This window comes from Sorangium sp. So ce176 (assembly GCF_051519835.1).
Lineage (GTDB): Bacteria > Myxococcota_A > Polyangia > Polyangiales > Polyangiaceae > Sorangium > Sorangium cellulosum_G.
On the sequence record NZ_CP150371.1, the window covers coordinates 5632124 to 5862809 of the forward strand.

The 230686-nt window shown below is 72.5% G+C and carries 166 protein-coding genes, 1 tRNA gene and 4 pseudogenes (2 of these 171 cut by a window edge); 71 read left to right on the forward strand and 100 right to left on the reverse strand.

Annotated features, from left to right (window positions below):
• Positions 1 to 987 carry the 3' portion of a sigma 54-interacting transcriptional regulator gene (locus WMF42_RS21035; protein WP_437693830.1) on the forward strand. Its footprint begins 510 nt before the window's first position, so only the last 987 of its 1497 coding nucleotides appear in the window; its start codon lies off the left edge, out of view; it ends in the stop codon at positions 985 to 987.
• Between the two features lie 123 nt (positions 988 to 1110).
• On the opposite strand, the pseudogene WMF42_RS21040 reads toward WMF42_RS21035, so the two are convergent.
• Both WMF42_RS21040 and WMF42_RS21045 read right to left on the reverse strand, forming a co-directional pair.
• Positions 1111 to 1825: pseudogene (locus tag WMF42_RS21040) on the reverse strand (DUF899 domain-containing protein).
• Complete coding sequence (locus tag WMF42_RS21045) at positions 1822 to 1962, reverse strand: hypothetical protein (protein ID WP_155798155.1); 141 nt, start codon at positions 1960 to 1962, stop codon at positions 1822 to 1824. Before WMF42_RS21045 ends, WMF42_RS21040 begins: the two are co-directional and overlap by 4 nt.
• A 158-nt stretch (positions 1963 to 2120) precedes the next feature.
• Here WMF42_RS21045 and WMF42_RS21050 point away from each other — a divergent pair, with 158 nt between their 5' ends.
• From WMF42_RS21050 to xylA, 3 genes are all read left to right on the forward strand, one after another.
• Positions 2121 to 3386 (forward strand): helix-turn-helix domain-containing protein, encoded by a 1266-nt coding sequence (locus WMF42_RS21050; protein WP_437693832.1) that lies wholly within the window; start codon positions 2121 to 2123, stop codon positions 3384 to 3386.
• A 27-nt stretch (positions 3387 to 3413) separates the two neighbouring features.
• Positions 3414 to 4070, forward strand: a complete 657-nt coding sequence (locus tag WMF42_RS21055; RefSeq protein ID WP_061606078.1) for a Vgb family protein — start codon at positions 3414 to 3416, stop codon at positions 4068 to 4070.
• A gap of 328 nt (positions 4071 to 4398) precedes the next feature.
• Complete coding sequence (gene xylA, locus WMF42_RS21060) at positions 4399 to 5730, forward strand: xylose isomerase (RefSeq protein WP_061606079.1); 1332 nt, start codon at positions 4399 to 4401, stop codon at positions 5728 to 5730.
• Between the two features lie 94 nt (positions 5731 to 5824).
• Here the strand turns inward: xylA and WMF42_RS21065 are convergent, their stop codons facing one another.
• The 3 genes from WMF42_RS21065 to WMF42_RS21075 are packed head-to-tail and all read right to left on the reverse strand — an operon-like array spanning position 5825 to position 10978.
• Positions 5825 to 6175, reverse strand: a complete 351-nt coding sequence (locus WMF42_RS21065) for a hypothetical protein (protein WP_437693835.1) — start codon at positions 6173 to 6175, stop codon at positions 5825 to 5827.
• Between the two features lie 7 nt (positions 6176 to 6182).
• A complete protein-coding gene (locus WMF42_RS21070) occupies positions 6183 to 6755 on the reverse strand; it encodes an Imm26 family immunity protein (protein ID WP_437693837.1) in 573 nt (190 codons plus the stop codon).
• Positions 6756 to 6793: 38 nt separating this feature from the next.
• Positions 6794 to 10978, reverse strand: a complete 4185-nt coding sequence (locus WMF42_RS21075) for a DUF6531 domain-containing protein (RefSeq protein WP_437693839.1) — start codon at positions 10976 to 10978, stop codon at positions 6794 to 6796.
• A gap of 190 nt (positions 10979 to 11168) precedes the next feature.
• Between WMF42_RS21075 and WMF42_RS21080 the strand changes: the two genes are divergently transcribed.
• Together WMF42_RS21080 and WMF42_RS21085 are read left to right on the forward strand one after the other, a co-directional pair.
• Positions 11169 to 11555, forward strand: coding sequence for a PAAR domain-containing protein (locus WMF42_RS21080; protein WP_061606083.1), 387 nt, complete (start codon positions 11169 to 11171; stop codon positions 11553 to 11555).
• 28 nt (positions 11556 to 11583) lie between these two features.
• A complete protein-coding gene (locus WMF42_RS21085; RefSeq protein ID WP_437693842.1) occupies positions 11584 to 13248 on the forward strand; it encodes a peptidoglycan-binding protein in 1665 nt (554 codons plus the stop codon).
• Between the two features lie 21 nt (positions 13249 to 13269).
• Here WMF42_RS21085 and WMF42_RS21090 read toward each other — a convergent pair whose 3' ends face one another.
• Genes WMF42_RS21090 through WMF42_RS21115 form a run of 6 tightly spaced genes read right to left on the reverse strand, consistent with a single transcriptional unit; the run spans position 13270 to position 22697 of the window.
• A complete protein-coding gene (locus tag WMF42_RS21090) occupies positions 13270 to 15435 on the reverse strand; it encodes a type VI secretion system Vgr family protein (RefSeq protein WP_437693844.1) in 2166 nt (721 codons plus the stop codon).
• Positions 15436 to 15475: 40 nt separating this feature from the next.
• Entirely contained in the window at positions 15476 to 16843 is a 1368-nt protein-coding gene (locus WMF42_RS21095) for a T6SS phospholipase effector Tle1-like catalytic domain-containing protein (protein ID WP_437693846.1), read from the reverse strand.
• 15 nt (positions 16844 to 16858) lie between these two features.
• Complete coding sequence (locus WMF42_RS21100) at positions 16859 to 17275, reverse strand: hypothetical protein (protein ID WP_437693848.1); 417 nt, start codon at positions 17273 to 17275, stop codon at positions 16859 to 16861.
• Positions 17269 to 18198, reverse strand: coding sequence for a DUF4123 domain-containing protein (locus tag WMF42_RS21105; RefSeq protein ID WP_437693850.1), 930 nt, complete (start codon positions 18196 to 18198; stop codon positions 17269 to 17271). The genes WMF42_RS21100 and WMF42_RS21105 overlap by 7 nt, the downstream gene beginning before the upstream one ends.
• Positions 18199 to 18205: 7 nt before the next feature.
• Positions 18206 to 20443 carry a type VI secretion system Vgr family protein gene (locus WMF42_RS21110; protein WP_437693852.1) on the reverse strand — a complete coding sequence of 746 codons (2238 nt, stop codon included), beginning with the start codon at positions 20441 to 20443 and terminating at the stop codon, positions 18206 to 18208.
• A gap of 43 nt (positions 20444 to 20486) precedes the next feature.
• On the reverse strand, positions 20487 to 22697 hold the full coding sequence (locus WMF42_RS21115) for a DUF2169 domain-containing protein (RefSeq protein WP_437693854.1): 2211 nt from the start codon (positions 22695 to 22697) through the stop codon (positions 20487 to 20489).
• Positions 22698 to 22837: 140 nt separating this feature from the next.
• On the opposite strand from WMF42_RS21115, the gene WMF42_RS21120 reads away from it, so the two are divergent.
• Positions 22838 to 26485 (forward strand): hydantoinase B/oxoprolinase family protein, encoded by a 3648-nt coding sequence (locus tag WMF42_RS21120; RefSeq protein ID WP_437693856.1) that lies wholly within the window; start codon positions 22838 to 22840, stop codon positions 26483 to 26485.
• A gap of 337 nt (positions 26486 to 26822) precedes the next feature.
• The gene (locus WMF42_RS21125) at positions 26823 to 28214 is read left to right on the forward strand and encodes an AAA family ATPase (RefSeq protein WP_437693857.1); all 1392 of its coding nucleotides are present in this window, start codon (positions 26823 to 26825) and stop codon (positions 28212 to 28214) included.
• A gap of 102 nt (positions 28215 to 28316) precedes the next feature.
• On the opposite strand, the gene WMF42_RS21130 is transcribed toward WMF42_RS21125, so the two are convergent.
• From WMF42_RS21130 to WMF42_RS21140, 3 genes are read right to left on the reverse strand one after another with little or no spacing between them, the layout of a single operon-like run.
• Positions 28317 to 29543: a cytochrome P450 gene (locus WMF42_RS21130; RefSeq protein ID WP_437693859.1), complete on the reverse strand. Its 1227-nt coding sequence runs from the start codon at positions 29541 to 29543 to the stop codon at positions 28317 to 28319.
• Positions 29544 to 29600: 57 nt separating this feature from the next.
• Positions 29601 to 29795: a ferredoxin gene (locus WMF42_RS21135; protein WP_061610132.1), complete on the reverse strand. Its 195-nt coding sequence runs from the start codon at positions 29793 to 29795 to the stop codon at positions 29601 to 29603.
• A 22-nt stretch (positions 29796 to 29817) separates the two neighbouring features.
• Positions 29818 to 30408, reverse strand: a complete 591-nt coding sequence (locus WMF42_RS21140; protein ID WP_437693862.1) for a TetR/AcrR family transcriptional regulator — start codon at positions 30406 to 30408, stop codon at positions 29818 to 29820.
• A 302-nt stretch (positions 30409 to 30710) separates the two neighbouring features.
• On the opposite strand from WMF42_RS21140, the gene WMF42_RS21145 reads away from it, so the two are divergent.
• Together WMF42_RS21145 and WMF42_RS21150 are read left to right on the forward strand one after the other, a co-directional pair.
• On the forward strand, positions 30711 to 33446 hold the full coding sequence (locus WMF42_RS21145) for a bifunctional acetate--CoA ligase family protein/GNAT family N-acetyltransferase (protein WP_061610134.1): 2736 nt from the start codon (positions 30711 to 30713) through the stop codon (positions 33444 to 33446).
• 630 nt (positions 33447 to 34076) lie between these two features.
• Positions 34077 to 35873: a cellulose binding domain-containing protein gene (locus WMF42_RS21150; protein WP_437693864.1), complete on the forward strand. Its 1797-nt coding sequence runs from the start codon at positions 34077 to 34079 to the stop codon at positions 35871 to 35873.
• Between the two features lie 62 nt (positions 35874 to 35935).
• Here WMF42_RS21150 and WMF42_RS21155 read toward each other — a convergent pair whose 3' ends face one another.
• Entirely contained in the window at positions 35936 to 37747 is a 1812-nt protein-coding gene (locus WMF42_RS21155) for a CotH kinase family protein (protein WP_437693866.1), read from the reverse strand.
• Positions 37748 to 38004: 257 nt separating this feature from the next.
• Positions 38005 to 38652, reverse strand: coding sequence for a Kazal-type serine protease inhibitor family protein (locus WMF42_RS21160; RefSeq protein WP_063815878.1), 648 nt, complete (start codon positions 38650 to 38652; stop codon positions 38005 to 38007).
• 325 nt (positions 38653 to 38977) lie between these two features.
• On the opposite strand from WMF42_RS21160, the gene WMF42_RS21165 reads away from it, so the two are divergent.
• Together WMF42_RS21165 and WMF42_RS21170 are read left to right on the forward strand one after the other, a co-directional pair.
• The gene (locus WMF42_RS21165; RefSeq protein ID WP_437693868.1) at positions 38978 to 39739 is read left to right on the forward strand and encodes a class I SAM-dependent methyltransferase; all 762 of its coding nucleotides are present in this window, start codon (positions 38978 to 38980) and stop codon (positions 39737 to 39739) included.
• 132 nt (positions 39740 to 39871) lie between these two features.
• Positions 39872 to 42373, forward strand: coding sequence for a PEP/pyruvate-binding domain-containing protein (locus WMF42_RS21170; RefSeq protein WP_437693870.1), 2502 nt, complete (start codon positions 39872 to 39874; stop codon positions 42371 to 42373).
• Between the two features lie 42 nt (positions 42374 to 42415).
• Here WMF42_RS21170 and WMF42_RS21175 read toward each other — a convergent pair whose 3' ends face one another.
• From WMF42_RS21175 to WMF42_RS21215, 9 genes are all read right to left on the reverse strand, one after another.
• Positions 42416 to 43330, reverse strand: coding sequence for an SDR family oxidoreductase (locus tag WMF42_RS21175; protein ID WP_437693872.1), 915 nt, complete (start codon positions 43328 to 43330; stop codon positions 42416 to 42418).
• Between the two features lie 135 nt (positions 43331 to 43465).
• Entirely contained in the window at positions 43466 to 44236 is a 771-nt protein-coding gene (locus WMF42_RS21180; RefSeq protein WP_275936191.1) for a response regulator transcription factor, read from the reverse strand.
• A 440-nt stretch (positions 44237 to 44676) separates the two neighbouring features.
• Positions 44677 to 45819, reverse strand: coding sequence for an alpha/beta hydrolase family esterase (locus tag WMF42_RS21185; RefSeq protein WP_155798656.1), 1143 nt, complete (start codon positions 45817 to 45819; stop codon positions 44677 to 44679).
• Between the two features lie 278 nt (positions 45820 to 46097).
• Positions 46098 to 47183 carry a LamG domain-containing protein gene (locus WMF42_RS21190; RefSeq protein ID WP_437693874.1) on the reverse strand — a complete coding sequence of 362 codons (1086 nt, stop codon included), beginning with the start codon at positions 47181 to 47183 and terminating at the stop codon, positions 46098 to 46100.
• 180 nt (positions 47184 to 47363) lie between these two features.
• Positions 47364 to 48275 (reverse strand): hypothetical protein, encoded by a 912-nt coding sequence (locus WMF42_RS21195; RefSeq protein ID WP_437693876.1) that lies wholly within the window; start codon positions 48273 to 48275, stop codon positions 47364 to 47366.
• A gap of 103 nt (positions 48276 to 48378) precedes the next feature.
• Positions 48379 to 49407 (reverse strand): LamG domain-containing protein, encoded by a 1029-nt coding sequence (locus WMF42_RS21200; protein ID WP_437693878.1) that lies wholly within the window; start codon positions 49405 to 49407, stop codon positions 48379 to 48381.
• Positions 49408 to 49557: 150 nt separating this feature from the next.
• The gene (locus tag WMF42_RS21205; protein ID WP_437693880.1) at positions 49558 to 50409 is read right to left on the reverse strand and encodes an arabinan endo-1,5-alpha-L-arabinosidase; all 852 of its coding nucleotides are present in this window, start codon (positions 50407 to 50409) and stop codon (positions 49558 to 49560) included.
• A gap of 49 nt (positions 50410 to 50458) precedes the next feature.
• Positions 50459 to 50779: a pentapeptide repeat-containing protein gene (locus WMF42_RS21210; RefSeq protein WP_437693882.1), complete on the reverse strand. Its 321-nt coding sequence runs from the start codon at positions 50777 to 50779 to the stop codon at positions 50459 to 50461.
• Positions 50780 to 50846: 67 nt separating this feature from the next.
• Positions 50847 to 52490, reverse strand: coding sequence for a serine/threonine protein kinase (locus tag WMF42_RS21215; RefSeq protein ID WP_437693884.1), 1644 nt, complete (start codon positions 52488 to 52490; stop codon positions 50847 to 50849).
• Between the two features lie 419 nt (positions 52491 to 52909).
• Here WMF42_RS21215 and WMF42_RS21220 point away from each other — a divergent pair, with 419 nt between their 5' ends.
• The 6 genes from WMF42_RS21220 (at position 52910) to WMF42_RS21245 (ending at position 61248) form a co-directional block, all read left to right on the forward strand.
• A complete protein-coding gene (locus tag WMF42_RS21220; RefSeq protein WP_437693886.1) occupies positions 52910 to 53077 on the forward strand; it encodes a hypothetical protein in 168 nt (55 codons plus the stop codon).
• 336 nt (positions 53078 to 53413) lie between these two features.
• On the forward strand, positions 53414 to 54451 hold the full coding sequence (locus WMF42_RS21225) for an SDR family oxidoreductase (protein WP_061612893.1): 1038 nt from the start codon (positions 53414 to 53416) through the stop codon (positions 54449 to 54451).
• Between the two features lie 211 nt (positions 54452 to 54662).
• Complete coding sequence (locus WMF42_RS21230) at positions 54663 to 56450, forward strand: thiamine pyrophosphate-requiring protein (protein WP_437693888.1); 1788 nt, start codon at positions 54663 to 54665, stop codon at positions 56448 to 56450.
• 2 nt (positions 56451 to 56452) lie between these two features.
• Positions 56453 to 57559 carry an enolase C-terminal domain-like protein gene (locus WMF42_RS21235; RefSeq protein ID WP_155799058.1) on the forward strand — a complete coding sequence of 369 codons (1107 nt, stop codon included), beginning with the start codon at positions 56453 to 56455 and terminating at the stop codon, positions 57557 to 57559.
• A 9-nt stretch (positions 57560 to 57568) separates the two neighbouring features.
• The gene (locus tag WMF42_RS21240) at positions 57569 to 60946 is read left to right on the forward strand and encodes an FAD-binding and (Fe-S)-binding domain-containing protein (protein ID WP_437693890.1); all 3378 of its coding nucleotides are present in this window, start codon (positions 57569 to 57571) and stop codon (positions 60944 to 60946) included.
• Complete coding sequence (locus tag WMF42_RS21245; protein WP_437693892.1) at positions 60943 to 61248, forward strand: hypothetical protein; 306 nt, start codon at positions 60943 to 60945, stop codon at positions 61246 to 61248. The genes WMF42_RS21240 and WMF42_RS21245 overlap by 4 nt, the downstream gene beginning before the upstream one ends.
• A gap of 74 nt (positions 61249 to 61322) precedes the next feature.
• Here the strand turns inward: WMF42_RS21245 and WMF42_RS21250 are convergent, their stop codons facing one another.
• Complete coding sequence (locus tag WMF42_RS21250) at positions 61323 to 63578, reverse strand: glycoside hydrolase family 15 protein (RefSeq protein WP_437693894.1); 2256 nt, start codon at positions 63576 to 63578, stop codon at positions 61323 to 61325.
• 305 nt (positions 63579 to 63883) lie between these two features.
• Between WMF42_RS21250 and WMF42_RS21255 the strand changes: the two genes are divergently transcribed.
• Positions 63884 to 64198, forward strand: a complete 315-nt coding sequence (locus WMF42_RS21255; protein ID WP_437693896.1) for a hypothetical protein — start codon at positions 63884 to 63886, stop codon at positions 64196 to 64198.
• A 75-nt stretch (positions 64199 to 64273) separates the two neighbouring features.
• Here the strand turns inward: WMF42_RS21255 and WMF42_RS21260 are convergent, their stop codons facing one another.
• From WMF42_RS21260 to WMF42_RS21275, 4 genes are all read right to left on the reverse strand, one after another.
• Positions 64274 to 64690, reverse strand: coding sequence for a hypothetical protein (locus tag WMF42_RS21260; RefSeq protein ID WP_063815972.1), 417 nt, complete (start codon positions 64688 to 64690; stop codon positions 64274 to 64276).
• A 166-nt stretch (positions 64691 to 64856) separates the two neighbouring features.
• Positions 64857 to 65402, reverse strand: a complete 546-nt coding sequence (locus WMF42_RS21265) for a vitamin K epoxide reductase family protein (protein WP_081426998.1) — start codon at positions 65400 to 65402, stop codon at positions 64857 to 64859.
• A gap of 273 nt (positions 65403 to 65675) precedes the next feature.
• Complete coding sequence (locus WMF42_RS21270; protein WP_061612353.1) at positions 65676 to 66593, reverse strand: cation diffusion facilitator family transporter; 918 nt, start codon at positions 66591 to 66593, stop codon at positions 65676 to 65678.
• A gap of 163 nt (positions 66594 to 66756) precedes the next feature.
• On the reverse strand, positions 66757 to 67236 hold the full coding sequence (locus WMF42_RS21275) for a hypothetical protein (protein WP_233562517.1): 480 nt from the start codon (positions 67234 to 67236) through the stop codon (positions 66757 to 66759).
• Between the two features lie 728 nt (positions 67237 to 67964).
• On the opposite strand from WMF42_RS21275, the pseudogene WMF42_RS21280 reads away from it, so the two are divergent.
• Together WMF42_RS21280 and WMF42_RS21285 are read left to right on the forward strand one after the other, a co-directional pair.
• A pseudogene (locus WMF42_RS21280) lies at positions 67965 to 68213 on the forward strand (Uma2 family endonuclease); the annotation flags it as partial.
• A 34-nt stretch (positions 68214 to 68247) separates the two neighbouring features.
• The gene (locus tag WMF42_RS21285) at positions 68248 to 68499 is read left to right on the forward strand and encodes a hypothetical protein (RefSeq protein ID WP_233562516.1); all 252 of its coding nucleotides are present in this window, start codon (positions 68248 to 68250) and stop codon (positions 68497 to 68499) included.
• 16 nt (positions 68500 to 68515) lie between these two features.
• Here WMF42_RS21285 and WMF42_RS21290 read toward each other — a convergent pair.
• Positions 68516 to 68590: transfer RNA gene (locus WMF42_RS21290), tRNA-Glu, on the reverse strand.
• Positions 68591 to 68804: 214 nt separating this feature from the next.
• Positions 68805 to 69053 (reverse strand): hypothetical protein, encoded by a 249-nt coding sequence (locus tag WMF42_RS21295; RefSeq protein ID WP_437693900.1) that lies wholly within the window; start codon positions 69051 to 69053, stop codon positions 68805 to 68807.
• 469 nt (positions 69054 to 69522) lie between these two features.
• Here WMF42_RS21295 and WMF42_RS21300 point away from each other — a divergent pair, with 469 nt between their 5' ends.
• The 3 genes from WMF42_RS21300 (at position 69523) to WMF42_RS21310 (ending at position 74537) form a co-directional block, all read left to right on the forward strand.
• A complete protein-coding gene (locus WMF42_RS21300; protein ID WP_437693901.1) occupies positions 69523 to 71538 on the forward strand; it encodes a TonB-dependent receptor plug domain-containing protein in 2016 nt (671 codons plus the stop codon).
• Positions 71535 to 72602 (forward strand): HmuY family protein, encoded by a 1068-nt coding sequence (locus WMF42_RS21305; protein ID WP_437693903.1) that lies wholly within the window; start codon positions 71535 to 71537, stop codon positions 72600 to 72602. The genes WMF42_RS21300 and WMF42_RS21305 overlap by 4 nt, the downstream gene beginning before the upstream one ends.
• A 129-nt stretch (positions 72603 to 72731) precedes the next feature.
• Positions 72732 to 74537 (forward strand): hypothetical protein, encoded by a 1806-nt coding sequence (locus tag WMF42_RS21310; protein ID WP_437693905.1) that lies wholly within the window; start codon positions 72732 to 72734, stop codon positions 74535 to 74537.
• Between the two features lie 81 nt (positions 74538 to 74618).
• Here WMF42_RS21310 and WMF42_RS21315 read toward each other — a convergent pair whose 3' ends face one another.
• The 3 genes from WMF42_RS21315 to WMF42_RS21325 form a co-directional block, all read right to left on the reverse strand.
• On the reverse strand, positions 74619 to 75410 hold the full coding sequence (locus WMF42_RS21315; protein WP_437693907.1) for a CBS domain-containing protein: 792 nt from the start codon (positions 75408 to 75410) through the stop codon (positions 74619 to 74621).
• A 615-nt stretch (positions 75411 to 76025) separates the two neighbouring features.
• Positions 76026 to 76490, reverse strand: a complete 465-nt coding sequence (locus WMF42_RS21320; RefSeq protein ID WP_155798991.1) for a hypothetical protein — start codon at positions 76488 to 76490, stop codon at positions 76026 to 76028.
• A 570-nt stretch (positions 76491 to 77060) separates the two neighbouring features.
• The gene (locus WMF42_RS21325; protein ID WP_437693909.1) at positions 77061 to 78056 is read right to left on the reverse strand and encodes an alpha/beta hydrolase; all 996 of its coding nucleotides are present in this window, start codon (positions 78054 to 78056) and stop codon (positions 77061 to 77063) included.
• 102 nt (positions 78057 to 78158) lie between these two features.
• Between WMF42_RS21325 and WMF42_RS21330 the strand changes: the two genes are divergently transcribed.
• The 5 genes from WMF42_RS21330 to WMF42_RS21350 all read left to right on the forward strand — a co-directional run bounded on the left by WMF42_RS21330 (position 78159) and on the right by WMF42_RS21350 (position 85062).
• A complete protein-coding gene (locus WMF42_RS21330) occupies positions 78159 to 78983 on the forward strand; it encodes a GNAT family N-acetyltransferase (RefSeq protein ID WP_437693911.1) in 825 nt (274 codons plus the stop codon).
• A 50-nt stretch (positions 78984 to 79033) separates the two neighbouring features.
• Positions 79034 to 80440: an FAD-binding oxidoreductase gene (locus WMF42_RS21335; RefSeq protein ID WP_061612343.1), complete on the forward strand. Its 1407-nt coding sequence runs from the start codon at positions 79034 to 79036 to the stop codon at positions 80438 to 80440.
• 260 nt (positions 80441 to 80700) lie between these two features.
• Complete coding sequence (locus WMF42_RS21340; RefSeq protein WP_061612342.1) at positions 80701 to 82686, forward strand: hypothetical protein; 1986 nt, start codon at positions 80701 to 80703, stop codon at positions 82684 to 82686.
• Between the two features lie 185 nt (positions 82687 to 82871).
• Entirely contained in the window at positions 82872 to 83744 is an 873-nt protein-coding gene (locus WMF42_RS21345) for an alpha/beta fold hydrolase (protein WP_061612341.1), read from the forward strand.
• A 94-nt stretch (positions 83745 to 83838) separates the two neighbouring features.
• Positions 83839 to 85062 carry an MFS transporter gene (locus WMF42_RS21350; protein ID WP_061612340.1) on the forward strand — a complete coding sequence of 408 codons (1224 nt, stop codon included), beginning with the start codon at positions 83839 to 83841 and terminating at the stop codon, positions 85060 to 85062.
• A gap of 81 nt (positions 85063 to 85143) precedes the next feature.
• Here the strand turns inward: WMF42_RS21350 and WMF42_RS21355 are convergent, their stop codons facing one another.
• The 3 genes from WMF42_RS21355 to serA form a co-directional block, all read right to left on the reverse strand.
• Complete coding sequence (locus WMF42_RS21355) at positions 85144 to 85863, reverse strand: ferritin-like domain-containing protein (protein WP_437693914.1); 720 nt, start codon at positions 85861 to 85863, stop codon at positions 85144 to 85146.
• On the reverse strand, positions 85856 to 86284 hold the full coding sequence (locus WMF42_RS21360) for a hypothetical protein (protein WP_437693916.1): 429 nt from the start codon (positions 86282 to 86284) through the stop codon (positions 85856 to 85858). Before WMF42_RS21360 ends, WMF42_RS21355 begins: the two co-directional genes overlap by 8 nt.
• A 462-nt stretch (positions 86285 to 86746) precedes the next feature.
• Positions 86747 to 88006: a phosphoglycerate dehydrogenase gene (gene serA, locus WMF42_RS21365; protein ID WP_437693918.1), complete on the reverse strand. Its 1260-nt coding sequence runs from the start codon at positions 88004 to 88006 to the stop codon at positions 86747 to 86749.
• A gap of 182 nt (positions 88007 to 88188) precedes the next feature.
• Here serA and WMF42_RS21370 point away from each other — a divergent pair, with 182 nt between their 5' ends.
• The gene (locus tag WMF42_RS21370; RefSeq protein ID WP_437693920.1) at positions 88189 to 89364 is read left to right on the forward strand and encodes a S1C family serine protease; all 1176 of its coding nucleotides are present in this window, start codon (positions 88189 to 88191) and stop codon (positions 89362 to 89364) included.
• Between the two features lie 60 nt (positions 89365 to 89424).
• On the opposite strand, the gene WMF42_RS21375 is transcribed toward WMF42_RS21370, so the two are convergent.
• Together WMF42_RS21375 and WMF42_RS21380 are read right to left on the reverse strand one after the other, a co-directional pair.
• A complete protein-coding gene (locus tag WMF42_RS21375) occupies positions 89425 to 90786 on the reverse strand; it encodes a DUF1552 domain-containing protein (protein ID WP_233561154.1) in 1362 nt (453 codons plus the stop codon).
• Positions 90787 to 90800: 14 nt separating this feature from the next.
• Entirely contained in the window at positions 90801 to 92531 is a 1731-nt protein-coding gene (locus WMF42_RS21380; protein ID WP_437693922.1) for a DUF1592 domain-containing protein, read from the reverse strand.
• A gap of 277 nt (positions 92532 to 92808) precedes the next feature.
• Here WMF42_RS21380 and WMF42_RS21385 point away from each other — a divergent pair, with 277 nt between their 5' ends.
• Together WMF42_RS21385 and WMF42_RS21390 are read left to right on the forward strand one after the other, a co-directional pair.
• Positions 92809 to 93627, forward strand: a complete 819-nt coding sequence (locus WMF42_RS21385) for an alpha/beta hydrolase (protein ID WP_437693924.1) — start codon at positions 92809 to 92811, stop codon at positions 93625 to 93627.
• A gap of 109 nt (positions 93628 to 93736) precedes the next feature.
• The gene (locus tag WMF42_RS21390; RefSeq protein WP_061606403.1) at positions 93737 to 95104 is read left to right on the forward strand and encodes a sigma 54-interacting transcriptional regulator; all 1368 of its coding nucleotides are present in this window, start codon (positions 93737 to 93739) and stop codon (positions 95102 to 95104) included.
• Positions 95105 to 95183: 79 nt separating this feature from the next.
• Here the strand turns inward: WMF42_RS21390 and WMF42_RS21395 are convergent, their stop codons facing one another.
• From WMF42_RS21395 to WMF42_RS21405, 3 genes are all read right to left on the reverse strand, one after another.
• Positions 95184 to 96377 (reverse strand): MBOAT family O-acyltransferase, encoded by a 1194-nt coding sequence (locus WMF42_RS21395; RefSeq protein ID WP_437693927.1) that lies wholly within the window; start codon positions 96375 to 96377, stop codon positions 95184 to 95186.
• Positions 96378 to 96454: 77 nt separating this feature from the next.
• Positions 96455 to 96919 carry a hypothetical protein gene (locus tag WMF42_RS21400; RefSeq protein ID WP_437693929.1) on the reverse strand — a complete coding sequence of 155 codons (465 nt, stop codon included), beginning with the start codon at positions 96917 to 96919 and terminating at the stop codon, positions 96455 to 96457.
• Positions 96920 to 97002: 83 nt separating this feature from the next.
• Positions 97003 to 98478, reverse strand: coding sequence for a peptidylprolyl isomerase (locus tag WMF42_RS21405; protein WP_437693931.1), 1476 nt, complete (start codon positions 98476 to 98478; stop codon positions 97003 to 97005).
• A 720-nt stretch (positions 98479 to 99198) separates the two neighbouring features.
• Between WMF42_RS21405 and WMF42_RS21410 the strand changes: the two genes are divergently transcribed.
• Entirely contained in the window at positions 99199 to 100806 is a 1608-nt protein-coding gene (locus tag WMF42_RS21410) for a hypothetical protein (RefSeq protein ID WP_437693933.1), read from the forward strand.
• Positions 100807 to 100861: 55 nt separating this feature from the next.
• Here WMF42_RS21410 and WMF42_RS21415 read toward each other — a convergent pair whose 3' ends face one another.
• The 8 genes from WMF42_RS21415 to WMF42_RS21450 all read right to left on the reverse strand — a co-directional run bounded on the left by WMF42_RS21415 (position 100862) and on the right by WMF42_RS21450 (position 113884).
• The gene (locus WMF42_RS21415) at positions 100862 to 102241 is read right to left on the reverse strand and encodes a serine/threonine-protein kinase (protein WP_437693935.1); all 1380 of its coding nucleotides are present in this window, start codon (positions 102239 to 102241) and stop codon (positions 100862 to 100864) included.
• A 104-nt stretch (positions 102242 to 102345) separates the two neighbouring features.
• Positions 102346 to 103683, reverse strand: coding sequence for a hypothetical protein (locus tag WMF42_RS21420; protein ID WP_061609666.1), 1338 nt, complete (start codon positions 103681 to 103683; stop codon positions 102346 to 102348).
• Positions 103684 to 103922: 239 nt separating this feature from the next.
• A complete protein-coding gene (locus WMF42_RS21425) occupies positions 103923 to 104507 on the reverse strand; it encodes a hypothetical protein (protein WP_437693937.1) in 585 nt (194 codons plus the stop codon).
• Between the two features lie 762 nt (positions 104508 to 105269).
• Complete coding sequence (locus tag WMF42_RS21430; protein ID WP_437693939.1) at positions 105270 to 106586, reverse strand: hypothetical protein; 1317 nt, start codon at positions 106584 to 106586, stop codon at positions 105270 to 105272.
• Between the two features lie 169 nt (positions 106587 to 106755).
• Positions 106756 to 111051: a protein kinase domain-containing protein gene (locus tag WMF42_RS21435; RefSeq protein WP_437693941.1), complete on the reverse strand. Its 4296-nt coding sequence runs from the start codon at positions 111049 to 111051 to the stop codon at positions 106756 to 106758.
• Between the two features lie 185 nt (positions 111052 to 111236).
• Entirely contained in the window at positions 111237 to 112112 is an 876-nt protein-coding gene (locus WMF42_RS21440; RefSeq protein WP_061605669.1) for a DoxX family protein, read from the reverse strand.
• Between the two features lie 87 nt (positions 112113 to 112199).
• Positions 112200 to 112778: a superoxide dismutase gene (locus tag WMF42_RS21445; RefSeq protein WP_061605670.1), complete on the reverse strand. Its 579-nt coding sequence runs from the start codon at positions 112776 to 112778 to the stop codon at positions 112200 to 112202.
• Positions 112779 to 113194: 416 nt separating this feature from the next.
• A complete protein-coding gene (locus tag WMF42_RS21450) occupies positions 113195 to 113884 on the reverse strand; it encodes an alpha/beta hydrolase family protein (protein ID WP_061605671.1) in 690 nt (229 codons plus the stop codon).
• 14 nt (positions 113885 to 113898) lie between these two features.
• Here WMF42_RS21450 and WMF42_RS21455 point away from each other — a divergent pair, with 14 nt between their 5' ends.
• Entirely contained in the window at positions 113899 to 114177 is a 279-nt protein-coding gene (locus tag WMF42_RS21455; protein WP_437693944.1) for a GntR family transcriptional regulator, read from the forward strand.
• Here WMF42_RS21455 and WMF42_RS21460 read toward each other — a convergent pair.
• Positions 114143 to 115042 (reverse strand): PAS domain-containing protein, encoded by a 900-nt coding sequence (locus WMF42_RS21460; protein WP_081426099.1) that lies wholly within the window; start codon positions 115040 to 115042, stop codon positions 114143 to 114145. The two genes, WMF42_RS21455 and WMF42_RS21460, sit on opposite strands and share 35 nt — an antisense overlap.
• Before the next feature lie 57 nt (positions 115043 to 115099).
• On the reverse strand, positions 115100 to 115330 hold the full coding sequence (locus WMF42_RS21465; RefSeq protein WP_061605674.1) for a hypothetical protein: 231 nt from the start codon (positions 115328 to 115330) through the stop codon (positions 115100 to 115102).
• A 517-nt stretch (positions 115331 to 115847) separates the two neighbouring features.
• Here WMF42_RS21465 and WMF42_RS21470 point away from each other — a divergent pair.
• Positions 115848 to 117134, forward strand: coding sequence for a PAS domain S-box protein (locus tag WMF42_RS21470; protein ID WP_061605675.1), 1287 nt, complete (start codon positions 115848 to 115850; stop codon positions 117132 to 117134).
• Positions 117135 to 117277: 143 nt separating this feature from the next.
• On the opposite strand, the gene WMF42_RS21475 is transcribed toward WMF42_RS21470, so the two are convergent.
• From WMF42_RS21475 to WMF42_RS21495, 5 genes are all read right to left on the reverse strand, one after another.
• Positions 117278 to 118306 carry a hypothetical protein gene (locus tag WMF42_RS21475; protein WP_061605676.1) on the reverse strand — a complete coding sequence of 343 codons (1029 nt, stop codon included), beginning with the start codon at positions 118304 to 118306 and terminating at the stop codon, positions 117278 to 117280.
• A 205-nt stretch (positions 118307 to 118511) separates the two neighbouring features.
• Positions 118512 to 119330 carry a HugZ family protein gene (locus WMF42_RS21480; protein ID WP_437693947.1) on the reverse strand — a complete coding sequence of 273 codons (819 nt, stop codon included), beginning with the start codon at positions 119328 to 119330 and terminating at the stop codon, positions 118512 to 118514.
• Positions 119331 to 119405: 75 nt separating this feature from the next.
• Positions 119406 to 120761 (reverse strand): DNRLRE domain-containing protein, encoded by a 1356-nt coding sequence (locus WMF42_RS21485; RefSeq protein WP_437693949.1) that lies wholly within the window; start codon positions 120759 to 120761, stop codon positions 119406 to 119408.
• A gap of 343 nt (positions 120762 to 121104) precedes the next feature.
• Positions 121105 to 122928, reverse strand: coding sequence for a radical SAM protein (locus WMF42_RS21490; RefSeq protein ID WP_437693951.1), 1824 nt, complete (start codon positions 122926 to 122928; stop codon positions 121105 to 121107).
• Positions 122929 to 122954: 26 nt separating this feature from the next.
• Complete coding sequence (locus WMF42_RS21495) at positions 122955 to 124238, reverse strand: glycoside hydrolase family 1 protein (protein WP_061612919.1); 1284 nt, start codon at positions 124236 to 124238, stop codon at positions 122955 to 122957.
• 216 nt (positions 124239 to 124454) lie between these two features.
• Here WMF42_RS21495 and WMF42_RS21500 point away from each other — a divergent pair, with 216 nt between their 5' ends.
• Positions 124455 to 125171 carry a tetratricopeptide repeat protein gene (locus WMF42_RS21500; RefSeq protein WP_437693954.1) on the forward strand — a complete coding sequence of 239 codons (717 nt, stop codon included), beginning with the start codon at positions 124455 to 124457 and terminating at the stop codon, positions 125169 to 125171.
• A gap of 44 nt (positions 125172 to 125215) precedes the next feature.
• Here WMF42_RS21500 and WMF42_RS21505 read toward each other — a convergent pair whose 3' ends face one another.
• Positions 125216 to 126556, reverse strand: a complete 1341-nt coding sequence (locus WMF42_RS21505; RefSeq protein WP_437693956.1) for a cytochrome P450 — start codon at positions 126554 to 126556, stop codon at positions 125216 to 125218.
• 337 nt (positions 126557 to 126893) lie between these two features.
• Between WMF42_RS21505 and WMF42_RS21510 the strand changes: the two genes are divergently transcribed.
• The 3 genes from WMF42_RS21510 to WMF42_RS21520 all read left to right on the forward strand — a co-directional run bounded on the left by WMF42_RS21510 (position 126894) and on the right by WMF42_RS21520 (position 130111).
• The gene (locus WMF42_RS21510) at positions 126894 to 128144 is read left to right on the forward strand and encodes a zinc-dependent alcohol dehydrogenase (RefSeq protein WP_061605419.1); all 1251 of its coding nucleotides are present in this window, start codon (positions 126894 to 126896) and stop codon (positions 128142 to 128144) included.
• A gap of 218 nt (positions 128145 to 128362) precedes the next feature.
• Positions 128363 to 128971 carry a GNAT family N-acetyltransferase gene (locus WMF42_RS21515; protein WP_081426068.1) on the forward strand — a complete coding sequence of 203 codons (609 nt, stop codon included), beginning with the start codon at positions 128363 to 128365 and terminating at the stop codon, positions 128969 to 128971.
• Positions 128972 to 129040: 69 nt separating this feature from the next.
• A complete protein-coding gene (locus WMF42_RS21520; RefSeq protein WP_437693958.1) occupies positions 129041 to 130111 on the forward strand; it encodes a cation diffusion facilitator family transporter in 1071 nt (356 codons plus the stop codon).
• A gap of 29 nt (positions 130112 to 130140) precedes the next feature.
• Here WMF42_RS21520 and WMF42_RS21525 read toward each other — a convergent pair whose 3' ends face one another.
• Together WMF42_RS21525 and WMF42_RS21530 are read right to left on the reverse strand one after the other, a co-directional pair.
• A complete protein-coding gene (locus tag WMF42_RS21525) occupies positions 130141 to 131604 on the reverse strand; it encodes a DUF4082 domain-containing protein (RefSeq protein WP_061607305.1) in 1464 nt (487 codons plus the stop codon).
• A gap of 517 nt (positions 131605 to 132121) precedes the next feature.
• Positions 132122 to 134008, reverse strand: coding sequence for a phosphoenolpyruvate carboxykinase (GTP) (locus tag WMF42_RS21530; RefSeq protein ID WP_061607321.1), 1887 nt, complete (start codon positions 134006 to 134008; stop codon positions 132122 to 132124).
• A gap of 568 nt (positions 134009 to 134576) precedes the next feature.
• On the opposite strand from WMF42_RS21530, the gene WMF42_RS21535 reads away from it, so the two are divergent.
• From WMF42_RS21535 to WMF42_RS21565, 7 genes are all read left to right on the forward strand, one after another.
• Positions 134577 to 135371 (forward strand): SAM-dependent methyltransferase, encoded by a 795-nt coding sequence (locus WMF42_RS21535; RefSeq protein ID WP_199693594.1) that lies wholly within the window; start codon positions 134577 to 134579, stop codon positions 135369 to 135371.
• A gap of 12 nt (positions 135372 to 135383) precedes the next feature.
• The gene (locus WMF42_RS21540; RefSeq protein WP_437693960.1) at positions 135384 to 136403 is read left to right on the forward strand and encodes a tetratricopeptide repeat protein; all 1020 of its coding nucleotides are present in this window, start codon (positions 135384 to 135386) and stop codon (positions 136401 to 136403) included.
• Entirely contained in the window at positions 136379 to 136576 is a 198-nt protein-coding gene (locus tag WMF42_RS21545; protein WP_061607309.1) for a hypothetical protein, read from the forward strand. Before WMF42_RS21540 ends, WMF42_RS21545 begins: the two co-directional genes overlap by 25 nt.
• Before the next feature lie 12 nt (positions 136577 to 136588).
• Positions 136589 to 137794, forward strand: a complete 1206-nt coding sequence (locus WMF42_RS21550) for a tetratricopeptide repeat protein (RefSeq protein ID WP_437693962.1) — start codon at positions 136589 to 136591, stop codon at positions 137792 to 137794.
• Positions 137791 to 138117: a hypothetical protein gene (locus WMF42_RS21555; protein WP_061607311.1), complete on the forward strand. Its 327-nt coding sequence runs from the start codon at positions 137791 to 137793 to the stop codon at positions 138115 to 138117. The genes WMF42_RS21550 and WMF42_RS21555 overlap by 4 nt, the downstream gene beginning before the upstream one ends.
• Before the next feature lie 24 nt (positions 138118 to 138141).
• Entirely contained in the window at positions 138142 to 143499 is a 5358-nt protein-coding gene (locus WMF42_RS21560) for a trifunctional serine/threonine-protein kinase/ATP-binding protein/sensor histidine kinase (RefSeq protein WP_437693965.1), read from the forward strand.
• A 143-nt stretch (positions 143500 to 143642) separates the two neighbouring features.
• Positions 143643 to 145622, forward strand: a complete 1980-nt coding sequence (locus WMF42_RS21565; protein ID WP_061607313.1) for a protein kinase domain-containing protein — start codon at positions 143643 to 143645, stop codon at positions 145620 to 145622.
• On the opposite strand, the gene WMF42_RS21570 is transcribed toward WMF42_RS21565, so the two are convergent.
• From WMF42_RS21570 to WMF42_RS21590, 5 genes are all read right to left on the reverse strand, one after another.
• On the reverse strand, positions 145565 to 147118 hold the full coding sequence (locus tag WMF42_RS21570; protein WP_233561309.1) for a complex I subunit 4 family protein: 1554 nt from the start codon (positions 147116 to 147118) through the stop codon (positions 145565 to 145567). The two genes, WMF42_RS21565 and WMF42_RS21570, sit on opposite strands and share 58 nt — an antisense overlap.
• A 2-nt stretch (positions 147119 to 147120) precedes the next feature.
• Complete coding sequence (locus tag WMF42_RS21575; protein ID WP_437693967.1) at positions 147121 to 148545, reverse strand: proton-conducting transporter transmembrane domain-containing protein; 1425 nt, start codon at positions 148543 to 148545, stop codon at positions 147121 to 147123.
• On the reverse strand, positions 148535 to 151579 hold the full coding sequence (locus WMF42_RS21580) for a YbcC family protein (RefSeq protein WP_437693969.1): 3045 nt from the start codon (positions 151577 to 151579) through the stop codon (positions 148535 to 148537). The genes WMF42_RS21575 and WMF42_RS21580 overlap by 11 nt, the downstream gene beginning before the upstream one ends.
• Positions 151580 to 151681: 102 nt before the next feature.
• Positions 151682 to 153337, reverse strand: a complete 1656-nt coding sequence (locus WMF42_RS21585; RefSeq protein WP_437693971.1) for a SulP family inorganic anion transporter — start codon at positions 153335 to 153337, stop codon at positions 151682 to 151684.
• 282 nt (positions 153338 to 153619) lie between these two features.
• A complete protein-coding gene (locus WMF42_RS21590; RefSeq protein WP_437693973.1) occupies positions 153620 to 155254 on the reverse strand; it encodes an aspartate:alanine exchanger family transporter in 1635 nt (544 codons plus the stop codon).
• A 187-nt stretch (positions 155255 to 155441) separates the two neighbouring features.
• Here WMF42_RS21590 and WMF42_RS21595 point away from each other — a divergent pair, with 187 nt between their 5' ends.
• Together WMF42_RS21595 and WMF42_RS21600 are read left to right on the forward strand one after the other, a co-directional pair.
• On the forward strand, positions 155442 to 157184 hold the full coding sequence (locus tag WMF42_RS21595) for a nitroreductase (protein WP_437693975.1): 1743 nt from the start codon (positions 155442 to 155444) through the stop codon (positions 157182 to 157184).
• Positions 157185 to 157619: 435 nt separating this feature from the next.
• The gene (locus WMF42_RS21600; RefSeq protein ID WP_437693977.1) at positions 157620 to 160313 is read left to right on the forward strand and encodes a protein kinase domain-containing protein; all 2694 of its coding nucleotides are present in this window, start codon (positions 157620 to 157622) and stop codon (positions 160311 to 160313) included.
• A gap of 6 nt (positions 160314 to 160319) precedes the next feature.
• Here WMF42_RS21600 and WMF42_RS21605 read toward each other — a convergent pair whose 3' ends face one another.
• The gene (locus WMF42_RS21605; protein ID WP_437693979.1) at positions 160320 to 162266 is read right to left on the reverse strand and encodes a DUF6345 domain-containing protein; all 1947 of its coding nucleotides are present in this window, start codon (positions 162264 to 162266) and stop codon (positions 160320 to 160322) included.
• Between the two features lie 533 nt (positions 162267 to 162799).
• Between WMF42_RS21605 and WMF42_RS21610 the strand changes: the two genes are divergently transcribed.
• The 5 genes from WMF42_RS21610 to WMF42_RS21630 all read left to right on the forward strand — a co-directional run bounded on the left by WMF42_RS21610 (position 162800) and on the right by WMF42_RS21630 (position 168407).
• Positions 162800 to 163912: a polyprenyl synthetase family protein gene (locus tag WMF42_RS21610; protein WP_434048618.1), complete on the forward strand. Its 1113-nt coding sequence runs from the start codon at positions 162800 to 162802 to the stop codon at positions 163910 to 163912.
• Complete coding sequence (gene mvk / locus WMF42_RS21615; protein WP_437693981.1) at positions 163909 to 164970, forward strand: mevalonate kinase; 1062 nt, start codon at positions 163909 to 163911, stop codon at positions 164968 to 164970. The genes WMF42_RS21610 and mvk overlap by 4 nt, the downstream gene beginning before the upstream one ends.
• Entirely contained in the window at positions 164967 to 165980 is a 1014-nt protein-coding gene (gene mvaD, locus WMF42_RS21620; protein ID WP_437693983.1) for a diphosphomevalonate decarboxylase, read from the forward strand. The genes mvk and mvaD overlap by 4 nt, the downstream gene beginning before the upstream one ends.
• The gene (locus WMF42_RS21625; protein WP_437693985.1) at positions 165977 to 166993 is read left to right on the forward strand and encodes a hypothetical protein; all 1017 of its coding nucleotides are present in this window, start codon (positions 165977 to 165979) and stop codon (positions 166991 to 166993) included. Before mvaD ends, WMF42_RS21625 begins: the two co-directional genes overlap by 4 nt.
• A 493-nt stretch (positions 166994 to 167486) precedes the next feature.
• Entirely contained in the window at positions 167487 to 168407 is a 921-nt protein-coding gene (locus WMF42_RS21630) for a hypothetical protein (protein WP_437694322.1), read from the forward strand.
• Between the two features lie 148 nt (positions 168408 to 168555).
• Here WMF42_RS21630 and WMF42_RS21635 read toward each other — a convergent pair.
• Positions 168556 to 168717, reverse strand: a pseudogene (locus tag WMF42_RS21635) (four helix bundle protein); the annotation flags it as partial.
• Between WMF42_RS21635 and WMF42_RS21640 the strand changes: the two are divergent.
• The 3 genes from WMF42_RS21640 (at position 168646) to WMF42_RS21650 (ending at position 174250) form a co-directional block, all read left to right on the forward strand.
• Positions 168646 to 168915: a hypothetical protein gene (locus WMF42_RS21640; protein WP_437694486.1), complete on the forward strand. Its 270-nt coding sequence runs from the start codon at positions 168646 to 168648 to the stop codon at positions 168913 to 168915. The pseudogene WMF42_RS21635 and the gene WMF42_RS21640 sit on opposite strands and share 72 nt — an antisense overlap.
• A gap of 293 nt (positions 168916 to 169208) precedes the next feature.
• On the forward strand, positions 169209 to 169973 hold the full coding sequence (locus WMF42_RS21645; protein WP_437693987.1) for a phosphoenolpyruvate--protein phosphotransferase: 765 nt from the start codon (positions 169209 to 169211) through the stop codon (positions 169971 to 169973).
• 182 nt (positions 169974 to 170155) lie between these two features.
• Complete coding sequence (locus WMF42_RS21650; RefSeq protein WP_437693989.1) at positions 170156 to 174250, forward strand: PAAR-like domain-containing protein; 4095 nt, start codon at positions 170156 to 170158, stop codon at positions 174248 to 174250.
• An 18-nt stretch (positions 174251 to 174268) separates the two neighbouring features.
• On the opposite strand, the gene WMF42_RS21655 is transcribed toward WMF42_RS21650, so the two are convergent.
• Positions 174269 to 175207 carry a hypothetical protein gene (locus WMF42_RS21655; protein WP_437693991.1) on the reverse strand — a complete coding sequence of 313 codons (939 nt, stop codon included), beginning with the start codon at positions 175205 to 175207 and terminating at the stop codon, positions 174269 to 174271.
• 102 nt (positions 175208 to 175309) lie between these two features.
• Between WMF42_RS21655 and hisC the strand changes: the two genes are divergently transcribed.
• Together hisC and WMF42_RS21665 are read left to right on the forward strand one after the other, a co-directional pair.
• The gene (hisC, locus tag WMF42_RS21660; RefSeq protein WP_437693992.1) at positions 175310 to 176401 is read left to right on the forward strand and encodes a histidinol-phosphate transaminase; all 1092 of its coding nucleotides are present in this window, start codon (positions 175310 to 175312) and stop codon (positions 176399 to 176401) included.
• A gap of 23 nt (positions 176402 to 176424) precedes the next feature.
• Positions 176425 to 177573, forward strand: a complete 1149-nt coding sequence (locus WMF42_RS21665; RefSeq protein ID WP_437693994.1) for a tetratricopeptide repeat protein — start codon at positions 176425 to 176427, stop codon at positions 177571 to 177573.
• An 8-nt stretch (positions 177574 to 177581) separates the two neighbouring features.
• Here WMF42_RS21665 and WMF42_RS21670 read toward each other — a convergent pair whose 3' ends face one another.
• From WMF42_RS21670 to nuoE, 8 genes are all read right to left on the reverse strand, one after another.
• Entirely contained in the window at positions 177582 to 178514 is a 933-nt protein-coding gene (locus WMF42_RS21670; RefSeq protein WP_437693996.1) for a hypothetical protein, read from the reverse strand.
• A 155-nt stretch (positions 178515 to 178669) separates the two neighbouring features.
• The gene (locus tag WMF42_RS21675; protein ID WP_061612268.1) at positions 178670 to 180196 is read right to left on the reverse strand and encodes an NADH-quinone oxidoreductase subunit N; all 1527 of its coding nucleotides are present in this window, start codon (positions 180194 to 180196) and stop codon (positions 178670 to 178672) included.
• Positions 180193 to 182205 carry a complex I subunit 4 family protein gene (locus WMF42_RS21680; RefSeq protein WP_437693998.1) on the reverse strand — a complete coding sequence of 671 codons (2013 nt, stop codon included), beginning with the start codon at positions 182203 to 182205 and terminating at the stop codon, positions 180193 to 180195. The genes WMF42_RS21675 and WMF42_RS21680 overlap by 4 nt, the downstream gene beginning before the upstream one ends.
• Positions 182202 to 184697, reverse strand: a complete 2496-nt coding sequence (gene nuoL / locus WMF42_RS21685; RefSeq protein WP_437694000.1) for an NADH-quinone oxidoreductase subunit L — start codon at positions 184695 to 184697, stop codon at positions 182202 to 182204. Before nuoL ends, WMF42_RS21680 begins: the two co-directional genes overlap by 4 nt.
• Before the next feature lie 52 nt (positions 184698 to 184749).
• Positions 184750 to 185061, reverse strand: a complete 312-nt coding sequence (gene nuoK / locus WMF42_RS21690; protein ID WP_061612265.1) for an NADH-quinone oxidoreductase subunit NuoK — start codon at positions 185059 to 185061, stop codon at positions 184750 to 184752.
• Entirely contained in the window at positions 185058 to 185711 is a 654-nt protein-coding gene (locus WMF42_RS21695) for an NADH-quinone oxidoreductase subunit J family protein (protein ID WP_061612264.1), read from the reverse strand. The genes nuoK and WMF42_RS21695 overlap by 4 nt, the downstream gene beginning before the upstream one ends.
• Positions 185708 to 187060: an NADH-quinone oxidoreductase subunit NuoF gene (nuoF, locus tag WMF42_RS21700; RefSeq protein WP_061612263.1), complete on the reverse strand. Its 1353-nt coding sequence runs from the start codon at positions 187058 to 187060 to the stop codon at positions 185708 to 185710. Before nuoF ends, WMF42_RS21695 begins: the two co-directional genes overlap by 4 nt.
• Positions 187061 to 187064: 4 nt before the next feature.
• On the reverse strand, positions 187065 to 187547 hold the full coding sequence (gene nuoE, locus WMF42_RS21705; RefSeq protein ID WP_061612262.1) for an NADH-quinone oxidoreductase subunit NuoE: 483 nt from the start codon (positions 187545 to 187547) through the stop codon (positions 187065 to 187067).
• 641 nt (positions 187548 to 188188) lie between these two features.
• Between nuoE and WMF42_RS21710 the strand changes: the two are divergent.
• The 3 genes and pseudogenes from WMF42_RS21710 to WMF42_RS21720 form a co-directional block, all read left to right on the forward strand.
• Positions 188189 to 188428: pseudogene (locus WMF42_RS21710) on the forward strand (zinc ribbon domain-containing protein); the annotation flags it as partial.
• Positions 188429 to 188467: 39 nt separating this feature from the next.
• Entirely contained in the window at positions 188468 to 189793 is a 1326-nt protein-coding gene (locus WMF42_RS21715; protein WP_437694488.1) for a hypothetical protein, read from the forward strand.
• 54 nt (positions 189794 to 189847) lie between these two features.
• Positions 189848 to 190297 (forward strand): DUF2752 domain-containing protein, encoded by a 450-nt coding sequence (locus WMF42_RS21720; RefSeq protein WP_061610800.1) that lies wholly within the window; start codon positions 189848 to 189850, stop codon positions 190295 to 190297.
• Positions 190298 to 190339: 42 nt separating this feature from the next.
• On the opposite strand, the gene WMF42_RS21725 is transcribed toward WMF42_RS21720, so the two are convergent.
• Entirely contained in the window at positions 190340 to 190906 is a 567-nt protein-coding gene (locus WMF42_RS21725) for a hemerythrin domain-containing protein (protein WP_061610801.1), read from the reverse strand.
• 189 nt (positions 190907 to 191095) lie between these two features.
• Positions 191096 to 192214, reverse strand: coding sequence for a serine/threonine-protein kinase (locus WMF42_RS21730; RefSeq protein WP_437694003.1), 1119 nt, complete (start codon positions 192212 to 192214; stop codon positions 191096 to 191098).
• A gap of 321 nt (positions 192215 to 192535) precedes the next feature.
• Here WMF42_RS21730 and WMF42_RS21735 point away from each other — a divergent pair, with 321 nt between their 5' ends.
• A complete protein-coding gene (locus WMF42_RS21735; RefSeq protein ID WP_061605306.1) occupies positions 192536 to 193090 on the forward strand; it encodes a 3'-5' exonuclease in 555 nt (184 codons plus the stop codon).
• Positions 193091 to 193109: 19 nt separating this feature from the next.
• Here WMF42_RS21735 and WMF42_RS21740 read toward each other — a convergent pair whose 3' ends face one another.
• Together WMF42_RS21740 and WMF42_RS21745 are read right to left on the reverse strand one after the other, a co-directional pair.
• On the reverse strand, positions 193110 to 195542 hold the full coding sequence (locus tag WMF42_RS21740) for a hypothetical protein (protein ID WP_437694006.1): 2433 nt from the start codon (positions 195540 to 195542) through the stop codon (positions 193110 to 193112).
• A 34-nt stretch (positions 195543 to 195576) separates the two neighbouring features.
• Entirely contained in the window at positions 195577 to 197529 is a 1953-nt protein-coding gene (locus WMF42_RS21745; RefSeq protein ID WP_437694008.1) for a hypothetical protein, read from the reverse strand.
• Between the two features lie 164 nt (positions 197530 to 197693).
• On the opposite strand from WMF42_RS21745, the gene WMF42_RS21750 reads away from it, so the two are divergent.
• Complete coding sequence (locus WMF42_RS21750; protein WP_061609966.1) at positions 197694 to 198386, forward strand: HAD family hydrolase; 693 nt, start codon at positions 197694 to 197696, stop codon at positions 198384 to 198386.
• 8 nt (positions 198387 to 198394) lie between these two features.
• Here the strand turns inward: WMF42_RS21750 and WMF42_RS21755 are convergent, their stop codons facing one another.
• Positions 198395 to 199612 (reverse strand): AAA family ATPase, encoded by a 1218-nt coding sequence (locus WMF42_RS21755; protein ID WP_437694010.1) that lies wholly within the window; start codon positions 199610 to 199612, stop codon positions 198395 to 198397.
• A gap of 718 nt (positions 199613 to 200330) precedes the next feature.
• Entirely contained in the window at positions 200331 to 204164 is a 3834-nt protein-coding gene (gene ileS, locus WMF42_RS21760; protein ID WP_437694012.1) for an isoleucine--tRNA ligase, read from the reverse strand.
• A gap of 96 nt (positions 204165 to 204260) precedes the next feature.
• Here ileS and WMF42_RS21765 point away from each other — a divergent pair, with 96 nt between their 5' ends.
• A complete protein-coding gene (locus tag WMF42_RS21765) occupies positions 204261 to 204851 on the forward strand; it encodes a Uma2 family endonuclease (RefSeq protein ID WP_061609963.1) in 591 nt (196 codons plus the stop codon).
• A gap of 30 nt (positions 204852 to 204881) precedes the next feature.
• On the opposite strand, the gene WMF42_RS21770 is transcribed toward WMF42_RS21765, so the two are convergent.
• The 5 genes from WMF42_RS21770 to WMF42_RS21790 form a co-directional block, all read right to left on the reverse strand.
• On the reverse strand, positions 204882 to 205496 hold the full coding sequence (locus WMF42_RS21770; protein WP_437694014.1) for a thiamine phosphate synthase: 615 nt from the start codon (positions 205494 to 205496) through the stop codon (positions 204882 to 204884).
• 13 nt (positions 205497 to 205509) lie between these two features.
• A complete protein-coding gene (locus tag WMF42_RS21775; protein WP_061611666.1) occupies positions 205510 to 205803 on the reverse strand; it encodes a tetratricopeptide repeat protein in 294 nt (97 codons plus the stop codon).
• A gap of 62 nt (positions 205804 to 205865) precedes the next feature.
• Positions 205866 to 207140, reverse strand: a complete 1275-nt coding sequence (locus tag WMF42_RS21780) for a glycosyltransferase family 4 protein (RefSeq protein ID WP_437694017.1) — start codon at positions 207138 to 207140, stop codon at positions 205866 to 205868.
• A 73-nt stretch (positions 207141 to 207213) separates the two neighbouring features.
• Positions 207214 to 208470 (reverse strand): glycosyltransferase, encoded by a 1257-nt coding sequence (locus WMF42_RS21785; protein WP_233562379.1) that lies wholly within the window; start codon positions 208468 to 208470, stop codon positions 207214 to 207216.
• A gap of 314 nt (positions 208471 to 208784) precedes the next feature.
• Entirely contained in the window at positions 208785 to 209567 is a 783-nt protein-coding gene (locus tag WMF42_RS21790; RefSeq protein WP_061611665.1) for a thiazole synthase, read from the reverse strand.
• A 206-nt stretch (positions 209568 to 209773) separates the two neighbouring features.
• On the opposite strand from WMF42_RS21790, the gene WMF42_RS21795 reads away from it, so the two are divergent.
• The 4 genes from WMF42_RS21795 (at position 209774) to WMF42_RS21810 (ending at position 214385) form a co-directional block, all read left to right on the forward strand.
• Entirely contained in the window at positions 209774 to 210361 is a 588-nt protein-coding gene (locus tag WMF42_RS21795) for a hypothetical protein (protein WP_437694019.1), read from the forward strand.
• Positions 210348 to 211313: a matrixin family metalloprotease gene (locus tag WMF42_RS21800; protein ID WP_437694021.1), complete on the forward strand. Its 966-nt coding sequence runs from the start codon at positions 210348 to 210350 to the stop codon at positions 211311 to 211313. The genes WMF42_RS21795 and WMF42_RS21800 overlap by 14 nt, the downstream gene beginning before the upstream one ends.
• Positions 211310 to 212521: an HRDC domain-containing protein gene (locus WMF42_RS21805; protein WP_437694324.1), complete on the forward strand. Its 1212-nt coding sequence runs from the start codon at positions 211310 to 211312 to the stop codon at positions 212519 to 212521. Before WMF42_RS21800 ends, WMF42_RS21805 begins: the two co-directional genes overlap by 4 nt.
• Positions 212522 to 212624: 103 nt before the next feature.
• Positions 212625 to 214385, forward strand: a complete 1761-nt coding sequence (locus WMF42_RS21810) for a mechanosensitive ion channel family protein (protein ID WP_061610730.1) — start codon at positions 212625 to 212627, stop codon at positions 214383 to 214385.
• Here WMF42_RS21810 and bioB read toward each other — a convergent pair.
• The 8 genes from bioB to WMF42_RS21850 form a co-directional block, all read right to left on the reverse strand.
• The gene (gene bioB / locus WMF42_RS21815) at positions 214327 to 215376 is read right to left on the reverse strand and encodes a biotin synthase BioB (protein ID WP_061610729.1); all 1050 of its coding nucleotides are present in this window, start codon (positions 215374 to 215376) and stop codon (positions 214327 to 214329) included. The genes WMF42_RS21810 and bioB overlap by 59 nt on opposite strands.
• Before the next feature lie 95 nt (positions 215377 to 215471).
• Positions 215472 to 216524, reverse strand: coding sequence for a type IV pilus twitching motility protein PilT (locus WMF42_RS21820; protein WP_437694024.1), 1053 nt, complete (start codon positions 216522 to 216524; stop codon positions 215472 to 215474).
• Positions 216525 to 216626: 102 nt separating this feature from the next.
• A complete protein-coding gene (locus tag WMF42_RS21825) occupies positions 216627 to 217310 on the reverse strand; it encodes a thiamine biosynthesis protein (protein ID WP_437694025.1) in 684 nt (227 codons plus the stop codon).
• Between the two features lie 29 nt (positions 217311 to 217339).
• The gene (thiC, locus tag WMF42_RS21830) at positions 217340 to 218728 is read right to left on the reverse strand and encodes a phosphomethylpyrimidine synthase ThiC (protein ID WP_061611539.1); all 1389 of its coding nucleotides are present in this window, start codon (positions 218726 to 218728) and stop codon (positions 217340 to 217342) included.
• 147 nt (positions 218729 to 218875) lie between these two features.
• On the reverse strand, positions 218876 to 219328 hold the full coding sequence (locus WMF42_RS21835; RefSeq protein ID WP_061611540.1) for an ExbD/TolR family protein: 453 nt from the start codon (positions 219326 to 219328) through the stop codon (positions 218876 to 218878).
• Positions 219329 to 219333: 5 nt separating this feature from the next.
• Positions 219334 to 219750, reverse strand: a complete 417-nt coding sequence (locus WMF42_RS21840; RefSeq protein WP_061611541.1) for an ExbD/TolR family protein — start codon at positions 219748 to 219750, stop codon at positions 219334 to 219336.
• A 211-nt stretch (positions 219751 to 219961) separates the two neighbouring features.
• A complete protein-coding gene (locus WMF42_RS21845; protein WP_437694028.1) occupies positions 219962 to 220678 on the reverse strand; it encodes a MotA/TolQ/ExbB proton channel family protein in 717 nt (238 codons plus the stop codon).
• A gap of 169 nt (positions 220679 to 220847) precedes the next feature.
• The gene (locus WMF42_RS21850; RefSeq protein ID WP_061611543.1) at positions 220848 to 221627 is read right to left on the reverse strand and encodes an energy transducer TonB; all 780 of its coding nucleotides are present in this window, start codon (positions 221625 to 221627) and stop codon (positions 220848 to 220850) included.
• A 269-nt stretch (positions 221628 to 221896) separates the two neighbouring features.
• Between WMF42_RS21850 and WMF42_RS21855 the strand changes: the two genes are divergently transcribed.
• A complete protein-coding gene (locus WMF42_RS21855) occupies positions 221897 to 225139 on the forward strand; it encodes a TonB-dependent receptor (protein WP_437694030.1) in 3243 nt (1080 codons plus the stop codon).
• A gap of 30 nt (positions 225140 to 225169) precedes the next feature.
• Positions 225170 to 226246: a hypothetical protein gene (locus WMF42_RS21860; RefSeq protein ID WP_437694032.1), complete on the forward strand. Its 1077-nt coding sequence runs from the start codon at positions 225170 to 225172 to the stop codon at positions 226244 to 226246.
• 245 nt (positions 226247 to 226491) lie between these two features.
• On the opposite strand, the gene WMF42_RS21865 is transcribed toward WMF42_RS21860, so the two are convergent.
• From WMF42_RS21865 to WMF42_RS21875, 3 genes are all read right to left on the reverse strand, one after another.
• Positions 226492 to 227793 carry a hypothetical protein gene (locus WMF42_RS21865; RefSeq protein ID WP_061612119.1) on the reverse strand — a complete coding sequence of 434 codons (1302 nt, stop codon included), beginning with the start codon at positions 227791 to 227793 and terminating at the stop codon, positions 226492 to 226494.
• Between the two features lie 67 nt (positions 227794 to 227860).
• Positions 227861 to 228529, reverse strand: a complete 669-nt coding sequence (locus tag WMF42_RS21870; RefSeq protein ID WP_061612118.1) for a class I SAM-dependent DNA methyltransferase — start codon at positions 228527 to 228529, stop codon at positions 227861 to 227863.
• 10 nt (positions 228530 to 228539) lie between these two features.
• Positions 228540 to 229517 carry an NAD-dependent epimerase/dehydratase family protein gene (locus tag WMF42_RS21875; protein ID WP_061612120.1) on the reverse strand — a complete coding sequence of 326 codons (978 nt, stop codon included), beginning with the start codon at positions 229515 to 229517 and terminating at the stop codon, positions 228540 to 228542.
• Positions 229518 to 229603: 86 nt separating this feature from the next.
• Between WMF42_RS21875 and WMF42_RS21880 the strand changes: the two genes are divergently transcribed.
• Positions 229604 to 230530, forward strand: coding sequence for a lysophospholipid acyltransferase family protein (locus WMF42_RS21880; protein WP_061612117.1), 927 nt, complete (start codon positions 229604 to 229606; stop codon positions 230528 to 230530).
• A gap of 63 nt (positions 230531 to 230593) precedes the next feature.
• On the opposite strand, the gene WMF42_RS21885 is transcribed toward WMF42_RS21880, so the two are convergent.
• Positions 230594 to 230686, reverse strand: the end of a protein-coding gene (locus WMF42_RS21885; protein ID WP_437694036.1) for a S66 peptidase family protein. It continues 882 nt past the right edge of the window; the window shows 93 of its 975 coding nt (coding positions 883-975); its start codon lies beyond the right edge, outside the window; its stop codon occupies positions 230594 to 230596.

The window sequence follows — 230686 nt, forward strand, 5'->3', positions numbered from 1 at the left end:
ATCCTCGGTGAGAGCCCCGCCGTCTGGCGCCTGCGGGATCGGCTCGCCTGGACGGCGAAGGCCGACGCGCACACGCTGCTGCTCGGCGGGAGCGGCTCGGGCAAGGAGCTGTGCGCGCGCGCCGTGCACGCGCTCTCCGCCCGCGCGCGCGGGCCCTTCGTGGCGCGCAACGCCGCGACGATCCCCGGGAGCCTCGTCGACGCCGAGCTGTTCGGGAACATCAAGGGGTATCCGAACCCGGGGATGCCCGAGCGACCCGGGCTGATCGGGTCGGCGAACGGCGGCACGCTGTTCCTCGACGAGATCGGCGAGCTGCCCCAGGGCCTCCAGGCCAACCTGCTGCGCGTGCTCGACGAGGGAGGCGAGTACCATCACCTCGGCGGATCCACGACGAAGCGCTCCCATTTCCGCCTGCTCGGCGCGACGAACCGGGATCCCGACGCCTTGAAGCACGACCTGGCCGCGCGCCTCGTGCTCCGGCTGGAGGTCCCGGGCCTCGACGAGCGCCGCGACGACGTGCCCTTGCTGATTCGCCATCTGCTCCGCCGCGCGTTCGCGAGGAGCCCGGACGCCGTCCGGCGGTTCTTCGCGCCGTCGAGCGACGGGGCGCTGGAGCCGAACCTCCGGCCGAGCCTCATCGAGCATCTGCTGAAGCGCTCGTACACGACGAACATCCGGGAGCTCGATGCGCTCCTCTGGCGGGCGATGTCGACGAGCGCGGGCGACGCGATCGCGTGGAGCGGCGGCGCCCCGTCGACCGGCTCGGCGCCCCCGGGCGCCCCGGAGCCCCCGGAGGACGACCGTCCCGCCGACGTGGAGCCCGCGCGGGTCCGGGACGCGCCGGAGCCATCGGAGGCGGAGGTGCGGGCGAGCCTCTCGGCGCACGACGGGAACATCGTGCGCACGGCGCAGGCGCTGGGGTTGTCGAGCCGGTATGTGCTTTACCGGCTGATGCGGAGATACGGGATCACGACGGACGCCACGTAGCCGGCCTCGGAGCGCGCCTCGACGGCGCGCCTCGACGGCGCGCTTCCCGAGCTCAGGGAGCGCGCCTCAGGTGGCCCAGCGGATAGGATACCGCCGTCTTCCCGCCCGCCGGCCCAGGGCACATCACGTCGTGCCGTACCTGTCGTGGTGGCGGACCCACGCCATCCCGTACGGGAGCGCGGCCTCGTCGCGGCCCAGGGGCGTGAGGTCGAGGTAGTTGTAGGTGCCCATCAGGATGTCGAGCCCGCGCGCGTAGGTCGAGTAGGTGTGGAATACCTCGTCCCCCTCGCGGGCGAAGACGCTGAGCCCCGGCGCCTCGGGCTGGGGGAACCGCGACTTCTTGTAGTTGTACTCGATGTCGCCTCGAGCGTACTCCTCCTCCCGGAACGACACGGCGTAATCGTAGTTGAAATCCGTCTCGTTCGAGGAGACCCACGGGAACGTCCAGCCCATGCGCGCCTTGAACGCCTCGATCTTGGCGAGCGGCGCGCGGGAAACGGCGCAGTAGGCCGTGTCGCGGGCCGCGAGGTGGACGTGGCCCCCCTCGATGTTGTCGGCCACGTACGAGCAGCTCTTGCACCCCTCGTCCCAGCTCGGGTGGAACATGAAATGATAGACGATGAGCTGCCGGCGCGCGCCGAAGAGCTCGCGCAGCGTCGCCTTGCCCGAAGGGCCGTCGAACCAATACCCCTTCTCGACCTTCACCCACGGCAGCTCGCGGCGCGCGGCGCGCGGCGCTCAGCGCGTCGCGCCGCCTGTCGTGCTCTTTCTCCCTCTCCAGGAGCGCGAGGCGCGCCGCCAGCCACTCCTCCCTCGAGACAACCCTGGCGCGGCTCATGGGCTCCCCACCTGCGAGGCGGGCGCGCCGGCGGCCTTCGTGCCCCGGAGCTTCTTGACGACGATCGCTGTCACGGCGCCCGCCGACGCCGCCTTGGCGAGGACCAATCCGAGAGACGTGAGACACGCAGGACACATGGGACTCCTCTCCTCCTGCCGGCGCCGCGCGCGGCTGTCCGCCGCGCGCGGCGTTCTGTCGCCGACGCGGAGAGATGACCACGCCGCCGGGGGCCGCGACAGCAACATCGATGTCGCGATCGGTTGGCGCGCGCCGTCCGGCGTGAGATGCTGAGGCGATGGACGCGACCGTCGAGATCCCCGCCGACCTCGGCGCGCGAGCGGTCCGGTCGCTCGCGGCGGGGGACGCGCTCGACGCGCTGAAGGTGGCTGGCCCGTTCGGAGGTCCACACGCGCTCGCGCTCCGCGGGATCGCGCTCGCGCAGATCGGCGCCTACGCCGAGGCCAGGGCGGCGCTCGAGCGCGCCGCGCGGGTGTTCGCGGCGTCGGGCGCGGAGCGCGCGCGGGCGCGGGCGAGCGCGGCCCTCGGGGAGATCGCGCTCGCGCAGCGGGAGCTCGGCGAGGCGCGGCGCGGGCTCGTCGAGGCCGGAGACGCGCTCGAGCGCGCCGGCGACCCCACGAACGCGGCGTGGTCCCGCCTCGGCGCGGCGCGGGCAGCGCTGCTCGACGGTCACGTCGCCGAGGCGGAGCGGGCGCTCGCGTCCGCCGAGGCCACGGTCACTGTCGACGCGCCGGCGTTCACGAGGGCCGCGCTGGCGCTGGCGCGCGCCGAGCTGCACGCGCGGCTCGTGCGCGCCTCGGCCGCGCGGCGCGCGGCGGAGCAGGCGGCGGCGTGCGCGCGGGCGAGCGGGCAACCGCAGCTCGTCGCCGAGGCGGAGCGCTTCCTCCGCGCGCAGGACGAGCCCGTGGCGCGCGTCGTCCGCGGCGGCCGCGAGGAGCTCGCGCGCCTCGCCGACGTCGAGGCCCTGGCCGCCGGGGCCGCCGGGCGCCTCGTCGTCGACGCGATCCGCCGCCGCGTCCTCGACGGCGGCGCCGCGCGCGCCGACCTCTCGCGCCGCCCGGTGCTGTTCGCCATGCTCGAGGCGCTCGCGCGCGCCCACCCGGCCGCTGTCGCGACCGCCGATCTCGCGCGCGCGGCGTTCGGCGTGCGCGCGGTCAACGAGTCTCACCGGCGGCGGCTGCGCGTCGAGGTGGGGCGCCTGCGCGCCGCGCTCGGCGGCGTCGGGGCCGTGAAGGCGCTCGGGAACGCGTACCGCTGGGAGCTCGGCGACGGGGTGGAGCTCGCCCTGCTCGCGCCGCTCGATCCGGGCGACGCCGGCGCCATCTGCGCGCTCCTGGCAGACGGCGCCGCGTGGAGCGCCGCGGCGATCGGCGCCGCCCTCGGCAAGAGCACGCGCACAGTGCAGCGCGCGCTCGCGGAGCTGGCGCACGCGGGGGCGGTCGAGGTCACCGGCGGCGGCCCCTCGCGGCGGTACGCGCGGCCCCGAGCGGCGCTGTCGATCGCGTCACAGATGTTGCTGCTCGGGCTGGCGCTCCCCGGCTAGGGGCCGGGGCGAAGGAGGTTTGGGGCCATGGACGACGCACGACATGCCGAGCTCGTCGCGGAACGCACGTTCGACGGGGTGGACTCGATTCACGGGGTCGCGTTCGACGGGCAGGCGGTGTGGTTCGCGCACGGAGCGCGCGGAGACCTCATGTCCGTGGAGCCGGAGACGGGCCGGGTGCTGCGTCGCCTGAAGGCCCCCGCCCACGCCGGCGTCGCGTTCGACGGGAGCCACCTGTGGGTCGTCGGGGGCGGCAAGATCCGCAAGGTCGATCCCGGGACGGGGGCCGCGGTGGGGGAGGTCCCGGGCTTCGACGCGACGCCGGTGACAGGGCTCGCCTGGGCCGACGGCGCGCTCTACGCGGGAGTCTACCGGCAGAGGAAGATCCTCAAGATCGATCCCGAGCGCGGGACCGTCCTCCGCACGCTCGTCTCCGACAGGCTCGTCACCGGCGTCACGTGGGCGGACGGCGATCTCTGGCACGGCGCGATGCGCGAGGAGGGCGGCCCGCCGTCGGAGCTCCGCCGCGTCGACGCGCTGCGCGGTGAGGTCCTGGACCGCCTCGCGCTTCCGGAGGGCGTGAGCCTCTCCGGCGTCGAGGCGGACTCGAGCGGCCGCCTGTGGTGCGGCGACCCGGCGACGGGCAAGCTCCGCGCGGTGAAAAAGCCGAGGAAGGCAGTCTGATCAGCGCGGAACGCGGGCGACAAGTAAGCGCACACACATACTTTGTAAGTAGTCTTGACAATCCCGCGCAGCGCTGGTAGTCATCGGAGCGTCCGCAAACGCGGCTGGCGGCGAGGTCGGGTGAGCTCTTGCCGTCGCGAGGCGACGGACGCACAGGGCTCGGTCCCACTTGCGATGTCGCCCACATCGACGGTGCGACACCACGCGCCACGGTACCACATCGCTGTAAAGATACCGCCACCGCCGTAGACCGGCTCGAACGCGAGCACTGTCGTCGAAGGCGCCCTCTGGTATAAGACCCACGCAAACCACGAGCTGGAGATCCGCTATGACCGTTGTGACTGGTGACAGAGAGTACTTCCCCGGCGTTGGCAAGATCCCTTACGAGGGGCCCGAGTCCGACAACCCCCTCGCCTTCAAGTGGTACGACGCCAACCGCGTCGTCGCCGGCAAGGCCATGAAGGATCACTTCAAGTTTGCCGTGTGTTACTGGCACACGTTCTGTGGTCGTGGGCACGATCCGTTCGGTCCGGGGACGATCCACTTTCCCTGGGACGAGGGCAAGGACGCGCTGGCCCGCGCTCGCATGAAGATGGACGCGAACTTCGAGTTCATCACCAAGCTGGGCGCGACGCACTACTGCTTCCACGACATCGACCTCGTGGAAGAGGGCGACAGCCGCGCCGAGACGTCGCGCCGTCTCCAGAGCATCGTGGAGTACGCCAAGCAGAAGCAGTCGCAGTCGGGCGTCAAGCTGCTGTGGGGCACGGCGAACCTGTTCTCCAACCCGCGCTACATGAACGGCGCCTCCACGAACCCGGATTTCTCCGTGGTGGCCTACGCCGGCGCCCAGCTCAAGGACGCGCTCGACGCCACCATCGCGTTGAACGGCGAGAACTACGTGTTCTGGGGCGGCCGCGAAGGTTACATGAGCCTGCTGAACACGGACATGAAGCGCGAGAAGGCTCACTTCGCTCGCTTCCTGACCGTGGCGCGCGACTACGCGCGCTCGCGCGGCTTCAAGGGCACCTTCTTCATCGAGCCCAAGCCGATGGAGCCCTCCAAGCACCAGTATGACTTCGACGCGGAGACCGTGATCGGGTTCCTGCGCGAGCACGGCCTGGACAAGGACTTCAAGCTCAACCTGGAGACGAACCACGCGACGCTCGCCGGCCACACGATGGACCACGAGATGCAGGTGGCCGCGGACAACGGCATGCTCGGCAGCATCGACGCCAACCGCGGTGACTACCAGAACGCGTGGGACACCGACCAGTTCCCCTACAACATCAACGAGACGGTGGAGATGATGCTCATCCTGCTCCGCTGCGGCGGGTTCCAGGGTGGCGGCGTCAACTTCGACGCCAAGCGCCGCCGTAACTCGACGGATCTGGTCGACACCTTCCACGGGCACATCGGCGGCATGGATGTGTTCGCGCGCTCGCTCCTCATCGCCGACGACCTGATCCGCAAGTCGCCGCTCGAGTCGATGCGCAAGGCGCGTTACGCGTCGTTCGACAACGGCAAGGGCGCAGACTTCGAGCAGGGCAAGCTGACGCTGGAGCAGCTGGCCGAGATCGGCAACGCCGGCGGCGAGGTCAAGCTCACGAGCGGTCAGCAAGAGCTGTACGAGAACATCGTCAATCGCTGGATCCGCTGAGCCGAGCGATCCAGGCGACGACAGCCGGGCGGCGCCGCTGGCGAGCCCGGCTGTTTTCTTTGGGGCACTCGAGCGCGCCGCGGGGGCGCGGCGCTCATCCCCGACGAACGGCGGCGCGCAGCCGGTCGAACGTGCTCTCCAGGACGGCGCGCCGCTCCGCCTCGAAGGACTCTGTCGCGCCGAGCGCGCCGATCTGCGCGTCGTAGGCGGCGAGCACGCGCCGCGCCCACGACTCCACCTGCGCGAGCGGGAGGTGGAGCGCGCGACAGCGCTCCCCGATCACCGCGAGCACCTCCATCAGCGCGATCTCCCCGTCGACGTCCTCGAACTGGACGTCGCCCTCGCCGAGGCCCTCGTCGATCTGCTCGGCGATGCCGTGGACGAGCCCGGCATAGGCGTCCAGCGCGCCGTCGCTGTCGAAGTTGCCCGATCCCCACGTCCCCATCGGCTCATCACCCCTTCGCGTGCTGCTTGGCCTTCTCGAGGCTCCGCCGGACGGACGCCGCCCACTCGGGGTCCGGCTCGCCCGGCGTCCAGGTCCTCCCCTCGCGGATGGCCTGGGCCACGCGCGCCGCGCGATCCTCGTCGCCGCGCACGCCGGTGGGAAGCCGCCGCGCCGCCTCCTCGCCGGGGATCTCCTCCTGGGTCGTCTCCTGCCGCACGTTCTGGGCGTGCCAGAACGGCCAGACACCGTAGACGAACTGAAGCTCGCTCTCCGGCGGCGCCAGCTCGAACCGCTCGTCGCGGTGCACGACGGGCCACGCGCCCTGGAGCACGGCCCCCACGGTGTGAACGAACGGCGGCACGGCGAAGCCGGACTCGAGCACGGAGGCGTCGAACTCCTCGCGGCGCCCCGCCTTGCGGAAGACCTCGACCACCATGGTGCCGCTCCGGTGGACGCTGAGGACACGGCCGAACGCCCACCGCTCGTCCCCGATGGGGATCCCGATCACGGTCCCCGCCGGCACCATGGTCGCGTAGTCAGGCACCTTGCTGCGCTTCGCTGTCGTCTCTGGTTTCGCCATGGGGTTCCCGTCGCCATCGCGCGAGGCATCTGCCCGCGCTACGTGCATCCTTGCCTCGCTCGCGCCGGCCGTATCTCCTCGAGCCGCCGCATCCTCGCCTGGTACTCCGCCTCGAAGGCCTGTCCCCGCAGGTCGCTGGCGTCGAGGGCACGCTCGTGCCGGAAGCTGTTGTAGACGTTGCCGGGAAACTCGCCGATCTGATCGGCGGGGCGCGTCCCGTACCACTCCATGTACGCCTGCTCGTTGCCGCGCGCCTGCCGGAAGGTGAGATTGTCCTGGATCCGACGCATCTCTCCTGTTTCCGTCGCGAGGCGCTGTCCTGGCGAGCTGTGCGCGCGCTGGCGCTCGTCGAAGTCGTTCGTGTAGCCGATGTAGAACGGCTCGTCCTCTCCCTCGCGAAAAAGGCCATAGACGAGGTAGCCCGGCTCATCCAGCCCGACGAGCCCGAGCGGGTCGACCCGGAGCGTCGGGCTGCCGTCGAACCCGAAGAGGTGCCCGCCGGCGCGGATCCCCAGCGGATCCGGGCTGCACCACCGCGCCACCTCCGCGTCCCAGGTCCGGAAGCGCGTGCTGTGGAGCCCCGTCTCCTCGTCCGCGTACTGCCCCATCAGGCGGAACGGCGAGGACACCGCCCGTCCGCTCCGGGATCGCCGCGCCGGATCGACGAACGCCTCGGCCACCTGGCCCCACGCCGCGTGCGCCGCCGACCACGCCACCTCCCCGCGCGCGTCGACGAGCTCCTTCGGCACGCCGACAGGGTCGTTGATGTAACTGAACACCTCGCCCTGCTCGGCCTGGAGCAGCGGCACGAAGGTGCCCGGCGCGTGGACGAAGCAGCGCGCGCCGTGGCGCGTGTCGACGTCGGCCGCGAGCACGTCCCTGTCCCAGAGGAACTCCACCGCGTGCTGCGCGTCCCCGCCCGCGTCGAACAGCTCCTTGCGCACGCGACGCCCGAAGGCGTCGTAGGTGAAGGCCACGCGCTCCCCCGAGGGCAGCTTCACCTCGCGGAGCTGGTCCCGGCAATCCCACGTGTACTGCGTGCGCTCCGCCTCCGGCCCGGCTCCGGCCGTCTTCAGGACGCGCCGCCGCCGCCCGTCGTAGGCGTAACGCGCGCGCTCGGTACGCAGGAGGACATCGCCCTTGTCGATCTCCCACGCCGGGTCCTCCGCCTCGGCGGGGGCGTGGTCCAGCCCCTCTACGAGCCGCTGGACGTAGCCGGCCGCGTCGTACGAGAAGACCTCCCGGTCCGCGCCGCGCCGCGCTTCGAGGAGCTGGCCGATCGGATCGTAGTCGTACGCTGTCGCTCCCCAGCGGCTCTCCGCGATGCCGCTGACCCGCCCGAGCGGGTCCCGCCGCCAGAGCCGCCGCACGGCCATCGCTGGCGCGCCGCCGCCCGGCGCGCGCACGTCCATCCGCTGCTCGATCATCCGGTCCATCGCGTCGTACGCGGTGCGGATCGAGAAGCGCCCCGCGGCGTCCCCGCGCGCCACCTCCCGCCCGAGCGCGTCGCGCTCCAGCGCGAGCTGGAAGCCGTCGTGGTCCACGCCGGCGAGCTGGCCGCGCCCGTCGTAGCGGTAGCGCGTCGTCGCGCCGTCCGGCATCGTGCGCGAGGTGCGGCGCCCGCGCGCGTCGTACGCGTAGCGCAGGGTGCGGTCGTCCTGCGTCTCGGCGATCACCCGCCCCAGCGCGTCGCGCTCGAAGCGGGTGACGGTGCGCTGCCCGGCGTGCTCGATCGCCGCGCCGAGCAGCCGGCCGGCCCTGTCGCGGTCGAAGCGGATGGCGCCGTCGGAGGAGGTCTCCTCGACGATGTTGCCGAGCGGATCGTGCGAGAACGCGCGGAAGCTCCCGTCCGGATAGTCGATGCGGCAAACACGGCCGTTCGGCGCATGGCGGTAATCGAGGACGCGGCCGTCGAAGGTCGTCTCGCGGACGACGCGACCGGCGCTGTCGTACGTGAACTCGTAGGTCTCGCCCCGTGGATTCTCGACAGCGCGGAGCCGCTCCCGGGTCGTGTACCTGAAGCGCCACACGCGCCCGTCGGCCTGCTCGAGCGCGCGCAGCGAGCCCGTCCCACCATACGTGAGCGTTGTCGCCTGCCCGAGCGCGTCGAGGACGCGGCGCGGGTTGCCGAGCGGATCGTACTCGGATTGCGTGAGGGTCCCGTCCGGCCGCTGGATGAGCACCGGTTGCCGGAGCCGGTCGTACTGGACGGTGGTGCGCCGCCCCAGCGCGTCGGTCCGCGCGACGGGCTCTCCGAGGGGGTCGTATTCGTACCGGGTCCGCTCGCCGCGCGCGTCGATCTTCTCGACGAGGTTGTGCGCGGCGTCGACAGTGAACGACGCGACTTGCCCTTCCTCCCCGTGGATCGCGCGCAGGTGGCCGCGCTCGTCGTACTCCAGCCGGACATGGTGCCGCGACGGGTAGATCACCCCGACGAGCGAGCCGCGCGCGTCGTGATCATACCGGGTGGCGAGCCCGCCGGGGTCGACCCGCAGCACGGGATTCTCGCCGTCGTACGACCACTCGGTCACGTTCCCGGCGGGGTCGATCTCGCGGATCTTGCGCCCTCGCTCGTCGTGCTCGTACCGCGTGATCTCGCCCGCGCCGTTGCCCTCGGCGACGACGACCTGGTCTTCGTCGTACGCGATCGTCCTGAGCAAGAGCCCTTCCGGCGTCTCCTCCCGCACGACGAGCCCGTCCTCGTTCCAGTAGAGGACGCGCGGCTCCTCGTTGCCCGTCAGCCGCGTGATCCGCCGCTCGAGGTCGACCCGGAGCTCGACCGTGTGCAGCCCGCCGTCGCCCCACGTCTTCTTGCACCAGCCGGTCTCGGGATCGTAGGCATAATAGAAGCTCACGCCGTTCTTCAGCGTGGTCTTCACCATGCGGTGATCCTCGTCGTAGCCGTACGTGTCGGCGTGGCCGAGCGCGTCCGTGGCGCTCGCGAGCTCGCCCATCCGCGTGTAGGCGTAATCGACCCACTGCTCGAGGTTGCCCCCGACCCGGACCTCGAGGCGCGCGATCCGGCCGCCGTGGGTCGCCTTGACCCGCACCTCGCGGCCGGCCGTGTCGATGATCCGATGGAGCCGCTCGCCGGCATACTCCAGGACGATCGCGTTGCCGTGAGGATCGGAGATCGACCGCAGCAGCGCCCTGCCGCCAGGCGCGGCCGGCGCGAAGCGGCGCGTGAGGCGGGTATCGTGGCTGTGGACGGTGAACGCGCCGTCCGCGAGGGCGCCGATCGTGAGCCGATCCGCGCGGCGGAAGGCCCGCTGGCCTGGTTCGACGGGAGGAAAGAAGACGTCCCGGCCTTCCTGATCGCGGAGCGTGAGCCCGCCGTCCGTCCGCTCGACCCACTGCTCGAAGCTGTGCACCCACCCGCCGCGGCCGAGCGACGTGCGCTCCAGCGCCCGGGACGAGGCGTAATGGCGCTCCCACACGAGCGGGATCGGCCCGGGCAGGGAGAGATCCACCTGGGCGTCGACGACGCGCCCCGAGGCGACGTCCACCGGGTGCCCGGCCGTCGTGCACTTGCTGCGCGGCGGCGACGAGGCGCCGCTCGCGCTGCGCGTCGCGCCCTTCCGCGCGGCGTCGCCCGCGTCGTCGGCCCCGCGGGTCGCCGCCCGGAGGCCCCGCTCGAGGAGCTCCTTGCCCTTCTTGAACGCCGGCTTCAGCAGCTTGCCCCCGAGCTTCATGAGCAGCGCGCCGCCGAGCTTGAACGCGCCCTCGAACGCGAGATCGATGAGCAGGTCGATCGCGAGCGTCACCGCGCCCATCGCGAAGTCGCCGAAGGTCGGCGTCGTCTGCACGGTGCCCGGGTTGAGCACGAGCGACGTCGGCCATTTGCCCGTGTCCCAGCAATCGGCGTTGAGCGACAGCGGCCCGCCGATGACACAGCACGTGGACTTCTCACCGCAGATCTCGACCGCCCCCCGGGGCAGCCAGCATTTGTGGGATCCGAGCAGGATGTGGAGCGGCGTCAGCGCGTCCAGCGGATCGGGGATGATCCCGAGGTGGGGCCAGAGAAACATGGGCTCGTGCCCGTGCGTGACCGACGGCACTCCATTGAAGAGCACCGTGGGCTGCTGCTTGTCCCCGAGCGTGAACGGGTGAACGAGCGTCAGCTTCCAGAACTTCATCGGCATCGGCGGGAAGATGTGAAACCCCTGGTGCATCTCGATGCCCACCAGGAGCCAGCCGTTGATGTCGTGGAAGTTGTGCGCCATGCGGCCCTTCACCCGATGCTACATGGCCGCCCCGCACGAAAAAAGGCCAAGGGTCCCGGCGGCGTCCGGGCGCGAAGGGCGCGGCGCCGGCGCCCCCGCGGCGCTGTCCGCGCGTCCCTCCCCGGGGCGGCGCGAACCGTAGTATCATCGCCCCGGACGTACGCGACGGCCGCGACGGAGACGAGACGCCATGCCCCCTGCCGCACGGATCACCGACATGCACACGTGCCCCAAGGTCGAGCCGGGCCCCGTGCCGCACGTCGGCGGCCCCGTCCTCGTCGGGGAGCCCACGGTGCAGATCGGGTTTCAGCCCGCGGCCCGCGTGGGGGACAAGCTCACCTGCGTCGGACCGCCGGACTCCGTGTCGCAGGGGGAGAAGAGCGTCCTCATCGGCAACAAGCCCGCGGCGCGGATGGGCGACCCGACGAGCCACGGCGGCGTGATCGTGGCGGGGTGCCCGACGGTCATCATCGGATCGTCGGCGCAGGCAGAGACCCTGAAGACCGATGAGCCGTTCTGCGAGGAGTGCGAGCGCAAGCGCAAGGAGCGCGAAGCACGGCAAGAGCGGCGAGGATAGCCCCCGAGCGCGAGCAGCCCGGAGCGTCATGCCCAGCCACATCGTCCATCAGGGAGAGTGCCTGTCGTCGATCGCGAAGCGGTACGGCTTCGCCGATCCCATGGTCCTCTGGACCGACGCGGCCAACAAGGAGCTCCACGACCGGCGCGGCGGCGATGCCAACGTGCTCTATCCGGGCGATGTGGTGTTCATCCCCGAGCGCGACGCGACAGCGCCCGAAGCAGGCGAGAGGAAGGGCGTCCTCTCGCTCGCGCGCGGGACCATCGAGGCCCCGTCGCCGACGAGGAAGCTCCACCTCCTCCTCCGCGACGCGCAGGGCCAGCCGCTCGCTGGGCGGGCGTTCTCGCTGGAGGTCGGGGGCGAGACGCTGACCGGGACCACCGACGCCGCGGGGGCGCTCGTGCGCGAGATCCCGGCCGACGCGGCCAGGGCGACGCTCGATGTGGACAGGTACCGCTGGGACCTCGACATCGCTCACCTGAACCCGATCGCGAACACGCCCGACGAGGGGTACTCCGGCATCGTCGAGCGGCTCAGGAACCTCGGGTACATACCGGATCCGGAGCTCGAGCCGGCCTTGCAGGCGGCGCTGCGCGCGCTGAGGCGGTTCCAGGAGGACTTCGGCCTCCCGGCGACCGGGCATGCCGACGACGACACGAGGGCGGCGCTGGAGGCGGCCCACAGGGGCGAGGTCGCGCCGGCGCCGAGGGAGGCGCTCCCCGAGGGCGAGGGCGCCGCCCGCGCGGTCAAGGTCGTGGAGGCGCTCCCCGCGACGCCCCCGCTCTGCGCTGCGCTGGTCAGGAAGGCGAGGAAGGCCGGCGCGAACGCCGTCTCGCCCGGGACGCCCAGCGTGCTCAGGCCCGCGCGCAAGGGGACGTGCGGCATGTGCGCGCGCCACGAGGACTGCCTCGACAACGATCCCAATGTCCTCCTCGCCATCGCCGAGATGGCCCGGCGCCTCGACGGCGACGCGGCGGCGTTCCTGGGCGTCATCCACCTCGCGACGGGCCACACAACCTCGCCGCGCGTGAGGAACCCCGGCTCGAACGCCGTGGGGCTCCTCCAGCTCACGCCGGGCACGGCCGCGGAGCTCGGCACCTCCACCGAGGCGCTCACGGACATGTGCCGGATCGAGCAGATCGAGGTCGCCGAGGCGTACTTCGAGGCGCGGAAGCAGGCCTGTCCAGGCGCCGACTTCCGGGAGGTCCGCGACGTCGCGCTCGCCGTCCTGGAGCCGGCCGGCCTCGATCCGGCCCAGCCGATCCTGGGCGTCTCCGCGGCGATCTGCCGTGGCCCCTTCTTCGATGATCCCGGCGCGGGGCGCGTCGAGATCTCCGACGACATGATCGCCTATTTCAAGGCGCACAGGAAGGAAGCGACAGGCCAGGCAATCCGCGCGCAGGACGGCCAGCTCCTCGGCGTCGACGAGAAGGCGACCTATTACACCGCGATGAGGGGCGGCGAGGAGATCCGCGTCACGAGGCGCCAGCGCGCCGTCTACAAGCGCAGCTCGGGCCTGGACAGGGACGGCGACGGCTTCGTGACGCGCGACGACCACGGGGTGACCGTCGGAGACCTCATCGCCGGCTGCGCGAAGGAGGCCTGTGACCGGGCGCGCGCGCTGCAGGCCGCGCTCCCGCAGGCTTACCAGATCACCGTGCCAGGCGCGGCCGGCGCCGCGAAGAAGGCCTGACGCCCCCGAGCCCGGGCCCCCCTACCCCACCGGCGGCACCCGCACAACGGCCTCCACGGGCTCCTCCGGCGCCTCGGCCTTCGGGCCCTCGCCCTTGCCGGCCGACCCGCCCGCGTTGATCTTCACGAGGGTCCCCTTGATGGTCACGCCGGCGCCGTCGATCTGCAGGAACCCCCCGGGTCCCTTCACCGTCACGCCCTGACCCCCCTCGCCGACCATGTCCTCGCCCGCGACAAGGGTGACCGCCTTGCCCGCGGCCAGCGCGTGCGTGCCGGCCACCTTCTCGTGCTGATCCTCCAGCACCGTCAGCGACTGCGCGCCGTCGACCTTCTGCCGACGGTCCTTGTTCACGTGGATGTGCAGCGCCTCCTCCACGCGCTCGCGCCGCTTCCCCTTCACGACCTCGTCCACGTCCTTGCCGGCGAGCCGCTCGTGGAGCCCCTCTGTCCGCTCGACCTCCGCCTTCCCGACCCGGTGCGCGCGCAGGGCGCCCACAAAGAGCGCCCGGTTGGCCCCGGTCACCTCCACGCGGTTCAGCCCCGTCACCTCGGTCCGGTTCACCCCCGTGGTGTCGGTCTCGCTCCCCAGCACCTGCTTTCTTCGATCGCGGCCCACCGTGATCGTCTCGTCGTTCTTCACGAGCGCGCGGAGGTTCTTCTCCGCCTGCAGATAGAACAGCTCGTCTCCGCGCGCGTCGTCGAGCTTGATCTCGTTGAACCCGCCGCCCCCCGGCGAGGACTCGCTCTTCCAGGTGCTGATCGTCCTGCTCGCCGGCAGCGCGTAGGGCACCGGCTCGATCGCGTTGTACGCCCGGCCCAGGATCACCGGTTGATCCGGATCGCCCTCCAGGAACGTGACGAGCACCTCCTGGCCGACGCGCGGCAGCAGGAACATGCCATATCCGCTCCCGGCCCAGCCCTGGCTCACGCGGATCCACATCGAGGCCTCGGGGTCCCTCACCCCTCCCCGGTCCCACGGGAAGTGCACCCGCACCCGGCCGTGCTCGTCGGTGTGGATCTCCTGCCCCGGCGGGCCGACCACCCGCGCGCTCTGCAGGCCGTGAATCCGCGGCCTCGGCGCGCGGAGCGGCGGCGCGTAGGGCGCGTCGGCGAAGACAGCGCGGCCGGTCATCTGCCAGACCTCGTCGTGCGTACCCTCCATCGAGAACGAGGTCACGAGCAGCCTCGGCGCGCCCGCGAGGTCCGGGTGCGGGTGGCCGCTCATCGTGAACACCGTCTCCGGCCGCAGCTCCGGCGTGTTCGTCGAGAAGCCGATCGCGACCCGCCCCGCGCGCTCGCCCTCGAGCGCGCGCGCCGCGCGGCCCTGCGCGTAGGCGACGTCGTGGCGCGCGAACCCCTTCGCGTCGGCCACGGGCGTCCCGCCAGGCTTGCCCGTCTCCACGAGCGCGCCGCCCGGCAGATAGCGGTACTGCTCGTACAGGTCCTCCGGTGAGCCGGCCGCCGGCGCCTCGCCGGTGACAGGCAGGCCGGGGTTCCGGAAGTCGAAATCGCGGAGCGTGTACGCCCCCGGGCGCACCTCGTGGACCAGCGAGACGCCGATCACGCGCTCCAGCTCCAGCGGCGCGCTCGGGCTGTTCAGGAACGGGATCGGCGCCGGCCGCGCCGCCTTGTCGTTCAGCCGATCGCTCAGCAAGAGCCGCGAGCCGCCCTCGTCCTCCGGGAACGCATAGGCGATCCCGGCCTCCTCGAGCAGCCGGCTGAAGAAATCGAAGTCGGACTCGCCGTACTGCACCTTCGCCTCGAGCCGCGGATACCGCCCGCGATCGATCTCCCAGGCATGCTCGATGCCCCATTCGTCGAGCAAAGCATCGATGATGCCCGGGATCGCGAGGTGCTGGAAGATGCGGTTGTTCGTGCGCTGCGTGAGGAGCCACAGCGCGGGCACGAGGTGAATCGCGTAGAGCGATAGACCGCCGGGCTCGACCTCCACGAGCTCCATGTGGCGCACGATGCCCGCGTAGCGGCGCGCCGCGCTGGAGAACGCGTGACCCGGGTCCGCGAGGAACGTCGCGGGCGCGCCCACGATGGCCGAGAGGTCGAGCGACGGGTCGGGGCTCCGCGCCCAGACCGTCGCGCTGAAGAGCGTCGAGATCGCCTCCTCGACGGCGAAGCGGCGCACCGAGAGCGACGGATCGAGGCGATCGAACGTGAGCTCGAGGACGGGCATCGGCGGACCTCCCTGGGAACCCGGCGGCCAGCGCGCGGCGTCACCTGCGCGAGGCATTGAAATAGACGCTCCGCTGGCGCACCGGCGGCCTCGGGCGGCCCTCGTACCAGTCGACGAGGTTGTCGATGGGATTCTCCAGCCAGTCGTTCAGCTTGTTGAGCTTGTCCATCGGCCGGTCGAGGAACGTCGTCGGCCCGAACTCGTCGAGCTGGTCGTGGATGTACTTCACCTTGAGGTACATCCACGACTTCAGCGTCGCCCGCGTCACCGAGAGCCTCTTGTACTCGTCGTTCGCGAGCGCCTGGATGTACCGGTCCCCCAGGATCGGCTTGCGGTCGGCGCGGTACCGGTTGTACGCGGTCCGCAGATCGCCCGGGACGACGGTGAACGCGGCGGGCAGGCCCGAAAGCGCCGAGAGCGGGACCCCCTTCTGCAAGCTCCGCCTGTGCATGTCCTCGAGCGGGATGTGCGCGAGGTGCACCAGCCTGCCCTGCTCGCCCGGCCCGTAGCCGCCGCCCACGTCGGCGTGCGCCCCCGGATACGGGATCTCCTCCATGTTCCTCGGCAGCGGCTCCTCGCCGCCGACGGCGTTGACGAGCCGCCGCCACGCGCTCTTGCCCTTGATCGACTGGACCGAGAAGAAGCTCCGCCGCTCGTCCTCCGCGATGTAATGGGTCGTCCACGCGACCCAGCCCGCGTCGACGTTGAAGTCGTACTCGACGTCCAGGTCCTTGCCCGCCACCGTGAAGGATCCGACAGTGTCGAAGACACCGAGGAACCACACCTTGAGGCCGCCGAGCGGCGGATAGACCTTCACCGGCACGAGCACCGTCCCCGACACCGAGTTCCCCATCGCGATGTAGTCGGTGCGGGGCGCCGCGTGGGTGTTGTTCACGCGGAACTTCTTGACATTATTGACAAAATCGCGCGCCAGCGCGGCGCCTCGGCTGAAGCCGTAGACGTCGATGATCTTCTCGACGGCGAGGTGGTTCTTCCCGCGGTTGAAGAACTCGTCGAGCTGCTCTCGGCCCCAGTCGATGCGCTTGCGGCCGCCGAGGCCCATGCCGCCGCCGAGGATGTCCTCGACCTTCTGGCGGGCCGCGCCCGGCTTCACCTCGGAGCCGACGCCGATGTGGTACGCGGACGTCTGCACCGTGCCCTGGCGCTTGTAGAGCTTGAAGAGCTTGGCGATGTTCGTCGGGTTCTTCCGGGCCCAGTCGACGAACATGTTGTTGCCGGTGCCGTCGAAGAACACGCCGATCCGGATGCGCCCCGCCGGGCAGCGCTCGGTGCCGGACGGCGGCTCGTTCGGGAGCGCGCTCGCGCACATCTGGTTGTAGCTCGCCTTGGTCTGCGCCGGCGTGCCGCCGCTCAGCGGCTCGTTGGCGTCGATGCTCTTGCCCTTCATGCGCCCTCCGGAACCTCAGCCCTGCCCGCCGCCGCCGTCCGCCTCGTCGCCGCGCGCGCGCGCCCAGTACGCGACGGGATCGCACATCCGCGCGGCCTCCTCCCACTCCCCCTCGGTGAGGTGCGCGAGGAGCGCCTCCACCCGCTCGTCCGGCGGGATCGAGGCGTCCGCGAGCACGCGCGCCGCGGCCGGGTGCTCGTCGAACGCCGGGCAGAGCTCGATCATGTGCGCCACGAAGACAGTGAGGCTCGACTCCCACGTGAGCCCGTGGCCGCGCCCGCGCGCGAGCCCGTGCCGGACGCGAAAGCGCAGCTCGTCGTCCGACAGGCGCTCTGTCGCGACCCCGTGAAACCGCCGGAGATGACCCACCGTCCGGTCGACGAACGCGGGATCCCCGGCCTCGCTCCGCTGGCGGCGCTTCACCTTCAGCACGGCTTCCCCCCCGGGCGCGCGTAGCGCAGGACGTCGAGATCCTCGCTCTCCATGTACATCTCGCGGATCTCGCCGAAGAGATCGCCCTTCTGGAGCGGCGTGCACGTCGGCACGAAGGCGCGGAGGACGCCGGGGTCGTAGAAGCGGAAATAGAGCCTGTCGCCTGTCTCGTCCTCCTCGACCATCAAGAAGCGGCGGAGGTGGCGACGCACCTCGCGGAAGGGCAGCGGGCACGAGAGGAAGATCCCCCATCGCTTGCCCCAGCCCTCGTCGACGAGCCGCTCGAGGAGGCCGCCGTCGCCGCCGTCGACCTCGTTGACCGTGAGCCGGACGAGGTACGGGGCCACGTCCGCGAGCGACTCGCCCTCGAGGCCCTCGTACAGCGACCTGTACGGCGCCACCGACTCGCGCAGGAGCACGAGGATCCGCGCGCTCCGCGCCGCGTCGAGCACCGCGTAGAGCGGCCCCGGCGCGCGGCGCAGCCGGTCCTTCGCGACCCGCCGGCAATACGCGCGCTGCTCCGCGGCGCGCGCCGCGAGCTGCCGCAGGAACGGTGCGTCGAACAGCGCGTCCGGCGCGTCCGGGTCGATCTCGTCCTCGTCCTCGTCGTCGGGAGGGGTCGCCGCCTCGATGTACGCCATGAGATCGGTCCCGCCCGCGCGGATCCAGGCGCCGTTCTCGAGCTCCGCCTCGGCCACGGGCTCGCCGCCGACGAGCGTCCCCCGCGAGCTGCCGAGGTCCTTCAGGCGGAGCGCCGCGCCGTCCCAGCGCACCTCGAAATGGAGCGCCGACATCTGCGCGTCCCCCGGGATCGCGAGATCCGCCCTGTCGACGCGGCCGACGCGCAGCCGGCCGCCCGGCGCGATCGCCGCCTTCTGCCCCTTCATCGGCCCGTGACGGACCTCGATGATCGCGCGCTGCACAGGCACCTTACTGCGCGATCCCCGTGATCGCGACGTCCTCGGGCTCGGGCTTCACCGGCGCGACAACCACCGCCTCCTTCGCCTCCTCCGGGGCCTCGGGCTGCGCGCCCGCGCCGGACCCGGCCGACCCACCGCTGTTGATCTTCACGAGATCGCCCTGGATCGTCACCCCCTGCGCGTCGATGCGGATGAACCCGCCCGGGCCCTTCAGCGTGAGGTCCTTCGCCGCCTCGATCACGAGCGCCGTGCCCGCCTTGAGGTGGATCTGCTGGCCCGCCTCGAGCGCGTGGCTCTTCGCGATCTTCTCGTGCCGGTCCTTGCCCACGGTCAGCGACTGCTTGCCGTCGATCTGCTCGTTGCGCTTGCCCTGCACGCGGAGGTGGCAGTCGCCCTCGACGCGCTCGCGCTTCACCTGCCGGATCACGATGTCCTGATCCTCGCCGACGAGGATCGCGACGCCGCCGTCCGTGCGCTCGATCTCGTCGCCGATCACGAGCTTCTCGTGCGATCCGCCGACAACGGTGACCCGGTTCACGCCCGTGATCTCGGTGCGGTTCACGCCGGTGACCTCGGTGCGGTTCGCCCCGGTGGTCTCGGTCTCGTTGCGCACGACGAGCTTCTGCCTGTCGTGGCCCACCGTGATCGCCTCGTCGTTCTTCACGAGCTTGCGGAGGTTCTTCTGGGCCTGCAGATAGACGAGCTCCCTGCCCTTCAGGTCCTCGAACATGATCTCGTTGAAGCCGTTCGACCCCGGCGACGAGTCGCTCTTCCACGTGCTCCGGGTCCTGTGGTCGGGCAGCTTGTACGGCACCTTCTGCGTGGCGTTGAACACGCAGCCGACGATGACGGGCTGATCCGGATCGCCGTCGAGGAAGCCGACGAGGACCTCCTGGCCGACGCGCGGGATCACGATCATGCCGTATCCGGTGCCCGCCCAGCCCTGGCTGGCGCGGATCCACGAGGAGCTGCCGTCGTCGAGCCGGCCCTCGCGATCCCAGGGGAACTGCACGCGGACGCGGCCGAGCTCGTCGACGTGGATCTCCTGGCCGGCGGGGCCGACAACCGTCGCGCTCTGCACGCCCTCCACGCGCGGCTTCGGCGTCCGCTGCGGGGGGAGATACGGCACGTCCGTGAACACGGCCTGCGCGGACATGCGCCACTCCAGCGTCGGGTCGCCCTCCACCGCGCACTCGCTGACGAGCAGCGTCGCCGCCTCGTTGAGCTCGGCGTGGGGGTGATTCTCGAACGAGCAGATCGACCCCGGCAGGAGATCGATCGCGTTCGTCTCGAACGACACGAGCCGCTTGCCGGCGCGCGCGCCCAGCAGGAGCCGCTCGGCGCGCGCCTTGCCGAACGCCTGGTCGTACCGCGCCACGCCCCTGTCGTCCGCGACAGGCGTGCCGCCGCCCTTGCCCGTCTCGACGAGGAACGCCCCGGGCTCGTACCGGTACTGCTCCAGCCGGCTCTCCGGCTCCGGCGATCGCGGCGCCTCGCCGAAGAGCGGATAGGCCGGGTTGCGGAAGTCGTGGTCGCGGAGCGCGAGCGCGCCGGGCCGGACCTCGTGGGCGAGGCGCACGCGGGTGACGAACTCCGTCTCCGTGACCTGGTTCGGGCTGTCCACGAAGCGGAGCGGTCCGCCGGCGCGCGGCGACTCGGCGTGGGGGCGGTCCACGAGCGTGAGCGCGGAGCCGCCGGCCTCGTCGTTCGCGAAGGCGAACGCGATGCCCGCCTCCTCGAGGAGGCGGCAGAGGAAGGCGTTGTCTGTCTCGCCGTACTGCACCTTGTACTCGAGCTTCGGGTACTGGCCGCGGTTGATCTTCCAGACTGGCTCGATCGACCACTCGGCGAGGAGCCTGTCGACGATGTCCGGTATCGCGAGGTGCTGGTAGATACGGTAGTTGCGGCGCTGCGTGAGCAGCCACAGCGCGGGGACGATGCGCAGGTGGTACGTCGACACCTCGAGGGCGCTGCCCGTCGTCTCGACGCCCTGGGCCTGCTCGATGTTGCTGACGATGCCCGCCCAGAGGCGCGCGCCCCCGCCGAGGCCGCTGACGACGGACCGGACGCCGCTCGCGGCGCGCAGCGACGCGGGCTGCCCGACGATGGCCTGGAGATCGACGGAGTGGCTCTCCGAGCGGGCGATGACGGAGACGGTGAACAGCGCGGAGATCGCCTCGTGGACGCGGAACCGGTGGACGGAGAGCGAGTCCTCTCCGCACGCGAACGAGAGCTCCAGGTGCAGCATGCGCGGGTCCTCAGGTGGTGGTTCGTCGTTCGTTCTTCATCGTTCAGCGGCGCGAGGGCAGCGGCGCCACGCGGGCGAGCGCGAGCACGCGCAGGGCGATGGGGTGAGACTCGTGCTGGTCCACCTGGAGGTGCAGCTCGGCGAGGATCCGGGCCCGGAAGCGCTGGTACAGCGGGAGCTGCTGCGCGAGGGCCTCGGGGAGATAGGCAGGGATCTGCTGCGATGAGCCGGGCGGCTGGAGGAGCGCGCGCAGGTGCGGGCCGCCGAGGACGGGGCGCCGCTGGTACTGCCGCTGATCGAGGAGCGCGCGCTCGGTCTGCGTCCTGAGGTAGCCCGCGGGGGCGACGCGCTTGCCCTCGAAGGCCTCCTTGATCCGCGTCGTCAGGCCCTCGGCGACCGCCGGGGAGCTGCGGAGCTCCGGCAGCTTCAGGAACTCGTGCGCGGGCGCGACAGCGGCCCTGAGCAGATCGTCGTTGCCCACGAGCGGCGTCGCCGCGGTGACCGTGGCCTTCAGGGTCTCGAGCTCGTCGAAGCCGAAGATCAGCTCGCCGGCGAGGAGGCAGACAGGCGGAACGAACTTGCCGCCGTCGCGCACCGCCTCGATGACGGCGTCCTGCGCGCCGTCGGCGTCCGTCGCGCCGGCGCGGGCGATGATCTCGAAGATCTCGCGGTGATCCTCGACCGCCATCGGATCCTTCGCGAGCGCCGGCTCGTCCGCCTCGCGATCGAGAGGGCGCTCGTCGAGCTCCTCGAGCAGCGGGCGGAAGGCGGGCTGCCGGCGGACGCGCGGGACGCTCTCCGGGTCGAACCAGATCAGGTGGACGATCTCGGCAGGGCCGGAGCGCGCCGCGGCGGCGCCGCGCGCCGACGGCGTCCGGGCCGGCGCCGAGGCCGGGGCCGGCGGGGCGGGCGCCGGATCGGGCCGCGGCAGCGGCGCGGCGGCCGCGGAGGAGCCGATCGTCGAGGGGGGCGCGGCGGCGGCGCGCGCGGCGCCGGCCACCCAGGGGCTCTCGACGGGCGGCGGAGCGACGACCGCGGGCCGCGGGCCGACAGCGGGCTGCGGGGCCGGGGCCGGCACGACGAACGGGAGCGCCAGGCCGCTGGCCCCGGTTGTCGGCACCGTCTCGCCCAGCCCGCTCGCGGGCATGTCCGTGCGGCCGACGCCGCCGCGGCGCGCGGACCGGGCGCCGGCGCTGCTCGACGCGGGCGAGGACGGCGTCTCGCGCCCCTCCCCCGGGTCGCTCTCGCGCCGCACCGACGCGCTCGGCGCGCTGAACAGCGCGCTCACCGGCGCGCTCACCAGGCTGACGCGCACCGCGCCCGCCTCGTGCGGGTGCGCGAGCGGGATCTGCCCGCGCCAGGTGAGCGCGCACAGGGCGCGATCCGTGTGGATCCACAGCAGATCCGGCCGCAGCGCGACCGGCTGCGCGGCCTGCCCCGGGCGCTCCACGAACGCCTGCGCGCGCTCTCCGGCGAGGCGCGTGGCGAGGCGGGGGAGCTCGGGGTGGAGGTTCTCGAGCACGATGCGCTCGTCGCCGCGCAGCGCGGCGACCTGCTGGTCGGGCGGGGCCGCGTTGAAGTACGACGCGTCGAGGTCGGCCGGGAGCGGGCTCCGCTGCCACTCGCCCGACGCGAACGCCGCGGCGTGGCGCCCCAGCCTGGACCGCCGCGCTGGCCAGGAGGGGGCGATCGGGCCGAAGCCGACCGGCTCGATGACGTCCTCCGGTCCGGAGATCGCGGTGCCCGGCGGCACGAGGTTCGGGAGCCGGTGCGCGCCGTAGGCGTCGCGCGCGCCGGCCGCGATCCCGACGGCGTTCGCCGCGTCGGCGCCCCGGGCGGCGCGCTCCCAGAGGAGCGGCATCCGCGCGAACGGCTGCCCCTCGCGGAGCGCGCCCTCCTTGGTGAAGCTCCTGTCGCAGAACACCTCGATCGGCTTGTCGATCTCGCCGACCGAGAGCCGGGCGACGAGCGAGCGGACGGGCACCTGCCCCGGCGCGAAGGCGTGGCCTACGAGCACGACGTCGGCGCGCGGGCGGATCGGGACGATGTCGGTCGAGGCGTACAGGCTGAAGGCCGGATCGTCGCGCCAGTGCGCGTCGGCCTCGCGCAGCGGCTCCTGCTCGGGCGCGAGGGGCGACTCGCCCGGCCGCAGCGCGAACGTGGCCTTGCAGGCGAACGTGAGCATCCACGCATCCGGTCGCGGCTGCCACAAGAGCGAGGCGACAGGGAGCGGGCCGAGGGCAAGGACCTCCATCGAGGAGAGCATACACAAGCTGTGTCCACGACATGAGATTCCCGGTCCGGGGTGCTTCAGGCTGCGGCGCCTCGGGCGGCGTGGGCGCCACCGGCGCTACAGGCGCCGCCGCCGCCGGGCCGGAGTAAGGAGTGGATCCCATGACCTCGACCTCACGCGCATGGCAGTTCTGGATCGACCGCGGCGGCACGTTCACGGACGTCGTGGCCAGGCGGCCGGACGGCTCGCTCACCACCGCCAAGCTGCTGTCGGACAACCCCGAGCAGTACGCGGACGCGGCGGTCGAGGGCATCCGCCGCCTGCTCGGCCTCGCACCCGGCGATGTCATCTCCCCCGCCCAGGTCGAGTGCGTGAAGATGGGGACCACGGTCGCCACCAACGCGCTGCTCGAGCGCAAGGGCGACCGCACCGTGCTCGTCACCACGCGCGGCTTCCGCGACGCGCTGCGCATCGGCTACCAGAACCGCCCGCGCCTGTTCGACCGCCACATCGTGCTGCACGACCTGCTCTACGAGCGCGTGATCGAGGCCCGCGAGCGCGTGGGCGCGCGCGGCGAGGTGGTCGAGCCGCTGGACGGCGCGGCGCTGCGCCGCGCGCTGGAGGAGGCGTTCACGGGCGGCATCCGCGCCTGCGCCGTCGTCTTCCTGCACGGCTACCGGTACGCCGCGCACGAGCGGGAGGCGGCGGCCATCGCGCGCGCTGTCGGCTTCACCCAGGTCTCCGCCTCGCACGAGGTCAGCCCGCTGATGAGGCTCGTCTCGCGCGGCGACACCACCGTGGTCGACGCGTACCTCTCGCCGATCCTGCGCCGCTACGTCGAGCAGGTGGCCCGCCAGATGCCCGGCGTGCCGCTCTACTTCATGCAGTCGAGCGGCGGGCTGACGCGGGCCGACAGGTTCCAGGGCAAGGACGCGATCCTGAGCGGGCCGGCCGGCGGCATCGTCGGCATGGTGCGCACCGCGCTCGCGGGCGGGTTCGAGAAGGTGATCGGCTTCGACATGGGCGGCACCTCGACCGACGTGTCGCACTACGCCGGCGAGCTCGAGCGCGCCTTCGAGACGCAGGTGGCCGGCGTCCGCATGCGCGCGCCGATGATGAGCATCCACACAGTGGCCGCGGGGGGCGGCTCGCTCCTCACCTTCGACGGCGCGCGGCTGCGCGTCGGGCCGGAGTCGGCCGGCGCGAACCCGGGACCTGCGTGCTACCGCCGCGGCGGGGCGCTGGCGATCACCGACGCCAACGTGATGCTCGGCAAGATCCAGCCGGAGCTCTTCCCGCGCGTGTTCGGCCCCGGCGCGGACGAGCCGCTCGACAGCGAGGTCGTCGCGCGGCGCTTCCAGGCCCTGGCCGACGAGGTGCGCCGCGAGACGGGGCGCCCCATCACGCCGGAAGAGCTCGCCGAGGGCTTCCTGCAGATCGCTGTCGCCAACATGGCCAACGCGGTGAAGAAGATCTCTGTCGCGCGCGGCTACGACGTCACCCGGTACACGCTGCAGTGCTTCGGCGGCGCCGGCGGCCAGCACGCCTGCGCGGTGGCCGACGCGCTCGGCATGCGCCGCGTCTTCGTGCACCCGCTCGCCGGCGTCCTGTCCGCCTACGGCATGGGCCTGTCGGACCAGAACGCCATGCGCGAGGCCGCCGTGGAGCGGCGCCTCGACGACGCCGGCCTGGCCGCGGCGACCGAGGCGCTCGACCGGATCGGCGCCGAGGCAGAGGCCGAGCTCGTCGGGCAAGGCTTCGCGCCCGGCGGCGTGCGGACGCTCCGGCGCGTGCACGTGCGCTACGACGGCACCGACACCGCCCTTGTCGTGCCGCACGGCAGCGCGGAGGCGATCCGCGCGGCGTTCGAGGCGGCCTACAGCGCGCGGTTCGCGTTCCTGATGCCCGACAAGGCGCTGATCCTGGAGAGCGTCTCCGTGGAGGCGATCGGGCCGGGCGAGGCCGCCGAGGAGCGGCCCGCGGGGGCGCGCCCGCACCGCCCCGAGGCCGACGCGCGGGCGCGGGTCTTCTGCGAGGGGGCCTTCCGCGACGCGGCGCTGCACCGGCGCGAGCGCCTCGAGCGCGGCGCGGTGATCGACGGGCCGGCGATCGTCGCCGAGGCCAACGCCACGACCGTGATCGAGCCGGGCTGGCAGGCCGAGATCACCGCGCTCGACCACCTGGTGCTCACCCGGGTGGCGCCCCGCCCCGAGCGCCGCGCGGTGGGCACCGAGGTCGACCCGGTGATGCTGGAGGTGTTCAACAACCTGTTCATGAACATCGCCGAGCAGATGGGCCTGCGCCTGCAGAACACCGCCCACTCGGTGAACATCAAGGAGCGGCTCGACTTCTCCTGCGCGCTGTTCGACGCCGAGGGCAACCTGATCGCGAACGCCCCGCACATGCCGGTGCACCTGGGATCGATGGGCGAGTCGATCCGGACCGTGATCGCGCGCAACCCGGGGATGAAGCCGGGCGACGTCCACGTGCTCAACGACCCGTACCACGGCGGCACCCACCTCCCCGACGTGACGGTCGTCACGCCGGTGTGGGACGAGGCGGGCGCCCGCGTGCTGTTCCACGTGGCCTCGCGCGGGCACCACGCCGACATCGGCGGCATCACCCCGGGCTCGATGCCGCCGTTCTCGCGGACCATCGCGGAGGAGGGCGTGATGCTCGACAACGTGAAGCTTGTCGAGGGCGGGCGGCTGCGCGAGGCGGAGATCCTGGCGCTGCTCGGCGGCGGCCCGTACCCGGCGAGGAGCCCGCAGCAGAACCTGGCCGACCTGCGCGCGCAGATCGCGGCGAACGAGAAGGGCGCGCAGGAGCTGCGCGCGATGGTGGCCCAGTTCGGGCTCGCCACGGTGCAGGCGTACATGAAGCACGTGCAGGACAACGCCGAGGAGAGCGTGCGCCTCGCGATCGCCCGGCTCGACCCGGCGCTCGTGCGCGACGGCCGGTTCACTGTGCCGCTCGACAACGGGTCGAAGATCGAGGTGGCCGTCCGGATCGACAGCGAGGCGCGCTCGGCGGTCGTGGACTTCACCGGCACGTCCGCGCAGGTGGACGACAACTTCAACGCGCCGCGGGCGGTGACCATGGCCGCGGTGCTCTACGTGTTCCGCACGCTGGTGGACGACGACATCCCGCTCAACGCCGGCTGCCTGAAGCCGATCGAGGTCATCGTCCCCGAGGGATCGATGCTCAACCCGCGCCCGCCGGCCGCGGTGGTGGCGGGCAACGTGGAGGTGTCGACCTGCGTGACCAACGCGCTGTACGGGGCGCTCGGCGTGCTGGCGAGCAGCCAGCCGACCATGAACAACTTCACGTTCGGCAACGAGAGGCTCCAGTACTACGAGACGATCTCGGGCGGGTCGGGCGGAGGCATCGAGATCGGCGCGGGCGGCGCGCGCGGCTTTCCGGGCACGAGCGTGGTGCAGACGCACATGACGAACTCGCGCCTGACCGACCCCGAGGTGCTGGAGCACCGCTTCCCGGTCCGGCTGTTGCGCTACGAGATCCGCGAGGGCTCGGGCGGGCCCGGGCGCTTCCCGGGCGGGAACGGCGGCACGCGCGCTGTGCGCTTCCTGGAGCCGATGACGGCGTCGATCCTGTCGAACGGGCGCTCGACGGCCGCGTTCGGCCTTGCCGGCGGGGGCGCCGGGGAGCCGGGGCGCAACGTGGTGGAGCGCGCGGATGGATCGATCGAGGTGCTGTCGCACATCGGATCGGTCGAGATGGGGAAAGACGATGTGTTCGTGATCGAGACGCCGGGGGGCGGCGGGTATGGAGCGCCCGTGGCCGAATGAGGGGTTCGCCCAAGAATATCCGTTCGCGTCGTACTCGGCAGGAACGCGAGCCCTCTCTCCCCGCCTCGCTGCGAGGCCTCTGGTGGAGATCCGGCATCCGCGGCCTCCGGAACGTTTTCCCCTTCAGGCGCCGCGGGTAAGCTCGCTTTCGGTGGGCATCAGGTGCGCAGCCTGCGATTGGACGCTGAACGACGCCGAGCGCTTCTGTCTCATGTGCGGCGTGCCGGCGCCGTGGTTCGCCCCGCAGCAAGCGCTCGCGCTCCGGGCGGGCGGCTTGACGCCGCCGCCACCGCCTGACTCGCCTGCACCCGCGAGGCGCGCGGGGGATTCCTCGCCCTTGCCATCTGGTCCAGAGCCGATCGACGTGTTCATCTCGTACGTGCCGGAGGACGAACGCCACCGCATGCGGCTCGAAGTGCACCTCGGCCTGATGATGCGGCAAGGGCTGCTCCGCATGTGGCACCGCGGGCGCGTGGGCGCCGGGGAGGTGGTCGACACGACGGCGGCTGCCAGGCTCGAGGGCGCGTGGCTCGTCCTGCTCCTGGTGAGCGCCGATTACCTCGCTTCCGAGGAGTGCTTCACCCTCGAGGTGAGCCGGGCGCTCGCGCGCCACGAGCGCGGCGAAGCGCAGGTGATCCCCGTGCTCCTCCACGCGTGCGACTGGGCGAGCGCGCCTTTCGGAACGCTAAGGGTGCTCCCCACGGGGAGCAAGCCCGTCTCGAGCTGGCGCAACCGCAACGAGGCGTGGGCCGATGTGGCGCGCGGCATCCGGCGCCTCGTGGAAGCGCGCGGGAGGAGCGCGCTGGAGGCGCTCGTGTTTGGCGCTCCGGGCACGCTGGCGCCGCCGCCCCTCGTGCAATCTCGGGGTGACGGGCCGCCTCCGCCGCCCCCGGGTGACAACGGGCAGCTTCCTGGCTTTGGGCCGCCTCCCCCGCCCCAAGGTGGCTACGGGCAGCTTCCTGGCTTTGGGCCGCCTCCGTCGCCCCGACCTGGCTTCGGGCTGCCTCCGACGCCCTCGGAGGACCATGAGCAGCCACCACCGCCCACGAACGCTCCTGGCCGGTGGGCCCGCAGCGCTCCCCTACCCAGCCACGCCGGCGCCCCCACGCCGCGACGGCGTCCCCTGCTCGTGCTCCCCGCCGCGCCCGCGGACTTCGTGGGCCGCGAGGAGGAGATCGCCGACATCCTCCAGAACCTCGGCCCCTCGGGCGCAGCGATCGTCGGCCCCGCCGGCGTCGGGAAGACAGCGCTCGCGCTCCGCCTCGCCGAGGAGCTCGAGCCGCACTACCCCGAGCTGCGGATTCACGTCGACCTCGGGGGCGCGGGCCCCGCGTGCCTGCATCCGACCCTGGCGATGGTGCGCGTCCTCGAGGCGATCTTCGCGGACTTCGAGCCACCCGGCGATGCGGCGGCGCTCGAGGCGCTGTACCGCCGCACCCTCTCTTCCACCCCGGCGCTGGTGCTCCTCGACAACGCCAGGGATCCCGCGCAGGTGGCGCCGCTCCTCGCCGGCTGCACGCAGGCCCTCTTCCTTGTCACGTCGCTCCAGCCCGTCGCGCTCCCGGAGGTCTACACGCGGCAGCTCGGCCCGCTCGCCCCGGACGACGCCTGCGCGCTGGCGCGCGCCCTCGCCCCGCGCCTCGACGAGCCCAGCGCCCGGGCGCTGGCGGCGCGGTGCGGCTTCCTGCCGCTCGCGATCCGGGTGGCCGCGAGCGCGAGCGCCGGGTGAAGCGCGCTACGCCTCCGCGGATCGCAGCTCGTGCGCGCGGGCTGCGATCCGCGTGAAAGCGCTGCGCCTCCCGGGACCGCGCCTCGCGCGCGCGGCCCGCGATCAGGCGCCGAGGCGGACCTTGAACGAATCCATCTTCCGGATCGCCGGGTGCGGCCCGAACGTCGGCGGCGACTCGAGCTTCATGTCGGGGAACCTGCGGAGGAGCGAGCTCACGGCGACCTGCGCCTCCACGCGCGCCAGGTTCGCGCCGATGCAATAATGGGCGCCGCCGCCGAACGCGACGCTCCCGACAGCGTCGCGCCGCGGATCGAACCGATCCGGGTTCGCATAGGCGGCCTCGTCGCGCAGCGCCGCGGCGAAGAAGAGGACGACCATCTCCCCCTTCGGGATGCGCGTGCCGCCGATCTCGACGTCCTCGGTCGCGTAACGGAACGTGCCGAGCTTGCCGAAGTTGTCGAAGCGGAGCACCTCGTCGACGACCCCCTTCATGAGCTCGGGGTCCCGCTGGACCTCGGCCAGCACCTCGGGGCGCTTCAGCAGGTTCAGCACCATGAACGCGATGAGGTGCACCGTTGTCTCGGAGCCCCCCACGAGCAGCGCCGAGACGAGCGACACGAGCTCCGGCTTGCTCAGGCGATCGCCCTGCTCCTCGGCCTGGATGAGGGCCGTCAGCATGTCGCCCTCGATCGGGTGCTTGCGCCGCTCCTCGATCACGTCGCCGAGCATCCCCATCCCCTCGCGGATGCCGGCCACCATGCGCTCGAGCTCCTCGGGCGACAGGAGCATCATGAAGAGCTGCTTCACCGCGGAGTCCGCGAAGCGGTGGAACGCCGCGTCGTGCTGCGGCGGGATATGCAACATCTCGCTGATCACGCGGACCGGGATGTGCTCGGAGAAGTCGTGGACCACGTCGACGACGCCCTTGCCCGCGATCGCGTCGAGCCGCTCGTCGACGATGGCCTGGACCCGGGGGCGCAGGCGCTCGACGGCGCGCGGCGTGAGCGCCGGGCTCACGAGCTTGCGCACCCGGGCGTGATCCCTGTCCGGCAGCGAGAAGAGCCCGTGCCGGTTCATCTCCTCGACCTCGGGGACGGTGATCTTGGCGAAGTCCGGCGCGTGCGCCCACGCCGCGCGATCGGCCGTGAAGCGGCTGTCGCGCAGGATGGCCTGGATCTCGTTGTGGCGGCTGGCGATCCACCCGTGGCCCTCGGGCCAGTAGCGGATGGGCGCCTCGCGCAGCCGCGCGTACACGGGATACGGATCCTCCGTGTACCCCGGCGCGAACGGATTGAACTCCACCGTGGGACGTGAACTCTCCTGCATCATGTGAGCACCTCTCCTTGCCTTCGGTCCTGCGTTCGGTCGGCCCTTCTCCTCCCCGCTTCAGCGCTCGACGAGCGACAGCGCGCCGCGCGGGCAATCGCGCACAGCCCTCTCCACCTTGTCGCGGAGCTCGGGCGTCACGTCCGTGACGAGCAGGTGCAGGCGGTCGTCGTCGTCGACGCGAAACGCCTCGGGCGCCGCACGCACGCAGACGCCGTTGGCTTCACAGCGCTCTTCGTCCACCACGATCTTCATGCGTCCCTCCCTCGTTCTCTGCTCATGACTTCAGGATACGGAGCACCACGTCCAGCGGTGGCAGCGCGGCGTCGGGCTCCACGAGTCGATTGACGGCGAGGCCCTGGATGATGGCCACCAGGGCGCGCGTCAGCTCCGCGGAGGGGCCCTGCGCGACCTCGCCCGCGCGCTGACCTTCCTGGATCATCGCCTCGAGATCACCGAGGACCCGCAGGCGGAAGCGCCTCAACAGGTCGCTCAGCACCGGCGACGCGTCCTCGGCGACGACATGCACCGTCATCAAGAGGTGCTCCGGCTCCTCGCGCAGGCCGGCGATCATCCGCCCGCACACATAGACGAGCCGCTCCCACGGCGTCCCCTCGCGCGCCCGCTCCAGCGCCATGAGCAACTCCCACCCCTCCGCCGAGGCCTCGACGGTGGCCGCGAACAGCGACTCTTTCTCGGGGTAGTAGTGATAGACGAGCCCGTGGCTGATCCCGGCCTGCGCGGCGATGTCGGCGATCTTGGCCGCCGCGAACCCCTTGCGGCCGAAGACGGCGCGCGCCGCCCCGAGCAGCGCCCGGCGCCGCTCGTCCTTGATCTGCTCGAACTGCTCGGCGCTGCGAGGACACATGAACGCTCCCCCCGAGGCGTTGATTGACTTGTCTATCAACCAAACCAGGGGTCGTCAAGCGACGCCCGCCCCGCGTGCGCTGACGGCCAGCGATCACGCGCGATCGTGGAGATTCAATGGCCGAGTCCGCCAGCCGGGCAGACCGTCGTCGCCAGGTACGAAACTTGCGAACATCCACGCATCGGCGTACGTCCTCCCGGAGAAGCATCCAACGCATCCGGCCAGCGGGGCGGCGAGACGGCCATTGCGGTCTCCGCACGACGGCCCCAGAACCTCCCGCCGAACCCCCTTCAAGGAGCCTCATGGCTGACTCGCTGCCCACGACGGACCGCGCCCACGACGTGCTTCGTCAGGAGTTTCAGAGCCTCGACCCGATCTTCAAGCCCCGCAACGTCGCCGTCATCGGCGCGACGGAGAACAGCGGCGCCGTCGGCCGCACGCTCCTGTGGAACCTGATCAGCAATCCGTTCGGCGGGACCGTGTTTCCGGTGAACCCCAAGCGGTCCAGCGTGCTCGGCATCAAGGCCTACCCGAACATCGCGGCCGTGCCCGCGAAGGTGGACCTCGCCGTGGTCGTCACGCCCGCGGCGACGGTGCCGGGGCTCCTTGGCGAGTGCGTGGACGCCGGCGTGCGCGGCGCGATCATCATCTCGGCCGGATTCAAGGAGATGGGCCCTCCGGGCGTCGAGCTCGAGCAGCAGATCATGGCGCGCGCCCGCGGGAAGATGCGCATCATCGGGCCGAACTGCCTTGGCGTCATGAACCCGATCGGCGGGCTCAACGCCACGTTCGCGAAGGGGCAGGCGCGTCCGGGCAACGTGGCGTTCATCAGCCAGTCCGGCGCGCTCTGCACGGCGGTGCTCGACTGGAGCTTGCAGGAGCAGGTCGGCTTCAGCGGCTTCGTCAGCATCGGCTCGATGCTCGACGTCGGGTGGGGCGATCTCATCGACTACTTCGGCAACGACCCCAAGACGAGCAGCATCCTCATCTACATGGAGTCGATCGGCGACGCGCGATCGTTCCTGTCGGCCGCCCGCGAGGTGGCGCTGACCAAGCCGATCATCGTGATCAAGCCGGGCCGCAGCGAGGCGGCGGCGAAGGCGGCGGCCTCGCACACCGGCTCGCTGACCGGCTCGGACGAGGTGCTCGACGCGGCGTTCCGGCGCGTGGGCGTGCTGCGCGTGAACGACATCGCGGACCTGTTCTCCATGGCCGAGACGCTGGCCAAGCAGCCGCGCCCGCGCGGCAACCGGCTGTGCATCGTCACGAACGCCGGCGGCCCGGGCGTGCTGGCCACCGACGCGCTCGTCGCGCACGGCGGCGAGCTGGCGCCGCTCTCGCCGGAGACGATGCGCGAGCTGAACAGCTTCCTCCCCGCCGCCTGGAGCCGCAACAACCCCGTGGACGTGCTCGGCGACGCCGGCGCCGACCGCTACGCCAGGGCCCTGGAGATCTGCGCGAAGGACCCGCACAACGACGGTGTGCTCGTCATCCTCACGCCGCAGGACATGACCGAATCCACCCAGACCGCCGAGGCGCTGCGCAAGCACGCGCACGTCGACGGCAAGCCGGTCCTGGCGAGCTGGATGGGCGGCGTGGAGGTGGAGGCCGGCGAATCGATCCTGAACCGCGCCGGGGTCCCGACGTTCGAGTACCCCGACATCGCCGCGCGCGCGTTCTGTTCCATGTTCCGCTACTCCGACAACCTGCGTTCCCTGTACGAGACGCCGAGCCTCGATGAGCGGGCGCGGAACGTCGATCGCGACAAGGCCGGCGCGCTGATCGCGGGCGTCAGCGCGGCCGGCAGGACGCTGATGGATGAGTTCGAGTCGAAGCAGCTCATGGCGGCGTACGGCATCCCGACGGTGCAGACGGGCGTCGCCCGGAGCGTGGACGAGGCCTCGGCCATGGCCAGGGAGATGGGGTATCCGGCCGTCCTCAAGCTCTACAGCGCGACGATCACGCACAAGACCGACGTGGGCGGCGTGAAGCTCGACCTGGCCGACGACGCCGCCGTCCGCCGGGCGTTCGCGGAGATCCAGGAGAGCGTCTCTCAGAAGGCCGGCGCAGAGCATTTCCAGGGCGTGACCGTCCAGCCGATGGTCGCGCTGAAGGACGCTTACGAGATCATCCTCGGCAGCTCGATCGATCCGCAGTTCGGCCCGGTGCTCCTGTTCGGGGCCGGCGGGCAGCTCGTGGAGGTCTTCAAGGACCGCGCGCTCGGCCTGCCGCCGCTCAACGCGACGCTCGCCTCCCGCATGATGGAGCAGACGAAGATCTACACCGCCCTCAAGGGCGTGCGCGGCCGCAAGCCCGTGGACCTGGAGGCGCTGGGGCACCTGCTCGTGCGGTTCTCGCAGATGGTGGTCGAGCAGCGATGGATCCGCGAGATCGACATCAACCCGCTGGCCGTGAGCGCCGAGGGCATGATCGCCCTCGACGCGCGCGTCGTCCTGCACCCGCCGGGCACGCCGGAGTCGGCGCTCCCCCGGTCGGCGATCCGCGAGTATCCGACGCAGTACGTGACGGAGCTGAAGAGCCGGGACGGGCAGGCGTTCACGATTCGCCCGATCCGCCCGGAGGACGAGCCGCTGATGGTCAAGTTCCACCAGAAGCTCTCGGAGCGGACCGTGCGCCTGCGGTATTTCTACCCGATGCAGCTCGACAGGCGCACCGCGCACGAGCGGCTGACGCGGGTCTGCTTCGCGGACTACGACCGCGAGATGGCGCTCGTCGTCGAGAGGCCGCCGGCGGCCGGCGCCGAGCGCGAGATCATCGGCGTCGGCCGGCTGAGCAAGCTGCCGGGCACGAACGACTCGGAGTTCGCGCTGCTGATCAGCGACGAGCACCAGCGGCAGGGGCTCGGCTCCCGGCTGCTGGGCCTCCTCGTCCAGATCGCGCGCGACGAGGGGCTCTCGCGCATCAGCGCCGACATCATGGCCGAGAACGTGGAGATGCAGCGCGTGTCGCAGAAGCTCGGCTTCCGGCTGACCCACGATCTGGAGGACTCGAGCTGCAGGGCGGAGCTCGCGCTGTAGGCGCTATGCGCCCGGAGCGCGCGCGCTACCCGAGCTTCAGCGTGAACGCCGCGGTCGGGAGCGGCAGCGGGGCGAGCCCCGCGACGGCAAAGGCGATGACGTCGAGCCGCGCGACAAGGGCCGGTCTCGCCTCTCCCGTCTCACCTCTCCCGCCTCGCCTCTCCCGTCTCCCGTCTCAGCTCTCCCGTCTCACCTCTCCCGTCCCGCGCTTCGCGTCTCCCGTCTTTCGTGCGCGTGCGCGCACGAAAGACGCGCACGGGGACGGGGAGGCGGCAGACGGGAGACGGGAGAGGGGAGACGGGAGACGGAGGCGGGGACGGGAGACGGAAGGACGATGTACCCCACCTGTCCCCCAACTCCTGCCGACGCAGGCCTGAGCCATCGACCCGGGATGCACGCGGTGGATGAGGTCCATGCCGCCTACGCATTGGAACACGAGCTCCCCGCGACCTACATCGCGCAGCATCCCGCTCTGCTGCGCGCGAGCGCAGCGCGACAAGGCGCGATCCGGAGATGACGAACATGACCTGGCTCCACGTCCTCGATCGAAGTTCCACCAGCGAGTCCGCCGGACGGCGGATTCCTGCTCTCCCCCGCGATCCCGCCAGCCGGCGAATTCCTGCTCTCTCAATGCGACCGGCGACCGCCCCGCGAAAGCTGCTCTGCGCCGGCGTGCTCGGCGCGCTCCTCGGCGGCTGCGCCGGCGAGCCCGCGACCACCGGATCGCCGGGGCCCATCGACGTCCTGTCGGCCCAGGAGGCCCTGGTGGCCGGCGATCTCACCGGCCTGGAGCACGCCTGGGAGACGATCCCGAGCGTCGTGCGCAGCGACGGCTCGGAGGAGTTCGTGCTGGAGGTCGATCCCGTGGACGACGTGGTGAGCGTCGAGCTCACCGGGCTCCCCATCTATCTCCAGGGCCCCAGCGACTTGACCCTGCGCGACGACGGCGTGGGCGCAGACCGCGTCGCCGGAGACGGCATCTTCTCGGTCGGGCCGTTCCACTTCGACCCCGCTTCGCCGGTCTCGATCCCCGCGCATTACGAGTCCGATCCGGACAGCCCGGCTGGCCTGTATGCCCTGGAGATCGGCGAGATCGTGATGGAAACCGCGGCGGGCGATCCCGTCGAGTTCGTCATCCCCCCGCAGATCGGAGCCCTCGCTCCCGACATCCCGGTCGCCGCGCGGCGCGCCCTGAGCCCCAGGTACCGCGCCGCGTCGCACCTCATCGAGGTGCGGAACGCGCGCTCCGACAGCCAGCGGCTGCTCCGGGGCGCGGGGGGCGACGTCGCCGCCATGCTGCGCGACATGTACGAGGTGGTCCCGGACGTCTTCGACTTCGCGGTGCTCTCGTCCACGTCGCACATCGAGCGACCGGGCAGCTCAAGCAACTTCACCGCGGGCGTCCACTCGGCCGTGAAGATCGAAACCACCGGCATCGGGCGCGATCCGGTCGACTATTCCGAGGCGTATTACAGCCGCCGCCTCCTGGCCGTCACCGCGCTCGACAACCTGCGTCGCGGGTGGCTGAGCAACAACTTCGTGCACGAGCTCCTCCACCAGTGGAGCGCCTTCCTCCCGGTCGATCTCGGCATGACCGACGGCTTCCATTACCTTGCGACGACAAGCGCTGCCAGCCTGCTCGGCGGGATGACGTGGGTCGACGACGGGACTGGCACCTTCACCCTCGACTGCAACAGCAACGGTCGGGGCGGGGCGAGCACGGCCTCGCCGCTCGACCTGTACATGATGGGGCTCATCCCGGCGAGCCTGGTCCCGCCGCTCCGCCGGCACGGCGGGGGCCTCTTCGATTACTGCGACCTCGAGATCCCCTCGATCGAGGCCACCGTGACGATCGAGCAGATCCAGGCGCGGCTCGGCGTGCGCACCCCGGGGCCGGCGACGGCGCAGCGCGACTTCCACGTCGCGTTCATCATGGAAGCGCACGGCCGCGATCTCACCGACAGCGAGCTCACCTACTTCAACACGCTGGCGGAGTTCGCGACGCGGCCCGTCCCGGCCGGGCAGCCGGCGCCGATGCTCACCCACAACTGGGCGCCGATCACGCGCTACTTCGGCAACGACACGACCTGGCGCACCGACATCCCCGACGTCCCGGCCAACCCCGGGGCCGTCACGGCGAGCATCACGGTGAACTCTACCTGGGATACGGGCTACTGCGCCGAAGTCGCCGTCACCAACGGCCGCAGGTTCGACATCGGCGCCTGGGAGGTGGTCATCGATCTACAGCAATCGGCCGTGATCTCGAGCTGGTCCGCCGACGTCGACCTCGCAGGCAGCGAGATGACCGCCGCGAGCCTGCCCTACAACGGCCAGCTCGACCCCGGCGCGTCGACCTCGTTCGGGTTCTGCGCCAGCAAGACGGGGGCGGCGTGGCAACCCCAGGTCGTCAGCGCCGCCCATCGGTAACACGATACCACGCGGCGCCGCGCGGCGGCCCGGTCAGGCCGCCGCCGCGCCGCGCGCCCGCGTCACTGGCCGAGGTACTCGGCCACGTCCGCCTGACGCCCCTTGGCGTGAGCGATCAGCGCCTCGAGGCCCTTGTCGAAGTCCTCGGGCGACGCGAGGTGGGTGTGCCCCGCGATCTCGCCCTCCGGCCCGACGACGTACGGCGCGATCAGGTCGTGCGCCGCCTTGAACCACGCCTCGGCGGCGACCGGCTCGTACTCCTGCTCCGCGGCCTGCGCCACGTAGCCGCGGTACACCTCGAGATACTCCGGATCATCCAGCAGGAAGCGGATGAGCGGCCAGTGCTCGTTCACGTCCTCCATCGAGAGGGGCAGCGCCGGCATCGGGGTCGCTCCGGCCACGGCGCCATCGATGAACGCGAACGTGTGGTCCCACGGGATCCACGAGAATCGCCCGTTCTCGTTCGGGTCCGAGTACATATAGTAGTTGTGCGGCAGGCGGCCGTACACGTCCCAGTCCTCGACCACCGCGTTCAGCGCCAGCCAGTGCAGGAAGCCGTCCACGTCGAGGCGCGCCTCGAGCCCCGCGCGCCAGGCGGCGGCGTCGGTCCTGTCGGCGTGCAGCGCGTCGAAGAGCGCGCGCGCGTCCGAGAAGTCGGCCTCTTCCTCGTGGTTCTCCTTGACGAGCGAGTCGGGATCCCAGGTCTCCCACCGCGCGCCGGTGCCGTCGGGCTTGTAGAGATTGCCCTTGTGGCCGCCGAAATGCGTGTCGAGGAACGACTCGTCCGACGGGACCTCGATCCCTGTGTACAGCCCGAAATAGATCGGCCCCTCCCCGTGATCGACGAAGACCCGATAGAACGCTGTCGCGGGCGCCGGGATCCCCGCCTTGGCGAAGATGTCGGTGCCGAGCTTCTCGCGCAGGAGCGACGGATCCAGGTAGCTGCTCGTGAACGCCAGCCCGTCGAACCCGTAGAAGCGCTGGTTCTTCGACTCGGGGTAGGTGTCCTCGAATTTGTCAAAGTTGAGTCGCAGCGGAAGTTTCCAGTTGCCCTGCATCCAGGGCAAGAGCAGGCTGACGTTGCCCCTGAAGCGGATGCCGACGTGCTGCCACTTCCTGTCCTCGGTGGCGACGTCGCACTCGACGTAGAGAGGCGAGCGCGGGAAATGGTCGACGCTGCTGATGAGCCCGGGATCGCCGCCGGGACCGCCCGGACCGGCCGGCATGCAGGCCAGACCAGCCTCCTGCTCGGTGCACGTCCCCGCTGTCTCGGTACCGAAGACGTCGATCGTGCAGGGGTCGGACGCCGCGAGATCGTTGCAGGCGTCGATCCAGTCCTGCGGCGGCTCGAAATCACCGGGATCCTGCGGCTTCGGCTGGCACGTCAGGCCGCCGGGGAGCTCCGAGCACGTCCCCTCGGCGGGGGATCCGAAGAGATCGATCGTGCAGTCGTCGCCGACAACGAGCCCTGTGCAGGCGTCGACCCACTCCTGCGGCGGCTCGAATCCGCCCGGCCCGCCGGCCTGCGCGCCGAACTCGCCGATCATCGACGTGATGTCGTCGACCATCTCCTGCCATCGCTCGGGCGCGATGGTGATGTCGATGCGGGGAACCCGGTCCTGCGGGAACGCGAGGGCGTAATCGGGCTGTTCCTTTGCAGTATTGTTCTCACCGCCGCCGCCGCCCGTGCCGCCCGGGCCCATGCCGCCGCCGCCCGTGCCGCCCGGACCCGCGGTGCCCGCGCCCGTGCCGTCGCTCGCGCCGGCGCCCCCCGTCCCGGAGGGCGAGCCGGGCGTGGAGTCGCCGCAGCCCGCGAGCGGCACCGCTGCCAACGCCGCGAACGGCAACAGATAATGCAGGATTCGTACTTTCATGGATCGCTCCTAAGCTCGGCAGTCCGGGAGCGATCTTATGACGATCGTGCAACGGCCGGGTCACAAAATCCGCACGCTGGGGACGAACGCCGCGCCGCGCGCCGCTGTGATCGAGACGCGCTCGGCCCCTCGATGGCGAGGTGTTCGAAGGGCCGACACGCGGTCTCGGCGAGGCGCTCGCGCGCGCCTCTGCCGTCCGTCACGCTCGGATTGTTCCACTCTGCCGCCAGCGCGGCAGAGGGCCCCGAGGCGCTCTCTCAGAGGCGCTCGTCGCACGCGCCGGACGACGCCACCGACACGCCCGCCGCGTTCGCGGAGCACGTGTTGCTGTACGTCTTGCCGTCGCAGCCGCAGACAGGGTCGTAGATGTGCAGGCACGCCTCCGGGATGACCTCGCAGGTGCCCATCTGATCGCCCGCGCCGCAGCTCGCCTTCGGGCTGTAGTCGCAGAAGTACCCGCGCTCGCACGCGAGGCCGGCGATGCCGCCGCACGCCTCGTCCCGGGGCGTCTCGCACGCGCCGCGCGACGCCACCGACACGCCGGCCGCGTTCGCGGAGCACTCGTTGCCATACGTCTTGCCGTCACAGCCGCAGACAGGGTCGTACTGCTTCGTGCACGCCGCCGGGATGGGCGCGCAGGTGCCTGTCTGATCGGCCGCGCCGCACTGGGCCTCGATCTCGTAATCACAGAAGAAGCCGGGCTTGCAGGCGAGGCCGGCGAAGCCGCCGCAGACGGCGCCGGGGAGCCTGCTGTCTCCCCTCACCTCCTGCGCCTCGGAGACGACCTGCTCGGCGTCGCCGTCGGCCACCTCCACCTGACAGCCCGCGGCGAACGGGGCCATCGAGAGCGCGAGCCAGAGAGCGGACGCGATGCGATGGTTCTTGATGAGATCCTGAACGTTCATGATGTCTCTCCATGTCGCCTCGCCGCTCCGGGCGGGGCGATGACAATGCACGAGCACCTTCCTCCGCGGCGATGACCGACGCGGCGATCGCCGCGTCGAGGGCGCCTCGGCGACGAGGCATCGAGGCGTCCGTCGCTGTGTTGCGGAGGCGTAGTCCCCTTGGCAGGAGTCGGGCCACGCGGCTTTCGCGGCGCGCGCGCCCCTCCGCGGCGCCCGGGCCGCCCGGATCGGGCAGACGCTTGCTCAACTGGGCGTGACCTTGCGCAATCTGCGCGACAGCGCCCCGCAGGGGACTTTGGCGCGCCGATCGTGGTAGGGAGCGCGGATGCACCGCCGTCCTCGCCTCGTCGCCCCCGGCGCCGCCCTCGCCGCGCTCCTCACCGGTTGCAGCGCAACGCCCGACGCGGCCGCGCCGGGCAGCGGCGAGCACGCTGGCCACCACGGAGGGCACGCCGGCCACCACGGAGGGCACGACAACGGCGCAGGGCCGCTCGTGCACCGCTTCGAGCGGGCCGAGGACTGGGTGGCCGAGTTCGAGGGCCCCGAGCGCGACGCCTGGCAGAAGCCCGCGGAGGTCGTCGCCGCGATGCGGATCGCGCCCGGCATGCGGGTCGCCGATCTCGGGGCCGGCACGGGCTACTTCCTGCCGCACCTGTCGCGCGCCGTCGGGCCGACAGGCGCGGTCATCGGCCTGGACATCGAGCGGGACATGGTCCGCTACATGACCGAGCGCGCTTCCCGCGAGCGCCTCGCCAACGTCACCGCGCGCCAGGTCGGCCCCGCGGATCCCGGGCTCGATCCCGGCTCGGTCGACCGCATCCTCGTGGTCAACACCTGGCACCACATCCCCGATCGCCCCGCCTACGCGGCGAAGCTCCGCGCAGCGCTCCGCCCGGACGGGGCGGTGGTCGTCGTCGACTTCACCGACACAGCGCGCCACGGCCCCCCGAAGGAGCACCGCATCGCCCCCGAGGCGGTCGCCGCCGAGCTCCGCGCCGGGGGCCTCTCGCCCGAGGTCGTCGCGGAGGACCTGCCCGATCAGTACATCGTCGTGGGCAGACGCGCCGACGCGGGCGCGGCGCGCTGACGGCGCGCGGGGCGCCCTGCCGGCGAGGACGCTGTCGATGCCTGTCGTGCCGATGGAGCTGTTCATGCGCCGCGCGCGCGCGGCGCGGGCACAGGTGAGGTAACCTTACTTGTCCCAAGGAGACGCTTGTTGATGCTGGTCCATCGCTTGAGCGAGCTGTCCCGCGCCGATCTCTCCACGGCCGGCGGCAAGGGCGCGAACCTGGGTGAGCTGGTCCGGCTCGGGCTCCCCGTGCCGCCCGGGTTCGTGGTGAGCGCCGCGGCGTACGCGGAGCAAGCGCGCGCGTGGGGGCTCGGCGTGCGGCTCTCGGCGCACCTCGCCAGGAGCGGCTGGAAGGCCGCGGCCTCGCAGGTGGCGGAGCTCTTCGAGAGCGGCGAGCTGCTGCCCGAGATCGAGGCCGCGGTCCGCGACGCCTACCGCGAGCTCGGCGCGCCGGCTGTCGCGGTGCGATCCTCGGCGACGGCGGAGGATCTCGCCGACGCCTCGTTCGCGGGCCAGCACGAGACGTACCTCGACGTGACCGGAGAAGACGAGCTCCTCGTCGCGCTGCGGCGGTGCTGGGCGTCCCTCTGGAGCCCGAGGGCCCTCCGCTACCGCGCCGTGCGCGGCATGGATCACCTGGGGGTCCACATCGCTGTCGTCGTGCAGCGCATGGTGCCGGCCGATTTCGCCGGGGTCCTGTTCACTGTCGACCCTGTCGCCCAGCGCGCCGACCGCATGCTCCTGGAGGTCGCGCCGGGCCTCGGCGAGGCCATCGTCTCGGGCCACACGACCGGCGACGTGTACCGCCTCCGGCGCGCGCCGTTCGCCGGGCCCGCGGAGCTCCGCCCGGACGGGCCGGACGGCGCCCCGGACCCCGCCGGGGCGGGCGACGTCGCGATCGAGGACCGCGACCTCCGGGAGGCCGGCCGCCCCGCGCCGAGCGACGCCGTGGTGCTCGATCTCGGCCGGCTCGGGCTCCGCCTGGAGTCCCACTTCGGCTGCCCGCAGGACGTGGAGTTCGCCATCGCGGGCGGCTCCATCCACCTGCTCCAGTCGCGCCCGATCACCACGCTCGGCGCGGCCGAGATCGAGCCCCTCCCGCCGCCCCCGACGCTCACGCGGCTCCAGCGGAGGATGGTCGAGTCGAACGACAACGATCGGTTCCCCGTCGCCCCCAGGCCGCTCGATCAATGGGGCTTCCGGATGTCGATCCCCGCGATCGTCCGCGCTGTGCGCTTCCTCGGGCTCCACGTGGACGAGGCCGACGAGCGCGCGCTGGTCGACCAGGTGTGGCGTGAGCTCTTCGTCCTGCCGCCGGTGCGACCCACCCTCCGGCTGCTCGGGCTGCCGCACAAGGTCGCGGCCAGCCTGCGCGACGACGGGATGGCGTGGTGGGAGGGCGAGGCGTTCCCGCGGATCCAGGAGGTCTGCGCGCCGGCCGATCTCCGCGCGATGGACGACGCCGCGCTCCTCCGCCGCGCCGACCGGATCGTGGAGACCACGACGGAGGTCCTTGGCGAGCGGTTCGAGCGGAGCGTCAGCCAGCTCGCCGCTGTCGCGCTGCGGGTTCCGGTCACCCTCGCCGTGGGGAGGAAGCGGGCCGATGCCGTGCTGGGCGACCTCGTCTCGGGCCTTCACACCCGGACGTCCGACGTCAATTTCGCGCTCTTCCAGCTCGCGCGCAGGGCGGCGAGCGCGGGGCCGGAGGTGGCCTGCGCGATCGGCGAGGGGCGCCCGGAGGAGCTCCGCGGCTCCGAGGCCGGCCGGGCGTACCTCGCCGAGGTCGAGGCGTTCCTGGACGAGCATGGGTACCGGGAGAGCAAGGGCCTCTACCTCTCGGCGCCGACGTGGCGGCAGGACCCCGCGCCCCTGTGGGGGCTCCTCCGCGGCCTGCTCGACGCCGTCGAGCCGCCGTCCGAGGAGGCCGGGATGAAGCGCTATCGGGCGGCGCTCGAGGAGGTCACCCGGAAGCTCCGCTTCGTGCCGGGGCTGCCCGACGCGTTCCGCCGCACCCTCGACAGGCTGCGCCGCGCGATCCTCTTCCGGGAGCGCTCGCACTTCGATGTGGTGCGCTCGTTCTCGGCGCTCCAGGCGATCGTGGCCGAGCTCGCGCGTCGCCTCCACGAGCGCGGGCGCCTGCCGGTCGCCGACGACATCTTCTATCTGACAGACGCCGAGGTCCGGGCCTGGATCCGCGGGGAGGCGCCGCCGCTCGACGAGGTGAAGCGGCTCGTTCGGCGCCGGCGCGCGACGTACGGGGTGGTCAACGGCAGGTGGCAGAAGCGGGCGTTCCGGGCGGGCGCGGGGGGCTCGGGCAGCGAGCTCCGCGGCAGCGGGGCGTCGTCCGGGGTGGTGCGCGGCAAGGCGCGCATCGTGCGCGACGAGCGCGAGTTCGAGCGGCTGAAGGCGGGGGAGATCCTGGTCTGCCCTTACACGAACCCCGCCTGGACGCCGCTCTTCACCCTCGCCGCGGGCGTCGTGACCGACACAGGCGGCGCTGTGTCGCACGCGGCCATCGTCGCGCGCGAGTACGGGATCCCCGCGGTCCTGGGGGCCGCCGGCGCGACCGAGCGGATCGCGGACGGCCAGGAGATCGTCGTCGACGGGGCGGAAGGCCGGGTGCTGCTCCTGGGCCAGGGCGCCGCGGACTGAGCGCGCCCCATCGGATCGGCGAAGCGCTCGCCCGGGCGGCGGCTACCGGTAGCCGGTGACGTCGGCGGGCTTGCCGGCGTCCTGGACCTCGACGAGGTACCGCCAGGCGTCGGGCCGGGAGCCGTCCACGTCGGTGAAACCGTACACCTTCGCGAGCTGGCCGCTCGACAGCGACTTCCCGGACCAGCGGGCCGCCTCCGGGTCGGCCGCGAGCGCCGCCACAGCGCGGCCCACGTACGCTGGGGTCTCGGAGATCGCGAAATGCGGCTGCTTCGAGAGCGCGTCGCGCCAGCGCTCCTCGGTGACCCCGTAGTGCCCCAGCATGATCTCCGAGCGCAGCCACCCCGGCGTCAGCGCCACGGCGGCGCCGCCGTGGGCCCGCAGCTCCTCGGCCTGCGCGAACGCCATGCGGAGGACCGCTGTCTTGGCGAGGTCGTAGAAGAACGAGACGCGGTAGTGCCCTGCGTTGTACTCGGCCGTGCCGTCCGTGATCTCGACGACAAGGCCGCCCGGCCTCCTGATGAGCAGCGGCAGGGCGTAGTGGCTCGTGATGATGTGGGTATCGATGGCCAGCCGCAGCAGCCGCATCCCGCTGTCCAGCGAGTGCTCCCACAGCGGCTTGTCCCACGCGAAGAGGTGCTCGCCGCCCCAGATGTCGTTGACCAGCACGTCGAGCCGGCCCTGCTCCCGCTCGATGCGCGCCACGAGCGCCTGGACCTGCTCGCGCTCCAGGTGATCCACCTGCACAGCGATCCCCCTGCCCCCGGCCCGGGTGACCCGCTCGGCTGTCTCCTCGATGGTCTCGGGCCGATCCATCTCCGAGCGCTGCGCGCGCGTCGTGCGGCCCGTGACGTACACGGTCGCCCCCGCCGCGCCCAGCTCGACCGCGATCCCCCTGCCCGCCCCGCGCGTCGCGCCCGCGACGAGCGCCACCTTGCCGTGAAGTGCTCCGCTCATGATCGATCCTCCTTTGCCAGCGCGCGGGAGGGTCGCACGGCGATCCTGACATCTCCTGTCAGGTATTCCTGGGCCGCCTGTGCTGGCGTCGATCGCGGCGACGACGCGCGTGATCCACGGCCGGCGTGACGCCGTTCAGCCCAGGAGCCCCCGCTCGGCCAGCCACAGCGTGGCGCCGGCGCGGCTGTAGATGCCGAGCTTGTCGTAGGCGTGGGCGACGTGGTGCTGCACGGTCTTGTCGGAGATGCAAAGGACGGAGGCGATCTCGCGGTTGGTCTTGCCGGTCCCGACGAGCCGCAGCACCTCCAGCTCGCGCGCCGTGAGCGCCTTGCGTGGCCGGACGAGCCGGCCGCGCCCGGCGCCGGCGTGCTCGCTGCTCCGAGCAGGGCGCGGAACAGGATCGGTGGCGAGCAGGTAGCCGTACGCCGTTCCGTTTCCCCCGGGGAGGCGATGCGTCCAGATCGGGTTGGCGCAATAGAGCTCCAGCACCTCTTTCGTGTACCCGACCACGAAGTACTCCAGGTACGGATGCCAGGCCGGGAGGTCGCGAACGCGAAACTCGACGCCGGAGTCGATCAGAGAGGCCTCGGAGCGGCTCTCCGTCTCGGCAAAGTACCGCTGCCAGAGGTTCTGGACGGTCGCGACAAGCGACGAGATCTCCGGATCCTCGACGAGGCGCTTCAGCGGACCGTCGACGAGCGCCCAGCGCGCCGACTCGGCCCCGAGCTCGAAGAGCGCGTCCTTGCCGTCCGGGTAGAACCGCCGGACGAGCTCGTCATGGAAGGCGAGGAACTCCGGCAGCGGGACCAGGCTGCTGGCCGTGATCGGCCGCCGGAACCACGGGTTGGTCTGCGCCACGTCACGAAAGAGGCTGTGCCACGCCTCCGAGCCGAATCGACGGCTCACCAGCGTCTTCCGCGTCAGGACTGTGGTTCCGCTGACCTTCATGGACAAGCAATTCCGCTCCTGTAGCTGCGCGTCGAATCCGCGCAGAAGCAGGATCGTAAGCGTATCAAGGCCAGTATGGACGATCATGGCGCGGGCGGTCAACACGCGATCTCGCTCGCCATGCGGCAGCCGCGATCATGATGCTGCGAGCAGCATCATGATCGGACTATTTCAACGGAGCCACCTTCCAGGACCTCGCGCTGCGGACGGCGCAGGGTCATCGCATTGCGCGACGCGTTGCATCTGAGCGCGGCGGCGTCGCGCGGGCGTCGGGCCGCCCGAACGAGCCGCGCGCCGCGTGGCCGGGCCAGGGAGCCCCCGGGGCGGGGCGCTGGCCGTGGGACGCGAGCTCCGCGAGGAGCTCGGCGCCGCGGTGTATCTACGATCCTTCCCGGGCTCTACGGCAGCGTGTGCCGCTTCAGCGCGGGCCAGCCGACCCTGGCGTTACCGGCCTCGTGGCCGCCGCCCTGCTTCGTGCACAGGGTGACATCGACGCCGTCCTGGCACGCCGAATAGGTCGAGCAGCCGTCGCCGTTCTCGGCCGAGGGCGAGCCGGTGCATCCATTGATCTCGGCCCACGCCTCGAAGCCCCTCTTCGCGCCGAGGAACGTGATGGGCATGCCCCGCACGACCGAGGAATATCCGCCCGCGTAGGGCACGATCGGGTCCGAGGTGCCGCGGAACGTGATCACGGGGATGGGCCGCGACGGGTTGCAGTCGCCGACGTTCTCCTCCAGGAGATCGAAGGCGGCGGGCGCCACCGCCGCGAACACGTCGGCCGCGTGGCAAGCGAGGTAGTGGGACATCCCGCCCCCCATGGAGAAGCCGACGGCATAGACGCGCTTCGGGTCGATGCAGGCGGTCTCCTGGATCTGGGCCACGATCGCCTTGGCGACGGCCACGTCGTCGGTGCCGGCCACGCAGCACGGTCCCACGTTCCAGGCGGGGCCCGACGGGCCGGACAGACCGCTAGGAAAGGCCATGATCACCCCTTCCGGATCGGTCTGCGCCGGATACGGCGATCCCGATCGTTGCGACGGGCCATCGCCGCCGAGGCCGTGGAAGTCCAGCACGAGCGGCACCGGCTTGCTGCCGTCGTACGCGGGGGGGACGTGCAAGACATAGCTGCGGCTCGCGGAGCCCACCGTGACCGTCCGGTTCGTGTCGCCAGCCCTCAGCGCGGGCGACGGACAGGTGATGGTTCCGGTGCCACCGCCTGTGCCGCTGCCCCCGGTGCCAGCGCCCCCGGTCGGGTCTCCACCGGTGCCGCTGCCCCCGGTGCCGCTCGTCGCGGCGTCGCTCCCCCCGGTGCCGTCACCGCCGGCTGAGCCCGTCGTGCTCCCCGACGCTGAGCTCGTCGTGCTCCCTGACACGGTGCTGCTCGTGCTGCCCGAGGTGACCCCCGCGCTGGTACCAGAGCCGCCGCTGCCGTCGCCGGCGCTGGAGGACCCGTCGTCGCCGCCGCCGCAGCCCCAGAGGGCAATACCGAGCGCTCCTGACAGCAGGATGTGCCTTGGCAAACTCGTTCGTCCGTTCATCATGGGTCAGCACCTTACTCGCATCACCCGATCGGGGTGACCGCAACGGGTTCGTACACGACATCGATGGATCGAGGCATAGGCATACTGGCCTATGCCGAGACGTCGACCCCAGGCTGGTAGACGTGACGATCCGGGGGACGGTCGAGCCAGGCGCCGGCATCGAGGCGCTCAGTCACCCCGAAGCAGCCATGAGGGCGCTGCCCGACCTTCGCCCCGAAGGCTTGCCTGCGGAGGTCCGCGGGGATCCTGACGGATCCCGGCCCCCGCGTGCCTCGCTCCTACGGCGCCGCGAGGGCCGCGATCTCTTCAGCCGAGAGAGCTCGGTCGTAGATCCGGAAGTCGTCGATGGAACCCTTGAGCAAGGGATCTGCCTCGAACCGCGACTTGCCAATGTAATTATCTACCGTGGGCGCAATCCGGGACGGCTTCACATCGTGTGGAGCTGCTGGAGTGGCCGACCCGACGGAGATACCATCGATCCATATCTGGTACGTGCCGCTCGAGATCGTGACGGCCAGATGCTTCCAGGCATTGACGGGGAGCGGGCTCGCGGCCAGCACGGTCGCCTCGTTGCCGTCCGAGTACACCGAGAAGCGCAATGCGCCGGAGCCCTCGCGCGGGGTGAAATACATGAACCCGTTGATGCCGCCGACATCGACGATGCGCGACCAGTCGTCGATGCTGCTCAGGTTGACCCAGGTCGCGATGGTGAGATCGTCGAGGCCGTCGGTGAGCCCGTCGGGGAGATCGACGTGGGGGTCGGCGCCCTGCAGGCTGAGCGCGCCGCCGATTCGCCCCGTCGACGTCCATCCGGCGCTCCCGGCGAGCGTGGCGTCATGCCCGTTGCCGGACGCGTCGTGCGCCACGAGGTCGGCCTCTTCGTCGAACATGTAGTGCACGACGAGCGACGGATCGGGCCCGCCGCCGCCGGCGCCGCCGCTGCCGCCTGCGCCATCGCTGCCGCCTGCGCCGCCGCTGCCGCCGGCGCCGCCGCTGCCGCCGGCGCCGCCTGCACCTTCGCCGCCGGCGCCGCCGCTGCCGCCCGTGCTGCCGCTGGCGCCCGTGCCGCCGCTGCCGCCTGCACCTTCGCCGCCGCTGCCGCCTGTGCCGGCTGCACCTTCGCCCCCTGCGCCGCCGCTGCCGCCTGTGCCGTCGCCGCCCGCGCCGCCTGTGCCGGACGCGCTCCCCCCGGTGCCTCCGGAGCCGCTCGTGGTCGAGCTACCAGCCGTCGTCGTCGTCGTCGTCGTGGTCGTCGTCGTCGCGCTGCCGCCGCTGCCGCCGTTGCCTCCGCTTCCCGGGTTGTCATCGCTGCTCGAGCCGCAGCCGCTGCCGACTGTACCGAGCATCACGGCCGTGAGCAGCATAGCCCTGACACTACCCGACGAGATCGGTGCCTCTCTCATAGCATCCTCCAATGAAAGCGATTCCTCGATCACCAGGGAACGGTCCGATGGTGCTCGATGATGTTGTGGCGTTGAGCAGGTCGCGCCGGCGACGGCGACCCTCGTCAAGATTTCAGCGTCCGGTCGAGAGATGAAACCATCTCACATGCCGCGAAACAACACCGTACCAACCACGCCGGTCCGGCTCGGCTCCACGGACACGACGACCGGCCTCTCCTCGGTGGGACGGAGCAGATACGTCAGCGCGGCGCCCACGAACGCCGCGGCGCCGACACCTAGAGAAATGTCGGCGATCAGGTACTTCGTGCGCACGGCGCTCAGATCGGTGTCCGTGCACCGCGGCCTGCAGGTGCGTTCGAGCTCGTCCTTCTCGGACCGGCCCATGAGCCCCCACACAGCGAAGCTCGCCGCGCCCGCGACACCCACGCCCGCCAGCACGTAGGTCAACGCCGGCACCGGACGGTGAAGCTCCGTGGCCTGGACCTGAGCCTCCGGGGCCGGAGCGTCGACGAGGGGCTCGAGCGCGACGTTCAACTGCAGGAAGCGCTGCCCCTCGAAGAGGATGAACTCCTTCGCCACTGGCCTGTACCCGCCCTGCTCGACACGGTAGGTGTGCTTCCCCGGATCGAGCTTGAGCGGCGCGCCGCTCGACGACAGCTCGACAGGCTGGCCGTCGACCAGGACCTTCGGGCCGGCGACCTGCTCGCCGCGGCTCGTGATGTTGAAGACGACCGACGGCGTCATCCGCTCGATCTCGTCGACCCACGCGCCGCAGTCGCGGAGGACCGGAGCCGGGCAAGCAGACCGCGCGCAGGCCTTCAGCGCGCGGCCTGCCTCGAGCAACCGGTGGTTCTTCCGGAGCTTCTGCACCTCGGCGTGCGCCGCGACACACTGCGCCACCTCCCCGTTCGCCCCCTCCTCCGGCGCCGCCGGCTCGTCCGCCAGGGCCGAGCCGGGCAAGAGAAAGGTCGCCACAAGCGCGAGCGCCGCGCGCCCGCCATGCCCCATCCCGAAAGGCCTCCGCCGTCGCAGCATGTCCGTCTCTCCAGCCATCACGCCGAGCTCCTCTCGTGACCAGCACACTCGCACCTGAGAGCACGTCGAAGCAAGCTTCCGGCGGGCCGCCGCGCGGGGCGATCGCGGCCGGCTCGCCCGGTCACTGCGCCGCGAGCGCCGCCACCTCGGCCGCAGACAACGCTCGATCGTAGATCCTGAAATCATCCACGATCCCGTTGAGGTAGGGATCCGGCGCAAACTGGGAGCGGCCGATGAAGTTCTGGGTCGTGTTCCCCAGCTCCGAAGGTCGGGTGAAGATCATCTCGCTGCTCGCCACCTCGGCGCCGTCGATGTAAATCGCAGAGCGACTCGGGTTGAAGGCGACCGTCACCGCGACGTGCGTCCAGACCTGGACCGGCAAGGTCCAGTCCGTCGTGTACTCCTCGACGCCCGCAGGGGAGTTCACCGAGAAGCGCAGGCCCGGCGGCGTCGCCGCCTTGGGGCACAGGTACATCCACGCCACTTCCCCGGATCCGAAGTCGAAGATCCGCTGCCACAGCACCTGCCGGCTGAGGGAGATCCAGAGGGACACAGTGATCTCGTTGAGCGTCTGCAAGATGCCGGGCGGAAGCTCCACGTACTGCTCGGTCCCCGAGAGGGACAGCGCGTTTCCGATGTGCCCCTCCACCCACGTCCCCCCCAGGACTGTCGCGTCGTGCAGCATGTCGCCCGTGGCGTCCGCCGCTGTGTCTCCCTCCGTCTCGTCGAACGTGTAGTGCAGGAAGAGCCCTCTCTCCAGGTCGACGACGGGGCCGCCGCCGCCCCCCCCGGAGCCCCCGGCGCCGGCGCCCCCGGCACCCGCGACACCGCCGGCGCCGCCATCTCCGCCGGCGCCGCCGTCTCCCCCGGCGCCGCCGTCTCCCCCGCTGCCGCCATCTCCCCCGGCGCCCCCGACGCTCCCGGAGCCGCCGTCTCCCCCGGTGGTCCCGGCGCCGCCTCCCGAGCCGCTGCTGCTCTGGCTGGAGCTCTGCGTCGCAGAGCCGCCTCCGGCGCTCGTCGCCCCCTGCTGGAGATGGGACAGGTCTTCGAACGAGCATGCCCCGAGGAACAGGGGAGCGACAGCGAGGAGCGCGCGCGCCGCCGGACGAAGGGCCGCAGGGCCGGCCAGCGTCCTTCCATGACCTGCCATGTTCATGTCACCTCTCACCACGATTGACGTCTCCTGAGCGCGTGCGGTGTAGCTGTCGTGACCCGGGCGCCACGGCCACCACGGGAGTACAGGGGGGAAGCGCCCGGCTCCTGCGTCGAACCGACGCATGGGCCACCCTCGCACGCCGGCTCATGGCCCGCCGGACTCCGGCCAGCCATCGGTGCCCCAGCTCAGCTCGGCCACGCGAAGGGCAAAGATGCCGTCCGCTTCGGCGTCGTACGAATGATAGATGTTGTACCAGGACTCCCCATCTCGGAGCAAGCCGTTGCTGCCCGGCCCACGCCACCGCGAGCTGCTGGTGAGCACGCGCGTGCCGCCGCCGTCGAGCATGCGGGTGCCGAGCCTGTCCACGTAAGGACCGGCGAGCGCCTGAGACCGGCCCACCATGATCTTGTAGGTGCTTCTCGCGCCGGCGCAGCAGGTGTCGAACGAGGCAAACAGGTAATAGTGTTCGCCGCGACGTACGATGAACGGCGCCTCGATCGCGTTGCTCGGCCGCGCGGCGATGGACGTGAGCGTCCCGTCGACAGGATCGCCTTCATGGGTGAGCTGCACGAGCTTGAGCCCGGACCAGAAGCTCCCGAACACGAGCCAGGCCGTGCCCCGCTCGTCGATCACGACGTTCGGATCGATGGCGTTGTGGTCGGTGCCCTCGCTGCAGAGGACGGCGCCGCGATCCACCCAGCGGACCACCGCGGACCCCAGGGCCGCGGTGGTCGCATGACCGATGCAGGAGCGGTTCGTCCCGAAGTACGACGCCGCATAATACAGATGATACAGCCCACCCCAGTAAGAGACGTCCGGCGCCCAGAGCGCGTCGACGTCTCCCACTGCGCTCACGACCCACTCTGGCGTGGCGCTGAATACGGCGCCGGCGAGGTCCCAGTGCATGAGGTCCGCCGAGGTCCGGATCGCGATCCCGGCGCCGGTGGAGAAGACGTAATACAGATCTCCCGCCTTGATGATCGACGGGTCGTGCACTCCCTGGACCTCTCCGCTGAGGACGAGCGCGGCCGGTCGACGGTCCGTCTCACCGGGAGGGCCGCCGCCATCCCCTGCTCCTCCGGAGCCTGCTCCTCCCCCGGAGTTCACTCCCCCGGAGCTTGCTCCTCCGGAGCTCACTCCCCCGGAGCTTACTCCTCCGGAGCTCACTCCCCCGGAGCCTGCTCCTCCGGAGTCCACTCCTCCGGAGCCTGCTCCTCCGGCGTTCACTCCTCCAAAGCCTGCTTCTCCGGAGCCCGCTCCTCCGGGACCTGCTCCCCCGGAGCCCGCCGAGACACCGGACGACACGCTCACCGTCGCGGGCGCGCCGGCGTCGCCCCGTGCTCCGGTGTCTGTGCTTGCCCGACAACCGATCATCACGGTCAGGGCCAGCGCAGAGAGCGCCACCGTACCCGAGGTCGTGCCGGCGCTCGATCTCACATGCACTCGACCTTGAAGCGTTTGATCCCGTCAGCGTCGATGGTGTACGGCGGGTCGCATCGCGCGGCCGGCGGGCTCGCGGGCGCGGCGGGCGTGGCCGACGGCGCCGGGGGCACGTCGACCTCGCGCGAGGTCGACGGCTTCGCCGACGACGGGTCCTGCTTCGCGGACGGCCTGGCCTGCTTCGCGGAGGGGTGGGCCCGCTTCCCGGGAGGCTCGGCCCGGTTTGCGGAGGACGCAGCGGCCACGGGGACGGCGTCGGACGGCGGAACGGCCTCGTCGCGCAGCGGGGACGCCGGCTCCGCGGCCGCAGCCGGCTCCGCGGCCGCAGCCGGCTCCGCGGCCGCAGGAGCGGCGGCGGGCGCGACGGGCAGGGGCGAAGGCTGCGGCGCCGCCGGCGAGGGCGCGGCGTCTAGGGACGGGCGCTGGGTACGCGAGGAACGGGTGGTGGCGCCCAGGAAGATGCCGGCGCCGATCCCCAGGACGGCCGCGATGAGGAGCGGGCGAGACGCCCTCTTCAGCCACGAGCGCGACGCCGGCCCCGACGCGCCCGTGGACCTCGAGTCCGAGCCCGTCGTGGTGTAGCCGGCGGGCGCGAGCGATTGAGACAGCGGCGGCGGCGGCGGCAACGTGACGTCCGCCTGGGAGGACGAGCGCGCCATGGACGCCCGACGCTTCATCTCCTGGGCGATGACGCGCCTCGTCTGCGTGCGGACCTCGTCGAACTCGCGCAAGACGAACCGGCCGATGTCGCGGTTCGTCACCGTGGTCAACCCGACGGCGAACGCCTCGAGCTCGGCCTCGAGCTCGGACGCGGTGGCGTAGCGATCGTCCGGCGAGAAGGAAAGGGCCTTGACAATGATGCGCTCGAGGTCTTCGGGCACGTTGGGGTTGACCTCGCGCGGCCGCCGGACGTCCCCGTTCAGGACGCGAGTCATGATGGCGACGTCGGCCATCCCCCGCCACATCCGCTCGCCCGTCGCGGCCTCCCAGAGCATGACGCCGACCGCATACAGATCCGCGCGCCGATCGACGCGGCTCCCCTCGAGCTGCTCGGGCGGCATGTACGCGATCTTGCCCTTGATCACCCCCGTCACCGTCTCGGCCCCCGCGTCCGTGCGCTTGGCGATGCCGAAATCGATGAGCTTGACCTGACCGTCGTAGGTCACGAAGACGTTGTGGGGCGAGACATCGCGGTGCACGACGTGGAGGGGCTCGCCGTCGAAGCCGGTGAGCTCGTGGGCATAATGAAGGCCGCGAAGCACGTCGATGATGATCCGGAGGTGCATCTCCAGCGGGAGCTTGGTGCGCGCCCGCGAACGCAGGCTCGAGAGCGGCTGGCCCTCGAGGTACTCCATCACGATGGCGGCCCCCTTGGCCGTCTGCACGATCGCGCTCGTCTGGACGATGTTCGCGTGGTTCAAGCGAGCGGAGAAGCGCGCCTCGTTGATGAACATCTCCCGCAGCTCGGGGTGGTCCAGCAAATCGGTCCTGAGAAACTTCAGGACGACGAGCTTGTCCACGCCCTCCGCGCCGCTCTGCACGGCGAGGAAGACCTGCGCGGTCCCCCCGCGGCCGAGCTCTAGCAGGAGCTGATGCCCCACCTCGGGCGCGGCGCTGGACGTCCTCTCCACGTTCACGCATTCGATGATGCCACGAAGAAAACGGACGCGACTAGACCGTTTCAGCGGGATCTCGAGCCCTCGGCCGTGAGGCAGTGCATTGTGCCGCCTTCGACGCGGAAGCGCAGGTGCGATACTGTCGCAGCACGAGCGGCTCCCACCGCCATCTCGATCGGCGCCCGCGGCCTGGGCCACGCCCTGCAGGCGTTCGGCTCCCGGCCGCCGCGGCTCGCGGCGAGATCCCCCGCCTCGGCCGCTCGCGCCAGAGCGCGTTGGACCCCATCGCCTCGTTGTCGGAATACCCGTCCATACAGGTCCCGCGCGCGTCGCACGCAGGGGGGCCCGCGCACGTCTTCCAGACGACACAATCGAGGGGGCTCTTCATGCGCGAGGAGGGTGGGCTTGCCGTCTTCAACACAGGTGTTCCAGGTGTCGGCGTGGTCGGTACACCGGATCAACCCAAGGTTCCTGTCGGGTGTCTCGTCCAGACCGGATATGGCGTCTTCTCGTCGCGCGCGCAGGACGGGATCCGGGTCATACAGCTCAGCTTCGGCCCGGGCCAGGCATTCGACCTCTGGATCGACGACGTCGCGTTCTACAGGTGACCGCTTCTTTCCCCGTCCGCTGTCGCCGTTCGCGAGCGCGCCGCAGCCTCACCTCATTCGATCTCGAGTCCCCCGTGCGCGACGAGCAGCGCTGACGGCACCCGGCTCCGGACGACGACGGACTCGACAGTGCTCCCGCCTCGAGGGGCAGGCACCGCGCTCGTGCTTCCACGCCGGCAGGGGCGCGGCGTCGACGCCTGGCGCGACGAGCAGCCCGACCGGATGCTGCATCAGGCCAGGGAACGGAGCGCGCTCGCTGCCGAGCTCGAGGAAGTGACACGCCCAGGTGGCATTCACGTTGCTTGATGCCGCGGGCGAGGCGGAGGCGCGACGGGCATGGGCGATTCCAGGCGGCCGGAGGTCGTGGTGATCACGGGGGCGTCGGCGGGCGTGGGGCGCGCGACGGTGAGGCGGTTCGCGCGCGAAGGCGCGCGCATCGGGCTGGTCGCGCGCGGGCGCGACGGGCTCGAGGAGGCGCGGCGCGAGGCGGAGGACGCCGGGGCGAGCGCGCTCGTCCTGCCGACAGACGTCGCCGATTTCGCGCAGGTCGAGGCCGCGGCCGCGGAGGTCGAGCAGCGCTTCGGCCCGATCGACGCCTGGATCAACGTCGCGATGACATCGGTCTTCTCGCCCGTGAAGGAGACGCGGCCCGAAGAGTACGAGCGCGTCCTCAAGGTCAACTTCCTCGGGTATGTGCACGGAACGCTCGCGGCGCTCGCGCGGATGCTCCCCCGCGACCGCGGGGTCATCGTGCAGGCGAGCTCCGCGCTCGCCTTCAGGAGCATCCCGCTGCAGTCGGCCTACTGCGCGTCCAAGCACGCCATCGCGGGCTTCACCGAATCGCTGCGCAGCGAGCTGATCCACGACGGGAGCCGCGTGCGCGTGAGCATGGTGCACCTGCCGGGGATGAACACGCCGCAGTTCCTCTGGTCGAAGTCGCGCCTCCCCTACAAGCCACAGCCGGTCCCGCCGATCTTCCAGCCCGAGGTGGCGGCCGACGCGCTCCACTGGGCCGCGCACAACGACCGCCGCGACATCAAGGTCGGCTTCCCGACCGTCGAGGCGATCTGGGGGAACCGCGTGATCCCGGGGCTGCTCGATCACTGGCTCGCGAAGGTCGGGTACACGCGGCAGATGACCGATGAGCCCGTGGATCCGGATCGCGTCGACAACCTGTGGGCGCCCGTGCCGGGGGACTTCGGCGCGCACGGCCCGTTCGACCGGCGCGCCAAGTCGTCGAGCCTGGAGCTCTGGTTCGACATCCATCGCTTGTCGCTCGGCGCCGTGGCGCTGTGCGCGGCGGCCCTCGTCGGGGCCGCCGCGCGCAGCGCAGCGGCCCGGCGCAGCACCCCCTGGCGGCGCCTCCTCGCGTGAGGGGCCGCCGCCGACCGGCGAAGATCGCGCTCCCCCTGCCGGCGCGAGCGCGCGCCCGGCGCGCCCCGGAATGCATCGCCTGCGCCCGCGCGCGCAGCGGCCGCTCGCACGCGCAACCGCGGCACGCAGCGCGCGGCGCGGCGAGGCGGCACGGATGTCGCACGCCTCGCAGCGTCGAGCTCACGTTCCGAGCTCCCGGGGGGGAAGACTCATGGCCCAGACCGTCGGCGAGTTCCTGCTGAGGCGCCTCGTCGCGTGGGGTGTCCGGCGCGTCTACGCGTATCCGGGCGACGGCATCAACGGCATCGTGGCCGCGTTCCTCCGCGTTCCGGACCTCCGGTTCATCCAGGTGCGGCACGAGGAGATGGGCGCGTTCATGGCGTGCGCCCACGCGAAGTTCACCGGCGAGGTCGGCGTCTGCCTGGCGACCTCGGGGCCCGGCGCGATCCACCTGCTGAACGGGCTCTATGACGCCAAGATGGACCACCAGCCGGTCGTGGCCATCGTCGGCCAGCAGGACCGCGCCGCGCTCGGCGGGCACTACCAGCAGGAGGTCGATCTCGTCACGCTCTTCAAGGACGTCGCGCACGAGTACGTGCAGATGGCGTCCTGTCCCGCGCAGATCCGGCACCTCATCGACCGCGCGATGCGCATCGCGCGGGCGGAGCGCACGGTCACGTGCGTCATCGTCCCGAAGGACGTCCAGGAGATGGACGCCGTCGAGGAGCCCCCGCACAAGCACGGCACCGTGCACACCGGCCTCGGCTACTGCTCGCCGCGCGTGGTGCCGAAGGAGGAGGATCTGAGGCGCGCGGCCGACGTGCTCAACGCCGGCAAGCGGGTGGCGATGCTGATCGGCCAGGGTGCCCTCGGCGCCGCGCCGGAGGTCGCGCGCGCCGCCGAGATCCTCGGGTGCGGCGTGGCCAAGGCGCTGCTCGGCAAGGCGGTGCTCCCCGACGCCCTGCCCTGGGTCACCGGCGCGATCGGCCTGCTCGGCACCAAGCCGAGCTGGGACATGATGGCGAGCTGCGACACCCTCTTCATGGTCGGCTCGAACTTCCCCTACCCGGAGTTCCTGCCGGAAGAGGGCCAGGCGCGCGGCGTCCAGATCGACATCGACGGCCGGATGCTCGGCCTGCGCTACCCGATGGAGGTCAACCTGATCGGCGACAGCGCCGAGACGCTGCGGGCGCTCCTCCCTTACCTCAAGCTCAAGACCGACCGCTCGTGGCGGCGCAGGCTCGAGGAGAACGTGGCCGACTGGTGGAAGGTGCTCGAGGCGCGGGCGATGAACGACGCCGACCCGCTCAACCCGCAGCGGGTCTACTGGGAGCTGTCGCCGCGGCTGCCCGACCGCTGCATCCTGACCGCCGACTCCGGCTCGTCGGCGAACTGGTTCGCGCGCGACATCAAGATCCGCGAGGGCATGATGGCATCGCTCTCGGGGACGCTGGCGACCATGGGCCCCGGGATGCCGTACGCGGTCGCGGCCAAGTTCGCCTTCCCCGACCGCCCTGTCGTCGCGCTGATCGGCGACGGCGCGATGCAGATGAACGGCATCAACGTGCTGATCACCGTCGCCAAGTACTGGCGCGAGTGGAAGGACCCGCGCCTCGTCGTGCTCGTGCTCAACAACCGCGATCTCAACCAGGTCACCTGGGAGCTGCGCGCGATGAGCGGCGATCCCAAGCTCGAGGCGTCCCAGACGCTGCCGGACTTCCCGTACGCGGCCTACGCCGAGGCGCTCGGGCTCTCGGGCGTGCGGATCGACCGCCCGGACCAGGTCGCGCGCACCTGGGACGAGGCCTTCCGGGTCGACCGGCCGGTCGTGGTGGAGGCGGTCACCGACCCGGAGGTCCCGCCGCTGCCGCCCCACATCACGGTGAAGCAGGCCAGGATGCTCACGACGGCGCTGCTGCGGGGCGACCCGGGCGCGCGCGGGATCATCCGCCAGGCGTACCGCGACATGATCGAGAGCTGGATCCCGCACCGGGGGTGATCATGGCCGATCCGATGCAGCGCGCGGCGGTCCCGATCGAGCGGATCGAGGTGGCCGCGTACATCATCCCGACCGACAGGCCGGAGTCGGACGGCACGCTCGAGTGGCGCGAAACGACGCTGGTCGTCGTGCACGCGTCCGCCGGGGGCGAGCGGGGGCTCGGCTACACGTACGCCGACGTAGCGGCGGCGCGGCTCGTGGCCGACAAGCTCGCCGGCGTCGTGCGCGGGCGCGACGCGCTGGCGGTCCCCGGCGCGTGGGCCGCGATGGTGCGCAGCATCCGCAACCTCGGCCGGCCCGGCGTCGCGCAGATGGCGATCGCCGCGGTCGACGCCGCGCTGTGGGACCTGAAGGCCCGGCTGCTCGGCGTGCCGCTCGCTGTGCTGCTCGGGATGGCGCGCGACAGCGTGCCCATCTACGGCAGCGGCGGGTTCACCTCGTACACCGAGGCCGAGCTCGCGGAGCAGCTCGGCGGCTGGGTCGCCGAGGGCATCCCGCGCGTGAAGATGAAGGTGGGGCGCGACCCCGCGGCGGACCTCGCGCGCGTCCGCGCGGCGCGCCGCGCCGTCGGCCCGGACGCCGCGCTGTTCGTCGACGCCAACGGGGCCTACACGCGCAAGCAGGCGCTCGCCCTCGCGGAGCGCTTCGCCGGCGAGGGCGTGCGCTGGTTCGAGGAGCCCGTGACCTCGGACGACCTCGACGGCCTGCGGCTGCTGCGCGACCGGGCGCCCGCCGGCATGGACGTGGCGGCGGGCGAGTACGGCTACGATCTCGTCTACTTCCGCCGCATGCTCGACGCAGGCGCCGTCGACGTCCTGCAGGCGGACGCGAGCCGCTGCGGCGTCACAGGCTTCCTCGCCGCCGCGGCGCTGTGCGAGGCGCGCTCGCTCGACCTGTCGTGCCACTGCGCCCCGTCGCTGCACCTTCACCCGGCGTGCGCGGTGCAGCGGCTCGCGCACCTCGAGTTCTTCCACGACCACGTCCGCATCGAGCGGATGCTCTTCGATGGCGCCGTCGCGCCCGCGGCCGGGGCGCTCGCCCCGGACCTCGAGCGCCCGGGGATGGGGCTCTCGCTCCGGCGCGCCGACGCCGAGCGCTTCGCGGTGTGAGGGGGAATCATGCAGCACATGGAGGAGGAAAGGCAGAGAGCGGCGGCGGAGGACAGGCTCTCCGAGCCCGTCCAGCGCGAGCTCGATCGCGGCGTGATCCGCCTGCCCGGCGAGCGGCGCGTGCGGCTCGCGCCCGCGGCAGGGCCCGAGGTGGAGGCGCTCGCCGCCGAGCTCTCGCGCGCGGTCGAGGGCGAGGTCCGCTTCACCGCGGGCGACCGCGCGCTCTACGCCACCGACGGGTCGAACTACCGGCAGCTCCCCATCGGCGTCGTCGTGCCGCGCCACAAGGACGACGTGATCGCCGCCGTCGCCGCGTGCCGCCGCCACGGCGCGCCCATCCTCGCGCGCGGGGGCGGCACGAGCCTCGCCGGGCAGACGTGCAACGTCGCGGTCGTCCTCGACTTCTCGAAGTACATGCGCGGCGTCCTCGCGCTCGATCGCGCGAGCAAGCGCGCGCGCGTGCTGCCGGGCACGGTGCTCGACACCCTGCGCGACGCGGCGAACGAGCTCGACCTGACGTTCGCGCCGGATCCCTCGACGCACGAGTACTGCACGCTCGGCGGGATGATCGGCAACAACTCGTGCGGCGTGCACTCGGTGCTCGGCGGCCGCACCGCCGACAACGTGCACGAGCTCGAGGTGCTGACCTACGACGGCCTGCGGCTGCGCGTGGGGCCGACGAGCGAGGACGAGCTCGAGGCCATCGTCCGCGAGGGCGGCCGGCGCGGCGGCATCTACGCCGAGCTGCGAGCCATCCGCGACCGGTACGCGGACCTCATCCGCGCCCGCTATCCGCGCATCCCGCGCCGCGTGTCCGGCTACAACCTCGACGAGCTCTTGCCGGAGAACGGCTTCCACGTGGCGCGCGCCCTTGTCGGCACCGAGGGCACGTGCGTGACGGTGCTCGAGGCCACCCTGCGCCTCGTCGACTGGCCCAGGTTCCGGTCGCTCGTCGTGCTCGGCTACCCGGACGTGTTCTCCGCGGGCGATCACGTCCCCGAGGTGATGCGCGCCGGGCCGATCGCGCTCGAGGGGATCGACGACCGGCTCATCGAGGACATGCGCAAGAAGGGGCTGCACGAGCGCTACCTGAGCTACCTCCCGGAGGGCCGCGGCTTCCTGCTCGTCGAGTTCGGGGGCGACACCCTGGACGAGTCCGACGCGCGGGCGCGCGCCGCCATGAGCGCCCTCGCGCGCGGGCCGAACCCGCCGACGATGAAGCTGTACGACGACCCCGACCAGGAGCGCGCGCTCTGGGACGTGCGCAGATCCGGGCTCGGCGCGACCACGCGCGTCCCGGGGGAGCCCGACACGTGGCCCGGCTGGGAGGACTCGGCCGTGCACCCGGACAACCTGGGCGGCTACCTCCGCGACCTGCGCGCGCTCTTCGATCGCCACGGCTACAAGCCCGCGCTCTATGGCCACTTCGGGCAGGCTTGCGTGCACTGCCGCGTGGACTTCGACGTGGTGACGGCCGCGGGCATCCGCAACTGGAAGCGCTTCCTCGACGAGGCGACCGACCTCGTCGTCCGCTACGGCGGCTCGTTCTCCGGCGAGCACGGCGACGGCCAGGCGCGCGCGCAGTACCTGCCGAAGATGTACGGCGAGGAGCTCATCGAGGCGTTCCGCCGCTTCAAGGCCGCGTGGGATCCTTCGTTCTGCATGAACCCCGGCAAGGTCGTCGACCCGTACCGCGTCGACGAGAACCTCCGGCTCGGCGCCGGCTTCCGCTCCGCCGCCGTGGAGACGCACTTCCGCTTCCCGGACGACGACGGCGACTTCACGCGCGCGGCCCTGCGCTGCGTGGGCGTCGGCAGGTGCCGGCGCCACGACGGCGGCACGATGTGCCCGAGCTACAGGGTCACGCACGAGGAGGAGCACACCACGCGCGGCCGGGCGCGCCTGCTCTTCGAGATGCTGGAGGGGAGCGAGCTCCGCGGCTTCCGCGACCACGAGGTGCGCGAGTCGCTCGACCTGTGCCTCGCCTGCAAGGGGTGCAAGGACGAGTGCCCGGTCCACGTCGACATGGCCACGTACAAGGCGGAGTTCCTGTCGCACTACTACGCGGGGCGCCTCAGGCCGCGCGCCGCCTACACGATGGGGCTCGTCCACTGGTGGGCGCGCGTCGGCCAGCGCGTGCCGGGGCTCGCGAACCTCGTCACGCAGACGCCCCTGCTCGCGGCCGTGGCGAAGAAGATCGCCGGCATCGCGCCCGAGCGGAGCATCCCGCCGTTCGCGCGGCGGTCGTTCCGGCAGTGGTTCCACGGCCGGCCGCGGCGCAATGCCGGCGCCCCGCAGGTGCTGCTCTGGCCGGACACCTTCAACGACCACTTCTTCCCGGACACGGCCATCGCCGCGACCGAGGTGCTCGAGTGGGCGGGCTACGAGGTGATCGTCCCCGAGCAGCAGCTCTGCTGCGGCCGGCCGCTCTACGACTTCGGCTTCCTGAAGACGGCCCGGCGCCTCCTGCGCGAGGTGATGAGCGCGCTGCGCGACCCGATCGAGCGCGGCGTGCCGGTGGTCGGCCTGGAGCCGAGCTGCGTCTCGGTCTTCCGCGACGAGCTGCGCGGGCTCTTCCCCGACGACCCGGTGGCGTCGAAGCTCGAGCGGCAGACGCACATGTTCAGCGATTTCCTGAAGGGGGCGCTGGACGGCGATCCCCGCCGGCCTCCGGCCGGCGCGCGCGGCATCGAGCTGCCGAGGCTCGACAGGCGCGCCGTTGTGCACGGGCACTGCCACCACAAGGCGATCCTGGGCATGGACGGCGAGCGCGACGTGCTCCGCGGCATGGGCCTCGACGTCGAGCTGCTCGACTCGGGCTGCTGCGGGATGGCGGGCGCGTTCGGCTTCGAGGAGGGCGACAAGTACGACGTCTCGATCCGGTGCGGCGAGCGCGTGCTCCTGCCCGCGGTCCGGTCGGCGCCGAAGGACGCGCTGATCGTGACCGACGGCTTCAGCTGCCGCGAGCAGATCCAGCAGACGACCGACCGGCAGGCGCTGCACGTGGCCCAGGTGGTGCGCATGGCGACGCTGCACGGCCCCGAGGGGCCGGCGGGCGACTACCCCGAGCGGGCGTACATGCCCGGCCCCGAGGAGGTCTACGTGCTGCCGGCCGCGAAGGCGGCGGCGCTCGCGGCGGCGCCGGCCGGCGCGGCGCTCCTCTGGGCGGCCGGCCGGCGGCTCGCGGCCGAGCGGCGGCGCGCGCGGCGCGGGCGGTGGCTCCCGGCGGCGGGCGTGGCCGCCGTGGCGCTCGCGGCGGTGGGGTTGCTCGGGCGAATCGCGCGGGCGCGCGGGCACGCGGCGGCGGGCGCCGGCGCGGCGCGCGACGGGGCGCCGGCGTCGCCGCTCAGGGCTCGCCAGGGGACCGACGACGGGAACCGCCGATGAAGCACGTCGTGGGCTGGATCAGCTCGCTGCTGCTCCTCGTGACCTTCGGATCGCAGACGTACCGGCAGTGGAAGGGCGACGAGGGCGAATCGGAGAAGTACACCCTGATCTTCTTCGTCGCCGCGATCGCCGGGACGGCGGGGAACTTCATCTACAGCCTGCTCGTGAACAACTGGGTGTTCACCGCCCTGAACGCCGCGCTGGTTGTCAACAACGCCGCCGGGCTCTGGATCACCGTCCGCAACCGGAAGCAGGCGCGGCGGGCGGAGGCGGTCGGCGGCGATCTGGCGCCGCGCCCGTGAGCGCCCGGGTAGCCGGCGGAGGAGGCGGCCGAGCTGCCCTCCGGCAACCGGACACGGTCCGGACCGGAGCGGCGCTAGCCACCTCCGGCGCCGCGGATCGGCAGGCGGAAGAGCCTCGCGTCGTCGTGCTCGCGCAGGGCCGTGACGAACTCGGCGTGGGCCCACCCGAGGGGCGCCGCCGCGCCTGTCGGCTGGCCGGCGCGGGGCCCACGATCGAAGACCTGCTCCGGCAGCATCCGGGACGCGGTCGCGAAGCGCGCCATCGCGTCGAGGTACGGCCGCATCCTCTTCCGCGCCGCCTCGGGCGAGCCGGACTCCTCGAGCGCCCTCGCGAGCTCGTACTCGGCCCTCTCGCCCGTCAGCGTCGGCCATAGCATGCCTCGTGTCCGCTCCCCCGTGCGCGGATCGAAGCCATACATGTCGCCGACATAGCGGTGGAACCCCGGGCCGAGCCCCGGGACCTCGACCCGCAGCGCGGCGTCGCACGCCGCCACCGAATCGGCCATGTTCGCCGCGAGCGCCGGGCGCACGCCGAGCACGGCGAGCCGGAGGAAGCCGCAGTCGACGACGTCGCGCTCCCGCCAGAAGCGTCCTTGCACGACGTAGCCTCGATCGTCGTTCGGGTCCCTCGGGGCGTCCGGGCCACCGGCCCCGTCGACGCGCTCGTAGTACCGCCCGTTGCCGACGCTCCCCCGGGTCGTGAACGTCCAGTCGTCGACCTGCCTGGCCCAGCGCTCGGCTGTCTCCCTGTACCGGGCCTGGCGATCGCGGTCCCCCGTCGTGCCCGCGATCTCCGCCGCGTGGACGAGCGCGGCGCAGAGGAAGGCCACTGTCGACGGCGAGATGCCCGAGACCTCCTCCCATCGGTCGAGCGGGGTCCAGGGGCCGAACGCCACGAGGAAGTCGGCTGTGCGGCGCACGAGCTCCCAGCACGCCTCGGGCGCGCCGGGCTGATGCTTGTGCACGTGGTAACAGAGGTCGATCGGCTGCGCGACCTGATCGAGCTCCAGGCCTCTCCAGTACGGCTCACCGTCGGACCATGTGTTCTGGTAAAACGAGCCTTCCTTCGAGACATGGATCGAGCCGAAATCCCATGTTCCGTCGGAAGCGGAGAGCTGGACGCTTTTCATGAAGCGCACCGCCGCCCGGGGTGAGCGCGTATCGCCGGCGGCGAGCAGCGCGAGCGCTATCTGGACGAGATCGCGCGGCCACACGAGGTGGTAGCCGCCCGTGATCCTGTCCGACGCCCGCGGCGAGATCGCGCTCGCCCTGTCGACCTTGACGTCGCCCCAGGGCACGGAGGGCGACGCGATGAAGGCCCCTGCGTGCGTCCTGTCCTCCAGGGACTTCATGACCGCCACGGAGCTGCGGTAAAGGCGCGCGAGCTCGGGCGTGGCGCTCCCGAGCGGGCGGAGGGATGCCTGATAGGCGCGCCACTGGGCGCAATACCTGTCGAGGAGGGCGCCGGGGTCCTCGCGGAGCGACGCCTGGGCGGCGCTGTAGGCCTCGCCGATGTCGCTTCCGAACCCGAGCGCCAGCGTGAGCTCGTCGGTCCCGGGCGCGAGCGGGAGGTCGAGCTCCCCGGTGAGCGCGACATCCCCGTCCCTCGCCTCGCGGTAATGCGTGGTCAGCGTGCGGTGCTTCTGCAGGTCCCGATAGCCATCGCTCGCCGTCCCGGAGAAGCCGGCCGTGGCGTCGCGCAGGGCGACGGAGGCCACGAAAGCCTGGGCAAAGGGGCCTTGCCAGGCGAACAGCCCGGCCCCCGGCGCATCTCCGGTGCTGGCCATGGCGCTGTCGCCGAGCGGCGTGTTCCCCACGCCGGGGTTGTGAAGCACGAAGAACCTGAGCCCTCGGACGTTCCGGGTGATCTTCAGCCGCTGCAGGACCACATCGCGATCGGGATCGGCGAAGATCGTCTTCTCGATCCTGAACCTGCCGCCCGGATCTTCCGTGATCACCCGGAAGGCCGGCACGCCTTCCTCGATCCACGAGGCGCTCCGCCGCGCGTCTCGCCGCTCCTCGAAGAGGCCTCCGCGGCCGCCCGTGACCAGGAGCTGGCTATCCCGCGTCTGCGGGGTGTCGTTCGTCGGCCAGTAGACCTCGGTCAGGATGCCGCTCGCCCCGGTGAACCACACCCTGCTGATCGGGGCCGTGTCGGAGCGCGCCGAATACGTCAGGTCCGCGTCGTAGCTCTCGTACGCGGCGCCGAAGAAGTCCTTGGAGCCGTGGGACCAGCTCCCCGAGGACGAGGACCCTGGCGCCGCGCCGGAAGGCGCCGCCGCCCTCGCCGCGGCGTCGGTCGGGAGCGAGAAGCCGAGGATTGCGATCAACGTCGATTTTCCGAAGGTTCGCATAGGCGGGGATCCGATCTGCGAGGACTGCACAGCTCGTCGGTTCGAGCATGCAACACGAGGTCCATCTGGGCCCGGAAGGCTCGGGCGCCACGCGCGGGCTGCTCGGGCGTATCGCGATCGCGCGGCGGCAGGCGCGTCACGCCGGGACCACCGCGCGACGAGCCCGTCGGTCGATGAACGCGCCACGATCGAGCCGGCGACCACCAGCGCGATGCGATGAGCCACCTCGTCGGCGCGGGGGCCCCGGAGCGGCGAGGAACAGTGATTGCAGCGCGGGATACATGGACCCATCCAGCGCAATCCGGTTCGATACGGAGAGGGTCGCCCGTCCCCTCAGCGAGCGAGGTCACGTCAGCGCCGGCGCAGGTTCCGCGGCGCCCGCGCGGCCTGCTGAACAGATCGAGCGCAGCGAGGAGCGGCTCGCGCGCGACCTGGTTGCGGCCAAGGCGGGGTGGGGCGGCATCAAGGGCGAGGCAGAGCAAACGGCCCGGCGCGCCGGCATCGCGGCGGCCGCCGTGGTCGCCGTCGGGGCCATGGCGGCGTTTGCGGCGGTGGCGATACGCTCCCGCCGCAAACACAGGCGGATCTGGTGGTGACGCCGCGTCGCTCCCGAGGAGCTCGTCCTTCAACACCAAGAGCCGCGGGGTGAGCTCGACCCAGGGACCGCTTGCCTACCGCGCTCGCGCGGTGAAGAGCGAGGTGATGGCGTCCAGGATATCCTGGATCGACAGGGCAGGAGGCGGCTTGTCCTCCGGGTTGTCGAGGGCTCTATCCACGTAGTGCCCCAGATATTCGGTCGTGACGAACGCCGTTGTCGCGTTCGTGACCGCGCCGGCCAGCGGGATCAGCCCCAGCGTCAAGCCGAGCATGAGGCGAAGGGCGCCGCCGCCCCAGATGATCTGGTGGATCGAGGACCACGCCTCCTTCGAGAGGGACGAGCCTCGCTCCTTCGCGAGCGACGCCGCGAGCAGGTACTGGATGGGGATGACGAACAGCTGGTCCGAGCCCGGGAGCGGCTGGACGATGAAGCTGATGCCGGCGGCGCCGGCCGAGAATGCGTGCGTGGTGAGCCGTGCTCCGAGCTTCATCTGGGAAGCTTAACGCCCGCTCGGCCGCCGAGAAGTGGCTCGCTCCGCTCGTCCGGGCGCGGGGCGAGGGAGCGATGACCCGCGTCTCCCGCTTCTCACGGAGCGCCGCGCGCTCCATCCTTGCATCTGGTCCTCGCTGTGTGGCGGATCATCTCGCGCTGGGCGCTCACGACCGTCGATCCGGGGACGCCTTCCCCAGCGCTGTCCACCCTTCCGGGAGCGAGAGCGCGAACACGGCCATGTTGGCCGCCATGGCGACGAGGCAGTACGCGCACCAGGTTCTCTCCCGCCTTCGCATCTGGACGAGGAGCCATCCGGACACGGCCGCCTCGACGGCCGCTTTGACCGCCACGGCGGCGGGGATCCAGGGGGTCTTCCTGGCGCGCTCGGCGCCTCCCCAGCCAGCCAGCGCGAGGTTGGACGCGAAGCTTGTGAGCGCGAGCGGCGCGTCGGGCATCGTGAGCCCGAACGCGATATCGGAGCTCGTCACCTTGTCCGAATCGAACCCTGGAAGCGGAGGATCGGGCAGGTGTCGGATGAGCCCGAGCTGGAACAGCGAGACGACAGCCATGCTGGCGCCGCCGGCGAGGGACACGGCGGCGATGAGCCGGCGCCGGGTGAGAGCGGGCGAGCGCCCGTGCTGGAGCGCAGCGCGGAGCGCGCCGGCGCCGGGGAGACCGCGACGCCAGCCGTCATCTCGCCCACCGAGCATCGCCCATGCGCCCTGGCCTCTCTCATGACGTCGTCCCTCCAAGACTGCGCCCGCCGCGCCCTCGTGCGCCCGGATCGCCCCGGCTCCTGCGCTGCCGGACCTCGAGACAGGGCATGGCAGCCTGCAACTTGCAACCTGTGTACCTCGCGTCGAAGGACGACCTCTGCACGGTTTGCCCGCCAGGCGCCCCTGCTGCGAGGACGAGGCGAGGCCCACCTGAGCCCGGGCGCCGCGAGGGATGGCGGAGGCCCGAGCGGCCTCTCCACGGACGCGTCACGCCCCCGCGCGCTGGCGGATCGACCTGGCCTCGACGTAGATGTGCTTCACATCGGGTCGCTCGCTCCGTATCCGCGCCTCCATACGCTCGATCGCCTCCGCAACGCCGGAGGCGGTGAGCGCGGGGTCGAACTCGATGCGCAGCACGACCAGGACATCGTGCGGACCGAAGTGCATCGTCATCGGTCGCCCCACCGTCGACGCGCCAGGATCCGCCTCGGCGAGCGCGCGGACCGCGGCGACGAGCTCCCTGTCCGCGCTCTCCCCCACGAGCAGCCCGTGGCTCTGGCTGGCGAGGAAGACCGCGACAGCCGCGAGCACGAGGCCGATACCGATCGACGCCGCGCCGTCGAGGTAGGGGCTTCCCAGGCGGTGCCCGAGCCAGACGCCGAGAAAGGCGATGGCGAGCCCGGCGAGCGCCGCGGAGTCCTCCAGGACGATCGTGAACGTCGTCGGGTCCTTGCTGGACCGCATCGCCGCGAGGTAGCCCTGTCCGGCTTTCTTCTTGAACGCGTGGACCGAGATGGCGAGCGACGTTCCCTCGAAGACGGCCGCTGCGCCGAGGACAGCGTAGTTCCACGTCGGATTCTCGATCGGGCGCGGGTGCAAGAGGTGCAGGATCCCCTCGTAGATCGAGACGCCGCCGCCCGCGGCGAAGATCATGATGGCGACGATCAGCGTCCAGAAGTAGAGCTCCTTGCCGTGGCCGAACGGATGATCGGCGTCGGGCGGGCGGGAGCTCCGGTGCTTGCCGAGCAGGAGCAGGAGCCCATCTGCTGTGTCGACCATGGAGTGCACGCCCTCGGAGAGCATCGCCGAGCTCCCGGTCACGGCGGCGGCGATGAACTTGATCGCCGCGATCGCCACGTTGGCGCCGATGGCGCCGTAGATCGCGATCCTCGATTCTCTCTCCATGCTCCGCCGGTTCTCCCGGCGACACGATGATCCCCGAGCCGTTCGAGGAGGCGCATGACATGGCCGGCCTCATCATCGTCGCCGGGTGCCTCGCGTCGCTCTGGTCGAGCAAATACTCGCTCTGCCCCTGCCTCGAGCGACGCCAGGTCCGCCGAGCTCGGCGCTACCCGACGGGCGTCGGCCCGATGACGGCGGCAGAGGACGGCGACCCAGGACTGGTCTGCTCCTCGGCGGTGATGAGCAGCTCGAAGCTGGCATACGGCACGGTCGTCTCGACCAGCGTGCCGTTCCGGCTGCCGGGATCGTAGTCGAGCACTCCGACCCGCCGCCACGGGGCGTCGGAGCTCGGGCGCTGCCAGGCGACGAGGTGCTTGCTGCCGGCCTGAATCCGCTCGGGCGGCGGGAGGTGAACGACGTTGACCGCCAGCCGTGTGGTCGCGGCATCGGCGTTGATATCGGCGGTGATGTGCGCATCGGCGCCGGGCGCGAGCTGCGTCGCCTGGACGGTCTTCTCGCTCGGGCCGCCGCAGCCGGAGAGCGCCATGCCCGCGAGAAAGCCGAGCGTGATCCCTGTCCGGCGGCCGACCCGTCGTACAGTGTCAACGTGTTTCATATCGCCACCTTGATCGCCTTTCTGCTCCACGGCGGACCTGCTGCCCATCTCGGGCATCGGCTCCGGGCTGGCCGGTATTGCAGCCGCCCGGCCGTGTCGCCGTGGCTCGAGCAACCATCGTGCCGAGGCGGGATGTGAATCAGGTGGCTCGACGCCGGTAGAGGAGCGCTCGACGCGCGGCCTCATCCAGGGAGCCCCGAGCGCGCCGAGCGACGGAGACCGTTGGCTCCTGGCCTCCCGGGCGACTGGCTGCAGCCATGCGAAGATCCAGAGCGGCAGGCGTCCGCCCGGCCGATGACGCGCAGCCAGCGCGTTCGATGTGGGTGGCGAGCTGGCTCGACCGGTGGCCGAGGTGTTCACGCACATACGCGCTGACGTCAGGTCTGCTCGCGATGCCCGTGGTGCGCACCGCGAGCGGCGTGCGCTCGGCCGGCGTCCGGCCGCTCACCCGCTTCACCGGGCGGGCCACTTCGCACGGGGACGCAGCGCGCCGCGATCGCTCCTGAGTCTCGCTCATCCCTCTTCTCCTCCGTTGATTCACCAGACGAGCGGCAGGCGCGCAGTGCCGACCCGAGCTCCGGAGGGATCGAGGGTTGTCACAGTCCGGGTCGACGTGCTCCAGGTCGACCGGGACATGAATGTTTATCGAAGAGCCCCGGGCCGGATGCCCCTTCTTCAGAGCCTGCGACACGTATCTCTTGTTCGAAGCGGAGCACGAGAGCCTGGCGCGCGGGCGAGGCAATCTTGATCACGAGGTCATGCGCCACGTGGAGCATCCCTTCCGGACGTGGGGAGTCGTTCCCGAGAGGCTCGTTGGCCTCTCGCGCGCGCATTCTGGCCGGAGGCCCGATGCCTCTGCGTACATGCCTCAGCGCCGCAAGCCACCTCGGCGCAGGGCGATCCATGCTCCGCCCGACATCATGGTCGAGGTGGTCACTCCTATCCCACGGGACGCACGCCGCGACAGCGTCGAGGGGCTCCACGAGTACGCGTCTTTCCTGGTGCGCGGGTATTGGTTCATCGACCCGCGGGAAAGAACGCTTGAGCCCCTGGCGCCAGGGGCCGACCGCCGCCACGTACATGCGCTCGGCGGCCAACGAGATCGTCGGCAGCATTCCCGGCCTGGAAGGACTCTCGCTCGACCCCGACGCGCTCTGGGGCGAGGTCGAGCTGCTCGGTCCTGAATCCGGAGAAGGAGCGCTCCGGGACCCGGAAGCCCAGCAACGTTGCCGCCCTTCGCGCGGCATCCACCCGCACCGCTGGCCGGCTCTCGAAGCGTCGCCAAGTACCTGAAACTACAAAGGATTTGCGTCCCCAGCGGGATTCGAACCCGCGTAGCAGCCTTGAAAGGGCTGAGTCCTGGGCCGGGCTAGACGATGGGGACCGGCGATGCGGCGCGGGAAGCTACCCGCCGTCGTCGAGCAATGCAAGCCCTACGCGCTCCGTCCGTGCCGTTCTCGTCCTCGCGAGGCCCGCCACGGGTACCGCGCCGCGGCTCAGCGGCTCGTCGTGACGGGCTCCGCGGGGGCGGGGGTGGCGCCCCGCGCGCCGACCGCTGCCTCGAGCTGGCGGCCTGGTCGGCACCGCTGGCCTCTGGCCTAGTCCGCCTCGCCGCTCTTGGACGGTGTCCAGGAGGGAGCGTCGCTCGCGGGAAACGAGTCCTCGACGGTCTCGTCCACCTTCTGTTCCGGCTCCTTGTCCCCCGTGGCCTCGTGGCCCTCGACAGGGTCTCCTGGGACGTGCCGGTGCTGGTCGCCGCCGCCCTGCCGCTCGCGCTGAGCCGCGCCCGCGGCGCCCCTGGGCGTCGCTGCCCCCTGGTCCTCCGTCGCCTTCTCGTTCGTCTTCATGCGCACCTCCTCGAGCTGTTCCGGCTTCTCCAGAGCACCTGGAGCCGTCGAGGCGCACCGCAAGGGGCCAACGGATGCCGGTGAGCGCAGCGTGCCATTCGCCCGGCACGGAGCTCCCCTTCCTGCGCCCTGCCTCCGAGCACCTCCGAGCGCGCGCACGCGCACGGTCCGGCGCACGCTCCTGCGCACGCCCACGCGTCACCGCCTGCCCCGAACCGCTGGACGACCGCCCTGAATCGGGCGACCATACGCACTGCGCCACCCACCTTGCGCCACACGGACCTGAGCTCTCCCTCATGCTTCCGCTTCCGGGCCTAGCGCCTGCTGTTCCCATGTCCCCGGGAGGACCGTGCACCGACGCCGGCGCCTGACGCGCGCCGCGCCGGTCGCCTTCTGCCTTCTCCCGGCGCTCTTCTCGGCCGTCTCTGCACGCCCAGCGCTCGCGCAGCCCGCGCCTCCCGGACAGCCCATGTCGCCCGCGCAGCCCGCGCCTCCCGGACAGCCCACGTCGCCCGCGCCCCCCGCGCCCCCCGCGCCCCCCGCGCCACCTCCCCCCTCCTCGCCCTCCCCCCCGCGTCCCCCTCTCGAGGTCGTCGTCACCGGCACCCGCACGCCCGAGAGCAGCCAGCGCGCCACGGTGCGCACGCGCGTCGTCACCCGCGAGGAGGCCGAGCGCCGCGGCGCCACCAACGTCGGCGAGGCGCTCGACGGCGAGCTCGGCGTCCAGGTCAACCCGAGCGCCTACGGCTCGCTCGGCAACCCGAGCGCCATCCAGATCCAGGGCTTCGACCTCGACCGCGTCCTCGTCCTCGAGGACGGCGAGCGCGTCATCGGCGACGCCGGCGGCGCCATCGACCTCTCCTCCCTCCCGCTCAGCGACGTCTCCCGCATCGAGCTCGTCACCGGGCCGACGAGCTCGCTCTACGGCGCGAGCGCCATCGGCGGCGTCGTCAACGTCCTCTCCGGCCCCCCCGCCCACCCCGGCTTCAGCGGCCGCGGCCGCCTCGAAGGCCGCAGCCGCGCCGGGCTCCTCGTCCAGGGCTCCGGCGCCTACCGCGGCGAGCACGCCTGGGCCAGCGCCGACGCCTCGCTCCAGCGCGAGGACAGCCTCTCCCTCCTCGAGGGCAACCCCGCCACCGCCCTGCCCGATCGCGCCCAGCACCTCGTCGGCCTGCGCGCCGGCGCCGCGCTCGGCCGCGGCATCGACGTGCGCCTCCGCGCCCGGTGGATCCACGACGATCAGGACGGCCTCGAGCAGCTCGTGCGGCCAGGCCTCCGCCCGTACCTCTTCGATCTTCCCGAGGTGACCGACCGCGTCACCCTCCACCTCACCGAGACGATCGACCTCGGCGGCGGCTCCAACCTGCGCCTCGCCGCCGGCCGGCAATGGGCCTTCCGGACGAGCGGCCGCGACCTGCGCGGCTCGCCCCTCTCGGAGCTGCGCGAGCGCTCGGGCACCCTCCAGAGCTACGAGGCCATCGCCACCCTCGCCCACGGGCAGCTCACCTGGGTGATCGGCGGCCGCGCCGAGGTCGAGTCGCTCACCCAGGAGCTCACGACGACCGAGGTCTCCACCTCGGGCACCTCGCAGAGCGCCTTCGACGAGGTGCCCGACACCGAGCTCGGCAGCGCTGCGCTCTACGGCCAGCTCGCGTGGAAGATCACCGACCGCCTCACCCTCATGCCCGGCGTCCGCGGCGAGTACTGGCCGCGCTACGGCGGCGTCGTCGCCCCGCGCCTCGCCCTCGCCTACAGGCCCGCGCCGTCGCTCACCCTGCGCATCTCCGGCGGGCGCGGCTTCCGCGCGCCCAGCGCGAAGGAGCTCGGCTTCTCGTTCGACCACTCGGGCCTCGGCTACATCCTCGAGGGCAACGAGGATCTCGCCCCCGAGACGTCCTGGGGCGTGAACGGCGATGTCACGTGGACCCCCGGAGAAGGCCTCACCCTCCGCGGCGGCGCCTTCTCGAACTGGGTCGATCACCTGATCGACATCGACCCGATCCCCATCCGCTCGTCCGGCGGCGTCGACACGTATACCTACATGAACATCGCCAGGGCGCGCACCGCGGGCGTCGAGCTCTCCGCGACGTTCCAGGCGGCAGCGTGGCTCCGCGCCGAAGCCGGCTATGCCTACCTCTGGACGCGCAACGACGACCCCGCCGTCCGCGATCAGCCGCTCTCCGGCAGGCCGCCGCACACAGCGCAGGCGGCGCTCCGCGCCGAGCTGCCGCTTCGCTTCGAGCTCGTCACCCGGCTCCGGACCCTCACCAGCGCGTTCGTCGCGACGGGCCTGCGCGCGCCCGGGTTCACCACGCTCGACGCGCGGCTTGCGCGGCCGCTCTGGCCCTCGTCGCAGGCCTACGTCGGCGTCAGGAACGTCCTGGGCGCGCAGAAGGACCCTGGCCGCGTCGGCGATCACCGGCCCCTCGAGGGGCGCACCGTCTACCTCGGCGTGGTCGCCGAGCTACCGTGGGAGGACTCATGACAAGAGGGTCGATCGTCGCAGCGCTTCTCCTTCTCACCCCGGCGTGCAGCGACGATGTGGGCAATGATGGGGAGGACGGCGCGCTCCTCGAGGTCGAGGTGCCGGCCTCCGGCCGCGTCTTCCTCCGGCTCGCCACGCCCGAGATCGTCGCCCCTGCCGGCGACGGCGCGGCGTCCACCGACTGGGATCTCGCCCTCTCGGGCTACGACGTCTTCACCAACAGCGGCCTCAGCGGCCCCGGCGACGGCGGGGCGCTGCCGCTCACCCTCGAGGACACCAGGGCAGGCCAGCTCCCGAACACCCCGTTCCTCCTCACGGACGAGACCGGCGGCGCCTTCACGCGGTGGTACGCCTACGACGGCGAGTCGCACGTCGCCTTCAGCCGGTATCACATCCACGCGATCGAGCACGAAGGGCGCTACTGGAAGCTCCAGATCCTCTCCTTCTATGGAGAGGTGGAGGGCGCGCCGGTCACCGCGCTCTACCAGCTCCGGGTCGCCGAGGTGCTCCCCGACGGCGCCGGCGAGACGGTCGACATCAAGGATCTCGACGCGACAGCGGGCGACATCGACGCCCTCGAGAGCGCGCCGAGCGCCTGCCTCGACCTCGCGGGCAACCGGCAACTGATGCTCACGCCGGCCGAGGCGCGCGAATCGACGGAGTGGCACGTCTGCTTCCGCCGATCGCTCGTCAGCGTCAACAGCGAGCTCGGCGGCCCCGGCGCCGCGCGCGGCGCCGACCTCCAGGAGAAAGAGACCCGGTCCGAGGCGCTCGCCGACGTCAAGGAGCGCACCGCCGCGTCGGAGCGAGCGCGGTTCGACGCGGCCGACTACCAGGCCCTCACGGATCCCGCCGTCCGCTACCGCGGCGACCACGTGGCGACCGCCTTCACCGGGCGCTGGCTCGAGCCCGGATCGAGCCCGCCCGCGCCGGCCAGGGACACAGCGTGGCTCGTCCAGAGCGCAGATGGCCAGTCGCGCTTCGTGGCCGTATTCGAGCGCTTCGAGGGCGCGACGGACGCATCCCCGGGACGGGTGATAATGCGCATCAAGCAGGTGGAATGACCGACACGCGCGCCTTCGGGCGCCGCGGAGCGGTCAGGAGACTGCGCGGCGCGTGACTTCGCAGAGCGACGCGACCATACTGCGCGCGCTCGGTGAGGGCCTACCTCACCCTTCGTAAGGAGCCTGCTTATGACAGAGTCGCTTGCCCCCGCATCGAGCGCCGCAGGTCGGTCCCGCCAGCAAGGGACGCCGGAGGGCGAGCGCGGGGCGACGCGGGCGCGCCGCGGGGGCCTGTTCGCCGCGGGGGTGCTCGCCGCGCTCGCCGCGGGGGCCTGCGGCGGCAGGGTGGTGGTCGACGGGTTCGAGCCGCCCGACGGCGCCGGGGGTTCCGCGGGGACCGGCGGCAGCACGAGCGCCGCCACGCCGGACCCGACGGGCTCCGGCCAGGGTGGCGACATCAACGAGGGCGGCGCGCCGCCGATTCCGCCGCTCGTCGAGGAGGATCTCGGCGAGATCGCCATCGGTGTCCCCGTCCCGGTGGATATCCCGCCAGGCACCCTCGGCTTCACGGCCATCGCGCAGCTCATGACCTCGCCGCCGAGCTTCGATCCGATCGGCATCGCGGAGATCTACGGCCCCGATGGCAGGACGTTCATGGCGGACTACACGATCCCCGGCACCCTGGCCAGCTTCTACAACCAGGGGATCGGCACGGCAGCCGTGCCCCAGACGGGCGCGGCCGCGTCCGTGCCACTTGTGCCAGGCACGTACTGGATCACGATCGGCGACGGCGGCTTCGGCCGCCCGACGGCGCCGACGCGCCTCTCGGTGTGGCGCCGCCAGACGCTCGACGGCCGCTTTCACGGCGGGAAGCTCGACATCAACGCCTTCATCGCGGGCGAGGCGATCTCCGAGGAGTACCTGCAGAGCGCGCTGCGCAGGGCCTACCAGGGGTTCGTGGGCCTCGACGTGGGCAGCGTCACGGTGCATCGCCTGGGGGCAGAGTGGGGCTTCGTCGACGAGGAGCTCCTCCCGATCTTGCTCGAGCAGACGGCCGGCGCCCGCGGCCGGCCGGCGCTCAACGTGATCGCCGTGTCACAGTTCGGCGGCAGGCTCGAGAGCGCTGCCGGCGCGACGCCCTCCGCGCCCTCGGTCGCTGTGGAGCACGGCACGCATCTCAGCGGCATCGTTGTCACGCTCTTCGAGGATCCCCAGGTCGACACGGCCATCCTGCGCCACGAGCTCGGCCATTTCACCGGGCTGTTCCACACGACCGAGATCGAGCCCGCCTTCGCCGACCCGCTCGACGACACAGTGCGGTGCGACGACGCGCTCGAGCTGCTCGAGCTCTGCCCCGACTACGACAACATCATGTTTCCGACGGGCGGCGACTTCTCGGGCCGGATGACGCCGCAGCAGACGACCATCGTGCAGGCGAGCGCTGTCTACCGCGGGATCGTCGAGAACGGAGGCGGCGCCGCCGACCCGCTCCCGGCGGGCCGCGGCCCATCCCCCGCCGGCCGCGCTCCGGACCCGGCCGGCCGCGGCCAGGCCGGCCACGGCGCGGCGCCTGCGCCTGGCGACAGCGCCTGGGCGGCCGCGCTCCCGTCGCGCGCCGCGACCCTGCTCGCAGGGCACTTCTGCGGGCACAGCGCGGCGGCGGGCGCGGACTACTTCGCGCTGCTCCGCGCGACAGGCGGCGCCGACGCCGACCGGCTGCTCGCTGTCGGCCGCGATCCCGGCGCGCCGGTCCAGGCCCGGGAGCGCGCCCTCGCCGCCGCGGGCCGCGCCGCCGCGCCCTCCACGGCCTCCGCGCGCGTGCTCGCCGATCTCGAGGCGCTCGCCGTGGACCCGCGCCTTCCGCGCCGCGCGCGCCTCGGCGCGATCCAGGGGGTCGCCGCCGCCTCGCCCGCCGCCGCCCGCGCGCTCGCCGCGCGCCTCGCCGCCGACCCCGACAGGGTGGTCGGCCGGATGGCGATCCGCGCCGCGCGCTGAGGCCGCGGTGGGCGCCGGCGCGTCCACAGCGGATGCTGCTCCGTCGCCCGGCCGCTCCCGCGCTCCTCGCGCCCGGCGGCGCTACCCCGCCCTGGACCGCGCGGCCACGGGGATCACGCCCGTCCCGGCGACGGCGCGCGCGAAGTCCAGCCCCGTCAGCACGCCGCGGAGCCGCCGCCCCTGCACGACGAGCACGCGCCGCGCCTGCGCCGCGTGCGCGGCGGCCGCGGCGCGGTGCAGCGGCGTGCGGACGTCGAGACAGACCATGGCGGGGCTCATCACGTCCTCGACAGGCGAATCGGACAGCACGCCGTGCGCGAGCAGCGCCTCCGTCTGCGTGAACATCCCGACCGGCCAGCCGTCCGGATCCACCACGACGAGCCCGCTCACCTGCGCGGTCGTCAGCCGATCGGCCGCGAGCGCGAGCGGCGCGTCGAGCGGGATCGTGTACGCCGGGGCCGACATGAGCTCGCCGATCGCTGTCGCGTCCCGCGCCTCGACAAGGGCGAGGAGGAGATCTTTGGTGCTGAAGACGCCGGTCAACCCGTCGTCCTCGCGGACGAAGACCCGGTGGATGCGGTGCTTCAGCAGCACGCTGGCCGCCTGGACGACCAGCGTCGTGCGCCCGACGGTGATGATCCCCGGGCGCAGCACGTCGCGCGCCGGGACGTCGGGCAAGGTGAGCAGCATCCCGCGGCTGTTCGTCTTCGTCTCGAACTGGCCGAGCCGCAGCAGATCGGTGCGGGAGAGCACGCCGATCGCGCGCGACGCCGCGTCGACGATGGGAACGCAGGAGATCGCATGCTCACCGAGGGCGCGGTGCACCTCGGGCAGCCGCGTCGTGTCGGGCGCCGCGATGACTTCGCAGGTCATGTAACGCGAGACGGGTGTCGCAAAGCGCATCATGGGGGATTCCTCGAGGACGCCGCCGCGGGTTCTTCGGACAGGCGGCGCATCAGCGCGATGCGGGATAAAAGCAAGAAGCGATCCGTAATGCGGGAACACGCCATCGAGCCCAGGCCCCAAGGTGGGATATAGGGCGCAGCGCTCGAGCGAGCCCGGCGGAGGCTGGCTGCGGCCAATCCGGGCGCAAACACGGCACATCGGCGCGCGAACTGCGCCAGAATGTGTGGCGAGCTGGTCAGCTCCCGGACGGCCCGATCGATGGGGGGGTGCTCCGTGAGCGGTGTCCCAAAATGCATCACGTGGGGAGCCCTGGCAACGTGGCCGTCGGGGCACACCCCTGGTGGAACCAGAGAGAGGGACGGGTCGGCCCGGCCGCCGGGGAGCAACGCATCTGCCGCGAGCTCCCGGCGGCCGGGTCCCGTTGATCTCCTCATCCGATCCGCAGCTCACACGCGGAACGCGCGGCGCCACCTCGACGTCCCGAGGGATCGTCGCGCCGCGGTCCGGGCGCGGATCTCACCTACACCTCTCCGTGCGCTCTCCGGCGTGCGCGCTCCGGCTCGCCGGAGTCCGCGCTCCGGATCAGAACGGCCTGCCGTAGCCGCCGCATCCCCCGGAGGCGGGGGCGAAGGCGCCGACGCCGCCAAGGCCGCTGAGGGGGCTATAATAGGGGTTGTTGTACCCGCCGAGGTTGCCGAGGTTGCCGTAGCCGCCGTAGCTGCCGTACGGCCCCCAGTTGTTGCCGCCCCAGGGGCTCCACGGACCCGAGCCCGAGCCCCATCCATTGAAGATCGGCGAGAACTTGTTGCCGGGCCAGCCGCCGCCCCAGCCGCCGCCCCAGCCCGGGCCGCGGCCCCAGGAGCCGCCGCAGTCCCGGCTCGGAACGCCGTACAGCGCCTGAGAGGTCGCCTCGACCTCCACGGCCTCGGCCTCCGTCTCGTCCATGTCCACGTCCTCGGCGCCTGCCTCGCCCACCGCGCACCCGGTGGTCAAGGCGGCCATCGCCATCGCAACATGCATCCACCTGCTATTCACCAGCTCAACCATTTCTCCTCCTTCCACGGCCCGCGACATCCGCGGGACCGTCGCGCCAGTCGGATTGCGCAGAGAGCAGCGCTCATGCCCGAGAGCTGGTGTGCAGAGGCTGCCGCCCGAGGGCGCGCGCAGCGGGCGCGAGGCACCGACAAACCGACATTCCTAAACAGCTCCCGGCCCCCGGGCGACGGCCCGTTCACCCGCGCCGGATCACTGGGCAGATAAGGCGCTTCCATGCGCGCTCATCGCGCCACGAAGCCCCGCCGGCCCCCGCGCGAGACGCCGCGACTCCGGCAAAAACGCGCCTTTCACGAGCTATCGATTTCTCGCCGCAGGGCGCCGCGACGGGGCGTCTCCGACGATCCGAAAGCCATCTTGCCCACAAGGTAGACCAGAGAGCGACAGCGGCGCATCGACACCTACCCTGTCTCGGGCGTTCGGCGCCGCCGCGTTCGCGTTGCTCACCCATGTTGCCGGCGCCGGCGCGCACGAGAGCGCCCGTGAACAGCGCTCTCGGCATCTTGCGCAGCGCGCGTCAGAGGTCCTGTCGAGCGGTCCCCGCCGGGCGGCAGGCCAGGTCGCTCAGGGCGCGGCGCTCCAGGCCTCCCAGGCTCGTGCGAAGTCGTCGGCGCGGATCTCGTGGCCGCGCCCGGGGTGCACGACGAGCTCGTGCTCCCACCCGTGCTGGGTGAGCACGTCGGCGAGGTTCTCGGCGCTCGCGATGGTGGAGGAGAGCTCCTGTTCGCCGACGGCGATGTAGATCGGCGGCCTCTCCTGCGAGAACAGGTGCTCTTCGATGACCATGCGCCCCGCGCCGACGAGGCCTGCGCCGTGGACCTCGACGAGGCCCTCCAGCGCCAGGTAGCTCGCCAAATAGCCCCCGTTGGAGAAGCCCATGACATAACGCCGGCCGAACGTCTGGCCGAGGATCCGCGAGAGCAGCGCCTCTGCGCGCATCCACGCTTCGATCAGGGCGGGCGCCGCGGCGTCGACCGTCTCGCGGCGCGTCGGCCAGCAGAAGGAGGTCTCCACGGACGGATGCCAGGTGCAGAGTCCCGGCCTTCCGCGCGGGAAGACGGCGACGACCCCGAGCGCCTCGGCGACCTCCGCGGCGATCGCCTGCAGCCCCACGGGCAGCGCGTCGGGCGCCATGGTCCCGTGCAGCACGTAGAGGATCGGCGCGCCGCGGGCGGCGGTCTCCGGCACATGGAAGCATGTGTGATCGTCCAGGCCGCTCCACCCGGCCGAGCACCAGTCCGTCTCGACCGGCTCCCAGACCAGCGCGTCGCCCTGGTTCCCCTCACGGCCTTGCCCACCGTCGCCGCCCGCGCCGGAACCGCCGCTGCCGGCCGCGGCGTCGCCCGAGGCGGCGTCGCCCTCATCACGCTGGCCGGCGCCCGCGCCCCCGGCGGCGCCAGCCTCCGCGCCCCCGGCGGCGCCAGCATCCGCTGTGTCGTCCGCGCGCGGCGCTCCGCCCGCCGCGCCGTCGCACACGACAAGCGTGAGCGCGAGCGTCGCGAGCGTCGCGAGCGGCGCCGCGCGGCCCTGGAGGATCCACCCGCCGTGTGCCGTGTCCATCCCCCTGTCACGGTGCCCTGTCGCGCGCGGCGCCGCAACGCGCGCGCGGCGAGTTTCTTGCGTGGGTGGGACACGCGGCGCGATGGAATGTAGGCTCGCCCCATGTCCCGCCTCGCCGCGCGCCCTGCGAGCCCCGCCGACTACGACCATTTCGCCCGGCTCTTCGTGGAGCTCGACACAGGCAACCCCATCTTGCCCCGCGACCGCTGGGAGAGCGCTCTGGCAAGAGACACCCTCTTCTTCGAGGAGCGCGGCGAGGTGGTCGCCTATGCGTATGTCCAGCCGCTGCGCGGGGTCGGCTACGTGCGGCACGTCGTCGTCGCGCCGTCCCACCGCGGCCGCGGCGTCGGCGGCGATGTCATGCGCGCCGTCGCCGCGCACCTCCGCGGCCGCGGGTGCACGCGGTGGTGCCTCAACGTCAAGCCGGACAACACCGCTGCCGTGCGGCTCTACCGGAGCATCGGCATGGAGCACGCTTACCTGCTGACAACGTTCGAGCTCCCCTGGAGTGCCCTCGAGCGCCTCCCGCGCCCTTCCCGCCCGGTCGTCGCCCGGCCGGCGCAGCCGTCCGACGACGCCGCGATCGAGGCGGCGTTCGCCCTCGTGTCCGGTCAGGTCGCCGACGCCCGCGACAGGGGCGGCCTCGTGCTCCTCTGTCTCGTCGACCCCGCGACGCCGGACGCCGCCCCGCTCGGATACGCCAGCTTCGACCCGTTCCTGCCCGGCGCCTTTCCCTTCCGCGTGGCCGCCCCCGAGCTCGCCGCGCCCCTGCTCGACGCCATCTGCCCTCACGCCCCGCGCCCCCCCGAGGCCGTCCTCGTCACTGTCGAGGACGACGACGCGCTCGTCGCCGTCCTCCGCGACACCGGCGCGAAAGTGCAGCTCGTCGGCGCGCACTTCCGCGGCGAGATCCCGGCCGCCGGCTGACCCGCGCAGGCCGCTTGCCCTCGGCGCGACGCCGCAGTACCGAGCCGGCCATGAGCCCACTCCCCGGCCTTCCCGGCGACTTCCTCGCGGCCGTCGCGCGCGAGTTCCCCGCGGATTTCCTCTCCACGGACGCGGCCGACCTCGCGACGTTCGGCCGCGACTGGACCAAGGTCCACGAGCCGAGGCCCTCGGCGATCGCGCTCCCGCGCTCGACGGACGAGGTCTCACGGCTGCTCCGCCTCTGCTCCGAGCACCGCGTCCCTGTCGTGCCCTCGGGCGGGCGCACGGGGCTCGCGGCAGGCGCCGTGGCGGCCAAGGGCGAGCTCGTCGTGTCGCTCGAGCGCATGCGGCGCATGGGCCCGATCGACGTGCTCGGCGCGACAGTGCGCGTCGAGGCCGGCGCCGTGACCGAGGCGGTCCACCAGCACGTCGCCCCGCACGGGCTGACGTGGCCTGTCGACTTCGCCTCGAAGGGGTCGAGCCAGGTGGGCGGCAACATCGCGACGAACGCCGGCGGCGTGAAGGTCATCCGCTACGGGCTCACCCGTCAATGGGTCCTCGGGCTCACGGTCGTCACCGCGAGCGGCGCGGTGCTCGACCTGAACGGCGCGCTCGAGAAGAACAACACGGGGATCGACCTGCGCCAGCTCTTCATCGGCAGCGAGGGCACGCTCGGGATCATCACCGAGGCGACGCTCAAGCTCACGCGGGTGCCCGAGGGGCTCAACGTGTTCCTGTTCGCGGTGCCGGACCTCGCCGGCGTGCTCGCGCTGTTCCGCGAGACCCGGATGGGGCCGTTCGTGGTGATGGCCTACGAGTTCTTCACGGAGAAGTGCCAGGCGCGCCTGCGCCGGCACCGGAACGTGCGCATGCCGCTCTCCGCGCCGTCGGACTACTACGTGCTCATCGAGGTCGAGCGCGGCGAGCCCGAGGCGCTCGAGGCGTGGATCGCCTCGCTGTTCGAGCGCGGCCTGGTCACCGACGGCACGCTCGCGCAGCACTCCACCCAGGCCGCCGAGCTCTGGACCCTCCGCGAGGGGATCAGCGAGAGCCTGTCCGCCACCGGGCTGCCGCACAAGAACGACGTGTCGCTCCCCATCCAGGAGCTCGAGGGCTTCTGCTCCGAGCTCGAGAGCCTCTTCGAGGCCCGCTATCCAGGGTGGGAGATCGCGCTCTTCGGCCACATCGGCGACGGCAACCTCCATATCAACGTGATGAAACCCGACAGCCTCACCCGCGAGGAGTTCCTCCAGCGCACCCACGAGGCGGATCACGCGATCTTCTCGCTCGTGCAGAAATACCGCGGCAGCATCTCCGCCGAGCACGGGATCGGCCTGCTCAAGAAGGACTACCTGCCCTACTCGCGCTCGGCCGAGGAGCTCGCGATCATGCGGTCGATCAAGCGGGCGCTCGATCCCCTGAACCTCATGAATCCAGGCAAGATCATCGACGTCTGATCGCGCCCCGGAGCGCCCGCGGCAAAGGCATCTCGCGGGTGCCGCCCGGGGACGATGGATGGACGCGCTCCGACCCGGACACAACCCCTCTTCTCCCGCCGCTTCCGCCGCTCCCGCCGCTTCCGCCGCTTCCGCCGCTTCCGATCGCTCCCGGCCGCCGCTGACTCCGTCGAAGCCACCGTGACCTCGGCGACCCGCATCGCCGCGCTGGAGCGGCGTCGCCCTGGGGTGCGCGCGCGGTCATACTCCATGAGATACGTATGGGAGTGCTCGACTGGCTCAGGCGATGGCGTGCCCCTCAGGCCCGGACGGAAGCGCCGCTCCCGCCCAGGGCCTCCACTCCGCCCGCGCCCTGCCCGCCGGCAACGACGGAGGAAGCGAGCCGTCCCGGGGCGACTGGGCCCTTCCCGCCGTCGACCACGCGGTCCTGGGGGGTCGAGGGCTACCGGGTCGAGGCCGATCTCTCGCGTCAGGCGCTCTGCCTCTCTGTCCCCGCGGAGTACGGGGCGGAGGACGAGCCCGAGCTCTTCCCCACGCTCGGGGCGGCCCGGCTCCCGTCGCGCATTGTCTCGGCGGCGATGCTCGCGCAGAAGGCCAGGCAGTTCGACGACGGGCTGATCGCGGCGGTGGAGCTCGCCGCGCAGCGGGGCGCCGGGCTGCTGCGCGGCAAGGCGTACCTGCTCGAGACGTGGCTCGCCTCCCTCGCCCACGGCTCGCCCGCGGCCCCGGCCGCGCTGCTGCTCGCCGCGGCGCGGCTCGGCGGGGTCGCCCCGGACGTGCCGCGCCCCCTCGCGGCCGACGTCGCGCGCCTGCTCGACGAGTTCCTCGCGGACGAGCGCCGCTCGAAGCCGCTCGGGCTCCACACGTGGAGCGAGCCGCTCCGGCGCATCTTCCAGCAGGACCGGCTGCTCCAGACGCCGCTGCGCGACCCCGGCCCGATCGAGGCGCTCGCCCGCGTCCTCCGCGAGGAGGCGGCCGCGCGGACCACGTACGAGGACATGCTCGCCCTCGCGTCGCGGCTCACGGGCCCGCTGGACATGCCGGACCTCACGCCCGTGCTCCGCTCGCTGGATCGCGGCCAGGTCGAGGTGGGGCCCGCGCACGCGATCTTCCCGCCGTCGCGCTCCCGCGAGGGCGACCTGGCGAGGATGCTCTTCGCGGATCAGCCGATCCCCGAGCGGTTCGACATGGCGGGCGAGCTCGCGGCGCGCATCCGCGACGGCAGCGTGGACCTCCGGCCGACGGCCGGCTCCGGCTGGCCCGACTACAAGACATGGTCGCTCGAGCCGCTCGTCGCGCCGGAGCGCGCGCCGGAGGCGCCGCGCGTGTCGGTCGAGCGCCGGTACCGCGAGCTCCTGCTGGAGCTGTTCCAGGGCATCCTCGCGCTCACGCGCGAGACGCACGTCAAGCAGCTCGCAGACCCCGCGCCGAGCTGCGCCCCGCCGTTCGTGCGCCGCCGGCCGGGCGTCGTCGTCGACGTCCTGCCCGAGCTCGCCGCCGAGCCCACGGTGTCGTATTTCCTTCGCCGCGCGCTCGGATACCGCTTCGTCCGCCAGGTGCTCGAGGGCGCGTTCGGCGCGTCCGCGCTCGCCCGCATCGAGCGCCTCACGCCCGAAGGGCCCGTCGATCTCCCGCTCTCGAAGGAGCTCGCCCAGGTGGAGGGCCTGTTCCTCGGCGCCGCCGCCGCTGTCGCGAGCGATCTCGGGATGTCGCTCGACGAGGCCATGGATCCGGCGTTCCGCGCCGCCTGCGCGGCCATGGACCTCCTGCCGGACCGGGACGGCGCGCTCGGGTCGGGGCGCGGGCGCGAGCACGACGCGCAGGCGTTCCGGCGCTGGAGCGCGCTGGAGGACCGCGACCTCGGGCGCGACGCCCGGAGGATGGTGCCCGTCTTCCACGACCGCGAGCGCCGGAAGACAAGGGTCTGGGTCTTCCTGGGGTGGAGCGCGCAGCGCGTGCTGGTGTCCTTCCAGCAGCCGCCCGCGGTGCGGGTCCTCGCGCCCGACGGCCGCGCGGCGTCGCCGCCCGAGGTGGAGGTGCGGTTCGGCGTGCTCACGCACGACCTGGCCTACCCGGTGATGGCGGAGATCACCGTGGATCGCGTGCTCGACCGGGACGAGCTCCGGGCGATCTGCGACAGGCACCGCACCCGGAGCGCGATCGTGGCGGCCCTGGAGAGCGGCGGCCGCGCGAGCGCGCCGCGCCCCGGCGACAGGCTCGACGGGGCGCTGCGCCGGCGGGCCTGATCCGTCCCGAGAGTCGGCCGCAGCGCCGCCGCGCGTGCGCCCCTCCTTCATCCGCGATGTCGCCCTCCTATCGTGGCGTTCGTCGATTGGCTTCGTGATAGAAACGCGGCGGCGTCGATCGACAGGAACCTCAGCGCGCGACCTGCCCCGGGGCACCGGCGGCCGACCTGCGGAAGGAAGAGACGATGACCCTCGACGAGTCCAGGCTATCGCACCGGTTCACCGAACGAAGCGGCGTCCGCCTTCATTACGTCGAGGCGGGCGAGGGCCCGCTCGTCGTGCTCCTGCACGGCTTTCCCGAGCTCTGGTACTCGTGGCGGCATCAGATCCCCGCGCTCGTCGACGCGGGTTATCGCGTGATCGCGCCGGACATGCGCGGCTACAACCTCTCGGATAAGCCCGCTGGCGTCGCGGCGTACGCGAGCAGCGAGCTGACCGCGGACGTGGCGGCGCTCATCCAGGCTGCGGGCGTGGAGCGCGCCGCGGCCGTCGTCGGCCACGACTGGGGCGCCGGCGTCGCCTGGCCGTTCGCGACGCGGTATCCCGCGCTCCTCGAGCGGCTGGTCATCCTCAACGGCCCTCACCCCGCGACGATGCTCGCCGCGCTCCGCACGCCGCGGCAGCTCCGCAAGAGCTGGTACATGTTCTTCTTCCAGATCCCGATGCTGCCCGAGCTGCTCGTGCGGTGGACCGATTACGCGCCGCTCCGCGCGTCGGTGAAGAACGACCCGTGTCGCCCGGGGGCTGTCACCGAGGACGATCTCGCGCGCTACATCGAGGCGTGGTCGCAGCCGGGCGCGCTCACGGCCACGATCAACTACTACCGCGCCGCGCTCCGCCCGAGCAGCCTGCGGGCGACAGGCAAACAACCCCGCGTCGACGCGCCCGTGCTGATCATCTGGGGCGAGCACGACCGCTACCTCGGCCCCGAGGTCGCCGCGCCCGATCCGGAGCTGGCCCCCGATGTCCGGCTCGTGCGCATCCCCGACGCGAGCCATTTCGTGCACTACGATCGGCCGGAGAAGGTCAATCAGCTCCTCCTCGACTTCCTGCGGTGAGGCCCGCGCCGCGCGCTCCTCCGGCGAGGCGCTCTTCCGGCGCCGCGGACCCGTTTGACACGGCGGAGCGGCCGATCGACCCTGCCGGGCGATCATGCTCCGCCGCATCCCTGATCGGAATATCTGGCTCATCTACGGCGCGATCTTCCTGCTCGGGCTCGCGTACGGCATCGCCATCTCGCTGACCGCGGTCTTCCTCGACGCGCGCGGCTTCAACAAGCGCGACATCGGGCTGCTCGCGTCGTGCTTCGCGCTCGGCATCGTCCTGCTCTCGTTGCCGATGGGCGCGCTCATCCGCCGCTTCTCGGCGAAGGCGACGCTGGTCCTCTCGCTGGCCGGGTACGCGGCGGCTGTCGGCGTCTTCCCTTTCCTGCCGGGCTTCGCCTCCATCGCGGCGGTCCGCTTCCTCGACGGCGCGTGCTCGGTCGGCATCTGGGTGAGCTGCGAGACCATCCTGCTCGCCCGGTCGGACAAGGACAACAAGGCGTTCGTCACGAGCCTTTATGCCGTCGCGATGGCGCTCGGCTACGTCCTCGGCCCGCTCTGCGCGAAGGGCATCGTCGCGCTCTCCTCGATGCCGTGGGCGTTCGTGATCTCGTGCGTCGTCTCGGCGCTCTCCGCGCTGCTCGTGCTCGCGCGCCTCGACCGCGACCCGCCCGAGGCGGCGGCGCACGGCGAGGCCGGCGCGCTCCCCGGCGCCGAGCCGCCGGCGTCCTCCGCCTCGATCCTCTGGCGCATCAAGACAGCGTGCTTCGCGACCTTCGCGTACGGCTATTTCCAGGCGTCGGTCGTCCTGTTCCTCCCGCTCTACCTGATGGCGTCGAAGGGCGTCACGCTCGACCAGACGATCCTCATCCCCGCCTATTTCGCTGTGGGGATGCTCGCGTTCACCAACGTCTTCGGCCGGATCGGCGACCGCCGCGGTCACCTGTCCCTCATGCGCGTGCTCGGCGCGATCGGCACGCTGATGATCCTCGGCTTCGTGTACCTCGATCAGTATGCGGCGATGTGCGTCGCTGTGTTCATCGCGGGCGCGACGCTCGCGTCGATCTCGCCGCTGAGCCTGGCGCTCCAGGGCGTGGTCACCGCCCCGCGCGACTACGCCCGCGCGAACTCGCTCTACAACGTCTTTTACGCCGCGGGGATGCTCCTCGGCCCCCCCGCGTCGAGCGCCCTCTACGAGGCGGAGGGCGGGGTCGCGATGCTCTACCACCTGGCGGCGCTGTGGGCCGCGTTCGTCGTGTTCACGATCGTCTTCTCGGGCGACGACCCGGCCTCGCGCCGGGGCGAGCGGGGCCGGCTCGAGGTCGCGGCCTGACGAGGGCGCCGCGGCGGCCCGCCCGGGTGCTCGCCGCGCTCCTGTGGCTCCGGTGAGGCGCGTCGCCTCCCCGGGGCCCCGTCACCCGAGCCGCTCGGCGAGCCACTGCTCGCCTCGTCCCGTGTCGATCCCGAAGCGCCGCAGCCCGGGGAGGACCACGAGGCGCATTGTCTCGTCGAAGATCCGCCGGCGCTCGCCGCGGCCGAGGGCGCCGAGCCCCGACAGCGCCCCTTGCTCCGGGTGCTCGGCCCCTGACGAGAACACCTCTTCGTGCACGGTGCCGGCGAGCATGGCGGGCAGGTGTTGGCCGATGACGTCTGCGCAGCCGCGCTGCCGTTCGGCCGCGAGGTGTGCCCAGCCGAGCCGCGCGTGGTCCACCTCGTCGCGGAGGATCTGCTGCATGGTGTCGCGCACGCGCGGGTCGGTCGCGCGCTCGACCATCTCGCCGAGGAGCGCCGCGCTGAGCGTCTCGGTGACGCACGACATCGCGACGACCTCGTAGAGCAGCCTCTCGCGCGTCCCGAGCGCGCGCGGCGCCACCTCCGGCGCCCCTGCGACAGCGGGCGGGGTGAAGGCCGCGCCGCCGAGCTCGCGCGCCAGCGCTGCGCAAAGCGCCGCGTGGCGCCGCTCGTCCTCGGCCGCCGCGCGCGCCATGGCGACGACGGGCGCCACGGCGCCGGCCGCCGCGAGCTGCTCGGCGAGCCGCGAGAACCGCGCGGCCGCCTCCAGCTCCGCGCACGTCCGGCTCCTCCAGACCCCCGCCGCGGCCGCGCGCGCGCCCGCCGAGCTGCCCTCAGCCACTGCAGCACCCCGCGCCGTCGTTGCCCGCATCACAGAACCCTGGTGGGCAGCACGGCTCGTTGTTGAGGCATCCGTCGCCCATCCAGCAGCAGGGGCAACCGCACGCGTCCGACGCGAGGGGCGTCGACGAGCAGTCGAGGCTGTCCTCGCCGCCCCCGCCGCTCCCCGCCGTCGCGCCCCCGCTCCCCGCCGTCGCGCCCCTGCCGCCTCCGTTCCCGCCCTCCGCGCCGCCGCCGCTGCTGGCGGTTCCGCCGCCCCCGCCTCCCCCGCCGCTGCCGGTGGCGTCCCCGCTCGTCGAGCCCGTGGTGCCCGCCGCGCCGGCGCCGCCGCTGCCGCCGCTGCCGCCGTCGTCGCTGCAAGCGGCGAGCCCCACGGCCGCGCCGCTCAAGATCAGCACGTTGAAGAGCCTCTCGATCTTCATCGCAAATCCTCCAGGTCAAGCCAGGCGAGCCCCGGCCCCGCCGCCCCTGCGCGGCCAGCCTCCCGGTCACCTCGCCTCGAGTAGCCCCCGAGATTGCGCCACCTCGATTCGCCTGTGAATCGGCATTTTCGGCGCACCATTGTTCGGCCTCGCCGAACAATGGTGCGCCTCGCGCCCCGGAAGCTCATGCCGCGGCCCGCGCACGAGCCCCGCTCCCGACGGCGCTCACCGCGCGTCAGCGACTCGCCCCCTATGCCTTCGCGACCGGATCTCGCCCCCCAAGATCGACCGCAGGCCGGGCCAAGGAGTCCTCTTATCTGGCAGCCCTCTTCAGGGGAGAAATTGAACAGGGAGGCGGGGAGACAGGGAGGATCTCGAAGATTTCCTCCCCGCCTCCTTGCCTCCCTGTGAATCTTCCGAAGAGCTCGAGGGGATTCCTCGGCAGGCCGGGCCCTCGCCGGATCAGTAAAGCACGCGCGTCCGGATGCTCGTCTCGAGCGCCCCGATACGCCGGCCCACCTCCGCCGACACGTCCTGCGACAGGTCCATGATGAGGTACCCGATGTTCGCGTCCGTCGACAGGACCTGGCTGTCGATGTTGGCGTTCACGTCCGACACGATGCGGTTCACATCGCGGAGCACGCCGGGCACGTTGCGGTGCACGTTGAGGACGCGGTGCGTCCCCTTGAGCGGCGGCAGCTCGACGTTCGGGAAGTTCACCGCCCCCGTCGTCGCCCCCGTCGTCGCGAACTGCGTCACCGCCCGCGACACCTCCCGCCCGATGGCCTCCTGCGCCTCCTCGGTCGACCCGCCGATGTGCGGCGTCAGGATCACGTTCGGCAGCTCCTGCAGCTCCGTGCGGAACCCGTCCGAGTTCGACTCCGGCTCCTCCGGGTACACGTCGATCGCCGCGCCCGCGAGGTGCCCGCTCTTCAGCGCCTCGGCCAGCGCCGGGATCACCACCACCGTCCCGCGGCTCGCGTTCAGCAGGTACGACCCCTTGCGCATGTGCGCGAGCTCGGCCGCGCCGATCATCTTGTGCGTCTCCGGCGTCGCCGGCACGTGGAGCGACACGTAGTCCGACTCCGCGAGCAGCGCCTGGAGCGTCGGCAGCGGGCGGTTGTTGCCCATCGGGAGCTTCTGGGCGATGTCGTAGTAGACGACGCGCATCCCCATCGCCTCGGCGAGCACGCCGAGCTGCTGGCCGATGTGGCCGTAGCCGATCAGGCCGATCGTCTTGCCGCGGATCTCGTAGCAGGCCTTCGAGACCTTCTTCCAGGTGCCGGCGTGCACCTCGCGCGACCGGTCGCCGAGCTGCCGGGCCAGCATGACGCACTCGGCGATGATCATCTCGGCGACGCTGCGCGTGTTGCTGAACGGCGCGTTGAACACCGGCACCCCGCGCCGGTTCGCCGCGTCGAGGTCGACCTGGTTCGTGCCGATGCAGAAGCAGCCGATGGCGAGCAGCTTGTCGGCCTTCTCCAGGACGCGCGCCGTCACGTGCGTCTTGCTCCGGATGCCGACGACATCGACCCCCGCGAGCGCGGCGATGAGATCGTCCTCCTTCAGCGCGGAGCTCCGCGTCTCGATCTCGAACGACCGAGACCGAAAGAGCTCGTGTGCGCTCTGGTGGATGTTCTCCAGAAGGAGCACCTTGACGGGCTCCTTCACGGCCGGGGGGGTGGTCTGAAATTTCGTTGAAGAGGAGGTCATGGGCTTCATCCGTCAGGGCCACCTCTACCGCAACTTCGCCCGTTTGCATCTCGGATCCGATCCGGCGCCACCGCGATCGGCCGCCGTCCACGCTCCCGCGCATCCGTTGCGCGCGGCAGACTGCCGCGCCGCCTGGACCGTCGGGCGCCGCAAAGGAGACGGCCCGCCGATCGCAGGCTAGATTGGGCCGCATGCGCCACCGCGAACACGCTCGACTCCCAGCCTTGATCGCCGTCGCCGCGCTCGCCGCTGCCCTCGTCGCCCCGGGATGCAAGGAGAGGCCCACCCCCGGCGGCCCCCAGTCGCCGAGCGCGACGAAGGTCCCGGAGGCGCCCCCGACGCCCTCGACGATCGACGTGCTGCCGCCCCCCGTCCCGCCGCCCTCGAAGGGCGCGCTCATCGAGGACGAGCGCAACACGATCTCCGTGTTCCGCGAGGTCGCCCCCGCGACGGTGTTCGTGACGCAGAAGCGCCTCGTGGTGGACCGCTTCTGGGGGACCGCCGTCGAGGTGCCCGCCGGCTCCGGCTCGGGCTTCGTCTGGGACGCCGACGGGCACATCGTCACCAACTTCCACGTCGTGGACAACGCCCAGTCGCTCGTCGTCCGGCTCGAGGGGGAGAAGACGTTCCCGGCGCGGGTCGTCGGCGTCGAGCCGCGCAAGGACATCGCGGTGCTCAAGATCGACGCGCCGAAGGAGATGCTCAAGCCGATCCAGATCGCGCCGCTGCGCGAGCCGCTGGAGGTCGGGCAGAAGGCGATCGCGATCGGCAACCCGTACGGCCTCGATCACACGCTGACCACGGGGATCATCAGCGCGCTCGGGCGCCAGGTCGAGGGCGCGGGCGGCGTGACCATCCGCGACATGATCCAGACCGACGCCGCCATCAACCCCGGCAACTCCGGCGGCCCGCTGCTCGACTCGAGCGGGCACCTCATCGGCATGAACACGATGATCTTCTCGAAGAGCGGCGCGTCCGCCGGCATCGGCTTCGCCGTGCCCTCGACGACGATCGCGCGGATCGTCCCGCAGATCATCAGGACAGGGAAGGCCGAGCAGGTCGGCCTGGGCATCCAGCTCGACCCGGCCCACCGCCTCGAGCGCCGCAACGGCATCCGCGGCGTCATCGTGATGGGCGTCGTCCCCGGCGGCCCCGCCGACAAGGCCGGCCTGCGCGGCCTCTCCGAGGGCGACCGCGGGCTCGTGCTGGGCGACGTGATCGTCGGCATCGACGGCACGCCGGTCCCCGACTACGACGCGCTCTACAACGCGCTCGACAGCAAGAAGCCTGGCGAGAAGGTGAAGGTCGACCTGCTCCGCAACGGCCAGAAGACCACTGTCGAGGTCGCCGTCGAGCTCCTCTCCTGAGCGGCGGAGCCCGCGCGCGCCGTCGGCCCTGGCCCAGCGGGGCGCGGGCCGACGACGCGCTCAGGCCTTGAGGATCGCGTCGACCAGGCCGCCCTCCAGGCTCTCGTCGCCGAAGTCGTCGAGCGGGCCGCCCTGGCCGTTGGTGCAGCCGATGGCCGCGCCGATCGTGTTGAGCAGCTTGTTGTTGGTGATGTTCACGTCGACGAACTGGCCCGTCTTCAGGGCGCCGGCGGCGCCGCCGGCGAGGATGTACGGGACCTTCCGGTACGAGTGGTACTTGTCGCCGAGATCGTTGAGCCACACGGCCACGCCGTGGTCGAGGAGCGTCCCCGAGCCGAGGTCGTAGGCCGCGAGCCGGTCGAGCAGGTGCTTGAAGATCCGCGCGTGGATCCTGTCGATCTGGTGGTGCAGCTCCTGGGCGCCCTCGATCGGCGGGCCCTCGGAGCCGTCGCTGTCGATGCGGTGCGAGATCTTGTGGAAGCTCTTCTGCCGCACGCCGCCGATCGTGTACTCGGTGCCGTCGTTGCCGTCGCCCACCTGGAGCGTCGCCGCGCGCGTGACGCCGCACGCCATCGCGAGCGCGATGATGTCCATCTGCATGCGGGCGACGGCCTCCACGTTGTCGTTGCTGCCCGCCTTCGGGGAGATCGCCTCCATCTCGGCGACCCGCTCCGCCGGGAGCTCGCACGCGAGCGAGGCCTCCAGGTCGCGGATGCTGTCGAAGTGGAGCTCCAGCCGCGCGCGATCGCTCTTGCTGAGGTCGCTCCGGCCCATCAGCGCCTTCATCTCCCCGCGGACCAGGTCGTTCACGCTGGCGCGGCGCGCGGCGAGCGCCTTCATCGCCTCGGCGTCCGTCTGGACGAGCCCGAAGAGCTTCTGGTACGCGTTGAACGGGTTGCGCTCGGCGGCGCGGAGCTGCATCGGCCCGCGGTACGAGAGCACCTCGTTGATGTAGCCGGCCATCCTGCCCGCGTAGAGCGTCAGCGGCTCGACGCCCGGCGGGTTGAGCTCGCTCGCGATGCGGTTGTCGATCGACTCGCCCATCGCGAGCGACTCGTTGCCCGACGGGTCCTCCGACACGCGCGCCGCCGTGAGGCACTGGTTGCCGCCGCCGGAGTGGCCGCACCCGTTGCCCTGGAACGCGAACTTGACGCCGCGCACCAGGATCAGCTTGCTCGCGTGATCCTTGAGCTCGCTCACCGCGCGGTCGCTGTCCCGCGCCATCGACTCGGCGGACACCGGGCCGACCTCCCTGGGCCAGAACATCTCGGGCTCGTCGCCGACCTCCTGCGCCACGCCGTTCGCCTGGCGCATGAAGATCGCGAAGGGCGGCACGTCGCCCGTGCCGGCCGCGGCGCGCCGCGGCGCGAAGGTCTCCAGGAACGGGAGCGCGACAGTGACGCCAAACAGGCCTCGAAGCACACGTCGTCGGGTGATCATTGCGCCTCCGCGGGGACACGAGCGAGGAAGGGAGTGGAGGAGACGATCCGGAGGATGAGCTCCCGGGTCGAGGCGCCGCCGCGCGACGCCTCGCCGAGCTCCTTGATGAACGCCTTGTCCTTCACGCGCGCGTCGCGGCCCTGGGCGAACTCGACCCAGTGCTTCGCGTAGCACGCGTGCGCCTCGCTGCTCTCGGCGAGGAGCTGGCTGAACTCGACGGCATCCGCGTAGGTCCGCGGCTCGCCGCCGAGCCTGTAGGTGTCCGCGGCGTTGACCGGCGTCCCGTTGTCGGTCGTCCGGTGCTTGCCGATCGCGTCGTACTGCTCGAACGCGAACCCGGCAGGGTTGATGAGCGTGGCGTGGCACGCCTCGCCGCACGTCCCCTTGCCCGTGTGCGCCTCGACGCGCTCGCGGTTGGTCGCCTTCTCGTCCGGCGGCAGCCCGGTCACGTTGTCGGGCGGCGACGGCAGCGCGACGCAGAGGATCCTGAGGTTCACGAAGACGCCGCGGTGGATGGAGTCGGGCTGCCGCGCCGTCGCCTTGGACGCGAGGAAGCCGAGCCGCGTGAGGAGCCCCGAGCGCTCGGCCGCGTCGAGCTCCACCCGCTTGAATTCGTCCGCGAAATTGCCGTCGACGCCGTAGACCGCCGCGAGCTGGCCGTTCACGAACGCTGTGCGCGAGGTGAGCAGGTCGGTGAGCCCGCCCTCCTCGTCGAACACGACGTGATCCACGAAGAGCTCCGCCTCGCGCTGCAGGGCGTCGCCCATCTCGGGGACGAACTCGGGGAAGAGCGCCTGGTCCTTGTTGAGGTCGTGGTACATCTCGTAGTCGTAGAGCTGGCGGTGGAACGCGCCGACGACCTCGCGGGCCCGCGGGTCCTCCAGCATGCGCTCCGCGTACGCGCGGACGCCCTCCGGGGTCGCGAGCTCGCCCGCCTTCGCCGCGGCCAGGAGCTCGTCGGAGGGCATCGTGTTCCAGAAGAGGAACGCGAGCTTCGTCGCGATCTCGTAGGCGCTCAGCGGGATGAGCCCGCCCTTCGCCGGCCCCGCGCCGAGCTCGACGCGGTAGACGAAATGGGGCGACTGCAGAAACGCCTCGAGCGCCGCGCGCACGCCCGCGGCGAACGGCTCCTCTCCCTCGTAGAGCTCCTTGCCCCGGCTGAACAGCGCGAGGTACTGGCCCCGCTCCTCGGCCGTGAGCGGGCGGCGGAACGCCCGCTCGCCGAACCGCTCGATGAACGCCTGCGCCCGCGCCTCCGGCTCGGCCGGCAGATCTGCGGGGAGGAGCCGGCCGAGCTTGCCCTCGTCGTCGACCACCATGGCCGCGAGCTCCTCGGCCGCCCGCTGGTAATCGCCCCAGAGACCCGGCGTCACCTGGAGCGCAGCCTCGTTGTTGTCGAACACGCCGCCGAGCGGATCGGTGGTGAACGAGGCCGAGAGGCCGGGCCTGTCGTCGAGGCGCAGGAGGTCGCGCACTGTGTTCTCCCACTGCGCGTGGCTCAGCCGCGGGAACATGCTGCGCTCGGCGACCTGCGCCTCTGCCGCGCCGCCCGTCGAGCCGCCCGTCGAGCCGCCCGTCGAGCCGCCCGGCACGCGGCCGCCGCCCTCGTCCCCCTCCCCCACGGAGCCCGTACACCCCGAGAGCAAGAGCGCAGCGACGCTCACCCCCGCGCCGAGCGCCCGCCGCCATCGCGGGGAGCTGGTCAATCGATAAGCCAGTGAGTTCATCGAATTCTCCCGATAAGCAGCTCGATCAAGTTATGTTGGAAGCACTCTTTACTAACAACCCCAAACTACCCTATTTCTGCGCCGAGGCCTGGCGATCGCCCTGAAGCAGACAAATCCAACAGCGCCAGATTCGCTCTCTCGCGCGGGTGATCTCCGGTGAACACCGGAGTTCGCAGGAGATCTCGATGGCTCGCTGCTCCTGCCGAGGCGGGGCGGCGTCGCCTCCGGGGTAAGTTCGCCGTTGCTGCCGCGCCGCGGATTCAGCACCCTCACCTCCATGCGCCCCTCTCACCGCCGCCGCCGCGCCGCCTGGTTCGCGCTCGCGTTGCTCGCCGCGCTCGCCGCGTGCGAGCGGCGGGCAGCGCCGTCCGGGGGCGGCGTCGGGGCGGGCACAGGGTCGCAGGCGCCTCCCGCCGCGCCTGCCGCGAGCACGACGGCCCCCGCCGCCGCGGTCGAGTACCTCGAGGAGATCACCGGTGGCGCGGACCGGAGCGAGGCGCTCCCGCTCGTCGTCGCGATTCACGGGCTCGGCGACAGGCCCGAGTCGTTCGCGGGGCTGCTCTCGGGCGCCGACTTCAAGGCGCGCCTCATCGTGCCGCGCGGGCTCACGCCGTACAATGACGGCTATTCGTGGTTTCCTCTCCAGCGGGCGCTCGGGAGCGACGATGTGGGACAGGGTATCTTGCGCGCGGCCGGCGCGCTCGCGGCGACGATCGAGCGGATCGCCGCCGAGCGGCCGACGCGCGGCAAGGCCGTCGTGACAGGCTTTTCCCAGGGCGGCGCGCTCAGCTTCGCGCTCGCGCTGCGCCACCCGCGCGTCGTCGGCGCGGCGTTCCCCGTGAGCGGCTGGGTCCCCGCCGCGGTGCTGCCCGCCGGGAGCGCGGCGGATCCGGCGACGCCCGCGCTCGTGGCGCTGCACGGCGACGCCGACCGGCGGGTGCCGTTCGGCCCGACCCGCGACGCGATCGCGGCGCTGAGCGGGCTCGGGGTCAAGGCGAGCCTGCAGAGCTACCCGGACGTCGGCCACACGGTGAGCGCCGAGATGCGGCGCGACCTCGTGCGGCTCATCCGCGGCGCGATCGACGACATGCGCTGAGGGCCGTCGTCGTTCGCGCCCGCTGTCGCCGGGCCGATCGGGTCCTTCTGAGCGGGACCGCGCCGCGGCCGCCTCGATGGGCGGGACGTCGCCGTAGTATCGTGTCGCCATGGCGAGCGAACCTCCGAAGAGAGCCGCGGGCGGCGCGGACACGCTGACCCACCCGGGCGCGCGCCTGGACGACAGCGCGGGCATGGTCCGCCGCTTCCGCGTCGAGCTCGTGGAGGGGCCGGCCAGGGGCGCCGTCTGGGACTCCTCCGCCGATCGGTGCTCGATCGGGTCGGGCGAGGGCAACGATCTCTTGGTCGCCGACGCCACGGTGTCCAGGTTCCACTGCGAGATCCGCATCGAGGCGGGCGGCGCGCGCGTCCGCGACCTCCGGAGCCACAACGGCACCGTTGTCGACGGCGTGCACGTGATCGAGGCCCTCCTGCGCACCGGGAGCCTCATCCGGCTCGGCAAGACGGTGGCGCGCTTCGAGTTCGGGACGGAGCACAACCGCCTCCCGCTCTGGGAGGAGGCGCGGTTCGGCGCGCTCTCGGGCGCGTCGGCGGCGATGCGGGCGGTGTTCGCGATGCTGGCGCGGGCCGCGGAGCGCGACGTGACAGTGCTGCTCGAGGGCGAGACGGGCACCGGCAAGAGCCAGGCGGCGCGCTCGGTGCACGAGCGGAGCGCGCGGCGGGACAGGCCGTTCGTTGTCGTCGACTGCGGGGCGATCCACGGCAACCTCATCGAGAGCGAGCTCTTCGGGCACGCCAAGGGCGCGTTCACGGGCGCGGGCGAGCAGCGGATCGGCGCCTTCGAGGAGGCGTCGGGCGGGACGATCTTCCTCGACGAGATCGGCGAGCTGCCGCTCGACCTCCAGCCGAAGCTCCTGCGGGCGCTCGAGGCGCGCGAGATCCGCCGCGTCGGGACCAACACGCCGCGGCCCGTCGACGTGCGCGTCATCGCCGCCACGCACAGGGACCTGCGCGCCGAGGTCAACGCGGGCCGCTTCCGGGCCGATCTCTACTTCCGGATCGCTGTCGTGCGCATCCCGATGCCGCCGCTGCGGCAGCGGCCGGAGGACATCCCGGCGCTGCTCGACGATCTGCTCGCCGCGCTCCACGCGACGCCGGAGGAGGCCGCGGCGCTGCGGGAGCCGCAGGTCATCGCCCGGATGAAGCGCGCGGCGTGGCCGGGCAACGTGCGCGAGCTGAGGAACTACGTGGAGCAATACCTCGTGTTCCGCGCGCCGCCGCCCATGGGCGATCAGGCGCCGCCGAGCGCGCCGGCGGCGATCGACGTCGGCGTGCCCTACGCCGAGGCGCGCGACCGGGTGCTCGCGGACTTCGAGCGCCGCTACTTCGAGGCGCTCCTCCGGGCCCATGACGGGAAGGTCTCGCGGGCCGCGGCCGCCGCGGGGCTGGATCGGCGGTACCTGTACCGCCTGCTGCACCGCCACGGCCTCGGGCCGGAGCGCGAGCCCCACGGGTAGCTCCGGGACAGGGGACCGCAGCGGGCTCACGACGAGCGCGGCGCCGTGCCCCACGGCGCTCGCGCGCCGGCGCGATCGGTCACCTGGCAGATGCCGAGGCGCCGGCGAGCGCCGGATAGAGCCAGAGGAGCATCACGAGGGAGAATTGAAGGAAGAGGAGCCGCGACGCCTCGCGCGAGGCGGCCGAGCCCGTCCCGCGGCCGGGGCGCGCCCGCCACGCGCGCGCCGCGCGGTCCCACGCGACGAGCGCGCAGCCATGCACGCCGAAGGCGGCCACCACCGTCCACGGCATCTGGCCGTGAATCAGCAGCTGCACCCCGGCGTGGAGGACGCCGCACAGGCCGAACGCGGCGAGCACGGCGATCGCATCGGCGACAGGCACCGGCACGCGCCGCCCGAGCGAACGCACGCAGGGAATGTAGGCGTAGCGCCGGAGCCACTGGCCGAGGTGGACGTTCCAGCGGCGCCAGAAGTCACGAGGGCTCGTGGCGGCCAGGGGGAACACGTATCGCTCGCCGACGCGAAACCCGAGCATCGACAGGAGCGCGATCTGGATGCTCGCGACCCCCGAGTGACCGGCATAGAACGAGAGCGCCATGATCCCGGCGATCGCCATGGCGCGCGCGTACAGGGGCGCTTCGACAGCGAGCCCGCGCGGGCCGGAGAGGAGCGGCGCCGCGGCGAGGGCGAGCGCCACGCTGGCCGCGACGGCGGCGACGCCGAGCGCGAGGCGCGCCGCGTCGCGGCGCCTGAGCCCCGGCGCCGCGACGCGGCGCGCGCGCTGCGAGAGCACAAGCGTCGGATCGACGAGGAGGAAGAACAGGCTGTCGCGGAGGGGCGTTCGGGGGTCCCCGTCGCGCACGAGGCTGTAGATCGAGAACATCCCGTCGACGCCCGCCAGCACCACGGCGGCCCGCGCGGGCCCGGTCAGGAGCGCCGCAGGGGCGGCGAGCCACACGGCGGCGACGAGGATCAGGGCGGCCGGGGCGGGCACGCGCCGCCACGCCCCGGCGCGCACGAGCGCGGCGACGAGGGCCGCGGCGAGGACCCAGTACCCGAGCGCAGCGCAGAGGACGGCGAGCCGCTCGATGTGCACGGGGGCGAGGCGGCCTACCCAGGCGGCGAGCGCCGCATAGAGCAGCAGCACCACCGCCCGGTCGCCCGCGCTCACGCCCTTCGAGACGAGCGCGACAGCGGCGGCTGGCAGCGCGCGGAGCAGGAGCACCGCCATGGCGGTCGTGGCGACGCCGAGTCCGTCGATCCCGTGCAGCATCGTGGTCCCTCAGGAGCGGCCGGCAGTGCCCGCGCGGCGCGACGCCGCACGAGCGCTGCCCGGGGCGCGCCTCCGGCTCAGTTGAAGGCGCAGATCTGGTCGAAAGGACAGAGCTCGTCAGGGAAATGGATGCTCGTGTCGGCGCGCACGGGGGACATCGACGGCGGGCAGAAGACAGTGCGAGAGCCGGTCTCGTGGAGCTCGATGAGCTCCGACGTCGTGCTTCCCGAGCACGCGATGCTGCCGTAGACTGTATGGAACGAGCTCCCTACCTCGGTGGCCTCCACCGTCAGCCCACCGCCGTTGCCCGCCGTCGTGCGGCGGGTCCGGTACGACGTTCGAGCCCCGTTGATGTCCGTCGCCGAGCGGCCCTGCCACGCCGTGCCGGTGATCCCGAGCGCATAGGCGGTGTTGCACGACGCGCAGCCGAACTGCCGCTTGCAGTCGCTGTCGATGGTGCAGGTTGCCTCTGCGTTCGACGAGACGAGCGCCCCGGCGAGGGCGACGGCGCCGAGGGCGCCAATGACCAGCTTCTTCAACATGGATCCAGCTCTCCTTTCTGAACGAGACAGCGTGTCCTCTCGCGGGCGGAGCCCGCGCTGCGAGGGGCGGCCGAGCCGCCGCCTCACATCCTGGTGATCGCCTCGAACCATCGCTCCCGCGCCGCGATGAGCTCTGCGTAGCGACGGCTCCCGAGCACGAGCGCGGCCTCCCGCTCCGCCGCCTCGATGAGCGCGCCGCGCTCCTCCGGAGCGCAGCGCTCGAGGGTGGACGAGAGCGACGCGAGGATCGCCGCGAGCTGCGCCCGCTCCTCCTCCGCGAGCTGCATCACGTCCGTGATGTGCCGCTCGAACTGGCGCGAGAACAGCGCGAGGCGCGGCCCGTCGAGCTTCTGGACGTAGTCGGCCATCTGCCAGGGGCTCGAGTCGGGGAACCGGGTCGTCGTCGGCGCGCGCCGCGGATCCTCGTCGCGCAGCGCGTGGCGCGCCGGGTCCTCGCGCCGGACGAGGACGGGGCCGAGGAACGTCTCCACAGGGGCCGCGCTGGCCTCGCCGATCCGGAGCCGGCGCACGGCCTGCTCGATCTCGGGGAGCATCCTCCCCTGCGTCCAGACAGCGGGGGGCCCGCCGCACAGCCAAGCGTCGCAGTGAGCGCGCGCGAGCTCCTCGAACTTGCCAGCCGCTCCGCCGGCCTCCAGCGCGAGCTCCTCGGCGAGCCGCCGCGCGTCCTCCGCCGTGCGCTCGGCTGGGCGCGAGAGGAAGCGCGGCGAGACCCCCTGATGGCCGATGACGATCGTGGAGGCGGCGAGCTCCTCCCGCTCCACGCGACCGCTGCGCCGCAGCACCTGGAACCCCCACCGGGTGTCGATGACAGGGGTGACGGCGCCCTCCGCGGCCTGCCCGAGCACGCTCATGAGGAGCGGCTCGGCGCCGAGCTCGTGGGTCGACCAGGCGCCCATGTCGCCTCCTCCGGCCACGTCGAGCGCGTCCGAGGTGCGCTGCACGAGCTCGTCGAAGGAGGCGGGCGCCGCGGCGGCCAGCGCGCGCGCCTCTTCGGCGAGGCGGAGCGCCTCTCCCCTCGTCCGATCGCCTCGCCCAGGCCGGAGCCCCTCCGCCTGGACGCCCCGGTAGCCGATGAGGATGCGCTGGGCCGACAGCCGGCTGGGCCGCTCCGGGGCGGCCTTCCGCAGGAGGACATGAAACCCGAGCTCGGTCTCGACGACGCGCGAGATCTCGCCCGGCCTGAGCGCCGCGATGGCGTCGACGATCGGCGGCGACAGCCGCATCACGCGGAAGAGCCCGAGCTCGCCGCCGTGGGGCGCCGAGGCCTCGTCGTCCGAGGTACGGCGGGCGAGCTCGCCGAATCGATCGGGCCTGTCCGCGAGCTGCTCCAGGACCTCCTGCGCGATGCGGAGCGCCTCGGCGCGCGTCCTGCTCACCTGCCGCACCGGCATCCACAACGTCGTCCGCGAGGGCTTGTCGGAGGGAACGGCAATCAGGATGTGGGCCGCCGAGGCGACGACGCGATCGAGCTTCTCCGGCTCACGCCAGAAGAGCCCGCGCGGGTAGCCGAGCGCCGCGCTGTGAGGCGCGCCTCGCACCGGCGCAGGCGCTGTGTCCTTCTGCGAGCAGGCCGCGAGCAGAAGGCAAAGGAAGACAGCTATCAGAGCGCCCCGCGCGCACGGGCCGCCATGCTCACGCCTCGACATGAACGCACCTCGATTGGAAGGATGGGAGACCAGCACGGACGCGGGCGACCTCGGGTGAGCCCGCGCCCCTGCCGCTGCGGCGCGCTGCCGCGTGCAGGCCGCCGCGTTGTCGGGGCAGCGGTCGCCGCACGTCGTGCACGCCGGATCGCAGGAGCAACGCATCGGGTTCATCGCGCTTTCATCGCGTTCTCATCGCGTCTTCATCGCGCCTTCATCGCGCCTTCATCGCGCCTTCATCGCGTTCAGCACGACTTGTGCCGCCTCCGCGGCCGCTCGGCTTTGTGCGGTCGAGGCCCGCCGCGAGGAGCGGAGCCGCCCCGTTCCGAGGACGTGTCGCCCGCCAGGCGACAAGCGCGTTCGGCGACTGCGACGCGGAGGCGACAGCGGCCCGCAGCCTGCCACGGAGACGACGCGGCGTGGGACCGGCGCTCGCCGCGCTCCCTCTCGCGCCCAGCCGAGCGCACGGCGGGAAGCTCGTGCGGCGGCTCGGGTGCTGAAGGTGTTCTGAAGGCGCGCTGAGATGCGGTGCGGCCAGGGGAGCGAACGCCGTGCGCAATTCTGCTCTTCATGAAATCCTTGTGATGCGAGGTATCCGAGCTGTAGCTTGACGAGATGTCCCTACGAACCCTGCGGGTCGTCTCGTCTCTTGTTCTTGCCACCTGGCCCGCGGCCTGCGTGGGAGAGTCGAGCTCGACGGCGAGCGGCGGCTCCGGGGGGACGAGCAGCACCAGCAGCGGTGGCCCTGGAGGGACGAGCAGCGCGAGCAGCGGCAGCGCCGGAGGGACGAGCAGCACCAGCAGCAGCGGCACCGGCGGGGGGGCCAGCAGCGCGAGCAGCGGCAGCGCCGGAGGGGCGAGCGCGGGCGGCGGCGGCGCGGGCGGCGGCGGCGCGGGCGGCGGCGGCGCGGGCGGCGGCGCGGGCGGCGGCGGCGGCGCGGGCGGCGGCGGCGCGGGCGGCGATCCTGGCCCGGGCGCGTGCGGCGTCACCCGAGATCGTATCCGCATCACCGAGATCGACGTCGGGATCCCCGTGATCAACAACGAGGACGAGGCCGCGCTGATGCCGCTCGTCATCTCGCCGCTGCCGTCCCGCGGCGCGCGCCTCGCCTGGATGGGCGACGACGACCAGGTCCACGTCATCCAGCTCGACCGCGACGATCAGGTGGCGGGCCCCCCGATCGGCCTGCCCGCAAACGACTTCTCCGATCTGCACGCCGACGACGACGGCGGGGTCTTGCTGCTGACCCGCGATGCGGAGGGCGGCGGAACGTTGAATTGCGGCGCGCCGGCGAACCTCTGCGGCACGCCTCCGTCACCCCCGATTCCCTGTCACGACATGTACATGGTGCGCTTCGACGGCGCGAGCGAGACCTGGGCGACCAAGCTCACCAGCTCGAGCGCCGCGCTGCCGCCCTACTCGACAGGCCCCACCGGGCCCAACGTGACCATGATCTGGTGGTACGCTCACCACGGCCGCATCGCCTTCGACGGCGCGCGCTACGCGGGTTACTTCGGCGCCGCGCTCAGCGTCTCGCAAGGGGGCTGTATCAACATCCACCAGGGAGATCGCATGAAGGTGGTCGACGCGGCCGGGGCGCTTCGGAGCGACGGCTTCGACTGGGGCTGCAGCCACAGCGGCTACGAGCGCATCCTCTGGGACGAGCGCGCGGGCAAATTCGTGACGGTGTGCAAGACAGACAACAACAACCGCATCGCGCTCGCGCCCAGCTACACGACCATCTATCCTGTCGATCTCGCGTACTCGAACCTGGGAAACCTCGTGACCGCCGTCGGCGGCGGCACCTGGCTCACGGCCAGCAACATCCGGCCGGGCCAGCCGGCGGGCGCGAACGGGCTCGCGGACGTGCGGCTGCTCCACTTCACGGGCGGCGCCGCCGACCAGGACCTCACGATCGCCAGCGACGCGGGCCTGAACCACCGCGCGCCTCACCTGGCGGCCTACGGCGGCTCCCGCATGATCGCCGCCTGGGAGAGCACCACGGCCGCGGGCGACATCGCCCGCAACGACCCGGCGCGCGCGCTGTACGTGCAGACCCGCGACCGCGCGACGGGCGAGGCCGAAGGCGAGCCGCTGAAGGTCGACGTGCTCGGCAATCGCTACCAGGACCTCGTCGCGTTCCCCGACGGGAGCGCGGCCTTCGTCGCGCCCGGCAGCACGAGGACCAGGATCAAGGTGCTGCGTATCCTGCCCTGCGCGTAGGAGGCGACAGCGCTCATCGCTCGTCGCTCATCGCTCGTCGGTCATCGCTCGTCGCTCATCGCTCGTCGGTTCCGGCGCGCGCCGCGGGCGTGATCACGAGGCCGCTCCGGGAGCACCCCGCTGTCCACTCGTCGAGGCGCAGCAGCTCCCCGCCCTGGAACCGCTGCTGTCCTCTCGCGCCCTGGACCCGCGCGGGCGCGGCGTGCAGCACCAGCGCGACCTGGACCGCCGGGCTCGGCGAGGGCCGCGCGGCGATGGTCGCCTCGAGCGCGCGCGCCGCGCGGACGAGCCGGGCCCGGGCGGCGCGGCCGCCCTCCGGATCGCCGGGGAGCGTCGTCGCGCCGACAAGCACGCCGCCGCCGTCGACGACCGTGACGAGCCCCGCGTCGGCCGCGGCGCGCCGGGCCAGCGCGAGCACCGCCTCGGCGTCGTCGAAGGCCGCCGCGTCGAGCTCGTCCCCCGCGTCGAGGCTCACGCCCACGTGCAGCGCCGCGGCGTCGCTCACGGCGGCCTCGTCCCGCGCCGCGAGCGGCGCCGCGCGGAGGTCGGCGAGGAGCGCGTCCACGCCCGGGTAGCGCGCGTCCGGCGACTTCTGGAGGCAGCGCGCGAGCGCGGCGTCGACGGCCGGCGGCACGGCCACGAGATCGCCCGCCCGCGGCGGTGGCGCGAAGAGCTGGAGCTCCTCGAGCTCGATCAGGTTGTCCGCCTGGAACGCGGGCTGCCCGGTGAGCAGCTCGTACAGCAGCAGGCCGAGCGCGTAGACGTCGGTCCGCGCGTCCACGGGGCGGCCGGCGATCTGCTCGGGCGCCATGCTGCCCGGCGTCCCGAGCACGCTGCTCTGCGTGAAGATCGGCCCACGGTCGAGCCGCTCGGGCTCGAGCAGCTTGGCGATCCCGAAGTCGACGAGCCGCGTCGTGAACCACCCGCCCCGCGGGATCGCCATGATGTTCTGCGCCTTGACGTCGCGGTGGACGATCCCGAGCGCGTGCGCGGCGGAGAGCGCGCCGCCGACCTCCTCGACGACGGCGAGCGCCTCCGCGGCCGAGAGCGCGCCGCGGGCGCGGAGCTCGTGCCGGAGCGTCCGGCCCTCGAGCCACTCCATCGCGATGTAGGGCCTGCCGTCGGGCAGGTCCCCCGCGCCGAGGATCTCGACGATGTGCGGGTGGGCGAGGCGGCGCAGGGCCGCTGCCTCCTGCTGGAATCGCTCGAGGATCCGCGACCTTGCGGCGAGGCGCCGCCGGAGGACCTTGAGCGCGGCCGGGCGCCCCGTCCCGAGCTGCTCGGCCAGGTAGACGACCGCGAAGCCGCCGTGGCTCCGCGCCTCCTCGACGAGGAAGTCGCCGGCGAGGGTGCCGGGGGCGAGGTCGTCGGAGGCGCTCGGGTCCTCGTCGGCGAGGGTGCCGGTGAGGTCGTGAGGCTTCGTTGTCGCCGCCATGCTGCGACGAGATCGCCCGAGCTCGCGGCGGAACGCAAGCGCGCGATGGCGCGGGCAGGCTCGCGCTCCGGGGGTCCCGCGCCGCGAGGGGGCGGCGCTCGAGGCTAGCGGGAGACGCGGACGGCGGGCGTGGCCGCTTCCGTGAGCGGCCTTGAGACGGGATAGCGCTCCTCCTGGAACGACCCGCTCACGATCGAGCACGCGGCCGGGAAGAGATCGCATCTGTCCTCGAAGGACAGGACAGGAGGAGCCCAGTCGCCGAGCGTCGGCGCGAGATCCTCGTCCCCCAGCGCACAGACGGCGGGATTGATCCGGCAGTCCTCCTCCAGGAACACGGTGATGGGGTTCTTCCACACGCCGAACCCGCAGTCGCCGTAAAATTTCCGGCCCGTCAGCGGGTCGCTGATCTCCTGCTGGCATACGTCCGCTGGCCCCATCCGCGCCTCGTCGCCGCTCGGGTAGTCACCGCATGCGCCTACATGCCTGGCCAGGCAGCCTTCCGCTGTCTCGCCATAGGGATTGACGCAGGCGCGTTCGCTCGCGTAACGAACGAAATCGAAGAACACGGCGGAGTGATCGGAGGGGTGACAGAAAAAGGCGGCTTCATAGACGAATTCCACCTTGTCGAGCGCCGGCCGCGCGATCTCGTACCCCTTTTCCTTGTCGAGGCGCACCTCCGCCCGCTCGTTCAGCTGCTCGGGGTCCAGCAGGTTGCCGAAGAACGCGCCCTCCCGCACCGGGAAGCGCGCGGCCTCCTCCAGCGCCTCCGGGCTCGGCGCGGCCACATCCGAGCCCTCCGGCGCGAGCGCCTGCCATATCATCGAGATGTCGACGGTCGCGCCGAACGCGTTGTTCCTCGCGAGCAGGCAGGCAGAGACGAGCTCCTGACACGCCTCGGAAGGCTTGTCGGTGTGCCAGTCGGGGCAGAGCCCGGCGCTCCCATGCCACATGATCACGTCCTTTCTCGGCGCGCGCACGCCGTACTCGAGCGACGTCCACGAGGAGCCGCCAGCGAAGATCCCCGAGGCGCCCGCCGCGTCGGCGAGGGCCGAGCGTTCCTCCGGCGTCGGAGACCACGAGACGCTCTGGTCGCTCGCGAGCGCGCACTCCACCAGGGCCTGCATCACCTCGCGCGCATACGGATCGAGCAGGGCCTCGTGGAGCGTGCCCTGCCTGAACGACGCGGTCGCCAGGGGGCTCTCGATGAGCGCCTCGAGGCTGTCCCGGTTCGTTGTGAGCAGGTTGCCGCCCAGGATCTCGAGCGGGAGGTGGTTGCCGAACACCATCATCCGCACGGTCGCCGGGGTGCTCAGGAGCGACCCATCGACGGGGCCGAGATCGGCGGCGCTGACGTCGGCGCCGGTGTGCGCGAGCGCGAGGCTCGCCGCGAGGGACAGGGCGGAGGACGCAGTGAGGGCGAGAGCAGCGGTTTGTCGGTTCATCGTTGCGCCTTTCACGAGGAGGAGCCGGGGCGATCCATCGGTCCCCTGCCTCCTCGCGACCGCGCAATTGCACGCGTCGCGCCAGCGTCATCTGGCCGTTTCGCGCGCCATCCCGAGCCCCCGCCGCGGCGTCCCTGTGGCCCGCGCGGCGACAGCGGGCCGGACGCCTGTCGCTCCGGCGACCCAAGGCGCCGGAGCGCGCTCGTGAAACGAGCCGCCTCGGCGCCCTCGGGATCGCTTCAGGGACGGCCGCTCCCGCTCATGCAGGCGAGCGTGAAGTCCGAGCAGCAGTCGTCATAGTAGAGGCACAGCGGGTCGCACTGGCATTCGAGGGCGGCCCCGCCGCAATGGGACACGCAGCTGTTGTTGCGCGTGAGGATCGGCTTCTCGAAGATCGACACCTCGCACTCGCCGTTCCAGATGTTGTCCCCTCCCGCGCTGCGCTTGACCCGGATGCTCGCGCCGCAGTCGGTCGGATCGCCAGGGCTCAGCCACTTGTCGAACGAGCAATCCCCGTTTCCACGGTGGATCACGTCGATATCGGACCGCTGATAGCCGGGGCTGCACTTCCGGCTGCCCGATCGCGGGAGCACCTCGTAGTGGGTCTCCTCCACGACCCAGCCGCGGACCTTGAACGTCTCATGATAATAGAGCCGCTCGCCGGTGCCCAGCGCGCTCTCCGCCTGTCCGATATCCGAGGCTTCCTCGGCCTCCGCGACCGGGCCGACCGCCTCGATGCCGGTGTCCACGGGCGGCTCGGCGTCGACGGCGCACCCCGCGAGGTGCAACGAACCAAGAAACATGACGACGGCGCTGTATTTCATAGCTGTCTCCTTTTTTTCACTCACAAAGAAGGCGCGGCTGCCCGCGCGCTGGGCCGAAGGCCCCCGCGGCCTGGACGACGCGGCGGACGCGTGCTCTCCCCGGGTCCGCAGGACGGGGGGAATCGCTTCGTCGACCTCGTCATCCCTGGTGATCGGCGTTGTCCCTCGGCGCTTCCGGCGCCTCGGGGCGGCGCCTCGGGACGGCGCCTCGGCACGACACCTCAGCACGGCACATGCCAGCCTCTCCGTCGGATCCATGCCCTGGAATCGAGGCGCGGAACGCGCAGGGTGCAGCGTCGGCCCGGCGTCGTGTCGCCTGCCCGGCGACACGACGACCGTCGGCTGCGACGCGGAGGCGACAGCGCCCCCCCGGCCGCGACAGGCCCACGAGGCGGATCGCGCGATCCGGGATCGCTCGCGCCGCGCCGCCCAGTCCCTCCCTGGTTCTGCGTCCGCGGCAGGCCCCCGGAGCCCTCCGGAGGCCGGGCGTCTCGGCAATACCACCCCTCTCGCAACCGGGGAGTGACATGAGCGACGCGGCAATAGCCCTCCTCGAGCCCGGCGCGACGCCCTGGCAGCGCTGGTCCGGCGCTTTCGCCAGGCAGCGCGCGATGAGGGCGTCGACGGCGGGCAGCAAGGGGGCGAGATCGCTCGCCCGGGCAGCGGCGCGAAGGTGCGGGACGGCGCTGGCGCCGGGCGCGGAGGATGGCGGGTAGGACGGGGGAGCGACAGCGCCGCCGGCCGAGGCCGACGGCGGCCTCGTCAGCGCGCCGGAGCCTGAGGGCCCTTGCGCACCCTGGCGGCGTCCGCCGGCGCGACGGGCGACCGCGGGGCGATCGGCGCGCCGCCGCCCTGCCGGAGCTCTTCCGGGCGGGTGCGGATTGGCATCGGGTCCACGACGGGGGACAGGAGGCGGGAGCGCGCGTCGGGGAGCGGCTGCGGCAAGCAACCTCTCGCGCTGCCTGTGCGTGGGGCGCTCGGAAGGAACACAGTGACGGGGTGCGCCCACGCGCGGCCGCCCGCAGTGCAGCTCGGGTACGTGTGCTGCCTCGGGTCCTCCGGGGCGCAGACGTGCTGCGAGACCTGCGGCGGCAGCTGCTCGTCCCGCACGCCGCACGCGCCGACATACTCGGCGACACAGCCCTGATGATGACTCCCCCCCTTCGGGTCCGGGACGGCGCAGAGGCGCGACGACATCCAGTTCACCCATGTCCCCTGGTCACAGCCGAACGCCCTCAGGGCGCGCGTATCGGGCGGAGAGCAGACGAACGCTTTGCTGTAGATCACGTCCACCGTGGGCCGGGTCTGGTCGACGGAGAGCTTCTCTGCGGTCGGGTTCAGCGCGGCCGGGTCGAGCAGGTTGCCGAAGAAGGCCCCCTCCCGCTCCGGATACCTCTGGAGCTCCGCCGGGCTCGTCGCGATGGCGCCGCCCCGGATCGAGATGTCCTCGATCCTGCCCATGGCGTTGTTCCTCGTCAGGAGGCAGGCCGACACGAGCTCCTGGCAGCGCGCGTCGGGGGCGCCGGCGGCCCACGCGGGGCAGAGCCCGGCGCCGACGCCGCGCCACGTGAGCTGGCGCGCGCGGCTGACCTCCGCGGACTCCTCGGCGGTCGGGCCCCACGCCTGTGCCCCCGGCGTCCACGAGACGCTCTGGTGGCTGCCGAGCGCGCACTCGACGAGGTCCTTCATCACCTCGCGCGCGGCGGGATCCAGCAACGCCTTGTGGAGCGCCCCCGGTTCGACGGGCTTCCCGGAGCGGTCCTTCAGCGGCTTGGTCGTGGCGGCGCTCCCGCGAGGGGCCGGGAGGTGCCCCCGGAGCGCTCCGGCGACGACATTGCCGCGGAGGGCCGCCTTCGGCGCGAACGACTCGGTCCTGAGCGGGTTGTTGACGAGCGCCGTGAGGCTCTGCCGGTTGGTCGTGAGCAGGTTGAAGCCGAGCCTGTCGAGCGTGAGGTGGTTGCCGAACTGCATCAGCGGGACCGGCGGCGCGTGCGGCGCGCCGGAGACGGTGGCCGCGAGCCCGAGGCCCGCGGTCAGGAGCAACGAGGAGAGGCCGAGGCAGACGGTTCGTCGGTTCATGATCGTGCCTTTCGCATGGGTGCATGGCGTCGAGCAGCCGGCGTGCCACGCGGATCGCCCGTCGCGGGCCGCGCGCTCGCCGGGGCCAGGTGAGGAGGGCCGTGGTCAGCGCCGCGACACGAGGAGGGCGATTGTCGCTCCGGCCGCCACGTCGGCGCCCCACCGGAGCTCACGGCCGCGCCCGCGCGTCGAGCTCTGCGGCCAGCTGGGCGAGCCGCCCGCTCCAGAACCGCGAGCCCGCCGTCTGCGCCGCGGCGTCGCCGAGCCAGCGGCGCGCCGCTTCCAGCCGGCCGCGGCGGAGCGCGGCGGCCGCGGCGAAGCAGAGCACCTCGATGTGCTCGCTCAGCATGGAGGCCTCCCGCACCTCGGCCACGAGCGCGTCCCACAGCTCGTCCGGCGCGTCTCCGCCCTGCACGACCTGCGCGCAGAGGCGGACAAGCGCCCGCGTGACCGGCGGCAGCGCGTCGACATCGGCGTGGCCGAGCACCTGGTCGAGGTGGCGCCGCGCCTCGGCGAGCTCGCCGCGCGCGCAGTGGATCCGCGCCACGAGCAGCGCGTAATCGGGCACGAGGCGCGCCCCGAAGAACCGCTGCTGGAGCTCCGAGGCGCGGACCGCGAGGGGCAGCGCCTCGTCGAGCTCGCCGCTCCAGTAGAGCAGCTCGGCGAGGTTGTGGGTCGGGCCGAGCTCGAGGAACGCGCTGCCGAGCTCGCGCGCGAGCGCGACGGCGGTCCGGAGGTCGCTGAGGGCGCCGTCCGGGTCCTCGCGCATGAGCCGGACCGCGAGGCGGTTCATGAAGGCGACGCCGAGGTGCAGGCGGTCGCCCGCGCGCGCGCAGCGGTCGATGACCTCCTCGAACCGCGCCTCGGCCTCGTCGACGCGCCCGGCGCAGACGAGCGCGGGCGCGAGCAGGAGCAAGGCGATCACGCAGCTCTCGTGGTCGCCGAGCGCCTCGGCGCGGCGGGCCGCAGGCGCGAGGCGCGCGACGGACTCGTCGAGCTCCTGGCGGCGGAAGTGCCCGCGCCCGACAGCGACGTCGCTGCGAACCCCGAGCCCGGCGTCCCCGAGGCGCGCGGCGAGGGGCGCGGCGCGGTCCACGAGCGCCTGCGAGGCCGCGTAGTCGCCGCACCAGTCGAGGACTGTCGCCTCGTCGAGGAGCAGATCCGCGACGGCAGCGTCGTCTCCCGTGGCCTCGGCGATCGCGCGGGCGGCGCGGAGGTCGCTGACGGCGTCGTCGAGGCGCTGGACCCGGTAGCGGGCCTTCCCCCGGCCCGCCAGCACGCCGGCCCGGCTCACCGCGCGCTCCGGCGCTGGCCCGGCCTCCGCGCGGACCGGCGCCGCGTGCGCGGGCGCCGCCTCGCGCTCCGCCAGCGCCGCGAGCGCGGCTGTGTAGTGCCGCTCCGCGTCCACGTAGAGGTGGCGCCGGCGGGCGTCCTCGGCGAGCTCGAAGCAGGCCGCCGCTGCCTCGGCGTGCGCGCCGGCCGCCGCCGCGTGCCGCGCGATCTGCGCGAGCCGGGCGCGGCGCTCCGCGGGCGCCGCGAGCAGGCGGCGGAGGGCGATCGCGTGCAGCCGCCGCCGGAGCGCCGCGGGCACCTCCGCCTCGATCGCCTCGCGGAGGAGCGGGTGCGCGAACGCGAGCCGCTCGCCGTCCGCGGGGCGCAGCAGGCCGCGGCGCGCGAGCCGCGACAGGCCGACGCCCGGATCGAGGTCCCTGCAAGCGAAGACGGCGCCCTCGGCCGCCGCCGCGTCGACGAGGCCGCCGAGCTCGTCGATCGCGAGCGCGTCGCCCGCGACAGCGCACACCTGCGCGAGCTCCGCGAGCGGCGGCGGCAGGCCCGCGAGCGCGCGCCGCGCGAGGCGGCTCATGATCGGCGCGGCCTCGCCGGGCGCGATCGCGTCGCCGGCGAGGTACCACCCCGGGCCGCCGCGGACCTTCCGGATGGCGCCCGCCTGCCGGAGCGCGGCGGCGAGCTCGACAAGGAAGAGCGGCACCCCCTGCGCCGCGTCGAGCAGGCCCGCGACAACCGGCTCCGGCACGAACTCGACAGGGTGCAGCCTGTCGAGGAGCAGCGCGCGGGCGGCGCCCGGGTCGAGCGGCGGGAGCGTCCGCTGGAGGGCGCGCGCGGCCCGCTCGCCGTGGCTCGGCCGCATCGTGGACAGCGCCGGGGTCGCCGCCACGAGGACGGCGAGCGGGGCGCGCGCGCCCGAGAGGGTCGCGATCTCGAGGGCGTCGAGGCCGGCCTGATCGCCCTGGTGCGCGTCGTCGACGATCAGGGCGAGCGGGCGCTCCCGCGCGAGCCGCTGGAGCGCCTCGCCGGCGGCGCGCGCCAGCGTCTGGCGGAGCGCTCCCGGCGCGGCGAGGACCGCGGCGACGGCGGGCTCGGTCTCGGGGAGGGCGTCGAGCGCGTGGGCGACCGCCGGCCACGCGGCGAGGCCGAGCTCGGGTCCGAGCCGCGCGAGGCACGCGTCGCGGACCGCGGGCGCGCCCGCGCCGGGCGCGAGGGCGAGCGCGGCGCGGAGCAGGGCGCGGACGAGCCCCGCCGGCTCGGCGACGTCGGGCGGCCTTGCGGCGACGGCGATCGCCTGGGCGCCCGGCTCGGCCGAGAGCGCCGCGGCGACGGCCTCGCAGACGCGCGTCTTGCCGTGGCCGACGTCGCCGAGCAGGGTGAGCAGGAGCGGCGCGCCGTCGCGCCACGCGTCGCGCGCCTGCGCGAGGATTTCGGCGACGAGCTCGTCGCGCCCCCGGAGCGGCATATCGGCCGCCGGGGTCTCCGGCGGGGCCGTGCCCGCGCCGGCGCCGTCGTCGGCGGCCTCGTCGAGGAGGGCGGCTGCCTCCGGGGTGACGGCCACCGGGGCCGCCGCGCCGGGGGGCCAGAAGCTCGCCGGCCGGGCGAGCGCGGGGCCCGCGAAGACCATCCCGGCCGCGCCCTCGCGCACCTGGAGCTCGGCGACGTGCACCGCGACCGAGGTCGCGTGGTCCGGCGCGGCCACGAGCCGCCGGGCCGCGGCGAGGGCGGCGCGGGCGCGCGGGCGGGCGGCTCCGGGAAAGGCGATGACGTAGATCCCGTCCTGCACCCTGGCGAGCCGCCCGCCGAAGGAGGCGGCGATGCCGACGACATGGTCCATCGGCGCGGCGGAGCGGACCGCGAGGAGCGCGACGGGGCTGCGCCGCGGCGGGGCGGGACCGGGCGTCGCAGCGGCATGGCGGGAGTCGGCGGGGCTCCGGGGGGGTGCACCGGGGCTCCGGGGGGGTGCACCGGGGCTCCGGGGGGGTGCACCGCCCCGCTGGAGCCCTTTTCGACCCCTCCGAGCCCTTTTCGAGCCCGTGCTGCCCTTTTCGAGCCCGTGCTGCCCTTCATCGAGCCCGTGCTGCCCTTCATCGAGCCCGCGCTGCCCTTCATCGAGCCCGCGCTGCCCTTCATCGAGCCCGCGCTGCCCTTCGTCGAGCCCGCGCTGCCCTTCATCGAGCCCGTGCTGCCCTTCGTCGCGACCATCGCGCCGCTGTTCGACCCGCCGCGCCGGCGGAGAGGCCACGATGCCCGCGAGCGCCGCCCGGAGGGCCTCGGAGAAGGCGCGCGCCGACCCGAAGCGCTCGACCCGCGCCTTGGCCAGGGCGCGCAGCAGCACCTCGTCGACGCCTCGCGGGACGGGCGCGAGCTCCGACGGCCGCGGCGGGCGCTGGGAGACGTGCGCGTGGACGACAGCCGACGCGTCTCCCACGAAGGGCGGACGCCCCGTGAGCAGCTCGAACGCGATGACGCCGAGCGAGTACAGGTCCGCGCGGGCGTCGACATCGCGCGCGTCGAGGCATTGCTCCGGGGCCATGTACACCACGCTGCCGAGCCGGAGCCCCGTGTGCGTGGGCTGCCCCCCCTCCCCCGTCGCGCCGTGCCCCTCCCCCAGCCGCGCGAGCCCGAGATCGAGCAGGGCGACCCTCCACGCCGGCGCCTCCGCCGGGCGGACCATCGCGTTCTCCGGCTTGAGATCCCGGTGCACGACGCCGGCCGCATGGATCCTGTCGACCGCGGCGCCGAGCGCCTCCACGAGCCGCGCGGCGTCGACCGGCGCGGCGGCGCCCGCGCCGGGGAGCGCCTCCATCCACCGCGCCAGCGTCTCCCCGTCGAGGAGCTCGAGGACGAGGTAGGGAAAGCCGCCTTCGATCTCGCCCTCGGCGAGCAGCAGCGGCACCGCGGGCGGGCCGATCCGCCGGAGCGCGGCCGCCTCGCGCGAGAAGCGCGGATCGCCTCGGTGGCGCGCGATCTTGAGCGCGACAGCGAGGCCGTCCTCGCGCCGCGAGGCCGCGAACACGCGGGCGAAGCCGCCCTCGTCGAGGGGGCGGAGCCCATCGAACCCCGCCACGTGCGGCGCGACCTCCGCCGCGCCTCCCCGCGGCGGCGCCGCGGCGTCGCCGTGCAGCGGGCACCTCGCGGCGGCGCCGATCCGACGATGACAGAGCAAGCAGCGCATCGACGGGGTATTGCCTCTCGGGCGTCGAGTCTAGCCCGCCGTGCCCTCCGCCGGAAAGGCTCTGTTGCCCGATCCGATGAGCGCTACCTTCGCTCCGAAGTCCCTCGACGAGCCCGTGCGGTCGGAGGTGAGCTTGGCCTCCTGCGCCCATGTCGACACGATGGCCGCCGCGACGATGAAAATCCTCAGACGGACACGGGGCGTCCGAGGAGGCGCTGCCGGAGCTCGGGGTTGCGGATCCAGCCGGTGATCGCGAGCAAAACGAGCACGAAGATCAGCGGCAGGTACTCCGGAAGCGTGAAGCCCCGGGTCATGTTCGTGGCCAGAGCGCCGGAGAAGTAGCCGATCATGAGCACGAGGGCGATCACGGAACAGCGCGGGATGAGGAAGAGGATCGCGAGGCAGATCTTCGTGATGCCGAGCGGCACGGCGATGTGCGCGATGCCCAGTCGTTCGATGAACGCAGCGCCTTCCGCATTCGGGGGAGGCATGAGCTGGAGGACGCCGCTCGCCAGGGTGGCGAGGGACAGGAGGACGGTCAAGACCCACGAGGCGATCGTTCCAGCCTTGCCGGGGTTCGGGACGGACCTCGGATCCCGCGCGCGGGCGAGAAGCTCCGGCGTGCGGAAGTACGCGCCGATCATCATCACGAAGATGAGAACGAACGGGAACCACGGCCAGTTGCCTTCGACGTCATGCGTGAGGCCGGTGGCCGTCGCGCCGCCGAGCACGCCGACCATCATCACGAAGCCGAGCGTGGCGGTGCGGGGAACAAGAAGGAGAACGGCGGCGATGATCTCGAGCGCGCCGATCAGGTAGAGATGGTCCCAGACGCCGAGCGCCTTCGTGAACTCGGCGGCGGGGGTGCCATCGCGGATGAAGAATTTCGCCAGACCGGAGGCGAAGATCATGAAAAGGGCCAGCAGGACGGTGGGCGTCCAGCCGAGGATTTTCTGAGAGCGGGTGGTCATCGGGCCCCGATGATAGCGGATGGATCGATCGATGAATCCGGGGAGCACATACGACTTGCTTTCGTACCCCGGCGACGTCGCCGCCTTCACGGCGACAGCCGCGATGTGCCGGACGCCCGCCTTCTTCGCCGCGGGGGCCGCGTTGCCGGCGGGCGCCGGGTCACGGGAGCGCGTGGGTCACAGCTTCGAGGCGGCGTGGTCCCAGTTCACCAGGTTCCACCATGCCTCGACGTACTTCGCCCGGGCATTGCGGTGGTCGATGTAATACGCGTGCTCCCACACGTCGCACGTGAGCAGCGGCGTCTTGCCCTCCGTGAGCGGGCACCCGGCGTTGCTCGTCTGCACGATTTCCAGCTTGCCGGAGCCATTCTTCACCAGCCAGGCCCAGCCCGAGCCGAACTGACCGACCGCCGCGGCGCTGAACTTCTCCTTGAACGACGTCACGCTTCCGAACGCCGCCTCGATCGCCGCACGGAGCGCGGCGGAGGGCTCACCGCCGCCCTGCGGCTTCATGCTGTGCCAGTAGAACGTGTGGTTCCACACCTGAGCTGCCTGGTTGAAGACAGCGCCGGTCGTCGTGCGGACGAGATCCTCGAGGCTCTTGCCCGCGAGCGTCGCGTCCGCTGCCACGAGCTCGTTCAGCTTCGTGACGTATGCGTTGTGGTGCTTGCCGTGGTGGAAATCGAGCGTCTCGGCCGAGATGTGGGGAACCAGTGCGTCTTTGGAGTAAGGGAGCTCGGGAAGAGTGAATGCCATGGTTCTGTTCCTCGTGTTGCGTGTCGTCGGCCACGCGCTCGTCGCAGCCCGTTGTGAACAGCTAGGCGAAGACCTTCGGGTGGCGCTTCAGCCACGGATCGAAGGTCCGCGCGTCGCGGCCAGATGGCCGCTCCACGTCGCCGGGTGCGGCGGCAACGTAGCAGATCCGGTGGGCGGGTGTGGCGCCTTGCCAACGAGTTGGCAGTTTTCCATCCATTTGGAGGGGAAAGCCCCCCGGCCAGCGGTTCAGTGGCTCCGTTCACCCGCCAGGGCCGGCCGGGGCCGGCGCAACCCAGCGGAGCGCCCTGACGGGGTGGTGAAGAACGAGCGGCAACAGGGAGCGCGCATCGTCCACCCGAGGGTCGGGCGCCCGAGGGTGCTCGCCGCCGCGTCGATCCGCATCGACGGCGTTGCACTCATGCCTTCCCCGCAGGGACACGCTTCACGCGCCAGCCCTCGATGCCCGTGACGATCTCGGCGAGCACGCTTTCCCGCGTCCGCCCCGCCGATTTCAGGACCTCGAGCGAGTGATCGCCCCCCTCCACCACATGCAAGCGCGCCCGGCGGCCGAGGCGCTTCAGCACCGGCCGGAGGAGCGCGAGATCGCACAGCGGATCTCGGGTCCCCTGGAGGAAGAGCATCGGCGCCTTGATCGCCGAGAGGTGCTCGTCGCGGAGCGCGTCGCGCTTGCCCGCGGGGTGCAGCGGGTAGCCGAGGAACACGACCCCATCGCAAGGGACGGCCCGCGCCGCGAGGAGCGAGGCGATCCGCCCCCCCATCGATTTGCCGCCGATCACCAGCCGTTCCGGCTTCTCCTTCCGCAGCCTCGCGATCGCCGCCTCGTAGGCCGCCTCGAGCTTCTCCCGACGGTCGGGCGCCTTCCGGCCGAGCTCCTTGTACGGGAAGTTGAAGCGCAGCACCGTGTGCCCGCGGTCCTCGAGCCCCCTGGCGACGTCGACCAGCAGCGGCGCGTGCATGTCGCCGCCGGCCCCATGGCCCAGCACCACGGCCACGCCGGAGCGCTTCGCGCGCGCAGCGGGCGCGTGGATCACGCCCGAGACCGCGTTGCCGTCGGAGAGGGAAATCGAGACAGCTCGCTCGGGCATGGAGCCCTCATGCCATGGCAGAGGGGCCGGCGTCGAGGCCACGGCCCGTCACGGCGGGCGACGGGCAGCCGTGGGCAGGCGGGAACGGCGCGCACTCCCCGGGCGCTCGGCTCCCCTCGGCGCGCGCCATGGCGCTCGAGGCGGGCGTCTCGCGCGGGACGGTGGACGTCGCGCACGCGCGCCTCGCCGTCGGAGGGTTCGTCGTGACGCGCGGCCCGGCCGGCATGTTCGTCACGAGCCCGCTCCCGATCGGCGCGCTCACGCCGGAGGGGTCACCCGGATCCGCGCGATGAACTCGCCGGCGGCGCCGGGCTGCGACCCGACGGGGGTCAGCGTGACGCTGGCCTCGATCGCGCGGCTGTGAGAGCAGGCGAGCCGGCTCCGCGCGACAGCGCGCGCGCTCGGGAGCGGGGCCTGGACGTCGACGAGCACCGACGCGACGTCGCGCCCGTAAAGCAGCTCCTCGTCCACGCCGAACAGGTCGTGGGCGCTCGGGTTCGCGCCGAGGATCTCGCCCTCGCGATCGAGCAGGAGGCACGGGTCGGCGATCTCGGCGAGGAGCGCCATCGACCGCTCCTCGACCTGCGACACGCTCTCCATGGCGCTCACGAGCTCTTCCTCCAGCTTGCTCACCGACGCCTTCACGCGAGACAGCGAGTCGTACATGCGCGCGACCGTCGCGGCGATCTGCCGGACCTCGATGGCCTCGAACGGCTTGCGGAGGATCAGCAGGTTGGGCGCGCACCCGAGCTCATTCGCCATCTCGTCCCAGCTATAGTCGGAGTAGGCGGTGCAGATGACCGTGTAGATGTCCGGCGCGACGCTCCAGATCCCCTTGATCGTCTCGATACCGTCGATGCCCGGCGGCATGCGCATGTCGACGAACGCAAGGAAATACCTGCTCGGGTTCGCCTCGACGAGGGCGATTCCATCTCTGCCCGAGTGGGCCGAGTCGATGGAGAACCTGAGCCCGTGGAGGACGTCGGAGGCCTCCTCGGGCGGCTCGGCGCCGAACAGGCGCGACTCGAGGGCGTGCAGCCCGCGGACCATCTCCGGATCGTGGATCGACCTGGGCACGAGCATCCGCTCCATGAGCACATGGATGTCCGGATTGTCGTCCACGACGAGGATGGGTCGACTTGCTGGTTCCGAAACCATGAAGATCCTCTCACGTCTCCTCTCACGTCGCTGCGGCCCGGCCGTGGGCCCCGGGGTCTACCGCCGTTGCCGCTCCCCGAGCCGGCGCCGGACCGCCGCGACGCGCAGCTCGGTCCGCGCGACGCTGGCCGCGGTGCCGATCACGCCGGGCATCGCCGCGAGCGCGTCGAGCACCGCGAACGCCGTGTCGATCGGCATGCTGGCGTCCTTCAGCCCGAGCCTCTTCCCCTCCCGGTCGACGACCTCCGCCGCCGCGGCGCTGCCGAGCGTCCGAGCCAGGAGCTCCACGAGCTCGGCACGATCACATCGAGGGGTGCTGTCACGGGATCCCATGTCTCGCGTTTCCTGAACGTCGCGTTACGCAGCAAACATTGGACTCGCTGTCACGACAGGTGTCAACAAGCAGCGTGATCGCAGCCACATTCATCCAGTTGACTCAAACTCAATAGGCGTAATCCAGGCCACACCATCTGCGACACGTGGGCGCAGCTGGCGAGATCGGCGCAGCCCCGGGCCCGCCCCCAGGGCCCCCGCGCCGGCGGCGCTCGTCTCGCGGCGCCCAGGCGGCGCCGTCCGGCGGCGCGGCGCTCGCAGGGGGAGCGAGCGCTCGGGGGGCTCACGGCGTTCGCGCAGCCCTCCCTCCATCGGCGCAGGTTGTCCGCTCGCCGGCGAGCACCGCGCGAAAGGGCACGCTCGCCGCGACGAGCGCGCAGCCCCGCGCCAGGATCGGCTAGTGTCAGGAGGTCTCGCTGCGCCGGGCAGAGCGACCGGGCGGGCGGCGGGGATGACGGAAGGAAGAGCGAAGGTGGCGGCAGAGCAGGACAGCATCGAGCGGCTCCGGGCGGAGAACGCCGGGCTGCGCAAGGAGATCGAGAGACTGCACGATCAGCTGGGCCGCCGCGAGGAGCGGACGCGGCTGATCCTGCAGGCGGCCATCGAGGGATTCCACGTCGTCGGGATGAACGGCGAGATCCTCGATTGCAATCCGTCCTTCGCCGGCATCGTGGGATACGAGCGGAGCGAGCTCCTGACGATGCACATCGGCCAGATCGACGCGCGGCCGGCGCACGAGGTCGCCGCCATCATCGAGGAGATCAGGGCCAAGGGGGCGCACCGCTTCGTCGCCAGGCACGTCCACAAGGACGGTCACCTGATCGACGTCGAGGTCAGCTCTCACCTCGTCCAGAACGGCGATGAGCAGTTCTTCGCGGCCTTCTCGCGCCCGATCACGGAGCAGCTCCGGCGCGAGCAGGCGCTCCGCGAGAGCGAGCAGAAGTTCCGCGCGATCTTCGACGAGACGTCGATGTTCATCGGGCTGCTCACCCCGAAGGGGGACCTGCTCGAGGTCAACAGGACGATGGCCGACTTCACCGGGGCCCGGCCGGACGACGGCCGCGGCGAGCCGCTCTGGCGGGCGCCGTTCTGGGGCGACGCGCCCGGCGTGGAGGAGCACATCGAGGCGTGCGTCCAGAAGGCCGCGTCGGGCGCGCCTTCCTCGTGCGAGGCGCAGGTTCACGGGCCGGGCGGTCGCGCGGCCACGCTCGAGCTGAAGATGAAGCCGATCCTCGGCGCGTCGGGGGAGAGCGTCCTCGTGATCGCCGAGGGGTACGACGTGACCGAGCTCCGTCGGGCCGAGGCGGAGCGGGCCGCGCTCCAGGAGCAGATGATCCACGCGCAGGAGGCGACGATCCGGGAGCTCTCGACGCCGCTCATCCCGCTCGACGCGGGGATCCTCGTGATGCCCCTCGTCGGCCGGCTCGACCGGGTGCGCATCGAGCAGCTCCTGGAGCGGCTGCTGCACGGGGTGGTCGCGCAGCGCGCGGCCACGGTGATCCTCGATGTCACCGGCGTGCCGGTGGTGGACGCCGAGGTCGCGGACTCGCTGATCAGGGCGGCTCAGGCGGTCAAGCTGCTCGGCGCGGAGGTCATCCTGACGGGCGTACGCCCCGAGGTCGCGCAGACGATGGTGGGCATCGGCATCGACCTGCGGGAGATCGTCACGCTGAGCTCGCTCCAGAGCGGGCTCCACCACGCCCTGGCGCGCGCGCGCCGCGCGACGATGCCGCGCGGCCCGCGGCGCCGCGAGGCGTGACGGGCGCCGCCGCGCCTCCGTTCGAGCTCGAGGCTGAGGCCCACGACGGCGTATCGCCAGGCCTGCGGCAGGCTCGGGTGTCCGGGATCCTCGCCCCCTTCGTGGGTCATGAGCGCGCCCGCCCCACGGCTTCGGGAGGCGCGTCACCGGCGGTTCGGCTCGGCGAGCCAGCGCACCAGCGCTTCGGCGTCGAGATCGAGCAAGGCGTCCTCGACCTCGCCCGGTCCCATCGCGAGCGCGCGCTCGACGATCGATCGCTCCTCCTCGGCCGTCGGCCGGCGCCCGACCCGCCGGGCGAAGAGCCGGCCGAGCAGCTCCGCGATGGCCTTCTGCTCTCCTTTCTGCTCGCCTCTCTTTTCACCCCTCTTCTCACCGCGCTTTTCACCCCTCTTCTCGCCGCGCTTTTCACCCCTCTTCTCACCCCTTTTCTCGGCGCGCTGCGCCGCTTGCCGCTCGGCTTCCAGGATCATTTCGCCGATGATCGGCATGCTCCGGAGCAGCTTTTTCTCCGTTTCCCTGTCATCGAACAGCATGATGAGCTCCTTCCGCAGATCATGTCCCCAGGGGTCGATGGCCGCCATGACCAGGAGCGCTGTATATAGCTCGTTCCGCTCCTCGCCGGCCTCTGCCCGCGCGTGGATGTCGGCGACGACCTCCCGCATCGCCGCCGCTGTAGCGTCCCGGGCGAGCGGCGCGAACACCAGCCAGAACACGCTGCCGCGCGCCCGGAGCTCGGCCACGGTGCGCTGATACACCGCGTCGATCCGGAAGTGCGTGCCGCTGAACCGCCGCTCCGGCCACGCCGTGCGGCGCTTCCCCGTCGCGGGCAAGCGCTGCCTCCGGCCCGAGAGGACAACGGCCACGCTCTCGATGGGCGGCACCGGCTCTCCGGGTGCTTCGTTGCGCAGCGCGGTGAAGAGGAAGCCGAGATACTCGAAGACCTGATCCGGAACGTCGTCGCGCAGCGCGAAGCAGAACTCGACATGCAACACGCGCAGCTCGCCGCCGACGCGCAGGCGCAGCGCCTTGTCGAGGCGTCGCTCGAGCTTCGTGACCTGGGTGTCGATCCAGCCGAGGACCTCGACCGAGCGGTGCTCGGGGGCAAAGACGCGCGCCAGGTCTCCGGGCCGCCGTCGGGCGATGTGACGCAGGGTGATGTCGGCGTTTCCCATGCGGCGCGCGGTTGGCAGGGCGCGTGCCAGGCGCGCGCCAGCGAAACGGCGAGCCGAAATCAGCGCGGTGCTGGGGAATGCTGGGGCACGAGGGGCGCTCCGGGGGTGGCGGCGCCATGGCGGCGACGGCGCTGCCGCCCTGCCGGCCGCTCGGCCGGGCGCTGTCGCGGAGGGCCAGCGCGATGCCCGCCATCGCGATCGTCTCTCAGGCGCTGCGGCCGCGCGCCTCGCGCACCAGCGCCACCATCGCCTTGCGCACCTCGTCGGTCGTCGTGACCGGCGCGCGGAACGCGAGCCGCGCCGCCTTCGGCCCCGCCGGCGTGATGACGTCCAGCTCGAAGCCGTAGCGGTCGACCGACGTCATCGAGGCGCCGGTGGCGTCCTTGATCCCGGCGAGCGCCTTCGCATACGCGAGGACGGCGTCGGCGTGATCGGAGTTCATGTGCTCGAGGATGCGCGCGGCGTCGGGCGCGAGCGGATCGGGCTCGGCGGCCGCGTACTCGGCGGCCTCGACCCACGACATCCGGCCGAAGCCGCCGACGTAGCGGATCGACACGGGGTCGAGCCGATAGAAGGAAAAGTCAGTGAAATCCACGTAATACGAAGCGCGCGGGTGCGCCGCGAGGAACCTCGTCCGGGCGGCGGCCGCCTCGGCGCCCTCGAGCGGGCGACACGGGCCCACCAGCGTCATGCGCCCGAGCGCGAGCGGGTCCGCCCGGCCCTCGGCGGGCTCGGCGAGGAGCAGCGACGCCTCGGTGCGCGCCTTGAGGTTGCCCGTGTGCTCGGCGAGCGCCGAGAGCAGCAGCAACGGGCGGCCGTGCGCGTCCACGGCGACCGTGACGAGCGATCCATAGGGATAGCCCGCTGGATCCCGCGCGATCGTGCACAGCGTCGCGGCGCGGGCCCGCTCCGCCAGGGTGCGGCAGCGCTCGGCGTGGCTGAGCGCCCGTGCGCTCTGGGCAGGGTGCTCCGCGGCCGGCCCCGCGACAGCGCCGGGCCGGCCGTGGTCTGTGGTCGACGACATGGAGGGCGGGTAGCATGCCCCGAAGCCCACCGGAACCCCGGCTGCGCGTGCCCCGCGCCTGCTCGGCGGGCTCAGCTAGTTCGCGCAGACGACGCCTGTGACGCCGCGGACCTCGCAGCTGTTGCCCCAGTTCCAGTCGATGTTCCCCTGGGAGATGAACAGGTGGCAGTTGTCGAACTCGGTGCACGGCGCGTCCGGGCCGTACGACACGAGCTGGGAGTAGCCGTTGACCTCACACGCCCAGAGCGCGCAGGTGGCCGCGTCGCCGCAGCCGTTCCAGCCTTCGCAGTTGCCGTGGTGACCGTAGGCCTCCCCCGGCGCGGTGATCGGCACGCCGCCCGGGCACGCGGCGCAGGGGCCGCCGCAGTCGACGAGCTCTTCCCCCTGGTTCTGCACGCCATCGTCGCAGGTCGGGTCCGGCGGGGGCTCCGCCCCGCCGCAGACGATGTCGGTGACGCCGCGGACCTCGCACCAGTTGCCCCAGTTCCACTCGATGTCCCCCTGGGCGTAGAACAGGTTGCAATTGTCGAACTCGGTGCACGGCGCGTCCGCGCCGTACGACACGAGCGAGGGGTAGCCGTTGATCTCACACGCCCAGAGCGCGCAGGTGGCCGCGTCGCCGCAGCCGTTCCAGCCTTCGCACGCGCCGTGGTGCCCGTAGGCCTGCCCTGGCGCGGTGATCCTCACGCCCGCCGGGGGACATGCATCGCAGGGGCCGCCGCAGTCGACGCCGGACTCGCCCTGGTTCTGGACGCCGTCGTCGCAGGTCGGCGCCGTGTAACAGACGCTCAGCATCGGCCGCCTCGCCGCGTTCGCCTCCTCGCTGCTCTTGAACTCCGTCTTCAGGACCAGATCCTCCTCGAGCGCGATGCCATGGTTGTCCCCTGCGTCGGACCAGCCCTGGACGAGCGCCGTCAGATCCGAAGTGACGAAGCCGGCGAGCTGGCTGGGCGCCGCGATCGTGCTCGCGACGGCCGCGTCATGGCTGCTGGCCGAGCTCGCCCATGTCGCCGTCGACTCCGACCAGGGCTCGTTCACCCGGTGCACGCGCACCGTGCTCTCGCCGTTCCTCCAGATCTGGTAGAGCTTCAACGTGGCCGAGTCGATGACCGAGCCCGCGGGGATGAAGCCGAGATCGAACTTGAGGAGCGAGCGCTTCTCGCTGCCGCTCGACAGGCCGCTGTACAGCACCAGGCTATCGCCGCTCGCGTGGGTCGGCGCCGCCGCGTCGAGGAACGTGTCCTCGACAGCGCCGCCGGGCAGGCCGCGCTGGACGTCCACGCACACCGACAGCGCTTGCGTCGCCCGACCGACGCGCTCGCCGCTCTCACCGCTGAAATCCCCTGTTTGACCGACAGGGCCCGCATCGCACGCGGCGAGGCTCAGCGTCGAAATGGCCCCGAGGATTGTAATCTTGACAGACTTTTTCATTGCAGCGCTCCTTCGCCCAAAGGCGGATCCGTCCCCTGATGCCGCTGCCTGCCCCCCGACGCGGACCACCCAACAACGTCGCGCGACCTCGACCTTCGAGACTCGCGAACGGAACACAGAGCGGCAATATTGTCGTATCAAGGCCCACAACAAGGTGTCAATGAGCGACTCGGTGCACCGCACGAAGTCGACACGTGGACCCGTGTGCGAACGACGGTATCGCGTCGCGACGGAATCCGTGCTGTGGAAACGCCGATGTAGCGGCCCGACGGATTGAACCGGTGGGTGGCGCGTCGCGCGCGTCGCTCACCCGCGCGCGCCGCTCACCCGCTCCCCCGCGCCGCTACGACGGCACGACGCGGAGCCGCCCGCGCTGCGCGGCCGCCTCGCGGCCACCCGCCTCGGCCGCGCGCGCGGGCCGGGCCGCGGCCGGCGGCCAACCAGCGAAGTCCTCCGGGAGCGGCCCCGGGAGCGCAGGTTGCACCGTCCGCTCGAGGAGCTGGAAGTCGCAGCGCGCGACAAGGTCGAGCGGCAGCCCACGGTCCGGACCGCCCTTCGCGTACCACGCCCGCGCCGCCTGCACGTTGCGAATGAGCACGGCGTGCTGCGGATCGCGCTTCGCCGCCGCCGTGAAGTGATCCTGCATCGCCTGCCAGTCGCGCCGGGCCGCCGCGACGCACGCGAGCGCGTTGTACGCGAGCCCCGGCAGCGGATAGCCGAGCTCCAGCGCGCGCGCGGCGTGGCGCTCCGCGAGATCGAGCTGCCCCGCGTCGAGGTGGGCGACCCCGAGCTCCAGGTGCGCGGCGTGGTGATCGCCGAGCCGCTCGAGGATCGCCCGGCGCTCCTCCACGCCCTCGCGGTAGAGGTCGCGGAGCCCCTTGTTCTTCTCGAACCAGGCGCTCATCAGCGCCGTGTCCTCCTCCGAGGCGTCGAACGGCGTCTTGAGCTCCTGGAAGTCGCCGCGGAAATAGACGTCGCGCTCGAGCCAGCCGGCCGCCTCGGCGTCGTCGAAATCGCGCGTCCCGGGGTAAATCGACAGGCACGAGAAGATGTACTGGTGCGGCCTCGCCGCCTCCAGGAACGCGAGCGTCTCCCGGAACGTCTCCGCCGTCTCGCCGCGGTTGCCCAGCATCATGTAGTAGCGGACCTGGATCCCGTACTTCTTCGCGAGCTCGGTCGACTCGATGATCTTCTTGACCGTGATCTTCTTGTCGATGTTCTTCAGGATCGACGGAGAGCCCGACTCGACGCCGAGGCTCAGGCGCTGGCAGCCGGCGAGGCGCATCTCCCGGATCAGGTCCTCGCCGAGCACGTCGACGCGCGTGTCGCAGCTCCACAGGAACGAGATCTTGCGCTCGCGGATGCCGCGGCAGATCTCGATGACGCGCTTCCTGTTCGTCGTGAAGGTGTCGTCCTTGACCTGGACCATCTTCACAGGGAGCTTGTTCACGGCCGCCTCGAGCGCGTCGAGCACGCGGGGCACCGACTGGCCGCGGAAGCCGCGCCCCCAGGTCGCCTCGGCGCCGCAAAAGGTGCAGGCCCAGGCGCAGCCGCGCGAGGTCATCACGATGTGCGTGGCGAAGTGGTCGTGCGGCGACTCGAGCGCGTCGAGGTCCTCGATCGCGGCCCGGGGCGGGCCGAGCTCGACGCGGCCGTCGACCCGGTAGGCCGTGCCGGCGATGCCGAGCGCGGGCCGGCCGGCCTCGAGGCGGTCGAGGAGCTCCAGGAACGAGTGCTCGCTCTCGCCGAGCGCCACCGTGTCGATCTCGGGGTGGTGGCGCAGCATCTCGGCCGCGAGCGGGGTCGCGTGCGGGCCGCCGACGACGATGTGCGCCGCGGGGTGGAGCCGCCGGATGCAGCGCGCGGTGAGCGCCACGCCGCGCCGGTTGGCGGTCCAGCACGACAGGCCGAAGACGTCGGCGTCGAGCTCGCGCACGATCCGCTCGACCTGCGAGAACGGGTACGACGAGAGGTTCAGCACCTTCACCTGGTGGCCCGCCCGGATCGCCTGCGCGCCCAGCGAGAAGAGCCCGTAGGGGGTCTGGTGGAAGTCCGGGTCGAGGTCGCCCTCGCGGTAATCCGCCGGCGGGCCGTCGCCGCTCGTGTCGGGCGCCTCCCCGGGCGCGGGGATCTTCCAGGGCGGTGGGTAAAGCAGCGCGATGCGCATGGGTCGTGCCTCTCGGGTGCTGTCCGTCACGCGGGCGCGGCGCCGCCCTCCATCAACGCGCCGCCCACGCCGCCGGCGTCGATGCGGCGCGCGCGCGCGATCCGCGCGTAGAGCTCGGCGCTCGGCCGCGGGCTTCGCTCCTGGGTCACGTGGTCGACCTCGACGAGCCCGAAGCGCGGGGCGTACCCCTCGGCCCACTCGAAGCTGTCGAGCAGCGACCAGTGCATGTACCCGCGCACGTCGACGCCGCGCTCGATCGCCCGCGCGACCTCGGCGAGGTGCCGCACGAGGAACCGCGGGCGCTGGTCGTCGTCGGCGTCGGCGATGCCGTTCTCGGTGATGTACATCGGGACGCGCGCGCGGGGCCACCAGGCGTCGAGCACGTGACCGAGCCCCTCCGGGTAGATCTCCCAGCCGAGATCGCTGACCTCGGAGCCCTCGGGGACGAGGCGCCGGAGGAACCCGGCGCGCGCGTGCGCGGCCGAGAAGCGGACCAGATCGCGGCTGTAGTAGTTCACCCCGAAGAAGTCGTGCAGGCCGCTGTCGCACACGGCGCGCGCGAACGCGTCGTTGAACAGCCGCTCGAAGAGCGCCGCCCACATGCGGTCGGCGAGGCGCCCGAACCGCTCCGGCTCGATGACGCGCAGGTGGTGCGCGACGCCGACCTCGATGGAGTGGCCGCGGCGGCCCGCGGCCTCGTGCATGGCGCGGTACATGGCGGCGTGGGCGCGGAAGAGGTTCTGGTGGGCGCGCACAGCCTCGACAGGCGAGCTCCGCGCCGGCGGCCAGACGCCGAGCAGGTGCGCCTGGAGGGCGAGCATGTTGGGCTCGTTGATGGTGACCCAGAGCTGGCAGAGATCGCCGAGCGCCTCGACGGCGCGCTCGGCGAAGCGCGAGAGGAGCGCCGGCAGCTCCTGCGAGAGGAGCCCGCCGCGCAGCGCGACCCAGCGCGGCAGGGTGAAGTGGTGCACGGTGACCATCGGGGTGATCCCCGCCTCGCGGTGCGCCCCGAGGACGTCGCGGTAGTGGTCCCACGCGGCCGGATCGAACTCGCCCGGCTCCCGCTCGACCCGCGCCCACTCGATGGAGAGCCGGTGGGCCCCCATGCAGAGCCGCGCCTGGAGCGCGACGTCCTCGCGGAAGCGGTGGAGCTGGTCGCACGCGGCGTCCGGCGTGTCCCCGCCACGGACGCGCCCCGGCTCGCGCGCGAACGCGGCCCAGTCGCTCTGCGCACAGTGCCCCTCGACCTGCGTGGCCGAGCCGGCAGTGCCGAACAGGAACGCGTCCGGGAAGCGCAGGTCGTCACCCATGACCCGGCATCCTACGCGAACTCGCGCCGGGCGGCTGCCTTCCGGGCAGGCGCGCGGCGCGCGAAGTTGAGCAGCGCGCTGCGGCGTGGCGGGGACCACGCGGCGGCGCGGCGGCGCGGCGGCGCGCGCCGCGCGGGCCCACGATTGCCCGGTCGGTCGGCCGCCGGTACGATCGGGGCGGTGTGCGCAGGGCGGTGCGGCGGAGCGGCGAGCGCGGTGCGGCGAGCGCGCGCCCTCGCCGTCGCGCTCACCGCGGCGCTGCTGCACGGGGCCGGGCCGGCCCGCGCGTCGGAGGCCGCCGCCGGGGCGACGGCGCAGGCGGTCGGCTGGGCGACGGCGCAGGCGGCCGAGCTGACGCGCCAGGCCGGGGCGCGCGCCGCCGCCGGGGAGGCCGACGTGGCGCTGACGCGGTACCTCGAGGCGGTCCGCTTCGACGCCACGTACGGCCCGGCGTACCTCGGGCTCGGCGCGCTGTACGAGCGGGCGGGCGATCTGCGCGAGGCGGAGCGCACGTACACCGTGGGGCTGGACCACGTGCGCGGCTTCGTCGAGGGCCACCGCGCCCGGGCGGCGCTCCGGGCGCGCGAGGGGCGGCGCGGCGAGGCGATCGCCGACCTGGAGGCGGCCGTGGCGCTCCGGGGCGACGACGCCGGGCTGCTGCAGGAGCTCGCGGCCGCGTACGTCGCTGCCGGCGCGCTGCCGGCGGCCCTCGGCGTGGCGCGGCGGCTCACGGCGCTCGCCGCGCAGGCCGGCGATTCCGCGCTGGCGGGCTCCGCGAGGACGCAGGCGCGCGCCCTGTCGGTGCTGGTCGGCGAGGCCGACCCGGTGCGGGCGGGCGGCCGCGATCGCGGCCCGGTCCGGGGCGCGCTCGCGGCGCACGCGGCGGCGCCGGCGCGGGGGCAGACAGGGAGTCTGCGGCGCGAAGGGCGGTGATCGGATCCGCCCGAGACACCGCATCTCCGGCCGGGTCGGACCGCTCAACAGCGTGGTTGTCTGTTCGCTGCCAGCCGCTCCTCGACGATCATGCGCACGCCGTGCGCAGGCCCGGCGTTGGCGGCGCGCACCTTCCCCGGGTCGGGTCGCAGGGACGCGAGGCGCAGCCTGTAACGCCGCAGGATCGTGCCGAGCAAGAGCCGCATCTCGTAGGCGGCCATGGTCGCGCCGAGGCAGCGCCGCGCCCCGCCGCCGAAGGGCACGAACTCGAACGGCGTGAACTTGCGCTCGAGGAAGCGCTCGGGATGGAAGCGCAGCGGCTCGGGATAGACGTCCTCGCGGAAGTGCGCGACCCCGATCGCCACGCTCACCCCCACGCCGGCCGGCAGGGCGTAGCCCATGAGCTCCAGCGGGCGCAGCAGCATGCGCGGGCCGGGCGCCGGCGCGAGCGGGTAGCGGCGCAGGGTCTCCTGGCAGACGGCCTCGAGGTACGGCTGCCTGTCCAGCGCCTCCACCTCCGGGTCGCGCCCCAGCACCGAGAGCTCGGCGCGCAGCCGCTCCAGCGCCGCGGCGTTCTCGGGCCGGTGCAGCGCGTAGAAGGCCCACGCGACGGAGATGGCCGTGGTCTCGTGCCCGGCGAACACGAGCAAGATCAGCTGGTCCCGGATCTCCTCGTCGCTCATGGGCCGGCCGTCCTCGTCGCGCGCCTCGACCAGGAGGCTCAGGATGTCCTCGCGCGGGCCGGCCGCGCGCGCCGCCGCGATCAGCGCGTCGAGCCGGTCGTGCACGAGGCGCTGCCGCCGCAGGAACGCGGCGAACGGGCCGACCCCGCCGAGCTCGCGCCGCAGCGACGGGAAGAGCGCGATGAGCGGCGAGATCCCGTCGAGGAGATCCAGGAGCAGCGCGGCCAGCTCGGCCATGCGCCCCGGCTCGCTCACGCCGAAGACGGCTTGCAAGATCACGTCGAGCGAGATCCGCTGCGCGACCTCGTACACCGTCACAGGCTGTCCCGGCCTCCAGTCCGCCGTGTGCTGCTCGGCCAGGCGGCACATCGCCTCCCCGTAGGCGCGCATGCGCGCCCCGTGGAACGGCGGCATCATGAGCCTGCGCAGCCGGCGGTGCTCGGGGCCCTTTTGCAGGAGCAGCGAGCTCTGCCCCAGGAACACGGACAGGTCCGCCGACAGCGGGGCGAACGTGTCGGGATCCGCCGTGTAGATGGCCTTGATGCCGGCGGGATCGCCGGTGCACACCAGCGGGGGCTTGCCGGGAAACGAGAAGGGATCGCCGTACCTGCGCGCGAACGGCACCATGCAGCCGATGGGATCCCGCAGGTACCGGATCAGGCTCAAGAGCTTGCTGCTCGGCCCCGGCGGCAGGGTGGACATGCGCCGAGGCTATCAGCCGAGCGTGCCAGCACATCCACCGAAGAAGCGCCAGCTGGCCACAGCCGAGACAAATTGCCACGAACGCTTCACCCGGAGGAGCAGCTCACGCCACCAGACTCGGCAACTCGCCGCTGCCGCGCCCACCCCCTCGCTCCATCGCTCTGGCACAGCGATGGCTCTTCTGTCCGCGCCTGACCGCGCTCCGCGCGCGCTGGCACGGGATCGGCACAGAAAGTGGCGTTCGGAGGCACGACCTCTGTCATCGCGCCGCGCGCCGCGCCCCCGGGCAGGCAGCCCGGCGCGCCGGTAGAACCCTGAAGGGAGAAAGCGAGCACTCATGAAGGCGGTAGTCTTTCACGACATCGGCGACATCCGGATGGACGACATCAAGGAGCCGAAGATCAAGGAGCCGACCGACGTGATCCTCCGGATCACGGCGAGCGCCATCTGCGGGACCGATCTCCACTTCATCCGCGGCACGATGCCGGGGATGGTCCCGGGCACCGTGCTCGGCCACGAGGCTGTCGGCGTCGTCGAGGAGCTCGGCGCCGACGTCAGGAACCTGACCCAGGGCGACAGGGTCGTCGTGCCGTCGACGATCGCGTGCGGCTACTGCTCTTACTGTCGCGCGGCGTACTACGCGCAATGCGACAACGCGAACCCGAACGGCAAGCACGCGGGCACGGCGTTCTTCGGCGGACCCAAGATGTCAGGGCCGTTCGACGGGCTCCAGGCGGAGTTCGCGCGCATCCCCTTCGCCAACGTCGGCCTCGTCAAGCTGCCAAACGGCGTCAGCGACGACCAGGCCATCCTGCTCTCCGACATCTTCCCGACAGCGTACTTCGGCGCCGAGCTCGCCGAGATCAAGCCCGGTGACACCGTCGCGATCTTCGGCTGCGGCCCCGTCGGCCTGTTCACGATCGCGAGCGCCAAGCTCATGGGCGCGGGGCGCATCATCGCGATCGATCAGGTCCCCGACCGCCTCGAGATGGCGCGCGCGCAGGGCGCCGAGACGATCGACTTCTCCGCCGAGGACCCGCTCGTGGCGATCATGCGCCTCACCGGCGGCATCGGCGTGGACCGGGCGATCGACGCCGTGGGCGTCGACGCCGAGCGGCCGCACGACGGCCCCGCCCACAAGGAGGCGAAGCAGCAGGCCAAGGCGTTCGACCTGGAGGTCAAGCAGATCTCCCCGGACGCGCGGACCAAGGGCGACACCTTCCGCGCCGGCGACGGCCCGTCGCAGGTGCTGCAGTGGGCCGTCCGGTGCGTGGCCAAGGCGGGGACGATCTCGGTGATCGGGGTCTATCCGCAGACGTCGCGCACGTTCCCCATCGGCGAGGCGATGAACAAGAACCTCACCCTCCAGATGGGCAACTGCAACCACAGGAAGTACATCCCGAAGCTCGTCGACCTCGTGCAGACCGGCCAGGTCGATCCCACAACGATCATCACGAAGCAGGCGCCGCTCGAGTCCGCGATCGACGCCTACAAGGCCTTCGATCGGCGCGAGGCCGGGTGGGTCAAGGTCGAGCTCCGCCCGTCGGCGGCGGGCACCCCCGCGCACCTGAACCGCGCCGTGGCGTAGCCGCCGCGCGACAGGGGCGGCCGCGGAGGCGGCGCAGGTTCCTCGAGGCGGCGCCGGCCCACGCGCGCCTGCCCGGTCTGTCGAGGACAGGGCTCGGGTGAGCCGGCGGGCGCCGGCGCGTCCGTCGGCGCCATCGCGAGGAGGGGAACGTCCCAGCGCGAAAGGGGAATTTCCCGCTCGAACAGGGCGCGCGGTGGCCGTTAGCCTCGGAGCCCACCATGCGCTTGGAACCGCGTCGAGCCCCGCTCCGGGGCGGCCGTCACTGCATCCTCCGGGAAATCGCGCGCGAGGACGCCGCCGCTCAGCTCGAGCTCGAGCGGGCGATCGTGCGCGCGCGGCACGGCATCGTGAAGCACGAGGACGAGCTGCCGGCGGACGCAGCGGCCTACGCCGAGCAGCGGGATCGCGCGGGGCTCACGGCGACGGACGGCTCGGCGCTGTGCCTGGCCGCCGAGCTGGAGGGGGTCGGCCTCGCCGGCGAGGTGACGCTGCTGCGGCTCAGGCCGAGGATGGTGCACCACGTGGGCATCCTCGGGCTCGGCGTGCACCCGGAGGCGCAGGGGCTCGGGGTCGGCCGGGCGCTGCTGGAGCGGATGCTCGAGTGGGCGCGCGCGCACCGCGACGCGGACGGGGGGCGCGTGCTGCGGGTGGAGCTCTACGTGCGGGCCGACAACGGCCGGGCGATCGCGCTCTACCTTTCGGTCGGGTTCGCGCACGAGGGGACGCGCCGCGGCTTCGTGCGCGCCGACGACGGGACGTTCGTGGACGACCTGATCATGGGGCTCTCGCTCGCGCCTGTCGACGATGCGCCTGCCTTCCGGCGGTGAGGCGCGCCGCCGGGTCGAGGCGCGCGGGGGGCATGACGAGCGCGGGCGCCGCGGGGTAGCCTGCCCGCGATGAGCGGACGGTCTCCCGCTGCGCGCGCCGCCGACCCCGGCGCCCTCCCCGACCCCGGCGCCCTCCCCGACGCGGCCGCGCGCCTCGATCCGGGCGCGGAGGCCGGCCCGGCCGGCAGCGGCGGCCCCGCCGCCGGCAGCGGCGGCCCCGCCGCCGGCAGCGGCCCTGGCGGCCGCCTCGACCCCGCCGCCCGCGCCCGCGCCGCGCTGCGCGCCGGCCGCATCGCGGCCGCGACCGCCGGCGGCCTCGCCCTCGGCAAGCTCGTCGCCGGCCAGCTCGGCCACTCCATGGCCGTCACCGCGAGCGCCGTCGACTCGCTCACCGACCTCTTCGCCTCGTCGGCGAACGCCCTCGCCATCCAGCTCGCCCACGCCGCGCCCGATCGCTCGCACCCGTTCGGCCACGCGAAGATCGAGACGCTCGCGACCGCCGGCCAGGGCCTGCTCATCGGCGGCTCGGGCGTCTACCTGCTCGTCGAGGGGGTCCGGCGGCTGCTCTCGCCCGAGCCGCTCCGCCTCGCCGCGGTCACGCTCGGCGCCATGGCCGCCGCCGCGCTTGTCACCGCGGCGCTCGTGGCGTACCTCGGCCGCGTCGCCGCGCGCACCGGCTCGAGCGCCATCCAGGCCGACGCCGTCCACTACCGCACCGACATCGCGGCGAACCTCGCGATCTTCCTCGGCGTCGCGGTCACGCACGCGACCGGCTTCACCCGCGTCGACGGCGTCCTGTCGATCGCTGTCGCCCTCTACATCCTCACCTCGGCGGGGGCCCTCCTCCGCCTCGGCGTGCGCGACCTCATCGACACGAGCGCCCCCGAGGAGCGCGTCCGCGCCATCGAGGCCGCGCTCGACGCCCTGCGCGCGGCAGGCGAGATCCTCGGCCACCACGCGCTGCGCACGCGGGTCGCCGGACACACGCTGTTCGTGGACGTGCACATCGAGCTGCCGGGCGACATCCCCCTCGCCCGCGCGCACGCGAGGAGCGACCGCGCGCGCGACGCGATCCTCGCCGTCGAGCCCGACGCCGAGGTGCTCGTGCACATCGACGTCGAGCGCGACGAGCCGGCGTGACGGCGGCGCCGCCGCGCGCGACAGAGGGCCTACCCGTCGCAGGTGATCACGGCGTCGACCTCGAGATCGGTCGGGTCATACGTCGTCGCCGCGTCCGGGCTCACGTGATAGCGCGTGTCGGGCTGGACGGCGAAGTCGACGTACGGCCGGAAGCCGCAGTTGCCCGCGCTGCAGCCGGCGTCGTCGATGGCCGCCTTCATCAGCGCGTCCGTCATCGCCCCGTTCCACCCCGAGCTGTACGTGACGGTGCGGATGTTGTGACGGGTGGAGCTGGGCGCGTCGCGGTAGTAGTACTTGATCGTCGCCGGCGTCACGGTGGCGTCCCACTCGACCTCCCACACGTGGAATCCGGTGCTGGACCCGGCGTACGGACCGAAGACGTTCCCGTTCGTGTGCAGGCTGTTCGTCCCGTCGTAGATCCACGTGGTCTGCGCCATCAGGTCGTCGTCCGAGTGGACCCCCTTGGTGAGCGGGTCCCACCATTTTTCCACCAGGTCGAGCTCCCCGTACGTGTTGGTCTGCCAGCTATGGGTGTTCCTGGCCCAGAGCGCCGGGAAGTAGCCCTGGACCGGAGAGGGCATCCTGGCGCGGAAGATCATCATCCCCTTGCCGGCCGCGTAGCCTCGCTTCCCCATGATCAGGCCGCCGGAGTAGTAGTTGGTCCCCCCGGCGCACTGCCCCGGGTTCTCGGGAGAGAGGGTCGGATACGGGTCGCTGCAGTGGCGCTTCGACGCGATCTTCAGGGTGCCGCCCGAGGCCGAGACGTTGGCGGCCAGCATGTGCGTGAGCCGGATGTACTCGGCGTCAGCATTGGTGTTCTGGTTCGCGATCGTCCACTTCGTCGTGTCCACGCTGGTGCCGTCGAAGTCGTCCCGGAAGACCTCGGTGTACCCTGGCGGGCAGCTGATCGTGTCGATCGGGGTGGTGGTGCTCGCCGCCACGGCCGTGAACGAGAGCAGGCCCGCGGAGAAGCTGCCCCCCGGCGTGCCATAGGGGTTCGGCAGGGTGCCCTGCCCCGCCTTCCAGTAGGACGTGGCGGCGCCGCCGGCCCTGCGCGTCTTCACGGGGTTGCCGCCTGACGGCGCGAGCACCGTCACGTAGTACGTGGTGCCGCTGGTGACGCTCGGGCCGCCCGAGACGGCGCACTCGTTCCAGCCGCCGTTCGTGACGCCGGTGACGTTGCACGAGGCGACGAGCGCCCCCGGCGCGGAGCCCGACCGCGCGTACAGCCCGAGGCGGAGTGTCGTCGCCGTGTTGGTCGCGTCGACGTAGACCTTGAGCTTGGCGACCGCCCCGGACGCGACGGCGGCGATCGGGTGGGCGTCCACCGTGCCGGCGTTCAGCGACACGGTGGTGCCGGCGACGGTCGCGGTGCCGACGAGGAGCGTCTCCCCCGCGTCCACGCCCGTGACGCCCTGCTGGTCTTGATCGAAGCTGCCATCGGCTTCCCATGCCGCGATATCGTCCTCCTGCGCGACACACGCAACAGACATCGTTGCGAGCAACAGAGGTGCTATCCAGTACTTATTTCCAGTGTAAGCAATCATCGTCTCGCCTCTCGCTCTGTTGTCCCGGGTTCCTCTGGCGACCGGCGCGGACCGACGCAAACAAGCGTAAATTAACGCAAACCAACGTAAATTAACGCAAACAGAGGTGAAGAGGGCTGCGGCGCCGCGCGCTCCGACCACGGAGAGCTGCTCTGTCCGGGGACCAACTCAGCCCATGATGACTCGAAGCGACAGCGATGCACGGCTTCTGTCCAGGCCCGCAAAAAAATGGACCGCAGCAGCCTTGGAATCGTGCAGCAACCGCGGCGGAGCCGCCCAGCGGCCGAGTCGTGCGGCGAGTTGAACAGCGCTCTTGAAATGATTCAGAGAGCGCTCCGATGAAAGGAACTGAACCACCCTGGCGCAGGAGATGCGCGCTGGAAGGAGGCTCGCGTGGAGGGAAGTCGTGGAGGAGCCCCCCGCGCCGCCTCGCGGGCGCGGGGGCTCGCGCGCGGGAGCGCCGCTACGCTGCGGGCTCCCCGGCGTCGTCGTGCTCGTCGTGCTCGTCGAGGTAGCGCTCGGGCGCGAGCTCCCACCGCTCCGGAGAGCGCCAGAGCTGCGACAGGAGCAGCTCGCGCATCAGCAAGAACTCCTTGGGCAGCCGGTCGTAGAGCCGCTCGAAGAGCTCGCCGTGCGACCCGAACTCGACCTTCCACGCCTCGCGATCGACGGCCATGAGCTGATAGAACTGCTCCTTCGAGAAGCGCTCCATCCCGCGCCACTCGAGGTCCTCGTAGCGCGGCATCCAGCCGAGCGGGCTCTCCTCGGCGAAGCCGCGGCCGTGCACGCGATCGACGATCCACTTGAGCACACGCATGTTCTCGCCGAACCCGGGCCAGAGGAAGTTGCCCTGGTCGTCCTTGCGGAACCAGTTCACCGAGAAGATGCGGGGCGGATTGACGATCTGGCGCCCCATCTGCAGCCAGTGGTTGAAGTAATCGCCCATGTGGTAGCCGCAGAAGGGCAGCATCGCCATCGGGTCGCGGCGGACCTGGCCGATGGTGCCGGCGGCCGCGGCCGTCATCTCCGAGCCGATCGTCGCCGCCATGTAGACGCCGAAGCTCCAGTTGAACGCCTGGTACACGAGCGGCACCGTCGTCGCCCGCCGCCCGCCGAAGATGATCGCGCTGACGGGCACGCCGTTCGGGTCGTCCCAGCGCGGGTCGATCGACGGACACTGCGACGCGGACGTCGTGAAGCGCGCGTTCGGGTGCGCCGCCTTGCGCCCGCAGTCCGGCGTCCAGGGCTTGCCCTGCCAGTCGATGAGCTCCGGCGGCGGCTCGTCGGTCATCCCCTCCCACCAGACGTCGCCGTCCGGCGTGAGCCCCACGTTCGTGAAGATCGTGTTCTTCCGGATGGTCGCCATCGCGTTCGCGTTCGACTTCTCCGACGTCCCCGGCGCCACGCCGAAATAGCCCGCCTCCGGGTTGATCGCGTAGAGCTGGCCGTCCCGCCCCGGCTTCATCCAGGCGATGTCGTCGCCCACCGTCGTGACCTTCCACCCCGCGAACGCCTTCGGCGGGATGAGCATGGCGAAGTTCGTCTTGCCGCACGCGCTCGGGAACGCCGCGGCGACATACGTCTTCTCGCCCTTCGGCGACTCGACGCCCAGGATCAGCATGTGCTCGGCCAGCCACCCCTGCTCGCGCCCGAGCACCGAGGCGATGCGCAGCGCGAAGCACTTCTTGCCGAGCAGCGCGTTGCCGCCATAGCCGCTCCCGAACGACCAGATCAGCCGCTCTCCCGGGAAGTGGACGATGTACTTGTGCTCCGCGTTACACGGCCACGGCACGTCGCTCTGGCCCTGGGCGAGGGGCATTCCCACCGAGTGCAGGCACGGGACGAAATCGCCGTCTCCGAGCGCCTCGAGCACCTTGCGCCCCATGCGCGTCATGATGCGCATGCTCGCCGCGACGTACGGCGAGTCGCTGAGCTCCACGCCGATGTGCGAATAGGGAGAGCCGACCGGGCCCATGCTGAACGGGATGACGTAGAGCGTCCGGCCCCGCATCGACCCGGCGAAGAGCCGGCGCAGCGTCGCCTTCATCTCCTGCGGCTCGGCCCAGTTGTTCGTGGGGCCGGCGTCCTGCTTGCGCCGGCTGCAGATGAACGTGCGATCCTCGACGCGGGCGACGTCGCTCGGGTCGGAGCGGGCGAGGTAGCTGTCCGGGCGCTTCTCGGGGTTCAGGCGGATCAGCGTGCCCGCCTTGACCATCTGCTCGCAGAGCGCGTCGTACTCCTCCTTCGAGCCGTCGCACACGTGCACGTTGTCCGGCTGGCACAGCGCGACGACCTCCGCGATCCACTGCCGGAGCTTCTCGTTGGCGATCGCCGTTCGCAGACCGGGGATCGAGACCGGCGGGGGCGGCTCCGAATGGACCGAGTTCTGGCTGCTATGGCTGGCTGCTACGGACACTGGCGTACCCTCCTCGCTTTCTGGATCAAGCGCGCTAGCAAGGCGCAGGCCCTGCCCGCCCTCGCGGTAATTCTGGCCGAAATGCGCCCGGTTGGCTGCATCGATTCTCCCTGAGCCCGGCCGCCGCGCCGTGGTCGCGCGCACCAGGTGCGCCCCGGAGCAATCCGTGCGCCGACGGGGCGCCCGCGTGACGGGCCGGTGATGCGCCCGCGTCCGCGCGATGCGGGGCCGACGTCGCGGCCGTCCCGCGTGGACGATGCGGATCGCGGGGCAGGCAAGTTCGGCGTGAGCGCGCGCGAGGACAGCGGCGCGCGCAGGCCGGGCCGAGCGCGCCGGCGGCGCTGGCGGGTCAACGCACGTTCGATTGATCCGGGGCCGACGTCACGTTAAGAGGGACATGAAGCCATGGGGGCCGGGGAACGGCGATGGATCGCCCCTGCGGCCGACGCGTGGACGCCGGCACGGGGCAGAGCGCATGTCAACCGATGGATCTCTCGTCGTCGTGGGAATCGGCATCCAGTGGGCCGGCCAGACGACCCTCGCGGCCCAGCGCGCGATCCAGCAGGCGGATCGCGTGCTCTTCGCGGTGGCGGACGCGTGGGCCGCGCGCTGGGTGCGCAGCCTGAACCCGGCGGCCGAGTCGCTGCCCTACGGGAAGGGCAAGACGCCGCGGCGGTCGATCTACGCGGAGATGGTCGAGCGCATCCTCGCCGAGGTGCGCAAAGGGCTCAAGGTCTGCGCTGTGTTCTACGGGCACCCGGGCGTGCTCGCGAGCCCGGCGCACGCGGCGGTCCGGCAGGCGCGCGACGAGGGGTTCTCGGCCCGGATGCTGCCCGGCGTCTCGTCCATCGACTGCCTCTTCGCCGATCTCGGGGTGGATCCTGGCCGGGACGGGCTCCAGATCTTCGAGGCGACCGATTTCCTCATCCGGGGGCGGGCGGTCGACGCCCGCACGCCGCTCGTGCTGTGCCAGATCGGCGGGGTCGGCTGCGCCGGCGTTTTCGATCCGTCGGACGCCGCGCGCATCCGCCGCGGGCTCGAGGCCCTCGGCGAGCGCCTGCGCCAGAGCTACCCCGCCGCCCACGAGGTGGTGATCTACGAGGCGGCCGCGCACCCGCTGGCCTCACCTCGCCTGGACCGGGTGGCGCTCTCGGCGCTCTCGGCGGCTCCGGTGGACGACGTCTCGACGCTGTACGTGCCGCCGGCCGCGCGGGCGGCCGTCGACCCGGAGGTGCTGGAGCGCATCGGCTGGGACGGCGGCGCCGGAGGCGGGGTGGATTCACCGGTTGTGCACTGACGAGGCGGTCTCATGGCAGAAGAAGGCGAAGTCAGGAAAGAGAAGCGTAAGCAAAGCAAGAGCCTCGCCCAGGAGGGTGAGGTGCGCCGCAAGAACGGTCAGTACACCGACGCGATCCGGCGGTTCACCGAGGCGCTCGAGATCGACGGCGAGTACGCATGGGCCTACGCCCACCGGGGCGCCGCCCGTGCGGCGCTCGACGATTGGGAGCCCTGCTGCGCGGATTTTCAGAAGGCGGTGGAGCTGAAGCCTGACTACGGATGGGCGTACGCGCGCTGGGGGGAAGCCCATCGGATACATGCGAGCCACAGGCTGGGCAGGGCCGACACGCCCCCGGACTGGCGCGAGCAGCACGCGATCATCGACCGCGGGATCGAGCTCCTCGAGCGAGCGGCCGAGCTGTCGCCTGGGAGCGCCTGGACTTTCGCCCACCGGGGCGCGACGTACACGTACAAGTACTGGCTCGAGGTGATGCCCAGGCTGGTGCCGGCCTTGGAGCTGGACAACGGCCCCACGCCGGCGCCGGAGGCTCGGAGCTCCAAGGGCAACGACGCCGCTGCGCGGGCGCTTCAGGACCTCGACAAGGCCCGCGAGCTCAATCCAAGGTACGCGTGGGTCTGCGCGTTCAAGACTTGCGTCCTCGCCCTCATCGCGCGCGAGCAGCCCGACATGACGCCCGGGCTCCTCGCGGCGCGCGACTGGCACCCAGTGGGCCGGCCGCTATCTCGTCACCGTGGGGCTCAAACGGCTGGGATGCTCCTCGGGCTGGACCTGCTCGACAAGCCCGGCAGCGGAGGCACGGCGATCGAGACGCTGTCGCGCGAACGCCTGTCCGTCGAGGCCATCGGGCTCGTCGCCTTCGAACCCGGGCCCCGACCCCGACGAGGCTCCCGACCCCCGGCCGAATGGCGCAAGACCCGTGGACCGGATCTCGCCTCCCCTGCGGCGGTCGCGCGCAGATCTGAGCGGGAACAGGGGTGCCTGGCGCGTCGTGGTGGAGAAAGACGATGGAGCTCTGCGGCTGGGAGATGATCGAGCGGCTCCGGGAAGGCACCCGCTCGACGGCCTGCCGTGCGAGGCGACGCTCGGACGCGCTCGCTCTGGAGCTCAAGGCCCTGAAGGAGCAGCATCCGTCGCAGGCGCAGCGCATCGGCTGGGATGACGGCGAGGCCGCGCCGGGGGTGAATCCAACGCTTGTGCACTGACGAGGAGATCCGATGACAGACAATCACCGTACGCGGCCGACCCAAGGGGCAAACGCGCGGCTGCAGAAGCTCGCCCAGGACGGCGAGGTGCGCCGCCTGAACGGCGAATACACCAAGGCGATCGAGTGCTTCACACAGGCGCTCGCGATTCACGGCGGGTACGCGTGGGCTTACGCTCACCGGGGCGCCGCCCGGGCGGCCATCGACGACTGGGACCAGAGCTGCGAGGATTTCGGCAAGGCGCTGGATCTGAGGCACGACTACGGATGGGCCTACGCGCACTGGGCGGACGCGCACCGGAGTCATGCGATCTACAGGCTGGGCACGGCCGACACGCTCGCCGAGTGGCGCGAGCAGCACGCGCTCATCGACAGCGCGCTCGCGTACTTCGACGAGGCTGCCAGGCTGTCGCCAGGGAGCGCCTGGACCTTCGCCCACCAGGGCGCAGCGTACACGTACAAGTACTGGCTCGAGGTGATGCCCAGGCTGCTGCCGATGCTCGCGCTGGACGACGGCCGCGCGCCGAGCCCCGCGGGGGCCGGCGCCGCGCCGCGCGGGCTGCCGGGCCCCAGGCCAGCATCCGCGGTGCCGGCTGCTCGGCGGGTCGACGCCGCGGCGCTGGGGCTGGAGAGCTTCGAGACGGCCTGCAGGCTCAACCCGCGGTACGCCTGGGCCTTCGCGTTCAAGGCGTGCCTCCTGGCACTCATCGCGCGCGAGCTGCCCGAGGACGAGATGCTCCGCAAGCTCGACGAGGCGCGCGCCTGCCTGCTTAACGGGCTCATGCTCGACGTCAACAGACGGCTCTTGGTTGACGCCCCTGTCGCAAAGCTCATGAGCTGCGCCGGGAATTTCCCCCTGTCGGTCGCCACAGGGATCAGCGGGATTGAGAAGAACCCGGGGGATCTCGTCTCGCGCTACTTCATCGCTGTCGGGCTGAAGCACATGAACGATCCTCACGCGAATACGGTCATCGAGCAGACCCGGAAGATACTCATCTCCGCGAGGCGCGACATCGACTTGATGCTTGACGGCCTCGCCGTGCTCGATGGCACGAAGAGCCTCGATTCGGTGACGAATCTGCACGAGAGGATGACCGTCGAGTCGATCGCGCTCCTCGCGTTCGATCCCACGTGGCGCGATATCCGCGCGAGTCGGCTCCCGCAGGCCGACCCGCGAGAGGCCAATCCAGCGACGACTGAATCACAGGAGAACTCATGAACCATCTGTTCGATCTGCTCACGGAGCTGAGCATCGACCCCTTCAAGCAGGCCGCGTTCGTGGCCGAGCGGCAGGATGAGCTGCTCACCGACGAGGAGCAGGCCGCGCTGAGGCATCCGGGGGCGCCCGAGGCGCAGGCCGCGATCGCCGGCGGCGCGTGGGCCCGTTGCGCGTTCGTCCTGGATCCCGGCCCCGACCCGGACGACGATCCCGATCTACCCGACCTCCCGGACAGCCCCGCCGCCGATCCGAAAGACCGGCTCCACGCGGCGCGGGGGCCGGGCCGTAGCGCCCGCGGGCTCGGTACGCGCGCGCGGCTCTGAGCGAGACGAGAGAGGAGAGCGACGATGGAGATCTGCGGCTGCGAGATTCTAGAGCGGCTCCGGGACGGCGCCCGCTCGACGGCCTATCGTGCGAGGCGACTGTCGGACGGGCTCCCGCTGGTGCTCAAGGTGCTGAAGGAGCAGCACCCATCGCAGGCGCAGATCGCCTCGCTCCGCCACGAGCACGCGATCCTCGACGACCTCAAGGACGTGCACGGCATCATCCGCAGCCACGGCATCGCGGAGGACGGCGGCCGCCATGCTCTCTTGCTCGAGGATTTCGGCGGCTCCTCGCTCAGGGCCCTGAACATCGCGGGGCACCTCTCGATCGAGCGGGTCCTCACGCTCGCCGTCGACGTGACAAGCGTCCTCGAGGCGATCCACGGGCGGCGCATCATCCACCGCGATCTCAACCCGTCCAACATCGTGATGAGCCCAGCCGATGGCCGGGTGAAGGTCATCGATTTCGGCCTCGCCTCGGCGCTCCCGCAGGAGGCGACCGCGTTCACGAGCCCCGGCGGGCTCAAGGGCACGCTGGCGTACATGTCCCCGGAGCAGACCGGCCGGATGAACCGGCCGGTCGACTACCGGACCGACTACTACTCCTTCGGGGTGAGCCTCTATGAGCTCCTCACCGGCCGCCTCCCCTTCGCCGCGGACGACGTGCTCGAGCTTGTCCACGCGCACATCGCACGGCAGCCGACGTCGCCGCGCGCGCTGAACCCGGCGATCCCCGAGGTCGTCGCGGACATCGTGCTCAGGCTCATGGCGAAGAGCGCCGACGAGCGCTACCAGTCCGCGCGCGGCATCCGCGCCGATCTCACCGGCTGCCTGGAGCAGCTCCGCCAGCGCGGCGCGGTGGCCCCGTTCCCGCTCGCGCGCCACGACCGGTCCGAGCGCTTCCACCTCCCGCAGAAGCTGTACGGGCGCGACGCAGATCTCGAGCGGCTGATGGACGCCTTCGAGCGCGCGAGCCGGGGCGCGGTGCTCATGGTCGTGTCCGGCTACGCGGGCGTCGGGAAATCCGCGCTCATCCACGAGGTGTACCGCCCGCTCACGGCGCGCCGGGGCAGCTTCATCGCTGGAAAATTCGACCAGTACCACAACGATGCGCCGTACGCGGCGCTGGCGCAGGCCCTCCACGCGCTGGTCGAGCAGATCCTCACCGAGAGCGAGGAGCGCCTCGCGGCCTTCCGCGCGCGGGCGCTGCAGGCGCTCGGCGAGCGGGCGCGGGTCCTCATCGACGTGTGCCCGAGCCTCGAGTTCGTGCTCGGGCGGCAGCCCGACGTGGCAGCGCTGCCCCCCACCGAGGCGAGGCAGCGGTTCAGCCAGGCGGTGGGCGATTTCATCGCGGCCGTCGCCACGCCGGATCACCCGCTCTGCATCTTCTTCGACGACCTCCAGTGGGCCAACCTCGACGCGCTGAAGCTGCTCGAAGAGCTGCTCGCGACGGCGCAGGATCTGCCGCTCTTCGTGATCGGCTCCTACCGGGACAACGAGGTCACGGACGCGCACCCCGTCGCGGTGACGGTCCGGGCGATCGAGGCGCAGGGGACGCGCGTGGAGCGGCTCTCGCTCGCGCCCCTGGGGCCGGGGGACGTCACGGCCATGGTCGCCGACGCCCTCGACGCCGCGCCGGAGGACGCGCCCCCGCTCGCCGAGCTGCTGCTCTCGCGCACCGCGGGCAATCCGTTCTTCGTGCGCGCGTTCCTGACGTCCCTGTATGCCGACGGGCTGATCGAACGCAGCGTCGATGGCTTCCGGTGGGATCTCGATCGCATCCGCCAGCGCGGGATCACGGACAACGTGGTCGAGCTGCTGGTGGGCCGGGTACGCCAGCTCCCGCCGGCGACGCAGGAGCTGCTCAAGGTGGCCGGCTGCCTCGGCGCCGTGTTCGACCTCGGCACCCTCGCGATCGTGGCCGACCGCTCCCTGGAGGAGGTCGGCCGCGACCTGTGGAGCGCGGCGGCCGAGGGGCTCCTGATCCCGATCGATCCGGTGAGCTCCGCGGTGCAGATGGCGGCCGGGGGGCCAGGCCTCCGCTGCCGGTTCGCGCACGACCGCATCCAGCAGGCCGTGATCTCCATGCTGGACGACGAGGTGGGGCCGCGCCTCCACCGAGACGTCGGCCGGCGGCTCCTGCGCAGCGCGACCGCGGAGGAGCAGGAGCGCCGCCTGTTCGACGTCGTGGGGCTGCTCAACCAGGGGCGGGCGGCGATCGACGAGCCGGCGGAGATCGCCGAGCTCGAGCGGCTCAACCTGCAGGCGGCGCGGAGGGCGCTCGAGGCGGGCGCGGGGCAGCAGGCGCTGGTCTACGGCCGGGCGGGCATCGCGCTGCTCGGCGAGCGCGACTGGAGCGACGCCTACGAGCTCGCGCGCGACCTCCACCTGGTCGCGGCGGAGGCGGCCTTCTCGCACGGCGACTTCGAGGCGTTGCACGGGCTGTGCGAGGCCGTCCGGCCGCGGCTGCACGGCGTGCTCGACGAGATCGAGCTTCTCCGGATCGAGGGGCAGGCCCACTATTCGCAGCACCGGCTCGCCGACGCGATCCGGACCTACGTCGAGGCGCTGCGGCGGCTCGACGTCGAGCTGCCGGAGAGCCCGGCGCCGGAGGACATCGCGCGGGAGCTCCGCGAGGCCGCGGCGGCGCTGGACGGCCGGCCGGTCGACGAGCTCGCCGGCCTGCCGGAGTGCAGCGATCCGATCGATCGCGCGCGCATGGTGATCCTGAACCAGGTGATCAACATCGCCGGGATCGCCGGGATGAGCCTGTTTCCCGTCGCGATTGGCCGCCTGGTCCAGATGTCGCTGCGCTCCGGGCTCGTGCCGCAGTCCTCCTTCGGGTTCACGTTCTACGCGCTCCTGCTCCTCCGCGGCGCCAACGTCGAGGCGGCGTACCGCGTCGCGCACCTCGCGCTGCGCCTCGCCGACCGGATGGGCAACAAGGAGGTCCGCGCGCAGACCTACCTGTACGGCGGCTTCCACGTCATGCACGTGAAGGTGCCGCTCCAGGAGCTCTCCCCGATGTTCCTGGACGCCTACCGATCCGCGGTGGAGGCAGGCCACCCGTTCCACGCCGCCGCGTGCGCCGAGACGTTCTGCGTGACCCGGATCCTCGCCGGGGACGATCTGGCGATGCTCGCCTCCGACATGGAGCAGTACGCGCATGTCATCGAGAAGCTCCGCCAGACGATGGTCCTCGGCTGGCACCAGATCTACCTGCAGACGGTGCTCAACCTGCGCGGCAAGGCCTCCGATCAGGTGGTGCTCGCCGGTCCTGCGTACGTCGAGGCCGAGCGGCTCCCCGCGCAGCGGGCGGCCGGCGACGTCGGCGCGCTGTTCAGCTACCACTTCTGCAAGACGCTCCTCTGCTACCTGTTCGGCGAGCACGAGCAGGCGGCGTCGCTCGCGGAGGCCACGGCACCCTACCTCGTCGTCGCGGAGACCTGCGCATCAGCCGCCCCCTGGGCCCTCATCGAGTCGCTCGCCCACCTCGCTGTCCACGACCACGCCGACGAAGCCGCGCGCGAGCGGACCTTGGCGATCGTGGAGCGGAACATCGCCAAGCTCGAGAACTGGCGCGAGCACTGCCCGGCCACCTACGAGCACAAGCTGCTCCTCATCCGCGCCGAGCGCGCGCGCGTGCTCGGCCAGGACGACGCGGCCCGCGACGCCTTCGAGCGCGGCGCCGAGCTCGCGGAGAAGAGCGGCTACCAGCACGAGGCCGCCCTCGCCCACGAGCTCGCCGGGCGCTTCTACCTCGCGCGGGGCGACCAGAAGCTCGCGCGGCAGCACCTGCGCGACGCGCACGAGGCCTACCTGCGCTGGGGCGCGGTCGCCAAGGCCAAGGCGCTGGAGAAGCAGCACCCCGGGCTCGTGCCGCACGTCGCCTCCGGCATCCTCGCGGCGTCGAAGTTCTCCGAGACGGCCGGCCGAGAGCTCGACTTCAGCGTCCTCGACCTGATCAGCGTCCTCAACGCCTCGCAGGACCTCTCGCGCGAGATCGAGCTCGACCGCCTCCTCTCCCGGCTGATGCAGATCCTCCTGGAGACGAGCGGCGCCGAGGCCGGGTACCTGCTCCTCGAGCAGGGCGGCCTGTGGGTGGTGGAGGGCGAGAAGGCCGTCGACGAGGACGCCAAGGTCCTCCAGTCGATCCCGATCGCCGATCTCGCGCCCCGGGGACGCCGGGGTCTGCCCACCTCGATCGTCTATTACGTCGCGCGCACGCAGGAGAGCGTCGTGCTCGACGACGCCGCCGCGAACCCCCGCTTCGGGCGCGACCCCCACATCGCCGCCCACGCGGTCGGCTCGGTGCTCTGCTTCCCGCTCGGCCGCCCGGGCGGCCGGCGCGGCATCGTCTACCTCGAGAACAGCCTGGTCAAGGGCGCCTTCACCCCGGCCCGCATGCGCATCCTGCAGATGCTCTCGACGCAGGCGGTCATCTCGCTCGAGAACGCCGCGCTCTACAACACCCTGGAGCAGCGGGTCCAGGCGCGCACTCGAGAGCTGCAGGCGAAGAACGAGGAGCTCGCGGCCACCTTGAAGCGCCTGCGCGAGGCCCAGGACCGCATGATCGTGCAAGACCGGCTCGCCTCGCTCGGCTCGCTCACGGCCGGCATCGCCCACGAGCTCCGGAATCCGCTCAACTTCGTCAACAACTTCGCCGAGCTCTCGGCCCGCCTCATCGACGACATCGGCGGTGACATATCGACCCTCGCCCAGGAGCTCGACGACGACCGCGAAGAGTACCTCACGGAGGCGCTCGGCGACCTGACGAGCAACGTGAAGAAGATCGGCGAGCACGGGCGGCGCATGGAGGGCATCATCCGATCGATGCTCGACCACTCGCGAGGCGAGCGCGGAGAGCGCCAGGAGGTCGACTTCAACACGCTCGTGGCGACGTACGTCAACATCGGTTATCACGGCGCCCGCGTCCGCACCCAGTCCGCCGAGATATCGATCGACCTGGACCTCTCCCCGTCCATCGGCCAGGTGAGCCTCGTCCCGCAGGAGATCAGCCGCGTGGTCATCAACCTGGTCGACAACGCCTGCTACGCCGTGCGCCGGAGAGACGCGGCGCGCGGACAGGGGTCTTCACCCCAGATCCGGGTCACGACACGCGATCTCGGCGATCGTGTCGAGCTCCGTGTCCATGACAACGGCGTCGGTATCCCGGCGGGGATCCGGGACAAGATCATGAACCCCTTCTTCACGACGAAGCCGCCGGGCGAGGGCACGGGGCTCGGGCTCTCGATCTGTCATAACATCGTCGTCGAGGGCAACGGGGGCACGCTGACCTTCGAGACGGAAGAAGGGGAGTCCACCGAGTTCATCGTGACGCTCCCGAAGCGCGCGCCCGGCCCGGAGCTCGGCGCCGCGTAGGGCCCTGGTCGGGCCGCCGCGCGGCCCCTATATCGATCATCCTCGAGCCCTGAGCGTGGAGGATGGATGTAGGGCAGAACGCGGGGATGAGCGCACGCTGCTCCATTGACTCCCGTATTCCACCGTTGTAGCATGGGGCCGCCATGGCAGAACCTATCATCGCCGGGAAGTACATGCTGATACGGCATATCGGCGGCGGCGGTATGGGGCAGATCTGGGAGTCGCAGGACCTGCGCCTTCAGCGGCGTATCGCGCTCAAGCTGATGAGCGCCGAACACGTGGAGTCGCCGGAGTCGTGCGCGCGCTTCGATCGCGAGGCCAAGTCGATCGCGCAGCTCCGCAATCAGCACGTCGTGCACATCTACGATTACGGCATCGACCACGGGCTCGACGAGGAGCGGCCCTACATCGCGATGGAGCTGCTCGAGGGCGAGGATCTCCAGCGCCGCATCGATCGCGTGAGGCGGCTCCCGCTCCCGGCTGTCGCGTCGATCGTGACGCAGGCGGCCCGCGGCCTCGCGGCCGCGCACGCCGCGGGCATCGTGCACCGCGACCTGAAGCCCGGGAACGTGTTCCTCGCCCGGACCGAGGCCGAGGAGGTCGTGAAGCTCCTCGACTTCGGCGTGGTCACCATGCTGTCGAAGAGCGACGATCTGCGCCTCACCGGCGGCGGCGGCCTCATCGGCACGCCGACGTACATGAGCCCGGAGCAGATGCGCGGCGCGGTCGTGGATCACCGGAGCGATCTCTGGTCGCTTGGCGTCCTCGCGTACTGCGCGCTCACCGGCGAGCTGCCGTTCACCGCGAAGACGCTCGGCGGGCTGGTCGTGGGCATCTGCACGGAGCCCTTCCCTCCCGCGTCGAGCCTCGTCCCCGGGCTGTCGCCCGAGCTCGACAGGTTCTTCGAGCGCGCGCTGGCCAAGGACCCGACCCAGCGCTTCCGGTCGGCGCGCGAGATGGCCGCCGCGTTCGCCGCGCTGGCCGCGGGCAACGAGCGGCGCCCGGCCAAGATCCTGATCGCCGACGACGAGCCCGACGTCTCCGCCCTGATCAAGCAGTGCTTTCGCCGCCAGATCCGCGAGGGCATCTACAACTTCGTCTTCGCCGAGGACGGCGAGAGCGCCCTCGCCGAGCTCCGCAATCACCCCGACACCGATGTTGTCCTCACCGACATCAACATGCCCCGCATGGATGGCCTCACGCTGCTGCCCCACATCGGCGACGTGACCCCGCACGCGCGGGCGGTCGTCGTGTCCGCCTACGGCGACATGCAGAACATCCGCACCGCGATGAACCGGGGCGCGTTCGATTTCCTGGTGAAGCCGATCGACTTCAAGGACCTCGAGCTCACGATCGAGAAGACGCTGAAGCAGGTGCGCGAGCTGCGCGACAACAGCCGATCGAGCCGGGAGAACGACCTCCTGCGCACGTTCGCCAGCCCGCTCGCCGTCGAGCGGCTCCGCTGCCCCGACGGCTTCGGGGCGTGCGAGGTCGCGGAGGGCACTGTCGCCTTCCTCGATCTGGCCGGCTTCCACGACGCGGCCCGGGGCAAGCGCTCGGAGGAGACGGTGCGGATGCTGAACGCGAACCTCGACGTCATCGCGCTCGAGCTCTCGATGCGGGGCGGGATGATCGACAGGTTCCTCGGCGACTGCGTCATGGCCCTCTTCCGCGGCCCCACGCACGTCGCGAGCGCGCTCGACGCCTGCCTGGTCGTGCGCGCGCAGCTCGAGACGCTGGCGCGCCGCGCCGGGGAGACATCGGCCTTCGTCCCCGGCATCTCCGTCGGCGTGGCGACCGGCGAGCTCATCATCGCCGAGCTCGGATCGAGGTCCTGCCGCCGGCTCGACTGCACGGTGCTCGGCGAGGTCGTGAGCGTCGCCGCCCAGCTCCAGGCCGCGGCCGGGCGGAACGAGATCCTCGTGAGCGGCGAGGTCCACACGAAGGCCACCGGCTTCCAGTGCGCGCCGCGCGGGCAGCGCGCGTTCGTGGGGGCCAGGGGGCCCGTGCAGGTCTTCGAGGTCCTCGGCCGCGGGCCCGCGGCGCAGGGGTCTGTCGGGGCAGGTCAGGGCGACGTCGCCACGCTCGAGATCCGCTCCAGCCGGGCGACGTCGCCCTCCTGAGCGCAGGCGCCATCGCAGCCGGCCGCGCCCCCCGCGCCGTGGCTCACGCCGGCGAGCACCCGCTCGACCACCGGCGCGTGCAGCGCGAGCAGCCCTGACGGCGCGACGCCGAGGGTCACGGTCAGCACCAGCAGCGAGAGCAGCACCGCGCGCTCGCGGAACAGGAGCGGCTCCACGCCGGCGGCGCCCTTCGCCCCGCGGCGGAGCGGGCCCAGGAACGTGCGCTTGAACGCGCGGAACATCGTGATCCCGTTGAGCGCCGTCGCGCCCAGCATCAGCACCGAGAGCACGGGGTGGACGTGCAGGATCCCGTGCAGGAGCAGATCCTCGCCGATGAACGTCAGCGCCCCCGGGAACCCGATCGTCGCGCACGCGAGCAGGAGGAAGAACGCAGCCATGCGCGGCGTCCTCGCCACGAGGCCGCCGAGCTCCCTCACGTCCGCGGTGCCCGTGCGCGCCTCGATCGCCCAGACGACCATCGTCACCCCGGTGACGGCGATCGACAGGGCGAAGCTCTGGAGCAGCGCGCCGCTCAGGCTCTGCGGGTTCATCGACGCGATCCCGAGGAGCACGAGCCCCTTCTGGCTCGCCACGAGGTACCCGATCATCCGGCGGAGATCGGTCTGCGTGAGCGCAAGGATGGCGCCGTGCAGGGCGCTGAAGAGCCCCAGCGCCGCGAGGATCGGCATGTCCTCGGCGCAGCTCTCCGGCAGGAGCGGCGCCACCACGCGCACGATCACGCAGACGCCGACCTGCATCTCCGCGAGCAGCACGGTCACCCCGAGCGGCCCGCGCTCGAGCAGCACCGGCAGCCAGCCGTGGAACGGCACCGCGGCCATGCGCATCAGCACCGAGATGCCGATGAGCGCGAAGAGCGGCGACTGCCACGCCTCCGGGACGCCCGCGCGGGCGACCTCCTGGATGTCGAACGGCGGCGCCACGCCGCGCCGCGCGGCGAGCGCGGCGATGACGCCGAGCGCCAGGACGAGCGGCGCCGTGCCGCCGATGAGGAAGATGCGGTAGGTGCGCCGGAGCAGCTGATCGGCCGCGGCCCTCCGCGCGATGAGGCGCGCGCCCGGCAGGAACGCGGCGACCCACGCCACGGCGAGCACCACCAGGTCTGCGGCGCAGTAGACGCCGAGGATGGCGCTCGCGGTGACGAGCACCGCCGCGAGGCTCCGCCGATCGAGCGCGGCGCGCGGGCCCGCGGCGATCAGGGCGAGCAGCGTGGCGCCGAGCAGCGGGAGCAGGGAGACGCTGAAGCCGTTGAGGACGAGGCGGAGGCGCACGCCGAGGACCGGCACGGCGGGGCCGACCGCTTCGACCGCGGCGCCGCCGGCCGCGTGGAACAGCGCGAGCGCGGCGAGCGAGAGCGCCAGGGTGAGCGCCGCGCCGGCGAGGGCCATGCGCCGCGCGGCGGCGTCGCTGCGCGCGCGGCAGACCGAGAGCGCGGCGAGCGCGGGCGCGAGGATCGTGGCCGAGAGGATCAGGAACATGCTCACGACCGCGCTCCCTTCGTCTGGGGCGCCGGCGCCGCCGCGCCCGCGCGCTCGTCGGGGGCGCCCGCCCCGACGGCGCGGCCTTCGTCGCGCTCGGCGAGGCCGCTCAGCGCCGCGACCCAGCGGCGCTCGAAGCCGTCGATCACCTGCCCGAGGCGCATGAGCGGCGCCGCGATGAACCGCTGCTGCAGCACCTCCACCTGGAAGCGCTCGAGAGAGGCCCAGTACGCGCGCCGCACGAGCCACGCCGGCAGCACGCGGGCGGCGATCGCGAGGTGCGGCAGCGGCTCGCTCGCGTGCGCGGCCCGGATCTCCTGCGCGTCGCGGAGCGCCGCGGGCGCGCGCAGCATCTGCAGGCACCGGAGGCACGCGTGCGCGAAGAGGTGCACCAGCGCGAGCCAGTAGTACCCGAGCCCGATCTCCACGAACATGATCCCGACCTGCGACATCGTCGCGTACGCGAGCGAGCTCTTCACGTCCGCCTGCACCCGGCCCACCAGCGTCCCGTAGACGGCCGTGAGCGCCCCGACGCAGGCCACCACCGCGCTCGCCGCGGGCGAGCGCTCGAGCACGGGGGCCGCGCGCAGCATCAGGTACACGCCCGCGTGGATCGAGATCGCGCCGTAGAAGAGCGCGCTCGACGGCGTCGGCCCCTCCATCGCCCGCGGCAACCAGGTCCCGACGGGGAACTGCGCGCTCTTGCCCATCGCGGCGAAGAACAGGCACAGCGCGAGCGCCGTGGCCCCGGAGGCGCTGATCGCGGCGGCGGACCCGGGCCACGGGGCGCCGCCGAACACCTCGCCGAAGCTGGCCGAGCCGGCGAGCGAGTGCATGAGCACCGCGCCGACGAGCAGCCCCACGTCGCAGAGCCGGTAGGTGATGTAGACGCGCAGCGCCGCCCGCGCCGGCGCCGCGCGCTCGTGGAAGAACGCCACGAGCAGCACGCTCGTCGCGCCGACGAGCTCCCAGCCGACGAAGAGCAGGTCCATGCTCCCCGCGGACACGAGCGCCAGCATGCCCGCCGAGAACAGCGCGAGGAGCAGGAAGAACCGCGCGAACCCCGGCTCGCGGTGCAGGTACGCGACAGAGAACCTGCCGGTGACGAGCGCGATCAGCGAGACGAGCACCATCATCGTCGTCGACAGCCGGTCGACGAGCAGGACGATGTCGAACGCGTAGCCCGGGATCTCGAACCAGTGCCCGAGCTTCACCGAGAGGAAGGTGTAGGGCGCCACGACGGACGAGCCCCAGGCGACGAGCGAGGCGACGAGCGAGAGCGAGAGCGCCGACAGCACGGCGCCCGACACGACGCGCTCGCTCGGCGTGCGCAGGAGGAGCAGGTAGGCGCCGAGCGCCGCGAACGCGACCGCCGGCGAGAGCACGGCGACCGCGGCGAGCTTGCCGAGGAGGACGTCAGGCAGCATGGGAAGAGACCTCCGTCAGGGACCGTGGGAGCGCGGCGCGGACGATGGCGGGCGGGATGAAGCCGCGCTTGCCCGCGTACCAGTCGACCGACCGCTCGACCGCGGGCAGCGGGTGCTCCGGCGGCGTGAACGGCGCGAAGGCGCCGCGGGTGAAGTGCTCGAACCGGCCCGTCGCCGGGTCGATGCAGACGAGCTGGATCCAGCCGTTGACGACGAGCTCGCGCAGCGCCGGCTGCCGCGCGCAGATCGCCGCGGCCGTCGCCGCGCTCGCCTCCACGACCGTGAGCATGCGCACCGGCTCGTGGATCTCGATCATCTGCTTCGGCAGGCCGGTGCGCAGATCGCTCAGCGAGCCGTCCATGACCCCGAGCAGCGAGGTGAGGTTGTGCGGCAGCTTGGTCCCGGCGCCGTAGCGGAGGTTGTCGACGCGGGAGAAGTAGTACTCGAGGTTGATCCCCGCCCCGACCGGCCCCGCGGAGAGCAGGACGCGCTCGAGGATCGCCCCTGTCGGGTCCTGCGTCGGGTCGTACGAGACGAGGAACGCCCGGCGGTCGAGGAACATCCCGCGGGTGAGCTCGCGGCGGCCGATCACACAGACGGCGTTGGTCGCGTGCCCGAGCTCGGGCCGGGCCTCGCTGAGGTCCACGGCGCGCGCCTCGACGTGCGCGAGCGCCTGCTCGGGGCTCAGGCGCTCCGGCGCCGACGCGAAGCGGCGGCAGCGCTCGTGCGCGTGCCGCTTGCGCGCCTCGCCGAGGGCCTGCTCGAGCGCCTCGATCTCGCCGCGGTGCGACGCCGGCGCGAGGTGCTCGTCGTAGAAGACGATCTCCTCCGTCGTCGTGTTGTTCATCCCGCCGAGGAAGAAGGTCCCGTCCGGGATGTCGATGCCGCGGCCGCGGAGCAGCGCGCGCACCTCCCTGTCGTTGGCCATGGCGGCGAACAGCCGCGCGTTCGGGCCGCCGTGCCGGCCGCCGCACGCGCCGCAGTCGTACGCGGACTGGTGCGGGTTGTTCACGCTGGACGCGCCGTGGCCGAGCACCGCCACGATCGGCGCGAAGCGGCGGGTGAGCCCCATGATCTCGAGCGTCGCGGCCACCCTCGCGGCCTTCTCGGCGGCCGTGAAGGGCGCCCCTCCGCTGCCCACCGGAGCCCCCTCCTCGTGCGGGCTGTGCAGGTGGGTCGGCACCGCCGGCAGGAAGCGGCGCTCGAGGGCGCGGCGCAGCCGCGCGAACGCCGTCGGGAACAGGACGCGCCCGACGAGCGGGATCGTGGAGAGCAGCCCGAGGGTCGGCGTGAGCAGGAGGCCGCGCGAGAGGGTCCGGGTCCCGTGCCCGAGCGTGTGGACGAAGCGCGCCCAGCGCCTGCGGCGCGCCTTCCGGAGATGGAAGGCGCCCTCCTCGCGGGGCCGCTCGACGATCTCGTGCGCGGGCTCGACGCCGACGGGGCAGAGGCTCACGTGGCCGGCGTCGTCGAGCCCGCGGAACCGGATCGGCACGCCGAAGAACCCGGCGATGCCGAGGGTCTCGTGCCGCGGGGAGAGCTCCTCGAAGTGCCTCCGGAGGCCCTCGCAGCGGTCGTCGATGCACAGCGCGACCTGGAACCGGGGGGCCGGGACCGCGCGCTCGTGCGCCGGGCGGCGCAGGTTCGCCGCGATGCCGTGCAGCACCTCGACCCGGTGGTGATGCTCGTACGCCTCGTGCAGCAGGCGCCGCCGCGTCGTCTCGTCGAACGCCTCGAGCACCTCCAGCGCCCAGACGCGCTCGGCCTGCGGGAGCGCCTCCATCTCGGCGACCGACAGCCCCGCGAGCTGCGCGAGCTGGAACAGAAGGAACGGGCGATCGCTGTCGGGCGAGCGCGGCGGCGGCCCGGCGCGCCTCGCGTGCTCGACGAGCCCCGCGAGGGGCCCCTCGAACCCGAGCCGCCGGCGCGCCACGTCGCGCAGGGCGTACCGGGTGAGGGTCAGGCGCACCGCGAGGTACTCGAGCAGCGACGCGGGCGGCGCGCCGTGCGGCCTGTCGCCCGGGGTGTGCTCGAGCCGGTGGACCATGCCGGCCCAGCCCGGCAGCTCGAGCAGGACGCGCGTCACGTAGCCTTCCCAGCGGTCCTCCGCGACGCCGAGCTCGCGCAGGGCGCCCGTGACGACGGCCGCGGGCGACGCGTCCGCCCCCATCCGGCCGAGCTCCGCGTCGAGCCCGGCGAGGTGCGCGCCGGCCGGCATCGCGCCCTCCAGCACGAGGCTGCGGAACGCGCGGAAGAGCCCCTGCGCGCGGTCCGGCATCGCCCAGTGCGCGACGCCCTCGTCGAGGTAGGCGCCGAGGAGCCGGATGAAGAGCGGGTCGATGAGCCCGGCCGGATCCTCCCCCGTGAGCGCGAGCAGCAGATCGCGGTGGGATCGATCGACGCCCACGCGGTCGGCGAGCGGCACCTCGACGGACGGCGCCGGCGGCAGCGGCGCGCGGCGGCACGCGTCCCAGAGGGCGAGCGCGGCGCGGACCTCCAGATCGTAGCCGACCTCGGCGACGAGGCTCGCGGCGGCCTCCGGGCGCTCGACGAGCCATCGCGCCGTGCCGACGAGGATCCGGCGGCGCGGCTCGGACGGGAGGTCGGGCCTCAGCCTGCGCGTCTCTCCCGCCTCGGCGATGCGCCACCGGAGCCCCGCCTCGGTGGCGGCCTCGATGGGGAAGCGCAGCGCGAAGCGCTCGATCTCGTTGCGTGACAGCGGCCCGCGGCGCTCGTCAGGCCGCTCGGCGAAGCGCTCGGCGAGCGCCGCCTCGACGTCCTGGTCGCCGATCCGGCCCGACGCGATGTGCGCGCGGTACTCCGCCTCGGAGAGGTACGGCTCTGCCTCGAACAGCGCGCTCGCCGCGGCGAGCGCGTCGTGGAACGGCAGGTGCTGGAACGCGTGCAGCGTGTTGTGGTGGACGAACACGCCGATGGGCCCCTGCGATGGCAGGAGGTGACCGGCGTGCTGGAGGACGGCGCGCAGGCGCTCTACTGGAGCTTCGTCTGCGCCGGACTTCGCACTTGGTTCATTCATGTCAATCGTACGTCTCCCGAGTATCGCTCCAAAAAGCGCGGCGTGCACGCGCAGCTTTCGCGCACGTCGCGCACGCCGTGCGGGCTCAGCGGCTCACCGGGCTCACCGGCTCACCGCCGTCGCGAAGGCCACCTTCTTCCGCGCGGAGAGCGGGTGCGACGACATCGGGCCGTGGTCGTCGAGGCCCGACAGCGAGAGCGCCCGCCCCTCGCGCTCGATCAGGGCCTTGAGGTCGTGCAGGTTGGCCATGACCGTGTGATCGACCAGGCGGGTAGCGGCGAAGTTGATCTCGATGACAGGGACGTCCCGGTGCCGCGCGAGCCTCCGCTTGATCGAGAGGTAATTGCTGAAGACGGCGGCCTGCTTGACGCGCAGCACGAGCCGTCCGCCCTCGACGCTCTCCTCGATCTCGGGCCGGAAGAGGCTGCGGAGCGGCGCCCCGTGGAGCACGTGAATGCACATCTCCACGGCGATCCCGACCACGACCCCCACGAGCAGATCGGTCGCGATGGTGATCGCGGCGGTGGCGACGAAGACAACGAGCTGCTCCTTGCCGACGCGGAACGTCTTCACGAACTCCGTGGGAGACGCGAGGCGGGTGCCCGTGAAGGTGAGCATCGCGGCGAGCGCGGCGAGCGGGATGCGGTGGATGAGCCCCGGCGCGAACGCGACGAACAGCAGGAGGAAGGCGCCGTGGAAGAAGTTCGAGAGCCGGCTCCTCGCGCCGTAGCCGATGTTGGCGGAGCTGCGGACGATCTCCGAGATCATGGGCAGCCCGCCGAGCAGGCCCGCGACGAGGTTGCCGGCGCCGGTGGCGAGCAGGTCCCTGTCGAGGTCGGGGCGGCGCTTCTCGGGATCGAGGGAGCTGACCGCCTTCGTGGACAGCAGCGACTCGATGCTTCCCACGAGGGAGAACATCAGCACATACTTCATGGACGCGAGCGTGGCGACCTGGCTGAAGTCCGGAAAGGTGATGGCCTGCGCCAGGTTCCCCGGCAGGGTGACGAGGAACTTCGGCCCGATCGTGTAGACCGAGTCCGTCACCGACAGCGTGTACGTGTGCTCGTGCTCGAGGTCGAAGGCGAACGCGAGCGGTATCGAGGCCGCGAGCACGAGGAGCGGCGCGGGGATCTTCTGCGTCCACCGCGTCCGCCTGGCCACCGCCGGATAGCCGAACAGGAGGACGAGCGACAGGACGCCTATCAGGGCGATCTCGGGGTTCAGCCGCAGGACGCTCGCCGGGATCTCCAGGAGCAGGTGGAGCGGCTCCCTGGACGTCGGGGCGACGCCGAGGAGCGTGTGGACCTGCTTCGAGCAGATGATGATCCCGATGGCCGCGAGCATGCCGTGCACCACCGAGGAGGGGAAGAAGTCGCCGAGGGCGCCGGCGCGCGCGAGCGCGAAGGCGATCTGCACCGCGGCGGCGACGACGATGCAGGCGAGCGCGCGGCGGTAGCCTGTCGCGTTGTCCCCGCCGCCGAGCTCCTGCACCGCGCCGAGCGCGATGACGATGAGCCCCGCGGCCGGGCCCTTGATGGTGAGGGGCGCGCTGCCGAGCCAGGTGGCGATGACGCCGCCGACGACGGCGGTGAGCACACCTGCGATGGGGGGGAATCCGCTCGCCATGGCGATGCCGAGGGAGAGCGGGAGAGCGATCAAGAAGACGAGGAACCCTGAGACGAGATCGGACTTCCACGTCGATGGAGCCGGCGCTGTCGGTGCTGGCTCTGGTGGGTCCGGGATGTTTGGCATGGGCATGGCAGTAGTCGTTCTTCGGCAGGACGTGAGTCCCGCCACCTCCGCCCGACCGCTAGGAAACCGGGTGACTGCTTTCCAGTCCCGGGCTCACACAATGTTTCAAAAAATTTTCGCGAGCACCAGCACTGAATTATTCCACCGTGAGCAGATCAATGAGCCGTCCGCGCGCTGGCCGACCGCGGTACCCGCCTCGTGTCCTGCGATGTCCGCCCGCCGCCGCGCGGCGCCCGTGGGAGGCCGATCGCGCGCGGCGCGGATTTCACCCGCCTTGCGGGCGAGCCATCAGAGCAGCCGCACGAGGAGCTGCGCCGCGATGATCTTCACGAGCGTCGCCACCGGGTAGACGGACGCGTACCCCGTGTTCGGCGCGTCGCTGCGCGCCTGCTCCAGGCTGAACGCGAGCACCGCCGGCTGCGTCTGGATGCCGGCGAGCATCCCGGTGAGGGCGCCCATCGGGATCCGGAGCAGCCGGTGGCCGACGATCAGCGTCCCGGCGGCGACGACAGCGGTGATCGCCGCGCCGCTCCCGATCAGCGCCGCGGCGCCGCCTTGCTGGAGCGTGCGCGCGAACGAGGTGCCGGATCGGGTGCCGACGCCGGCGAGGAACATCACGACGCCGAGCTGCCGCAGCGTGAGGTTGGCGCTGAACGGCAGCGTCCACACGAGCGGCCCCGTTCGCCCCAGGCGACCGAGGACGAGCCCCGCGAGCAGCGGCCCGCCCGCGAACCCGAGCTTGATCGGGGCCCCGCCCGGCAGCGGGATCGGCGCCGCGCCGATCAGCAGCCCGACGGCGATCCCGAGGCTGAACGTGATCACGTCGATCTCCGAGATCGCCTTGAACGAGTCGCCGAGGTAGCGCGCGACCGCCTCCATGCGCTCGCGCGGCGCGACGACGCGCACGAGGTCGCCGAGCTCGAGCTCGGTCTTGTCGTCGGGCAGGAGCTCCACGTCCCCGCGGCGAACGCGCGTGACGATCGCCCCGAAGCGCTCCGGGAGCCGGAGCGCGCGCAGCGGCCGCTCGGTGACGCCGGGGCGGGAGACGAACATCCGGCGAAAATCGATGAGGGACCTGTCGAACTCCAGGTGCTCGGTCGTGGCCTCGCCGAGCAGGAGCGCGGCGGCGCTCACGTCGTCCTCGCCCCCGATCACGCCCACGAGATCGCCGCGCTCGAACACTGTCGCGTCGGTGGCGATCGCGAGCTGCTGGCCGCGGCGCATGCGGCCGAAGAGCACGTGCAGCCCGTGCCGCTGCCGGATCTCGCCGGCCGGCGCGCCGAGCGCCTCGTCGCGGGTGACGCGCACGGTGACGTTGGTGAGGCGCGGCGCTGCCGCCCCGGCGCCGCGCCGGCTCCGCGCCTCCGCGTCCGGATCCAGCCGGAAGAGCCGCTGGAAGAGGCCGATCGCCCCGAGCGCGCCGAGCACCCCGAGCGGGTAGGTCACCGAGTAGCCGACAACGGCGCCGCTGGAGAGCGCCTCGCGCGCGGCCTCGGGCGCGGACTTGATCACCTCGAGGGCGCTGGCCAGCGCCGGGGTGCTCGTGGTGGCGCCCGCGAAGATCCCGGCGACGACGGCGCCGCGCAGGCCGGCGAGGCGCCCGGCGAGCGCCGCGAGCGCGGCGGCCACGAGCAGCGCGCCGGCGGCGAGGCCGGCGTCCCGCAGGCCGCGGCGGCGCAGCGACGCGAAGAACCCCGGGCCGCTGCTGAGCCCCACCGTGTAGACGAAGAGCGCGAGGCCGAAGGCGGGCACGAACTCGGGGAGCTGCAGCGCCGGGTCGACGGCGCCGGCGCCGAGGCCCACGAAGAGCACCGCCGCGACGCCGAGGTGGAAGCCGCCGATCCGGAGGCGCCCCACGAGGAAGCCGACGGCGGAGACGAGGAAGAGCAGAAGGAGGGGGCTGTCCGCGAGGAGGCGAATCATGGGCTCGGGCTTCGGGGGAACGCTCGGTGGGGGACGCGCCGCGGGGAGCGCGCCGTTGGCCGCGGGGGACGCGCGCGGGGGCGATGTTGAACCACGGAGCGCGCGATGAGAATCGACAACGGACCAGCCCGCCCCCTCCGGTAGCGACGCCCCGGGGCGCTGCTACGCTGCGCGCCCCGACCCGCCCATGTCGACAACCCCCGTTGAACGCGCGCTCTCGTATCACACGCGCACGAAGCACCGCCTCGATCGGTATGCCCGCGCGCTGGGGTACCTCGACTGGAGCACGCAGCCCGATCCCTTCCGCACCTTCGAGGGCGCCCCGCGGCTCCTCCTGCCGCTCCGCGCCGGCGGGCTCACCGCCGCGTACCGGGACCTCTACCGCCCTGGCGCCGTGCCGACCGCCGCGGTCGATCTCGAGTCGATCGCGGCCCTCGTCGAGCTCTCGCTGGGCCTCTCCGCCTGGAAGGAGACCCGGGGCTCGCGCTGGGCGCTCCGGTGCAACCCCTCGAGCGGGAATCTCCACCCGACCGAGGGATACCTCCTCCTGGCCGGCGCGCCCGGCGTGCCCGCCGGTCTCTATCACTACGTGAGCCGCGACCACGCGCTCGAGCGCCGCGCCACGCTCGACCCTGCCGCCGCCCGCGCCCTCGCGGGCCTCTTCCCCGAGGGGAGCTTCGTCGTGGGGCTGAGCTCCGTCCACTGGCGCGAGGCGTGGAAGTACGGCGAGCGTGCGTTCCGCTATTGCCAGCACGACGCCGGGCACGCCCTCGCCGCGATCCGCTACGCCGCGGCGGCGCTCGGCTGGTCCGCCGTGCTGCTCGACGACCTCGGCGACGCCGAGCTGTCCGCGCTGCTCGGCCTCGATCGCGACGCGGACTTCGCCGGGATCGCGGCCGCCGATCGCGAGCACCCCGACGCCGCGCTGCTCCTCGTGCCGGCGGCGCCGCTCGCGCCGACAGCGCTCGCCGCCGCGCGCGCTGTCGGCGCGAGCGCGGCCGAGGTGATCCGCGTCGTCGCCGGCGGCGCGTGGGCCGGCCGCGCGAACGCGCTGAGCCCGAGCCACGTCGACTGGGACGTCATCGAGGACGCCGCCCTGGCCACGTGGAAGCCTCACACCGAGGAGCCCGCGGCCGCCCCCGAGGCCGCGCTGCCGCCGCTTGCGGGCGGCGTGGACGACGCGGACGGCGCGGACGGCACGCCAGGCGCGGGCGCCCTCGCGTCGGAGGTCATCCGCACGCGGCGGAGCGCCACCGCGTTCGACGGCCACACCTCGATCGGCGCGGAGACGTTCTACGCCATGCTCGACCGCCTCCTCCCCCGCCCCGGCGTGCCCCCGTGGGACGCGCTCCCGTGGGCGCCGCTTGTGCATGCTGTCGTCTTCGTGCACCGCGTCCGCGGCCTCGCGCAGGGCCTCTATGTGCTCGAGCGGTCGGAGGCCGCGCACGAGCGGCTACGCGCCGCGCTCGCGCACCCCTTCGACTGGGAGAGGCCCGAGGGGTGTCCGGACCACCTGCGCCTCTATCGCCTCTCCGAGGCTGATCTCCGCGGCCCAGCGCAGATCGTGAGCTGCCACCAGGAGATCGCCGCCGACGGCGCGTTCAGCCTCGGGATGGTCGCCGACTTCGGCGCCACGCTCCGGGAGCGCGGCGCCCCCTGGTATCGCCGGCTCTTCTGGGAGGCCGGCGTCCTCGGCCACGCGCTGTACCTCGAGGCCGAGGCCGCGCGGGACAGCGGCGGCCGCGTCCGCGCGACAGGCATCGGCTGTTACTTCGACGACGTGTTTCACGAGCTGTGCGGCATCACCGGCGATGCCTTCCAGAGCCTCTATCACTTCACCGTCGGCGGCCCCGTCGAGGATGTACGCCTGATGACGCGCGCGCCCTACGAGCACCTCGAGGGGGAACGGCGCGAACCCGACCCCCGGTAGCGCGGCCGCCCCGGCACCCCAGCGCTGGAGCCGATCCAGGGGGGAGAACCAATTCCGTCCAACCAGCTCACCGCGCGCGCCTTCGTGCTCGCAGCGAGGCACGAAGAGCGACGTCGTGGTGCCCCACCTCACCGGCCCACCGCGGCGCCGACGCGGACCGTGCCGCTGCAAACATGACGGTGCTGTGACGGTCACGCGAAACGCCTCCGAATCGATGATCTCGACTCGGTGGTATCACCACATGAACGCATTCATGCCGCGACCTCACCCACCCGAGCGCGAGGCACGTGCGTCAGAAGCAACCGAGAGCGACCGAGAGCGACCGAGAGCGACCGAGCCCGCGCCGGGGGTCGCGGGCGTTGACAACGATAAGCGCCTTTGTTCCTATAGCCAATCCAATCGGAGCGACGCGCGCCCCTGAGGACAGCCGGGAACATGGTGGGCACGGGTCAAGACACCTCGGACGCGGAGCCTACCCAGACGGCGATCATGGGCAAATACCGCCTGATCGCGAAGCTCGGCCGGGGCGGCATGGGGGACGTGTTCCTGGCGATCGCGCGGGGCCCCGGCGCCTTCAACAAGCTCGTCGTTGTCAAGCGCCACCGCGACATGGCCGCGGACGGCGAGCGGGTCGTCACCATGTTCCTCGACGAGGCGAAGCTGTCCGCGCGCCTCAACCACCCCAACATCGTCCAGACCTACGAGGTCGGCGAGGACGACGCCGGCTACTTCACCGTGATGGAGTATCTCGAGGGTCAGCCGCTCAACGCGATCATGCGGGCGGTGGCCCAGGGAGCGGCGGGCACGGAGGCCTTCACGCGCGGCGTCTGGATCAGGATCGTGGCCGACATGCTCTCGGGCCTCCACTACGCCCATGAGCTGTGCGATTACGACGGCACGCCGCTCGGCATCGTCCACCGCGACGTCTCGCCGCACAACATCTTCGTCACCTACGACGGCGCGGTGAAGCTGCTCGACTTCGGCATCGCCAAGGCGTCGATCAACGCGAACCTCACCGAGACCGGGAAGCTGAAGGGCAAGACGTCCTACATGGCGCCCGAGCAGGCGGCCGACAGCGCGTCGATCGACAGGCGCGCCGACATCTTCGTGGCCGGCATCGTGCTCTGGGAGCTCCTCACGCGCGAGCGGCTGTTCGGGGGCGACGCCGTGAGCGCGCTCTGGAAGCTCGCGGCCCTGGACGAGATCCGGCGGCCCTCGCTCGTCCACCCGGACATCCCGCCGGCCCTCGACGCCATCGTGGCGAGGGCGCTCGATCGCGACCCGTCGAGGCGGTTCGCGACCGCCCAGGAGATGCGCGGGGCGCTCGAGGACTACCTGCGCGGGGCGGACGAGGACGTCCGCGCCGACGAGGTCGGCGCCAGGATGCGGGGCCTGTTCGCAGAGCGCCGCGCCAGCATGCAGCGGCAGGTCAAGGCGCACCTCGACCGGAGCGCGAGCCCGGCGGACGCGCACCAGGAGCGCCACTCCCGGCTGAGCCAGATCGAGGGCCCGGACGGGCGGCGCCTCCAGACCCTGAGCACCGATGGGGAGATCGGGAACTCGACGCCGCGCACCGCGTCCGACTCGATCGACCGGAGGTCGACGCTCCGCACGGCCGTCACGCCTCAACACCGCAGCTACCTGATCGGCGGGCTCGGCGTGGCCGCGCTGATCGCGGCGGTGGTGATCTCGGTGCGCCGGCCGGACGGGCAGGCGCCCGCGGCCGGCGCCGCGGCGGCCTCCCTCGCCGGGTCTGCCGCGGCCGTGGGCGCTCGCTGCACAGGGGTGCTCCGCGTCCGGATCACGACCGACGACACGGGGACTGCCACCGACATCGCGCCGCCCTACAGCCACGGAGTCTACGACTACCTGCGTCACCTCAACGACAGCGAGGGGGGCCTCCGTGGCTGTTCCATCGACGTCGACATGCGCGATGCGCAGTATGACCCGGCCATCACGGAGGAGATCATCGCGGCGTGGCGGCGCGAGCCCGCGTGGGGCGAGGTCTCCACGCTGTTCGTCTTCGGCACCGGGCCGACAACCCGCGTGGCGCCGAAGCTCACGCAAGAGAAGAAGCTCATCATCCCCGGCTCGTACGCCGGCTCGCTCGCCACGCCGGTGCCGATCTCGGCGGACGTTCAGTACGACGAGTTCAACGCGCTCGGCCAGAGCGTCGTCGCGACCGAGCACAAGACGAGCCCGGGCTACCCGTACATCTTCTTCCCGGCCACGGACTACTCGACAGCGATCCGCATCGGGATCAAGGCGGCCTGGAAGATCGCGCCCGGGCGCATCGCGATGGTGCACGAGACAATCGACAGGTGTCTCTACTGCGTCGATCCGCTGGCGGCGGGCAAATCGTACGTCGAGCAGCTCCCTGGCATGCTGCTCGGCGAGGACCTGATCGTCCCGCAGACGTCGTCCCTCGAGGACGAGGGGCTCATCGTCGACGCGGTGACTCGCTACGTGGAGCGGGAGATCGACAAGAAGCGGGCGAACCCGTCCTACGTCCCCACGAGCTGGTTCTGGGCCGGCAACAGCGTCGTCTCCTCGTCGTTCGTCGGCAAGGGCGCCGCCGCCGCGCAGCGGCTCGTCGATCGCGCCTTCCCGGAGAAGGACCGCTGGCGGCTCCGCGTGATCGCGAACAACTGGGGGATCGGCGAGAGGACCCTGGAGATCTGCGGGGACGCGTGCGCCGGCATCTTCTACGGCCTGTTCCCCGTGCCCGTCTTCGGTGACACGCAGCAGTCGAGCGGCATGGCGGAGATGCTGCGCATCCACCGGGTGTACCGGGAGAAGGACGGCCGCCCGCTCGACAGGTACAAGGACCAGTTCTACGTCCAGGGCCACGCGGCGGCGCTCATGTGGCGCAAGGCCGTCGAGAGGGCCATCGAGGCCGGCCACGAGAGCCCGACGGGCGAGGACCTGAAGGCCGCGCTCGAGAGTTTCCAGAACGTGGTGCTCGACGGGATGACGGCCGGGCCCATCTCGTTCAGCCCGACCGACCACCGACCTCAGGCGAACGAGTCCGTGTACGCCGTCAGCGCGAGGACGGACGCGGGAGGGGTCGTGTTCAGGTTCGTGGATCAGTACTCGATCGAGCTCGATCCGAAGTGGCTCGGTTACTGAGCTGGGCTACGTAGGCCCGGCGAGCCGCCAGAACCCGATCCGCTCGGCGCCCCGGAGGTCCGGGCCGACCGGGCCCTTGCCCCAGAAGTGATCGTCGTAGTTGGGGAGCGTCCATCCCTGGCCGTAGGCGCCCATCACGGCGTAGATCACGTCGTCGTCCGGCTGGACCTCTATCGCGGTCGTCACCCACGCCTGGCGCAGCGGCGTCGGGCTCGCGTCGTCGAGCAGGTAGTCCGCGAACATGGCTCCTTCGGCGGTGTCGTCGAACGACTCGGTCGCATAGCCGAGCAGGAGGTGCAGGCCGTCGAACGCGCCCGACCACCGGAAGCGCCACGCGCCCGCGTCGTCCTGGAGCGGGCCGCAGGCGGCGACCACCATCCACTCGAGGTTCGAGTTGCCCCAGTGCGCCTCGCTGAAGTGGAGGAATCGATCGCTCATGGAGCTGCAGAACATGAGCCCGACGCCGTTCGCGTGCCCGGTATAGAACGTGAGATCGACCGAGTCCGCGAACGACGCGTCCTGGCCGCCCAGCGCCGGATCCTTGAAATCGATCTCCCACGCGCGCTGGTCACCCCAGTTGAAACGCTCCTCGACGCCGCCCGCCTGGAAGCTCTTCAGCAGCCCGTCGACGTTCGCCGCCGAGTGATCGAGGCCCCCGCAGAGCCCGACCCACTCCGCGCCGACAGCGGCGCGGCCCTCGTTCCCCGGCGACACGCCGGGCGGCGCGGGCGACACGGGGGACACGGGCGGCGCCCCGGACCACGGCGCCGCGCGGGCGAACGAGACCTGCCGCGCCGCTGTCGCGACAAGGCCGTCGGCGTCCGTGACATAGAGAGAGAGCGTCTCCGTCTGCCCTCGAACGCCGGCGTCGCCCGGCGCGATCCGTACCTTCGTGTCGCCAGGGCCCGCGGCGTCCACGAAGCGCGCCGAGGATACCCACCTGTACGTGTAGGGAGCAGTACCCCCGGTGACAGTCGCCTCTGCGGCGCCGATCGTGCCGTCCACGCGCGCCGAGATCGCGGCCCTCGGAGCGTTCATGACGGCCGGCACGATCACCTTGCGGACGTCCACCGCCTGATCGCCGATGCCGCGCCGCGCGCTGCACACGTAATGGGGCAGGATCCGCTGCACCTCGCGGGAGAGCGGCGGCGCGTAATAGACGAGCTCCGGCTCGGCCGTGAGCGTCGCGCGGCCGCCCAGCGCGCCGGCGCAGAGCGCGGGCGCCTCGGAGGGCGGGACGATCGCGACGTCCTCGCCGCGCTCGAGCTCGCGCCGCGCGTAGATCAGGTGGGTCACGGCGCCCTCGGCGTCGAACGTCACCCGGACCTTGGCCCCGGGGCCGATCAGCCGGAGCCCCTCGAGCGCGTCGCGGAAGCTCACCTGCGTGTCGAGCTCGGCCCGCGCCACGCGGCGCCCCGCCGCGTCGACCGCCTCGAAGAGCGAGTGCCCCACGGCGACGTCGTTCCCGATCGGCAGGCGCGCGAGATCCAGCGCGGCCCACGCCCGCGCCGCCGCGTCGGGCTCGGGGAGGACGCGGATCGCCGCGAGCGCCTCGAAGTCCATGGCGTCGTCGCCCCGCGAGGTGGCGAAGCCGCGCTCGTCGCGGAACCATGGCACCGGCGCGGCGCCCTTCCTCGTCGGCAAGCGCTGGAATCGCGCGCGGTCCAGGTAGCGAATCGCGCCGTCGGCCGCGAGGGAGGCGCCGCCGCGGAAGCCCTCCTCCGCGAGCCCGAGCGCGCCGGCCAGCGCGGCCGCCCGCTCCACGTCGGCGCCGGGGCCGATCACGCGGTAAGCGGGAAGGAACGTCGCCCTCCTCGCGAAGGGCGCCGTGCCGGACGCACCGTCGCCGGCGCTCTCCGGCTGATCCTCGCGGGCGTCGTGTCCGCTGCACGCGGCGACGCCGACGATCATGAGGAGAAAGATGCTCGACATCCCATCCGGCGGTCTCTTCATGAAAGTCCCCTCTTTCCTCCGGTTGCGCGTGGCGCCGCGCGCGACTCCGGAGGAGCGATCTCGCAGGAAGCCTGCGCGCGGCGCGCGCCCACGCATTGCAGATCCCAAGCCACCTCGGCCCGCGCCGGGCGCGGATCAGGATGAAACCGCGCGAACAGCGGAATTTGTCAGCGAAGCGGAGAGGCGGGGAGATCGCTCGTCTCGCTGTCTCCCTCCCGGACCGTCGTCTCGCCGACTCGACAGCTCGGCGTCTCCACGCCGCGTCGACTCCGCGCCTCGCCGCGGACTCCCTCCCTCGCGCTCATGCGCCTTCACAGGAGAGCGATCCTCCGCGCGCGGCCCGCGCCGCGGGCGGCCCGGTCCCGATATCGAGCCCTGGTGAACGGCGCGCCGCCCTCACCCCGCGCGGCGCAGCGCCGCCCCGCCGGCCTCCGGGCGGCGCTCCCGGGCCGGGCGCCGGGGAGCGCGCGCCGCGCGCGCTGGCGGCGCAGATTGACCGGCTCGCGTCCGGCTCCTAGGCTGCCGCGCATTCCATGACAGCGCACACGAAGGATGGAGAGGGCGCACCCCGGGCCGGCGATCGGACGCTCGAGGGGACGGCGGACCCCGGCGCGCGGCTGTTCCTCGACTTCCTCGCCTCGATCCGCCCCCGCGTCGAGGAGGCGCTCGAGCGGCGCTGGCGCGACAAGGTGAGCGACGTGGAGCGCTACGGCCGCGAGGTGGCGGCCATGGCCCTGGAGGCGAAGAGCCTGACCCTGCGCGGCGGCAAGCGGTTCCGCGCGGGGCTGCTCGTCGCCGCCTACCAGGGCGTCGCGCCGGACGCGCCGCTCGGGCCCGCCATCGACGCCGGCGTCGCGCTCGAGCTGCTCCAGACCTACCTGCTCATCCAGGACGACTGGATCGACGGCGACACGGTCCGGCGGGGCGACCGCACCGCGCACGTCGCGCTGACCGACGTGCTCGGCGACCCGCACCTCGGCGCGTCGTCGGCGATCCTCGCCGGCGATCTCACCTGGAGCTTCGCGCTGAGCGCGCTCGCTGGCGCCGAGGCGCCCCCGGCGACGACCCTCGCGGCCGTGCGGCTGTTCTGCAAGATGCACGAGGACGTCGTGATCGGGCAGCACCTCGACGTGGTCGGGCGGGCCGAGGACGTCGAGCAGATGCACGCGCTCAAGACCGGCAGCTACACGGTGCGCGGCCCGCTCGCGCTCGGCGCCACGCTGGCCGGCGCGCCGGCCGAGACAGTCGCGGCGCTCGAGCGGTTCGCGGCGCCGGTGGGCGTCGCCTTCCAGCTCCGCGACGACCTGCTCGGCACCTTCGGCAGCGCCGCCGCGACAGGCAAGCCGGTCGGCAACGACCTGCGCGCCGGCAAGCGCACCGCCGTGCTCGCGGCGGCCGAGGGGCGCCTCGACGCCGCGGGGCGGCGCGCCGTCGAGGGCGCGCTCGGCCGCAAGGAAGCGAGCGACGAGGCGGTCGCGGCCGCGAGCCTGGCGCTCGAGGCGTGCGGCGCGCGGCGCGCCGTCGAGGAGCGGCTCTCGGCCCTGTGCGGCGAGGCCGAGGTCCTCGGGCGCTCGCTGCCGGTGAGCGCGTCCGCCCGGCAGATCCTGTGCGGCGCGGCGAGCGCGCTCCGGTGGACGGGCGCATGACCGAGGCGCTCGGCCACGCCTCCGGCAAGGTCATCCTGCTCGGCGAGCACGCCGTCGTGTACGGCGCCCCGGCGCTCGCCGCCGGCATCGAGCGCGGCGCCCGGGCGCGGGCGACGCTGTCGTCCGGCGCGAGCGAGCTCTGGCTGGGCGGGGGCGAGCGCGGCGCGGCGCCGGCCAAGGGCGAGGTAGCGCAGGCGTTCGCGGCGCTCCTCGAGGCGCTCCCCGGCGCCGGCCCTGTGCGCGTGGCCGCCGAGAGCGAGCTGCCGCCCGGCGGAGGCCTGGGCAGCTCGGCGGCGCTCGGGGTCGCGATCGCCCGGGCTGTCGACGCGCTCGCGCGCGAGACCTCCGTGGCGACCGTGGTTGCGGGAGCGGCCGCCTCGCCCGCGGCGGCCGGGCCGCCCGCGGAGACCGCGCTCGATCCAGCGTCCCCCGTGCTGGCCGCCGCGACCGCCTGGGAGCGGGTGTTCCACGGCAACCCGTCGGGCGTCGACACGACGGCGGCGGCCCGCGGCGGGTGCTTCCGCTTCACCCGGGCGCACGGCGCGACCCCGATCGTCCCGCGCGACGACCTCTGGCTCTGCGTGGGCGCGACGGGCGCGCCGTCGTCCACGCGCAGCATGGTCGACCTCGTGGCGAAGCTCTTCGAGCGCAAGCCCGCGCTGGCCGAGGGCTCGATCGCCGGCATCGCCGCGCTCGTCGAGAACGCGGCCCTCGCCATCGAGGCCGGCGACGCGATCGGGCTCGGCCGGCTGATGGACCTCAACCAGATGCTGCTCGCCGGGATGTTCGTCTCGACCGAGGCGATCGAGGCCCTGTGCGAGCTCGCGCGCGAGGCCGGCGCGCTCGGCGCCAAGCTCACCGGCGCCGGCGGCGGCGGCTCGGTCATCGCGCTGCTGCCGCCCCCTCCGCCCGGCGGGGGCGGCGCCGCGCCCGAGGCCGCCGACCGCGTGCTCGCCGCCTGGCGCGACGCGGGGTACAGCGGCTTCGTGACCCGGGTGAAGGCGGGCGTGACGAGCGTGACGAGCGTGACGACGAGGATGGCCGAGGAGCAACCATGAGCGCCGTGAGCCGGGCGACAGCGATCGCCCATCCGAACATCGCCCTCGCGAAGTACTGGGGCAAGCGCCTCGACGGGCACAACCTGCCCGCCGTCCCGAGCCTCTCGGTGACGCTCGCCGGCATGGCCACGACGACGGAGGTCGCCTTCGACCCCTCGCTCGATCGCGACGAGCTCCACCTCGGCGGCGCGGCGCTGCCGCCCGACGCGGAGGCGACGCGCCGGGTCGCCGGGCTCCTCGACAGGGTCCGCGCCGCCTCGGGCCGGCGCGAGCGCGCCCGCGTGGTCAGCCGGAATGACTTCCCCACCGCCGCGGGCCTCGCCTCGAGCGCGTCCGCTTTCGCCGCGCTCGCGCTCGCCGCGAGCGCCGCCGCGGGCCTGCCCACCGCGCCCGTCCTGGTGAGCGACCTCGCGCGGAAGACCTCGGTCTCGGCCGCGCGCTCCGCCTTCGGCGGCTTCGTCGAGCTCCGCGCCGGGCGCCCCGGCGACGCGTCGCTCGCGGCCACGCCGCTCGCGCCGGAGGGCCACTGGCCGCTCGCTGTCGTGATCGCGGTGACGCGCGAGGGGCCGAAGGACGTCGGCTCCAGCGACGGCATGCGGCACACAGCGATGACGAGCCCGTACTTCCCCGCCTGGGTCGACGCCGCGCCGTCGCTCTTCGAGGCGGTCCGCGCGGCCGTCCTCGCCCGCGACCTCGCGGCGCTCGGCGCCGCGGCCGAGGCGAGCGCCCTGTGCATGCACGCCTCGAGCATCGCCGCCTCGCCGGGCCTGCTCTACTGGACCGGCGCCACCGTCGAGGTGATCGCCGCTGTGCGGCGGCTCCGCGGCGAGGGCATGCCGGCGTTCTTCACCATCGACGCCGGCCCGCACGTGAAGGTCTTCACGACCCCCGACGCGCGGGGCGCCGTGGAGCAGGCGCTGCTCGCCGTCCCCGGCGTCCTCCGCACCATCTCGGCCGCCCCCGGCGGCGGCGCTCACCTCGTGTCCTCGGACGGGAGCGTGAGCCCTTGATCGTCAGGGCGCCTGGCAAGCTGGTGCTCTCGGGCGCGTACGCCGTGCTCGAGGGCGCGCCCGCGCTCGTGGCCGCTGTCGATCGGTACGTCCTCGCCGACCCGGCGCGCCCGGCCGACCTCGTCACGGACGAGGTCCAGGCCGCCATCGACGCGGGCGCGCTCGACCGGGCCGTGTGGTTCGACGCCTCCGCGCTTCGATCGGCCGCGTCGTCGGCGGCGGCGGACGCGCCGATCGCCGCGAGCCGCAAGCTCGGCCTCGGCTCGAGCGCGGCCATCCTCGTCGCGACCCTCGCGGCGCGCGCGGCGGCGGCCGCGACAACGATGGCGACCGCCGCGGCCGCCGCGGCCGAGGTGGGCCAGCCGATGCCCGCCTGGGACGCCCGCGCGCTCTTCCTCGACGCGCTCGCGGCGCACCGGCGGGCTCAGGGCGGCGGCAGCGGCGTCGACGTCGCGGCGAGCGTCCACGGCGGCGTCCTCTGCTGCCGGCTCGGGCCGGGCGGCGAGCTCGCGGTCGCGCCGCACGCGCTGCCGGGCCGGCTCGCGATCGAGGTCTTCGCCAGCGACGCCGCGGCGCGCACGAGCGACATGCTCGAGCGCGTGCGCGCGCTCGCCGCCCGCGATCCCGCGGCGCACCGCGCGCTGCTCGGCGCGGCCGCCGAGGGGGCGGCGGCCGCCGCCTTGGCCGAGGACGCCGGCGCGTTCGTTGCCGCGCTCGATCGCCAGGTCGACGCCCTCGGCGAGCTCGGCGACCGGGCCGGCGCGCCCATCGTCACCGCCGCGCTCAGGCGCCTCCGCCCTGCCGCGGCCGCCGAGGGCGCAGCGCTCGCGCCGAGCGGCGCCGGCGGCGGGGACGTCTCGATCTTCGTCGGCGCCGCGCCGCCCTCGGCGGCATTCCTCCAGGCGGCGCGCGCGGCCGGCCTCGATCGCGTGCCGATGTCGCTCGGCGCGCCCGGCGTCCACGTGCTGGACGCAGCCCGTCCGCCCCACGCGCCGCGCGTCTCCCCCATTTAGCCGCGCCCCCTCGCCGGATCGTGCGCCACGCGGTGCCGCGGCGCTTGGCATGGACCCCGCTCTGCTCGCTCCGGGATCCACCGCGGCGCTGCGCCTCGACGGCGCACCGCGGAGCTCCACGGGGCTTTCGAGATGCGAAGAGCGGAAAGAGCATGAACTTCGTGGAGCTGGCGATGCCGCAGCGCTGCCAGAAAAGCTTTGTTTTTCAAGGTGATACCGCCTGGGCGGCCGATGGACGCGGCGGACTCTTGGTCCTCCGGGGCAGGCTCCGCGGGCTGACCGCCGCCGGCGTGAGCCGCGCGAGCGTGACCTGTGTTCACAGCGCGCCGGCGCGCCGGTGCGGGGGCGCGCGCGTCCCCGCGTCGATGGCCCGGTCGGCTGGCTTGGCGGCGGGGGGTGGTCGACGGGGCGAGGTGGCACGAGGACCAGCGGACCAGGTGAGAGGGGGGAGTCCATGACGACGTGCGATCGAGAGCTTTGCCGGTTGGAGGATGTGCTTGGCGCGAGCCTGGCCGAGTCGAGGGCGACGCTGGCCGCGTTCGGCGTCCAGGTCGCACCGCTGCGGAGGCGCACCGCGAGCACGTACCTGGGCCGGGTGCTGGTCCACCCGTACAACCTCCTCGTCGTGGGGAGCGCGCTCCTCCTGAGCTTCATCGGCTGGAGCCCGTTGCTCCTGCTGATCGGGCTCGGGGCGGAGCTCCTCATCCTGTGCCTCGTCCCCTGGCGCGGCTACTTCCGCCGCAGCATCGACGCGCAGCTCGACGAGGCCGATCGGGCGGCGTGGTCGAGGGCGCGCGAGTCGCTGATCCGGCAGATGGACATCCGGCACCAGCAGGAGCTCGCGCGGCTCGACCGGCTGATCGATCGCACCCGCGAGAACATCCGGCGGCGCGGCGGCGCCGTCCCGATGCTGCTCGACGACGGCTTCGGCCTGAGCCGGCTGCTGATGAGCTACATCCGCCTCGCGATCGCGCACAAGGCTGGCCAGGAGTCGCTGGCGATGACGAACCACACCGAGCTGATGGAGACGATCCGGGCGCTGGAGGCGGTCCGGAGCACGTGCGCGGGCCGCACGCGCGGGCTGTCGGAGCGGAGGCTCACGATCGCCTACCGGCGCGCCGAGTGCTGGAGCCAGACGCGCGAGGGGCTCGAGGTCGTCTCGCAGAAGCTCGCCGCCATCCTGGAGCTCATCCAGCTCATGCATGAGCAATCGATGACGCCCGTGGACACGCCGTCGACGTGCGCGGAGATCGATCGGTTCATGCGCGAGCTCGACGATCTGGACAACGGCGAGAGCACCCAGCGCGAGCTCGACGAGCTCGACATGGACATGGATCGGGCGTTCGAGCTCGAGGAGCTCGAGGCGGAGCACGGCCAGCACAGCCGCCCCGCGATGCGCCTTGTCGCGCGCTGAAGGGGGGAGAGCGCGCGAGCTCCGCGCGGCGAGTCGACGGGTCACGGGAGCGGGTCACGTGGCTCGTTGGCTCGGACGACGGTCGGGGGAAGCTCGCCACACGGCAGACGTCCACCAAGGCGCCACACTCCATCGCGGATCCACGATCGATCGCGTAGAAGCGTGCCCGGTCCGAGGCCGCCGGTTTCCCCGAGCCTTCTGCAATGTTGAGTGGTACCGACATGGCCGCGCGTTTGAGTTGAGCACGGAGGTCACGCTCGCCTCGAGGCAGGCGCGCGACGAGGCGAAGCGCGAGCGTCAGGAACTCGATGGATCGGTGATAGACGTCCAGGTTTTCGTGATCGAGGAGAGCCATGATCTGGAGGTCGTCGCGGGAGCGGGCTCAGTTGCGAGGAGGGAGAAGGATGAGTCCGGGCTGAATGGGGGACGAATCGGAGCGAGCACGAGCACGCCAGACGAGGACGGGGATCGGGAGACGGGAGACGGGAGACGGGAGACGGGAGAGTAGGAGGCTGTTGCCGGCTCGGCGGACTGGTTCGCCAGCAGGAGCTCATGCACAAGCCACCTCCTCGTCGCCGACGCGCCCTGGGCCGCCACCTCCTCGTCGCCGACGCGCCCTGGGCCGCCACCTCCTCGTCGCCGACGCGCCCTGGGCCGCCACCTCCTCGTCGCCGACGCGCCCCGTTCCACCACCTCCTCGTCGCCGACGCGTTCCGGTGTCCGCGGTCGCAATGCTGCCGCGCGGGGCTGGAATTCTGCCCTCCTCTTTCACCCCCGCGCGGCCGTGATACCCCCTTCACCATGGGAAAAGCCGCGTTTCTCGCCCGCCGGCTCACGCCGAGCGGGTGCATCGTCGCAGGTACAAGGCTCGCCTCTCACCGGGAGGCGCTGAAATCGAGAAAGATCAAGCTCGCCCCCAAGGTGGACGCCGCAATCCAATCCGTCATCGCGCGCACCGAGGCCGTCGAGGCGCTCGGGAGCGCCGACGCCACCATGATGGAGATCGACCGCGGCGCCGACCGCTGTATCTCCGCCTTCGGCGCCCAGCTCGATGGCATCGAGCGCTCGTTCGACCACGACGACATCCTGCCGCTGCGCGAGGACGAGGCCGCGCGCCGGGCCGACGCCGCGCTGGTGCGCGCCGCGGTGCTCTCGTCGGGCACCGGCTTCGTCAAGCTCGTGTACTCCCAGCAATGGGTGCGCATGAGCGCGATGATCAAGGCGCTCGACGACAAGGAGGCAACGGCGGCGGTGGAGCGCCTCGGGCTCGACGCCGAGGCCGATCGCCTCCGGCGCTGGACCGCGCTCTACGGCCAGAAGCTCGGCGTGACCGAGGCGAAGAGCGCGGATCCAGCGTTCGCGGCAGTGGACGCTTGGCACGAGGCGTACGGCACGCTCATGATCCAGGTCCACGCCGAGTACGACGACGACAAGGACGAGACGCACGCGCTCCTCCGCGCCCGCCTCCTGTCGCCCTACGAGGACGCAGCCGAAGAAGAGCGCCGCGCCGAGCGAGCCCGCGCCGCCAGCGCCAGGAAGAAGAACGACCCCGTCGCTCCCGTCTGATCACACCCCTCCCCCACGCCGGCCACCCCCCTGACCCGCGCTCCGGGCCATGCAGCTTTCCCGGGTCACCGGAGTCGTGCCCGCGGTTGCGGACGTCTCACGGGCCGTGAGAGCATCTTGCCACCATGGGTAAGGTCACCGCTCTCCACCTGGACACCATTACGGAGAAGTCCGGACACCAGATGACCGGAATGGCGGTGAGCGTGTGCCTGACCCCGGCCGCGCCAAGCCCATTGCCCATCCCCTACCCGACCATGGGCACCGTCGCCGAGGGGATCATCGACCCGTGCATGCGCACGAAGATCGAGGGCGCGAAGATCCTCACCGTCGGCGGCTGCATGAAGGCGTGCCACGGCAACGAGCCCGGCACGCTCAAGGAGGTTGTCAGCCTCAACACGGGCGGGCCCTGCTTCCCGTGGCTCGGCGCGCCGAACGTCCTCATCGAGCTCGGCATGGCCGGCATCACCGGCAGCATGGGCCAGATGAACAAGAGCATCACCGTCGGCGCCGGCGCGAGCGCGAGCAACGCGAGCGGCGGCGGCGGCGGCGGCGGCAGCACGGGCGGCGGCGCCGGGGGCCCGGGCGGCGGCGGCCCGCAGGGCGGGAGCAACAGCGGCGGGGGCGGCGGCGGGAGCAGCCAGGGCGCAGGGCCGCCGAGCCCGCCGGCGCCGCCGGGCGCCGAGGGCCAGGCGGCCGCAGGCCACCCGATCGACGTCGTGACAGGGACGCTGTTCACGATCCCGGCCGTGGACTTCACGCTCCCCGGGTTCCTCTGGGTGCAGTGGGTCCGCACCTACAGCACCTCGGCCGTGCGCCACCGCTGCGGCCTCGGCTGGGGCTGGTCGCACAGCCTCGCCTGGCGCGCCGAGCGCAGCGGCGATCGCCTCGTGCTCATCGACGATCAGCAGCGCCGCACCGAGATGCCGCTGCCCGGGGCCGACGAGGCGTTCCTGCTCCCCCACGGCCGCAAGGTGCTCCGCGACGGCGACGCCATCGTCGTCGACCTGGACGACGACCTCGTGCGGGTCCTCCGGCCCGCCGCGGATCCGAGGTCGTACGCGCTCGTCGAGCTGCGCGATCGCTTCGGCAACGCGGCCCTCATCGACTGGGACCAGGACGAGATCGTCGCCATCACCGACTCTGTCGGCCGCCGCGCGGCGCTCTCCCGCGAGGGGAACCTGCGGATCTGGAGCGTCTCCGTCACCGACGCCGACGGCAAGGAGCACCGGCGGCGCCTCGTCACCTACGAGCTCGACGGGCGGGGCGATCTCGTCCGGGTCATCGACGCCGGCGGCGCGGAGACCCGGTTCGGCTACGACGACGAGCACTACCTGCTCTCGGAGACGCGCCCCGACGGCGTCGTCTTCCACTTCGTGCACCAGGACGTGGGCGGCGAGCAGCGCTGCGTCGAGACCTGGGGTGAGCTGCCCGGCGCCGACATCCTCGCCGCGCTCGGCGACCCGGACGCGCACGCGGCCGGCGGCCCCCGCGGCATCTTCCACACGCGCATCGCGTACGGGCCCGGGCCTCACCAGGCCGCCGTCACCGACGCGCTCGGCCACGTCCACCGCTACGAGGGCAACGCGCTGGGCCTCGTCGAGCGCTACGTCGACCCGCGCGGCTACGCGATGCTCTTCCGGTACGACGCTGTCGGGCGGCTCGTCGCGGTCACCGACGGCGCCGGCGTCACGCAGCGGCGCCAGTACGACACCGCCGGTCGGCTGGCGTCCCTGAGCGACAGCAGCGGCACGATCCGGTACCAGATCGACGCGGAGCGACAGGGGGTCACCACCATCGCCCCGAACGGCGCCCGCTCCACCGCGCTGCGCAAGCAGGGGCGGGTCATCGAGCTCCAGGACGCGCGCGGCAAGACGACCGCCGAGTACAACGCGCGCGGCAAGAACACGAAGATCACCTACCCGAGCGGCCTCGCGGACACGCTCGAGTACGACGCGCACGGCAACCTGGTCCGCTACGCCCAGGCAGAGCGCGTGTGGACCTACGTCTACGATCTCCTGGGCATGCCGGTGCGCATCGAGTCGCCCGGCGGCGCGGCGACCACGCTCGAGTACGACTCGTCCGGGAACGTCGTCGGCATCGTCGGCCCGAGCGGGCAGCGCACCGAGCACGCGTTCGACGGGCTCAGGCTGTGCACGGCGACCTCGTACCCCGGCGGCGGTCGCGCGCGTTACCGCCATGTGGCCGGCGCGCTCGTCGAGCAGGTCCTGCCGGACGGGTCGCGCTGGCTCATGGGCTACGACGCGCTCCTCCGGCTGCGCTGGATCCAGAACGCGGCGGGCGAGCGGAGCACGTTCGTCTACGACCCGTCCGGCAACCTCGTCCGCGAGACGACGTTCACCGGGCTCCAGTACCGCTACGAGTACGACGGCGCGGACCGGCTCGCGTCGGTCCTCCGGCCCGACGAGTCGCTCGTGCGGCTCGCGCGCGACGGCGCGGGCAACGTTGTCGCGCGGGAGTACTCCTCCGGCCTCATCGAGCGCTTCGAGTACGACGCCCTCGGGCGCGTCGTGCGCGCGACGAACGGCGCCTGCACGACCGAGCTCGCGTACGACGACCGCGGCGCCATCCTCCGCGACACCCAGACCTGCGGCGGCTTCAAGTTCGTCACGAGCTACGACTACGACGAGGGCGGCAAGCTCGTGGGGCGCAGGTACTCGTCCGGCTGGCGCGTGGCGCTGGAGCACGACGTCCACGGGCGGGTCACGGCGATGGGCGTCGGCCAGCCGGACGCCGCCGAGCGCTTCCTCTTCGAGCGCGACGCGCAGGACGGCGAGCGCGCCCGCCGGCGCGAGGGCGGGATCGGGGCCATCTTGACCCGGCGCAACGCCGAGGGCTTCCCGGTGGAGATCCGGGTCGAGGGCGCGCCGGGCGAGGTCGCCCGGGCGCGCGCCTACCGCTGGCACCCGGTCGGGGCGCTGGCCGCCGTCATCGACAGCGAGCGCGGCGAGCGCCGCTACGAACTCGACGCGCACGGGCGGCCGGTGGAGGCGCGCGGGCTCGGCGTGACCGAGGCGTTCTCCTTCTCGCCGCACGGCACCGCGATGCAGCGCGGCGGGGGCTCGGTCGGCGCCGGCGGGCGGCCGCTCGCCGTGGGCGAGCAGACCCTCTACTGGGACCGCCTCGGCCGGCTGGCGGGCCGGGACGCGCCCGACCCGAAGCGCACATGGCGCTACGCGTTCGACGACAGCGATCGGCTCACCGAGGCCGTGCGCGGCGACGGGCTCAAGGTCCAGTACATCTACGACGCGCTCGGCCGCCGCGTGGCCGAGATCGTCGGCCAGGGGAGCACCTGGTTCGGCTGGGACGGCGACAGCATCGTCGAGGAGCGCACCTCGAGCGGGCAGATCACGCGCCGTGTCTTCGACACGCCGGGTCACATGCCGCTGCTCGAGTCCCAGGGCGGCGCGAGCTTCCGCCTCGTGGCGACGGACGCCGCCGGGACGCCGTGGCTCTACCTCGACGCCGCCGGCCAGGTCAGCGAGCTCGATCTGACCACCTGGGGCGAGGTCGCGCACAGGCGCGGCGAGCCGGGCGCGCTCCGCTTCGCCGGACAGCGCGCCGACGAGCTCACCGGGCTCCACTACAACCGGTTCCGCTACTACGCGCCCGACCTGCGCGTGTTCATCACGCCGGATCCCATCGGCCTGTCAGGCTCGCTGCAGGAGATCGGCTTCGTCCCGAACCCGACGCTCTTCATCGACCCGCTCGGGCTGCTCACGATCATCACGGCCTCGAACGATCCCAACCTCCACAACGCGTACTACTCGCAGTACGCGACGCAGTACCCGGGCGCGACGATCCTCAAGCCGAACCAGGTCGTCCCCGGGAGCCTCGCCGGGGAGACCGACGTCGTCGTCGACACGCACGGCTGGCCTGGCAGCGTCGAGTGGGCGGGGCAGAAGATCTCGGGGGCCCAGCTCGCGGACAAGCTGAACGCCGCCGGCTTCAACGGGAAGACCCCCGGGACGCGCGTCGACATCGTCACGTGCAACGGCGGGACGAAGCCGAGCCTCATGGGCCGGAGCGTCGCCCAGGCGGTGGCCGATCGGACCGGCGCGACGACGTCGGGCGCGACCGCGGTGGGCGTCCCGGGCGTGGCCTCCGCAGCGCAGCTCGCCAACGTGGGCGCCTCGGGTCTGGTCAGCGGGATGCCCACCGGCCTCGGGTCCGGCAGCGCCCCGGGTGGGCTGCACGTCAACGGCGGCGGCCACCTGATCACCGACGTCAAGCCGCGCTGGTACACGTTCGGGCAGTGACGGGCGGCGGTCCGCCGGTCAGGGCGCGGCGGCGGTCGCGCCCTCCGGCGCGTCCAGCGCCTCGATCCAGGCAGCGAGCCGCACCTCGTCCTTCGGCGGCGCGCCAAGGACCACGACGAGGAACGGGCCGTCGCAGACGAAGTAGCGGTCGTACATGTCGCCGCGCCCGAGGGTGATCGGCCCGGGCTCGCCCGGCGCGCGCGCGTCGCCGTCGAGCCGGAAGCGAACCGCGTGGCGGGCGTCGCCGATCGGGGGACCGCCCCCGTCCGCGAGCGGCTTGCCGATGAGCTCGTCGTGGACGCGGACCGCGCACAGATCGAGCGGGGGGATCTTCAGCGCGCAGTCGCGGTCGAACGGCTTCGCGCCGAGCCACCTCCGCAGCCAGCTCCGCGGCTTGCGCGCCAGCGCGACGACCTTCGCGACGGCGGCCTCGAGCGTCTCGGGGCGCGGGCACCGCGCGACGACCACCCGCTCCTCACCCCTCGCCGCGAGCGCGATCACGAAGTCGTCCGGGCCTCGGTGGTGATGCACCTCCACCTGCGCCGCGGCCCTCGACCACGTCGCGTCGTCGACGTCCTTCCAGAGACCGAAGCACGGCAGGACGCGCTCGCCGAAGAAGACCCCCTCGCGCTCGCTGGCGAAGGGCGACACGAACGACGGGCGCACGAACGAGAACGCGTACGCGCCGGGGGCGTCCCCGGGCGCGCTCTCCGGCAGGGCGCCGTCGGGGATGGGGCCGAACCTGCGCGCGATCTCGTGCCGCAGCTCCAGGAGCGACGCCTCTCCCCGGACGACGCGCCCGACCGACCAGGGCACGCCGGCGGCGCGCGGCGCGGCGGCCGCCTTGCCCTCGCGCTCCTCCAGGGGGAAGTCCGGCGAGAAGATCACGTTCTGCTCGGGAGCGACGGGGGACGACAGCGACGGCACGAGCACGGTCGCACGGCTCATCATGGGCATGAGGCCACCTTGTAGCGCACGTCGAGGTGTTCCCGGTCCGGCGCGGTAGTATACCGCGCTCCTCCCCTCAGCCCCGCGCCCGCGCCGACCGTGGATCGACACATGCCGCTGCCCGAGTTCCTCCCTGCGCTGCTCCGTCCGGAGCTCGCCGAGCTCCACGCCTACACCCCTGTCGCGGGCCATTTCCCTGTGCGCCTCGACGCGAACGAGAGCCCGCCGCTGCTCTCGGCCGAGGCGCGCGCCGCGCTCCAGCGCGCCGCGGCGCCCGAGGACTGGGGCCGCTACCCCGACGCGCGCCTCGTCGAGCTCCGCGAGGCGATCGCGGCCCGCTGCGGCGTCGACCCCGACGAGATCCTGGCCGGCGTCGGCTCCGACGAGGTGATCTCGACGGTGCTCACCGCGCTCGGCCGCCCGCGGCAAGGCGCGGACGCGGCGAGCGTCGTGACGGTGAGCCCCACCTTCGTCATGTACAAGCTGAGCGCGCGCGCCCGCGGCATGCGCGCCGTCGAGGTCCCGCTCGACGCCGGCTGGGATCTCGACGTGGCCGCCCTCGCGCGCGCCGTCGCGTTCGCGCGGCCCAACGTCGTCTTCATCGCCTCGCCGAACAACCCGACCGGCGCGCTCATGTCGGAGGACCGGATCGAGGCGGTCATCGCCGCGGCGAAGGACGCCCTGGTGATCGTCGACGAGGCGTACATCGACTTCGCCCCGCGCGACCAGCTCGCGCTCTGGCGCAGGCACCCGAACGTCGCCGTGCTGCGGACGCTCTCGAAGATCGGCCTCGCGTCGCTGCGCGTCGGCTGGCTCATCGGCGCGCGGGAGCTCGTGGCCGAGCTCGACAAGGTCCGCCAGCCCTACAACATCCCGGTGCCGTCGCAGCGCGCGGCCACCTTCGCGCTGCGCGAGCTCGACGGCGAGCTCCGCCACGTCGCGACGACAGTGACGGCCGAGCGCGAGCGGCTCGCGCGCGGGCTGACCGACCTCGGCCTCTCGGTCGCGCCGAGCCACGCGAACTTCCTCTGGGTCGGCACGCGCCGCCCTGCCGGCGAGGTCTTCGGCGCGCTCGCGGCCCGCGGCGTCCTCGTGCGCAGCTTCCACGCGGCGGGCGGGCGCCTCGCGCACCGGCTCCGGATCACCGTCGGCCTCCGCGAGGAAAACGATCGCCTCCTCGCCGAGATCGCCGCGTGCGCGTAGCCCTCCCCCGCCGAGATCGCCGCGTGCGCGCGGCCCTTCGCCGCGCCGCCGCGCGGCTGCCGTGGCTCGCGCTGCTCGCTGTCGGCGCCGGCTGCGCTGCGCCCCGGGTCGCTCGCTCGGTGGACGGCCAGATCCTCGTGGGCCGCCACATCGACGCGCGCTCCTATACGCTGTACGCCATCGGCGCCGAGGCCGAGGCGCGCGGCGATCTCGCGACGGCCCTCCAGGCCTACGAGCTGGCGGAGGAGGGCGACCCCGACAGCGCGGACATCTGGACCCGCATCGGGTCTGTCCGCTGCCGCCTCGGCCAGCAGGCGGCCGCGGGCGACGCCTTCGCCCGCGCCCGCGCGATCGACCCCGACTACGAGCCGGCCCACCGCGAGCACGCGCGCTGCGATCTCTCCGCGGGCCGGCTGGCAGCGGCGCTCGGGCGCGTCGAGCGGGCGATCCAGCTCGATCCGGAGCGCGACGACGGCCTCCTGCTCCAGGCCGAGATCCTGCGGCGGCTCGGCCGGAACGACGACGCGCGCCGCGCGCTGCGGGCGCTGCTCGTGCGCCGCCCCCGGTCGGCGGACGCGTGGCGCGCGCTCCACGCGACAGCCGTTGTGTCCGGCGATCGCGCGTCGGCCGAGCAGGCAGCGCGGCGCCTGCGCGAGCTCGCCCCGCCCGGCGGCGCCGCCGGGCGGCCGCCGCCCTCGCCGGGACCGCTGGCCGAGCTCGACGAGGCGCTCGTCCTCGGGCAGCTCCGTCGCGCCCGTCGCCTGGCGCGCGACGCAGACCTGCCGCCCGCCGAGGTCGCTGTACGCGCGGCCGCCCTGGGCCGCGCCGGCGAGGCCCGCGAGCAGGCCGAGCTCGTCTCGGGGGCCGATCCGGCGAGCGCCTCCGCGCTCGTGGCGCTCGCGGTGGCGGCCGATCTGACCGGCGACGTCGACGCGCTGACCCGGGCCACCGACGCGCTCCACGCCGCCGCGACGAGCGGCGGCCCGGCGGTCCCCCCGTCGCCGCTCGCGCGGCTCCTCTTTGCCGAGCTGCTCTTCCGCCGGGTCGGCAAGGACGCCGCGCTCGCCTGGCTCGGCCCGCTGCCGCCGCCCGGCGCCGGGGATCGGCTCTCCCGGGAGGTCGCGCAGCGCGTCCAGCGGGAGCTCGCGGGCGGCGCGCCCGCGGCGCCCTGACGCGCGCCTCAGGGCGAGGACGTCTTCGCGCCCTTCTTCTCGGCGTACTTCGCGAGGTCGAAGGTGAGCTCGAAATCGAGCTTGTTGTCGCCCTCCTTGATCTCGATCTCCTTCTTCACGTCCTGATCGATGGCTGGCAGGAGGGCCGCCGTGAGCACCTTGCCCACGGGGATGTTCTTGATCTCGAACTGGCCGTCGAGGTCGGTCACGTCGTGCGTCGCGAACTTGAGCACGAAGACCTCTGACTTGAGGAACGGCTTCGGCATCTTGTCCACGAGGTGGTAGTAGCCCGGCTGCGGCGGGTGGAACTTCACCGCCTCGCCCTGCGGCATGGCGACGAGGACGGCCATGAAGGGGGCGCCCTCGAGGTTCGGCATGTACGACTCCAGCGGATCGAGGTTCGCTACCTCGAGCCGCTGTCCGAAGGTCATGGCCACGGTCCGGCTCGAGAACGCGCACCCGTGGATGGTCACCTTCTCGGCCTCCTCGCGCTCGGGCACGTAGCCGCTGTAGTTGACGACGGTGACCAGCGCGTCGGCGAGCGCGCGCTGCTGCCCCACCCGGAACAGCCGCCCGTAGGTGGCCGCCGCCTCGCCGCACTTGCCGACCGGGAAGCTCAGCCCCGTGTCCGGCGGCGGATCTCCCTTGATGGTGACCCGCCCCCGCAGCGTCCCCGTGGGCCCGCTGTACGGCGCTCGCCGCTTCGGGTTCATCACCGCGAGGACGCTCTCCGACGTCAGCGAGAGCTCGGGCGCCTGCATCGCGCTCGCCGCCGCCGCGGCGCTCCCCGCGGCAGGCGCTGCGCTCGCCGCCGCGCTCGCCGCCGGCGCCGCGCTCCCCGCGGGCGAGCCTCCGGTCGTGTTGCCGCCCTGGCACCCGATCGCCCCGAGCAGCACGACCGTCGCCGCCCGCATCCGCCAGTTGTCCGCTGTTCTCTGCATGTTCTCGCCGCCTCGCATCGGCGCCGACTTTAGCAACTTGCGCGCCCCGCGCAGCAGCGCGCGATCGCCGCGAACGACGACGCCACCGTCGCAAGCGGCGGTGGCGTCATCGCCATACGAGTTGGCAGCCCGGCGGTGCCGCCGGGCGCTCCGCTTCAATGAGAGGCGAGGACGGAGCGAACCGCGATGCCCAGCGAGGTCGTCGGCCAGATGCCGAGGACCATCACCAGCACGGCGGACAGGACGAGGGCCGCGTTGACGTAGCCCGAGCGCATCGGCCGGGCGATCGGCGCGCCCGGGGCCGGCTCGCGCATGTACATGTACACGAGCACCCGCAGGTAGTAGTAGGCCGACAGCACGCTGTTGAGCAGCAGCGCCACGGACAGCGTGTACAGCTCGGCGCCCATCGCCGCCTTGACGATGTAGAGCTTGCCGAAGAAGCCCGCTGTCGGCGGCACGCCCGCCAGCGAGAGAAGGAACAGCGAGAACGCGAGCGCCGCCATGGGGTGCCGCTTGCCGATGCCGGCGAGGTCCTCGTAGCTCACCGCCTCGGCGCCGCGGCTGCCGCAGAGGATGAGCGTGCCGAAGGCGCCGACCGTCGAGACAGTGTAGACGAGCAGGTAGAACATCACGCTCGCCTGCGCGTCCTCGCTCGACCGCACCGCCGCCGCCACGCCGACGAGCAGGTAGCCGGCGTGCGCGATGCTCGAGTAGGCGAGCATCCGCTTCACCGACTCCTGCCGGCCCGCGATGAGGTTCGCCACCGTCATCGTGAGCAGCGCCATCACCGCCACGGCCGGCGGCCAGCCCGCCGCCCACGACGAGAGCTCCGGGCCGCCGAACGCGCCGAGCAGCACGCGCAGCAGCGTGGCGAACGCCGCGCCCTTCACCGCCACCGCCATGAACGTGGTGGCCGGCGTCGGGGCGCCCTCGTACGCGTCGGGCGTCCACATGTGGAACGGCACCGCGCTCACCTTGAACGCGAGCCCGACCAGCATCAGCGCCGCCCCGATGAGCAGCAGCCCCGGGTTCGGCGTCTTGTCCCCCGTCGCGGTCGCGATGGTGTCGCGGATCCCGGCGAGGTCGGTGTGCCCCGTCGCCCCGTAGATCAGCGCGCCGCCGTAGAGCAGCAGCGCCGCCGCGAACGAGCCGAGCAGGAAGTACTTGATCGCCGCCTCGCTGCTCCGCGGCGACGTCCGGCGGAAGCCGGTCAGCGCGTAGGCCCCGAGCGACATCGTCTCCAGCCCGAGGAACAGCGTCAGCAGGTCCCCCGCGCCGGCGAGGATGATCGCGCCGACCGTCGAGAAGGTCAGCAGCGGGTAGAACTCCCCGCGGTCGAGCCGGTGCTCCGGGAGGTACCCCCCCGCGAGCAGCGACGCCAGCGCGCCGCCGAGGCAGAGGACGAAGGAGAAGAACAGCGTGAAGCGGTCGATGATCAGGTACGGGGCGAGCGCGTCGACCCCGTCGAGCGTCTCGGGGCCGACGAACCCGACAGCGCCCGAGAACACCGCCCCGGCGAGGAGCGTGATCGCGGTCCCGAGCGCGATGTCGGACGAGGGGCCCGAGAGGCGCTCGGGCGACTCCTCGCGGCGGTTCGAGAACGCCTCCGCGAGCATCAGCAGGGCCCCGCCGAGCGCGATCACGAGCAGCGGCGAGACGGCGAGGAAGATCCCGTAGCTCATCGCGCCGCCTCCTCCCCGCGCGCCGCGACCTTGCCGTCGGTCTGACGATCGCGCCGATCGCTCCGGGCCTGCTCGTCCCCGCCCGCCCCCGGCGCGCCCTCACCGGGACGCAGCACCGGCGCCCCCTTGAGGAACGCAGGGGAGAACGTGTCCTCGGGCAGGAGCTTCGCGTTCCGTTCGTCCGCGAAGAGGATCGCCTGCCCGGAGACGACCTTGAACTGGTTGTAGGTAAACAGGACCGACTCCTTCATCCGATCGAGGAAGATCGCAGGGAACAGGCCGATCACGAAGATCATCAGCACCAGCGGCGCGAGCGCGAGCGCCTCGCGGGGCGTGACGTCGGGCAGGTGCCTGTTCTTCGGGTTGGTGAGCGGCCCGAAGAACATCTTCTGCACGACGCTCAGCATGTAGACGGCGGCGAGGATGACGCCCGCCGCGGCGCCCACCGTGTGGATCCCGCTGAACGTCCCGAGGCGCTCGGAGGCGTACGTGCCCATGATGATCATGAACTCGCCGATGAAGCCGTTCGTGCCGGGCACGCCGACGGAGGCGAACGTCACGATCAGGAAGAGCGTCGCGTAGACCGGCATCACCTTGGCGAGGCCGCCGAACTCGGAGACCTGGCGGGTGTGGCGCCGGTCGTAGATCACGCCGACCAGGAGGAAGAGCGCGCCGGTGGAGACGCCGTGGTTCACCATCTGGAGCACCGCGCCCTGGATCCCGCTCGGCGTCACGCCGAAGAGCCCCAGCATGACGTAGCCCAGGTGGGCGACCGACGAGTACGCGACGAGCCGCTTCACGTCGGCCTGCTTCCAGGCGACGAGCGCGCCGTAGATCACGCCACCGAGGATCGCGATGCCCGCGAGGTTCGCCGCCAGGCTGGAGGCCGGCCCGGGGAAGAGCCCCATCGAGAAGCGCAGGTACGCGTACGTCCCGATCTTCAGCATGACCGCGGCCAGGATCACCGAGCCACCGGTCGGCGCCTGCACGTGGGCGTCCGGCAGCCACGTGTGCACCGGCCACATCGGCACCTTGATGAAGAACGCGATCGAGAACGCCCAGAAGCAGAGCATCTGGGTGCTGCGCGGCAGCACCACGCGCGAGAGGGCGAGGTAGTCGAACGTGTAGGCGCCCGTGAGTTTCTGGTTCGCCCACACGAGGTACACGATGCCCGCGAGCATCAGCATCGAGCCCGCCATCGTGTAGATGAAGAGCTTGACCGCGGCCTTGATCTTCTCGACGCCGCCCCAGATGCCGATCATCACGAACATCGGCACCAGCATCAGCTCCCAGAAGAGGAAGAACAGGAACAGGTCCAGCGCGAGGAAGGCGCCGAGCATCGCCCCCTGAAGGAGCAGGAGGCAGAAGCAGAGCTCCTTGATCCGGCTCTTGATCGAGCCGAACGACGCGTACGCCGCGATCGGCGTGATGAACGTCGTGAGCAGGACGAGCCAGAGGCTGATCCCGTCGATCGCGACGTGCCACCGGATGCCGAGCGACGGGATCCACTCCTTGATCGACTGGAAGTGCCAGCCCGCCGTCATCGGCACGCTGAGCAGCCAGAGCGACGCCAGGAAGCCCGCGCCGAGCACCGCCAGCGTGAAGCCCCGGAGCAGCGAGAGCATCTGCCGCGGCACGAACAGCACCGCCGCGGCGCCGACGAACGGCAGGCCGATCAGCACGTTGAGGAGCGACGACCACTCCCCGGACGCGTCCGCCGCGGCCGCCGGCGCGTCCGACGGCCAGAGCCACTGCACGCCGAGGACGGTGAGCACCGCGATGAGCCCGAGGCCGACCCGCTGCCACGCGGTGTACCCGCCGGCGTGGGCCGCGCCGTGCTCGTCGCCGTGGTGATCGTCGTCGCCGTGGTGGTCGTGACCGCCGTGGTGATCGTCGTCACCCGCGTGGGCGCCGTCCGCGCCGCGCCCGTCGCCCCGCGGGAGGAGCGCTCCGACGACGCCGGCGACGAGCGCCGGCCAGTGATGCGTTACGAGGTCGAGCGCGCTCATTGCAGGCCTTTCGTCTGCTCCGCCGGGGTCGTCCCCGGGGCGGGCTTGGCACCGTTCGGGACCAGCATGGTGGTCGGGTCCGTGGGGTTCTTGCGGCCCGACGGCCTGGAGAACGAGAAGGTCTCGGTCGCCTCGCGATCGAAGGCGTTGCGCACGCGGAGCACGACCTCCTTCGTCTCGCCGGGCTCGACCTTCACCGTGACGTCGGCGGCCTCGGAGAAGTCACCCGACTTCAGGCCGGGCGCCTCCCAGCGGTACCGGTAGCCGAGCCCCGGCGCCGCCGAGAGCCTCACCTCGCCCGAACGGCGCAGATCGGCGTCGTCGACCTGCGCGTCCGCGTGCGGCTTGACCATGAACCAGCCGACGCCGGCGAGGCCGATGACCATCGACGCGGCGTACACCTGCACGCGGCCCGTCTGGAGCGCGCGCAGCACCGTGCCGAAGAACCCGACCACCGCGGCGGACAGCTTCGCGATCACGCCGTCGATGATCCACTTGTCCGCCATCGTGAAGATGTCGGCCAGCGCGTCGACCATGCCCACGACCGTGGCGTCGTAGAGCTCGTCGATCCGCCACTTGTCGTAGATGAGCCCGTGGAGCCGCGGGAACTGCTGCGCGAAGCGCCGCTCGGGCTCGCCGCGCCGGTTCCAGTACACGAGCATCGCCAGGCCGATGCCGGCGAAGCACGCCGCCACGCCGGGCAGCATCATCGCCCACATCAGCCCCTTCGCCGCCTCGCGCTCCACCACCGCGCGCGACGTCATCGAGAACACCGGCTCGAGCAGGTGCGCGAGCGGCGCGAACGCGTGCGAGTGGGTGAGGTGCACGAGCGGCTCCGCCATCAGGAAGCCGGCGAAGACCGACAGCGCCCCGAGCACGATGAGCGGGATCGTCATCGGCAGCGGCGACTCGTGCGGCACCGGGCCCTCGAGCTTCTCGCCCGGCGCGTGCGCGTGGTGGTCGTCGTGGTGGCCGTGCGGGTGCGGATCCTTCCACCCGCGCACGATCGTCCAGCCGCGGAACTCGCCGTGGAACGTCAGGAAGTAGGCGCGGAACATGTAGAAGGCGGTCATCGTCGCGGCGAGGATGCCGACGGTGTAGATCGCCGGGCCGAGCCAGTCGGGCCACTGCCACACCGGCTGCCCGCGCGTCGACACGGACTCGATCCGGCTGGAGAAGGCGCGCCAGAGGATCTCGTCCTTCGACCAGAACCCGGCGAACCCGGGGAAGCCCGCGATCGAGAGGCACGCGAGCAGGAAGGTCCAGCGCGTCAGGGGCATGTGCTCCCTGAGGCCGCCCATGTTCCGCATGTCCTGCGACCGGTCGGTGTCGTGGATGCGCGCGTGCATCGCGTGGATCACCGAGCCGGCGCCGAGGAAGAGGCAGGCCTTGAAGAAGGCGTGCGTGAGGACGTGGAAGAAGCCGGCCGCGAAGGCGCCGACGCCCACGCCGATGAACATGAACCCGAGCTGGCTCACCGTGGAGTAGGCGAGCACCTTCTTCAGGTCGTTCTGGAAGAGCCCGATCGAGGCCGCGAAGATCGCCGTGAGCACGCCGGTCACCGCGACCACCGCCATGGCGAACGGCGACAGCACGAACACCGCCGAGAGCCGGGCCACGAGGTAGACGCCCGCGGTCACCATCGTCGCGGCGTGGATGAGCGCGGAGACCGGCGTCGGGCCGGCCATCGCGTCCGGCAGCCAGACGTAGAGCGGGATCTGCGCGCTCTTGCCGGCGCAGCCGAGGAACAGCGCGAGCGCGATCAGCGTCGAGGCGTACACGAGCACCGGCTGTGACGGGATGATGAAGCTCAGGAAGCCCGGCACCGTGTCGGCCGACATGTTGCCGATCGGCCAGACCTTCACCGCGGAGAGCAGGTTGCCCGCTGTCGCCGCGATGCCGTCGAAGTTCAGGGTGCCCGAGTAGTAGACGAGCATGGCCATCGCGACGAGGAGGCCGAAGTCGCCGATGCGGTTGACGACGAACGCCTTCTTGCCCGCGCTCGCGTTCTTGTCGTCCTTGAACCAGAACCCGATGAGCAGGTAGCTGCACATGCCGACGCCCTCCCACCCCACGAAGAGGACGGCGAGGTTGTCGGCCATGATCAGCACGAGCATCGAGAAGCAGAACAGGTTCAGGTACGCGAAGAACCGGTAGTAGCCCGGGTCCTCGCGCATGTACGCGGACGAGTAGAGGTGGATGAGGAAGCCGACGCCGGTGACGACGAGGATCATCGTCCCGCTCAGGCCGTCGACGCTGAAGGCCACGTCGATCGGGATCGACTGGCCCATCCGGCCCGTGATCGAGAACCAGCGCCAGGCCGTCCAGCTCAGCTTGCCGCCCTCGTGCGGGAGCATCAGGAACGTCGTCACGGCCGCCAGGAAGGCGCCGCCGAGCGCGGCGAGCGCCATCAGCCGGACCGCGTCCTTGCCGAGCCGCTTGCCGAACAGGCCGTTCACGAGCGCGCCGAGCGCCGGCAGGCCGAGCACCACCGCGAGCAGCGCGAACTCGGACGCGGGGAATAAGACTCTCAGGGCTTCCACGCTAACTCCTCAGGAGATCGGCGTCGTCCGAGCGCATCGTCTTCCGGATGCGGTAGAACGCGAGCACGATCGCGAGACCCACGGCGGCTTCCGCCGCCGCGATGGCGATGACGAAGAAAGTGAAGATCTGCCCGGCGTGATCCTGCGGGTGCACCCGGTTGTACGCGACGAGCGTGAGGTTCACGGCGTTGAGCATCAGCTCGATGCTCATCAGGAGGACGAGGAGGTTCCTGCGCAGCAGGAAGCCCACCGACCCGATCGCGAACAGCGCCGCCGCGACCACGAGGTAGTACTCGATGGGGACGGTGATCATGACTTCGGCTCCTTCGTCGACAGGGTGAAGTGGCCCGTGAGGGCGCCCGGCTGCGCGTCCGGCGCCGCGGCGTCCCGCACCGGGACCTGATCGCGCGGGTCCGGCGACGAGGGCGCGGCCGGCAGCAGCGTGGGATCGACCTGCCTGCCGCGGGCGACGGCGACGGCGCCGATCACCGCGACGAGGAGCAGCGCGCCCGAGAGCTCGAAGGGCACGATCCCCTTCGTGAAGAGCTCGTGCCCGAGCGCGTCGATCGTCCCGAGCGACTCGGGGGCGGGCGGCACGACCGTGACGCCGGGCTTGCTGGCGCTGATGGTGAGGAGCAGCGCGCTGATGGCGCCGACGGAGAACACGCCGGCGCCGAGGTAGCGCGGCACCGCTGTGCGCGCGTCGCGCGGCGACGTCGCCGACGGGCCGAGGAGCATGATCACGAACAGGAAGAGGATGACGACCGCGCCCGCGTACACGAGGATCTGGATCGCGGCGAGGAACTCCGCGGACAGCATCAGGTAGAGGCCCGCGATGCCGAAGATCGCCGTGAGCAGCCCCATCGCGCCGCGGATCGGGTTCCGCGCCGCGACCGTGGCCAGGCCGCCGAGGAGGACCAGCAGCGACGCCAGCCCGAAGAAGGCGAATTCGAAGATTTTCACGGAGAGAGCACCCCTGTCGACGACCGGCCCTTGGTCTGTATGTACGCCTCGAACTCCTTGCGGAACTTCCGCAGGAAGCCGAGCGCGGGCATCGCCGTTCCCTCGCCGAAGGCGCAGATGGTGTTGCCCATGATGTTGTCGGCGATCTCGTGCAGCCGATCGAGCTCCTCGATCGTCCCCTCGCCGTGCACGATGCGATCGAGGATCCGGTGGATCCACGCGCTGCCCTCGCGGCACGGCGTGCACTGGCCGCACGACTCGTGGCGGTAGAAGCGCATCAGGTTGTGCATCGCGAGGACCGGGCACGCCTTGTCGCTGAGCACGATGGCGCAGCAGGTGCCGAGCATCGTCCCGAGCGCGCGGAACGTGTCCACGCCGAGCGGCACGTCGAGCACGCTCTGGCCGTGCCACGGGTGGAGCGGCGACTTGTCGCTCGGCGCGTTCACGACCTCGTCGGCGCGCAGGATCGGGCACGACGAGCCGCCCGGGATGACCCCGAGGAGGTTGCCGTGCTTCACGCCACCGCCGAAGTCGTAGATGAGGTCGCGCAGCGTCACGCCGACGCTCGCCTCGAAGATCCCGGGGTTGTTCACGTGGCCGCTCACGCCGAAGAGGCGACAGCCGCCGTCCTTCAGGTGGTGCAGCGCGGACAGCTTCGAGAAGTTGTCGCCGCCGAGCTCGAGCGCCGTGGGCACCGCGGCGATCGTCTCGAGGTTGTTCACGGTGGTCGGCATCCCGAACGCGCCGAACTGCGCGGGGAACGGCGGCTTGAGCCGCGGCTCGCCGCGCTTGCCCTCGAGCGAGTTGAGCAGCGACGTCTCCTCGCCGCAGATGTAGGCGCCGGCGCCCGTGTGGACGTAGACCTCGACGGGGTAGTCGATCCCGAACGGGCGCTTGCCGAGGTAGCCCTTGGCGCGCGCCTCCTCGATGGCCTCCCAGAGCCGCGCCTTCGAGAGGTGCAGCTCGTCGCGCACGTAGATGTACGCGGCGTGGGCGCCGATCCCGAAGCAGCCGATGATGCACCCCTCGACGACAGCGTGGGGGTTCTTCTCCATCAGCGTGCGGTCCTTGAAGGTCCCGGGCTCGCCCTCGTCCGCGTTGATGACGAGGTAGTGCGGCCGCTCGGGCTTCGGGGGCCACGGCATGAAGCTCCACTTCACGCCCATGGCGAACCCGGCGCCGCCGCGGCCGCGGATGTTGGCCGCCTTCATCTCCTCGACGAGCGCCTCGCGCGTCATCCCGAGGGCGCGCTTCGCCTGCTGGTAGCCGCCGCCCTTCTCGTACACGGCCAGCTTGTGGCCGTCGGGCTTGTCGTAGTTCTTGGTCAGGTAGCGCGTCAGCCGGAGCATCTCGTCACCTCGTCAACCGATCGAGGATCGCGTCCACCTTCTCGAGCGTCAGGCCCTCGTGGTAGTCGCGATCGACCTGCATCATCGGGGCGGTGCCGCACGACGCGAGGCACTCTGCGGTGCGCAGCGTGACCTTGCCGTCCTGCGTGGTCTCGCCCACCCGGATCCCGAGGCGCTTCTCGCAGTGGTGCAGCACCGCGTCCGCGCCGTTGAGCGCGCAGCTCAGCGTCCGGCAGACCCAGACCTGGTGCTTGCCCACGGGCTCCTTGTTGAAGAGCGTGTAGAAGGTCGCGACGCCCTGCACGTGCGCCGTCGGGAGGCCGAGCTGCTCGGCGACCCAGCGGAGCACCCGCCCGGAGACCCACCCTTCCTGGCTCTGACAGAGGTGGAGCACCGGGATGCACGCGGCCTGGCGGTTCGGGTAGCGCGCGAGGATCTTCTCGAACTCGACCTTCCGGTCGGCGCTGAGCGCAAAATCTTCGGTCATGTCGGCTGTTGGCACGGTCCGCTGGCTCCCTGGGCGCGCCGCGGTCGCGGCGTGCCCGCTTCGACATGCAGTGGGGACCCCGCAACGCGGGTCCCCTTCCAAGCGAGGGGTTCACCCGGAAAGCCGGGCGTCACCTCGTGCGCCTCCTGTGGAGAGGCGCCCACCGGAGGCGGACAGCCCCGCGCACCGGCGGCCGGGCATTCGGTTATCCGTCGCACGGAGCCGTTCCCGAGGCGCGGGCACGCTAGTGAGCGACGGTGGTCACTGTCAAGGCACGCCGGGGGGAAACCTCCGGCGGATAACAGAAAGGGTCCGGCTGCCCAAGAAAGGTGGTGCCTGGAGCACACAGCGAGCCGGCCGACCCGCCACGGCCGGCTCGCGGCGCGGCGCGCATGGCCTCCGCGGGCGCGTCGACGCGAGCGCGAGGGCCGCGATGCACCCCAGCAAATCCGCGGGGTTGCGTGCTCATCCTTCGAGGAGCTCCGCCGCCGCGCCGGGCGCGCGCGACGGCTGCGCGGGGCGCTCGCGACGGCTGCGCGGGGCGCTCGCATGACGGCTGCGCGGGCGCTCGCGCAGCCGTCATGCGAGCGCCCGCGCGGCGCAGGGCGGGACGTGCGCGAGGCGCTCTCCCCCCGCGTCCCATGGTGAGAACTCCCTGGGTTTTCTGGCGGAGAACGCGTAGCCTCGGTCGCGTCCGCAGCGTTCTTCGTCTTTCACTTGAGAACGGGAAGGCGCTTCAACTACCCTCCGCGCCCATTACGACGCGCGCAGGGCGCGGACATGCGGTGCAGCGAACCCCCCTCCGGAGGTGGTGCGTGTTCTGTCCGAATTGTGGGACGCAAAACTCGGAAACAGCGTCCACGTGCACGAAGTGCGGCTTCAACCTGAAGGGAGCGGCCGCGCCGAAGTTCAAGGGCACCATGCTGATGAGTCAGCCCTCCGGGGCGGGCGCGGCGGGCCCGCGAGCCCCCGGGGCGCCTCCGCCTCCGGCGCCGCCCGCCGGCGCTCCGCCGGGCATGCCTGCGATCCCGAGCCCGCCGCAGGGCCTCGCGGGCACGGTGGTCGGCGTCCCCCCGGCTGGGCTCGGCGCCCCGGCCGGGCCTCCCCCTGCCCCACCTCCGCCCGGGATGGGCTACGGGTCGCCGTCTGCCCCGCCGCAGCAGCCGTCCGGCCCCGCCTTCGGCGGCGCGGCCGCGAGCCCGTCGGGCGGCTATGCGCCGTTCGGCCAGCAGCCGAACCAGGGCGTGAACCCGCTCGGCGGCACGATGGCCATCGACCAGCTCCCCGGGTACACCGGCCCGGGCGGGCAACCGCAGCCCGGCGCGTTTCCGCCGCCCGGCGGCAGCTACGGCCAGCCCCCGCAGGGCGCGGGCGGCAATCCGTTCGGCTCGCCCCCTGGCCAGGATCCGATGGGCGGCCCCGGCGGCGCGCCTCCCGGCTATGGTCAGCAACCGGGCTACGGACAGCAGCCCGGCTACGGACAGCAACCGGGCTACGGACAGCAACCGGGCTACGGCCAGCAGCCCGGCTACGGACAGCCTCCGCAGCACAGCGCGAGCGGCTACGGCCCGCCTCCGGGCCAGGATCCGCAGGGCGGCTACGGCAGCCCGCCCGGCGGTGGCGGCTACGGCAGCCCGCCCGGCGGCGGCGGCTACGGCAGCCCGCCCGGCGGCGGCGGCTACGGCAGCCCGCCCGGCGGCGGCGGCTACGGCAGCCCGCCCGGCGGCGGCGGCTACGGCAGCCCGCCCGGCGGCGGCGGCTACGGCAGCCCGCAGGGTGGCTACGGGTCGCCGGCGCCGGGGACGAGCGATCCGGGCGGCTACGGCGGCGCGTCGCCCGCCGGCGGCCCGCTCGCGACGGCCGGTCAGTTCGGTCAGGGCGGCAGCAACCTGGGCGCGTACGGCGGCGGCGGCGGCGCGCTCGCCGTGCGGGGCGAGACGCGCAACCCGATCACTGTCTGCGTGATCGGCATGGTGTGCTTCGTCTACGCCATCTGGCAGCTCTGGGCGATGCTGAACGAGCTGCAGCAGGCGACGAAGGATCCCGAGTTCAAGCCCTGGTACGTCTTCATCCCGCTGCTCAACTACTACTTCCTCTGGGTGAAGGTGCCGGAGCAGGTGACCCGGGCCAAGCAGATGGCCGGCTCGCGCAACCCGCAGGCCGAGGGCATCGTGCTCTACATCTTCCTCCCGCTCTACGCCCTGGCGAAGGACCTCAACGAGGTCTGGGATCCGAACGCCGCGTGAGCGCGCGCTGAGGACGCGCTACACCAGCGCTCCACCCGCCGCCGTTCTCCTCCGTTGTCCTGCCCGCCCGACCCCCCCGCGCCCGCTCCGCCGGCACCGTCCCGGTGGAGCGCGGCGACCCCGGGCGGCCGCGCGGCGCGCGTCGGCGCGATCGCGGCGCTCTTCGGGCTCCTCGTCGCGTGCGGCGTCCCGCTCTGCCCGTTCGCGATCGTCACCCGCCACCCCTGCCCCGGCTGCGGCCTCACGCGCGCGACCCTCGCCCTCGCGCAAGGCCACGTGGCCGAGGCGCTGCACTTCCACCCGCTCTCCCCGATCATGGCGCCGCTCGTGATCGCCGCGATCGCGTACAACGCGGCGGTCTACGTGAAGGACGGCCGCATCGCGGCGACAGAGGCAATGCAGGGCGCGTGGGTGACGCGGCTCGGCGTCGCGCTGGCGGTCCTGATGGTCACCGTCTGGGTGGCGCGCTTCCTCGGCGCCTTCGGCGGCCCCGTCCCCGTGTAGGCGGGCGCGGGCACGCCAGCCGCTCGCGGGCACGCCAGCCGCTCACTCGCCGCGGACGCGCAGCGCCTCGCCGCGCCGCCGCGCCATGGGGCGGAGGGCGCGCCCCGCGTGGGTGCCGCGCCGCGGCCACCCGCGCTGCGGCCGCACGAGCGGGACGCCCGCGGACACGCCGACGCGCAGCAGCACCTCGTACGCGCGCTCGAGCTCGCAGCCGATCACGTCGAGCTGCTCGTCGGTGAGCCCGCGCTTCGCCCTGGGGAAGAGGACGCTCTCCTCCTCGTCGGCGTGGTCGACGAACACCTCCCGCAGCAGCTTGAGGCGCGCCTCGAAGCGCACGTCGGTCGCGCGCGTGCGCAGCAGGTTGTCGGCGGCGAAGCGCGCCAGCCCGTGCTTCTCGTACGCCTCGTGGAGCGGCTTCCTGTCGCTGCCCATCCGCTCGGCACACACAGGATAGAGGTACGTCTCCTCGATCCGTACGTGCGCGTCGATCATCCGGGAGAGCTGCGCGACCATCGACGTCCGGAGTCCCGGGCTGGGCTCGGCGGCGATGCGCGCCATCAGGGCGCTGAGTTCGAGGTGCTGCTGCTCCAAGAGATCGAGTGCGTCCATGGGGTTCCCCTCGCGTGAAGCTCACCGCGCCGCGTCGCCGCCCTTGGGCAGCGCTTGCACAGCCCGCACGCGGTGCTGCGCGGCGCCGTGCAGGCGGCACCGTCGTGGCAAGGAGCGGGCCGCCGCGCGGCGAGCGCGCCGCGCGCGCCGACACCCCGCAGGCTCGCCGGGCGTGGGGGCCGGCGCGGGCTACGCCCGGGCGGCGGCGAGCGCGGCGCGCATCGCCGAGGCGCCGGCGAAGCGGTGGTCGGGGTGCTTGGACAGGGCGCGCGCCAGCACCTCGTCGAGCACGCGCGGGACGTCACGGCGCTCGCGCCGGAGGGGCACGGGCGCGGAGCGCACGATCGCGACGAGCACGTCGAGGTCGCCCCGACCCCGGAAGGGGAGCTTGCCCGAGAGCGCATAGTAAATGAGCAGCGCCGCGGCGAACTGGTCGCTCCTCTCGGTGATCGCGCGGCTGCGCATCGCCTGCTCCGGCGACATGAACAGCAGGGTGCCCACGAGCGACCCGGGGCTGTCCGGCGTCACGCCGTCGCCCGTGTCGACGCCGGGCTCGTGCGCGAAGCCGAGATCGATGAGCTTGACCGTCGGCGCCCCCTCCCCTGCCCCGGCGCCCGGCGCCTCGTCGACGAGCAGGATGTTGCCCGGCTGGAGGTCGCGGTGGACGACCTTCGCCGCGTGCATGGCCGCGAGGCCGGCGAGGATCTGGTCCGCCAAGGCGAGCGCGCGGCCGATCGGCAGCGGGCCGCTGCGCCGCACCTCCTCGCCCAGCGTGACCCCCTTGAAGAGCGGCATCAGGAAGAACGGCCGCCCGTCGGAGAGGCGCCCCTCGCCGAGCACAGGGCAGACGTTCGGGTGATCGATGCGGCGGGCGAGCCGCACCTCGCGGGCGAACCGGCTCTCGATGCCGCGGTCCCCGGCGTGCGCGCGCCGGAGCACCTTGAGCGCCACGGCCTCCCCGGTCGCGACGCGACGGGCCGCGTAGACCGCGCCCATCCCCCCCTCGGCGATGAGCCGCTCGATGTGCAGTCCGTGCTCTGTACGGCCGACGAGCGGATCGACCGCGGCAGTCCCACACGCCGGCCGCCGCCCCGCGCCGGCCCGCGCCGCGGGGCGCGCCTTCTCCGCCGCCGCGCCGGCCCGCGCCGCGGGGCGCGCCTTCTCCGCCGCCGCGCCGGCCCGCGCCGCGGGGCGCGCCTCGTCCGCCGCCTCGCGGCCCCGGCCCTCGTGGCGGACAATGCCCGAACGAGGAGGCAGCCGTCGGCCCGTCGAGACCTCGCGGTCGTCGGCGGCCGGTTCGGGGAGCACCTCAGCGAGCGCGGTCCGGTCCCAGCCTGAGCCGGGTGAGCGCTGGAGCTGGCAGCCAGGATTCACTCGAAGAACCTCGTCAGAAATTACCTGACGAGTGTCCATGGTCCACGCCCTCCAGGCAAGCGGATTGGCGACCGAAGCGACCGATCCGCGCCCGGTGCTCATCGCGCTTATGTCCCGTATCTACTCAGTTTTTGCCCGGACAAAGCGAACCGCCCGAGGCGTTTCCGGGCTATCGGGAGAATCCTGAAAGAATTTGCGTCCCGATTCTCGTTACGATGAGAGCGTACCCACCGCGACATGTAGGGGCAGCGCTGGATGGCAAAGCGTCTTGATCTCATCCTCGTGATCGACATCGAATCGACCTGCTGGGACGGCGACCCGCCGCGGGGCGAGGAGAACGAGATCATCGAGATCGGCGTGTGCACGCTGGAGGTCGGCTCGGGCCGGCGGCGCGACAGGCGGTCGATCCTCGTGTGCCCGGAGCGCTCGCGCGTGAGCCCGTTCTGTACGTCGCTCACGACGCTGACGCAGGCGGACGTCGACGCGGGCGTCTCGTTCAAGGAGGCGTGCGCGCTCCTGCGGAGCGAGCTCAAGGCGCAGGACCGCCTCTGGGCGAGCTACGGCGACTACGACAGGCGCATGTTCGAGCGGCAGTGCCAGGCGCGCGGCGTGCCGTTCCCGTTCGGGCCGAGCCACCTCAACGTGAAGACCCTGTTCGCTGTGGCGCGCGCGCTGCCGCGCGAGGTGGGGATGGCCGAGGCCCTGGAGCGCGTGGGCCTGCCGCTCGCCGGGACGCACCACCGGGGCGGCGACGACGCCTACAACATCGCGGGCCTGCTCGCGCACCTCCTGCTGGCCGCGCGGCGCTGACGGCCGGCGCGCCGGGCGCTCACGCGATCGGCGCCGCCTCGGGCACGTCGGGCCGCGCCCCCGCGGCCTCGCCGGCCGGCGGGGCGTCGTCGCGCTCGTCGCGCCAGCCCCGCTCGGCGTCGCCGAGGGCGGCCGCGCCGGCCGCGGCGGGCGGCACCGTCGCCGCGGCCAGGAGGTACGTGAGGCCGGCGCCGAGCAGCAGGGCGCTGTAGCCGAGGTTCATCGCGCACAGCGCGCCGAGGGCCATGGCCGCCGCCCCGGCGGAGGCCGAGAGCGCCCAGCACAGGGGGAGCAGCGCCGGAGAGGCCGCGGCGACGAGCTTGACCCCGAGCGGCACGAGCGATCCCGCGAGCAGGCCGAACGCGGCGAGGAGCACGACCGCGAGCAGCGCGCGCGGGAACGACCCGAGCCCGAGGCTCCACCGCGCGAGCGGGACGAGCCCCACCGCGCCGAGCGCCGCGGCCGCCGCGAGCGCCTCGGCCACCCTCGCCGTGGTCCCGGCCGCGGCGCTCGGCGCCACCCGCGCGGTGAGCAGGCCGCCCAGGCCGGCCGAGACAAGGAGGATCACGAGGGCGGCCGGGAGCTCGTGCGAGGGCAGGTCGAGCAGCAGGAGCGCGTGCCGGAAGACGGCGAGCTCGACCAGCGCGAAGCCCGCGCCGATCGCCGCGAAGAACGCGAGGGCGCGGGCGCGGGGCGGCGGGGGCGCCGCCGCGTCGGCGCCGGGGGCCGCCGCGGCGCCGCGCCGGAGGACGCGGCCGGCGCGCGCCGCGAGCCGCGGGAGCAGCGCGGTGAGCGCGGAGAGGACGGACGCGACGGCGAGCAGCGCCGAGAGCGCGAGCAGGCCCGTGTGCTCGGCGCGGAGCGCCCTCCAGTCGACGAGCACCGCGGGCAGGCGGCGCGGCGGGACGGCGTAGGAGAAGAACGGCCTGTCGTCGGTCGGCGGCGTCAGGTCGCTCGTCGCGTCGGGCGCCGCCGCGCGCGCGTCGGCCGCCGCGGCGAGCCGCGCGCGGATCGGGGTCTGCGGGCGGTCGGGGGCGAACGCCTCCGCGAGCTTGTGCCTGCGGCAGTGGCGGCGGAGCGCGTCGATGTCCGCGCGCGCGAGCGGCGCGCGCCGGGCGAGGAGCGCGGTCCGCTGCGCGGCGCTGCACGCGAAGAGGTGGTCCTTCGGCTCGGCCGCGCCCGCGCGGCGCAGCGCCGCGGCCGTGAGGGCGAGCAGGCGATCGAGGTCGCCCTCCGGCCGGCTCACGACCAGCGTGCCCTCGGGCAGCAGGCGCGCGAGGAAGTCGCCGATGCCCTCGACCGTGGCGAGCCGGCTCTCCGACAGCGCGAGCGCGCCTGTCGCGGCGGCCTCGGCGGTCTCGGGCGACGGGATCACGATGTTCCTGAAGAGCAGCGGCGTGCGCCGGGCGAAGCTCCGCGCGTCCCCGAGCGCGAGGTGGACCTCGGGCCTGTCGTACAGGCGGCCGCTGAACTCGGCGTACTTCCCGCGCATCAGCTCGACGACGCCGCGATCGCTCTCCACCGCGACGACGTCCTTCTGCCCGGCCTTGAGCGCGGCGCGCACCTCGCGCCCGCCGCCGGCGCCGACGACGAGCGTGGGGCCCTGGTCCCGGTGGAGCGCGTAGGCGATGTCCTCGGGCTGCGGCGGCGGCGTCGCCTTCGCGTCGAGGATCGGGCTCGCCGCGACCCCGTCGATCCGCAGCATCGCCGCGCCGGCCCGCGGGCGGTCGACCGTGATCAGCGAGCGCTCGCTCCAGGCCTCGATCTCGGTCCGGTCGGGGGTCGTCCGGCGGAGGCCGGCGAGCCTGAGCCACGGGGCGCCGACGTCGCCGGCGAGGAGCACGGCGCTGCCGAGCACGAAGGTGGCGACGAGGCCGCCGGGGGCCCGCTGCTCGCCCTCGCGGCGCGACCCGAGGAAGAAGAAGACGCCCGCCACGGCGAAGAAGATCGCCGCCGCGAGCGCGGCGCGGGGCGCGCCGGCGCGGAGCGCGGCGGCCGCCGCGAGCCCGCCGAGCGACCCGCCGACGAGGTCGAGCAGGTAGAGGCGGGGCATCTCGGCGGCGGCGTGCCGGATCGCGGCCGCGAGCGCGAGGCCCGCCAGGGCGAACGGGACGGTGCACGCGGCGTAGACAAGCGCGAGCCACGGGAGCGATCCCGGCGCGGGCCCGCGCTGCGCGAGCAGGATGATCGCGGCGAGCGTGGCGCCCGACGCGAGCGCGGAGAGCGCCGCCATGCGGGCGAAGAGCGCGGGCGGGCGGACGAGCGACGGGGCGACGTAGAGCAGCGCGCCGCCGAGGCCGGCGCCGACGAGCGACAGCGCGAGCGTGACGAACGCGTGCGGCTGCCCGAACAGCGCCCCGTGGATCCGCGTGAGCGCGATCTCGAGCAGGACCGTGGCGCACGCGAGCGCCGCGACGCCGCTGAAGAGGCCGCTCCGTTGGCAGACGCGCATGGGCCCGCTCCTACCACAGCGCGCCGCGGTCGCCTCACCTCTCTCGACCGAGCGGCGCGAGCGGCCACGGCGCGAGCAGGGGCACGGGCCCGCTCGGCTGGAACCCGGTCGCGCCGCCCGGCCCCTGCCGCGCGGCCGCCGCGGCGCCGCCCGGCGGGGCTCCCGCGCCGTCCGGGGCCCCGGCGGCGCCGCGCGGCGCCGGCGCGCGCGATCCGCCTTCATTGCGCCCCGGCGGCCCGCCGCTCTGGCGGATCGCGCGCGCGCACTCGTCGACAGTGAGGCGGCGCGGCCCGTAGGCCGAGGCGTTGGCCGCGTCGGCGTCCATCAGCCGGGTCGGGGTGTCGATCCCGAAGTCGTCCGGGTGCCCCGGCTCGTCGAGCAGCACGTGCCCGAGCTCGTGCGACAGCGCGAACGACGCGCGATCGGCGCGCAGGCCGGCGCGGTCCTCGATGATCGTGTTCCGGATCGCCCCGCCGTCCGCGAAGATGAACGACTCGCCGATCCGCCCGCCGCCCGCGAAGCTCGGGACCATCACGACGTCGACGGTGGCGGGGTCGCCGTCGTCGAACGCCTTGAGCAGCGCGCGCTCCTCGACCGTGCCGGCGATCGCGTCCGTGTCGCTGAAGTGCTGGAGCCCGTCGTCGAGCTCGACGGCGCCGATGCACGCGGTGAGCGTGGCGTCGGTGCTCAGCGCGCCCGACGCCGGCGGCTCGATCGTCGCGAGCGCGCCGCCCGGCCGCCGCACGAGCACGTCGGTGGTCCCGTGGGCGCCCGCGCCGATGACGGGGTTGTCGGAGAGGCGCACCGAGAACCCCGCGGCGGCGATCGCCGCGGCGACGGCGCGGGCGGCGGCGTCGGGGCGCATGCGGGGCGCGATGGCCGCGGTCACCTCGTGGCCGTCGACGCGCACCCGGATCGCGCCGCCGCTGGCCGGGAGCCCGTGGTCGCAGCCGATCGCGAGCAGGTGGGGTCGCGGGGGGTCGACGAAGGAGATGTCGAGCTCCTCCGGCGGGCCGAAGCTCACGCCGCACGCGCCCCAGAGGGCGTTCGCGCGCTCGACCTCCGCGCGCGCGATCGCGAGGGCGCCCGCGTCATCCCCGCCCATGGGCGGCGGCCCGCCCGCGCGCGGGCGCACCATGAGGATCCGGAGGCGCGCGCGCGTGCGCCCGAGGGGCCCGAGCGGCGAGGTGCGCGGGCCGGCGACGCGGATCGTCTGGAGCTTCGTCCCCCCGGGCAGGGCGACGACGAGCGCCCCGCCGACCTCGCCCTTCACGGAGCGGTCGGCGATCATCGGGTGGTTGCGATCGATGTCGTCCGCGACCGCGCGGAGGGGGCGCGTCGAGCCGCACACGAGGCCGGGCGGGACGTCCTCGGGGCACGGCACGTGGCCGAGCGGCACGCTGGAGAGGCGGTCGATCACCTTGCCGGACGGCGCCGCGGAGTGGACGTCGAGGGTCACCGGCACGTCGTCCGGCGCGCCGATCACGAGCAGCCGGATCGCGTCGGGGTCGTCGAGGTTGCCGAACGGATCGTCGCCGAGCCGGTCCGGGGGCGTGCGCTGCAGCGAGGCGTGGGAGCGCGCCATGTCGATGCGCCGTCCGGCGCCGTCGATCGCGCGGATCTCGAAGGCGCTGATCGCCACCGTCCTTCCGGCGAGCGCGATCTCGCTCCGCCCGGCCCGGGTCGCCTGGAGCTCGACGCGGCGGGCGTTCGCGGGGATGGCGCTGCCGGGCTGGACGGGGCTGCCGTCGACGAGGAGCCGCACGCCGGCGGGGATCGCCGCGGGCGCCGCGCCGCGCGGCCCGCGCAGCGCGAGCAGATCCGGCGAGGGCGGCACGCGCGGCTGCTCGCCGTCGGGCACGCCGTCGGCGTCGTCGTCGTCGAGATCGGCCACGAGCAGCGCGGGCACGGGCTCCGCGGCGGCGGAGCTGGCCGGGCCGGCGAGGGCGCCGAGGAGGACCGAGAGTGCCGTCAGCCGCCGGTTCATGATCGCATCGCCCTGCCTGCTCGCCCCCCTCGGTCGAGTCTATCGCGCCTCCGGTCGGGCGCCGCTCGCGCCCGCGCGGCGGGCGCCGTCGCGCGGGCGGCGGGCGCGGGCCGTCGGGAGCCCTCCGATGGCGGTGCGTCCAGCCCTGCGCCACGTGCCCCCTCGTGGTCAGCGTCAGCGCGGTCATTTTCGATGTCGACGGGACGATCCTCGACACTGTCGATCTGCACGCGGCCGCCTGGCAGCTCGCCTTCCGCCGGTTCGGCCGCGAGGTCTCGCTGGATCGGCTGCGGCGCCAGATCGGCAAGGGCGCGGGCGAGCTCTTGCCGGTGTTCCTGTCGCCCGAGGAGGTCGGCTGGATCGGCGCCGGCGTCGCGTCGCTGCACGACGACCTCTACAGGCGCGAGCTCCTCCCTGGCGCGCGCGCCTTCCCGGGGGTGCGCGCGCTGTTCGAGCGCGTCGCGCGCGACGGGCGCCGGATCGTCCTCGCCTCCTCGACGCCGCGCGGCGAGCTCGACGCGGGCGTCGCGCTCGCCGGGGTGGGCGATCTGGTCTCGTGGACTGTGTCGGCCGACGACGCGGACCGGTCGAAGCCGCACCCGGATCTCTTCGAGGCGGCGCTCGACCGGCTGGGCAGCGTCGATCCGCGCGAGGTCGTCCTCGTCGGCGACGCGCCGTCCGACGCCGAGGCCGCGGCGAAGCTCGGCATCCTGACGGTGGGTCTCCTCAGCGGAGGCTTCCCCGAGATGGAGCTCCTCGAGGCCGGGTGCGCGGCGATCTACCGCGATCCGGAGGACCTGCTCGCGCGGTACGACGCGTCGCCGCTCGCGCCGCGCCGGGAGCGGATCGCGGTGTAGCCGGCGGCTCAGGAGGCACCGGAGGCGTGCTCGGCGCGCGCGGCCCGGGCGCGCTGGCTCTCCGGGGCAGCGAGCTGCTCGCGCAGGGCTCGCCGCTGCGGCTCGTCGACCGGGGACGCGGTGGTCGAGCCGTCGCGGAGCTCCACCGCGTGGACGGCGTCGAGGGGCAGCAGGTCGAGCAGCGCGGGGCTCTCCGTCGTGAGCAGGATGTGCCGCTGCGCGGAGGCGGCGCGCAGGTACCCGAGGAGCGCCGGCAGCGCGCCGCGATCGACGCCTGCGTCGGGGTGCTCGAAGCCGGCGAGCACGAGCGGGGGCTCCTGCGAGAGCGCCGTGACGACGGCGGCGAGCCGCAGCGTGGCGTCCGGCTCGTCGGCGGCGGCGCGCCAGCGCTCGCGCCCGTCGCCGTCGACGCCGTGGCGCAGCTCGGGGACGAGGAGCCCGCCGGACGAGGCAGCGCGGGTGCCGTCGACGTCGCCGATCACCTGCGACAGCCCGGCGAGGAAGTCGTCCTTCCAGCGCTCTTTCTCGAGCGCGCGGAGGACGGAGCCCCAGTTGTCGCCGCTCGCGCGGAGGCGCCGGGAGGCGCTGAGCTTCTGGGGCGCGCGGAGGGTGCGCGGCGCGAGGGAGTAGAGGACGGCGCGGCGCAGCTCGTCGAGCATCGGGGTGAGCGGCCCGTCGGAGAGCAAGGGCAGGACGAGCCTGGCGCCGCTCACGGCGATGGGCGCGACCCCGCGGTAGGCGAGCGTGCCGCTGCGCCCCTTGTCCTTGCGCGAGAACCCCTTCGGGCTGCCCTTGAGCCTGTCGAACGAGACCTCGGGCGAGTCGCTGCCCGCGTCGAACACGTCGCGCACGCCCGGCTTGACGAGCCGCGTGAGCGCGCTGCGCTGCCACCAGGCGGCGGTCTCGCTCTTGACGCGGATCTCGCCGTCCCGGTCCCCCGGCTCGATCTGCACGAGCCAGAACCCGTGGCCCTCGGTCCTGGAGACCGCGACGCCGAGGGTGGTGAGCGCGCCGTCGCGGCGGGGCCGCAGCAGCGCGCCGCCGCGACGGCTCGACGCCGCCTGGTCGAGCGCCCCGCTCGCGCACTCGGCGAGGAACCGCACGGCGTCGAGCAGGCAGCCCTTTCCCGAGCCGGGCGGACCGACCAGCGCGGTCAGCGCCCCGAGCGTGATCTCGAGGCCGGCCCCGATGCTGCCGTAGTTGCTGACGTAGACGTGGGTGATCATCGCGGCACGGAGCCTCGGCTCGAGGACATCGATCGCCCTTTCCGCGCTGCGCGACCGCCGGCCGGGCCGGCTGGCTCGTGCTTCCGGGACACCGGAGCTGTCGCCAGGGACACCGGAGCTGCCGCCGGGGACACCGGAATTGCCGCCAGGGACACCGGAACTGCCGCCAGGGGCGCCGGAACTGCCGCCAGGGACACCGGAACTGCCGCCAGGGACATGGAACCCCGTTTCAGGGACTCGTCGCGCTGCGCTTCAGGGACACCGGAACTGCCGCCAGGGACACCGGAGCTGCCGCCAGGGACACCGGAACTGCCGCCAGGGACACCGGGGCTGCCGCCAGGGACACCGGAACTGCCGCCAGGGACATGGCGCTGCGCCTCCGGGACATCCGGTCGACGAGGGAGAGGATCGCTGGACGCTGCCACCGTCCCGCGACGGATAGGTCCTGACGTCAGGGCAGCTTGCCGCCCATCCCGGGCCGGCTCGACGCGGCCCTCCGTACTGCCCTGAGGATCTCCGATGCACCCCACCCGACGACGATCATCGAACGCCTCGTCAGAGGTGGCCGCAACAAGAACCTTGCAGAAGGAGCGCCGCCCCCACGCAGCGAGGCGGACGCGCTCGCAGGATGGTAAGGCCCGGTACGGAATCACGACGGCGCGCCGAGGGCCGCGCGGCGCAGATCCTGGTGATCATCGCGGCTCCCCCCCCAGCGCCCTCACGCCGTGCGCGCGAGCACGATCGCGAGCGCCTCGCCGTCGACGTTGACCTCGCGCGTCTCGGCCTGCCCCCACGCCGCGGGCGCCCCGCCGAGCACGAGCTCGGCCGCGAGCGCCTCCTGCATGAGCATCTCGCGCGCCGCCTCGGCGACCTTGCGGGCGCGCTCGCTGCCGTCGAGCGCGAGCCGGATCCGCTCGGTGAAGCCGAGGTCGAGCTCCTTGCGCAGCCCCTGCACGCGGGAGAGGATCTCCCGGCCGAGCCCCTCGTCGCGGAGCGCGTCCGTGAGCGCCGTGTGCAGCACGACGACCCCAGCGCGGCCGCCGGCCGCCGCGAACCCGTCGCCCGCCTCGACCGCGACGTCGATCTCCTCGGGGCCGAGCTCGACCTGCTCGCCGTCGAGCGCGATCGCGATCTTGCCCTCGGTCGCGAGCGCCGCGCGCAGCGACGCGGCGTCGGCCTTCGCGAGGACCTGCTTCGCGAGCTGCACCTTCTTGCCGAGCTTCGGCCCGAGCGCGCGGAAGTTCGGCTTGAGCACGTAGCGCACCGCGCTCCCCTCCTCGCCGGGCTTCAGGAAGCGCACCTCGTGCACGTTGAGCTCCTCGGCGATGAGCGGCACGTGCTCGGCGACCGCCGCCGCGAGCCCCTGCTGCGACAGCACGATGTCCGCGCGCGAGAGCGGCTGCCGCACCTTGAGCTTGTTCGCCGTGCGCACCTGCAGGCCCAGCGACACGAGCTCGCGCACCGCGCGCATCTCGATCGCGAGCGGCTCGTCGATCGCGGCCGCGTCGGCCTCGGGGAACGCCACGAGGTGCACGCTCTCCGGCTGCGACGCCGGCCACGGCCGCCGCACAAGGTTCTGGTACATGGCCTCGGCGAGGAACGGCGTGAACGGCGCGCTCAGCTTGGCGATCGCGACGAGCACCTCGTACAGCGTGAAGTACGCGTCGCGCTTGTCCTGCGCCGCCCGCACGGCGCCCGCGGAGATCTCCAGCGGATCCGTCGCCGAGGGGGCCCAGAAGCGCGCGCGGCTCCGGCGGACGTACCAGTTCGAGAGCGCGTCCACGAGGTCGACCAGCCGCTGCGCGGCCTCGTACAGGTGGTACTCGTCGAGGTGCGCCGTCACCTCCCGCGTCGCGAGCGCGAGCTCCGAGAGGATCCACCGGTCGAGCAGCGACCGCTGCTTCGCCGGCCGGTAGCCGGCGCTCGCGGCGAGCGCCGCGGGCGAGGTGTCCTTCGCGTCCGGGTTCCCCTCGGCGGGCGAGAAGCCGTCGATGTTCGCGTAGATGGTGAAGAACGAGTAGACGTTCCGGAGCTTGACCGCGAACTCCTTCTGGTACGCGCGCACGTTCGTGAGCGAGTGGCGCGTGTTCGTCCACGGCGGCGAGGACGCGTAGAAGAACCAGCGGAACGCGTCGGCCCCGGGCGCCGGCGTCGCCGGATCCTCGATGGTGACGCGCTCGGGCTGCGGGAGCCGGGGCACGTCGTTCGGCATCACCGAGAGCGCCTTCTGGCCGGGCGACAGGCCCAGGCGGTCGAGATCCGCGTCCGAGAGCGCGACGATCCGCCGCGGCATGCCCTTCTGCGGCCGGAGCTCCATCGCGAGCGGCTGCGCCTCGCGGTCGGCGCGGTACATCCGCACCTTCGCGGCATCGCCGGTCAGATCGAGCCCCTCGTAGTCCTCGCGCGCGATGAACGCCACCCCGTCCTTCGCCTGGACGCCCTTCACATCCCCGGCCCTCACCGCCGCGAACTCCATCCGGACGCGCTCCAGGATGACCTCGGGCGGCGTGTAGTTGCCCTTCGACTTGCTCTCCTTCTTGCCCTCGCGGTCGCAGACGTGCCCCAGCACGACGCACGTCTGGTACGGGTGCGGGTAGCTCCGGACGCGCGACAGCCCGAGCTTCTCCTGCGTCGCCTCGTCGAAGACGAGCGTCGAGACCATCAGCAGCGAGTAGAACCAGCCGCGCGTCTGGTCGATCGCCTCGCTGATGAAGTCCGCCGGGAAGGCGCGGTCGAACAGCTCCTTCGAGCCCGGCGCGTGCGGGTAGCCCCACTGCGCGAACGGCATGCTCCCGCTGTCGAACCACGCGTCGATGACCTCGGTCACGCGCCGCATCTCGCCGCCGCAGGTCGGACAGGGGAACGTCACCCTGTCGATCCACGGCTTGTGGACGATGAGGTGGTCGTTCAGGCCCGGGTCCGCCTTCTTCGCCGCGTGGAAGTGGTCGAAGGCGCGCGGGTTCAGCGCCTCGATCTCGGCGACCGACGCGGGGGCGAGCTGGTGCTCCTCGTCGTCCTTGCAGATCCAGACGTTGAGCGGCGTCCCCCAGTACCGCTCGCGCGAGAGCGCCCAGTCGACGTTGTTCGCGAGGAAGTCGCCGAACCGGCCCTCCTGGATGTGCGAAGGGAGCCAGTGGATCGCGCGGTTGTTCGCGATCGCCTTGTCGATGTTGTCCCGCGTCCGGATGTACCAGGCCGGCCGCGCGAGCTGGATCAGCGGGTCGTCGTCCGCGCGCCAGCAGAACGGGTACTCGTGGCGGTACTTCTCCTCGTGGACGAGCAGCCCGCGCGCCCCGAGATCCTTGATGATCATCGGGTCGGCGTCCTTCACCCAGATCCCCGAGAACGGCGTGAGCCCGGGCTCGAACGTGCCGTCCGGCAGGACCGCGCAGAGCATCGGGACCTCGCTCCCGGGGATCGGCTGGAACTCCTCGAGGCGCCTCTTGTGCGCGTTGAAGTCGTCCTCGCCGAACGCGGGCGCGATGTGGACGATGCCCGTGCCGGAGTCGAGCGTCACGAAGTCCGCGCCGAGGACGACCCAGTAGAGCGGCTCTTCCTTGCCGTCCTTCCGGCGCGCCGTGGCGTCGAACAGCGACCTCGAGAAGCTGTCGAACGGCGGGCGGTAGCGCTTGCCGATGAGGTCGCTCCCCTTGAGCTCGCGGAGCACGGGCAGGTCGCGCTTGAACTTCTTCGCGAGCTCCTCGCGCAGCGCCGCGGCGACGATGAGCTTCCCGGCCGCGCCCGCGTCGACGACGACGTAGTCGAACTCGGGCCGGACCGCGGCGTAGCCGTTCGACGGCAAGGTCCACGGGGTCGTCGTCCACGCGCAGAGCGCCGTGTCGGGCTCGTCCACGAGCGGGAACGCCACGAACACGCTGGGGTCGTCCACGGTCTTGTAGTTCGACCCGACCTCGGCCGCGCTGAGCGCCGTGCCGCCCTGCGGCCACCACCAGCAGACGCGGTGCCCGCGGTAGAGGAGCCCCTTCTTGTGGAGCTGCGACAGCGCCCACCAGACGCTCTCGACGTAGCTCCGGTGGTAGGTGACGTAGGCGCTGTCGAGGTCGACCCAGAAGCCGATCTTGTCGGTCAGGCTCTCCCACGCCTCGGTGTACCGGAACACGGAGTCGACGCAGCGCGAGATGAACGGCTCGACGCCGTAGCGCTCGATGTCGGCCTTGCCGTGGATGCGCAGCTCCTTCTCGACCTCGACCTCGACAGGCAGCCCGTGCGTGTCCCAGCCGGCCTTCCGCGGGACGTCGTAGCCGCGCATCGTCTTGTAGCGGGGGAAGACGTCCTTGACCGCGCGGGTGAGCACGTGGCCGTTGTGCGGCATGCCGTTGGCTGTCGGCGGGCCCTCGTAGAAGACGAACGTGCCCCTCGACGGGCCGGTGGCGCGGGTCTCGGCGCGGAGGGTCTTCTCGAAGATGCGGCGCTGCTTCCAGAAGGCGAGGATCTTCGCCTCGTCGGCGGGGAAGTTCAGCTCGGTCGCCACCTTGTCGAACAGGGGCTCGAGCGGGCCGTCGGTCGGTTTCTTCGAGGGGGCTTCGGACATGGCCCGGCCTAGTAGCAAGGTGGGTTGCCAGCGTCGAGGGAGGCGCTGGGGCCGGCGCCGGACGCGCGGCGCGCCGGATGGATGTAGGATCGGGGCATGAGCGCGCAGCACCCGCTGTTCCCAGGCAATGCGCCCGAGGTAGAGGCCGCGTTCCAGGCCGTGCCGGAAGAGATGGTCGCCGAGATCCTCGACGGGGAGCTCCACACGTTCCCGCGGCCGGCGCGACCGCACACGCGGGCGGCGTCGCGGCTCAGCCGTCGGCTCGGGCCGTTCGACGACGATCCAGGTGAGCCTGGAGGCTGGGTCATCCTCGTCGAGCCCGAGCTCCACCTCGGGCCGAAGCCGGACAAGGTCGTCCCCGATCTCGCCGGCTGGCGCCGCGAGCGCATGCCCGACGCGCTCGGGTCCGAGGACGCTCCCGCGCATTACGACGTCACGCCCGACTGGGTCTGCGAGGTGATCTCCCCGCGCACCGAACGCGTGGATCGCGGGAAGAAGATGCGGATCTACCGGCGCGAAGGGGTCCGTCACGCCTGGCTGATCAACCCGGTTGCGCAGACGCTCGAGGTGTACCGGCTCGACGATGGCCGCTGGTCGCTGCTCGACACCCACGAGGGCGACGAGGCCGTGCGGGCCGAGCCGTTCGACGCGATCGAGCTGCCGCTCGCCGACCTCTGGGCGCGGTAGGGCGCCGCCGAGCCGGGCGCGCGGCGCGGCTCAGCGCGCGATCGTCGGCAGCGCGCCCCCGAAGTCGGCGCGGATGGCGGCCACGCCGTCCGCGCCCGCGGCCAGGCAGCGCGGCGCCGACGCCGCGTCCACGCCGCCGAGGGCGAGGAGCGCGACGCCGCGCGGCGCCGCGGCGAGGCGGGCCCGCGCCTCGCCGAGCGCCTCCAGGCCGAGCGGCGGGCCCTTGCCGGGCGTCGCGAAGATCGGCGAGAGCACGGCGGCGTCCGCGCCGGCCTCCGCCGCGCGGAGCACGTCGTCCGCGCTGTGGCACGCGACCGAGACGAAGACGCCGGGGCCGAGCAGGCCGCGCGCGTCGGCCACCCCGACCGAGCGGCGGCCGAGGTGCACGCCGTCCGCGCCCAGCAGGAGCGCGAGGTCGAGGCGGTCGTTGACGACGAGCGAGGCGCCGAGCGCGGCGGTCGCGTCGCGCAGCCGCCGGCCGAGCGCGTGGAGCGCCGCGCCGGAGAGCTCGGGGTCGCGGAGCTGCACCGCCACGCGCGCGCGGGCCTCGGGCGGCAGGGCGCCGAAGGCCGACAGGCGCGCGAGCAGGACCGGCTCGGGGACGTCGGCCGTCTGGGTGATCAGGGTGAGCGTCGGGGGGAGCATGCCCAGGCCCCCTCTAGCGGACCGGAGCGCCGGCGTCGCCGAGCGCCTCGAGGTCCTTCCGGGCCATGTGCGCGAACCGGCTGGAGGGGTAGCGCTCGACCAGGAAGCGCAGCGTGTCGCGCTGGGCGCCGCGATCGCCGCGCGCCTCGAAGCGCTCGGCCAGGTCGTAGAGGGCCTCGCTCGGATCCTCGTAGACGCGGCGATCCGGGTCGACCTCGCTCGCGCACTGGTAGGGAGCCCGCGCGACGGCGGCGAGGAGCACGAGCGGCCCCAGGGCCGCGCGGAAGCCGGTGAGCACGAGGGACATTCGCCGATGGACAGGCGCGAGCGTCAAGAGGAGGCCGCGCCGCGCGGGTCGCGGGGGAGCGGCTAGCCGAGCGTGACGCCCGTCCGGGCAGCGCCGTCCTCGCGGCCGCCCTTCGGGGGCGGGGTGCTGAAGAGCGCGTCGTCGATCTCCTGCCCGTGCGCGCCCTGCCGGCGCGCGTCGCGGACGACCCGCAGCAGCGTGTCGTGGAGGGCGCGCGCGCTGTCGTCCCAGTCGCGCCCGCCGGCGAGCTCCGCGACCCGCGCCGGGTCGTACTCGTGCCGCGCGGCGCGCAGCAGCGCGTCCGCCAGCGCGCCCTTGTCGCCGGGGGGGACGAGCTCGCCGAGCTCGGGGCTGTGCAGGATGTCGGGGATGCCGCCCACGCTTGTCGCCACAACGCGGCGCCCCGAGGCGAGCGCCTCCAGCACGACGTTGGGCGTCCCCTCGTGCAGGCTCGGCAGCACGAGCGCGTCGCACGCCCCGAGCCACTGCGACACCTGATCGTGCGGCAGGTAGCCGGTCACCGTCAGCCTGCCGCCCAGCCGGGCCGCGGCCGCCCGGCACGCCAGCTCCTCGGCGCCGCTGCCCACCAGCGTGAGCTCGAGGTCCGGGTGCACGCGCGCGAGCCGCTCGAACGCGTCGACCAGATCGAGCACCCCCTTGTCGCGGCCCAGCAGGCCGACGAAGAGGAGCAGCTTCGAGCCAGGCGACCGGCCGAGCGCCGCGCGCGCCTCGGCGCGGCTCCGCGGCCGGAACAGCGCCGCGTCGACGCCGTTCATCACCACGTCGACGCGATCGCGCGGGGCGCCGAGCGCCACGACGCCGTCCGCGAGCTTGCGGCTCACCGCGACCACCCGGGCCGCGCGCGTGAGCCCCCAGCTCAGCGGGCGACGCAGCCGCCGGTCGCGCGGGATCACGTCGATGTCCGAGCCGTGGACCTTGATCACCGCCGGCACCCCGAGCAGCCGCCCGAGGCAGACCGCCGCGAAGCCGTCCGGGTAGGCGAACGCCCCGACGATCACGTCGGGCGACGGGCCGCGGCCGACGAGCTCCGGGAGCATCGACGCCGCATACAGCGGGCCGTTCAGCGCCGGCGCGACCCGCGGCACGTAGAGGTAGCGCGGGTGCCGCACCGGGAGCCCGTCGATGACCTCCTCGCGCGGGGCGCTGGAGCCGACAGGCCACTTCGAGAGCCGCCCCATGCCGGGGAACCACGGGATCGTCGCGAGCACCCGGACGTCGCAGTAACGCGACAGCGCGGCGAACTGCCGGCGATTGTACGGCGCCTCGTCAGGGTGCACCGCGTTCGGGAAGATCTTCGTGATAAGCAGTACACGCATCCGCCGCAAGAGCTCCTCCTGTCTGACCCGACCCGTCAGGCCGTCAGGCCGTCAGGCCGCAAGTTCGTCGCCGTCACGCTCGCTCCGCGGCTGCCGGCGCGGCCGGCGCGCTCGCTGGAGGGCGCGCGGGCTCGGCCTCCGCGGGGGCCGCCTGCGCGCGCGGCCTCGGCTGGACCTCACCCCCGCTCCGCCGGGCGACGAGCTCGTCGAAGAGGCGCACGTGCGCCTCGACCATCGCCTCCAGGCTGAACTGCTCGGCGAACTTCGCCGGGCTCCGCGTGCGCGCGCGCTCGCGGAGCTCCCCGTCGCGCGCGACGCGCGCGAGGTGATCGGCCAGCGCGCCCGGGTCCTTCGGCGGGACGAGGAACCCGTCCACGCCGTGCTCCACGATCTCGGGGACGCCGCCGACGCGGCTCGCCACGATCGGCTTGCCGAGCGCGAGCGCCTCGAGCAGCGCGAGCGGGAGCCCCTCCCAGAGCGACGGGAGCACGTAGGCGTCGAACGCCGAGACGAGGTCGGGGACGTCCGAGCGATAGCCGGGGAAGATCATCCTGTCGCCGAGCCCGGCGGCCTGCGCGCGCTGCTGCAGCTCCGCCCGGAGGGGGCCGTCGCCCGCGACGACGAAGCGCGCCTCGGGCGCGCGCCGCAGCGCCTCGGGCGCCGCCTCGATCAGGTAGCGGAGCCCCTTCTGCTCGATGTGCACCACCGCGCACCCGAACACGAAATCCTGCTCGCCGATGCCGAGCTCCGCGCGGATGCGCCCCCGCGCGCCGCTGTTCAGGGCGCGGGTGAAGCGCGTCCCGTCGATGCCGTTGTGGATGACGCGGACCGGCGCGCGGACCTTCACGTCGTCGACGAGGATGCGCTTGAGGTCGTGCGAGACCGCGACCATCTCGTCGGCGAGGTACGCGTAATAGCCGAACTTGCGCCGATCGAAGCCCTTCGCCCGGTTGATCTGGTTGTGCTCCGAGTAGAGGACCACCGGCCGATTCCGCAGCATGCGCGCGGCGATGCCGGCGAAGATGAGCGGAGCGCGGTTGTGGACGTGGACGATATCCACCGATCGCTGATGGAAGAAGCGCCGGATCCAGAGCAGCGCCTCGGGGTCGCTCTTCACCCCGGGCAGCACCGGCCGGAGATCCTTGGTGATCACCAGGCACTTCGAGCGGGGGAGCTTCACCTCCGAGAAGAGCCGGCCCTCCCCGTCGAGGCAGATCAGCGAGAGGTCGAACCCGTGATCGCCGAGCCGGTCGAGGAGGCTCAGCACCACCTTCTCGAGCCCGCCGACCTCGAGGTTGTTCACGACCATGCAGACGTTGGGCTTGCTCATATTCTCCTGAGCGGACCGTCAGGTCGCCGCGATCGCTGCCAGAGCGCATGACGCGCCACGACGGAGGTGTCGACCGTGCGATGAGCGTTCCATGTCATTTTGACTCCGGCAGGTGAGCGTATCATGACGCCGGCGCGCCGTTCGTTTGACTTCCCACGTCGGCGCGCGCTGGACGACCACGACGATGGATGTCGTCCTCCCACAGCGCGCCACGCGTGCGTGCAGGACACGGGGACCGCCCTCTGCCGGCGTCACCGCGGCGCCGCGTCGCCCCTCCCCGCCCGGGGCGAGCGCGACGCGCGTCGCGGCGACCGCTACAGCGCGGAGATCTTGCCCTGCTCCGGCGACGACGCCGTCGCATAGAGCTTCTTCGGCATCCGCCCGGCGAGATACGCCATCCGCCCGGCCTTCACGGCGTCCCTCATCGCCTGCGCCATCAAGATCGGGTCGCGCGCGCCCGCGATGGCCGTGTTCATCAACACCCCATCACACCCGAGCTCCATGGCCACCGCGGCGTCGCTCGCCGTCCCGACGCCCGCGTCCACGATCACCGGGACCTTCGCGGTCTCCCGGATGATCATGAGGTTGTACGGGTTCCGGATGCCGAGCCCGCTGCCGATCGGCGCGGCCAGCGGCATCACGGCGGCGCACCCGATGTCCTCCAGCTTCCGGCACACGATCGGATCGTCCATGCAGTAGGGGAGCACGGTGAAGCCCTCCTTCACCAGGATCCGCGCCGCTTCCAGCGTCGCCTCGTTGTCCGGGAACAACGTGCGTTCGTCGCCGATGACTTCGAGCTTCACGAGATCGGACAGCCCGAGCTCGCGCGCCAGCCGGCAGGTGCGGACCGCGTCCTCGACCGTGTAGCAACCCGCCGTGTTGGGCAGGATCGTGACGCGCCCCTGCTGGAGCAGCGACATCATCGACCCCTCGCCCCGCTCCTTCAGGTTGATCCGGCGGAGGGCCACCGTGACCACCTCCGCGCCGGACGCCTCGAGCGCGCGACGGGTCTCATCCAGATCCTTGTACTTGCCCGTCCCGACGAACAGGCGGGAAGTGAACGTGTGTCTGCCGATCGTCAACGCATCGCTCGTCATCGCAGGCTCCTCGGGGTCTCGACCCAAACGATCTGCTAGTCGGACCGGGACACAGGGTCCAGGACATCGACCATGTCCTGCGCTTCGGGCGCGCCGCGCGCGGCAGCATGGTATCTTCCAGGACCATGTCTCCCAGAGCTTCTTGCATAGCCCTCCTCCTCGCGCTGCCACCCGCGCTCACCCTCACGCCGACCGTCGGCTCCGCCGTGGCAGACGGGGTGAGCCCCGGCGCGCTCCTGTCCGGCCCGCGCGCGGCGCAGGCGGCCGTCTCCGTCCAGCTCTCGCTGGAAGAGCTCGCCTCCCGCGCCGCGTTCGTCGTCGTCGCCACCGCGACCGAGCAGCGCAGCCAGTGGGAAGAGCTCGGCGGATCGAGGAGGATCGTCACCTATACCCGCCTGTCCGTCGACCGCCCCGTGGCCGGGCAGCCCGACGGCGAGGTCTGGGTGAGGACGCTCGGGGGGGTGGTCGGGGACGTCGGACAGCAGGTGTCGGGCGACGCGCAGCTCAGGATCGGCGCCCAGGCGATGATCTTCGTCTCCCAGGCGGGCTCTGCCCTGGTCGTCTCCGGGATGGCCCAGGGCCACTACCCCGTCGTCAACGGCGAGGAGACGGCGAGGGTGGCCGGCGCGCCGCGGATCGCCGTGCGGCGGCTCGCCGCGAGCCCCGACACAGGGACCGTCCTGCCCCGGACGGGCCCCGCGATCTCGGCGCGCGAGCACCTCGTGGGCGCGACGCTCGACGCGGCGTGCGAGGCCGTGAGCCGCGCCTGGAAGGCGACCCATGCCCAGAAATAGCTCCGCGCTCGCCGCGAGGAGCGCCCGCGCCGCCGCCGTCCTCGCGGCCTCGGGCGCCATCGCCGCCGCGGCGCTCGCCCTCCCCTCGACCGCCCTCGCCTACTGTCGCACCAGCGTCTGTCCCGAGACAAAGTCGACGGCGGCCGTCTGCACGCCGGCCCAGCCGAACGACTGCGGCATCCCCCTCGCCTGGCCGTCGCCGTGCGTCAGCTACTCCATCCAGGAGGACGCCTCGGACCAGGTCTCGCTCGCCGAGACCGAGGCGATCTTCGAGCAGGCGTTCGCGGCGTGGACGCAGGCCGACTGCGGCGACGGGCAGACCCCGCGCATGGAGGTCACCTACCTCGGCCCGATCGCGTGCGACGCGCACGAGTACAACCAGACCAAGGGCAACGCGAACATCATCACGTTCCGGGACGACGACTGGCCGTATGCGGGGGGCGGGAACACCCTCGCGCTCACGACGGTCACCTACAACCTCAAGACCGGCGACATCTACGACGCCGACATGGAGATCAACTCGTCGGACGTGGCGCTCTCGTTCGGCGACGTCGACGTGTCGTTCGACATGCTGAGCATCGCGACCCACGAGGCCGGCCACTTCCTCGGGCTCTCGCACTCGACCGACGGCTCCGCGACCATGTTCGCCGACTACCGGCCGCAGACGATCATGCTCCGCGACCTCGACCAGGACGATCGCGACGCGATCTGCGCTGTGTACCCGCCCGGGGAGCCGGTCAAGGAGTGCGATCCCACGCCGCGCCACGGCTTCTCGGCGCTGTGCGCCGTCGATCAGCCCGCCCGGGACGAGGACGGCGGCTGCGCCGCGGCCCCGTCGCGGAGCAGCCGCGGCGGCGGGCTCGCCCTCGCCGCGCTGGCGCTGGCCGGCGCGGCCGCGCGGGCGCGGCGCGGCGCCGCGGCCCGCCCGGGCCGGGAGAGGCGGCCCCGCTGAGCCAGGTCCTCCCCGTCCTCGTCGAGCGCGACGACGACCTCGCCCGGCTTGTCGAGCGCGCCGCGCGCGCGGACGCGCTCGCTGTCGACGTCGAGGCCAACGGGCTGTTCGCCTACCGCGCCCGGCTCTGCACGATCCAGCTCGCCTTCCGCGAGGGGGACGGCATCGCTGTGGCGGTCGTGGACGCGCTCCGCGCGCCCGTCGCGCCGCTCGCGCCGCTGCTCGGGGCCGCGGGGCCGCCCAAGGTGCTGCACGACCTCACCTTCGACGCGCGCATGCTCGCCGAGGCGGGGGCGCCGCTCGCCGGGGCGCGCGACACGTCGGTCGCCGCGCGCATGCTGGGATGCCCGGCGACCGGGCTCGCCGCGCTCCTCCTGTCGGAGCTCGGCGTGACGATCGACAAGCAGCTCCAGCAGCACGACTGGGGGCGCCGGCCGCTCGCGAGCCGCGAGCTGCGCTACCTGGCCGACGACGTGCTCCACCTGCTCGCGCTCGACGCGCGGCTCGCGGAGCGCGGACGCGCGCTCGGGATCGAGGACGAGATCGCCGAGGAGTGCGCCTACAAGCTCGCGACCGCGCTCGGGCCGCCGCGCGATCCGCGGCCCGCCTATGCGCGCATCAAGGGGGCGCAGGCGCTCGACCCGGAGGGCCGGGCGATCCTGCGGCGCCTCGCGGCGGCGCGCGAGGCGGCCGCCGAGGCGGCCGACACGCCGGCCTTCAAGATCGTCGGCAGCGAGGTGCTCCTCGAGCTCGCGCAGCGGCGGCCGGCCCGGGCCGACGACGTCCGCGCCGTGCGCGGGGCCGCCGCGGGCCGGGCGGCGACGTGCGTCGCGGCGTGGCTCCGCGCCATCGAGCAGGGGCGCAGCGACGGCGACGTGCCGGAGGAGGAGCGCGCCCTCTTCCTGCAGGTCCGCCCGCCGCGCAGGGAGCTCGCCGCGCGCCGCGCGATGGAGACCCGGATCACCGGGTGGCGCAGGGCCGAGGCGAAGGCGCGGAAGGTGGACGAGCAGGTCGTGCTGCCAGGGCACTGCGCGCAGGAGCTCGTGGAGATCGCGCTCGCGGCGGGCAACGCCGGCGACGCCGCGGTCGCCGCCGCGATCGCGCGCATCCCGGGGCTCGGCGCGCGCCGGCTCGCGCGCTACGGCGGCGCGCTCGCGGCGCTCGTGAGCGCGCCGCCGCCGAGCGAGCCGCCCGGCACAGCGACGTAGCCGCGAGCGGGGGTTCGCACCTCGCGAGCGGCCTCGCGCGCCGCGCGTTTGGGCCGCGCCGCCCGGTCGACAGAGGCGCCGCGCGGTGGAATAGGAGGGGCCCATGCGCTGGACCGATCCCCCTGACGCGCCGAAGCGGCGCCGCTTCTGGCCACCGGTGATGTGGTGGCTCCGCGCTGCGCTCGCGTTCGCGCTCGTCTCCGGGTGCGTCCTGCTGGCCGCGCGCGCGGGAGAGCTGTCCCCTCCCCCGGCCCCCGCGGCGCCCGCCGCGGCCGGCGCCGAGGACGGCGTGGATCCCGAGGTGAGCCCGGTCGCCCCCGACTCGCCGCGCGCCTCGATGCGCCACTTCTTCGAGCTCTGCCGCGCGGGCAACTACGCCGAGGCCGCGCGGTACCTCGACGTGCCGCCGGGGGCGAACGGCGCGGAGCTCGCGCAGCGGCTCAAGGCGGTGCTCGATCGGCACCTCTGGGTCGACCTGGAGTCGCTCTCGCCGCACCCGCTGGGCAACACGCAGGACAACCTCGGGCCCGGCGTGGAGCAGATCGGCCCCCCGATCCCGACCCGGACGGGGACCCAGCCGGTGCGGCTCGTGCGGCGCACGACGCCCGACGGGGTGCGGTGGCTCTTCTCGCGCGCCACGGTGGCGCGCGTGGACGAGTGGTACGCGCGGCTCGAGGACCGCTGGATCCGCGATCACCTGCCGCCGGCGCTGCTGCGCCCTGGCCCGCGCGAGCTGCTCTGGTGGCAGTGGCTCGCCCTGCCGGTCCTCGGGCTCGCCGGCTGGCTCGTCGGCATGGTGCTGAGCTACTTCATCCGCGCCGCGCTCCGCCGGCTCGTCGCCCGGACGGACTCCACGCTCGACGACGTGCTCCTCGGGGGCGCGCGCGGCCCGCTCACGTTCGCGCTGGCGCTCGTCGGCGTCGAGGTCTCGCTCCCCTGGCTCGGGCTCTACGCGCCGGCCGAGCAGTTCCTCGACAAGGTGGTGCGCGCCGGCCTCTTCATCGCCGTCTTCTGGTTCGCCCTCCGCGCGATCGACGCCGTGAGCGGCCGCCTGCTCGCCGCCCCGGCGACGCGCGACAACCCCGCGGCGCGCTCGCTCGTGCCGCTCATGGGGAAGATCGCCAAGGTCGCGATCCTGATCATCGGCGTGATCGCCGTGCTGTCGGAGCTCGGCTACCCGGTGGCGAGCCTCATCGCCGGCCTCGGCATCGGCGGCGTCGCGCTCGCCCTCGCCGCGCAGAAGACGGTGGAGAACCTCTTCGGCTCGGTCTCGATCGGCGTCGACAGGGCGCTCCAGGTCGGCGACTTCGTGAAGGTCGACGCGCTCCTCGGCACGGTCGAGACGATCGGGCTCCGCTCGACGCGGATCCGCACGCTCGACAGGACGCTGGTCACGATCCCGAACGGCAAGCTGGCCGACCTCCAGATCGAGTCGTACACGGCGCGCGACAGGATGCGCCTCTCGTGCGTGCTGGGCCTCGTGTACGAGACGACCCCCGCGCAGCTCCGCGCCGTGCTCGACGGGTGCGAGCGCGCGTTGCGGGCGCACCCGCACATCTGGCCCGACGACGTCGTCGTGCGCTTCGTCGGCATCGGCCCCGCGTCGTTCGACGTCGAGATCATGGCCTGGTTCCAGACGACCGATTTCGGCGAGTTCAGGACGATCCGGCAGGGGGTCCTGATCACCTTCCTGGAGATCATCGGCGCGGCCGGGACGAGGCTCGCGTACCCGACGCGGACGGTGCACGTCGCGACGCGCGGGGCGGAGCGCGCGCTGCTCGACCCGTCGGCCGACGGGAAGGCGGCTAACGGGCGGGAGGAGCCGCGGCAGGCGCCATCGGCTGCAGCCCCGCCTTCTCGATGAGCGCGCGGTCCTCGTCCGGGCCCGGGTTCGGCGTGGTGAGCAGCTTGTCTCCGTAGAAGATCGAGTTCGCCCCCGCGTACATGCAGAGGAGCTGCGCCTCGCGCGACAGCTCCGTCCGGCCGGCGGACAGGCGCACCATCGCGCGCGGCATCATGAGCCGCGCGATCGCGATCATCCGGACGAACTCGATCGGGTCCACCGGCGGCAGGCCCTCGAGCGGCGTGCCGGGCGAGCGCACGAGGGCGTTGATCGGCACGCTCTCCGGGTGGGGGTCGAGGCGCGCGAGCTCGACGAGCATCTCGCAGCGGTCGGCGATCGACTCGCCCATGCCGATGATCCCGCCCGAGCAGACGGTGATGCCGGCCCGCCGGACGTTGCGCAGGGTGACGAGCCGCTCGTCGTACGTGCGCGTGGAGATGATGGATTTGTAGGCCTTCCGCGACGTGTCGAGGTTGTGGTTGTACGCGTCGAGGCCGGCCTCCTTCAGGCGGCGCGCCTGGTCGTCGGTGAGCATGCCGAGGGTGCAGCACGCCTCGAGCCCGAGCGCCTTCACGCCGCGCACCATGTCGAGGACGCGCTCGAAGGCCGGGCCGTCCTTCACCTCGCGCCAGGCGGCGCCCATGCAGAACCGCGTCGAGCCGCCGTCGCGCGCGCGCCCGGCGGCGGCGAGGACGGCGGGGACGTCGAGCATGCGCTCCGGCCCGACCTCCGTCTCGTAGTGGCTCGACTGCGGGCAGTAGGCGCAGTCCTCGGGGCAGCCGCCGGTCTTGACGCTGAGCAGGGTGCAGAGCTGCACCTCGTGCTCGCCGTGGAACGCGCGGTGGACCGAGCGCGCGCTGTCGATCAGCTCGAAGAGCGGTCGATCGTGCAGGGCGACCGCCTGCTCGACGGTCCAGTCGTGGCGGACCGCGCCCGCCGCCGGCCCGCGGCCGTTCGGCTCGCTGCGTCCACCCTTGTTGTCCGTCGCTTCGCGTTCGATCCCGTCGAGCATGGGCTCGCTCCATACCCAGGCTTGGGCCGCCGCCGCAAGCAAGCCGCGCGGCCCGGTCCGCCCTCCGCCCCCGGAGGGGCTTCCGGCCCGGGCCGCTACAGCGCCGTCACCGCCTTGGCCGTCTCCTTCGCGATGGCGCCCTGGCCGACGAGCTGCCGCAGGTGGGCCTCGAACGTCTGCATTCCATAGGGCGTCACCCCCTTCTCCATCAGCTCGCGCAGCGACGGGCTCCCCTCCGGGCGGCGGATCGCCTCGCGCACAGCGGCCGTCGCGACGAGCACCTCGCAGGCGAGGATCTCCCCCGCGCCGTCGCGGCGAGGGAGCAGGCGCTGCGCGACGACGCCCTGGAGGCAGTCGGCCAGCCGGTCGCGCGCCTCGCTCGGGCTCCGGCCGAGCGCGATCAGCCGGCCGAGGGTGCGCGCGACGTCGGGCGTGTGCACGGCCGCGAGCACGAGGTGCCCTGTCTCCGCGGCGTGCAGCGCGAGATCGAGCGACTCGCCGTCGCGGAGCGAGCTGAGCAGCACGACGTCCGGATCCTGCCGCAGCGCCGAGCGCAGCGCGGTCGGAAAATCCGCCGTGTCCACGCCGATCTCGCGCTGGCTCACGCTGGAGCGGTTGTCCTCGTGCACGTGCTCGATCGGATCCTCGAGCGTGACGATGTGGCGCGGCAAGGTCGCGTTGATCTGCCCGATGAACGCGGCGAGCGTCGTGCTCTTGCCGCTGCCCGCCGTGCCGGTGACAACGAAGAGGCCGTGGTCGTGCTCCACCATCGCCCGCACGGCCGCGGGGACGCCGAGCTCGTCGAAGGTGGGGATCTTGAGCGGGATGCTGCGCAGGATGATCGCGAGCGAGCCGCGCTGGCGGTAGATGTTGACCCGGAACCGGCCGAGGCCCGGGACGACATACGAGGTATCGAGCTCCTGCAGCGTGGCGAGCAGCTCGCGCGACGGACGCCCGGCGAGCAGCACCCGCGCCGCAGCCTCGCTGTCCTCCGGGCGGATCCGGTCGACCCGGAAGTAGACCATGTCGCCGCGCACCCGCGCGCCCGGCGGCTGACCGACCTTGAGGTGGATGTCGCTGGCGTGGGCGGCAAGCGCCTTGCCGAGGAGCTGGTGGAGGAAGGCCTCGGAGGTGTACGGCGTCGTCACGGGGGGCAAGCTACCAAAATGGACCCCAACGGGCCCAAAGCGCGGCGGCGCGGCGACGAAGCCCGGGCGCCGCGCAGGACGGCCGCGCGCCCGCGACGGGCGTCACGGCCGCGACGCCTGGCCGCCGCCGGCGCCGGCGCCGGGGAGCTGCGGATCCAGATCTGCGGGGATCCGGGCCGGATCGACGAGCCCCTTCTCCGCGAGCGCGCGCGCCGCCGAGATCGCGACAGCGCGCTGCTCGGCAGGGAGGTCGCGCCTGCCCGACAGCTCGAGCAGGGTGGCCGCCGCGGCGCGCGCCCCGTCCGGGTCGAGCGGCTCGCGCGGGCGCGGCGGGCGCCCGGCGACCCCGAGGAGCGCGTCGAGCAGCGGCGGGAGCGACGGGGCAGGCGCCGCGCGGGCGCGCTCGGCGAGCGGCCCGAGCGCCAGGTCGGCGTCGTCGGCGTACGGCAAGGCGCGCAGGGCGGCGAGCGCGATGTCGCCGCCGTCGTCCAGGGCGGCCAGGAGACCGGAAGCGCCCTCGGCCTCGGCGAGCCGGGCGTGCTCCAGCGGGTCGTCGCCGGCGGCGCGGAGCCAGCGCGGGTCGGTCAGGCGAGGGCTCGGAGGGCGCGGCGCCGCCGAGGCGGAGGGCGAGGCAGCCGCCGACGACGGGGGCGAGGCGGAGGTGGCGCTCTCGCGGCGGCACGCGACCGGGGCGGCGAGGGCGACCGCGAGCAGGGCGAGGCACGCCGCGGGCAGCGCGCTCCGCCGCGCGCGCGGGACGCCCCCGCGGCACCTCCCCCGCTTCACGGCCGCTCCGGCTTCACGGTTGCCCGAGCTCAGGGCTGATCGATGAGCGCGAGCGAGCGCTTCGTGGGCGCGTTCTCGGTCTCGGTCCGCGCGTTGTACTCGTCGACCACGCGGTTGATGTGCATCGAGCAGAACTTCGGCCCGCACATCGAGCAGAACTCCGAGGTCTTGAAGTACTCCTGCGGGAGCGTCTCGTCGTGCATCGCCTGGGCCGTCTCCGGATCGAGCGAGAGCGCGAACTGCTGCTTCCAGTCGAACGCGTAGCGGGCGCGGCTCAGCGCGTCGTCGCGATCGCGCGCGCCCGGGCGCTTGCGCGCCACGTCCGCGGCGTGGGCGGCGATCTTGTAGGCGATGAGGCCCTGCTTCACGTCCTCGGGGTTGGGCAGGCCGAGGTGCTCCTTCGGCGTCACGTAGCAGAGCATCGCGGCGCCCGCGAAGCCGGCCATCGTGGCGCCGATGCAGCTCGTGATGTGGTCGTAGCCGGGCGCGAAATCGGTGACGAGCGGGCCGAGCACGTAGAACGGCGCCTCGTGGCAGAGCTCCATCTCCTTCTGCACGTTCATCGCGATCTGATCGAACGGCACGTGCCCGGGGCCCTCGATCATCACCTGCACGTCCTTCTCCCACGCGCGCTTCGTGAGCTCGCCCAGCGTCTTCAGCTCGGCGAACTGGGCCGCGTCGCTCGCGTCGTGGAGGCAGCCGGGGCGGAGGCCGTCGCCCGCCGAGATCGTGACGTCGTACTTGGCGCAGACCTCGAGCACCTTGTCCCAGTGCGTGTAGAACGGGTTCTGCTTGTGGTGCTCGATCATCCACTGCGCCATGATCGAGCCGCCGCGCGAGACGATGCCCGTGAGCCGGCCCTTCACGAGCGGCAGGTGCTCGAGCAGCACGCCCGCGTGGATCGTGAAGTAATCGACGCCCTGCTTCGCCTGATGCTCGAGCATGTCGATGAGGTCCGCGGCCGTCATCTTGTCCGTGCCCTTGCAAGCCTCGAGCGCCTGGTAGATCGGCACGGTGCCGATCGGCACCGGGGAGTCCGCGATGATCGCGCGGCGGATGCCGTCGATGTCGCCGCCGGTCGACAGGTCCATCACGGTGTCGGCGCCGTACTTGATGGCGTAGCGCAGCTTCTCGAGCTCGCCGCTCACGTCGCTCGTCGTCTGGCTGTTGCCGATGTTCGCGTTCACCTTGCAGAGCGACGCGATGCCAATGCACATCGGCTCCAGGTTCAGGTGATTCTTGTTGGCGGGGATGATCATCCGGCCGCGCGCGACCTCGCTTCGGATGAGCTCGGGCGCGAGCTTCTCACGGCGGGCGACGTACTCCATCTCCTCCGTGATGACGCCCTTCCTCGCGAAGTGCATCTGGCTCTGGTTCGGGCTCCCGGCGCGCTTACTCACCCATTCGGTCCGCAACATCGACGACCTCGCTTTCGAGGTGGGCGGTTTAGGTCGCGCCCGCGCGCGACGCAAGCCTCGCGTCGCGCGCCGCCGCGCGCGCTGAGCCGCGGAAGAGGACCGCTGAAGGGGGCCGCCGGCGAGGCGCGCGCGGGAGCCGCGCCGCGCTCAGGGCGGCGGCGCCTCGGGGAGCTCGGTCATCATGCCGAGCGTATGCGCGCCGGCCGCCTTCGCGCTGTCGAGCACCTCCACGACCGTGCCGTAGACGGCGCCGTCGTCGGCCACGATGAAGACGATCCTGTCCTGCGGCCTGCTCTGGCGCTCGAGGATCGGCCGGAGCTTGCCCGCGAGATCGGCGCGCTCGACCTTCTCGTCGTTGAGCTGGATCTCGCCCTGCGCGTTCACCCGGACGACGAGCTGATCGGGCGGCGGAGGGGTGTTCTCCGTGACCTGCTCGGTGTCCGGGACGCGGACGCCGATGTCCTTCTCGAGCAGCGGCGTCACGACCATGAAGATGATGAGGAGCACCAGCACGACGTCGACCAGCGGCGTCACGTTGATGTCGGAGTTCAGCGGTACCGCCGGCTTGACGACGAATTTCTTCTTCGCGCGCGCGCTCATCGCCGCTATCTCCCCTTCAGCTCCTCGACCGCCAGCGAGACGCTCTTCGCGCCCGCCTTGCGCGCCGTCTCCATCACCTTGCGGACGTCGCCGAACGTGAGGCGCTGGTCCCCCTTGACCAGCACCTTGCGCCCCGGCTGCGCGGCGAACTCGCGCGAGAGGCGCTCGGAGAGCCCGGCGTCGTCATACTGGTCGTTCTCGACCCACACCGTCTTCTCCAGCGTGATGGAGAGGATCAGCGGGTCCACTTCCTTCTTCTCCTCGTCCACCTGCGCGGCCTGCGGCAGCTTCACGTCCTTACCGCGCTGGAGCATCGGCGTGACGACCATGAAGATGATGAGCAGGACGAGGACGACGTCGACGAGCGGCGTGACGTTGATCTCGCTCTTGGGGCCCTTCTGCGGGCCGACGGCCATCCCCATTAGGAACGCTCGCTTCCGGCTGAGCGCGCCGCCGCGCCTCGCTGGGGCGCGCGGCGACGCGCGCCGCGCACCGCGACCAGCCAGGCGCCGCTGGGCGCGGGCTCTCTGTCAATGACGGCCTCTCCCGAGGCCGGGGCAATCAAGGCCTCTCCCGAGGCCGGGACAAGCGGCCTCTTCCGAGACCGGGTCAGGCGGCCTCGCTCGCGCCAGATCAAGCGGCCTCTTCCGAGGCCGGCGCGAGGCGGCCGTCGAGCCGCTTCGCCACGATATCGAGGAACTCGTTCGACGACTCCGAGATGTCGATCGCCCGGGCGTCGACCCAGCCCTGCAGGTAGTTGTAGCCCATGACGGCCGGGATCGCGACGAGCAGGCCGAAGGCGGTTGTGATGAGCGCCTCCGCGATACCCGCCGAGACGGTGCCGAGGCCGCCTGAGCCGGACGCGGCCATCTGCTGGAAGGCCGTCACGATGCCCATGACCGTCCCGAGGAGGCCGACGAACGGCGCCGTCGAGCCGACCGTGGCGAGGAGGCCGTAGCCGCGCTTCAGGCTGAGCACCTCGCGCTGCGCCTGCCGCTCGAGCGCCCGCGAGACCGACTCGAACACGCCGTCGCGCTCGTGCCCCTGCGCCGGGAGCCGCCCGGGGGCGCTCGACGCGTACGCCGCGAGCCCCGCGCCGATCACGCGCCCGAGGTAGCCGATCTCATCCCTGGGCCTGGCGGCGGTCTGGGCGTCCTCGAAGTCGCCCCGGGCGAGCAGCGGGCCCACCTTCTGCGCGAACTCGCGGGAGGCGGAGCGCGACTTGAGCGACACGACGAGGCGCTCGCCGAAGACGATCAAGGAGGAGACCGACATGATGGCCAGCGCGAACACAATCAGCTTCGCGAAGAGGCCCATGTGGCCCCAGAGCTCAATCAACGTGAATTGCATCGTCTCGCTCGCGCCTCCTGGCGCTCCATGGTGTCGTGATGTTTTTAGCTATGCTGAAACAGCGCCCCTCGACGCCGCAGCGAACTCGACAATACCGCAGAGCGGACCTACCCCGTTCCCTTCTCTACTACGTGCCCCGCCCGTTCAACAACACCCGCGCGCCCGCCGGTCACGGGAGCTTGAGCCGGATGTTGAACACGTAGTCCACCGAGACCGGGCGCCCCTGGTACATCACCGGCGTGTACCGGCGCCCCGAGAGGGCATCGAGGATCGCCCGATCCATGTGGGGTAACGATTTGACCATCCGGCAATTGGTCAGCGCGCCGTCGATCTTGATGACGCACTTGACAATCGCGAGCCCCTCCACGCGCGCGGCGAGCGCCTCGCGCGTGTACTGCGGGTCTCGGCCCGAGACCATCGACGGCCGGGTCATCCCCGCGCCGAACGGCAGAACCACGTTTTGCGGGGGCGCCGTGCTGCCGAGCTGACCGCCGAGCTGGCCTCCGAGCGTGCCTCCGATCGTGCCGCCGACCGTACCGCCGACCGTCCCTCCTTCAACGCCGCCCTCCTGGCCCCCCTCGACGCCGCCAGGCTGCTCCGGCGCCTCCTCCTTGGCCGGCTCCGGCTCAGGCGCCTTGGCCTTGGGCTTCTCCGGCATGTCGTAGATGGTGTCAGGGGTCTTGACAGGCTTCGGCTGCTCGATGCGCTGCTCCACCTTCGGCTGTCGCTTCGCGCCGCCGGCAGGAGGTGGCGGCGGCGGTGGCGGCGGAGGCGGCGGCGGCGCGGCGAAGAAGGTGACCTCCACGTCCTTCGGCTTCTCGGCCTGAGGGCGCGTGGCCTGCCAGAGCAGCGCGCCCGCGATCGCCGTGTGCGCGACGATGGAGAGCACTGCGCCCGTCCCGAGACGCCCCTGGGTGGCGGTGGCACGACCTAGTACCGAGTCGAACATGAGGGGTCGTAACTCCTGGAACTCGAGCCGATCGATGAGGTGGCGCCGCACCGTATGGAAGCACGCGACGCCTACCCGGAGTGTACAAGCGAGCAAGTACTACAAAAAAGTCTATTGTCTCGCGCGATTCCTGTCTAGGGTGACAAGGGACTCGAGGGCCCTACACTTCTGGAGGGAATTCCGTGAAGTTTCTCGAAAAGAGGATGAAACACGGAGCGCGCTTACTACGTGCGCCGTTGAGGCTGTGGGCGGCGACGTTGCTGCTCGCCATGACTTTGTTGACCGCGGTCCCGGCGCTCGCGCAGACGGGCAACAGCGTTCTCCTCGGGCGGGTGACCGACGCCGCGAGCAAGGCGCCGGTGGCCGATGTGGTCGTGACGGCGACATCGCCGGCGCTGCAGGGAGAGCAGCTCGTCGTGACCGACGGCTCTGGCCAGTACCGTATCCCGAACCTGCCGCCTGGCGACTACACACTGCGCCTGGAGAAGGAGTCGTATAAGCCGTACAGCCGCGGCGGGATCACGATCCGCAGCGGGACGACCATCCGCGTCAACGCCGAGCTCCTCCCCGAGGCGCTCAAGGCGGAGGAGATCATCGTCGTCGGCCGCGCGCCGACGGTCGACGTCGGATCGAGCACCATTGGACAGAATATTTCACAGGACTTCACGCGGCGCATCGCCGTGGCGCCGCCCGGCGGAAAGGGCACGGCGTCGCGCTCGTTCGAGTCGATCGCGGCGGTGACCCCCGGCGCGAAGAGCGATGAGTTCGGCACGTCGATCGCGGGTACGTCGTCGCCTGAGAATCAGTACGTGATCGACGGCCTCTCCGTGAATGATCCCGCGTACGGGATCGTCGGCACGCCGCTCACCATGGAGTTCATCAAAGAGGTCAACGTGGTGAGCGGCGGGTACATGCCCGAGTTCGGCCGCGCGACAGGCGGCGTGCTCGACGTCGTGACCAAGAGCGGCGGCAACGAGTTCCACGGCTCTGTCTTCTTCAACATCGTCCCCGGCTTCCTCGAGGCCGAGGGGACGAAGGTGCGGCGCCAGGGCGAGACCATCCAGACCGACGACCGCATCCTCGCCATCCGCGACTACGGCTTCGAGGTCGGCGGCCCCGTCCTGAAGGACAAGCTCTGGTTCTACGGCGGCCTCGACCTCGCGTTCTCCAGCCTGGAGCGCGAGCGCACCCTGTTCGCGACGCGGTACGTGGGCGACAACCCGAGGCCCGAGAGGGACCCGGCCACGGGGTTCAACCTCGCCGATCCCCTCCCCGGCTCGACGCGCTACTTCCGCGGTGAGGAGCAGACGATCCAGTACCTCGGGAAGCTGACCTACCAGGTCAGCCCGGACCACAGCCTCGCGCTGTCGGTCTACGGCGCGCCGTCCACCTCCGGCGGCCAGGGCACGTACTCGTACGACCCGCAGGCCGGCGTCATGGATGTCTCGAACCTCATCGGCAGGTACAACGCGCTCGCGCTCAAGTTCGTGTCGTCATCGACCGACGTCGCGCTGAAGTGGTCGTCGGCGTTCAACAACAAGACCCTGCTGCTCGACGCGACGCTCGGCTGGCACCACCAGCGCAACGCGCGGCTGCCGCCGGACGACTCGGAGATCGGGACGCGCAACGGCCTCGCGGGCGTGCCCTTCGTGTCCTGGGCGAGGAGCGGGCCGCGGCACTCGATCGAGGAGTTCGAGGCGATCTCGCCCAGGGCGATGGAGATGTGCCGCCAGAGCGACGTGCAGGATCGCGACGAGGAGGGGAACCTGCGCTTCAACGGTGACGGCGAGCCCATCATGGTCCACCGCGTCCCCTGCCAGGTGCGCCAGTACTGGGAGGGCGGCCCCAACTTCCTCGAGGACTCGACGCAGGATCGCCTGCAGCTCAAGGCGATGGTGACGAGCATCTTCGAGGGCCTCGGCCATCACGTCGTCAAGGGCGGGATCGACGGCGAGGTCATGATGTACGACCACGAGAAGGCGTACCCGGGGCTGGTTTCCTACCGGGAGAGCCCGAGCGGCCTGTACTGGGAGGACGCCCGGCAGCTCGGCTTCCTGACAGGCCCCGAGGTCGATGACTACGTCCTCCAGCCCAGCACCTCGGTCTCGTCGGTGTCGACGACGTTCGGCGCCTTCGTCCAGGATAGCTGGAGCATCCTCGACAAGGTGACGCTGAACGTGGGCGTCCGTTACGACGCCCAGTACCTGTTCGACGACAACGGCAAGCTCGGCATGGCGATGCCGAACCAGTGGTCGCCGCGCATCGGCGCCGTCTACGACATCACGCAGCAGGGCAAGTCCAAGGTCTTCGCGAACTACGCGCGCTACTACGAGAGCGTGCCGCTCGACCTTGTCGATCGCGCCTTCGGCGACGAGCGGCAGATCCGGGCGTTCCACAGGGCGGCGGTCAACGGCGACGCGACCGGGTGCGACCCGACCGACCTGGAGGACGCGATGGGCAACGGGCCGGGCCAGTGCCAGAGCGACGAGAACCGGATCGAGGGCACCCAGATCGCGCAGGCGGAAGGACAAGGCGGGCCTGCGAGCTACGATCCGAACACGGTCTGGACGCCGACAGGCACCGGCAAGACGCCGGTGGATCCGGACATCAGCCCGCAGTCCTCGGACGAGCTCGTGCTCGGCGGCGAGTACGAGATCATCGAGAACGGGCGGATCGGCGCGCTGTACACGAAGCGCTGGATGAACAACGTCATCGAGGACATGAGCCGCGACGAGGGGAGCACGTACTTCATCGGCAACCCCGGCAAGGGCATCGCCAAGGACTTCCCCGAGGCGGAGCGCAACTACGACGCGGTGACGCTCTACTTCCAGAAGGCGTTCGCCGACATGTGGCTCGCCCAGGTGAGCTACACGCTCTCGTTCCTGCGCGGCAACTACGCGGGCCTCTTCCGCCCGGAGACCGACCAGCTCGACCCGAACATCACCTCGGAGTTCGATCTGACCTCGCTGCTCGACAACCGCGAGGGCTACCTGCCCGGCGACAGCCGGCACGAGTTCAAGGTCTACGGGGCGAAGTCGTTCCCGATCCGGAACGACATGATCCTCGACGCCGGCCTCACCTACCGCTCTCGCTCCGGCGGCCCCACCGACTTCTGGGGCGCGCACCCCCTCTACGGCTCGGACGAGGCCTTCATCCTGCCCCGCGGCTCCGGCGAGCGGCTGCCGTGGGTCCACAACGTCGACGGCCGCCTCGGCTACTCGGTGAAGCTCTCGAAGGAGAGCTATCTGACCGTCACGATGGACGTCTTCAACCTCTTCAACTTCCAGGCGTACACCCAGGTGGATCAGCGCTACACCCAGCAGTACGTGGATGTGCGTGGGTGCCGCGACAAGGGGGTCGCGGACCTGGAGGGGCCGGGCGACGCGACCTGCCTGAAGACGCTCGACGGCGAGGCGTTCAACAGGGTGGACGACAAGAACCCGAACTTCGGCAAGCCGACGAGGTACCAGCCGCCCCGGCAGTTCCGCTTCGGCGCGAGGGTCACGTTCTAGGCGCGGCGCGCTCGCGAAAGGAAACCAGCGATGAAGATCCGATTGCTTGGTTGGTTGGCGGGGCTCGCCGCGGTCGCGGCAGCCACGTCGCCCGGCTGCTCGCAACCCAAGCCCGAATGCACCGTCGGCAACGCCGCCGTCTACCCGTTCGCCACGAAGTTCTTCCTGCAAGAGGGAGACGCCGATAGCTCCTGCGGCCAGGTGGAAGGGTTGACCGTCGGGCTGCAGGTGTACAACCCGAACTCGGGAGGCTATCCCGACAGGAACACGAAGCTCATCGCGCTCCAGATGGATCGCGCGGCGTGGACGGCCGACGGCGCGACGATCGAGGAGAGCCCTGATCGGAAGACGTATGCGATCGGAGCGCTCGAGTCGATCGAGCCGGACGACAGCAACATCTGCAGGGTCCCGACGCTGTCGCCGGCCGAGGTGCTGCTCGTCCCGCCCCCGCCCGAAGGCGAAGGCGGTGGCGGGGCCGGCGGCGGCGATGGCGGCGGCGGCGAGGCCGGCGGCGCTGGCGGAGCCGGCGGCGGCGATGGCGGGGCCGGCGGCGGCGATGGCGGCGCGGGCGGCGGCGATGGCGGCGCGGGTGGAGCCGGCGGCGGCGAGGCCGGCGGCGCTGGCGGAGCCGGCGGCGGCGAGGCCGGCGGCGCTGGCGGAGCCGGCGGCGGCGCTGGTGGCGAGGGCGGCGGCGACGAGCCTGCCGACGGGCGCTCCCTCAGGTACGAGTGGAGCAACCTGGAAGTGTATGTGACGGCCGCAAACCTCGGAAACATGTTCCAGGCCGACCTCACGTACACCGAGGGCTCCTGCACCGCGAAGTACAGGGTCGTCGGGCTCTGGCCCGAGGTGCACTGCGGACTCGCCGTCGAGGAGCCGGTGCTGGATCCCGAGACCGGAGAGCAGGCGGTGGATCCCGAGACCGGAGAGCCGAAGACCGAGGTCGTCGAGGTCCCCGATGACAAGCTCTGCGACAACATCCCGGACCCGGAGCCGCCTTATTTCCTTCCGTACGCCTCCGGCATCTCCGCGGATCTCAAGGTGAAGTGCGATCCCAAGATGCTCGTCTGCGTGCTCGACTCGGACAAGATCCCCGCCTTCAAGTAGACGCCCCCACGGCCCCCCGGGCGCGGCGCGTCGCGCGGCGCCCGGGGTAGGCCTCTCCGACGATCGGCGGCGCGGCCCGAGCCGCGGGCCGCTCTCGCTCAGCCGACCCACCCCAGATCGCTCGCGCTCCCCGCGCTCGCGCCGCTCGCAAGGCCCGTCGCTGCGCGCCCTGCGCCGCGCGCCGGCGATCCCGGTCAGCGGTCGCCGATGCGCGGCGTCCCGTCAGCGATCGCTGAGGTGCGTCGCTAGGGCGACGGCTTGACGTTCAGCCTCGCCAGGGCCCCGCAGGCGGGGCCGCTCGCGATCTCGAGCGCTGTCGTGAGCGCGCACAGGCGCGACGCACGCTCGAGCGCGGCCGGATCACCCGAGACGATGGCGCGCTTGGTCTCGTGCGCGGTGCGGACCGAGAGCATCGTGCGAGCGCGCGGCGGCAGCTCCGCGCGGCGCGCCGCGAGCAGCTCGCCGAGCCTCGGGCCGGGATCGGCGGACGGCACCCACGCCCACGCCGAGGCGATCAGCGCTTCAACGAACGCCGCGCGGAGCTCGTCGCCGCCGCGCGCGCCGTCGCACGGCAAGGCGGGGCCGCTCGGCCCGACGTCGGCGGCGGTGAGCCGCCGCCCCGCGATCCGCCGGAGCAGATCGCCCTGCACGCCGGCGAGCTTGCCGTCCTCGTCGGAGAACGCCCCGGCCTTGAACCGCACGGCGAGCGCGGCGCACCGATCGTCGCGCTCCGCGCGCTGCCGCTGCTCTTCGCGCGCCTTCTCCTCGGCGCGCTGCCGCTCCTCGCGCTCGCGCGCCTCGCGCGCCTCGACCGCGGCGCACTCCTCGGCCCGCGCGGCCGCGCGCCGCTGCTGCTCGCCCGTCGCCCGGCCGAGATCGTCCTGCGCGATGGCGCGGACGGCGCACACCTCGGGGCGCGCGAGCGCCGCATCGACGCGCGCGCGCGCGGTCTGCACGCGCACGATCACCGACAGCGCCGCGACGATGACGAGGGCCGAGGCCGCGATCGTGCCGATCTTGCGGAGCTGCCGCCGGCGATACGCCTTGGCGAGCGCGCCGCCGCCGCTCTCGTCGAGCAGCTTGCGGCAGCGGCCGATCATCGCCTGCCAGTGCGCGACGTCGTCGGCGAGCATCTGGAGCGGCTCCGCGAACGGGGGGTCGCGCCGGACCTTGTTCGCGAGCCGCTCGAGGCACAGGCTCACGTCGGGGGCCTGCCCGTGGTTGGTCACCTCCGCGACGCCCTCGAGCAGCCCGCCGATGCGCCCCGCGTACACGTCCCAGGCGACGACGGCCTCCGTCTGGCTCTCGCCGAGCCGCTCGATCGCCTCGCGCACGTCGCTCATCGGGAGCAGGCGCTCGACGTCCTCCCTGCGGACGCCGGCGAGCTTCGCCGCCTGATCGACGCCGCGCTGGAAGCCGCCGAGGAGCCCCCCGGGCGCGAGCTCGCGGAGCCCCTCCGGCACCCTCCTGCCCTGGATGCATGTGCCGGCGTGGTGCAGCGGCCCCATCGCGCAGGTCACGAAGGTGCCCCCGAGCTTCACTTCCATCGAACCGTCGCTCACCTCTACCCCGGACGGCGCGGCGCGGAAAGACTCGCGCGCCGCCCTCGACGCATCATTCGCTGCTGCGCTGGGCGCAGCGCTCGAGATCCCAGAGCGCGTACATCACGTCGACGTCGTACTCGTCCTGTCGCCAGCCCGCGTGGAGCCGATAGCTGTGCGGGAGCAGGCCCGCGCGCTGGATGGCGTCCGTCTGCTCGGCGAAGGTGTAAAGATACATGCTCACGCCGGGGAGCTCGACGGAGAGCGGGCGCGCGGCGCGCTTGTGCATCCTGACGTGCGGCCTCCGCTCGACGATGCTCACCAGCATCCTGCCTCCGGGCCGCATCGCGCCGGCGAGGTTCGCGAGGACGAGCGCGAGGTCGTCGCAGAACTCCAGCGTGCCGAGCCCGAGGGCGGCGTCGAAGCGCCCCCACGAGCGCGGGATCGGCAGGTGGTAATCGTGCCGGTGGTAGGCGCCGTGGGGCCGCTTCTTGCGGGCGATCTCGAGCATGCCCTCGGCGATGTCGAAGCCCACGACATCGACCGACGGCGGGAGATCGCGGGTCAGGTGGCCCGGGCCGCAGCCGGCGTCGAGCACGCGCGCCCCCTCGGCGACGACCTCGCGCAGGAAGGCGCGGACGGGCTTCTCGTAGCGCTGGATCTCCTTCCAGGTGGAGACGTACTCGGGCGCGAAGTCCTCGTAGTAGTCGGCGAGCCGCGCGATCCGCGTTGTTCGCTTCATGACGCGCGCCTCAGGTGATGTCGTCGACCGCCTGCACGGTCTCCTGGATGTCGTGCCCGTGCGTGTAGCCGAGGATCTCGCGCGCCCGCCGGTCGTCGACCATGCACACGTAGCGGATGTGATCGAGCTCGGGGGCCGGGAACGACGTCGCCCTGAAGCGCCACAGCCGCGGGATGATCGTCTGCATGACGAAGTGGGGGATCGTCGCGCGCGTCCGCCCCGTGATCTCGATGACGCGCGAGAGCGGCAGCGGCGGCGGCCCCGCGAGGTTGAAGATCCCGCGCACGCCGGGCCGGAGCGCCGCGACGATCGCGGAGACGACGTCGTCCTGGTGGATGACCTGCACCATCGGATCGAAGCCGAGGAGCGTCGGGATCACGTTGAGCCGGAGGTAGTTCGATGGCGCGTTCCGCACGGAGCCGAGGATGTGGACCGGCCGGAGGATGACCGTCTCGGTCTGCGGGTGCTTCCAGAAGAACGACTGCGCCAGCATGTCGACCTCGATGAGGTCGCGGATCTCGCTGAACGACGCGCCGCCGAGCAGCGGCGCGTCCTCGGTGAGGAACTGCGCGTTGTCGGGGCGCGGGCCGTAGGCGTTGGCGCTCGACAGCACGATGAGCTTGGGCACGTCGTACTGCGCGACGAACTCGAGCAGCCGCTGGAAGCCCGCGAGGTTCCAGCTGTGGTGCTCCATCTGGCTCACCCGCGGATCGTGCATGACCCCGAGGTGGACGACCGCGGCGAGCTGCTCCTGGCGGAAGATGTCCTGGGTCTTCTTGCGGCGGATGTCGATCTGGTGATGCTCGATGTCCTTGGGACGCCCGTCGAAGCCGCGCCTGTCGACGCCGATCACGCGCTGGTCGCGGTGCAGTCGCCGCGCGAGACGCCGTCCGAGGCGGCCGCAGATGCCGGTGATGAGGATGGGCCGGAGGGACGGATCGGAGTCTGCACCGGGGCGGCGGCCTCGACCGGGCGTTCGTTCGCTCATCGGGTCGACGGTCGCTTCGAGGCGGCCGATGGTCAAGCCCTTCCTGCGGTGCAGGCGCACGCGAGTTTTGCTATCGTCCCGCGCTCATGGCCGGCAAAACCACGCTCGCCAGGCTGAGCCACTTCGCCACGCACACCGCGCTGCCGCTCGCGCGCCTCGGGGTCGACGGCGTGCGCGGCACGCTCGACGACGCCACGATCCGGCTGCTCGGTCAGGACTTCGAGGACCGGCTGCGCCGGGTCGCGCTCCCGCAGGCGGCCGACGGGGTCGACCCGTTCGGGCTCGACAGGGAGTGGGCGAAGTACGCGATCGGGGTCGCCGCGTTCTTTCATCGCTTCTATTTCCGGACCGAGGTGTTCGGCATCGATCGGGTCCCGACCGGCCGGGTGCTGCTGGTCGCCAACCACTCCGGCCAGCTCCCGTTCGACGGCATGCTCATCGCGGCCTCGCTGTTCCTCGACGCGGAGCCGCCGCGCGTGATGCGGAGCATGGTCGAGAAGTGGACGCAGACGCTGCCGTTCGTGGCGACGTTCTTCTCGCGCGTGGGCCAGGTGGTCGGCGTGCCCGAGAACGCGCGGCGCCTGCTCGACATGGGCGCCGCGATCCTGGTGTTCCCGGAAGGGACGCGCGGGATCTCGAAGGGGTTCTCTAGCCGCTACCAGCTCCTGGATTTCGGGCTCGGGTTCATGCGGCTCGCGCTCGAGACCGACACGCCGATCGTGCCGATCGCCGTCATCGGGGGCGAGGAGCAGTACATCTCGCTCGGCAACCTCGAGTCGGTCTCGAAGGCGCTCGGGATGCCGACGTTCCCCGTCATCCCGCAGCTCCTGCTCCCCGGCGGTCAGCTCCCGCTGCCGACCAAATACCGGATCTATTTCGGCGAGCCGATGACCTTCCGCGGGGACCCGGACGACGACGACGCGGTGATCCAGGAGAAGGTGTCCCTCGTGAAGGGTCGGATCCAGTCGATGCTGAACCGCGGGCTGAAGGAGCGAAGAGGCATCTTCTGGTGATCGCGTGACAGCGCGACCGCGTGACCGTGGTGACCGCGCGGCGCGGGCGCGGTGACCGGGTGCTCAGGCGCCAGCGAGCGTGACAACGGCGTCGGGGCCGCGCGAGAGGACGCGCGCGAAGCCGCCGAGGATGGCGGGCTCGTTGCGGAGGCCGTG

What these genes read in the sequence shown, in the direction of transcription:
- WMF42_RS21575 (WP_437693967.1), bottom strand. Translation starts at nt 148,545, where the DNA reads ATGCTGCCTGACGTCCTCCTCGGCAAGCTCGCCGCGGTCGCCGTGCTC.
- WMF42_RS21325 (WP_437693909.1), bottom strand. Translation starts at nt 78,056, where the DNA reads ATGGACACGGCACACGGCGGGTGGATCCTCCAGGGCCGCGCGGCGCCG.
- WMF42_RS21265 (WP_081426998.1), bottom strand. Translation starts at nt 65,402, where the DNA reads ATGCTCGGTGGGCGAGATGACGGCTGGCGTCGCGGTCTCCCCGGCGCC.
- WMF42_RS21045 (WP_155798155.1), bottom strand. Translation starts at nt 1,962, where the DNA reads ATGTGTCCTGCGTGTCTCACGTCTCTCGGATTGGTCCTCGCCAAGGCG.
- WMF42_RS21680 (WP_437693998.1), bottom strand. Translation starts at nt 182,205, where the DNA reads ATGAGCGCGCTCGACCTCGTAACGCATCACTGGCCGGCGCTCGTCGCC.
- WMF42_RS21715 (WP_437694488.1), top strand. Translation starts at nt 188,468, where the DNA reads ATGCTGATGAGTCAGCCCTCCGGGGCGGGCGCGGCGGGCCCGCGAGCC.
- WMF42_RS21745 (WP_437694008.1), bottom strand. Translation starts at nt 197,529, where the DNA reads ATGAACCGGCGGCTGACGGCACTCTCGGTCCTCCTCGGCGCCCTCGCC.
- WMF42_RS21450 (WP_061605671.1), bottom strand. Translation starts at nt 113,884, where the DNA reads ATGCCCGAGCGAGCTGTCTCGATTTCCCTCTCCGACGGCAACGCGGTC.
- WMF42_RS21435 (WP_437693941.1), bottom strand. Translation starts at nt 111,051, where the DNA reads ATGCGCTGCTTGCTCTGTCATCGTCGGATCGGCGCCGCCGCGAGGTGC.
- WMF42_RS21785 (WP_233562379.1), bottom strand. Translation starts at nt 208,470, where the DNA reads ATGAGCAAGCCCAACGTCTGCATGGTCGTGAACAACCTCGAGGTCGGC.
- WMF42_RS21560 (WP_437693965.1), top strand. Translation starts at nt 138,142, where the DNA reads ATGGAGATCTGCGGCTGCGAGATTCTAGAGCGGCTCCGGGACGGCGCC.
- WMF42_RS21155 (WP_437693866.1), bottom strand. Translation starts at nt 37,747, where the DNA reads ATGAAAGTACGAATCCTGCATTATCTGTTGCCGTTCGCGGCGTTGGCA.
- WMF42_RS21460 (WP_081426099.1), bottom strand. Translation starts at nt 115,042, where the DNA reads ATGGTTTCGGAACCAGCAAGTCGACCCATCCTCGTCGTGGACGACAAT.
- nuoE (WP_061612262.1), bottom strand. Translation starts at nt 187,547, where the DNA reads ATGACCGAAGATTTTGCGCTCAGCGCCGACCGGAAGGTCGAGTTCGAG.
- WMF42_RS21310 (WP_437693905.1), top strand. Translation starts at nt 72,732, where the DNA reads ATGACAGAGTCGCTTGCCCCCGCATCGAGCGCCGCAGGTCGGTCCCGC.
- thiC (WP_061611539.1), bottom strand. Translation starts at nt 218,728, where the DNA reads ATGTTGCGGACCGAATGGGTGAGTAAGCGCGCCGGGAGCCCGAACCAG.
- WMF42_RS21385 (WP_437693924.1), top strand. Translation starts at nt 92,809, where the DNA reads ATGCGCCCCTCTCACCGCCGCCGCCGCGCCGCCTGGTTCGCGCTCGCG.
- WMF42_RS21775 (WP_061611666.1), bottom strand. Translation starts at nt 205,803, where the DNA reads ATGTCCCTCGTGCTCACCGGCTTCCGCGCGGCCCTGGGGCCGCTCGTG.
- WMF42_RS21790 (WP_061611665.1), bottom strand. Translation starts at nt 209,567, where the DNA reads ATGACGAGCGATGCGTTGACGATCGGCAGACACACGTTCACTTCCCGC.
- WMF42_RS21735 (WP_061605306.1), top strand. Translation starts at nt 192,536, where the DNA reads ATGGCAAAGCGTCTTGATCTCATCCTCGTGATCGACATCGAATCGACC.
- WMF42_RS21160 (WP_063815878.1), bottom strand. Translation starts at nt 38,652, where the DNA reads ATGAACGTTCAGGATCTCATCAAGAACCATCGCATCGCGTCCGCTCTC.
- WMF42_RS21320 (WP_155798991.1), bottom strand. Translation starts at nt 76,490, where the DNA reads ATGGTTGAGCTGGTGAATAGCAGGTGGATGCATGTTGCGATGGCGATG.
- mvk (WP_437693981.1), top strand. Translation starts at nt 163,909, where the DNA reads ATGACCGAGGCGCTCGGCCACGCCTCCGGCAAGGTCATCCTGCTCGGC.
- WMF42_RS21225 (WP_061612893.1), top strand. Translation starts at nt 53,414, where the DNA reads ATGGGCGATTCCAGGCGGCCGGAGGTCGTGGTGATCACGGGGGCGTCG.
- WMF42_RS21245 (WP_437693892.1), top strand. Translation starts at nt 60,943, where the DNA reads ATGAAGCACGTCGTGGGCTGGATCAGCTCGCTGCTGCTCCTCGTGACC.
- WMF42_RS21600 (WP_437693977.1), top strand. Translation starts at nt 157,620, where the DNA reads ATGGTGGGCACGGGTCAAGACACCTCGGACGCGGAGCCTACCCAGACG.
- WMF42_RS21610 (WP_434048618.1), top strand. Translation starts at nt 162,800, where the DNA reads ATGACAGCGCACACGAAGGATGGAGAGGGCGCACCCCGGGCCGGCGAT.
- WMF42_RS21255 (WP_437693896.1), top strand. Translation starts at nt 63,884, where the DNA reads ATGGACCCATCCAGCGCAATCCGGTTCGATACGGAGAGGGTCGCCCGT.
- WMF42_RS21670 (WP_437693996.1), bottom strand. Translation starts at nt 178,514, where the DNA reads ATGCAGAGAACAGCGGACAACTGGCGGATGCGGGCGGCGACGGTCGTG.
- WMF42_RS21145 (WP_061610134.1), top strand. Translation starts at nt 30,711, where the DNA reads ATGGCTGACTCGCTGCCCACGACGGACCGCGCCCACGACGTGCTTCGT.
- WMF42_RS21340 (WP_061612342.1), top strand. Translation starts at nt 80,701, where the DNA reads ATGGGAGTGCTCGACTGGCTCAGGCGATGGCGTGCCCCTCAGGCCCGG.
- WMF42_RS21505 (WP_437693956.1), bottom strand. Translation starts at nt 126,556, where the DNA reads ATGTCCACCCTGCCGCCGGGGCCGAGCAGCAAGCTCTTGAGCCTGATC.
- WMF42_RS21130 (WP_437693859.1), bottom strand. Translation starts at nt 29,543, where the DNA reads ATGATGCAGGAGAGTTCACGTCCCACGGTGGAGTTCAATCCGTTCGCG.
- WMF42_RS21490 (WP_437693951.1), bottom strand. Translation starts at nt 122,928, where the DNA reads ATGCGCATCGCGCTGCTTTACCCACCGCCCTGGAAGATCCCCGCGCCC.
- WMF42_RS21075 (WP_437693839.1), bottom strand. Translation starts at nt 10,978, where the DNA reads ATGGCGCACAACTTCCACGACATCAACGGCTGGCTCCTGGTGGGCATC.
- WMF42_RS21485 (WP_437693949.1), bottom strand. Translation starts at nt 120,761, where the DNA reads ATGAAAAAGTCTGTCAAGATTACAATCCTCGGGGCCATTTCGACGCTG.
- WMF42_RS21605 (WP_437693979.1), bottom strand. Translation starts at nt 162,266, where the DNA reads ATGAAGAGACCGCCGGATGGGATGTCGAGCATCTTTCTCCTCATGATC.
- WMF42_RS21235 (WP_155799058.1), top strand. Translation starts at nt 56,453, where the DNA reads ATGGCCGATCCGATGCAGCGCGCGGCGGTCCCGATCGAGCGGATCGAG.
- WMF42_RS21350 (WP_061612340.1), top strand. Translation starts at nt 83,839, where the DNA reads ATGCTCCGCCGCATCCCTGATCGGAATATCTGGCTCATCTACGGCGCG.
- WMF42_RS21420 (WP_061609666.1), bottom strand. Translation starts at nt 103,683, where the DNA reads ATGAACCGACAAACCGCTGCTCTCGCCCTCACTGCGTCCTCCGCCCTG.
- WMF42_RS21770 (WP_437694014.1), bottom strand. Translation starts at nt 205,496, where the DNA reads ATGCTCCCCCCGACGCTCACCCTGATCACCCAGACGGCCGACGTCCCC.
- WMF42_RS21390 (WP_061606403.1), top strand. Translation starts at nt 93,737, where the DNA reads ATGGCGAGCGAACCTCCGAAGAGAGCCGCGGGCGGCGCGGACACGCTG.
- WMF42_RS21230 (WP_437693888.1), top strand. Translation starts at nt 54,663, where the DNA reads ATGGCCCAGACCGTCGGCGAGTTCCTGCTGAGGCGCCTCGTCGCGTGG.
- WMF42_RS21445 (WP_061605670.1), bottom strand. Translation starts at nt 112,778, where the DNA reads ATGGCATTCACTCTTCCCGAGCTCCCTTACTCCAAAGACGCACTGGTT.
- WMF42_RS21655 (WP_437693991.1), bottom strand. Translation starts at nt 175,207, where the DNA reads ATGCCCATGATGAGCCGTGCGACCGTGCTCGTGCCGTCGCTGTCGTCC.
- WMF42_RS21865 (WP_061612119.1), bottom strand. Translation starts at nt 227,793, where the DNA reads ATGGAAGTGAAGCTCGGGGGCACCTTCGTGACCTGCGCGATGGGGCCG.
- WMF42_RS21840 (WP_061611541.1), bottom strand. Translation starts at nt 219,750, where the DNA reads ATGGGGATGGCCGTCGGCCCGCAGAAGGGCCCCAAGAGCGAGATCAAC.
- WMF42_RS21515 (WP_081426068.1), top strand. Translation starts at nt 128,363, where the DNA reads ATGCGCTTGGAACCGCGTCGAGCCCCGCTCCGGGGCGGCCGTCACTGC.
- WMF42_RS21270 (WP_061612353.1), bottom strand. Translation starts at nt 66,593, where the DNA reads ATGGAGAGAGAATCGAGGATCGCGATCTACGGCGCCATCGGCGCCAAC.
- WMF42_RS21055 (WP_061606078.1), top strand. Translation starts at nt 3,414, where the DNA reads ATGGACGACGCACGACATGCCGAGCTCGTCGCGGAACGCACGTTCGAC.
- WMF42_RS21110 (WP_437693852.1), bottom strand. Translation starts at nt 20,443, where the DNA reads ATGCTGCACCTGGAGCTCTCGTTCGCGTGCGGAGAGGACTCGCTCTCC.
- WMF42_RS21755 (WP_437694010.1), bottom strand. Translation starts at nt 199,612, where the DNA reads ATGATCACCCACGTCTACGTCAGCAACTACGGCAGCATCGGGGCCGGC.
- WMF42_RS21070 (WP_437693837.1), bottom strand. Translation starts at nt 6,755, where the DNA reads ATGGCGAAACCAGAGACGACAGCGAAGCGCAGCAAGGTGCCTGACTAC.
- nuoF (WP_061612263.1), bottom strand. Translation starts at nt 187,060, where the DNA reads ATGCTCCGGCTGACGCGCTACCTGACCAAGAACTACGACAAGCCCGAC.
- WMF42_RS21495 (WP_061612919.1), bottom strand. Translation starts at nt 124,238, where the DNA reads ATGGGTGACGACCTGCGCTTCCCGGACGCGTTCCTGTTCGGCACTGCC.
- WMF42_RS21875 (WP_061612120.1), bottom strand. Translation starts at nt 229,517, where the DNA reads ATGAGCGAACGAACGCCCGGTCGAGGCCGCCGCCCCGGTGCAGACTCC.
- WMF42_RS21410 (WP_437693933.1), top strand. Translation starts at nt 99,199, where the DNA reads ATGTCCCTACGAACCCTGCGGGTCGTCTCGTCTCTTGTTCTTGCCACC.
- WMF42_RS21150 (WP_437693864.1), top strand. Translation starts at nt 34,077, where the DNA reads ATGCGACCGGCGACCGCCCCGCGAAAGCTGCTCTGCGCCGGCGTGCTC.
- ileS (WP_437694012.1), bottom strand. Translation starts at nt 204,164, where the DNA reads ATGTCCGAAGCCCCCTCGAAGAAACCGACCGACGGCCCGCTCGAGCCC.
- WMF42_RS21595 (WP_437693975.1), top strand. Translation starts at nt 155,442, where the DNA reads ATGTCGACAACCCCCGTTGAACGCGCGCTCTCGTATCACACGCGCACG.
- WMF42_RS21335 (WP_061612343.1), top strand. Translation starts at nt 79,034, where the DNA reads ATGAGCCCACTCCCCGGCCTTCCCGGCGACTTCCTCGCGGCCGTCGCG.
- WMF42_RS21725 (WP_061610801.1), bottom strand. Translation starts at nt 190,906, where the DNA reads ATGGACGCACTCGATCTCTTGGAGCAGCAGCACCTCGAACTCAGCGCC.
- WMF42_RS21855 (WP_437694030.1), top strand. Translation starts at nt 221,897, where the DNA reads ATGACTTTGTTGACCGCGGTCCCGGCGCTCGCGCAGACGGGCAACAGC.
- WMF42_RS21475 (WP_061605676.1), bottom strand. Translation starts at nt 118,306, where the DNA reads ATGGGAAACGCCGACATCACCCTGCGTCACATCGCCCGACGGCGGCCC.
- WMF42_RS21545 (WP_061607309.1), top strand. Translation starts at nt 136,379, where the DNA reads ATGGAGCTCTGCGGCTGGGAGATGATCGAGCGGCTCCGGGAAGGCACC.
- WMF42_RS21800 (WP_437694021.1), top strand. Translation starts at nt 210,348, where the DNA reads ATGCCCAGAAATAGCTCCGCGCTCGCCGCGAGGAGCGCCCGCGCCGCC.
- WMF42_RS21095 (WP_437693846.1), bottom strand. Translation starts at nt 16,843, where the DNA reads ATGAAGGGCAAGAGCATCGACGCCAACGAGCCGCTGAGCGGCGGCACG.
- serA (WP_437693918.1), bottom strand. Translation starts at nt 88,006, where the DNA reads ATGAAGCCCATGACCTCCTCTTCAACGAAATTTCAGACCACCCCCCCG.
- WMF42_RS21135 (WP_061610132.1), bottom strand. Translation starts at nt 29,795, where the DNA reads ATGAAGATCGTGGTGGACGAAGAGCGCTGTGAAGCCAACGGCGTCTGC.
- WMF42_RS21860 (WP_437694032.1), top strand. Translation starts at nt 225,170, where the DNA reads ATGAAGATCCGATTGCTTGGTTGGTTGGCGGGGCTCGCCGCGGTCGCG.
- WMF42_RS21380 (WP_437693922.1), bottom strand. Translation starts at nt 92,531, where the DNA reads ATGAACTCACTGGCTTATCGATTGACCAGCTCCCCGCGATGGCGGCGG.
- WMF42_RS21565 (WP_061607313.1), top strand. Translation starts at nt 143,643, where the DNA reads ATGGCAGAACCTATCATCGCCGGGAAGTACATGCTGATACGGCATATC.
- WMF42_RS21870 (WP_061612118.1), bottom strand. Translation starts at nt 228,529, where the DNA reads ATGAAGCGAACAACGCGGATCGCGCGGCTCGCCGACTACTACGAGGAC.
- WMF42_RS21520 (WP_437693958.1), top strand. Translation starts at nt 129,041, where the DNA reads ATGAGCGGACGGTCTCCCGCTGCGCGCGCCGCCGACCCCGGCGCCCTC.
- WMF42_RS21740 (WP_437694006.1), bottom strand. Translation starts at nt 195,542, where the DNA reads ATGCGCGTCTGCCAACGGAGCGGCCTCTTCAGCGGCGTCGCGGCGCTC.
- WMF42_RS21185 (WP_155798656.1), bottom strand. Translation starts at nt 45,819, where the DNA reads ATGATGAACGGACGAACGAGTTTGCCAAGGCACATCCTGCTGTCAGGA.
- WMF42_RS21120 (WP_437693856.1), top strand. Translation starts at nt 22,838, where the DNA reads ATGACCTCGACCTCACGCGCATGGCAGTTCTGGATCGACCGCGGCGGC.
- WMF42_RS21260 (WP_063815972.1), bottom strand. Translation starts at nt 64,690, where the DNA reads ATGAAGCTCGGAGCACGGCTCACCACGCACGCATTCTCGGCCGGCGCC.
- WMF42_RS21415 (WP_437693935.1), bottom strand. Translation starts at nt 102,241, where the DNA reads ATGGCGGCGACAACGAAGCCTCACGACCTCACCGGCACCCTCGCCGAC.
- WMF42_RS21240 (WP_437693890.1), top strand. Translation starts at nt 57,569, where the DNA reads ATGCAGCACATGGAGGAGGAAAGGCAGAGAGCGGCGGCGGAGGACAGG.
- WMF42_RS21370 (WP_437693920.1), top strand. Translation starts at nt 88,189, where the DNA reads ATGCGCCACCGCGAACACGCTCGACTCCCAGCCTTGATCGCCGTCGCC.
- WMF42_RS21175 (WP_437693872.1), bottom strand. Translation starts at nt 43,330, where the DNA reads ATGAGCGGAGCACTTCACGGCAAGGTGGCGCTCGTCGCGGGCGCGACG.
- WMF42_RS21880 (WP_061612117.1), top strand. Translation starts at nt 229,604, where the DNA reads ATGGCCGGCAAAACCACGCTCGCCAGGCTGAGCCACTTCGCCACGCAC.
- WMF42_RS21330 (WP_437693911.1), top strand. Translation starts at nt 78,159, where the DNA reads ATGTCCCGCCTCGCCGCGCGCCCTGCGAGCCCCGCCGACTACGACCAT.
- WMF42_RS21585 (WP_437693971.1), bottom strand. Translation starts at nt 153,337, where the DNA reads ATGCCCATGCCAAACATCCCGGACCCACCAGAGCCAGCACCGACAGCG.
- WMF42_RS21050 (WP_437693832.1), top strand. Translation starts at nt 2,121, where the DNA reads ATGGACGCGACCGTCGAGATCCCCGCCGACCTCGGCGCGCGAGCGGTC.
- WMF42_RS21455 (WP_437693944.1), top strand. Translation starts at nt 113,899, where the DNA reads ATGGCAGAGGGGCCGGCGTCGAGGCCACGGCCCGTCACGGCGGGCGAC.
- WMF42_RS21195 (WP_437693876.1), bottom strand. Translation starts at nt 48,275, where the DNA reads ATGGCTGGAGAGACGGACATGCTGCGACGGCGGAGGCCTTTCGGGATG.
- WMF42_RS21300 (WP_437693901.1), top strand. Translation starts at nt 69,523, where the DNA reads ATGTCGCCCGCGCAGCCCGCGCCTCCCGGACAGCCCACGTCGCCCGCG.
- WMF42_RS21780 (WP_437694017.1), bottom strand. Translation starts at nt 207,140, where the DNA reads ATGCGTGTACTGCTTATCACGAAGATCTTCCCGAACGCGGTGCACCCT.
- WMF42_RS21580 (WP_437693969.1), bottom strand. Translation starts at nt 151,579, where the DNA reads ATGAATGAACCAAGTGCGAAGTCCGGCGCAGACGAAGCTCCAGTAGAG.
- WMF42_RS21395 (WP_437693927.1), bottom strand. Translation starts at nt 96,377, where the DNA reads ATGCTGCACGGGATCGACGGACTCGGCGTCGCCACGACCGCCATGGCG.
- WMF42_RS21570 (WP_233561309.1), bottom strand. Translation starts at nt 147,118, where the DNA reads ATGTTCCTGATCCTCTCGGCCACGATCCTCGCGCCCGCGCTCGCCGCG.
- WMF42_RS21850 (WP_061611543.1), bottom strand. Translation starts at nt 221,627, where the DNA reads ATGTTCGACTCGGTACTAGGTCGTGCCACCGCCACCCAGGGGCGTCTC.
- WMF42_RS21315 (WP_437693907.1), bottom strand. Translation starts at nt 75,410, where the DNA reads ATGACCTGCGAAGTCATCGCGGCGCCCGACACGACGCGGCTGCCCGAG.
- WMF42_RS21590 (WP_437693973.1), bottom strand. Translation starts at nt 155,254, where the DNA reads ATGATTCGCCTCCTCGCGGACAGCCCCCTCCTTCTGCTCTTCCTCGTC.
- WMF42_RS21810 (WP_061610730.1), top strand. Translation starts at nt 212,625, where the DNA reads ATGCGCTGGACCGATCCCCCTGACGCGCCGAAGCGGCGCCGCTTCTGG.
- WMF42_RS21360 (WP_437693916.1), bottom strand. Translation starts at nt 86,284, where the DNA reads ATGAAGATCGAGAGGCTCTTCAACGTGCTGATCTTGAGCGGCGCGGCC.
- WMF42_RS21765 (WP_061609963.1), top strand. Translation starts at nt 204,261, where the DNA reads ATGAGCGCGCAGCACCCGCTGTTCCCAGGCAATGCGCCCGAGGTAGAG.
- WMF42_RS21400 (WP_437693929.1), bottom strand. Translation starts at nt 96,919, where the DNA reads ATGTTGAAGAAGCTGGTCATTGGCGCCCTCGGCGCCGTCGCCCTCGCC.
- WMF42_RS21170 (WP_437693870.1), top strand. Translation starts at nt 39,872, where the DNA reads ATGCTGGTCCATCGCTTGAGCGAGCTGTCCCGCGCCGATCTCTCCACG.
- WMF42_RS21540 (WP_437693960.1), top strand. Translation starts at nt 135,384, where the DNA reads ATGGCAGAAGAAGGCGAAGTCAGGAAAGAGAAGCGTAAGCAAAGCAAG.
- hisC (WP_437693992.1), top strand. Translation starts at nt 175,310, where the DNA reads ATGCCGCTGCCCGAGTTCCTCCCTGCGCTGCTCCGTCCGGAGCTCGCC.
- WMF42_RS21305 (WP_437693903.1), top strand. Translation starts at nt 71,535, where the DNA reads ATGACAAGAGGGTCGATCGTCGCAGCGCTTCTCCTTCTCACCCCGGCG.
- xylA (WP_061606079.1), top strand. Translation starts at nt 4,399, where the DNA reads ATGACCGTTGTGACTGGTGACAGAGAGTACTTCCCCGGCGTTGGCAAG.
- WMF42_RS21510 (WP_061605419.1), top strand. Translation starts at nt 126,894, where the DNA reads ATGAAGGCGGTAGTCTTTCACGACATCGGCGACATCCGGATGGACGAC.
- WMF42_RS21115 (WP_437693854.1), bottom strand. Translation starts at nt 22,697, where the DNA reads ATGGAGGTCCTTGCCCTCGGCCCGCTCCCTGTCGCCTCGCTCTTGTGG.
- WMF42_RS21200 (WP_437693878.1), bottom strand. Translation starts at nt 49,407, where the DNA reads ATGGCAGGTCATGGAAGGACGCTGGCCGGCCCTGCGGCCCTTCGTCCG.
- WMF42_RS21550 (WP_437693962.1), top strand. Translation starts at nt 136,589, where the DNA reads ATGACAGACAATCACCGTACGCGGCCGACCCAAGGGGCAAACGCGCGG.
- WMF42_RS21650 (WP_437693989.1), top strand. Translation starts at nt 170,156, where the DNA reads ATGACCGGAATGGCGGTGAGCGTGTGCCTGACCCCGGCCGCGCCAAGC.
- WMF42_RS21675 (WP_061612268.1), bottom strand. Translation starts at nt 180,196, where the DNA reads ATGAGCTACGGGATCTTCCTCGCCGTCTCGCCGCTGCTCGTGATCGCG.
- WMF42_RS21525 (WP_061607305.1), bottom strand. Translation starts at nt 131,604, where the DNA reads ATGTCTGTTGCGTGTGTCGCGCAGGAGGACGATATCGCGGCATGGGAA.
- WMF42_RS21065 (WP_437693835.1), bottom strand. Translation starts at nt 6,175, where the DNA reads ATGGGGACGTGGGGATCGGGCAACTTCGACAGCGACGGCGCGCTGGAC.
- WMF42_RS21430 (WP_437693939.1), bottom strand. Translation starts at nt 106,586, where the DNA reads ATGAACCGACGAACCGTCTGCCTCGGCCTCTCCTCGTTGCTCCTGACC.
- WMF42_RS21190 (WP_437693874.1), bottom strand. Translation starts at nt 47,183, where the DNA reads ATGCTGCTCACGGCCGTGATGCTCGGTACAGTCGGCAGCGGCTGCGGC.
- WMF42_RS21645 (WP_437693987.1), top strand. Translation starts at nt 169,209, where the DNA reads ATGGGAAAAGCCGCGTTTCTCGCCCGCCGGCTCACGCCGAGCGGGTGC.
- bioB (WP_061610729.1), bottom strand. Translation starts at nt 215,376, where the DNA reads ATGCTCGACGGGATCGAACGCGAAGCGACGGACAACAAGGGTGGACGC.
- WMF42_RS21085 (WP_437693842.1), top strand. Translation starts at nt 11,584, where the DNA reads ATGCCCAGCCACATCGTCCATCAGGGAGAGTGCCTGTCGTCGATCGCG.
- WMF42_RS21295 (WP_437693900.1), bottom strand. Translation starts at nt 69,053, where the DNA reads ATGAAGACGAACGAGAAGGCGACGGAGGACCAGGGGGCAGCGACGCCC.
- WMF42_RS21090 (WP_437693844.1), bottom strand. Translation starts at nt 15,435, where the DNA reads ATGCCCGTCCTCGAGCTCACGTTCGATCGCCTCGATCCGTCGCTCTCG.
- WMF42_RS21555 (WP_061607311.1), top strand. Translation starts at nt 137,791, where the DNA reads ATGAACCATCTGTTCGATCTGCTCACGGAGCTGAGCATCGACCCCTTC.
- mvaD (WP_437693983.1), top strand. Translation starts at nt 164,967, where the DNA reads ATGAGCGCCGTGAGCCGGGCGACAGCGATCGCCCATCCGAACATCGCC.
- WMF42_RS21140 (WP_437693862.1), bottom strand. Translation starts at nt 30,408, where the DNA reads ATGTGTCCTCGCAGCGCCGAGCAGTTCGAGCAGATCAAGGACGAGCGG.
- WMF42_RS21425 (WP_437693937.1), bottom strand. Translation starts at nt 104,507, where the DNA reads ATGAAATACAGCGCCGTCGTCATGTTTCTTGGTTCGTTGCACCTCGCG.
- WMF42_RS21835 (WP_061611540.1), bottom strand. Translation starts at nt 219,328, where the DNA reads ATGAGCGCGCGCGCGAAGAAGAAATTCGTCGTCAAGCCGGCGGTACCG.
- WMF42_RS21345 (WP_061612341.1), top strand. Translation starts at nt 82,872, where the DNA reads ATGACCCTCGACGAGTCCAGGCTATCGCACCGGTTCACCGAACGAAGC.
- WMF42_RS21080 (WP_061606083.1), top strand. Translation starts at nt 11,169, where the DNA reads ATGCCCCCTGCCGCACGGATCACCGACATGCACACGTGCCCCAAGGTC.
- nuoK (WP_061612265.1), bottom strand. Translation starts at nt 185,061, where the DNA reads ATGATCACCGTCCCCATCGAGTACTACCTCGTGGTCGCGGCGGCGCTG.
- WMF42_RS21480 (WP_437693947.1), bottom strand. Translation starts at nt 119,330, where the DNA reads ATGTCGTCGACCACAGACCACGGCCGGCCCGGCGCTGTCGCGGGGCCG.
- WMF42_RS21165 (WP_437693868.1), top strand. Translation starts at nt 38,978, where the DNA reads ATGCACCGCCGTCCTCGCCTCGTCGCCCCCGGCGCCGCCCTCGCCGCG.
- WMF42_RS21845 (WP_437694028.1), bottom strand. Translation starts at nt 220,678, where the DNA reads ATGCAATTCACGTTGATTGAGCTCTGGGGCCACATGGGCCTCTTCGCG.